This is a genomic window from Clostridium sartagoforme (genome assembly GCF_004794105.1).
GTDB classification, from domain to species: Bacteria; Bacillota; Clostridia; order Clostridiales; family Clostridiaceae; genus Clostridium; species Clostridium sartagoforme_B.
The window spans coordinates 57672-288357 of record NZ_SRYR01000001.1; the positions used below are offsets into that span (position 1 = coordinate 57672).

Sequence of the window (230686 nt, forward strand, 5' to 3'; positions counted from 1 at the left end):
ATATATTACGTGGGACAAATGATTCGCCAAGTTTTTCTCGTGGATTAACAGTACCAGCAGTAACAATGCCTCATGGTTTCAATTTTTTTGTACCAGCAACCAATTCAAATGATAATAAAATTTATAATTATCAATTAGAGGGTAACTCGCTAAAACATATTACTATTTCTCATGAACCATCTTACTGGGTTGGAGATCGTGGAACATGGCAATTTATGATAAATACCTCAATTGATGCTACAAAAGTAACTAATGGAGATCAAATAAATGCATCCGCACGTCAAGCAGAGTTTACTCATGAAAATGAAACTGCAAAAGCACACTATTATTCAGTAAACTTTAATGAAGGATCAAATGCAAGCAATTCTAAAATGGAAGTTACTCCAACTGTACATGGGTCAGTTGTAAAATTCACATTTGATAAAGACTCCCAAAATAGAAATATAATATTTGATTCTACAAGAGCAAATGGAACATTAGAATTTAATGATGATGGGACATTTGAAGCATCAAGCAATCACAATAGTAATGGTATGGAAACTATGTATATTTATGGTGAATTTTCTGAAAAGCCAGATTATACAAGTACTCAAAATACTAAACAAGGAATAGCAAGCTTTAATAGTGAAGTTGTTGAAATGAAACTTGCTACTTCATTTATAAGTATTGAACAAGCAAAGAAAAACCTTGAACTAGAAATAACTAATACTGATAATTTTGATTCAATTTTTACTAAGGCTCAAGATACTTGGGATGATACATTAGATATGATAGATGTTAAAGGTGCAAGCAATGATCAATTAACAACATTATACTCTAATTTATATAGATTGAATGCTTATCCTAATCTATTATCAGAAAATACAGGAACTAATGATAATCCAACTTGGGAATATAGATCACCATATGGAGATCATGATGTAGTAGAGGGAAAATTATATTATAATAATGGTTTCTGGGATACTTATCGTACAGCCTGGGCTGCATATGCACTATTTACACCAGAAAAGGATACTGAATTATTAAATGGTTTAGTTCAACATTATCTTGATCAAGGTTATGTACCAAGATGGATAGCTCCAGGTGGAACTAATTCAATGGTTGGTACAAGTTCTGATGTTATATTTGGTGATGCTATTGCAAAGGGAATAGACTTTGATTGGCAAAGTGCTTATGAATCAGCAATTAAAAATGCAGCAGTTGCAGTTGATTCTTCAAATTTAACAAATGGTGGGCGTGCACAATTAAATAAATCTATTTTTGAAGGATATACAGCACACAACTTACAAGGTGAAGGTTTCTCTTGGTCAATTGAAGGTTATATAAATGACTATGGAATTTATAAACTTGCAGAAAAATTAGGATATGAAGATGAGGCAGAGTATTATTTAAATAGAGCATTAAATTATTCTAGATTATTTAGTTCTACAGGTGATACAGTAAATGATAAATGGTTAAGAGGAAAAAACTCTAATGGAGATTGGTCATATTCAGATGAAGATTTTAATCCATTCTTCTGGGGCGATGATTATACTGAAACTAATGCATTTAACATGTCAGTTTCTGTAACACAAGATGCACAAGGTTTAGCTAATTTATATGGTGGAAGAGATGCTCTAGCTGAAAAGCTTGATACGATTTTAGAAACTAATGGAGATTATTGGGGATATGGAGCTGTAGAAAGCGTAGGTGGTATTCATGAACAAAAAGAAGCAAGAGAAGTTAAATTAGGACAATATGGACATTCAAATCAACCTTCACATCATATTCCATATATGTATAATTACGCTGGGCAACCATGGAAAACTCAAAAATATGTAAGAGATATATTAGACAGATTATATGTTGGAAGTGACTTTGGACAAGGTTATATTGGAGATGAAGATAACGGTGAGATGAGTGCATGGTATATATTCTCTGCACTAGGTTTCTATCCAGTATCAATGGGAAATGATGAATATGCAATTGGTTCGCCATTATTTGAAGAAATGACAGTTCATTTAGAGAATGGTAATAGTATTACAGTAAAAGCTAATAACAATAGTGATGAAAATATTTATATTCAATCAATGAAATTAAATGGGGAAGATTATAATAAAAATTATTTAAAACACTCAGATATTGCCAATGGTGCTATAATTGAGTTTACTATGGGAAATACACCTAATATAAATTGGGGTTCAAGTGAAGATTCTTTACCTACATCAATTACAAAGAATGATGAGATACCAAATCCATTAGAAGATGTAACTATAACAAGTGTAAAAGAAATTGATGAACCATCTCAAGATGTATATTCTGACAGTGTTTATTCAAATGTAAAAGATATAAGAAATCTTTTTGATAATGATTCTAATACTTCAGCAATGTTAAATGATACTGGTAATAGTGAAATTATTTATAACTTCATTAAACCAACAAAAGTAAGTATGCTTACATTAACATCAGGTAGAACTGGAGAGGCTCCTAGTGCTTATAAATTAAGTGGAAGTAATGATGGAACAGAATGGGAAGTTGTTGATGAAAGAAGTAATTTAGAATTTCAATGGCAGCGTTATACTAGACCATTTAAATTAAAAGAAGAAAAATCATTTACAAAATATAAATTAGAATTAGTAGGTGGTACAGCTTTATCAGAAATAGAGTTATTAGGACAAGAAGGAGATACTTCTGGAATTGATGTAAATGTATTAAATAAATTAATTATAAGCGCAAGAACAATTGATCAAAGTAATTTACCACAAGCTGGTAAAGATCTATTGAATGATGCAATTAAAAATGCAGAAGCTGTTGCTAATAATGAAAATTCTACTCATGATGAAATTGTTAATCAATATAATGAATTAAATAGCGTTATTAGAAGAATCAATTCTATAAAAATAGCTAAAGATCGCTTAGAAGCAGAAGATTTTAGCGCAGCACATTCAAGTATTGTAAATGATGGAGAAAATATTGGTGGAGTAAAGAAAGATACTTGGGTTAAATACAATGATATTAGCTTTGATGGAAATGAAGATAGTTTAGAAATCTATTATTCTGCTCAAGAAATGGATGCTGGTGGATATATTGAATTGCATATAGATAGCATGGATAGTGAAGCGTTTGCAAAAATAGATGTACCAGTAACAGGTACTGATTGGAATAATTATGTTCTTGTAGAAGGTGATTTACTAAAGAATATCGAAGCAGGTTTACATGATGTATATTTAGTATTTAAGAATGATACAGAGAAAGCATATGTATCTAATGTAGATTACTTCAGATTTGGTAATAAAATAGATGCAGATATAACTAAAATTGGTGAAGGAAATATAATTAAAGGAAATGGATATGAGGGTAGACCTTATACAATGACTTTTGATGGAGACGTAAGATATGTATTTGTTAATGGTGTATCAGTAGATTTTGATAAGGAAAATAAATCATATACATTAGATAATTTAGAACCTGACACTAAGATTGTTGTTGTATTCGGAGAATTAGTTCCTTACGAAATTACAACTGAAGTTCAAGGTGGAAAAGCTGATGTTGAGATAAATAAAAATCAAGCAGTAGGATATGAAGAAATAACATTGAAAATTAAAAACATCGAAGAAGGAAAACTTTTATCAAAAGTGAAATTTAATGGAGAAGAGGTACAAGTTCCAAATTCTAGTGAAGGTGTTTATACTATTAAATTAATAATGCCATTTGAAGATTCTAAAATAGAAGTTATTCTAGAAGATAAAATAGAAATGCTTAATATTAAAGTTAATCAATCAGAGCATGGAATGGTTACTACCACAGCAATAGATAATAAAATAACTAAAGGAGAGGATTTAATAATTAATATAACTCCAGAAAGTGGCTATAAGTTAGAAGCATTAGTTATAAATGGAGAAGATGTAACAAGTTCAGTAAAAAATGAAATGCTATTGTATAAATCAGTAATGGAAGATTTAGAAATTAGCGCTACATTTGTTATAGATACAAATAAAGAAAGCATAATTCAAATGATTACAGCTGCAAATAAAGTAATAGAAAAAGGATTATTAGAGGGAGTTGACAAAAGTATTGTTGATGAATTTAATAAGGCTTTAGAAAATGCAATTAAAGTAAATGAAGATAAAAATTCAACACAACAAGAAATTGATGAAGCTGCTAATGCTTTAAGGGTTTCAATTGAAAATGTACTTGACTTTGAAAGAGTTGATAAGGAAGCATTAATAGCATTAATAGAAAAAATTAATGGATTAGATGAAAAAGAATATATATCTGGAACTTGGAATAAGCTACAAAAGCAATTGGAAATTGCAAATAAAGTAGTTGCTGATGAAAATGCTTTAGGAAAAGAAGTGACTAAAGCCTATGAAGATTTATTAAAATCGTTCTTAGAATTAAGATTAAAACCAAGTAAGGAAAAGTTAGAAGAGTTAATAAATAAGGCAGAAAGCGTTGATAGAGATAATTATACAGAAAAGAGCTTGAAGGCTTTAGACAAGGCTTTAGCAAACGCAAAAGAAGTATTTTTAGATGAAGAAGCAACAGAAAAAGAAATTGCTAAGGTTGAAAAAAATTTAGAAGTTGCTTTAAATAGCTTAGTTGAAAAAGATAATAATGAAGATAAGCCAGGTAATGGAGACAATAACGGAAATGAAAGCAACAATGGAAATAATAATGGAAATAACGATGAAAATAATGAAGGTAAGACAAACAATGGAGGAAAACTACCTAACACAGGTGGAACTTCAGCAGTTGCAACAGGATTAATAGGTTTAGCGGTAGCAGGATCAGGAGTAGCTATATTCAAGAAAAAAAATAGAAGAAAGTAATATTAAACAGTATATATATTAGCAAATAGAATTTTTGGAATTAGCAAACACTATAAAATATTAAGTGGCAATATCAAAATGAATATTTATACTATACTAAATGAAAGAGGTTTCTTAAATAGGAAACCTCTTTTGGATTTAAATGGTGAATAACTTAGAGGTGTTTCTTGATAGATGGAAATTTATAAAAAAAATACCTAATTTACTTGGTAAAAGTTATGAAAAAAAAGTTACAAAATCTATAACTTACAAACGTAATATTTTACATATATAATTATTATTGCTATAAGTGATTTATTCAAAATAGAATAATTACTAAGTGATGAATGGTGGAAGAGTCGATTATTTGTAATACAACAAAAGAAAACGATATCTTTAATTTTGATAAATATAATATCTTTTATGTAATTAATATATAAAGTTATATAGAATTATTGATTTATACTGTTTATTTTCTTTAAATAATTAGCTAATATAACTATCACTTTTTTACTTACAAAAATATACTTAAGTGATAAGTTTATGTTAATAAAATTGAAACATATAAGTTTATTAATATTATATGTTTCAAGAAGATCAATTTAGAAAGCTATTTTAGTTTTCTAAAGTAAAATAATAATATTTTAAGGGGGAGAAAAGATGAAAAGTAAGAAATTGCTTCGTTTCATAAGCTGTAGTTTAGCTACGTTTATGACAATAAGTAGTATTCCAGGAACAGCTATTGGAGGATTAAAAGAAGTTCAAGCTGTTGAAAAAGAAGAAAGCTATACACAGTATGTAGACCCATTTGTATCTACAGAGGTAGACTATGGCCAACTTTTCCCGGGAAGTGTTGTTCCGAATGGATTAGTTAAACTAAGCCCAGATACTTATCCTCATAATACTCTAGATCATGCTGGATACGATTATAAGAAGCTTCAAATTCAAGGATTTTCACATACTCGTATTGAGGGTGTTGGTGGTCAAGGGACAGGTGGAGATGTTTTAGTAACGCCTACTTATGTAGAATATACTGAAAGACCAAATGCAGTAACTAGAGCTATGAAGTACACTAAAGATGTAGAAAGTGCAAAACCTGGTTACTATAGTGTTGAATTAACACCGAACACTGGAAAAGATAATGATGTTAAATCAGATACAGAAATGGGAAGAATCAAAGCTGAATTAACAACAGATCAACGTACTGGATATCATAGATATACATTCCCTAAGGCTGGAAATGTTAATATCTTAGCTGATTTAAATTATACATATCATGGAACTGATATTCGTGATGCCATTTTAGATGTAATAGAAGAAAGTGAAACTACTACTGCATTAGGTGGAAGATTTAGTGGTAGAAACGTTGGGGGATCTGGAAAATATACTATGTATTTTTATATGGAAACTAGTAAGCCTGCCAATAACGTTAAAACTTGGAATGGAAAAAAACTAAGTGATGAAAAGTCTCAAAAAGGAAATGATTTAGGTGCTATTCTTAATTTTGATGTTCAAGAAAACGAAGAATTAGAATTAAAAGTAAGTATTTCACCAATTAGCGTAGAACAAGCTAAAGTTGATATGCATAATGAAATTAAAGATTGGAATTTTGATGATGCATACAAAAGAGCTGATAAACAATGGAATGATGTATTAGGTAAAGTTAGAGTTGAAAGTTCTGAAAAAAGTGATCCTACTGGTGAGTTAAAGAAATTATTCTATACACATTTGTATCATATGTTTATGACTCCAGTAAATGCAACAAGTACAAGTGGAACCTTTAGAGGAACTGATGGGAAAATACATAATGCTAAAGATTATACTCACTATGATTCATGGACATTATGGGATGATTATCGTAAGTATCCTATGATTGGATTGGTTATGCCAGATACTTATAAAGATATGGTTAAATCAATAGCAAATGCATTAGATTATGGTATAGTAACATGGTCACATGATAAACAACCAGTTCCTAATGTAAGAACAGAACATGCAGTGGCTTTACTTGCTGATGGTGTTGCTAAAGGGTTTACTGATATAGATAACTTAGAAGAAGCATATGAAGAAGCTAAAAAAATTGCAAATAAAGTTATCACAGAAGAAGTAGAAGAAATAGGGTATGTTCCTAATCGTATGGATCGTACAATGGAATACGCATATGATGATTGGGCTTTATCAATTATTGCAGAAGCTTTAGGTAAAGAAGATGAAGCACAATATTTCTTAGATCGTTCATTTAACTATAAAAACATGTTTAGAAAAGATGCTGTACAATCCCCATTTAGTGATCGTAAATTAGGATTAGTATGGAACAAAGATAAAGATGGAAATTGGAGTAAGAGCAGTCCAACAAAAATTGGTGCAGATGGACTATATCAAGGTTCTATGTGGCAATATACTTGGTATGGATCAAACGATGTTAATGGTTTGATGGATTTAATGGGTGGTAAAGAAGCTATGCTTGAAGCGTTACAATATCTTTTTGGAGAACATGCTCCAGATAATGGTAATGCGATGTTGCACAATGCAGCTAATGAAGTAGAATTACATTCACCATATTTATTTAACTTTGTGGGTAGACCTGATAAAGCACAATATTGGGTAAGACAAATTTATACTGATGAAACATGGAATACAGGATATGCGAGTGGTGCTGTTAAAGAAAAAATGTATAAATTAAGTCCACAAGGATACTTAGAAACAATGGATGATGATGCTGGAACTATGGCAATGATGTTTGTATCAGCAGCAATGGGGATCTTCCCTATGACTCCTGGGGATACAACATTCCAAATTGGTTCACCATTCTTTGAAAGAGTATCTTTAGATGTAGGAAATGGAAAAACATTTACAATTGAAGCTAATAATGTTTCAGATGAAAATATGTATATTCAATCAGCAACATTAAATGGAGAATCATTTAATCGTACATGGGTAGATTACTCTGAAATCACTAGAGGAGGAGTTTTATCTTTTGAAATGGATAATAAACCTTCAGAGTGGGCAAAGGATGGTGTTACAGCTAAATCAAGTAGTGATAAAGCAAATACAGCATCTTATGATGACGATGAAATTGCTTATTCAACAGGAATGCTTGAAGAGTCTAAATTAAATGATGGTTCTTTTGATCAAAAATTAGAAATTACTTTAGAAACAAATGAATTTACAGGTGATGTAAATGAAGATTTAACTGCATTAGGAAAAATTAAAATTTCTAACCTTCCTAAAGGTCTTAAAGCTTCAGCTGTAAAAACAGATAAAAATAAAGTAGTTGTTTCATTGGATGGAAAAGCTGAAGGTCATGCTTTAAATGATAGTATTAGCAATCTAACAATTGAAATAACAGACTCTGCAACAAAAACACCTATTATAAATAGTATTCGTAAAATAAAAGATAACATTAAAGTTATGTTTGATGATGATCAATTATCATATTCATTAAATGAGTTTAATGAAGGTAAAAATGATGATGGATCTATAATAGATACAGCTACAATTACTTTAAGCGGTAATTCAGTATTTACTGGAAACCTTAATGAAGATTTTGTAGAGACAGAAAAAGTAATAATAACAAACCTTCCAGAAGGATTAACTGCAAAAGTTATAAAAACAGGAGATAAAACTGTTGTATTAAGTTTTGAAGGAAAAGCAAAAAGTCATGATTCAGATGTTGAAATTGAACTTTCATTTAATGATAATGCATTTGATGGAGCTAAAGCTAGTACAATTCATATGAGTTCTCGTGGAGGAATGACAGCATTATTATTAGATTTTGATTATAATCATACGGCTAATTTGAGAAGAACTATTGCAGAAGCGGAGTATATTAGAGCTAGTGCTTATAGCAAAGCATCTTATCAAGTTTTACTAGATGAAATTGAAAAAGGAAAGCAGCTTTTAGAAAAAGAAGATGCTACTAGCAAAGAAATAGAGCTAGCTATTGCTAATATTGTAGATGCTCAAGAACATTTAACTATTCCAAGTGATGGATTTTCAAGATTACAAGCTGAAAAAAGTGATGCATGGTCTGGTGAAAGCTTAAAGAATGAAAATGGTAATTTAGGTGGGACATATGATGGTGCTTGGATAAGATATGATGGACTTGATTTTGAAGGATTAAATCCATTAATCTTAGAACTTCGTTATGATAATGCAAGTGATCGTTGTGCAAGTGATAGTAGTCTAGAAGTAAGGGTAGATGGATTAGATGGTCAATTAATTGGTACTGTTGAGTTACCTACTACAGGAAAAGCATGGGGGACATATAAAACAATTCAAGTGGCTATGGATAATCCTGAAATATTAAAAGGTAAACACGATGTATACTTTGTTTTTAGAGGAACAACTGGTGAAAAACCTTATATAGCAAATGTAGATTATTTACAATTTAGAGAAACAGCAGTTGTCAGTAAAGTTAAGTTAGAAGCTGAGAGAAGTGATACATGGTCTGATGGAAGCTTAAAGAATGAATCTATAAATTTAGGTGGAACATATGATGAGGCTTGGATTCAGTATAATAATGTAAACTTCGATAACCTTAATGCGAATAAAATCAATGTTAGGTATTCTACACGTGTAGATGCTTGTGCTTTAGATGCACGTATTGAAGTGAGAAAAGATAGTAAAGATGGAGAATTGTTAGGAACTGTAAATATGCCATTAACTACTGGATGGAGTGACTATCAAGTTGCTACTGTTGAACTAGATAAGCCATTAACTGGTGTTAATAATATTTGCTTTGTGTTAAGAGGAACTACTGATAGTAAAAGACTATATATTGCAAATGTGGATTATATGGAATTTGAAAAATCAGGTGTTACACATATTGAAGCAGAAGATAAAAATGATTGGAGTAATGGAGAATTAAAAATTGAAAACATTAGAGACAGCAACGGAAATGAATTAACTGGTGTTGGAGGAACAAGAGGTAATGCATGGTTACGCTATAATGATGTTGAATTTAACGGAAAGACAGAAGCTACAGTACGTTATTCTCATAATCCATCAACTGGTGATAACAATTCAAGAATGGATATCTACCTAGATAATATGGATGGAAATCCAGTAGGATCAATTGAATTACCAACTACAGGTGGATGGGCAAATTACACATTTGCAAAAACAATATTAAGCGAAGAGATTACTGGAAAACATGATGTTTATATAAAGTTACACACTGAAAATCCTAGTAAGTGGGTAGCAAATTTTGATTGGTTTGAGTTTGGACAACCAACTGCAGAAACAGATAAATCTAAGTTACAAGCAAAATATGATGAAAACAAAGATATTCTTAGAGATTCTGGTAAATATCATTATGTAGGATTTAATATTTTCAAAAATAAAATACTTGATGCTAATATGATATTAGAAAAGAAAGATGCAACCGATAATGATGTAAGAGTTGCTATAAAAAATATTGATAATGCTATTGCTACATTACAATATAAGATTGCTTTTGAATTAAATGATTCTCTTCTTGAGTTAAAATCAATCAATGAAGCTGATTATACAAGCGATAGTTATGCAAGATTTATAGAAGCTATTCAATATGCTGAATCTATTAAAGATGGTAGTGAATACGATGTTTATAAAGGTGCTTATGATGGATTAATAGGAGCACGTTCACAATTAACTTTATTAAATAGAAATGATTTAAATGAAATGATTAAGCGTGCTGAATCAATTGATTTAGATCAATATTTAGATGAAGGAAAATCAGAATTTAAAGCAGCTTTAGAAAATGCTAAAAAAGTTTATGAAACAGTTTCATTAACACAAAAACAAGTTGATGATGCTACAAAGCCATTAGGAGATTCTATAAATGCTCTAAAGAAAATTCCAGAAAGTGTATCTAAGGATGAGCTTAATAACCTTATTAAAGAAGTAGAATCTTTAGATAAGAGCAAATATACTGAAGAATCATGGAATGTTATGATAGATGCATTAGCAAAAGCAAAAGAAGTTGCAAATAATGAAAATGCAACTCAAGAAGAAGTAGATGAAGCTTACAGAAATCTTGAAAATGCTAAGAACTCTTTAGTTAAAAATGAAGATAAGCCAGGCGATGGAAATAAGCCAGGTGATGGAGATAAGCCAGGTGAAGGAAACAACAACGGAGATGGGAGTAACAATGAAAATAATGATGGTAAGCCAAACGATGAAGGAAAATTACCTAATACAGGAGGTAACTCACCAGTTGTTATAGGTTTATTAGGCTTAGCGTTATCAGCATCAGGAGTGGCTATATTTAAGAAGAAAAATAAAATCAAATAATTACTATTAAAGATTTGAATAGACACAGGGGGAATATGGAACAGTAGATATATTCCTGTAATGTTAAATCAGTAGAAGTAAGGTTTTGATAAGGTTATAGTAAAATAGAAATAAGTAGTTAATTTTTATAGACTTAAAAGAATAAACTTTTAAGTCTATAAATTTATTTTTAGAAATATGAGTAGTCTAATAAAAGAATTTTGGAGGATTAGATGAAAAAGTAAGAATAATTTCTATTTATAGTCTAATGAAGGAGTTAAATGAAATTGAAAATATTAAAAATGTAGCGATAATATATAGAAATGATATTTACATAGATATAGTTCCATTAAGTTGCTCTAAAGTTTATGAATTAAAAGAGTTGAGAGAACAAATTATTAAATAGAATATTTATTCTATAGGTGATTCACGGAATGACGAAAGTATGTTGGAAATAGTAAAAAAATTGTTTTGTTTTTAATCATATATAGGATGAATTGGAAAATTTATATTGAAAAATCAGTTTAATAGGAGGAGTATTATGTATCCAATTAGATTCGAAAACTTATATTATGAAAAAATTTGGGGGGGAAGAGACTTTGAGGCATTCAGAGATAATATGCCTGATGGAGAAATCGGTGAAACATGGGATATAGCTTGCCATCCAAATGGAACAGGAATAGTTGCTAATGGTGAATTAAAAGGTATTAAATTTGATGAATTAATAAATAAACTTGGACATGATTTAGTTGGTAATAAGATAACTTTAGAAAAGTTACCACTACTTATTAAATTAATAAGTTCAAAGGAAAAATTATCAGTTCAAGTTCATCCAGGAGATGAATATGCAGCAAAGCATGAATGTGACTATGGTAAAACTGAAGCTTGGTATGTTATGGATGCAAAGCTAGGTGCTTCATTAATAGTTGGAACAAAAAATTGTACTAAAGAAGAATTTGAGGAAGCAATAAAAAATAATAAAGTTGAAGAATATTTAAATAAAATAGAAGTTAAAAAGGGAGACTGTTTTTTAATAAACAGTGGATTAGTACATGCTATTTGTGAAGGTGTTATTATAGCTGAAATACAACAAAATAGTGATGTTACTTACAGAGTATATGACTATGGAAGACCTAGGGAAATACATGTAGAAAAAGCTCTTGATGTTATTAATTTTGATCTTCAATGTGAAAACTTAAGTGAAAAAACAGAAGAAGAGTTCGATGGATATAGTCATATCTTACTATGTAAAAATGAATACTTTGGAATTGAAAAAATAACGATAGATTCACAATATAATGATATAAGTGATATAGAAAAATTTGATATGCTAACTTGCGTAGACGGAGAAGGAACAATAGAAGGAAAAGACTTTACAGAAAGAATAAGAACAGGAGATAGTTATTTAATTCCAGCTAGCTTAGGTGAATACACAATTAGGGGTAAAGCTATAATTTTAAAAAGCTATCCGGTTATATAGTTTTTTAGTTATGAAATAATTATTCTTAAAAAATATAATAAATAGAAAATAAAGGTGCCTCTAAGTAAATAAGTTGAAGATATATGATTTACTTAGAGGGGAAATTGTCTATGAGTATGATATTATTAGCTATAACTGCAATTATAATATTTGTAGCAATATTAATAGTAATTAAGCTTTACAAGGCATAAATTTAGGCATTAAAGCACTTATAGGACTGTTTGTATGACAGCCCCTTTATTTTTATCAAGTAAAAGGGATTTAAATAGTAGGAATATAAATTAATATTATAATAATTAAAAATTGTAACTAATGTTACCGAGTTTAACTTCTAATGTTTATATAATATAACCATAAAGTAATTAATTAAAGAATTCGAAATAGGGGGAATTGTTTTATGGAAAATAAGATGTTTTGTTTTCAATGTCAAGAAACAGCAGGATGCACAGGATGTACTCAATTTGGAGTTTGTGGTAAGTCACCTGACCTTGCAAGAATGCAAGATCTTTTAGTATATGTAAGCAAAGGATTATCAGAAGTTACAACTAGACTTAGAAAAGAAGGAAAAGAAGTTTCAAGTGAAGTAAATCACTTTATAACTATAAACTTATTTACTACAATTACTAACGCTAATTTTGATGATGAAATATTCTATGAAAGAGTAAAAAGAGCTTTAGAGATAAAAGAAGAGTTATTAAATAAATTATCAAATAAAGATTGTTTATCAGAAGCAGCATTATGGAATGCTACTACTAGAGAAGAATATGATGAAAAATCAAAAGTAGTTGGAGTATTAGCAACTAAGGATGAAGATATTAGAAGTTTAAGAGAACTTATAACTTATGGATTAAAGGGATTATCAGCTTATATGAAACATGCTAATGAATTAAGCTATGATAATGAAGAAGTAAGTGCGTTTATGCAAGAAACTTTAGCTAAATTATTAAATGATAACTTAACAGTAGATGAATTAGTTGCCTTGACTTTAGAAACAGGTAAGGTAGGGGTAGATGGTATGGCTCTACTTGATAATGCTAACACTGGAACTTATGGACATCCAGAAGTAACTAAGGTTAATATAGGAGTTAAAAATAATCCTGGAATATTAGTTTCAGGACATGACTTAAAGGATTTAGAGCAATTATTAGAGCAAACAAAAGGAACTGGAGTAGATGTTTATACTCACTCAGAAATGTTACCAGCTCACTACTATCCAGCATTTAAGAAATATGATCACTTTGTAGGAAACTACGGAAATGCTTGGTGGAAGCAAAAAGAAGAATTTGAAAGCTTCAATGGACCGATATTAATGACTACAAATTGTATAGTGCCACCAAAAGATAGCTATAAGGATAGAGTATTTACAACTGGAGCTGCAGGATTCCCAGGATGTAAGCATATAGATGGAATTGATGGAGAAGCTAAGGATTTCTCAGAAATAATTGAACTTGCAAAAACATGTAAGGCTCCAATAGAAATAGAAAATGGAGAAATAATTGGTGGATTTGCTCATAATCAAGTAATGCAACTTGCTGATAAAGTAGTTGATGCTGTTAAATCAGGAGCTATAAAGAAGTTCTTTGTAATGGCAGGCTGTGATGGAAGAGCTAAGTCAAGAAATTACTACACTGATTTTGCAAAGGCTCTACCAAAAGATACTGTAATATTAACAGCAGGTTGTGCAAAATACAAATATAACAAATTAGACTTAGGAGATATTGCAGGAATTCCAAGAGTTCTAGATGCAGGTCAATGTAATGATTCATACTCATTAGCGTTAATAGCATTAAAGCTTAAAGAAGTATTTGAATTACAAGATATTAACGATTTACCAATAGCTTTCAATATAGCTTGGTATGAACAAAAGGCAGTTATAGTATTATTATCATTACTATACTTAGGAGTTAAGAATATTCATTTAGGACCAACACTACCAGCCTTCCTTTCACCAAATGTTGCTAAGGTATTAGTTGAAAACTTTGGTATTGGTGGAATAACTAACGTAGAAGATGATTTAAAAATGTTTTTAGCATAATATAAATATTTAATGAGGCTGCATTTATTGCAGCTTTGTTTTATTATTTAGGAAATTATCAAGTAGTTTTTTTATGTAATATTATGCTTATTAGTTTATAATATCATGTATATAGATAATTAAAACTATAATGAGTTACAAGCGAGAGGATAAATTATGATAGAAGTTTTAAAAAAGACATGTTTCTTTAAAGGCATTAATGAAAAAGAAATAGATGAAATATTAAAAAGTCAGCTATACTTAGTAAGGGAATATAAAAAAAATGAGGTTATAGCTAATCAAGGAGAGAAGTGTAATAGTTTATCAGTAATTCTTGAAGGAAAAGCTGTTATTCAAACTATTTATGAAAATGGAAAGGTACTAACATTATCTAATTTTAATGTAAGCGATGTATTTGCAGAAGCTTTGTTATTCTCCAAGGATAAGGAATATCCTGCAACAGTAATGGCAGTTGAAAACTGTAAGATTTTATCATTTCCAAAACAAAGTGTATTAGGGATAATGCAAAAGAATGCCAAGTTTGCTGAAAATATGTTAGAACTTTTATCACAAAAAATAGTTATATTAAATAGAAAAATTAATTTAGTAGAGTTGGATTCTATAAGAAGAAAAGTATGTAAAATACTATTAGATAATTATAAGAAAAATAAAAGTTATATATATAAAATAGCTTCTAAGAAAGAGTTAGCTGAAGAGCTTGGAATACCAAGACCATCACTTTCTAGGGAATTAATAAATATGAGAGATATGGGGCTTATAGAATTTAATTTAAAGGAAATAAAAATAACTAATTTAGAAGGATTGGAAGATGAGTTTTTCTCATAAAAAATAGAGCAGATTTGGATAATAGAAATCTGCTCTATTTATTTGGGTATATATAAATTGTAAAGGGATAACTATCTTATACATTAATTATAATGCTAATTTTTAAGAAATTAAAGAGTTTGATGAAAAAAATTTTTTAAAATAAAAATTTTAGGGAAAATTGTATAAAAATAATATAAATTTAGTATAAATTAATTTTAAAATAAAACCTATATACTTAATATATAAATTATGGTAGAATTATACTATAATTATTTAATGTGCTAAGAGATTTAGAGAAAGCATAAAAATAAGATACGTCTTATTTTTGTGCTTTTTTTGCATTTAGAAAATTATTAGGTCAATATCTTCAAATTTTTTATAAATTTAATTTTATTGAAGATAACTAATAATAAGAATAGTACCCAAAAAGGATCTGGCATAAGTAAAAAGTCATTAATAAAGTAAATATAAAAAATAATATATAAAATAAGATAACTTTAAAAAATTAAAAATGAAGAAATAAAAATAAAAAATGAAGAAATGAAAAAATGAAAAATTAATGAAAAAACTCCTAAAGGAGTTTTGTAGGTTGAAATTTATTTATAGTAATTCCATAGGAATTACATCAATAACTATTAATTGTTAACTGCTAATTGTTAACTGAAAAAAGGGGTGTTTATATGTATGATGTTGCAATAATAGGTGCTGGAATAATAGGTGCATCTATACTTAGGGAATTAAGTAAATATGATTTAAAAGTTATAGCCTTAGAAAAAGAAAATGATGTGGCAATGGGAACTACTAAGGCTAATTCAGCTATTATTCATGCAGGATATGATCCTAAAAATGGAACATTAATGGCAAATCTTAATGTTAAGGGAAATGAGATGTTTGAGGAATTATGTAAGGAATTAGATGTGCCTTTTATAAGAAATGGATCCTTAGTTTTAGCTTTTGATGAAGAAGAACTTACTTTAATTAAAGATCTTTATGAAAATGGAGTAAAAAATAATGTGAAAAACCTTGAAATGATAAGTAAAGAAAAAATATTGGAGCTTGAACCTAATATAGCTAGTGATGTGTTAGGTGCTCTTTATGCTAAGACAGGAGGGATAGTTGGTCCTTTTGAATACACCATTGCATTAGTAGAAAATGCTATAGAAAATGGTGGAGAAATAAAAGTAAGTGCTGAAGTAGTTAGGATAGAAAAAGATGATGTTTTTACAATAAAGCTATCTAATAACGAAGAGATAAAAGCTAAATATATAATTAATGCAGCAGGAGTTTATTCAGATAAGATTCATAATATGGTTTGCAAAGAAAGTTTTAAGATTACTCCAATAAGAGGAGAGTACTATGTTTTAGATAAGGAAGAGGGAAAGAATTTTAGCCATACTATTTTTCAATGCCCATCGAAATTTGGAAAGGGAGTATTAGTGACTCCAACTGTACATGGAAATTTAATAGTTGGACCTAATGCAGAAGAAATAGAAGATAAGGAATCAGTTAAGACTACAGCTGATGCTTTAAGCTTTATTAAAGATAAAGCAAATAAAACTACTAAGATCATTAATTTTAGAAATTCTATTAGAAATTTTGCTGGGCTTAGAGCAGAAGCAAATACTAATGATTTTATTATAGAAGAAAATAGTGAGGTTAAGGGTTTTATTGATGTAGCTGGAATGAAGTCACCAGGGTTATCAGCAGCACCTGCCATTGCTTTAAAAGTAGTAGATATTTTAAAAAATTCAGGGATTGATTTAAAGAAAAAAGAGAACTTTAATCCATATAGGAAGCAAATTAGATTTATGGAATTACCTATAGAAGAAAGAAGTAAAATCATTAATGAAGATAAGAATTATGGAAGAATAATTTGTCGATGTGAAGAAATTACTGAAGGTGAAATAATAGATTCAATTAAAAGAGCTTTTGGAACCATTACATTAGATGGTGTTAAGAGAAGATGTAGACCTGGAATGGGAAGATGTCAAGGTGGATTTTGTGGACCTAGAGTGCAGGAGATAATAGCAAGGGAGCTAAATATACCTTTAGAAGATGTAGTTCAAGAAAAAGATGGCTCCTATATTCTAACTAATGAATCAAGATAGGAGGGGTATTAATGTACGATTTAATAGTAATAGGTGGAGGACCAGCAGGTCTTGCAGCTGCATATGAAGCTAGTTTAAATGGAGTACAAAGTATATTAATAATAGAAAGAGATACAGAACTTGGAGGAATATTAAATCAATGTATTCATAATGGATTTGGACTTCACACTTTTAAGGAGGAATTAACAGGACCGGAATATGCAGATAGATTTATTAACTTAGTAAGAAATACAAATATTGAAATAAAGCTTAATACTATGGTAATAAGTATGGAAGATAAGAAGGTTCATGCTATTAATGATAGTGAAGGCTATATGATATTAGAAGCAAGAGCTATAGTACTTGCTATGGGATGTAGAGAGAGAACAAGAGGAGCAATAGGAATACCAGGGGATAGGCCATCAGGTATATTTACAGCAGGGGCAGCTCAAAGGTATGTAAATATAGAAGGTTATATGCCTGGGAAAGAAGTAGTTATACTTGGATCAGGAGATATTGGATTAATTATGGCTAGAAGAATGACCTTAGAAGGAGCAAAGGTAAAGGCTGTAGTGGAACTTATGCCATATTCTAATGGATTAAATAGAAATATAGTACAATGCCTTGAGGACTATAATATTCCTCTATATCTTTCTCATACTATAACAGACGTAATAGGTAATAAAAGATTAGAAAAGGTAGTTATTTCAAAGGTTGATGAAAATAAAAAGCCTATTAAAGGATCAGAAATAGAATTTGAATGTGATACTTTACTATTGTCTGTGGGATTAATACCTGAAAATGAACTATCTAAAAAAGCAGGAGTAATATTAGATAACAGAACTAGTGGGTTAATAGTAACTGAAAGTATGGAAACCAATGTTGAAGGAATATTTGCTTGTGGAAATGTAGTTCATGTTCATGACTTAGTAGATTTTGTTACAGAAGAAGCTAAAAATACTGGCAGATCAGTAGCAAAATACTTAAAGGATGGTTTTAAGAAAACTTCTTATTTAAATATAGTTAATGGAGAAGGAATTAATTATACTGTACCTCAAAAAGTATCTATTGAGGATATTGATACTAATATTACGATTTTTATGAGAGTTAATAATGTTTATAAAGATAAGAGTATAAAGGTTATATCAAAGGGAAAAGAAATAGCAGCATTTAAGAAAAAACATTTAGCACCTTCTGAAATGGAAAGGATAGTTTTGAAAAAATCTATATTAGAGGGATTAGAAGAATTATTATTAATTTCTTTAGAGTAATAGTGGAGGAAGATTTATATGATAAAAAACTTAATTTGTATTTGTTGTCCAATGGGATGCCACTTAGAAGTAGATATAGATAAAAGTTCTGTAAAGGGAAACAGTTGTAAAAGAGGAGAAGACTATGGAATAATGGAGGTTACAGACCCTAAAAGAATAGTAACAACAACTGTAAAAATATTAGATAGTAGTGAAAAATTATTACCTGTAAAAACAAAGGAAGGTATTCCTAAAGATTTAATATTTAAATGTATGGAAGAGTTAAAGAAAGTGAAGGTAAAGGCTCCAATAGGAGTTGGAGATGTAATTATAAAAAATATTCTAGGTACTAGTGTAGAGGTAGTATCAACAAAAGCAATTATAAAGTGATTCTTAGCTTTAGGTGGAGTTTTTTTAGTAGAGAAATAAAGTCTTGCATTTTATGTGAATCACTTTCACAGGAGGTAAGATGACTAACTCCATCTGAAGTTTAAAAGAACTAATCTAGGAGTGTAGTAGTGCTTAGATACCAATCATATAAGTGGGAGTATTGCAATGGTGTCCATGGGGTAAAATAAGAAATAAATATATGGGGCCAAATATAGTTGGTATATATTTATATATTTTTTTATTTAAAACACGGATAATAATGTTAATTAATTGACAAATATTTGTACTAGAGATAAAATTATAATAACTTTTTGGAAAAAATTAATAATGTAGGAGTTGAAATGTATGAAGGCTATTTTAACAGTAATCGGACAAGATAAGGTAGGTATAGTTGCAGGTATTAGCAATAAGTTATTAGATTTAAATATTAATATTTTAGATGTTAACCAAACTATAATGGACAAGTATTTTACAATGATAATGATGCTAGATTTAAGAGAATCAAATACTCCTTTTGATGAAATTAAGAGTTCATTAGTTGCAAGAGGAGAAGAACTTGGAGTAGATGTAAAAATTCAAAGAGAAGAGATATTTAATTCTATGCATACCTTATAATTATTATATTGGGGGTTAAGAAATGAACAGCAATAATATTTTAGAAACAATAAAGATGATTGAAGAAGAAAAATTAGATATAAGAACTATAACTATGGGTATATCCCTATTAGATTGTATAGATTCAGATGGAGATAAGGCTAGAGAAAAAATTTATAATAAAATTGTAAGTAGTGCAAAGGACCTAGTTAAGGTAGGTAAAGAAATAGAAAATGAATTTGGTATTCCAATAGTAAATAAAAGAGTATCAGTAACTCCTATATCAATAATTGCAGGAGCAACTGATGAAGAAAATTATGTTAAGTTTGCTGAAACTTTGGATAAGGCAGCAGAAACTTTAGGAGTAGACTTTATTGGAGGTTTTTCAGCTTTAGTTCAAAAAGGTTATACTAAGGGAGATAAAATCTTAATAGAATCAATACCAGAAGCACTAGCAAAGACTAGTAAGGTTTGTTCATCAGTAAATGTAGGTTCATCAAGATCTGGAATAAATATGGATGCAGTTAAACATATGGGAGAAATCATAAAGAGAACTGCAGAATATACTAAGGAAACTAAGGGATTTGGTTGTGCAAAGCTTGTAGTATTCTGTAATGCTGTTGAAGATAATCCATTTATGGCAGGGGCCTTCCATGGTGTTGGAGAAGCAGATAAAGTTATTAGTGTTGGAGTTAGTGGACCAGGAGTTGTTCAAAGAGCTATAGAAAAGGTTAAAGGAGAGTCTTTTGATGTATTAGCGGAAACTATTAAAAAGACTGCTTTTAAAATAACTAGAATGGGACAACTTGTTGCAAAGGAAGCTTCAGAAAGGTTAGGAGTACCATTTGGAATAGTTGACTTATCTCTTGCACCTACACCAGCAGTTGGTGACTCTGTTGCACATATATTAGAGGAAATGGGACTTGAAGTAGTAGGAACTCATGGAACTACAGCAGCTCTAGCTTTACTTAATGATGCAGTTAAAAAAGGTGGAGTTATGGCATGTAGTCATGTTGGAGGATTAAGTGGTGCATTTATACCAGTTTCTGAGGATGCAGGTATGATAGATGCAGTACTAAATGGATCACTAAACTTAGAAAAGCTAGAAGCAATGACAGCAATATGTTCAGTTGGACTAGATATGATAGCAGTACCTGGGGATACTCCAGCTGAAACTATAGCAGCCATGATAGCAGATGAATCAGCTATAGGTATGATAAATAATAAAACTACAGCTGTTAGAGTTATACCAGCTCCAGGATGTAAGGTTGGAGATTTAGTTGAATTCGGTGGATTACTAGGAACAGCACCAGTAATGCCAGTAAATAAATATTCTTCATCTTTATTTATTCAAAGAGGTGGAAGAATACCAGCACCAATACACTCTTTTAAGAATTAGAAGAATGAAATAAAAATATTTATAGGGGTGAGCTTATATGAGAAATATAAAATATCTATCAAAACAAGGATCTAAAATTAAACCTAATGAAGATAAAATCACTATAATTGATGGTGCTGCTTGGGTATTAGATGGAGCTACAGGAATTACTGGTAAAAGAATAACAGAAAAAGAAACAGATGCCCTTTGGTATGTTGAAAAAATAAATAATTATTTAATAAAGAATATAAATTCTTCTAAGAGTCTTAAAGATATTATGAAATCTGCTATTAGAGAAGTAAAAGAAAGTTATATTACATATGATGGATATAAGAATTTAGATGAAGTAGATTATCCTTGTGCTGCAATAGCATTGGTAAGATTTAATAATAAAGAATTAGAGTATTATGTAATGGGAGATTGTACTTTAATATATAAAGAAAAAGGTGATAATGCAGTAGAAATAGTAGATAAGAGAATAATAGAACTAGAAGAAAGAATATTAAATTCTATGGTAAAGGTATCTAAAGAGAAGGAAGTATCAATTTTAGAAGCGAGAAGATACTGCGATAATGAAGTGCTTGATGTTAGAAAGATGAAAAATAAGAGTAATGGATATTGGATATTAGAGCTAAATGAAGAGGCTATTGATAATGGATTATATGGAAAAATAGCTATATCTAAAGAAGTATCTATTAGTTTAACTTCAGATGGGTTTTCTCAATATTATGATACTTTTAATTTAGCAGAAGGATATTCGGAATTTATTGATATTGTTAAAGAAACTAATATAGACGATTTATATAATAATTTATATTTAAGCCAAGAGGATGATAGTGAGTGCAATAACTATCCAAGACTAAAAAAGAGGGACGACTCAAGTATAGTATATTTTGAAGTATAATAAAAATTAAAGAATGAAAAATTAAGGTAGCCTTTGGCTACCTTAATTATCTATGTAGTTTTTAACATTTTCTAGTACAGAATCATCACCTACATAAACTATAATATCATCAGTATTAATTATAAAATATGGTCCAGGTGATAAGAAAAGGTCTCCATCTCGTTTAACTGCAATAATGGTGGCTTTTGTATTATGCCAGAAGTTTAATTCACCAATGCTTTTGCCTACAGCCACACTGTCTTTTTTAACTATATTTTCAAAAGGAATAATAGAACCAACATTTCTAAGTTGAGTGGCAAATTCTATAATTGATGTAATATTTTTTTCAAGTTTATTATCAATTTCTTTTCTCATTTTAATTAAATCAAAGGTTTCATTATTTAAATTCGTAAAATCTGACTTAGTCTTAAATTTATATAAAAATTCTTTTGCTGCATTCTTATTATTAATTATAATACCACTTTTTTCATTTACAGTAACAACATCCATATCCTTAAGTAAAGCTAAAGATCTTCTTATTGTCTCTGGAGAAACATTGTAAATACTTACTAAAGTAGTTCTTCCAGTGATTTTTTCGCCTTCAAGGAATTCATTATTTATTATTCTATGAGCAATATCAACTGCAATTTTAATATAGTTTGGTGTCTTAGTTTGTTTAGACAAAATTAACCACTCCTTTACAATAAGAATTCTAACATACTAAATAAGTAAAATCAGCAAATTTCGTAATATAATTTAACTTTTGTATTAAAAACTTTTAGAATAATAATGTTAAATATAGTAGATAATTTTAATAAAGTAAATAATGGCAATTTATATAGAGAAATCTTTAATCACATTGAATTTAAATTTTACATAGCCTATAATTGAATTAACTATATATATTTTAATTAATATTATATATAAGTTTTATAATGTTAAAGCTATAAAATATATTACATTTTAATATATAGTTTAATTTTAAAAATAAATTACTAAAAGTTATATTGCATAGAAACTATTAGTTTTAAAGATTAATTAATTTTAAATTATTTATTACAACTTATAGTAGTTGGAAATAGAGGTACAAGGATGGAGAAGGAAGGTTTAATCTTAGAAAGAAAAATTTTGAAAAATAAAAGAGAGAAAATAAATGAAGAGCTTTTAGAAAAAAGGAAAAGTTATGATTTTATCGAGAAAAAACTTAGGGCTTTAACTAAGGAAGCAAAAGGAAACTATAATGAAGAGAAAGAAACTACTGAAAAAATTAGTTCTTTTTTAAAAAAAGATATTCAAAATTACGAAGAAGCTGCTATGGCACCTTATTTTGGTAGAGTTGATTTTAGAGAAGCAAAAGGTCAAGAAGAGAGTATTTACATTGGAAAACAATCTATTAGTTCTACAAAGGATGGAGAAGAGATAGTGGTAGATTGGAGAACTCCAGTTGCAGATCTTTATTATAGCGGAACAGGTGGATATTCTTACTACAAAGCACCTAATGGAATAATTGAAGGAAACCTTTCTTTAAAGAGAAAATTTTTATTTAAGGATAGTAATTTAGAAGAAATATTTGACGAAGGAATAAATGAAATAATAGTCAAAAGTGGTATAGAAGAAACGGATTTAGTAGATGAATTCTTAAAGATTAATTTAGAGGAGAGTAGGGGGAAGAAGCTAAAGGAAGTAGTTGCTACCATTCAAAAGGAGCAAAATGAAATTATAAGATGGCCTAAAAATCTTCCTATAATAGTTCAAGGTTCTGCTGGATCAGGAAAAACAACAGTTGCATTACATAGACTTGCATACCTAATATACAGGTATTCAGAACTTATAAAAGGTAAAGACATATTAGTTTTAGCTCCAAATAAATTATTTTTAAATTATATTTCTGATATACTTCCAAATCTAGGAGTAGAAGAAGTAAATCAAACTACTTTTCAGGAGCTTGTCTCTAAGTTTTTAAAATCAAAATTCAAGGTTAAAAGTAAGGATGAAAAACTTAGAGAGATAATTGAAAATGAAGATGCTCTGAGAAGTAGGCTTATTATCAATTCCTCTAAAATAAAAGGTACATTATCATTTAAAAATATTATTGATAGATATATTGCAATTTTAGAGGGGGCTTCCGTTGACGTAGATAACATTACTATTAGTGGATATACTCTATTTAATAAAAGAGAAATAGTGAGACTTTATCTAAAGGATTTAAAAAGTTACCCTATTAATAAGAGAAAAGATGAAATAAAAAGGTATTTAAACTTAAAAATAAAAGAAAAAATAGAAATACTATGTCTTCAAGTAGATTTAGATTGGGATGGAAAAATTAAAGAGGTAAAAAGAGAGCATGAAGATAGTGGAGAAAGACGTAAAAAGCTTATAGAAATATACTCAGAAAGAGATGCTATAAAGGATAATATAAGGAGTAATTCAAAGAAGGTAATGAATGATTATTTCAAAGCCTGGAGAGGAATTAATTCTAAAGATATTTATCTAGATTTATTTAAAAATGATGAATTATTTGATATGGCTACTATGGGCAAAATCCCAGAAGAGATATCTAATTATATGAAAGAAGAAGTGATTTCAAATTATGATAAGGGGATAATAGACGAAGATGATTTAGCACCTATTTTATATATTAATATGTTGCTTGAGGGAATCGATGAAAAGTCTAAGTATTCTCATATAGTAGTAGATGAAGCTCAAGATTATAATCCTTTCCAAGTATATTTAATAAATAGATTAACTAAGGGAAATTCATTAACATTAGTTGGAGATATAGGTCAGGGGATTTACTATTATAAAGGAATTAGGGACTGGAAGGAGATAGTTGATAAAGTTTTTGAAGGAAATGCTACCTATATACAACTTACTCAAAGCTATAGATCTACAGTAGAAATTATTGAGTTTGCTAATGCATCCTTAGAAGCACAAAAATTAGATTTGAAAAAAGCTAAACCTGTATTAAGACATGGTGATATACCTAAAATTATTAAATGTTCAAATGAAAAAGAGGCAGTCGGAAAAATCCTTACAGTTATTGAGGAGATTATAAATAATGGAAAAAGCAGTATAGGAATAATAACTAAGAGTCTAGAAGAAGGAAAAACTTTGGAAAAGATATTAAAAAAGAATAAACTTAAAAATATTTCCTTAGTAAAAGGCAATGAAAAAGAAAATAATGATGATATAGTTATAATTCCATCATATTTAACTAAAGGATTAGAATTTGATGCAACAATTATTTATAATCCAAGTAAAGAAAACTATAGTGATACTTTGTTAGATCAAAGACTTCTATATGTTTCATTAACAAGAGCTCTTCATTATGAATATATAATAGAGATAGATAATCTTTCATCTCTGATAAAGTAATTTTTAGCTTCATATGGATTTTTCTTAAAAAGTAGAGAAATAAAATCTTGAGTTTCTGTGAATCAATTTCACGGAGGTCAGTATTCATATGATATCTGAAGCTTAGAAGAATTAATCCAGGAGTATATCAGTGCTTAACTCCCACTTTTGGAAGATGGGAGTATTTGCAATGGTAGCCATAGAATAAATCCATAATATCACAATAGTGAAAAAAGTTGAAAAATATACTAAAAAGTCGAAAAAGAATTGTTTGACTAATGAGTTTATGGTAAAATATTACTAGTGTTACGAAGGACTAATTGAAGTTGGAGGTAGGTATATGTTACAGGAAAAGCTAAAGGAAAACATCTATTGGGTTGGTGTTAAAGACCCAGAATTAAAAGTATTTGATATAATAATGGAAACAAAAAAAGGAACCACTTACAACTCTTATGTAATTAATGATGAAAAAGTTGCAGTTGTAGATACTGTTAAGACTGGATTTTATGATGAATTTAAAAAGAACTTAACTAATGTTATTGGTGATAAAAAAGTTGATTATGTTATAGTTCAGCATACTGAATTAGATCATAGCGGATCATTAATTAATTTGCTTGAAGATTATCCAGAAATAAAAATAGTAGGTACTAGAGCTGCAATAACTTATTTAAAAAATATTTTAAATAGGGAATTTGAATATATTGAAGCTAGAGAAGAAATATCACTTGGGGAAACTACTTTAAAGTTTATAACAGCTCCAAATCTTCATTGGCCTGATACTATGTTTACTTTTGTAAAAGAAAGAAATATGCTATTTACATGTGATTTCACTGGATCACATTATTGTCCAGAAGGAAGCATAATGTCAACCTTAAATGAAGATTATTTTGCTGAAATGAAATATTACTTTGATTGTATAATGGGACCATTTAAAAGATTCGTGTTAATGGGACTTGATAAAATTAAAGGATTAGACTTTGATTGCATTGGGACTAGCCACGGACCGGTTCATATAGAGAATATTGATAAGATATTAAATCTATATAAAGAATGGGCTACTGAAGAAAAAGTAGATGATAAAAAGATAGAGATTTTCTATATTACTGCATATGGAAATACAGAAGAAATGGCTAAATACTTAAAAGAAAAAGTAGAAGAAAAGGGATATAAGGCAGATATAACAGAGATAACTTCTATTCCTTTAGAAGAATGCATAGCAAAGCTTGAAAAGGCAAAAGGATTTATGATAGGATCTCCTACTATAAATCAAGATGCAGTTAAACCTTCTTGGGATTTATTATCTCTAGTTAGTCCAATAATAAATAGAGGAAAGGCTGCTTTAGCATTTGGATCCTTTGGATGGAGTGGAGAAGGTGTAAAAATGTTAACAGCAAGACTTAAGGATTTAAAGTTAAAGACTGTAGATCCAGGATTATCATTTTGTTTTGTTCCTTCCGATGAAGATTATAAGAAGGCAGATGAAGCAGTAGAAAACTTTATATCATTAATGTAATTAAAAATAGCAAAAAGGTAACTAAGAAATAAGTATAGCTATAGAATATAAAGATTAATAACAAGTTAGAATTATAGGAGCTATTGTTTTAGTGGATTAAAATCCTCTAAAGCAATGGCTCTTATTTGTATTTAAGTAATTTGGAACAAGTTACTAAATTAATTCTTTCATTTTTAATTCTTCATTTTTTTTATGGTATGAGTTTTTAGTAGTATTCATATAATAGACTATATTTATGGTAATTAATTTATTTTTCTATTCCCTAATATGGATTATAAGAATATTTATATAGTAAATAAATTAATAAAGGGGGGACTGCTTTTTTTGAATTGCTAAGTCAATTTGAAGGTAGGAATATTATGATTAGAAAATTAACTTTTGATGAAGTGAAGTTTAATTTTAAATTTAAGCAATTAGAAGAAAAAGGAACAGTTACTACTATTCCTGAACTAGATTCGGAGTATGATAAGATAGGAAGGGCTCTTAGTATAAAAAAGGAAGGTTACAATGTATATTTAATAGATTCGTTTTCAAAAGAAAAATTAGAAAAGCTTACAGCATATATAAAGGAGCAGTATAAGTATTTACCACCTCCAAATGATGTTTGTTATGTTATCTTAGAAGATTATAAAAAGCCAGAAGTCCTTTTTATTGCTAATGGAAATGGAAAGAAATTAGTTGAAGCATTAAAAGAGGTTAGGGATAGTTATATTGATATAGTAGAGGAATTTTATAATACATCTTCAGAAGATGAAAAAGATGAATTAATCGAAGAGGTACAAAGTAAAAGAAATAATTATATAAGTGAGTTAATGGAATTAGCTAAGAAAGATGAGTTTGAGGTAAAGATTACTAGTAAGGGGTTTGCTTTTATCCCTTTAATAAATGGTAAAGCTATAAGTGAAAAGGAATATGATACTTTAGAAAAAAATAAAAAAGAAATTATTGTTGCAAAGGCCATAGTTTTAAAGAAGAAGGCAGAGGTTGTCCTTAATAAGATAAAAGAAATAGAAGTAAGTTCCATTGATAAATTAAAAGAACTTTATGGTGATTTTTTAACTAAAGAAATGGAATCTGTTAAAGATAAGGTGTTATTTGAATTTATTGATGATGATAATGCCTATGAATATTTAGAAAGATTGTTCATATTAGTTGAAAAAGAAATAATAAATTCTTATACTATGAGTCTTGATGAGGATGAGGAGAAGATTTATGATGCTATAAATAGATATAATATTCACCTATTAGTAGATAATAGCTTAGTTTCCTCTCCACCTGTAATATTTGAAGAAGATCCAAGTATAAACAATTTAATGGGATTCTTAGAATTTGAAAATCATAATGGAGTTTACACAACAGATGTATCCTTAATTAATAGCGGTTCATTATTAAGGGCAAATGGTGGTTGTTTAATAGTAAGAATGAATACTTTGGCTAGTAATGGATACGCATATTATCATTTAAAGAAGGCGCTTATGACTAGTAAAATCACTTATGATATTTCTAAGGCTTATTATGAGGTTATTTCTATTAATACATTAAAGCCTATGCCTATCCCAATTAATGTTAAGGTTATTTTAATTGGAGATATGGAGACTTATGATAGCTTATATAGCTTAGATGAGGATTTTGGTAAGCTATTTCAATTAAGAGCAGAATTTTATCCTATTGTAGAAGCCAATGACAATGTTATTTCATATGTTGAAAAGGCTATATCTAGGAAGATAGATGAGAATTTATTACTTCCAATATCTAGTGAAGCAACAAAAGAAATTATTAAATATCTTGCAAGAAAAGCTAATAGTAAAACTAAGGTTAATGTAGATATTTCAGAAATAGATAAATTTTTAATATTATCCAATACTATAGCTAAAAGTAAAGAACAAGAAATAATAGATGGCAATTCTATTAGAGATGTAGTATATTCTAGAGAAAAGTTTGAAGAAGAATATGATAGACTATATAAAGAAGACAAGATATTAATTTCGGTAATAGGAGAAAAAGTAGGAGTTATTAATGGGCTATCTGTTATTAATAATGGATATTACTCTTTTGGGAAACCCCTTAGAATAACATGCGTTTCTCATAAGGGAACTGGGAAAATAGTAGATATCCATAAAGAAAGCAGATTAAGTGGAAAAATCCATGAAAAGTCTATAAATATCTTAAAAGGTTTATTTAATAGTATTATAGATCCATATGATGATATTCCTGTAGACTTTTATTTAAGTTTTGAACAAGCTTATGGGATAATAGATGGAGATAGTGCATCAGTTGCAGAGGCTATTTGTATCTTATCTTCTATTAGTAAAAGACCTATAAGACAAAATGTAGCTGTAACAGGATCTATAAATCAATTAGGTGAAGTTCAAGCGATTGGCGGTGTAAATGAGAAAATTGAGGGATTCTTTAGAGTTTGTAGTCTTTTAGACAGTGTAAAAGATAAAGGTGTATTAATTCCATCATCTAATATAGATGAATTAATATTGATTCCAGAAGTTGAAGAAGCAATCGAGGTTGGAGATTTTAATATTTACTCAATGAATAGCCTTGATGATGCAATTGAAACATTAATATTAAAGGAAAATGAGACATTAGAAGATTTTTATATAAATATTAAGAATGAAATATATAAGTATAAGAAAAAGTAAATAATGAACAATGTAGAATTAATGAAAAAACTCATAAATGAGTTTTGAAAAATATATTTTGGTGCTGTCACATAATTAAGAATTAATAAAAAATTCCTGTAGGAGTTTTAAAAAGAGATTAATGTTAGTAATTCATACAGAATTACTAACATTAATTTTTAATTCTCACTTTGATCTGATAATGAGACAGCCTCTTCATTAAAAATTTCAAATTTTAAACTCTTAATTTTAAATTTTTTTATGGGGCTGTTTGAGAAAACAGCCTCATTTTTGCGTTGTGGATTGTGATTTATTGATTTGATTTTCCCTACAGGTATAAATTTTTTTATGACAAATTAAGTATAGATTCTAGAATTAAAAAATAATTTACAATAAATTACATAATTATATTTGACTATGAATAAAATAGTATGTTAGAATTATGGAAAAGAGTGGAAATTTATTAAAGGGAGGTGAATGCTCTAAGGTTATAACTTTGGAGTTTAAGTATGCATTTAAAGTTTAATAAAGTAGAAGATAAGTTAATTGTTAGTTTAATGGGGGAATTAGATCATCATAGCGCTGAAGAGGTTAGGGTTAAGATAGATGATAGAATAGATAGGGATAACATAAAAAAAGTTATATTAGATTTTGGTGGTGTTACATTTATGGATAGCTCTGGAATAGGAGTTGTGATAGGAAGACATAAGAAAATGAAAAATAGGGATGGAAGGTTATGCATAGTTGAAATTAATAAGGCGGTTAATAAAGTTTTTGAGATTTCAGGTATGTATAAGCTGATTAATGTTTATAGAAATGTTGATGAAGGTATAATGAATATTTAGTGGAGGGTTTAAAATGGTGGATAATAAAATTTGTATAGAATTAATGAGTAAATCTCAAAATGAAGGATTTGCAAGAGTTGCAGTAGCTGCCTTTGTATCTCAGTTAGACCCGACTATTGAGGAATTATCAGATGTTAAAACTGCTGTATCAGAAGCTGTAACAAATTCTATAATTCATGGTTACGAAAACAAAAAAGAGGGAATAATAAGAATAGAAGCCAGTATTTCTGCAAATGAAGTAACAATAAGTGTAGAGGATTTTGGAAAAGGTATTGATAATATCGAACAAGCGATGGAGCCATTATACACTTCTAAACCTGAATTAGAAAGATCAGGTATGGGATTTACAGTTATGGAATCATTTATGGATAATTTAGAGGTAGTAAGTGAAGATGGAAAAGGAACTAAGGTTATTATGAAAAAGAAATTTTATACAGTAAGTTAGGTGAAATATATGGACAACGGAATTGTAAGAAAAGAGGTGTATAATTATGAAGAGAATTCACAATTAATACCTCTAGCCAAGGAAGGTAACCAAGAGGCTATGAATAAGGTTATTGAAATGAATTTACCTCTTGTTTCATCCATTAGCAAAAAATTTCTTAATAGAGGCTATGATTATGAAGATATTTTTCAAATAGGCTCTATAGGTTTAGTTAAGGCTATTAATAACTTTGATGATAAGTTTAATGTTAAGTTCTCAACTTATGCAGTTCCTATGATTATAGGAGAGATAAAAAGGTTTATTAGAGATGATGGAATAATAAAAGTTAGCAGAAGTGTTAAGACATTAGCTAGAAAGATTCATTTTGACAAAGAAGCTTTAACTAAAGAATTAGATAGAGAACCTACTATTGATGAATTATCTAAATATTCAGGAGTTGAGAAAGAAGAGATTATGTTTGCAATAGAATCCTCTGTAAATATGCAATATCTTTACGACACTATTCATCAAGATGATGGAGCTCCTGTTTTACTTATAGATAAATTAAGTGAAAAAGGTGAAGATGATACTGATATGATAAACAGGATTGCTTTGAAAGAAGCTATTAGGAGCTTAGATAGCAAATCAAGGCAAGTAATTATGCTTAGATATTTTAAGGATAAAACACAAGTGCAGGTAGCTAAACTTTTAGGTATTAGTCAAGTTCAAGTATCTAGGATTGAGAAGAAAGTATTAGTGATAATGAGAGAAAAATTAAAAGAATAAATGTATATTTAAAATGAAAATTTTGTTGTATTAAGTAGAATAAAAGAGGCTGTCTAGGACAGCTTTTTTTTATTTGTCCTCAATTACTAATTTAAATTTTGGAATATAGTCTTTACTTTTAATTTATCTAAAGAAGGATAGTAAAGATATATTTGCAATTAAATTCCAGTGTTATATTTGTATAAAGTGGAATAATAAACTTATAAAGTGATTCTTATCTTCAGGTGGAGTTTTCTTAAAAAGTAGAGAACCAAAATCTTCTATTTTGTGTGAATCACTTTCACAGAGTACAGGAATGCCCAGTGCTCCATCTGAAGGTTAGAAGAACTAATCCAGGCGCATAGCAGTGCTTAGCTCCCACTTATAGAAGGTGGGAGTGTTAGCAATGGTAGCGATCGGATAAATATTTGAAAGGAGAATTAATATGGTAAAGAAAAAAAGACCTACAGAACAGCAAATACAAGAAAAATTTCAAACTATTGCAGAACAAACTAATCCAAAGCCTAAAATAGCTAGAAATTGTTCAAGAGCCTTTTTAGTTGGAGGAGCTATTTGTACACTAGGTCAAATCTTTCAAGAGTTACTTATAAAATATGGTTTTCCAGAAGATGATATAAAAATGATCCTTCCGATAATAATGGTATTTTTAGGGGCATTATTAACTGGAGTTGGAATATATGACAAGATAGCAACATTTGCTGGAGCAGGGACTGTAGTGCCTATAACAGGATTCTCTAATGCAATAGTTGCTCCAGCTATAGAATTTAAACAAGAGGGGTTTGTTTTTGGTGTAGCAGCAAAGATGTTTACAATCGCAGGACCGGTCTTAGTTTATGGAATAGGTAGCTCAGTGATAGTAGGAGTTATTTATTATATTATTCAACTGTTTACATAAGAAAGGTGAAATTTATTATGGAAAATACTAATACAAAAAAGCTTGGTAAGCAAACAGTAAAACTAAATAATCCTCCCAAGATAGTTGCTACTTATTCAATAGTTGGTCCAAAAGAAGGGGAAGGACCTTTAGGTAAATATTTTGATGAGGTATTAAATGATGATTTATATGGTAAAGAGAGTTTTGAAAAAGCCGAAAGTGAAATGATATATACAGCAATTACTGCAGCAATTAATAGGGCGGATTTAACAGAAGAGGAGGTAGATTATCTATTTGCAGGAGATTTATTAAATCAATTAACATCTTCTTCATTTGCAGCAAGAAAGCTTAATATACCATTCTTTGGATTATATGGGGCATGTTCTACTATGTCAGAATCTCTAAGCGTTGCTTCTATGATGATGGATGGTGGCTTTGCAGATTATGTTGTTGCAGCAACATCTTCACATTTTAGTTCAGCAGAAAGACAATTTAGATTTCCTTTAGAGTATGGAGCTCAAAGGAGTCCTTTAGCTCAATGGACAGTAACGGGTGCAGGAGCAATGCTTCTAGCTAAAGAAGGAGATTTTCCAGAAGTAACTTATATTACAACTGGTGTAGTTAAAGATTATGGAATTAAGGATCCTAATAATATGGGAGCTGCGATGGCTCCAGCAGCAGTGGATACAATTTCAAGGCATTTTAAAGATACAGGAAGAGAACCTAAATTTTATGATGCAATAGTCACTGGAGATTTAGGTAAGGTAGGTAAGGAAATTATAAGCAAGCTACTATTAGAATATGGATATGACATTAGAGAGAACTATTTTGATTGTGGAGATATGATATATGACGATACAGTACAAAATACTGATTCGGGTGGTAGTGGATGTGGATGCTCTGCAGTAGTTTCCTGTGGATATTTTTATAAAAAAATGATTAGAAAAGAGATAAAAAACATGCTATTAGTATCAACAGGTGCATTAATGAGTACTACATCATCTCTGCAAGGTGAAAGTATTCCAGGAATAGCTCATGCCGTTGCTATAGAGTTTAATAACATAGAAGGGAGATAATGCTATGACTTATGTAAGTGCATTTATTGTAGGTGGTATTATATGTGTTATAGGTCAAATATTGATGGACACAACTAAATTAACTCCTGCTAGGATATTGGTAATATTTGTAACTAGCGGAGTTATACTTGGTGCTTTTGGAATATATGATAAATTGGTGGATATTGGAGGAGCAGGTGCTACTATTCCCTTACCTGGCTTTGGTAATTCTCTAGCTAAAGGAGCTATAAAAGCTGTTAAAGAACAAGGGCTTTTAGGAGCATTTACAGGTGGGATAACAGGTACAGCAGCAGGTATAACAGCGGCAATTTTCTTTGGATATCTTATGGCACTAATATTTAATCCAAAGACAAAAAGCTAAGATATAAGATGTAAATTAATTATTGAATTATAGATAAATTAAAAAAATCTTTTAAAAAACAATCTAACAACTTATACTATAGGTGTTAGGTTGTTTTATTCTATATCGAAATATAGTAATAGATAGTTTATTGTTATATTATAGATATTCTATGGTGATTAGAAAGGAGGAGGGTCATGAGAGCTTATTATAAAAATACATGGATTAATGTAGTAAAAGATTTGGGAAGTGATGTACATAAGGGGCTAGATGAAGCTGAATGCAATGTAAGAAGAGAAGAAGAAGGAAATAAGCTTTCACTTCCATATAAAAAGGCTTTATTAAATTTATTATTAGAAATATTAAAACAAAGGTATTTATATGTATTTATAATAGTTATAGGATTTTTCTTATATTATAACCTTTATCCTATGGCAATAATTACGGCAAGCTTAATTTTATTTATTTTAATTATGAAAATATATCATGATGTCTTTAAAGAAAAGGAGATAGAAATTCTTCAAAACTTAAACACTACTCAAGTATTAGTACTTAGAGATGGTATAGAAAAGTTAGTTGAAGCAGAATCTCTTGTAAAAGGTGATATAGTATATTTTAGAAAAAACTCTATAATAGCTGCAGATATTAGAATTATAGATTCAGAAGATATTAAAGTAGATGAAAGAGGAGTAACAGGGGATAATTTTATTAAGGAAAAGTATTCTGTTAAGATGGAAGATGATGTTAACAGCATAGGTGAAATTAATAATATGCTTTTTAGAGGATCGATAATAAAAAGTGGACAAGGTAAAGGTGTAGTAGTTGAAGTAGGTAATAATACTCAATTAGGTAAATTAGTAAAAATAATAAATAATACAACTGAAAAAAAGGACTTAATTATAAAAAAGCTTCAAAACAAAGTACTAAATATAGCCTTGTGTCTTATATTAGTTCATGTTAACTTAATGCTAGTTTTTCCAGGTAAGTTTACTGATAAGGTAGTGCTTCTTGCTCAGGGAATATTTGCAATAACTACTATATTGATACCATTCATAATGATTTATTATGGGAAGTTTATAAGAAAAAAGATATATGAAGAAGATAAGATTACAATAAATAATTTTTCAGTTTTAGAGCTATCTAAGAACATTAAGATTTTATTCTTAGAAAAGATAGGTAACTTAAGTAAGGATGAGTTATATGTAAACAAGCTATATAGTAACGATCAAATATATAGTTTTAATAAAATTGATTCAGGAGATATTAATTTAAGAAGACTTATAGATATTTCAGTTATTTGTAATAATGCAAAGTCTAACAATGATAATAATTGGATTAAAGGAAATATGTATGAAGTTGCTTATGCAAGGTATGGAATGGAGCACTCTATTCATAAAGGAAGTATGGATGTTTCAAATAGAAGAAAATTTGAGCTGCATAGGTCTTCAAGTAAGGATATAATAACTACAGTAAATAAGACTAAAAGGGGATATAGAGCTAACTCCAGAGGAGATTTGGAAAGCCTTTTAAGCAGTTGTACTCATATACTTATTAATGGGATCGAAAGAGAATTAACATCTGAAGATATAATCAAAATAAAACTTGCTGATTTAAATTTCTCTAAAGAAGGGCTACTTACTGAAGGATTTGCTTATAGGAGTTTTAATTATGAACCTTCATCTTATGAAAATATAGAAAGTAATTTAGTCTTTGTAGGAATAATTGCTTTAGAAAATCCATTATTTGATGATGCTAGAGAAGATATAAAGAATATTTTAGATGATGGTATCTTACCAGTTATTTTTACTGAAGATAATAAGTTGCAAGCAGAGGTTTTTGGAAGAAGAATTGGTCTGATTTCAAATGAAGATCAAGTTACATCAGGAGTTGAACTAGAAGCATTAAGTGATGAAGAATTAATCAGTGTAGTTTCTAAGGCTAGAATATATTGCAGAATAAGTCCAGAGATGAAAAATAAGATAGTTTCTTTATACAATAGTGATGGTTATAATTTTGTAGCTGAAGGTAAAACCCTTGGAGATTTGTCATTAGTGAGTTTAGCTAAAGTTGGAATAGCAAAAGAAAGCTTTTCTATGTTACTTAAAAAGATTGCTGATATTCATACGGAAGAAAGTAGTATAAAAGCATTCTTCAATTTAAGAAAGAGATATAATGAAGTTGAAGAAGGGATAAAAAGAGGAATTACTTTTTATACTTTAATAGTATTATCAGAAATTTTTATGCTTAATTTTCAGTATTTTTTCACATCAGGAAATTTAGAAATGGAATACTATATAGCATTAATAAATTTAATTATAGTAACTCCGGTAATATTAATTAATGCTCTTTATGGTAGGGGCGAAGAGAGTAATAAGAAGCTAATTTTAAGAGCGTTGTTATTTATTATAATTCCATCCTTTGCAATATACTTCTTAAAGGAAAGTTACAGTTTAATAGTCTTATTTTTATTAGGGGGTATGAGTATACTAGATATTATCATCAATTGTAGAGTATTCTCTAAAGGTAATTTTAAAGGACTTAAGTTATTATTAGTTACAATGTTAGGATATGCTTTATCTATAGTGGCAGTTTTATTTATATATAAGATATCCTTTACTCCTATTACTTTAATAATATCAGCTTGGCTATTATTTATTTTCTTATTAGGAGGTTTAATTATTAGAAAGTGGTAAGACTTTAAATGAGGTGAGCCATTTGTATAATAAGAACAAGGAAAATATTCTGCTTCATATATTTGTTGCTTTTATTCTATCATCAATTTCTTATTTATTAATATATAAAAATAAATGGCTAGCAATTATTATTGTTAGCTGTTTTTTTGCTTACTATATATTTATGTCAATAACTGAAAAAAGATATTTTTATTTACTGTTATCCTTATTCTTTATTATACCTATAATAAATAATTCTATATATTATAATATAAAATTTGAAAATAAAGAGGTAGTGAGGATATTAAAGACATATGGCTATGGCGGCCTAGGAGAGATAGAAGGTAGAAAGGTATATCTATCTGGGGATATAGGGGATGTAAGTATTGGAAGCAAAATAGAGGCAACAGGGGAGTTTATATACGATGCTAATATTGAAAAGGGTACTGTTGGAGATTACAACTTAAAAAGTATGGAAACAATGCCTTTAGATTTAAAAGGAAGATTATTTAAAGTTAGAGAAGATATATTTAATAAAATTAAAGAAAAAATAGGGGGAAGAAGGGCAGCGTTAGTAACGTCTATAGCTTTTGGATATGATGAATTTTTAGATAAAGAAGATGAGGATGTAATGAAGAATTTAGGTGTATTACATGCTATATCTGTATCTGGATTACATATGGCCCTTGTATATTCATTACTAAAAAAGTTATTAGGAGAAAAGACAGCTATTTTAGTTTCAATATTTTATGTGCTTTTTACTGGAGCTGCAGCATCAACAGTTAGATCCTATATAATGCTACTTATATTAAGCCTTGCACCTAGACTTAAGAGGAATTATAATCCAATTGCCTCCTTGTCTTTAGCAGGAATAATATTAATTATATATAAGCCCTATAGCATATTTGAAATAGGTTTTCAGTTAAGTTTTCTAGCAACATTAGGAATAATAATATTTAATAAGGATTTAAATAAGAAGTTATATAAACTACCTAAAGTATTAAGGGAAGGAACTGCAATTTCCCTTGCCGCTCAAGTTTTCACTATACCATTTATGATATTGTATTTTAGAGAGTTCTCTATAGGGTTTTTATTAGGAAATTTAATATTAATTCCATTAATTAACCTAATAGTTATATTGGGGAATGTTATTGTTTTATTTTATAATCTACCTATAGTATTTAATTATTTAAGTTTTCTTCTCTATTATTCAACTTTAGGGATAGATTATTTATCAGATAAGTTACTAGTATTTTTACCTAAGTCTTTTTATCTAAATGATTTAATGGCAGTTGCATATATAATTCTTATGATATCAGCTTATTTTTATAATAAGGGTTATAAAAGAGCAATTTATTTCAATTTAATATTCCTAGTCTATCTTGTAGTTAATATCTATAGTCCTATACCTAAAATAGAATATTATAAGGAAGGTGTAGTAACTATAAGTTATAAAGGAGAAAAAGAGATATTTCTTCTGAAAAAGGGAATCAATATTGAAAAATATAAAAAGATTTCTTTGTCTAACAATATAAACAAAGACTTTAATGTAATTAACTTAAAAGGTAGAGGGAAAATTTATAGAGATAAAAATAATTTGATATTAAATTATAATAATAAAGAATATTTAATTAATTTATCCAAAGGGAAAATTGCATCTAATTATGATATAATAGATTGCAAATATAGTAGCTATAGTAAAATAATTTTATTTAATAATGATGTTTTAGTTTTTAATTAGGAAAGGTAGATTAAATTGATAGATTTTGACGTTTTAGAAGGTGAAATAAAAAAAGGAAAAATAGAAAATTCTTATATATTTTGTGGGTTAGATGAAGAATTAATTAAAGAAGGAGTAAATTTAATAGTAGATAAATCTATAGATAAAAGTCTTTTAGATTTAAACTATATAAGGCTTGATGGATTAACTACTACTTTTGAAGATATTATGAATGCATGTGAAACTATGCCTTTTATGGGAGAAAAGAAAGTTGTAGTTGTGTATAGAAGTAATTTTTTTAAGGATAAATGCGATGCTTCTTTAACTAAATTATATAATGAAGTTTTAAAGTATTTAAAGGATCTACCTCCATATACAGTACTGGTAATGTATTATTTATTTAATGATAAAAGAGATACACCTAAAAAAAGTAGTAAGATAAGATCTTTAGAAAAGCTAACTAAGGTAGTTTATTTTGATAAGTTAAAGAAGGATAGATACTATAAAAAGGTTGAAGAGATATTTAAAGAAAAAGGAAAAGAAATTGGAAAAGTTGAACTGAGATACTTTGCAGAAAAGGTTCAGCATAACTTCGATATAATAAAAAGAGAAATAGATAAGTTAATATCTTATGCGGATGGTAGACAAATTACTAGAGCCGATATAGATAAGCTTATTTTAAATTCTAGTGAAGATGATATATTTGATTTAATAGATTTTATTTCTCAAAGGAAAGTAGAAAAAACTTTGGAATTACTTAATGAATTACTTTCTACAAGTGACCAACATATGCTTATAATATCCAATATTGCAAATAATTTTAAAAGATTATATGAAATTAAGATACTTGTTCAAAATGGAGAAAATATTAATAGTATATCAGGAAAATTTAAGTTACCTACCTTTGTTTGTGAGAAATTAATAAATCAATGTAATAAATTTACTGTAAAGCAATTACAGGAATTAATGAAGATTTGTTTAGATACAGAAAATAAATTAAAGACATCTGGTGTTGATAAAAATATGGAAATGGAATTAATGGTTTTTAAAATTTTCATGTTAAAATAGATAAAATAATAGCCGACCTTAGGGTCGGCTTCTTATTTGATTACGCCATAGCGTTTAACTTTGCAGCTAATCTTGATTTCTTTCTAGCTACCATGTTCTTGTGACATACTCCTTTTTGAGCAGCCATGTCTAAAGCTTTAACTGCTTTAGGGAAAAGAACGTTAGCTTCTTCTACGTTTTTTGCAGCAACAGCTACTTCAAACTTCTTTACAGCAGTCTTTAAAGCTGATTTAACCATTCTGTTTTGAGCAGTTTTAGCTTCAGTAACCTTTATTCTCTTTTTCGCTGATTTAATGTTTGCCATTTCAAATTCACCCCCTTAATAATTTTATAGGGCCTCTTTTGCAGCTTTGGGGAAATCTGCGTTCGAGTTCGTTTTTAACATACTAGATTATATCATTGAAACTTTATAAGTTCAAGTATTAAATTGAAACATTAAGGAAAAATAAAAGGGATAATAGTTTTTCATGGAGGTAAATATGAATAATGTATGGACTGATTTAGCAATTGAAGCACGCGATATGTATACTAAGGAAAATAAAAGAGAACTTGATGGGGTTATAGTAGATGAGGAATTTGAAGATGATATTAAAATTACTACTGTAACCATTGAAAGTGATGAAGCAGGGGAAGAACTTGGTAAGCCTAAAGGGAATTATATTACAATAGATTTCCCAGAAATTACACATTATGATGGGGAAACTATGGATAAGGTTTCAAAGGTTGTGGATAATGTTTTAGTAAGACTTATAGATGCACCAGAAGAAAAGACTGCATTAGTAGTTGGACTTGGTAATTGGAATGTTACTCCAGATGCTTTAGGCCCAAGAGTTACTGAAAAAATTATGGTTACAAGACATTTAAAACAAGTTATGCCTGATGCTATAGATGATTCTGTTAGACCAGTATGCTGCATTTCACCAGGAGTCCTTGGTATTACGGGAATAGAGACTGGAGAAGTTATAAAGGGCTTAGTGGAGAGAGTAAAACCTGATTTTGTAATATGCATAGATGCCTTAGGGTCAAGGAAGCTAGAGAGGGTAAATAGAACTATTCAAATTAGTGATAGTGGAATATCACCTGGAGCTGGAGTTGGAAATCATAGGATGAAGATTAATGAGGAATCTTTAGGTGTTAAAGTTATTGCAATAGGAGTACCTACAGTAGTTCATGCAGCAACAATAGCTAATGATACAATAGATTTAGTAATAGATGAATTATCAAGGCAAGCTAAGAGTGGCACTGAATTTTATAAGATGTTAAGTTCTATGGATAGAATGGAGAAAAACAATTTAATTAGGGAAATATTAAATCCTTCTTTTGGTGATTTAATGGTAACTCCAAAAGAAGTAGATACTGTAGTTGAATCTTTATCTAAAGTAATAGCTAATGGTATTAATATGGCAATACAACCTAACCTTGATATGGAGGATATAAATAAATTTATGAATTAAAATAATCATACTTAAAATTAATATATTTATTTTATAAATTTATTAATAATTATGTAACTCTCTTAATATAAATAATAGAGGAAGGGGGAGTTGCATGTATTCTTTAGGACAAAGATTACCTAGAAAAAATTTAAAAAGGGGTGGTAGTTCAGGATCTGGTAAAAGTAATTTTAGTGTTGGATATTTTATAATTATAATAGCTTTTATAATTTTTTTAATAAGGTCTGTTAATATTATTAACAATTATGGAGAAAGAGGTGGCTTCGCATATGTGCAGATGCTTAACTTTTCAGTTCCATTAGTAGAAACTCAAATATATGATGAGGCTCAATATGCTGATAATCATTTATCATTAAAAAATGTTGTACTTGAAGCTTTAGGAATAAAGGGAATGAATGGATATAGCATAGTTGCTAAAGAAGTTAGCTTGTTTAATAGCATATTAGGGAATGATTCGTTAAGAACTCCCATTAGTAAGTTAACACCATTTTCTTTAAATAATAATAGTATAGCTAAAATGACTCCAGAGGAGATTGCTGAGCTTAATAAGGTAAGTGCAGCCTATGACCCTTCATTAAAGAAAACATTAGATAATACTAAGCCAGAAGTACTTATTTTCCATACTCATACCACAGAGAATTTCGCTGAAAGAGATGCTTTAACTACTGATAATGATTTTAATATATCAGGGGTTGGAGATGTTTTAGCAAAAGAACTAGAAGAAGGATATGGTATTTCAGTGCTGCATGATAAGACTAATCATAGCGTTTCTTATAATGATAGCTATGCTAGGTCTAATGAAACCCTTAAAAAATATTTAGATAAATATGGTGATTTTAAAGTGATAATTGATCTCCATAGAGATGGAGTTGATGGTGCTAGAGCAGAACAATTAAAAAATGTATATACGATGAATATGAATGATCAGAATATAGCTAAAATGATGTTTGTTACTGCGCCTAATAGTAGTAGGTATGGTGCGAATAAAGCATTTGTTGAAAATCTATATAATATAGGAAATGAGTTATTCCCAGGATTAATAAGGGATATTCATGAAATTGATCCAGCAGCAACAGCTATTAATTATAGCTTAAGTGATAATTTTATACTTATAGAAAATGGTTCTAATGTAAATACAGCACAAGAAGCGAAATTAACAAGTAAGTATATTGCAAGGATAATTGCTGAGTATTTAAATAGATAAAAATGAATAAAAATTAATTTTTATGAGCATCCTTTAGATATAAAAACTAGGGGGTGCCATTTTGTTTAATAAGAAAGTAATTTTAGGAGTTTTTATATTTTTTATAATTGTAAGTTTAGGATTTATTAAAATTAATACTATAAATACTAGGGCTTTATCACCAGTGGGAAATACAGAAGATAATTATGAATTAGTAAAAGAAGAGTTTGGAGAAGAATTTCAAGAGTTTATAAAAGATGATGCAGAAGTTAAAATATATACATCAAAAGATGATGAGAATAATCCAAGTGTGAAAATTGGAAATAAGGAATTTATAATTGATTTAAATAATAGAGTCACAAAGCAAATGTATAATATAGGTGGCTTTATTTACAATGGATTTAATAATATAATAAATAAATTTGATAAAAAGTCAGATAATAATAATGAGACAATTAATTCAAGTGAAGATAATGCAAGTGAAGAAAGTAATATTAAAGATAGTGATGGGGATAATTCTAATAGTAGTAATAAAGCAGTTGATAGTATTATAGACAATTATTTAGATAGTATAAATAATAATGAAGAAAATAGTGCTAATGAAAATGATGAAGATAGTAATAGTACTAATGAAGATACCAACAGTACTACTAAAGATGAAAGTAATAATAAGGAAAATAATAGATCTAACAATGATATTAATAGTACCAATAATGAAAATACGGAACTAGATAATATTATTAATAATTATCTAGAAAGTATAGAAAATTAGAAGAATAGTATCACTATAAACATTTATATTGACATATAACCTAGGCTTTGTGATATAATTTACCTTGATTCAATTTATAATGGGGGTGAAGTGACTATTTGCCTAAGTGCAATAGTTTTATATATGAGTAAAAATAGACAACAGTATATTAGAAATTTTTCTATAGTAGCCCATATAGATCATGGGAAATCAACCCTAGCTGACAGATTATTAGAAGCCACAGGAACTCTTACTCAAAGAGAAATGGAAGAGCAAATCCTTGATAATATGGAAATAGAGAGAGAAAGAGGTATTACTATAAAGTCTCAAGCAGCAAGACTTATTTATAGAAGACCTAATGGAGAAGAATATATTTTAAATTTAATAGATACTCCAGGACACGTAGATTTTACATATGAAGTATCTAGAAGTTTAGCAGCATGTGAAGGTGCAGTATTAGTAGTTGATGCTACTCAAGGTGTTCAAGCACAAACTTTAGCTAATTGTTATTTAGCTTTAAATAATGATTTAGAAATAGCACCAGTTATTAATAAGGTTGACCTTCAATCAGCAAGACCAGAAGAAGTAAAACAAGAAATAGAAGATATTATTGGAATAGAAGCAGAAGATGCTCCTATGATTTCAGCAAAAACTGGGCTTAATATTCAAGATGTATTAGAAACAGTAGTTGAAAAGGTACCAGCACCTAATGGTGATGAAGAGGCTCCTTTAAAAGCTTTAATTTTTGATTCATACTATGATAGCTATAAAGGTGTAGTTTCTTACGTAAGAATATTTGATGGTAAAGTTAAGCCGGGAAGTAAAATAAAGTTAATGGCAACTAACAAAGTTTATGAGGTAACAGAAGTTGGAGTATTTACTCCTAAAACTCTTCCTATTAACGAATTAAGTGCAGGTGATGTTGGTTATATTGCTGCATCTATTAAAAATGTAAGAGATGCAAGAGTTGGTGATACTATAACTGAAGCGGATAGACCAATAGCTGAAGCATTACCAGGTTATAAGCCTGCTGTTCCTATGGTTTATTCAGGTATATATCCAGTAGATGGAGCTAAATATCAAGAATTAAAAGATGCTTTAGAAAAGCTTCAAATTAATGATGCAGCACTAAACTTTGAACCTGAAACATCAATTGCTTTAGGATTTGGATTTAGATGTGGATTCTTAGGATTATTACATATGGAAATAATCCAAGAAAGAATAGAAAGAGAATTTAATTTAGATATTATTACAACTGCGCCATCAGTTATATACAAGGTAATAAAGACTAATGGAGATGTTTTAGAACTTACTAATCCAACTAATCTTCCAGAAGCAACTGAAATTGAATATATGGAAGAGCCAGTAGTAAAGGCTAGTATAATAGCTCCTTCAGATTATGTAGGTGCTGTAATGGAATTGTGTCAAGAGAGAAGAGGAACATTTATTGATATGCAATATCTAGAAGAAACAAGAGTTTCTATAAATTATGATATTCCATTAAATGAAATAGTTTATGATTTCTTTGATACATTAAAGTCTAGAACTAGAGGATATGCATCCTTAGATTATGAATTCAAAGGATATACTCAAACTGAGTTAGTTAAGCTTGATATAATGCTAAATGGTGATGTTGTAGATGCTTTATCTATGATAGTACCAAGAGAAAAAGCTTATGATAAAGGTAGAGGAATAGCTGAAAAGCTAAAAGAAATAATACCAAGACAGTTATTTGAAGTTCCGATCCAAGCAGCAATAGGGTCTAAAATAATAGCTAGAGAAACAATTAAAGCTATGAGAAAAGATGTTCTTGCTAAATGTTATGGTGGAGATATTTCAAGAAAGAAGAAGCTGTTAGAAAAGCAAAAAGAAGGAAAGAAGAGAATGAGACAAGTGGGCTCAGTTGAAATTCCTCAAGAGGCATTTATGTCAGTATTAAAAGTAGACTAATGTGCTATAGCACAATGAAAAATTAAGAATGAATAATGAAAAATTAATGAAAAAAATCCCATGGGAGTTTTCGAAATTAAGTATTTTGAGTAGTTTAGAATAAAGTACATTAAAGATTATAAATTAAAGGGGCTGTTGCAGTACTGAAATTAGTATTGTAACAGCCCTTTTGTGATAGATAACTATAAGAGTAAGGTGGTAATTGTATTAGTATATCAACCTTTGTTAATATACTTTAGTATACAGTAATGAATAATAATATGTTACAAAGAAATTTACTTTAAATATATATTTTCTATAAATTTATATAAATCTTTTAAATTAGCTGACTTACCTATTTCTCTTAGAAGAAAAATTAATTTATAGTCATCTAATTGTATAAACTTTGGGACTTTAGGGTTTATTCTAAAATAGTTTTCTTTCAAAATTTCTTTTGAATATAAATCCTCTAAAGTAGACATTCCATCCATTAATAAGGATAAAAGTGGAGACTTCATTTTTGAGAAAGGATGAAATGACCATTGAATAATTCCCCAGTTATGAGTTTTCCCACTAATTCTTTCAGGGCTATCACCTGTGCCTATAGATAAAAGAGTAATATCTTTAGGTTTTAATAAAGGAGTACTTTCTAAAAGAGATAAAATAGTAAGTGCCGTGGGGGAATTAGCAATTACTCCACCATCGATATACCCTTTATAAGATGGGAAGAAAGTAGGCGCAGCAGAGCTTGCCATAATTGCATCTACTGCAGTAATATTATTTGTTTTACTATTAGGTAAATTAGTAAAAAACTCTGGGAACCAAGAACCTGTTTTTGTATCTCCTAAGTAAAAGGTAGGTATAAAAATATATTTTTTAAAATCAGAAATCAAAAACTTTTCTGGGAAATAACTTTTTACTATTTCTTTTAAATTATTATTTTGGAATTTAGGCCTAATTAGATTTAAACTTGACTTTGAAAAAATTTTCTTAGATTCCTTTTCAGTATATAAACTATTAATTAGGTTTAAATCATAACCTTTAGCTAAGAGGGAGGCGATTATAGAACCTGTTGAAGTTCCAGCGAAAAGATCTATGGAATCTAAAAAATTAGGGAACTTAATTATTATTCTATTTAAAATTTCTAAGCTTAAGGCACCTTTTACACCTCCACCATCAAATGCAAGTATTCTAAATTTCTTCAATTTAACCTCCTAAATAAAGATTTTTTATTATAATATTCAAAAAAATTTTTATTGATATATAAAGATATAAGTAATTAAATCAGTAAATAAAAAATATATTTAATTTGTAAAGTAAATTTAGTGAGGTGGGTTTATGATAGAAGTAAAGATTAGAGATTTAAAGAAAAAGGGAAGGTCTTTAAGAAATGAGGGAATAATAACCGGGACTTTAAAAAGAAAGGATGGAAGAATATTTAACATAGAGATGAATGGAAATAATTTAGATACACTAGTTAATAGAGATGGATTATCATTAAGTTTATCGATATCTTTTGAGCGTGAAGTTATTAATACTAAGATTACTAGAGTTCAAAGAGATGTTTTACATCATAATATAATAAATGTAGACTTATTAGAAAAATAAAGAGTTCTTTAAATTACGTGGGAGTCTTTAACATATTATGCTCTGTCTCCGTCGCAGGCTCCAAGTCGACCTACGCACAATATGTTAAAGACTCCTTGAGTAATTTAAACTTGTAGATGCAAGCCTACTAAAGGAAGAAATTCAGGCGAGCTGAATTTCAATAATTGTTGTTTAGTGCGTGGAGAATTCTACTAAAGTATTGGTATAACATAATAATATGAATTAAATTTAAGATTTTAAAATGATTAAATGTACTAGAAAAGATAAATAGACGGTGAAATAAGCATATGGTGAAAAAATAGGCATTGAATACTTAGTGAAGTTGAGTGAAACGATAACTGAGCTTAGTATGAAAGTCCATCTACTGAAGCTTGTCTGAAGTAGATGCTCATATTAGAAGTAAAAGATGTTAGACCTTAGAGTTGTTGGTTTGTCTGAGTGTAGCCAGTTTTACCAAAACTCTTGCTCTAGCATCTTTTACGAGCCTAGAACTTCTTTTTGTAGACATTTAGCTTATGGGCCGTCTATTTATCTTTGAAGTTATATTCGCATTTTATTACAACTTAGATATAATGAGTATAATAAGAATTTATTTAAGAAAGAGTTGATATTATGGAAAATAAAAAAGAATTATCCCTTTATATACATATACCATTTTGCAAGCAGAAGTGTTTCTATTGTGATTTCCCTTCTTACGCCTCAATAGATTACTTAAGAGAAGATTATGTTAAGGCTTTATGCAAGGAAATAGAAGAAAAGGCTATTGATTATAAAATAAAAAGTATTTTTATTGGTGGTGGAACACCGTCATACCTAGAGACTAAAGAAATAGCTAAGCTACTTAAAACAATTAGTAAGTTAGATTTAGAAGAAGGTATGGAGTTTACTATGGAGTGTAATCCTGGAGCCTTAGCAGAAGAAAAACTTAAAACTATGATAGAAGGCGGAGTAAATAGAATTAGTATGGGACTTCAAGCAGTTCAAAACTCATTACTTAAAGATATAGGAAGAATTCATACCTTTAAAGAGTTTACGGAGAATTTCAATCTTGCAAGAAAGGTTGGATTTAAAAATATAAATGTTGATTTAATGTTTGGACTTCCTAATCAAAGTTTTGATGAATGGAAGGAATCTTTAGAAACTATTGCTGATTTAAATCCAGAACATATTTCTGCTTATAGTTTAATTGTTGAAGAAGGAACTGCTTTTTATAAACTTTGGGAGAGGAATAAATTAATATTACCCACAGAGGAAGATGAAAGAAGGATGTATTCAGAAACTAAAGAAATTTTAAAAGCAAAAGGTTATCATCAGTATGAAATATCTAATTACTCAAAAGAAGGATATGAGTGCTATCATAATAAGGTTTACTGGGAGAGTAAGAATTACTTAGGTGTTGGATCGGCATCTACTTCATTTATAGATGGTAAGAGGATAAAAAATATTGAAAATGTAAAAGCTTATATAGATGGAATTATGGAGGGAAAGTCTATAGTTCTAGAGGAAAATGAAAATTCTAAAGAAGACAATATTGAAGAGTTTGTATTTATGGGATTGAGAATGATAGAAGGAATAAGTAAGGAGGAGTTTAAGAGAAGATTTAAATCAGATATATATGAAATATATAGTAAGGAAATAGAGAAGAATATTGAAAATGGGCTTTTATTAGAAGTTGGTGATAGGCTTAAGTTAACTGAAAAGGGAATTGAATTTTCCAATTTAGTTATGAGTGATTTTATATTATAAAGTCTATAGAAATTTGAAGTAAAAGTTAGAAAAATAAAGAAAAATAAAAATAAATTAACTTAGTAAAAGTAGAGTATTTATTTTATCCATTAATAAAATTGACAAATAAGCCAAGAACGAATATATTGATATTGTAGTCATTAGCACTCGAGAGTGATGAGTGCTAACAGGTAGAGGTGATATAATGGCTATTGATGAAAGAAAAATAAGAATACTTCAAGCTATCATTAATGACTATATCATGACAGGAGAACCAGTTGGTTCGAGGACTATAGCAAAACGATATGACTTAGGAGTGGGTTCAGCCACTATAAGAAATGAAATGGCTGATTTAGAAGAAATGGGTTATCTAGAGCAACCACATACTTCTGCAGGAAGGGTACCTTCAAATAAAGGGTATAGATTATATGTTGATAAACTTATGGAGCTTGGAAGACTAACTGAAGATGAAGAGCTTAAAATTAAGGAATATATAATTGATTCTGCTATGTATGAAGTTGATAAAATTGTAAAGCAAGCATGCTCATTATTATCAGAGCTTACTAATTTAACTAGTGTAGTACAGAAACCCTCTGTAAGAAGTAGTTACTTAAAATCTATTCAATTGCTTACAATAGATAGTCATAATTTGGTTTCAGTAATAGTAGCAGACAATGGTGTTATTAAAAATCATAGAATAAGAGTTAATAACATGCCTACAGCTGAAACTATTCAGATGATAAATTTAGTATTAAATGCAAGACTACGAAATTTAACTATTGAAGAAATTAACTTAGAAGTTATTAATAACTTGAAAAAGGAATTAGGCGGTTTTGATGAAGTTTTTAATGGAATACTTCCAGCTTTATATGAAACATTAAAGGAAACATCAAATAATGAGGTTTTTGTTGAAGGGGCAACTAATATTTTTAATTATCCTGAATACAACAATATAGAAAAGGCAAAGGAAATATTATCATTAATAAATGACAAAGAAAATTTATTAGAATTAATTGAACCTGGGAATGATATTACTATAAGAATAGGTGAAGAAAATGATTTTCCAGAAGCAAAGGACTGTTCAATTATTTCCGCAGTATATTCCTTAGATGGCAGACCTATAGGACGTATTGGACTTATAGGGCCTAAACGAATTAATTATTCTAAAGTGGTTGCCATAATGAATCAAGTTATGAAAGAACTTAATAAGAGTTTAAGAAATCAAATTATAGAATAAGAGAGATGAGGTGTTTTTGTGGAAGATAACAAAGATATTTTAGAAGAAGTTGACAACACTTTAGAAGCTGAAGCACAACAAGAAACTGAACTTAATTCTGAAGAAACTGCTAATACTGAATCAGAAACTAATGAAACTTCAGATACTCTAGAAGATTCAGAAAGCCTAGACGAAAATGAAGAAAATAATGATAAGGAAAATGAATTAGATATTATGCGTAAGTTAAAAGATGAAAATAAGAAATTAAGTAATGAGGCTGAAGCTTTAAAGGAGAGACTTCTTAGATTAACTGCTGAATATGAAAATTATAGAAAAAGAACAGCTAAGGAAAAAGAAAGTATTTATACAGATGCTTGTACAGATGTATTAAAAGAAATGATTCCAGTATTAGATAACTTAGAAAGAGCAGTTCAAGTAGAAGGAAATGCTGAAGATATTAAAAAGGGAATTGAGATGACTATAAAAGGATTTAATACTTCTTTTGAAAAATTAGGCGTTGAAGAAATTGATGCTACTGGAGAATTTGATCCAAACTTGCATCAAGCGGTAATGCACATTGAAGATGAAAATTATGGTGCTAATGCCATAGCTGAAGTATTCCAAAAGGGATATAAAAGAGGAGAAAAGATAATTAGATATACTGTTGTAAAGGTAGCTAATTAATAATAAAGAAATTTTACTAACTTAAATATATATTTTAGGAGGAAATAAATTATGGGAAAAATTATAGGAATTGATTTAGGAACAACTAACTCTTGTGTAGCTGTTATGGAAGGTGGAGAACCAGTCGTAATTTCTAACTCAGAAGGAGCAAGAACTACTCCATCAGTAGTATCATTCCAAGCAAATGGAGAAAGATTAGTAGGACAAATAGCTAAGAGACAAGCGATCACTAATCCAGATAAAACAATAATTTCAATTAAGAGACATATGGGTACTAACTATAAGGTAACTATAGATGGTAAGGATCATTCACCACAAGAAATATCAGCAATGGTACTTCAAAAGATTAAAGCTGATGCGGAAGCTTACTTAGGTGAACCTGTAACTCAAGCAGTAATTACAGTTCCAGCATACTTTAATGACTCAGAAAGACAAGCAACTAAAGATGCAGGTAGAATTGCTGGTTTAGAAGTTTTAAGAATAATAAACGAACCAACAGCTGCTGCTTTAGCTTATGGATTAGACAAAATGGATACTAACCAAAAGATATTCGTTTATGACTTAGGTGGTGGTACTTTTGACGTATCTATCCTAGAACTTGGAGATGGTGTATTCGAAGTATTATCTACTAATGGGGATACTAAACTTGGTGGAGATGACTTTGACCAAAGAGTAATGGACTTTATAGCAGAAAGCTTTAAGGCTGAAAATGGAATAGATTTAAGAAATGATAAGATGGCTCTTCAAAGATTAAAAGAAGCAGCTGAAAAGGCAAAGATTGAGTTATCATCATCAATGCAAACAAACATTAACTTACCATTTATTACAGCTGATGCAACAGGTCCAAAGCATATAGACTTAAACTTAACTAGAGCTAAGTTTAACGAAATAACTCATGATTTAGTTGAAAGATCAATAGAGCCAATGAAGAAAGCATTAGCAGATGCTAACCTTTCATTAAGCGATATTAATAAAATAATATTAGTAGGTGGTTCAACTAGAATACCAGCTGTTGTAGAAGCAGTTAAAAACTTTACTGGTAAGGAACCATCAAAGGGAGTTAACCCAGATGAATGTGTTGCTGTAGGTGCAGCTATTCAAGCAGGTGTATTAACAGGAGATGTTAAGGATGTATTATTATTAGATGTTACTCCATTAACATTAGGTATTGAAACTTTAGGAGGAGTTGCAACTCCACTTATCGAAAGAAATACAACAATACCAACTAAGAAGAGTCAAGTATTCTCAACTGCAGCAGATGGTCAAACATCAGTTGAAATTCACGTTGTACAAGGTGAGAGACAAATGGCAGCTGATAACAAGACTTTAGGTAGATTCACACTATCAGGTATTGCTCCAGCACCAAGAGGAATTCCTCAAATCGAAGTTACATTTGATATAGATGCTAACGGATTAGTTAAGGTTTCAGCTTTAGATAAGGCTACAAATAAGGAAGCTAATATTACTATTACTGCTTCAACTAACTTAAGTGATGATGAAGTAGAAAAGGCTGTTAAGGAAGCTGAAAAGTTTGCTGAAGAAGATAAGAAGAGAAAAGAAAAGATAGAAGTTAAGAATAACGCAGATCAAGTTTCTTATCAAACAGCTAAAGCTTTAGAAGAATTAGGAGATAAGGTATCTGCTGATGAAAAAGCTAAAGTTCAAGCTAAGTTAGATGAATTAAATAAGGTTAAAGATGGCGAAGATCTAGATGCAATTAAGAATGCTATGGAAGAATTAAATAAAGAATTCTATGCAATTTCTTCTAAGATGTATCAAGATGCTAATGGAGCAGAAGGTGCAGGATTCGATCCAAACAACATGGGTGGTGCAGGCGCTAGTGAAGCTCCACATGATGACAATGTAGTAGATGCAGATTTTGAAGTTAAAGACGATAAATAGTTGTAACCTATTAGTCAGAGATATATAATATATGAGGGAAGGCAAAAGTCGTCTTCCCTTTTGTAAAGTTTAAAATGGTGGTGAAAAATAGATGGCAAATAAGGACTATTATGCAGCCCTTGGGCTTGAAAAAGGAGCTTCTGATGAAGAAATTAAGAAAGCCTTTAGAAAGCTTGCTATAAAATATCATCCTGATAAAAATCAAGGCGATAAAGAAGCTGAAAATAAATTTAAAGAAATAAACGAAGCTTATCAAGTGCTTTCAGATCCAGAGAAAAAGGAAAGATACGATAAGTTTGGAACAGTTGATTTTGACGGCAGTGGATTTGGATCAGGTGGATTTGGTGGCTTTGACTTTTCTGATATGGGTGGCTTTGGAGATATCTTTGAAAGCTTCTTTGGCGGCGGCGGTGGCGGCGGCAGAAGAAGAAATGGCCCACAAAGGGGATCAGATTTAGAATATACTGTAAACTTAACCTTTGAAGAAGCTGTTTTTGGTGTTGAAAAAGAAATAGCAATAAATAGAAGTGAATCTTGTGAAACTTGTAGAGGAACAGGAGCAAAGGCTGGTACATCTAAGAAAACATGTCCTACATGTAGTGGAACAGGACAAATAAGAACTCAAAGACAAACTCCGTTAGGAAGTTTTGTTAGTACTACAACATGTAATAACTGTGGTGGAAGTGGTAGTATAATTGAAGAACCTTGTACTACTTGTCATGGAAAAGGTCATGTAAGAAAGAATAGAAAAATTAAGGTTAATATTCCAGCAGGTGTTGATACTGGAAATGTTATGCCTTTAAGAGGTCAAGGAGATCATGGAACTAATGATGGGCCTCCAGGAGATTTATATGTAAGAATTAATGTTTCTCCTTCTAAGAAGTTTGTAAGAAAAGGTAATGATATTTACTATGATACTCATATTTCTATGGGTAATGCAGCTTTAGGAGTAGAAATAACAGTTCCAACAGTAGATGGAGATGTTAAATATAGTGTTCCAGCAGGAACTCAATCAGGTACATTATTTAGACTTAAAGGAAAAGGTGTTCCAAGAGTTAACTCATCAGGAAGAGGAGATCAATATGTTAAGGTAATTGTTGATATTCCTAAGACTTTAAATGACAAGCAAAAAGATGCTTTAAGAGCATTTATGGAAGCTTGTGGAGAAAAAGTTGGAGAGACAACTCATAAGAAGGGATTAAAGGACCTTTTTAAATAGAAGTTTAGAAAATATAGTTTAATATTAAAACCCACTAATATTTCTTTAGACATTAATTCTAGAGAAATTTGGTGGGTTTTATTTTTTCACAGAGCGCAGGATATCTACTCTATCTGAAGGTTATAATAAATAATTTAGGCGCGTAGCAGTGCTTAGCTGTGAGAGGGTTAGAAATGGTAGCAATAGGATAGGGTTAAATAATTAAATTATTAGTTTAAAATAATTTATAATACATAAGCTATAAGATGAAATGAATAATACATAAGGTGGAAGATAAGAAAAGCTTATGATATATATAAGAATAAACTATAAATAGAACCTTACTATTAGTGATATAATTTAAGTTAGCAATACATAATAAGAGGTGGAAGATGGAAAAGTTAAAAGAAGTTTTATATGGAGAAATCGAAGGATTTAGAAAAGTAGGACATCAGTTTATTAACGGAGAACTTAATTTAATGCAATTTAAGCATGCTTCAGGTGGATTCGGAGTTTATGCTCATAAAGGTGGAAAAGACTTTATGATAAGGCTTAGAATTCCTTCTGGAATAACTAATGTTTCAGAGATGAATAAAGTATACGAGTTTACTCAAAAATATGGGTTAGAAACAATTCATTTCACTACTCGTCAAGCAATTCAACTTCATGGATTATCAATAGATGAAATTTGTGATTTGATGAAAGAAGCATTAGATAATAATATTTACACTAGAGGAGCGGGTGGAAATTTTCCTAGAAATGTTGCTATTTCACCATTATCAGGTGTGGAAAAGGATGAAGCCTTTGATGTTACACCATATGCAGTTGAGGTAGGAAATTATTTTCTAGAAAGAATATATACATATAAATTACCTAGAAAACTTAAAGTTTCATTTTCAAGTAATGAAAAGGATGAAGCACACTGTACTGTACAAGATTTAGGATTCCTTGCAGTAAATAAGGATGGTAAGGAATATTTTGAAGTGTATTTAGGTGGTGGACTTGGTCAAAATCCTAGAAAAGCTGTTAAGCATAGAGAGTTAATTGAACCAAAAGAAGTCTTATATTACGTTGAAGCTATGGTAAGACTATTTATGGATGAAGGTGACTATACTAACAGAAATAAAGCACGTGTTAGATATATAGTTGAGAGATTAGGTGAAGAAGAGTTTTTAAATTGTTATGAAAAACATGTTAAAGAAGTTAAGAATGACAAGAGTTTAGCAATTGAAGTTAAACCTAAAGTATATAATAAAAAAGGAATAAAAACTAATGTAGAAAATTCAAGATTAGTTGAACAAAAGCAAGAAGGATTATATAGTGTTTATTTACATCCAATCGGTGGTCAGTTATTAGTTAAAGATTTAAGAGCTATTCTAGATTTAATTGAAAAATTTGAAGATGTTGAAATAAGACTTTCAATGAGTGAAGGTGTGTACTTTAGAAATTTAAATGGTACAGAAGCCGAAGAACTACTAAAGTTGACTGAAGAAATGAGTGCTAAAACTGATTTTGAACAAAGTGTTTCTTGTATAGGAGTACCAACGTGTCAAGTTGGATTATGTAATAGCCAAGGAACATTACATGATGTTCTTAATTACTTCAAGGACAATAATGGTAGATTAGATATATTACCTAAGATACATTTCTCAGGATGTGGAAACTCTTGTGGAGTACATCAAATAAGTGGAATAGGTTTTACAGGTAAGAAAAAGAGAGTTGGAGATGCAGTTGAAGAATGCTTTACTTTATTTGTAAATGGAGCCTATGGAGTTGAAAAAACTAGGCTCGGAGAACCTTATGCAGATATACAAAGCAGCAGAATTCCTGAATTTTTATTTAGGCTTTCTAAGAAGGTTGAAGAAAGTGGGGTAAGCTTTGAAGAATATTTAACTAATAAGGCAGATGAATTTAAGGGCTTAGTAGAAGAATACTCTGTTTAATTAATAATAATCTTAAATTAACACTGAAGTTTTTAAATAAGAAATATTTGCAAATAATAATTATTAGCAGTATAATAAAAATATATTATTTTATGAGAAATATGGAAAAGATAAAATAGAAGTTTTAATTTAGGAGGAATAAAAATGACAGTTGTTAAATTTCAAGGTTCACCAATTACGTTAGAAGGAAAAACTGTATCAGTTGGAGATAAATTACCAAGTTTTAAAGTTGCTACTAATGATTTAGGAGAGTTTACAGAAAAAGATTCTAAGGGAGTTAGAGTGTTCTTAACAGTTCCATCAATCGATACACCAGTATGTAATATGGAAGTTAAGAAGTTCAATGAGCAAATTGATGCTTTAGAAGGGGTTACTTGCTACACTGTATCAATGGATTTACCATTTGCACAAAGTAGATGGTGTGCTTTAGAAGGAGTAGAAAAAGTAAAGACTTTATCTGATTATAAGGATAGAAGTTTTGGAGCTGCTACAGGTACTTATGCTAAGGAATTAGGATTACTTACAAGAGCATCATTCGTAGTTGATTCAAATGACAATGTAACTTTTGTTGAATACTTAGAAGAAATGACTAACGAACCAAGCTATGAAAAGATTTTAGAAGCGGCTAAAGCAGCTAAATAATTTCTGGTTTATAATAAGCTGTAGTATTAACTGTTGAATAAACAGCTAATACTACAGCTTTAATTTTTTGCTTTAATTAATGAAGTATAGAGGTAAAACAATACTAGACAGAAACTTAACATAAGTGTAAAATATTAAATTAGTCAAATATATCTGAAAGGACTGATTATTTAATGGAAGGAACATGGATTGAAGTTAGAGTAATTACTAAAAGTGAAGCTCTAGAACCAGTTTCAGGCATTTTTTATGGATTAGATTGTAAAGGAGTTGCAATTGAGGATCCTAATGATATCTTAAAAAGAGAGCAAGGACCTTTAACTTGGGATTTTGCTGATATTAATGTTTTAGAACATAAAGGCGCAGTAGCTGTTGTTAAAGCATATTTTGCTGAAGAAGATGATATAGAAAATATATTAAATTATGTGAATGAAAAAATTGAAGAATTAAAATCAATTGGCTTAGACTTAGGAGAAGCTAAAGTTGAAAGCGAAAAGATGTATGAAGAAGATTGGGCTAATAATTGGAAGAAATATTATAAGCCAACTAAGGTAGGAGAAAGAATAGTAGTTAGACCTATATGGGAAGAATATAAAGAAGAAAATGATGAATTAGTATTAGTTTTAGATCCAGGTATGGCTTTTGGAACTGGTACTCATGAAACTACTAGAATGTGTATTCAATCATTAGAAAACTATGTTAAGGAAGATAGCGTAGTATTCGATGTAGGATGTGGTTCGGGAATACTTGCAATTGCAGCAGCTAAATTAGGTGCTAAGAAAGCAGTTGGAGTTGACTTAGATCCAGTAGCTGTTGAATCAGCTAAAGAAAATGTAGGTTATAATAATTTAGATAATATAGAAGTTTTATATGGAAACTTAGTAGAAGTGATAGATGGAAAAGCAGATATAGTAGTTGCCAATATTATAGCTGAAGTTATATGTATTTTAACAGAAGATGTAAAGAGAGTACTTAAAGATGATGGTTACTTTATAACATCTGGAATAATTCATGATAGGGTAGATATGGTTACTAAAAAGTTAGAGGAAACTGGCTTTGAAGTTGTTGAAATAAACAAAGATGGGGAATGGAACTGTATAGTTGCCAAAGTAAAATAGGTTTTAAGGAGAGTTTTCAATGCATAAGTTTTTTACTCCTAAAGAAAATATAATAGATAATCAAGGTAAAATTTTAGGTGATGATGTAAAGCACCTATATAAAGTATTAAGGCTAAATGAAGGGGATCAAATTGTCTTAAACAACTGTGAAGGTCAAGAGTTTTTAGCGACTATAAAAGAAATAACTAAACAAGAAGTAATCTTAAATATTGAAGAAAAGTTAGAAATCAATAATGAAAGTTCAATAAAGATTTATCTTTATCAAGGTTTACCAAAGGCTCAAAAGATGGATTTAATAGTTCAAAAGGGGACTGAACTAGGAATTGCAGAATTCATACCTACTTTAACAGATAGAGTGGATATAAAGCTTAAGGGTGATTTTAAAAAGCTAGATAGATTGAATAGGATTGCGTTAGAAGCTGCAAAGCAAAGTAAAAGAAGTATAATTCCAAAGGTTTTAGAACCAGTGGATTTTGATACAGCTTTAAATAATCTTAAAAACTTAGATTTAGTTATAGTTCCTTATGAAAATGCTGAAAATTTCGGAATTAAAACACTGTTTAATAATGAAAATATTGATATATCTAGTATAAAAACTGTTGGAATATTAGTTGGTCCAGAAGGTGGATTTGAATTAGAGGAAATAAATAAGCTAAGAGAAAATGGTGCTTATATAGTAACTTTAGGAAGTAGAATCTTAAGAACTGAAACAGCTGGTTTTGTGGCTACTTCTTTAGTTCAATATGAGCTTGGAGATTTAGGAGGAAGTAAATAATGAAAGTTGCATTTTCAACTCTTGGATGTAGAGTTAATGTATATGAATCTGAGGCAATGGTAGAAAAATTTATTAGAGAAGGCTATGAGGTTGTAGAAGCAAGTGAAGTAGCTGATGTATATGTAATTAACACATGTACAGTAACTAATATGGGAGATAAAAAATCTAGACAAATTATAAGTAGAGCAAGAAGATTAAATGAAGATGCTATTATAGCAGTAGTTGGATGTTATTCTCAAATAGCTCCAAAAGAAGTTGCTGAAATACCTGGAGTTGATGTAGTTCTTGGAACTAGAAATAAAGGTGATGTAGTATATTATGTAAACAAGGCTAGAGATGAGGGGAAATCTCAAGTTCATGTTGAAGGTGTACTAAAGAATAAAAAGTTTGAAGAACTTAATATAGAAGAGTACCAAGATAAGACTAGAGCCTTCTTAAAGATTCAAGATGGATGTAATAGATTTTGTGCTTACTGTATAATACCTTATTCAAGAGGTTCTGTATGTTCAAAGGATCCTAAAAAGGTAATAGAAGAAGTGAATAAATTAGCTGAACATGGATTTAAAGAAATTATTTTATCAGGAATTCATACAGCTTCTTATGGACTAGACTTAGAAGGCAATGTTAATTTAATTGATATTATAGAGGAAATAGAAAAGGTGGAGGGAATTGAAAGAATCAGAATAGGTTCAATTGAACCAGCTTTCTTTACTCCTGAAGTAATTGAAAAGATTAAAGGCTTTAAAAAGTTATGTCCTCACTTCCATTTATCTCTTCAAAGTGGTTGTAATGCAACTCTTAAGAGAATGAATAGAAGATATACTGCAGAAGAATATGCAGCGTCAGTTGAGCTTCTAAGAAAAACTTTACCTGATGTTTCAATAACTACTGATGTAATTGTTGGTTTTCCAGGAGAAACAGAAGAAGAATTTAATGAAACATATGAATTCTTAAAGAACATTAAGCTTACCAAAACTCATGTATTTAAATATAGTCCAAGAAAGGGAACAAAGGCAGCTGATATGCCAGACCAATTAGATGGAACTATCAAAGAAAAAAGAAGTAAGCTTTTAATTGAATTAAGCAATAAAAATGAAAAAGAATTTATAGAAAAGTACATCGGTAAAGAAATGGATATTTTAGTAGAAACAGAGCTTAAGAATGAGCCTGGAGTATATGAAGGATATACAAGAAACTATATCAAAGTACATGTGCCTTGTACTTGTGCTGATGTTACTGGTAAAATAGTAGATATAGAAATAACTGAAGCAAAAGAAGAATACGGAATAGCAAAATTAATGTAAAATGTAGAATTAATAATGTAGAATGAAGGAAATAATTTAGCTAAAGCTAAATTATAAAAACTTGATTTCAGAAACTCAGTTCGCTGAGTTTCAACCTCAATTGTTAATTGTCAATTTTTAATTATTAATTGTTGGAAGGGTGGTGAGTTTATGAGTTGTATTTTTTGTAAAATAGTTTCTGGTGAAATTCCAAGTAAAAAGCTTTATGAAGATGATAAAGTATTAGCTTTTTATGATATTAGCCCTGAGGCTCCTGTTCACTTTTTAGTAATACCTAAGGAACATATTAAGAGTGCTAATGAAATAAATGAAGAAAATGCTAGTATTATTTCACATATATTCGTAGTTATTAATAAATTAGTAAAAGAACTAAATATAAATGAAACAGGTTATAGAATAGTTAATAACTGTGGAAAAGATGGAGGTCAAACTGTTGATCACATGCATTTTCATGTTCTAGGTCAAAGGGATTTGAAATGGCCACCAGGCTAAATTGTTTGTTACAAATAGTTGACTTTAGGGTACACCTATTGTATAATATAGCGTGTGTTATTAAGCCCGTAGCTGAGTTAAATTAATTAATTTGAGCTAGCGGAGGGAGGGATAATAGATGTCAGAAATAAAAGTTGGAGAAAACGAAACACTTGAAAGTGCGTTAAGAAGATTCAAGAGAAAATGTGCTAGAGCAGGAGTTCTTTCAGAAGTTAGAAAGAGAGAACACTATGAAAAGCCAAGCGTGAAGAGAAAGAAAAAATCAGAAGCTGCTAGAAAGAGAAAATTCAAGTAGGATAATTTTGATTTAGACTAAATAGAACTTAATTTTTAATTGAGTTGGCTATTATTGGAAACTATGATTATCCAATAGAACTAAATGTATTTAAATACATTAAAGTTGAGGACTATATTTATATAGTTATCAAAAAGTATAATGTTGTTATACTTGAATTAAGGGAATAAATAAGATTAATTTCTTATTATAGTACCTTCCTCAGCAGTTAATATGGGAAAATGAAATTATTAAAGAAACGGCTACACCACCGGTATTAATAACATTTGGGTATGACTCTGTGTTATATCAAAATTAATTTAAAGATTAATATTAACTGATAAATAAGCAAAAGGAATTTTCCTTTTGCTTTTTGCTTTATCTAAGAAACTTTTTTCAAAACTATAAGGTGTAATTTTCTAAATATTTTTATCATAAAGTACTATTAGAAATAATATAAGGAGAGAAAATTATGCAAGAAAAATTTGAGAAGAGTAGGGATATTATTGCAGAAAAATTTGATTTGCCGAAGGATGTAGTATTAAATTTACCTAAGATTACGATAATAGGTAATAATGAGATTACAATAGAAAATCATAAGGGGATAATATTGTTTGAAAGGGATATAATCAAGATTAATACTAAGGTAAAAGTAATAAATATTCAGGGAGAAAACTTTGAAATACTATATATTGGGGATTCAACAATCACTATAAGTGGTAGATTTAAATCAGTTTCTTACGAGGTGTAGTATGGCGAAGGGTGTTTTTGAAAGTGGAAAAGTTATATTAGAAATTAACATATTGAAACCAGAAAGACTTTTAAACATATTATGGAGTGAGAATATTAGGGTTATAAATGTAAAGAGAATAGATGTTGTAACTATAAGGATTACTATAGAATATGAAAATTACTTATCTGTAGTAGAAGTTGTAAAAAGGCTTGGTGGAAAAAGTAAAATAGTAGGTAGTAGAGGGATATTATTCTTAGTTGGAAAGTTGAAAAGTAAAGTTTTCTTAGCTATTGGTGGAGGAATGTTTATAGCTATTTTACTCTATTTATCAACATTTGTTTGGAGTATTGAAATTACTACTAGGAAAAATGTTTCTCCATATGAGTTAAGACAGCAACTATATGAATTAGGAATTAAACCTGGAATAAGTAAAAGTAAGATAGATTTTAAAGATATTGAAAAGAAATTAGAAAATATGAATTCAGATATTCTGTGGTTAAGAGCAAGGGTAGAGGGATCTACATTAAAGGTTTCAATAGAAGAAAAAGTTAATCCTCCAGAAATTAAGGAAGGAAACTTAGGTAACTTAGTTGCAAAAATGGATGGGGAGATTAGTAGAGTATATACATTTGCAGGGAGATCTGTAGTTCATTCTGGGGAATTTGTTAAGGCTGGAGATGTAATAATAGAAGGTATAAACGGGAAGGAAGAAGATCCTTATGAAGTTGTACCTGATGGAGTAGTTATGGCGAATACATTCTATGAAAAAAGCATAAAGGCAAAATACCAAGGAACTGAACTAAAAAGAAGTGGTGAAAAAGATAGTGATATATATTTAAATATCTTTGGTAAGAAAATTTATCTTAAAAAAGCTATAAAAGATTTTAAAGAGTATGATAAAATAGAGGAAAGTGGAAATATAATAAATAAAATTAATTACTATGAAAAAAAAGAAATTCCTATAGAATTCAGTAAAGAAGAAATTGTAAATAATTCTATTCATGATTTAGAAAAGTCTTTATACAATGAGTTAACTAGAGAAGCTAATATTGTAGATAGAATAGTTAGTACAAGAGAAGACTCAAATGATGAGTTAGTAGTAAATGTAGTTTTTGTTGTTGAACAAAACATAGTGAATTATGAAACGATAGATTATTAAACTACAGTAGTAAAGGGGGATGAACTTGTTTTTTAAAAAAGATATAAGAAAAGAAGAGTTGAAGTACAAGAGATGGCTAATATATATAGCCGTATTTTTAATGACATATTTATTATTGTTAACATCTATAGCGCCTAAAAAGCATAACTTATCAGTTGGAGATATAGCTCCTGTAGATATAAAGGCTCCTATTGATACTATAGATGAGATGGCAACTCAAGAAAAAGTACAAGAAGCAATAGCAAAAGCAAAAGAGGATAAACAGTATTCAGTTAAAAGTGAAGTTAAGACGCAGGCTATTGAGAATGTAAATAAATTGTTTAGTAAGATTTTATCAGAAATTTCATCTAGTAAAGAGGCTAAGGATAAATTAACTGAGGTTAAAAAAGTAGAGGCTTTTAAGCTAAGTGATGATGAATATAATACTTTACTTGCATTATCAGCATCTCAAGTATCTGATGTACAAACTATAGCTGTTAATACATTGGAAGAGGTTTATGCAAAGAATATTGAAGATAATAATTATGAAGCATTACAGAATGCAAGGAATATAGCTTTAGAAGAACTTCAAAGTAATAATTTAGATATGGCTCTTGAAGATTGTCTAACTACAATAGTATATTCTCAAATAAAGCCTAACTTTTTTATAGACACTGAAAAAACTGAAGAGAAAATTAAAGAAGCAGAAAAAAGTGTTCAAAAAGAAATTATTAAAAAGAATCAAATAATAGTTAAAGAGGGAGAGCCTGTAACTGAAAGACAAATAGAAATTTTAGAAGAGCTTGGATTGTTAAGTAATGGTATTACTAAAAGTAATGTATCATCATTTTTAGCATTAGCAGTTTTAGTAGCCTTAATATTATTTATTCAATTCAGTTATATATATAAAGAAAGATCAGATGTATTTAAGAGTACCAAGCTAATAACTCTTATAAGCAGTATTAATATTATTGTTTTGGGATTATCTATGGGGCTTAATATAATTTCACCTTATATTATACCTGTAGTTTGTGGAGCTATTCTAATGACCATTTTGATTGATTATAGGATATCTTTAGTAACTAATCTTTTAAACTTAATATTTATATCTATTATAGTTGGATTTAATCCATCAATAATACTATTATCAATTTTAAGCATTATACTTGGTTCTACAGCAGTTAAGAAGGTTCAACAAAGAAATGATATTATATATTCAACTGGATATATTGCAGTAATAATAGGAGTTTTAGCATTAACAATTGGTATGATTTCATCTAATAATTTAAAAGAAAACTTTATTCAAACAGGTTACACATTAATAGGTGTTGTTTTATCAGGAATTTTGGCTGTTGGATTATTACCATTTTTTGAATCCATATTTGATGTAGTAACTAATATTAAATTATTAGAGCTTTCTAACCCAAATCAACCATTAATGAAAAAACTTATTATGGAAGCACCAGGTACTTATCATCATAGTATGATGGTGGCTAACTTAGCTGAAGCTGCAGCCGAATTAGTTGGAGGTAATCCTGTAATTGCTAGAGTAGGCGCATATTATCATGATATAGGTAAGACTAAAAGACCATATTTCTTTGGTGAAAATCAAATAGCGAGAGATAATCCTCATGATAAGATTACACCGAATTTAAGTACTTTAATTATACTTTCTCATACTAAAGATGGATTAGAGATGGCTAAAGAGCAAAAGATACCTAAAGTAATTCAGGATATTATAGTACAACATCATGGAACTACTTTAGTTAAGTATTTCTACTTTAAGGCTAAAAAAGAAGCAGAGAATCCAGATGAGATTAAGGAAGAAGATTTTAGATATCCAGGGCCAATTCCTAATACTAAGGAAGCAGGAATACTAATGCTTGCGGATAGTGTTGAGGCTTCTGTTAGGTCTATTACAGATCCAACTAAAGGTAAAATTGAAGAAATGGTTAATAATATAATTAATGATAAACTTAATAATAGGCAACTAGTAGATTGTGATTTAACATTGAAAGATGTGGAGATAATAAGAAAGAGTTTCCTTAAAACTTTAGATGGAATTTATCATCATAGAATTGAATATCCATCTGAGGCAAAAACTAAAAAGGAAGTAAAATAAGGCTGTCATAGACAGCCTTATTGACAATTAACAGTTAACAATTAATAATTGACAATTAAGGTGATAATTTGTTCCAAATTACTTTAATAAAGTTTTTTTGATATAAAAATTATTAGTAAGTAATATTTAGAAGTGTCGTATAGTAATTAATGTTTAACGATTGTTAGTATATATAGCTTGGAAATCTTTATTAATAATTAAAAATTAGCAATTGAGGAAGTAATTTATATGAAATTACTTGAGATAGGAGAATTGATTTTTATAGTTAGTAAATTTTTAATAAGTAATAATAAATAGGTATTAGGTGATACTTAGGTAGTTTAAATTAGTGGTTAACAATTATTAGATTATATAGAGTTTAGATTAAAGCTGAAAATATAAGGAGAGAAAAATGTTATATACAGAAAACAGACAAGATAAAATTGAAGTTACAGATGAATTTGTAAATAAAATTACGGAAGTATGTAATTTTGCTTTAAAAGAGGAAAATATGGATATACCTTATCAAATTTCATTATTATTCGTTGATAATTCTGAGATAAAAGAAATAAATAATGAGACTAGAAATATAGATAGAGAAACTGATGTATTATCATTTCCTATGCTAGATTTTGAAGAGGGAAAAGTATATAAAGACATTTATGTTGACTTTGAATTCGATGAAACATTTAAGGATGGAGAAGAGCTTATATTAGGAGATATGGTTTTATCTTTAGAAAAGGCCTTAGAACAAAGTGAGGAGTATGGTCACTCTTATGAAAGAGAAGTTAGCTATTTAGTGGTTCATTCTATCTTACATTTACTTGGATATGATCATATGGTAGATGAAGATAAAGTTAAAATGAGAGCAAGGGAAGAGGAAATATTAAATAAATTAGATATTAGAAGATAGTATATAAGTTGCAATAAGTACTCTATATTTAATTGAATTATTATCTTCAGGTATAGAGTTTGGGTAAAGTAATTTATATTAAAGAAATTAAATAGTCGATGATTTCGATTTGTAGTACTTTATTAAAGAATGGGTATTACCTTTTAAGCTATAAGGCTATAAGAAGTAAATTATTAATTGGAACATATATACTAAGTATAGGGGGAGATTATGAAGATAAAAAAGTTGGTTGAAAGTTTTAACTATGCAATAGAAGGTATTATACACACGGTTAGAACTCAAAGGAATATGAGAATCCATTTAGCAGCAGCTTTATGTGTGCTTATAGCATGCTTTGTTATAGATATATCTAAGGCAGAATTTTTAGTTTTAGCTGTAACGATAACTTTAGTTTTAGCAGCTGAAGTTATTAATACAGCTATAGAAGCAACTATAGACGTGAGCACAAATCATTATCATCCTTTAGCTAAGATTGCCAAAAATGCAGCAGCAGGAGCAGTTTTAATTACTGCTATTAATGCTTTAGTTGTTGGTTATGTGATATTTTGGGATAAAATTTCTTTAGTATCTTATGATGTAATACATAAGATGAAGGAATCTGATCCATATATGGTTTTAATAGCTTTAGTAGTAGTTACTATTGCAACGCTAATTGTTAAATCTATATATGGAGAAGGTACACCTTTAAAGGGAGGAATGCCTAGTGGTCATAGTGCTCTTTCTTTTTCAATTGCAACGGCTATATCTTTAATTACTGAAGAACCCATATGTATAACACTTAGTTATTTAATGGCATTTATTACAGCGCAAAGTAGAGTAGACTCCAATGTTCACTCTGTTTTTGAAGTGATTGTTGGAGGGCTTTTTGGGACCTTACTTACGCTCTTGATATTTGTTATTTTTAAAATATAAATTTAATTAAATAGATGATAAAAGTTCTTAAGAATGCTATAATTTTAAAAAAGAAACTTTTAATAATTTTCAATTATTAATTAGTGTTGCTATTAGGTAGCACCTTAAACTAGGAGGAAAAATGTTTAAATCAGGATTTGTAACGATAGTAGGAAGACCTAATGTAGGTAAATCAACATTATTAAATCATATAATGGGGGAAAAGCTTTCTATAGTATCTAATAAACCTCAAACAACAAGAAATAATATTCAAACTATATTAACTGGTGATAATCATCAATTAGTCTTTGTAGATACTCCAGGAATACATAAACCTAAGCATAAGCTAGGGGAATATATGGTTAACTCTGCAAAAGACTCAATTAAAGAAGTAGATTTAGTTTTATTTTTAATAAATCCAGATGAAGAAATAGGAAGAGGAGATAAGTTTATAATAGAAACTTTAAAAAATCAAAAAGCTCCAGTATTTTTAGTGGTAAATAAAATTGACGAATTTACTCAAGATAGAGTAGCAAAAACCTTACAAATGTATTCAGAGGAGATGGATTTTAAAGAAATTATTCCAATTTCAGCTTTAAAGGGAAAGAATGTAGAAAAGCTAGTTGAATTAATGATAGATACTATGCCAGAAGGACCTAAGTACTATCCAGATGATATGATAACAGATGTTCAAGAGAGATTTGTAATATCAGAAATAGTAAGAGAAAAGGCTTTAAGAACATTAAGGGAAGAAATACCTCATGGTATTGCTGTTGATGTAATTCAAATGAAGCAAAGTCCAGCAGGTACATGGCATATAGAAGTGGATATGCTTTGTGAAAAAGATTCTCACAAAGGAATAATAATAGGTAAAAATGGTCAGTCTTTAAAGAAAATAGGTGAAAGTGCAAGATATGAAATAGAAAGGTTTTTACATTCTAAGGTTAACTTAAAAATATGGGTTAAGGTTAGAAAAGAATGGAGAGACAATCAAAACCTATTAAAGGAGCTTGGCTATAAGAAGATGAAATAGGGAGATGGTTTTTCTGTCACTACATAAGGTGAGAGCTGTAGTTATTAAAACTATGGAATATAAAGAAAATGATAAACTAGTATGGTTATATACTAGCGAATTAGGAAAGATAACAGCTATAGCTAAGGGATCAAGAAAGAGTAAGAGTAAGTTTTTGTCTATTACTCTTCCCTTATGTTATGGGGAATATATATTGTTTAAAGGAAAAAACTTATATAACCTTCAAGAAGGAAAAATAATAAGTTCTTTTCAAGGCTTATTAGATAATTTAGACAAATTAACATACTCATCTTATATATGTGAGCTTATTGATATATGCATTGAAGAAGGGGAAGTAAATCAGGAGCTATTTAGAAGCTTTATTACATGCATGTACTTGCTTAATACAGATGCATTAGATTATGAGCTACTTATAAGAGCCTTTGAGCTTAAAATATTAAGTGCTACAGGTTATGGGTTAAATTTAGACTATTGCGCAAGCTGTAGAAAGAGGATTACAGTGTCTAATTATATATCATTATCTAGTTATGGAGGACTTTGTGAAAGTTGTGAAAAGGTTCATGGAATTTACATTTCAAAGCCTGCATATAATTCAATAAAGTTTTTAATGAAGACTCCTATGGATAAAATATATAAGTTAAATGTAAATGAAGAAGTGAAAAGGGATATAAGAAAAGTGATTACACATATTATATCCTCAAATTATTCTAAAAAGCCAAAGAGTCTAGAAATGTTAAATTATATTTAAGGAGTGATTAAAGATGGAGATTACTTTAGAAAAGGTTGATTTAGTTATTGAAAGAACTGGTGTTACTTATGCAGAAGCAAAGCATGCTTTAGAAGTAAGCAATGGAGAGGTGTTAGACGCAATAATTTATATTGAGAGTATAAAAGAAGCTGATGCAGAAGCAAATGAAAAAATAAAAAGTGAAAGTATAGAAGATTTTAAAGAGTGGCTTAAAGAATTAATCAATAAAGGGAATGTAACTAGAATTAAGATTAGTAAAGATGGTAAGGAAATTGTAAATGTACCTGTAAATGCTGGAATAGCTGCAGGAGTTATAGCTATAATATTACCACCTGTATTAGCCTTTGTTTTAATTGCTGCCGTAGTTACTAAGATAACTGTAGAAATAACTATGGCTGATGGTAGCGTAGAAGTAGTAAATAAATATATAAGCAAGGCAGTAGATGAAATAAAAGATGTTGCTACTGATGTTGCAGATAAAGTTAAGAACAAAGTTGATGAAGTAAAAAAAGATAAGTCAAATAAGGATGAATATAAGATTTACAAAAAATCTACAATAAATACATCTGATGAAAATGATAATTCTTTCACATATACTGTTAATTTTGATGAAGAAGAGTAAATTAAAGGAAAACAGAGGTAAACAGTGGAAAGAGTAAAATAAAAGAATGAAAATAGGGATATTCGGTTAAAATGAGTGATTTTTCAGAAAATTAAGTATAGTCAAACTATTATAAAATGTTATAATTAGTATGTAAATATCAAACTAATCAAAATTATCTGAATATTCCTATTTAATCTAGAAAGAGGGATAAATTTGAAGTTGTCAGAAAGGCAAGAAGAAATTATCAGACTAGTTAAAAAAGGACAGCCTGTAACTAGTGAAGCTTTGGCAGAAAAGCTTGGAGTTACCAGAGCTGCTTTAAGGGCAGATCTTGCAATTTTAACGATGATAGGGGTATTAGATGCTAGACCTAAGGTTGGTTATGTATATTTAGGTGAGGCTCAAAATACTAGAATATTAGAAAATATATCTAGAGTTTTAGCTGGTGAAATTATGTCTAAGCCAGTTACTGTTACTGAGGAAACTACAGTATATGATGCAATCGTATTCTTGTTTTTAAATGATGTGGGTACATTATTTATTGAAAACAATGGGATTTTAGTAGGAGCTGTTTCAAGAAAAGACTTTTTAAAGAATGCAATAGGCGGAACAGATATACATAAGGTTCCAGTTGGAGTTATTATGACTAGAATGCCTAATATAGTATGTGGGTCTACAGAAGATAGTGCTTACGATTTAGCAAAAAAAATAATAGAGCATGAAATAGATAGTATTCCGATAGTTGAGAAAATTGGGGATGGGTTAAATGAAAGACCTCAATTTAAGATTGTTGGAAAAATTTCAAAAACTAATATTACAAAGCTCTTCGTAAAACTGGGTGAGGGTAATTAATTACAATATTTAATTAGCTAGCTACAGCCAAAGGCTGTTAGTATATACATCAATTTGATTGAACGGAGGAGTATTGAGATGGAGAAAAAGAAGTATGTTTACCTTTTTAATGAAGGGAATGGGTCAATGAAAAACCTTCTAGGGGGTAAAGGGGCAAATTTATCAGAAATGATTTTACTAGGAATTCCAGTACCACAAGGATTCACTGTTACAACAGAAGCTTGTAATAAGTATTACGAGGATGGGAAAGTAATATCAGAGGAAGTAATTGAAGAAATTCATCAAAAAATTACTGAACTTGAAAAGATAACTGGTAAAGAATTTGGTAGCTTAACTAAACCTTTATTAGTATCAGTTAGATCAGGCGCAAGGGTTTCAATGCCTGGTATGATGGATACAGTATTAAACCTTGGTTTAAATGATAAGTCTGTAGTTGCTATGGCAGATTTAACTGGAAATCCAAGATTTGCATACGATTCATATAGAAGATTTATTCAAATGTTCTCTGATGTTGTTATGGACATTGAAAAGAGATTATTTGAAAATCTAATAGATGAAATGAAGGAAGAAAAAGGTGTTGAATTAGACACAGACTTAACTGCTGATGATTTAAAAGAACTAGTAGAAAAATATAAAGAACTGTACAAAAAAGAAATGGGAACAGACTTCCCTCAAGATCCTAAAACTCAATTAATAGAATCAATAACAGCTGTATTTAGATCATGGGATAATCCAAGAGCTATAGTGTATAGAAGATTAAATGATATTCCAGGAGAATGGGGTACAGCAGTAAACGTTCAAGAAATGGTATTTGGTAATAAGGGAGAAACTTCAGGAACAGGAGTTGTATTCTCAAGAGACCCTGCAACTGGTGAAAATGTAATATATGGTGAATATTTAATGAATGCTCAAGGTGAAGACGTTGTTGCTGGAATAAGAACACCTCTTCCAATTGCAAAATTAGAAGAGCAAAACCCAGAAATATATAAGCAATTCACTGATATTGTTCATACATTAGAACATCACTACAAAGATATGCAAGATATGGAAATAACTATAGAAGAAGGTAAGTTATACTTCCTACAAACTAGAAATGGTAAGAGAACAGCTCAGGCTGCTTTAAAAATTGCTGTTGACCTAGTTGAAGAAGGAATGTTGACTAAGGATCAAGCAATACTTAAGGTTGAACCTAACCAACTAGATTCATTACTTCACCCAGCTTTCCATACTGAAGACTTGAAGAAAGCTACTCCAATAGCTAAAGGTCTTCCAGCATCTCCAGGAGCTGCTTGTGGTAAGATTGCATTTACTGCAGAAGAAGCTAAGGAAAGAAATGAAAAGGGTGAAAGCGTAGTTTTAGTAAGACTTGAAACTTCACCAGAAGATATCGAAGGTATGATAGCTGCTAAGGGTATCTTAACTGTAAGAGGTGGTATGACTTCTCACGCAGCAGTTGTTGCTAGAGGAATGGGAACTTGCTGTGTTGCAGGATGTGGAGCTTTAAAGGTTAATGAAGAAGCTAAAACTTTAGAAGTAGATGGAAAAGTTTATACAGCTGATGATTTCATCTCAATAGATGGATCAACAGGTAATATATATGGAGAAGCTGTTAATACAGTTACACCAGAAATTTCAGGACACTTTGCTACATTTATGGGATGGGCAGATGAAATAAGAAAACTAAAGGTTAGAACTAATGCTGACTCCCCAAGAGATACTAAGCAAGCTATGGAGTTTGGAGCAGAAGGTGTTGGATTATGTAGAACTGAGCATATGTTCTTTGCAGAAGATAGAATTATGGCAGTTAGAGAAATGATAGTTGCTAAGAGTGAAGAGCAAAGAAGAAAAGCTCTTGAAAAATTACTTCCAATGCAAAGAGAAGATTTCGTTGGAATATATGAAGCTTTAGAAGGAAAGCCAGCTACTATTAGATTCCTAGATCCACCTCTACATGAATTCTTACCTCATAATGATGATGATATTCATGCTTTAGCTAATGACCTAGGCATTACTTTTGAGGAGTTAAAGGCTACTGTTAATGAATTACATGAGTTTAACCCAATGATGGGACATAGAGGATGTAGATTAGCAGTTTCTTATCCAGAAATAGCTGAAATGCAAACTAGAGCAGTAATAGAAGCTGCTATAGAGGTTAAAAATAATAAGGGTTATGATGTAGTACCTGAAATAATGATTCCGTTAATTGGAGAAATTAAGGAATTAAAATATGTTAAAGATGTAGTAGTTAATACTGCTAAAGAAGTAATGGAAGAAAAGGGAGTTCAATTAGACTATAAAGTAGGTACAATGATTGAAATTCCAAGAGCTGCATTAACTGCAGATGAAATTGCTAAAGAAGCAGACTTCTTCTCCTTTGGTACAAATGACTTAACTCAAATGACATTTGGATTCTCAAGAGATGATGCTGCTAAATTCTTAGCTGACTACTATGAAAAGAAGATTTATGAACAAGATCCATTTGCAAAACTAGATCAAACTGGTGTAGGTGCATTAGTTAAAATTGCAACTGAAAAGGGAAGATCAGTTAAGAGTGATCTTAAGATTGGAATATGTGGAGAACACGGTGGAGATCCATCATCAGTAACATTCTGCCATGATATTGGATTAGATTATGTTTCTTGTTCACCATTTAGAGTACCAATTGCTAGATTAGCAGCTGCACAAGCTCAAATTAAAAATAAAAGATAGAGTAAAAAGGACTGCTTAGGCAGTCCTTTTTTGCAATTACCAATTATCAATTTAAAAATTACTTGGCAATCTATTATATAATTAAAGAATAAGAATAGTATAAAGAAAAATATAAATTAACTGGAGGGAATTATGGGAATGTTTAAAAATATGATAAAAATAAGCATAGATATTCCATATGAGAACTACACTGTTTATCCAACAGTTAGCATTACAAAGGATGCTATTATTAATTACTGTATTAAGGAAAATATCGATTTTGAGTTCTTGGAAAATAATTCAGATAATAATATGCAAGTAAAGCTAGACAATAAGCTCTATGAAATACTACGCTTTAATGCTGGGAGAGGTGGCTACGGAATCAAATGTAGACCAGTTTAATATTAATAAAATGCGAGGCATTTTATTAATTAAAGAATGAAAAAATTAAAAAATGAAAGAGGTTTTTTATATGAAAACCTCCTTTATTCATTCTTTTATTTTATATGCTTAGAATTTTGTTCAAATATTCTATTTATCTTTGTTATTACTTAACGATTTTAAATATCTAAATGAATAATTAATCATATAAAGGATATGTATAAAATTTATGCTTTTATTATAATCAGAACTATAATATTTATTTGTAAATCTGAAAAATAATATATTATTATGCTATCTTAGCAGTTTATTAAAAGTCCTATGCACTAAATAATAATAGTTGAAATTCAGCTTGTCTGAATTTCTTCCTTCAGTATCCTTACATTCAAAAGATTAAGTTATTCAAGGAGTCTTTAACATATTGTGAGTAGGTCGACTTGGAGCTTGTCGAGGTCGACAGAGCACAATATGTTAAAGACTCCTGTGAAATCTATATCTTAATATTATAGTGTTTTCTTAGGGCTTTACTTAGATCGTAAACAAATTCTAATTGATTCTTACTTTTATTTATGTTTTTTTCCATAAGAGAAATAAAGGAATTTTTATTGCATTTTCTTATATTTTTATAATAGTCTCTAGAAAGCTTCCAAAATTTCTGAGGAAAAGCAATGTAAGCTAATATAAACTTTAAATCTGATGGACTAAGTTCATTTTCTTCCATATAGGCATCTAAAATATTTATTGTTAAATTAGTTTGCCAATTTGTATTATCCCTTTTTAATAACCTTCTTAAAAAATAAGATATATCTTTTACTGAATAATCAAATTTACACTTATCAAAGTCTATTAAGGCTACATTACTACCATGTACAATAATATTTTTATTTACGTAATCTCCATGGCAAAGAGATGTAGATAATTCATCACTTATTATAGAGGAAGAAATCTCATAAGAAATCTTAGCTAGTTCTAAGTTATCATCTACATTATCTAATATTAGATTTGAAAATCTATCATCATATTTATGAGCATTACCAATGCTTTGAAGTAGTTGGTTAAAATGTTTCCCTATAGTCTCATTGTAATTTTCAAGACCAATCCTTTGTGCACTACCTGATATAGGTTTGAAATTTTTGGAGGTTGTATGTAACTTTCCTAAGGTTTTAGATGATAGAAGCACATGATTAATATTATCAAAATCACATTTATCTCCATCAAGCCAAGGGGTTAAAATAAAAAGCATATTCTTATATTTAACATATCTGTTTCCGTCTACAGTTGGTAAAAGCTTAGGAACAAGAATTTTATTTCTATAGCACCATTCCATAGCAGAATATACATACAAAAGATTCTCTTCATTATAGTAAACTTTTTTTAAGCAAAAACTTTTATTATCAACATCTATCCTATAGACAGCTCTTTGTTTTTCTGTGTCTTTAAATTTTATACTAAATACAGCAGCATTCTTTAAGTTATATAAAGTTAATATATTGTTTTTAATTTCATCTATAGGAAGAAGCTCATCTTTTATAGAGGGTGGTACCTTTCTCATGTATATCTCCTTTTTTATTATTTATTACTAAGATATTAGTAAAAAAAAGAAAATATACTTGGTATTAAATATAAAATTATAAAATATGTTTAAATAGAGGAAAATAGAGAAAAATATAGAATATGTAATATAGAGGTGAGATAGATGAATGTAAGAGAAAAAATGGAGGGTTTTGAGAGGTTGACATTGCTTCCTCAAGCAACATTTAGTAGTGAAAGTCTAGGAAGAAAAGAAGAGGAAGAGAAGGATTCCTTTAGAACTTGCTTCATGGTTGATAGAGATAGAATAATTCATTGTAAATCTTTTAGACGTTTAAAGCATAAAACTCAAGTGTATATTAAAACTTTTGGAGACCACTATAGAACAAGACTTACTCATACATTAGAAGTATCTCAAATAGCAAGAACTATAGGTATAGGAATAGGGATTAATGAATCATTAATTGAAGCAATATCATTAGGCCATGATTTAGGTCATGCAGCTTTTGCTCATAATGGTGAGGAAGTAATTAATGAATTTTTAGATGAAGGTTTTAGGCATAATGAACAAAGCGTTAGAGTAGTTGAAAAACTTGAAAGAGAAGGAAGAGGACTAAACCTAACGGAAGAAGTAATAGATGGAATCCTACATCACAGTGGCTTAAGCAATAATAGTAATAATAAAGCTAAAACTTTAGAAGGTAGAGTAGTTAAAGTAAGTGATAAGATAGCTTATTTAAATCATGATATAGATGACTCTATAAGAGCTGGACTTTTAAGAGTAGATGATTTACCTAAAGAAGTAATAAAGGTCTTAGGGAAAACCCATTCTGAAAGAATTGAAACTTTAGTAACTGATGTAGTTAAAAATACAACAGTAGCTTTAGAAAAAGGAATATTTGATATTGAATTTAGTAAAGAAGTATGGGAGGCTATGACAGAACTTAGAAGGTTTATGTTTAAAAATGTATATTTAGGAGATATTCTAAGAGTAGAGAGGAATAAAGCAAAATTTGTGTTAGAAAATATCTTAAATTATTATTATAATCATGAAAATGAATTACCTGATATTTATAAAAAAGTAGCTAAGGAAGAAGGCTTAAAAAGAGCTGTAGCTGACTATGTTGCAGGGATGAGTGATGATTATTGTTTAAATATGTTTAATAATTTATTCGTTCCTAAACTTGTAATTTATTAAAAATAAAATAAACAAAGTTTAAAAAAATAGAGGAAATTTAATATTGATAAAGAATATAAATAAAGAAGAATTAAAAAAAGCCTATAAAAACTTTCAAATAAAGAAGGATTTTAATAAAAAATGTCGAAATTATTATAGGTTGACCAAAAATATAAGTAAGGAGGTGAATCTCCTTGCAGATTTCTGAAGAGATTCTAGAAAAAATTAAAGAAGCAAATGACATTGTAGATGTAATTTCTGAGTCAGTTAGACTTAAAAAGTCTGGAAGAAGCTTTTCAGGATTATGTCCATTCCATAATGAAAAATCCCCATCTTTTTCTGTTTCACAAGAAAAGCAGATTTATAAATGTTTTGGATGCGGCGAATCAGGGAATGTAATTACTTTTGTTATGAAAAACAAACATATGCCTTTCATGGATGCAATCAAATTTTTAGCTGATAGATCTAACATTGTTCTTCAAGAAGAAGCTAGAGTAAATCCCACTGCAAGAAAAAAAGAATTATTATATAAAGTAAATGTAGAAGCAGGCAGGTTTTTTTATTCTAACTTAAGAGCTAATAAAATTGCAAAAGAATATTTTCTAAATAGGGGCATAAGAGAAGAAACTATTAAAAAGTTTGGATTAGGATATGCAAAGGATAGTTGGAATAATTTATTATTTCATTTGAGAAAGCTTGGATATAAGGATGAGATCTTATTAGAAGCTGGATTAGTACTTACTTCAGAAAAGACTGGCAATAATTATGATAGATTTAGAAATAGAGTAATGTTTCCAGTTTTTGATTATAGGGGGAAGGTTATAGGCTTTGGTGGGAGAGTCTTAGATGATTCTAAGCCGAAATATTTAAATTCTCCTGAAACTTTAGTTTTCCAAAAAGGTACTAATTTATATGGGCTAAACTTTGCAATAAAAAGTAATATGCAGGAAAGATACTTTATTATGGTAGAAGGATATATGGATTTAATAACCTTGCATCAATATGGAATTACAAATGTTGTAGCGTCATTAGGTACTGCATTAACAGAAAATCAGGCAAGATTATTAAAAAGGTATGCTGATAAAGTAATCATTTCTTATGATGCTGATGTAGCAGGGCAAACAGCCACTATGAGAGGGTTAGAAATATTAAAAAATGCAGGTTTTGACGTTAGAGTTTTAAGTATTCCTCAAGGAAAAGATCCAGATGAATATGTAAGAAGTAATGGAAAAGAAGCCTTTATTAAGCTAATTAATGACGCAGAAGGTTTAGTAGATTACAGGATTAAAAAAGCTGGTGAAAATATAAACTTTAAAGACAGTAATGACTTGATAAGATATGGTAAAAAGGTTACAGAAATATTGGCAAAGGTAAATCCTATCGAAAAGGATATCTATATTAAAAAGATATCAGAAAATACAGGTATAAGAGAACAGGCTCTATATGACTTACTATCAAAAGAAATGACAAAAAATATTAAAAATCAAGAATTTATGAATAATAAGGAAGAAAATGGAACAAAATTATATAAGGAGCCTGCATTTCTTAAGGCAGAAAGAGCTCTGTTGAAATTATCTCTAGAAGATGAATATTTTGATTTCATTAACAAACTAATAAACCAAGAAGAGTTAATTCTTCCAGAACATAAAGAGATTTTTTCTATTATTAAAGAAGCTAAAAAGGGAAACATAAATAATATAATAACTTTTTTAGAAACAAGGTGTACTGAAATTAAAACTATTGAAGAAATTGTAAAAATTAAGGATCAAGAAGTTTTAACAGGAAAAGATAATAAAAAGCTTATAGAGGATTTAGTTAGACAGATTAATAATTATAAATTGAATACACGTAAAAAAGAATTAAAGCAAAAGCAAAAAGCTTTAGAGGCACAAGGGAAGATTGAAGAGTCTATACAAATTGCAATTGAGCTAAATAAGCTAATGAATAGCTAAAGAGAGGTGTAGATGCAGTTGGCAATAACGGAAGGAGGTAAAAACATGTTAGATGAAAAAACAAAAGCTAAGCAGGTTAAAAAAGATAATGATGATAGAAATAACAAGATGAATATTGTAAAGAATCTGCTAGATAAAGGGAAGAAAAGCGGTACTTTAACATATAAAGAAATAATGGATGAGATAGAGAACATTGATTTAAGTCCAGAACAAATTGAAAAAATTTATGAAGTTCTAGAATCAATGGGTATAGAAGTAATTGGTGAACCAAATGGTGCAGAAGAAGTCGAAGAAGAAATAGATTTAACAATTCCAGAAGGTATTGCAATAGACGATCCAGTAAGAATGTATTTAAAAGAAATAGGTAAGGTGCCACTATTATCTTCAGAAGAAGAAATAGAACTTGCTAATAGAATTGAAAATGGTGATCAAAGAGCTAAGAAAAAGCTTGCTGAAGCAAACCTTAGACTTGTAGTTAGTATTGCAAAAAGATATGTAGGAAGAGGTATGTTATTCCTTGACCTTATTCAAGAAGGAAATCTTGGACTTATCAAGGCTGTTGAAAAGTTTGATTACAGAAAAGGCTTTAAGTTTTCTACTTATGCGACATGGTGGATAAGGCAAGCAATTACTAGAGCTATTGCAGACCAAGCAAGAACTATAAGAATTCCAGTTCACATGGTTGAAACTATTAATAAGCTTATCAGAGTTCAAAGACAATTATTACAAGAACTTGGTAGAGACCCATTCCCAGAAGAAATTTCTAAGGTTATGGATTTACCTGTAGATAAGGTTAGAGAAATTCAAAAAATTGCTCAAGAACCAGTATCCCTAGAAACTCCAATAGGTGAAGAAGAAGATTCACACTTAGGAGATTTCATTCCTGATGATGATGCTTTAGCACCAGCAGAAGCAGCAGCATTTACAATGCTTAAGGAACAGTTGATCAATGTTTTAGATACTTTAACTCCAAGAGAAGAAAAAGTATTAAGACTTAGATTTGGATTAGATGATGGTAGAGCAAGAACTCTAGAAGAAGTTGGTAAAGAATTCAACGTAACTAGAGAAAGAATTAGACAAATAGAAGCAAAAGCTTTAAGAAAGTTAAGACATCCATCAAGAAGTAAAAAACTAAAGGATTACTTAGATTAGCACCTATTGGTGCTAATTTTAATTTTAGCAAGGAGAAGGAAATTTATGCAACTAAGCAAAAGATTAAGTTTTATAATAGATAATTTAGATGAAAATACAACTGTTTTAGCAGATATAGGAACAGATCATGGTTATGTACCTTTATACGCAATAAAAAATGGTTTATGCAGTAAGGCTATAGCAATAGATATAAATAAGGAACCTTTAGGTAAGGCAAGATTAAATGCTATTTTAGAAGGTGTTGGAGATGAACTAGAATTTAGACTTGGAAGCGGACTTGATCCACTTGAAGTAGGAGAAGTTGAAACAGTTATTATTGCAGGAATGGGTGGAAATCTAATAAAAGGTTTATTAGAAGAAAACTTAGATAAGGTAACTGAGTTAAATTATTTATTATTACTACCGGCTCAAAATCCAGAAGTTTTAAGAGAATATTTATATACTAATGATTATGAAATAATAGATGAATTACTTTGTGAAGAAGAAGGAATTTATTATGAATTATTTAAGGTAAGAAAGAAGTCAGGAGAATCTATGGCATTAGATCCAATATACTATGAATTTAGTCCAAGACTTTTAATGAAAAAAGAGCCTTTAATGAAAGAGTATTTAATTTCTAAGAAAAAAGAATATGAAAAAATATTAGGGCTTATTACAGAAAGTACTATTAATGCTAGAGAAAGAAGAAATGGTGTTATTGAGAAAATAAGTATTATAGATAATATGATTAACTATTTTTAAAATAAAAAATTACATAAGTTTAATATAAGATGTGGCTATTGCAGGATATAAGATTTTAAGTTTAAAATTTTTTGATGTTATCTATCTAAAGAAAAAATTTTAACAATATCTTTAGTGCGATAGCTGCATTTTATTAATATATAAGTCATGATGAAATTTTTATATTTTCTTAAGTTAGTTAATATGCAAAATATTTAGATTAGGTAATTACATAATGAAATTATATAAAAATTAGAAGATAGATTATTCTAATTAATAAAATTTACTTTTAAAAGTATTTTTCACTTAATGCAATTTACTTTCAAAGCTAGTTTTCACTTAAAATAGCATAAGTCTTAAAATGTAGATTGTTTATAAAAACATATATATAATGGAAATATAACTTTAGAAATTTAATTTAAGATAATAAGGAGGCAGGAGAATGAAAAAGTTAAAAGAAATTATTGATATAATGGAGGACTTTGCTCCATTAAATTTAAAAGAGGATTTTGATAATGTTGGTTTAATGGTTGGAGATAAGGAGTCAGAAGTAAAAAGAGTTCTTTTAGCATTAGATTGTACATTAGATGTAATAGAAGAGGCTAAAGAAAAAAAGGTTGATTTAATAATTACCCATCACCCCTTACTATTTAAAAAGCCAAGCAGTATAACTACTGATACACTAACAGGCAAAAAAATAATTGAATTAATAAAGAATAATATTAATCTTTATTCTAGTCATACTAACTTAGACTCAGCAAAAGAAGGATTAAATGAAACTATAGTAAATATTTTAGGATATAATTCTGAAGAACTTATAGAGATAAATAAAAATGCAAGAAATTCTAATGAGGGACTTGGAAGAATAATTAGGTTAGAAGAGGCTATTTCATTAGATGAATTTGTAGATAATGTTAAGAAAAAGCTTAATATAAGCAATGTGAAATTAGTTAAAGCTTCAGATAAGGTTAAAAATATAGCTGTTATAAATGGAAGTGGAAGTAGCTTTTTAGATATAGCTTATAGAAGAGGTGCAGATTGTGTTATTACAGGAGACACTACTTATCATTATGCTTCAGACTATAAAGAAATGGGAGTATCTATAATTGATACAGGTCATTTCCATTCTGAATGGATAGTATTTTTAGAAGTAATAAATAAGATTAAAGATAAATTAGAAGATGTAGAAATACTAGTATCTGAAAATAGTGAAGACCCATATACTTATGCTTAAATTATAAGAGTTTACACAATTTTTCTCCCTTAGCATAAAGTAATAATAAGATATATAAGTTGTAATATAGGTTCTTAATCTTATTAAGATGATACTGTTGCAGAAAAGATAATAATGAAAAATTAATAAAAATACTTCTATAGGAGTTTTAAAAATTAATTAATTTTAGCAATTCAGTAAGAGTTATATAAATTATTATTAATTTTTAATTTTTGATAATTAATTTAGAGTGATAATGCGACGATCAGATTAATTAGAGAACTATGCTCAGCCTATATAAATAATTAAACTATATGATTTCAATTGATGGAATCTCCTTTAAAATTATTTTTCTCTTATAATTTTATAAGGATTAAAATTTAGATTTCCAATTGAAAGATATAGTATTATAGGAGTTGAAGCTATGGGAAAATCCTATTATTCCAAAAGAAAAGGTGGATCTTGGGGGAAAGTCTTTCAAGATGGAGTAAAAGATATTTTTGAAGGTATAGGCAAAAGCCTTTCCAAAAGAGTTCCTGTTATAAGAAATTGTTGTAATCCAGCTGCAAGGATATGTATTTTTGTACTTATAGCAATAACACTTTTATTTTCAGGGATTGGATTTTACTCTTGGGTTATTTTAATTATGTTAGTAATAATACTACAATTTGTGTAGACTTACAAAAAATTCATTTGTATTATTAATAAAGTTATGGTAATATAAATTTTGCGAGTAAGACATGCAATCGCTGCTAGACTAGATCTAGGAGAGGAAAGTCGGAGCTCCATAGGGCAGGGTGCTGGATAACGTCCAGTCAAGGCGACTTGAAGGAAAGTGCAACAGAGAGATACCGCCTAAGGTTAATTACTAACAAGATTTTTAGTTTTGCTAGTAACTTAGGTAAGGGTGGAAAGGCGAGGTAAGAGCTCACCAGCATCATGGTGACATGATGGCTATGTAAACCCCACCTGGAGCAAGGTCGAATAGGGAAACATAATGGAGTAGCCCGCTCCGTTTCCGGGTGTACCGCTTGAGCTCATTGGCAACAATGGGCCTAGATAGATGATTGCTTAATACAGAACTCCGCTTACGGCTTATCTCGTAACGTGAAAAACACTAGCTTAACGGCTAGTGTTTTTCTTTTCTTCCCTTATTTTTCCCTTAATAATATTTATGATGAAATTTAGAATGTAATAAAGAGTATATAAAATTAATTGGAATATAGATTATTGGCATATGAAAAAGATAAAAATTAATAAAATTACAAAGTATAAGGCAATAAGATAAATTCTTATATGTCTTATTTTTTTATTTAAATTAAGAGTTGACGTATTTATTAATATTAACTAATTTAAAGTAGTTATAAGAATGAAATTATAAAAATAATATTTAATAAGTGATTTATATAAATTTCTGTAATGAGTAAAATAAAGTTTACTGTTAAATTAAAATTTAAATATAATGGTATATTTTGATGCAACTATATAAAGTGCTTTTACTTATGGCAAGTAGTCTAGAAAAAGTATAAAAACTCGTAATTATCTTAGTATCTATAAAATGTGGAATTAAAATTTATATACATACATATGTTAAATAAAAATAAGTAGGTAGAAAGAGTATTATGAAGAAGTGTAGAATTCAGAATAAAGCTAGGCATTACTCTTGTGATGGATGCATAATTAATAATAAGGTTTTTATAGTGGAATCAGATGGACGATTATTTTTACCCAAAGAATTATTTTTAATTAATGATGAAGATTGGTATGACTATTGCGATGGGGATTTAACAGAACTTGAAGTAGATAATAAATGGGGATACGTAGATATAAATACAGGAGAAATTAAAATAGAGCCTATTTATAGTTATGCAACAAGTCTTTTAGATGGTTATGTTCATGTAGCATTAGGGGGAAGAGATTTAACAAATGAGATATCTAGAGGAATTGTAGAAGGTGTAAAACATGGTGTTATAGATTATACAGGTAAAGTTGTCATTCCTTTTGAATATGATTTTATTATAGAGTATGCACATGACAATTATTTTCAAGTTTATAAGGATGAAAAATGGGGGATTGTGGATAAAGGTAACAATATCATAATAGCAATACAATACGATGACATAAAGTATAGTGAGGATGGTTATTTAATTTTTTGTGGTAATAGATACCCTACCGAAATTCCATTAGAAGATCAATATGAATACAGTATAACTGCCTGTGATTCAATAATAGATATAAGTGCCAATAATTACAAAACAAAATGGGGAGTTTATAATAAGTTTTATAAATTAATTATTCCGATAGTGCTAGATAAAGAGCCTGTTTCACCGTATATTAAAGATAAAATTTTTAGAGAATGTTTTATTTTAAAAAAAGACGATAAATATGGCTTAATTTCTAAAGAGGGAGTTATATTAGAAAAGATAGAACTAAGCAAAAGACAAATAGTCAAAGCAATATCAAAAGTTATAGGTATAGAAATTAGAAGTAGTAGAAGCGTTAGAAATTTATAAAATGTTATTGGATAAGTATGGAGTTTAATTTGAGGGGGATATTATGAAGACAACGGATTATCGAGAAAAAGTAATACAACATATGGAGAATTATAAAAAGAATTTTTTAGGTATTACTGCAAAAGGAGCTTATAAAAATTCATATAGCAATTATGGTCATATTTTACCAAGTACTAATGGTGAAATACCCATCTACAACTTTTTGCCATCTATAGATATTCATGAGGAAAGATTAAAAAAGATAAAATATCATCAATATGCACATCATTTAAATTCATCTCAATTAATGTGTATAAATTTCTTTTTGCCATTAATAAAAGATAATATTTTTTTGAAAATATTGAAAGTAGCTACTAACGTAGAGTTTGGCAGTGATGCAGAAGTAAAAGAGATAGAATTTGAAAAATCATTTAAAGCCAGTGATAACACGAACTTTGATTTGTTTTTGGAACTTTCAACTGGAGAGAAATTTTATTTTGAAATTAAATATACAGAACAAAATTTTGGTGGGAATTGTTATGTAAATGGAAGTCTAAAAGGAAAGTATCAGAATAAGTATTATGATTATTATGAGAAATACTTACAAGATTCATTGATGGATATAAAAAGTAAAAATGATTTTTTTGAAAATTATCAGATTAACAGGAATTTATCATATATAAAGAGTGATAATGACTATGTAATATTTATTTTACCTTTTGATAGTGAGGATTTATTAAGTGAACTTAAAAATATAGTAAGTAAGAACATATCATTAAAAAATCAAGTGAAAATAGTAGATTGGTCGGAATTGTGTAAGATAGCACTGGCAGAGAGTAGAGATACAATTTTTCATCAACATTCTAATTTATTTAAAGACAAGTATATTATTTAGTAATAGCGTTGTTTAGTTAATGATGTCTAATAAAAATAAATTAGTTATTTTTATTATTAAAATTAATAAATAAAATTAATATTAATTTTAAAAATAGTATTATATTCAAGCTTAATTGGAATAATAAGATTGTTCTGATTAGAGGTGAAATATATGATACCTATTTTAATGTTATTGTGGTTAATAAGTATATGTTTCATATTAATATTCTTTTATGGAGCAACTAGAAAAGAAAAAGATATGGAATATAGAAATAGATTATTAGCACATGAAAAAGAGAAAAATTAATAGAATTATAAAAGATAAGGCATTAAGAGAAATTCTTATATGTCTTATTTTTTATTCAAAATAAGGTTGAGGTATTTATTAATACTAACTAATTCAAAGTAGTTATAAGAATGCAATTATAAAAATAATATTTAATAAGTGGTTTTAAATATAAGAAATATTAATAATAAATGGGGGATTAGATATGGAGAATTTGTTTATTATTTTGACAGTTGCATTAATAGCTGAAAGTGTTTGGGAAACTTTGAAAATGACTTGGCAGAAAGGAAAGCTATGCTTAGATAGAGTAGGAGCATTAGTTGTGTCATTAGTAATTTGTATAGATATAAAGCTAGATATGTTAACTTTGCTTGGTATTAATACTACAATACCTTTTATAGGGATAATCTTAACAGCAATTTTAATATCTAGGGGATCAAATTTCTTACATGATTTATTAGAAAGAATTGGACAAGTAAAAAATAAGTAAGATATAAAACTAGTGTATCAAGGGTTTTCATAATTATACTTTACTAGATAGATTTTATGTGTTATTTCAAAAAAGCTATTTTACAAATTAGAGAGGGCTCTATTCAATATAAATACAAATATAATAATTTTAAAGTCAAAGATATAATTATAATCAATCAAAAACTTATTTTAAATCAGGAAACAAATGATGTATAATTATCCTATATATGTAAAATTATATTTAAGGGTGGTATATCATTATGAGTAGGAAAGCTATTACTCTATTAGTAACTTTAACAGCATTAATAATTATTTCTATACTTATTAATATAGAGTTTAAATCAGAAGTTTTTAATGAGTCAGAAGATACTAAAGAAGTTATATATTATGACTATGATGAAGAGATAAAAGAGATAACTAAGCAAGTAAGGGGTTCTTCAGAGAGATTTAAGCTAGGAGAGGTCTATGAGGTAGATTCTATAGATGTATTAGAGAGTGATGTATTACTTGCGGCAGTTTCTGAGGAGCTAGTAACTAAATCATCCAAAACCAGTACTATAAGTACAGAGTTAAAAAGTAGGGCTGAAGTAAAGGGGATTAAACTTAATAATAAATTTTCAATTAAATATTCAAGCTTGTATACTGGACCAGGTGCTGGAGAGGCCTTAGGTAATAATAAGGAAAATGGCTATTTAACTCACTATATACCTATTGTGTATTGCAGTGGTGATATTTTGAAAATTAATTATAAAGTAAGTAAAAAAGGAGAGTTTATTAGGAGTGAAGAGGTTATAGTTGCAGTTAGAAAAGAAACTTCTAATTATATGATAGGAGCTCAAAGTGCTGAATATTTAAACGTTGAGAATTTACAAGGAGATAAATTTAATAAATTTGATAATTATACTGATTATAAGGAAAACCTATTAGAAGCAGTAGATTTAGAGTCATATGTTAATTTTTAAAAATGCCAGGCAGAAGGCAGTATGTATATAATTCTACCTGACAAAATAGTTAACTACTTATTATATGATAAGTTAGAGACGAGTTTAATGTCAATTAGAATTTTATGTATATTAAAGTAATTATGATATTTCCATAAACTTGATTTATAAATTTTGATTTCGTATACTTAAATCAAATGAAGAATTTGAAAGGAGATTTATATGAAGAATTTATTTACACCCTATAAATTAAAGAGTCTAGAATTGAAAAATAGAATAGTATTTCCACCAATGTGTCAATATTCTGTTGAGAAGAAAGATGGAATTGCAACAGATTGGCATTTTGTTCACTATGTAAGCAGAGCAATAGGTGGAGCAGGATTAATCATTATAGAAATGACTGATGTAGAACCTGATGGACGTATTAGTGACTATGATTTAGGCTTATGGAGTGATGAGCAAATTGAGCCATTAAGAAGAATAGTTGATGAGTGTCATAAATATGGTGCTAAAGTTGCTATTCAAATAGCTCATGCAGGTAGAAAGGCTGAAGATGCAGAAGTTCCAGTAGCGCCATCTCCTATAGCCTTTGATGAAAAGTCTAAGACTCCAAGAGAATTAACTACAGGAGAAGTTAAGGAAATGGTAGAGAAGTTTAGATTAGCTGTTAGACGTGCAATTAAGGCGGGATTTGATACTATAGAAATACATGGAGCTCATGGATACCTTATTCATCAATTCCATTCACCACTTACAAATAAAAGAAATGATGAATATGGTAAGGACTTAACTCTTTTTGGTTCAGAAATTATTAAGGCAGCTAAAGAAGAAATGCCAGAAGATATGCCATTAATAATGAGGATTTCTGCTATTGAATATGTAGAAGGTGGATATGGAATAGAGACAGGAATTAATCTTGCGAAAGCATATAAGGAGGCTGGAGTAGATATGTTCCATATAAGTGCTGGAGGAGAAGGTAAAATAGCTGCAGCAGGAAAGCCAGGAACTCATGCAGCTTATCAAGTACCTTATGCTAGAGCAATTAAAGAAAATATCAATACTGAGGTAATTGCTGTTGGAAGGTTAGATGAACCAGAGCTTGCAAATTCAATTATAGGTAATGAAGAGGCAGATTTAGTTGCTGTAGGAAGAGCTATGTTTAGAAATCCATATTGGGCATTAAATGCAGCAAGTAAATTAAATGAAAAAGTTAAAATAACTAGACAATATAAATTAGGTTTTCCTAGAGAGATACAGGAATAAGCAAGTAAAGTTATTAAAAAAATAATTAGATGAAACTAAGGAGAAATATTTTATGAGGAAAATAAAATATCCTGCAATTTATAAGCATTTTAAAAATAATTATTATGCTGTAATGTCCGTAAGTAATTTGAAAAGCATTGAAGGAGATTATAATGATTTCCACAAGCTTATTGCTTATCATACAGAGTTAAATAAGAATATTGCAATATATAAAAGTGAAAATGGATATTTTCATAATGAGATATTAGATAATGTTTTAGTTTTATATAAAGCTCTTTACGATGATAAGGGGATTTATGCAAGACCTTTAGATATGTTTTTAAGTAAGGTTGATAAGAATAAATATAAAGATGCTAAACAAGAATTTAGATTTGAATTAGTATATTAAAAATAAAAAGGTAAGAAATTAAAATCCATTTATAAATTTAGCCTTGACTAATTTATAAATGGGTTTTATTTTTTTACTTAATATAATTATAAAATTGAGCACTTCCATTTGTCATATTTAATTTTGTTTATTATTTCTTAAAGCTTTCTAACTATACTTATGGTTTAGAGGAATGATGGGATTTTAGGATAAGCTTTCTTTATTTAGTTTTTCTAACTATGGTTGAATTGGCTTTATCATACCTAAGTAATAAAGGCAGAGTCATAATAATATAAATATATAAATGTAGAGATTATTAACAATTATTTTAGAGGTAAAGATGAGAAAAAGGGCTTTGTATGAATTATTTATTGGGTTACTTTCTTTGATGTCAGGGATATTTATAATTATTGATCTTATGTATAGACTTCCAGCATCGGTGATAAGTATAGCCTATACTATTATGATTATTAATAGTGTTATCTTTGTTTTTGATTACATAATTATTTTGATTTTAGATACTCATAAGAAAAGAAAAGTTAATATTAATTTTTTAGATTTGCTTTCAATCATTCCAATTCAAGTAATATTACAAATTACTATTTTGATAAATAGAGGTAATTTTATTAATATTGATATACCTATAAATATAATTAAATTTATTTTTGTAATTATATATCTTTTAAAATTCAAAAATAAGATTAGAGGAGCTGTAATACTTAATTCCTTTAATCATATGATTATTATTACTACAATAATATTAGTTTTGACTTCAGTAATAATTGCCTTACTTGAAGATATGACATTTTTAGATGCACTTTGGTGGAGTGTTGTTACCTTCACTACAGTAGGATATGGAGATGTATTATTAGCAACTAGTATTGGCAAGGCTGTAGCTATATTATTAATGATTTTTGGAATAGGATTTATAGGAGTTACTACTAGTACATTAGCTGCTTATATAATTAATAAAGAAATAAACTTTAAAAAGTCGGAGACTTTTAGGGAAGAGACTTTAGAGTATATAAAGTATAAAATAGATAATCTTGATAAAACATCGGATGTAGAACTTGAAGATATATATAAGACTTTGAAAGTTTTAAAAGGAAATAAAAAGTTATAATAAGAGTTCAAAGTCTATAGGTAATAAAGAAATGACATAAGATATAAAGAAGTAAAGGAGGTTTTGAATGGATAAAGAATTATTTAGAATTATAGAAAACATAAGATATAAATAATCTTTTCAAAATAAAAAAATCATGTCATTTTCCTTATTATAAAGAGATAACATAAGATAGAGAGATGATTAATAGCAAATTTAATAATTAAAAATATTGAAAATTTATACAATATACTTTAAACTATATATAAATATGCAGATGTGGCGGAATGGCAGACGCATCATCTTGAGGGGGTGACGGGGGAATCCTCGTGCGGGTTCAAGTCCCGCCATCTGCACCATATTTTTAAAGTAAGTCGATTGAAATAACAATCGACTTTTTTAGATTATTTATTAAAATAAAAATAATAAATACCTTGTTTAAGAATAACTAGATGAATTAAAAAAGATAAGGAGAAAAACTATGGATTTTATACCTGCAAAAAGTATTATTTCTAATTATAAAGAAAATAATGAGTGGTTTGGATGCAATTATAATATGAATATTTATAAAGGGTGCTGTCATGGCTGCATTTATTGTGATAGTAGAAGTGATTGCTATGGTATAGAGGATTTTGATAGGGTAAGAATTAAGGGAAATTCAATAAATTTAATTGAAAAAGATTTAAAATCTAAAAGAAAAAAAGGCATAGTTGCCACAGGGGCAATGAGTGATCCATATAATCCATTTGAGGAAAAGTTTTTATTAACTCGTAAGGCGTTGGAATTAATAGATAAATATAATTATGGGGCAGCAATTGCTACTAAAAGTGATTTAATTATTAGAGATATAGATGTATTAAAAAGAATTAAAGAACATTCACCTGTATTATGTAAAATTACAATAACAACAGCAGATGATGAACTTAGTAAGAAGATAGAGCCTAATGTTTGCCTATCATCTGAAAGGTTTAAAGCTATTAGGGAATTGTCTGATGCAGGGATTTACACAGGAATTTTATTAATGCCAATTCTTCCTTTTATTAATGATACTGAGGAAAATATAATAAGTATTGTTAGAAAAGCTAAAGAAAATGGTGCTAAATTTATATATCCTGCTTTTGGTGTAACATTAAGATCAAATCAAAGAATGCACTTTTTTGATAAGTTAGATAAAGAATTTCCTAGAATAAAAGAAAGATATATAGGAGAATTCCAAAACAATTATATGTGCTCAAGTCCTAAAGCTAAGGAACTTTATAAGATTTTTAGTGAGGAATGTAGGAAGCTTGGAATTATCTATAAAATGAAAGATATAATAGAAGACTATAAAAAGTTATATAAGAATGAGCAAATCAGTCTCTTTGATTTGTAATTATATAAGAAATATTTATTGTTTAATAATTATAGGATGGGTGCCATCCTTTTTTATTAGCTTAAAAATTGATAAAGAGTTTTGTCTACAATAAGGAGTTTTGCCTAAGTGCATTTTAATATGGTATTATTAAAACATAAATATTATTAGATAAATAGGAGGAAAAATGATAAAAGCATTATTATTTGATTTAGACGGAACATTATTAGATACTAATGAGTTAATTTACAATTCTTTTTATAGAACTTTTAAAGATAACTTAAATATAGAGCTTGGGAAAGCTGAAATAGCAGATTTCTTTGGAAGACCTTTAGGAGAACCTTTTAGAAAACATGCAAAGGAAGAGGATGTAGAAAGATTAGTAGCTTATTATAGAAATTACAATGAAGAGCTACATGATAACATGTGTCATGCCTTTGAAGGGGTAAAAGAAGTTTTAGAGGCATTAAAGGAAAAGGGAATTAAGCTTGCTATAGTAACATCTAAGAGAGCAGAACTTGCAATTAGAGGAATGAAAATAGCTGGAATATATGATTATATGGATGTGATAATTACTCCAGAATCAACAAAGTTACATAAACCAAATGGTGAACCAGCTTTAAAGGCATGTAGTGAACTTGGGGTTAGTCCTAGTGAAGCTATTATGGTAGGAGATAGTATTTATGATATATATTGTGGCAAAAATGCTGGATGTAAGACTTGCGGAGTAAATTACACTTTTATTGATTTAGAAGTTTTAAAGGAATCTAAACCAGATTATTTTATAGACAAGCCTATAGATTTATTAAAGTTAATATAAAGTGATTTTTATCTTCAGGTGGAGTTTACTTAAAAAGTAGAGAAACAAAATCTTGTATTTAGTGTGAATCACTTTCACAGAGTGTAGGAATACCCAGTGCTCCATCTGAAGGTTAGAAGAACTAATCCAGGCGCGTAGCAGTGCTTAGCTCCCACTTATAGAAGGTGGGAGTGTTAGCAATGGTAGCCATCGGATAAAAAATGATTCTGAATAATTTATAAGTAATGATTTAATATACTATTCAAATATTAGAAAGTTATTACTAGGAGGAGAAGTTATGAAAAATATAGTTATTTTAGATAAAAAGACTTTAGGAGATTTAAACTTTAGTGAACTTGAGAATTTAGGTAATGTTACTTACTATGATTCAACTAAGGCTGAAGAAGTAGAAGATAGAATAAAGGATGCTCATATAGTTTTAACTAATAAGGTTGTTCTTAAGGAAGAAAATCTTAAAAATGCAAAGAACTTAGAGTTAATTTGCGAAACTGCAACAGGGTTTAATAATATTGATATAGAATATGCAAAGGCTAAGAAAATTGCAGTAACTAATGTAGCAGGTTATTCAACTAATACAGTGGCCCAACATACTTTTGCAACAGTACTAGCATTATATGATAAGATTGCATACTATGATAACTATGTGAAATCACTAGATTATGCAAAAAGTGGACTGTTTACAAATGTAAGTGTTCCTTTTTATGAGTTAGAAGGAAAGACATGGGGAATAGTAGGTTTAGGAGCAATAGGTAGAAGAGTTGCTAAGATTGCTGAAGCTTTTGGAGTAAAGGTTGTTTATTATTCAACTTCAGGTAAAAATTCTAATAGTGAATATGAAAGAGTTACTTTTGATGATTTATTAGCAAAATCAGATATAATTTCTATACATGCACCATTAAATAAAAATACAGAAGGTCTTATTAATTATGATGCATTAAAGAAAATGAAGAAGAATGCAATATTAGTTAATATGGGAAGAGGTCCTATAGTAGTAGAAAAGGACTTAGCAAAAGCTATTGATGAAGAATTAATTGCAGGAGCTGCTTTAGATGTATTTGAAGTTGAGCCTATAAAAGAAGATAATCCTTTAACAGCTGTAAAAAATATAGAAAGATTAATTTTAACTCCACATATAGCATGGGCAAGTGTAGAAGCTAGAGATAGGTTATTTACTGAAGTTATTAATAATATAAAAGCTTTTTACAATGGAGAAATAAGAAATAGATTAGAAGTTTAAAAGATTTAGAAAATTCAAAAATAACATTGACATTGGAAAATTTTTGTAGTATATTACTAATTAACTAAATATTAAAAGGCTTGGAATGAGAGTAGTAGAAGGCATGAGATATTAAAGAGAGTTGGGGTATGGTGAGAGCCCGCATATTATCACTTTTGAACTCGCTCAGGAGCCACAAGACTGAAGGGGTATTAGGTCTTGTCGGTATATAATACCGTTATTTAAAGTAAGTTATAAGCTTGGATGGTACCGCGTAAATCGCTCCAATATATGGAGGGTTTACGCGGTTTTTTAATTTCCAAAATAGTAATTAAGGGGGCATTTAAATGAATTACAAAAAGTATAAAAAATTTCAAACTATTAAATTAAAAGAAAGAACATGGCCGGATAAAGAGATACAAAAGGCTCCGATTTGGTGTAGTGTTGATTTAAGGGATGGAAATCAAGCACTGATTAATCCTATGAATGTTGATGAAAAAATAAAAATGTTTAATTTATTAGTAGAACTTGGTTTTAAGGAAATCGAAGTAGGTTTTCCTTCAGCATCACAAATAGAGTTTGAATTTTTAAGAACATTAGTAGATAATAATTTAATTCCAGAGGATGTTAAGGTACAAGTCTTAACTCAGGCTAGACCACATCTTATAGAGAGAACCTTTGAAGCTTTAGAAGGAGTAAAAGAGGCAGTCGTCCATATTTATAACTCAACCTCTATACTTCAAAGAGATGTAGTTTTTAATATGAGTAAAGATGAAATTAAGGCTATTGCAGTAGATGGTACTAAGCTTGTTAAAGAGTACACTAAAAACTTTAATGGCAAAGTTTATTTAGAGTATTCACCTGAAAGTTTTACTGGTACAGAAGTAGATTATGCTTTAGAAATATGTGAAGCTGTTTTAGATGCATGGGGAGCTACAGGGGAGGAAAAGGTAATAATAAACCTTCCTTCAACAGTTGAAATGGATACTCCAAATGTATTTGCAGATCAAATTGAATGGATGAGTAGTAATTTTTCTAATAGAGATAGAGTTATATTAAGTGTGCATCCTCATAATGATAGAGGAACTGGGGTAGCTACAGCTGAGCTTTCATTAATGGCTGGAGCAGATAGAGTAGAAGGAACTTTATTTGGAAATGGAGAAAGAACTGGAAATGTGGATATTATTAATTTAGCATATAATATGTTTTCTCATGGAATAGATCCAGAGCTTAAATTAGATAATATCAATAAAATTATAGATGTATATGAAAAATGTTGTAAGATACCAGTTCATATAAGACATCCATATGCAGGGGAATTAGTATTTACTGCATTCTCAGGCTCTCACCAAGATGCAATTAATAAGGGTATGAAAAAATATATGGAGAGAGGCAATAAATATTGGGAAGTTCCATATTTACCTATCGATCCTAGTGATTTAGGAAGAGAATATGAAGCATTAGTAAGGATTAATAGTCAATCTGGTAAGGGTGGAGTTGCTTTCGTTCTTGAAAGTCATTATGGATATAAGATGCCTAAGAAGATGCATAAGGAGTTTGGAGCAGTAATACAAAAAGTAACTGAAAAATGTGGTGAGATTTCACCAAAGGTAATTATGGACAAGTTTAGTGAGGAATATTTAGCTATAGAGGAACCATTTAAATTAGTCAAGTTTAAGGTTGAAGATAATGATAATATAGAAACTGAAGGAAATAACACTAAAATTAATATTACAGTTTCTTATAAGGGTGAAGATAAAACATTTAAGGCTAATGGTAATGGACCAATAGACTCATTAAAGAAGGCATTAACTAATAGTAAATTAGTAGAAACTACTATTTTAGATTACGCCGAACATTCTTTAGGGGAGGGGTCTGAAGCTAAGGCAGCAGCTTATGTAGAAGTGAAGAGAACAGACAATGGAAATGCAACTTTTGGTGTAGGTGTTGATAGTAATATAACTGTAGCTTCTATAAAGGCGGTATTTAGTGCTATAAATAGACTTTATAAATAGATAAATAAGTGGTTCTGTTGCACAATGAAAAATTAAGAATGAATAATGAAAAATTAATGAAAATACTACTTATGGAGTTTTAAAAATGAAAGTAAGTTTATTAAATTTGTAATAATTGCATCAATAATTTTTAATTCTTAATTTAAGCTGATAATGAAACAGCTCTATAGATAGAAAAAGATAAAACTATAGCTTCCAATATATAAGTTATTTAATGAGATCATTATTGGATCTAACTTTCTTATTATATTGGAAGCTTTATTTATTTGTTTATAAATTAATTACTTCTTCATTTTTAAGTGTTAGTTTGCTATCTTTATATTCATTAAATAAAGATAAAACTAAATTTTTAATAGCTTTACCTATGATAAAGTAGCAATTATCATTTAAGTTAGCTAAGGATATTCTAAAGGACCATTGTGATGATGCAAACCCATCTCCATTTAGTAAAATAATTGAATAGTCTTTTGCTAAATCATATAGAAAATCAAAAGGTTCATAATTATCTAAAATATAATTTGCAAAATCTTCACCATATATCCTCTTTGACCAATCAATTATATTAATTTCAGTATAATAAGATGCATCCATAGAATTCTCTATAATTTCTGATTCAAGGCCTTCAAATAATAAAGCTTTTCTTTTTCTACATATATTAATAGTAGAATTTTTATATGAATTTTCTTTATCTATAAGAGTAAAACCACAGAATAAAGCCATTTGCACTTGTTGTGGAGTAGAAAGACCTGCAGTATGGTTTAAGGCTACTTTTCTACTATCAGCAACTAGCCTATCAATAAATTGTATATTATCTGGGGTTAGACTTAAGTGCTTGTACCTTTCGTTTGTATCAATTTTGTTGGAAGAATTAGATATTAATTTATTAAAAACATTATTTTTATGTAAGAGTATAGTTCCAAGTCTCCAACCTGTTACTCCAAAGTACTTAGATAATGAGTATACACAAATAGTGTTATAAGGTAAGTATGAAATAATTGATTTAAAATTATTTACAAAGGTACAGTACACATCATCTGTTATAATCATTAGATCTTCATTATATGTTTTAACTACATCGACTAAGTTTTCTATGCATTCTTCAGTAAGGGCCATAGAAGCCGGGTTATTTGGATTTACTACAAATAATGCCTTAATATTTTTATCCTTAAGCTTTTCTAGTTCTTTTCTTGAATATTGATAAGTTAGGTTATTATTTTCATCTACTTCATCTGCATGAATATGTACCACGTTAAAATCATATTCAGGAAGAAGAGGTATTTCTAAATAAGGTGTAAATATTGGTGTCATTAAAGCTATAGTATCACCCTTTTTTAGAAGGTTATTATATGTTAAGGAATCAAATATATAGCACATGGCTGCAGTACCACCTTCAACTGAAAAAACATCAAAGTTCTTATTATAAGTAGGTGAACAGCCAAGCTCCTTCATTAAATAGTTATTAACTATCTTTTCTATATGTATAAGATTTCTATCAGGATATGGATAGTTATCTCCAATAATTCCGTCAACTAATTCAAATAGAAAATCATCTTCATTAAAATTATATTCTTTTATAGAATAATCAATTATATCTTTTAAAAGATTAACACCTTGAGTAGAATGATTAAGGCTACAATAAGCTTTAAATCTTGAATAAATATCTTTCTTATTAGCCATTCCTGCAAGGGCATTTAATGAAAAAGTTCTCGAACATTCTTCTAATGCAAAGTTACCTAAAGCAAAGAAGGCTTGTCTAGGTGATGAAGCAATCCAATTTGGATTTCCTCTTCCAGCATCTAATACTGTTCCTTTAAATTTATCTTTATTTAGGTTGGCCAGTGAAATTAGTTTATCTTTTAATTCAAAGGGGCTTATCCTACCATAAAGATTTTTAAGGGTATCTTTATCTAATCTTTCGTTCATTTCAATTCTCCTAATTTAATTATCAACTATATCTATGGTTAAATAAATAATCTACATCTTGTAGTTTTATAAAATCTTAAGTGAAAAATTTTTAAAGTAGATTATACAATTTAAAGCATGTACAATTTTAATTTGTATTTAAGGTAACTATACTCTATTAACATATTCTACTTATTATATATAACCTGAAAATGTAAAAAATTATTATAACTTATATATTAATAGTATATAGATAAAGAAATAAAAAGCAATTATTTCTTGCAAAAATATAATTATATGAATTTAATATTGCAAAATATAATAATTTATAAAAAATAGATAATAACCTAGGGAAATTATTAATAAAAAAATAAAAGTATACATCAGAAAATATTTTATTTATATTTTAAAATTTAAATATGTATTGAATATATTGAGATATACATATATAATAACAATATAATTTTATAACGTTCGGTTGAAGGTAGCGGGAGAGTGATTTTTATTAAATCCACCGAAGAAGTAAATCTTTCAGGTATTAGGACCGTTGCTGGACGAACCTCTGGAGAGACTCGAATAGAGCACCGAAGGAGCAAAATGGAGCTGGCTCAAAATAGAGAATGAATAATTAATTTTGAAATTCCAGTAGGATTTTTAAAGGAAAATTATTCTTAATTCTTAATTGAGTAAGACAGTTACATTGAAACTCTCAGGTAAAAGGACAGGGGAAAGGATAGTATACTATCATATAATTTAAAATGAAGAAATTAGTAAAAAGGCTCCTTTTGGAGTTAAAAAATCAAATTATTTTTATAATTTGAGTTAATTTACATTAATAAATATTCATTTTTAATTGGAAGGTCTTTTACTATCTATTCTCCTCCGTAAAGATAATTTAAGGGGGACTTTTTTTATGTTAAAACAAATTGAAACTTTTTTAAATGCAGTGGATACTATTATATGGGGACCACCATTACTTATTTTGCTAGTTGGAACAGGTGTGTACTTAACATGGAAACTAAAGTTATTACAAATATTTAGATTACCATTAGCTATTAAGTATATATTTTCTAAGGAAGAAGATAATGATGAAAATGCGAAAGGTGATGTTTCAAGCTTTGGTGCATTATGTACAGCTTTATCAGCAACTATTGGTACAGGAAATATAGTAGGTGTTGCTACAGCTATTAAGGCAGGTGGACCAGGAGCATTATTTTGGATGTGGATAGCAGCTTTCTTTGGTATGGCTACTAAATATGCTGAAGGAGTACTAGCTATTAAATATAGGGAAGTAGATGAAAATGGACAAATGTCAGGTGGACCTATGTACTATATAAAAAATGGTTTAGGACTAAACTGGCTTGCGAATATATTTGCTATATTTGGAGTAGGGGTAGCCTTGCTAGGTATAGGTACTTTTGGACAAGTTAAGTCTATTGCAGATGCAGCATCAATAGGATTTAATATTCCTACCATAGTAACTGCAGTAGTAGTAACAGTTTTAGTTGCATTAGTAACTCTAGGTGGAATAAAGAGGATTTCAAAAGTATCAGAAGCAGTAGTTCCAGTTATGGCAGGATTATATATAGTTGGAGTTTTACTTGTATTATTCTTCAATTTTAATAAGATTCCAGCTGCTGTTTCTTTAATTATAGAAAGTGCCTTTAATCCTAAAGCTGCTTTAGGTGGAGCAGTTGGTATAACTATTACTATAGCAATGCAAAGAGGTATTGGAAGAGGCGTATTTTCAAATGAAGCAGGACTTGGAAGTGCTCCAATAGCAGCAGCTGCTGCTAAAACTAATTCACCAGTAAGACAAGGGTTAATATCAATGACAGGTACTTTTATTGATACTATAGTAATTTGTACAATGACAGGGTTAGTTATAGTAATTACAGGTACCTTTAGTGGATCATTAGAAGGAGCAGCCTTAACAACAGCAGCCTTTGAATTAGGTTTACCAATAGCTGTTTTAGGAAAGTATATAGTTAATATTGGACTTATGTTCTTTGCCTTTACTACAATATTAGGGTGGAATTACTACGGTGAAAGGTGTATAGAATACTTATTTGGAATAAAAGGAATAAAGCCTTATAAGTTAATATTTATTGCCTTAGTAGCAGTTGGACCTTTCTTACCATTAGAGATGATATTTATTATAGCAGATATAGTAAATGGATTAATGGCATTCCCTAACTTAATAGGACTAATAGGCCTAAGGAAGGTAGTAATATCTGAAACAGAAGAATACTTTAAAGAGTTGAAAGAAAAATCAGAGATAGTAGAAGTAGCTTAGACAATTGAAAATAAAATAATTGAAACTCAGCTTAGGCTGAGTTTTTTTAGTTGGATGAAAACCACATTGATTAATAACAACTAAATTCAAAGTTTATGAATAATACCAGAAGCAAAGGTATAAATTTCTTGTTGCCCCTAGGATAGTTAAGTTATCTAACTAATCTTACCTAATTTATTTAGTAAATATAAATTAATTCTTAAGTTTTAATGATAAGATTTAATTATAGGAAATATTATTATAATATATAAGTTATAATGAGAAATATAAGGTGCTGTGGCACAATGAAAAATTAATATGTTTTACTAAATAATAATTTTGACTTTTAATTTTTAGATTTATAGTGATATTGATAATTAAAACATAGACATGCTATTAAGCAAATTTAGAGGGGTGAGTTCTATATATAAGGGTAGTTACAGTGGTTTAAATAACTACAGCAAGGTAAAGTTTACTAATAAAAATATAAAAGCTGTAATTTTTTTATTAGTATGTTTTATTACAGTAATGTCTGTAATAACAGTAAAACTAATTGGATTATTTAATAGTTCCAGTAATAAGATGATTTTATCAATGGAAGAAATACAAAGTTATATAGATTTAGCAGATAAATATACTATAAATGGATATCAATTAAATTGGCAGGAGATAGCTGCAATTAATTATGTTATTAATGATAGTAGTTTTTCAATTAATGAAGATATATCAGAAACTATAGTAAATAGTTTACTCAAAAAAGATAAGGATGGGAATATTGTTGGTTTAAATAGCTTTAAGTCTGCAATTAAATCTTTTGATTTAAAAAGTAATGATGAAAAAGAGGCAATTGAAAAATTAAATATTTTAAAAAATAATTATATTCATACAGAGCTTGCAAATGATGTTGATAAGAAAAAATTTATCAGTGATGTTGAGAGTATAGCCTATGAAAATTATAAAAAATATGGGATTTTACCATCTATAACAATATCACAGGCTATTTTAGAATCTGGCTGGGGTGAATCTACATTATCAGCAGAATATAATAATCTTTTTGGAATTAAAGCTGACAGTAGATGGGATGGAAATAGTGTAGATTTAGAAACTATGGAAAACTATGATGATGTAATAGTAGGTGCTTTTAGAGCTTATGATAGTTTAAAGGAATCTATAAGAGATCATGGAAAATTCTTATATGAAAATGATAGATATGCACAAAACGGATTATTTAATGGGAAAACATACAAAGAGCAAGCACAAGCTTTAGAAAATGCAGGTTATAGCACTGCAAAAGATGAAGTGGGAAACTTAATTTATGCAGATAAGTTAGTAAAAGTAATTCAAGAAAATAATCTAATGATATTCGATACAGAAGCCAAAAGAAACAATTAGAATTAAATTGAGTAGAAGTCTTTAACATATTATGCTCTGTCTCCGTCGCGAGCTCCAAGTCGACCTACGCACAATATGTTAAAGACTTCTTGAGTAATTTAATATTTTTGATGTAGTGATACTAAAGGAGGAAATTCAGACGAGCTGAATTTCAACGATTGTTGTTGAGTGTGTGGAAAATTTTGATGAAGTACCATGTGGCAGAATGGGTTATTTTAAATTGTGAATTGTTAGAAAAGATAAATAGAAAATGTGAAATAAGCATATGGCGAAAAATTAGAAGTACTTTGTGAAGTGAAAGCTGTTAGGACTTAGAGTTGTTGGTTTGTCTAAGCGTATGCGAGTTCTACCAAAACTCTTGGTCTAGCAGTTTTTACGAGCCTAGAACTTCTTTTTGCAGATATTTAGCTTATGGAGCATATTCTATTTATCTTCGCATTTTATTTTATTTTAAATTTTGTTTCTGAGTCTATCAGTGGAATTTCTTTTTTGGAAACAGAGGTAACTTTTATGAAATAGTTACCTTTACTAATTAAGCTTATAAATTTAACTAAAGTATGCTCTGTTCCTTGGACTCTACCGTCTACAACAATGTAATATCTAAGCATAAATACCTCCGTAACTTATAATTATAAGAATTATAACATGATTTACTAAAGAATTTTAATTTTTCTGAAAATTATGTTAATAAAAATAGTAAATAGATGGTATAATTTAGAGGAGAGTTTATTTATGGAGGAAGATATATGGAAAAGACATTAGTATTGATTAAACCAGATGCAGTAAGAAAAAAGTTAATAGGTAAGATCATTAGTAAGTATGAAGAAAATAATTTAAGCATTATTAAGCTTAAAATGGAAACAATTACTGAAGAATTTGCTAGCATTCATTACTCAGAGCATATTGGGAAAGGGTTCTACAATAATTTACTATCATTTATTACTTCAGGGCCTTTATGCGCATTAGTATTACAAGGGGAAGATGCAGTAGAAAAGGTAAGAGAAATAAATGGAAAGACAGATCCAGAGTTAGCTAAAGAAGGTACTATTAGAAGGCTATATGCAGAAAATAAAACTGAAAACTGTGTTCATGCTTCTGATAGCTTAGAAAGTGCAAAAAGAGAAATTGAATTATGGTTTGGAAAATAAAGTCGGTATATATTATAAATAAGTATGGTAAAAAGGAAAATAGGATTTCATATAAGCAAAAAAGATTATAAACTTATAAAGATTAGTAAAAAGAGATACTGAAAGGTTAGTATCTCTTTTTGTTTTAAGTTAAATTAATAATAATACAAATTATGGAAATATTATTGGGGAATATTGAAATAAAGCTAAACAAAAGTTAAAATTATTATGGAAACTATTTTCATAATTAGCAATTATTGAATATTGTTACCAAAATATTATTTATAGGGGGAAAATTTATGAACAGAAAGAGAATTATGGCACTTTTACTGACGTCATTATTAGTTACTAATTTAGGGACTAATATGGTTATGGCTGATATTAATGATATAGAATATGTGAGGCAATATTCACAAATGTATGAATCAGAGCCTATTGCTGAAAAATTAGTAGCAAAATCGGAGATTACAGCAACAGCGACAAGTGCTCAATCAGGTGAAGGAGCAGATAAGGCTATTGATGGTAATACATCGACTTTATGGCATACTCCTTGGACTGGGGTAAATATAGCTGAAAATCCACAAAGTATAACCTTAAGTTTAGGAAAGGTTAGAAATGTATCATCAATTCACATAACACCAAGACAATCAGGAAGTAATGGAAAAATAAAAGATTATAAAGTTTATGCAGGTGATAATCTAATTGAAGAAGGAACTTGGAAAACTGATTTAGCTACAAAATATATAATTTTAAATGAGCCAATAGAAACTGATAGTATAAGAGTAGAGGCGATTTCTACTATAGGAGATACAAACAATAAATATGCAAGTATAGCAGAAATAGATGTATATGAAGCTGATGAAGCACCTTCTAAATTTGCTTCAGCAGAAAATTTACAGATAAATAATGGCGTGGGCGGTGATTTATCTGACCATTTAGAAAAGGTTTTAAATAAAGAGGAAGGTACTGCAGTTATTAGATTTCAATCTACTAACTCAGGACTACAAAGTTTATTTAGTATAAGTAATAATACTAGAGCAAATGAGCATTTTCATGTATATGTAAATGGAGGACAAGTAGGTTATGAATTAAGAAAGCAAAGTGGAAACGTTTCTACAGGTGTTATAAGTAAATCCTTAAATAAGGGTATAAATACTATTGCCTTTAGAGCTGAAAAGAATAGTGGATACTCAATATATTTAAATGGTGAGAAAATATTAAATAATAATGTGGATACAGCTAATTTCTTAGCTTCACTAGAGGGAGCTAATACATTTAAATTAGGTACAACTGATAGAAGTGCTGGCTCAAATGAGTATAATTTTACAGGTAAAATTGATTTCTTTGAATTTTATGATAGACCTTTAGTAGATAGATATCTTACAGAAATAACAGGACAAACAGCTACACAAGCACTACCATTACCTGAAGGAGCTATTAAAACAGATCCAGTAGATGTATTTACTCCAGGTGAGCTAGGATCTAATAACTTTAGAATACCATCATTATTCACTACAAAGGAAGGTACTTTAATAGCTGGAATAGATGCAAGAATAGGTGGAGGACATGATTCACCAAATAATATAGATAGTGGAGTTAAAAGAAGTACTGATAATGGGAAAACTTGGGATTCTGGACAAGTGGTATTAAACTATCCAGATAATGCGTCAGGAATAGATACGGCAATATTACAAGATGAATCAACTGGTGAGATTTTTATGTTGGTAGATGCATTCCCACATGGGGGAGGTACATGGCAAGCACAAAGAGGTAGTGGTTTTTCTGATATAGAAGTGAATGGGGAAACTGTTAGAGCTATGAATTTAACACATACAAATGGAAGTAAGTATTATGCGATTCCAGGAGATGAAGGTTCAGAGTTTGGTAATGTTATAGACTCAGAAGGAAATCTTACTTCTTATAAAGTAGATGTAGAAAATAATTTATATAAATATAATGTAAAGATTGGTAATACTTTTGGAGCAAGCAGTGAGTTAAAAGCATACATGACTTCCTACTTAGCACTTGTTTCAAGTAAAGATGATGGAGTAACATGGAGCAAACCAAAAATAATTTCAGGTCAATTTAAGAAGGAGTGGATGAGTTTTCTTGGAACTGGACCAGGAAGAGGATATCAAATAAAAAATGGAGAGAATGCAGGTAGATTAATATTCCCTGTATACTCATTAAATAGAAATCAGAAGCAATCTAGTGCTGTTATATACAGTGATGACCAAGGGAACACTTGGGAAATTGGAGAATCAGTAAATGATAATAGATTAGTTAATGGAATAACTATTCAAGGTGAAACATTTACTGGAGTATCAGGGGAGGAAATGACAGAAGCGCAAGTTGTTGAAATGCCAAATGGAGAATTAAAAATGTTTATGAGAAATCCATCTAGAGGCAATCCAGCTGTTGCAACAAGTAAAGATGGTGGAGAAACTTGGGAAGATATAATTGATTATGAATTAGACTTAAAAGAGCCTTACTGTCAATTAAGCGTAATAAATTATGAAGGAGAAATTGATGGGAAGCCAGCAGTAATTTTTGCAAATCCAAATTCAAGTACAAGAGCAGAAGGAACAGTGCAAATTGGATTAATAAATAATGTTGGAACAGAAGAAAATCCAGTTTGGGATTTTGAATGGAAATATAAGCAATTAGTTAAACCAGGTTATTATGCATATTCTTGCTTAAGTCAATTAGAAAATGGGAATATAGGACTATTCTATGAAGGTACTCCTACAGAAGAAATGTCATTTACTGAAATGAATATTGAGTATTTAAAGGCAGATCTTTTAGCAGATGCTCCAGCAGCAATATTGAAATCAATTACAAGCATTGATAATGTTAAAAGATATACTCCAGGAGATACATTTAATTTTAAGGTTACTTTTGATCAAACAGTTAGTCTTATTGGTGATAGAAATTTAACTCTTATAATTAATGGTAAGGAAGTATCGAGTAGTGCAACTAGAATTAGTGGAAATGAATATAAACTTACAGGTGTTTTACCAGAAGATATAGGTGTTGGTACACATAAAATATCAGTGAAAGCGAAGAGTGGGTTAGAAGTAATTAATTCTATTGGAAAGGTAATGGATTTATCTAATAATATTGAAACAGAATCTACAATTATAGTTGAAGATAAAGCAGTAGAAGAAAAGGTTAAGTTTACTTTAAATGGAGAAGAATCAATTAAAGCAGGAGAAAATTTAGATGTAAAATTAGCATTATCTGATATAGGAGAATCAGAAGAAGTCTTTGCTGTAGATGCTAACTTAACTTATGATGCAACAAAGTTTGAGTTAGGAGAAGGAAGTATTACGGCTATTGATGGGGAAAAGACTTCTGTTTCATATAAAGAAATTGAGCCAGGGAAGGTTAGAATTATTATAGCTTCTTTAGGAACACCAATAGTATCTGCAGAGGAAATAGTTAATATAAGTTTAAAAGCTAAGGATACTATAGGTTTAACTGATATAGGAATATCAGGAACTTATGCTGATGGAATGGGTAGTAATAAGGAAATAGTAGCAAGTAGTATTTCTGTAGATATAAAAGAAAATATAGTAGTAGATACTAGTAAGTTAGAAATTTTAATATCTGAAGGTGAGATGTTAGAAGAAGAAAGCTATACTCAAGGAACGTGGGCAAACTTTATAGAAGCCTTTAATGGAGCGAAATTAGTAATTAATAAAGCTGATGTTACTCAAGAAGAGGTTGACACAGCAGCAAGTTTATTAGAAAAAGCAATTGCTGGTTTAGAAAGAGTTGAGCAAGAAAGTATATTTACTAAACATTTAGAAATTGCAATTGAAATGGCAGAAGATATAACAGAAGAAGATTTAACTGATGTTATTCCAGTTGTAAAAAAAGAGTTTAAGGAAGCTCTTATTGAAGCTAAAGATATTATGACTAAATTAGAAGCTGGAAATGATATTACCCAAGAAGTTGTAAATAAATCTTTTGATAGATTGGCTAAAGCAATGCATAGTTTAGAGTTTAAGGGAAATAAGACTGAGTTATTAGCATTAGTTGAAACCATTAAAGGATTAAATGCTAAAGACTTTACAAGAGAAAGCTTTAAAGTACTTCAAGATGTATTAAATAGCAAGGATGTACAAGATGTAATAAATGATGAAAATGCGTTAGAAGCAGATATTACAAAAGCTTATAATGCCTTATATGATGCATTTACTAAACTAGAGGTAGAATTAGTTAATAAGGATATGTTAAATAGTTTAATAGTTAAAATTGAAAAGTTAACTGAAAATGAATATATACCGTCAACATGGGAAAATTTACAGGGAGTATTAGAAATATCTCGAGGTGTAACTGCTAATAATGAAGCAACTCAAGCAGAAGTTGATGAAGCATATTTTAACTTATTAAGAGCATATTTAGATTTAAGAATAAAACCAAGCAAAGATAAACTTGAAGATTTAATAAATAAAGCTGAACAATTAGATTCTAGTAAATATACTAAGTCAAGCTGGAAAGCTTTAGGTGGCGCAGTAAAATCAGCAAAATCTGTATTTAAAAATGAGGAAGCTACAAAAGTGCAAATAGAAGAGGCTGAAAAAGGAATAGAAATTGCTATCGCTAATCTTGAACCTAAAGAAATTGCAAGCTCTGGTAATAATGGAATTGGAGAAGACAATGATAACGGTAGTGGAACTGGAGATAACAACAATAACGGTAGCGGAAATGGAAGTAATAATGGCAATAATAGCGGTGAAACTGGAAGTAATAATGGAAATAAGGGTAGTGGAACTGGAAGTTTAGGACATAATCAAAAATTACCTAATACTGGTGGTGTTCCTTCTGCAGCAATTGGATTATTTGGTACAGTATTAGCTTTAGTTGGTGGATTTTTTGTTAAAAAGAAGGATGGTCATCAATAAGAGATAGCTATTAGTTATATAAATTGATATGGTTATTTAGGAATATGAATTTAAGAATTAAAAATTAATAAAAAACTTTTAAAGAAGTTCTAAATTTAAAACTTGTAATGGGGCTGTTCTTAAACAGTCCCATAATATAAAAGTTTTAACTTCTAATAAAACGGAGTTTTTTATCAAATTGATATTATGAAATATTCATAATGTAATTAGATCTGACAAATTTATTGATATAAGTAGCGATGTAGAGTAGATAAAGAATTTAGATAATGGAACAGTTGCAATTAAATTTAAAACAAGTCTGTAAATCAAAATAATACGCTATTTTCAATATCTGATAAAAATTCTACGAATAGTTACTTTGAGGTAAAGTTATTAAATGGTCAAATTAGATTAGAAACAAAAGATAATGGAAGTAATATGATGTCATATACAGCTCAAAATAAAAATTTCGCTAATGGAAAATAGCATACTCTATGTAGATGGAGAAATATCTTATGTTGAAGTATATGATAAAGCTTTAAGTGATGATGAAATAAATAGTATAAGTGAAAAAGTAGATAGTAATAGTGATTTTACAGAAATAAGAACTAAGGCTCTTCAAGATGGTGTAGCAAATTCGTGGGTTTTAATTGGTGATAATTCTACCAGTGGAAATGGTGTTACTTATGGATATAAGAACTATGTAGAGTACTTTGAAGAAAGAGTTCGTTGGGAGTTAATAGGAAGTCCAATGATAAATAGAGAAAGATATGTTATTAATTCTGGAGTTGATGGATCAGATTCAGAAAGTATAAATACAAATTTTGATAAGTGGGTAGCTGAATTTGATCCAGAAATAGTCTCTATAATGATAGGTGGAAATGAAAAGGGGACTGCCGAAGAATTTGAAGCTAATTTAAAAGAAATAATTGAAAAATCTAGAGAGATTAATATGCTACTGAAAAAGTGAAGTTTTTCAATTAATATTTTATTTAAAAGCAAAAAAGAGATAATAAAGCTAAAGCAGTTTTATTATCTCTTTTATAATATATAACTATATTTTTAATGTACTAATTTATTTTAACTTTCAGCCAAGCATCATCATAAAGTTTAATTTTATTTCCTAAATCTATAAAGATTTCACATTTATCTAAAATTTCTTCTGCTGGATATACTGTTTCATCTTCTTGAGTTTCCTCATCTAATAATTCATATGCGCCCATATTTGGAGTAGCATATCCAATATAATCTACATTTTCAGCAGCATTTTCAGGCTCTGATAAGAAGTTTATAAATTCTTCAGCTTCAGTTTTATGCTTAGCGCCTTTAGGGATTACCATAACGTCAAACCATTTATTAGAACCTTCTTTAGGAACTACATATTGTAAGTTTAAATCAGGAGCTTCCTCTTGAATATAGATTGCATCTCCAGAATAAACTGTAGCAAATATTGCTTCGCCATTTATCATCTTATCTTTTACTTCATCCATTACATAAGATTGAACTAGAGGTTTTTGTTTAATTAGTTCATTAACAGCTTCATCTAACTCTTCTTGATTTGTAGAATTTAATGAATATCCAAGTCTAGTTAGTGAAATTGCAAGAGTGTCTCTAATAGAATCAAACATAAAGATCTCACCTTTATATTTTTCATCCCATAAAGCATCCCAGCTATCAATTTCACCATCAACTCTATCTGCATCATATATTATACCAATTGTTCCCCACATATAAGGAATAGAGTATTCGTTGCTAGGATCGTAAGAAAGATTTTTAAAATCTTCTCCAATATATTTAAAGTTAGGTATATTATTAAAATCTATTTTTTCTAGCATATCTTCTTTAATCATTTTTTCTACCATGTAGTCAGAAGGGAAGATTAAGTCATAGGTACCAGGGCTATTTTTAACTTTTTGATACATTATTTCGTTAGACTCATAAGTATTGTATATTACATCAATACCAGTTTCTTTTTCGAACTTTGAAATTAAGTCTTCATTAATATAGTCACCATAGTTAAAAACATTTAATACTCTTTTACCATTTTCTTCGTTATTACCACATCCTACAAAAAGAGAGGTAGTTAATGCTAAAGAAGATACAACAGCCAGTAATCTTTTAAGCTTTTTCAACTTTATCACCCCTTGATGTAAATTCTTTTCTATTTGCAATTAATAAAAGTGTTAATACTGTTACAAACATTAGAGTTGAAAGAGCATTAATTTCAGGCTTAATTCCTCTTCTAGCCATAGCAAATATTTCTATAGAAAGGTTAGTAACTCCTGGACCTGCTGTGAAGAAGCTTATAACAAAATCATCTATAGACATTGTAAATGCCATAAGCATACCTGCAAAGATACCAGGGCTAATTTGAGGTAATATTATCTTTCTTAAAGTATATGAAGGTGTTGCTCCTAAGTCTAAGGCAGCATCTTCTATATTCTCAGGTAATTGTCTAAGTTTTGGTAATACTGCAAGTATAACATAAGGGATGTTAAATGTTATATGTGCTAGAAGCATAGTAGTAAAACCAAAATCTAATTTAGTAAGAGGTCTTAAGAAGATAAATAAACTCATTAAGGCAATCCCTGTTACTATATCAGGGTTTAGCACTGGTAAATAATTTATATTTAATAATAGTGCCTTTTTTGGACCTCTCATTTTATTAATTCCAATTGCAGCAAGTGTACCTATTACAGTTGCAACTAATGATGAAATAACTGCAATTACTACTGTATAAAATAGTGCTTGCATAATAGTTTCATTTTGGAAAAGTTGTTTATACCACTTTAAAGTAAAGCCTGACCAACTTCCCATAGTCTTAGAATCATTAAATGAAAAGATTATTAAGGCAGCAATAGGTAAATATAAGAAAATAAATATTAATACTAAATAAAATTTCTTAATGAAATTTTCAAAACCTTTTACCATAATTGTCCGCCTCCTTCCTTAGAATCTGATTTATCAAACATATTCATAATAGCCATACAAACTAATATAATTACCATCATAAAGATAGATATAGATGAACCGAAGTTCCAATCACCCATCATTGTAAATTGTTGTTCAATTAAGTTACCTAAAAGCATGTATTGACCACCACCTAGTAATCTAGAAATTACAAAGGTAGATACAGCTGGCATGAATACCATAGTTATTCCTGATATTACTCCAGGCATACTTAGAGGTAAAGTTATTTTTCTAAATATCTGCATTCTGCTTGCACCTAGGTCAGCAGCAGCATTTAGTAAGTCATTATCTATTTTAGTTAAAACAGTATATATTGGTAAAACCATAAAAGGTAAGAAGTTATATATCATACCTAAAATAACTGCACCATCATTATATAAAAAGTTAAATGGTCCAAGTCCTATTTGTGAAAGCATGTTATTAATGAATCCGTTCTTACCTAGAATAGGTAACCAAGCATAAGTTCTTAAAAGGAAGTTCATCCACATAGGAACTATAAATAACATAATTAATATATTTCCTTTAGATGGTTTCATTTTAGAAATTATATATGCAACAGGATAGCCTAAAATTAAGCACCAAAAAGTTGATAATAATGCAAGTTCTAAACTTCGTCCAAATACTTTAATATATTGAGGTTGAAGTAATCTAGTAAAGTTTTCTATTGAAAAACTATACCCTCCATCAGGGTTAGCTATTGTAAAGCCAAAAAATAATACTATTAATAAAGGAATTACTATGAATAAACCGCTCCAAAATATAAATGGATAAGCTGATAGACTTTTTCTATTTTTCATTATTGAGAAACCTTTCTCATAATATGAATATCTTCTGGATAAATATCTAATCCTACTTCAGAATTAACTTCAGCAAACTTAGTATTGTGAATTATCCAAGTTTTATTTTCTTCTTCAACTTCCATTTCATAGTGAACTCCCTTAAATATAATTGACTTTACGATTCCTTTAAGCATTCCATCATTTGAATCAACTATTTTAATATCTTCTGGTCTTACAACTACATCTATTAATTCATCCTTATTAAATCCTTTATCTACACAATCAAATATTGTATTACAGAATTTAACCTTATAATCTTCAAGCATTACTCCATCTAATATATTACTTTCTCCAATAAAGTCTGCAACGAATGCATTAGAAGGTTCATTATATATATCTTCAGGAGATCCCATTTGTTGAATCTTTCCTTTATTCATAACTATAATTGTATCTGACATTGTTAATGCTTCTTCTTGATCATGAGTTACGAAGATAAAGGTAATTCCTAATCTTTGTTGAATTCTTTTAAGTTCCAATTGCATTTCTTTTCTAAGCTTTAAATCTAGTGCACCAAGAGGTTCATCTAATAAAAGAACTTCTGGCTCATTAATTAGTGCTCTTGCAATAGCAACTCTTTGTTGCTGACCACCACTTAAAGATTCTATTTTTCTTTTTTCAAAGCCACTTAAAGATACTAGTTTTAGCATTTCTTTAACTTTTGAATCTATTTCATCCTTAGGAGTTTTCTTAATTTTTAAACCAAAAGCTATATTTTCATATACATTCATATGAGGGAATAAAGCATATTTTTGGAATACGGTGTTTACTGGTCTCTTATATGGAGGTAATGTGGATATATCCTTACCATTAAATAGAACTTCACCATTATCAGCCTCTTCAAAGCCTGCAATGATTTTAAGTGTAGTAGTTTTTCCACATCCGCTTGGACCAAGTAATGTTAAAAATTCATTTTTTCTTATTTTTAAAGAAAGATCATCTAAAACACAGTTATCTTCAAAAGTTTTAGAGATTCCCTTTATTTCAATTATATTTTGTTCCAAAATAAACACCTCTTTCTATAGATTAAAATGATGGTGGAGTACTAATCCATATTACCTTTGCTTGGGTTTTACCAGCATTAGATATATAGTGATTAGCTCTAGGCTTAAAATAAAAGCTTTCACCTTTTTTCACCTTAAATTTCTTTTTACCTAAATGTAATATTATAGTTCCCGATAATACAAAACCAAATTCTTCACCCTCATGTGGTTCTTCTTCCACATATTGCCCTTGAGGTTCTAAAGTTATCATTATTGGTTCCATTTCGTTCTTTTGTGCATTAGGTATTAGCCACATTAATTTATATTTTAACTCTTCGTTTTCCGTTTCAAACATATCTTCATAAGTAAAAGCAACTTTTTCCTCAGTAGCATCACTAAAGAACTCTGTTAAGTTAGTTCCTAGAATTTCTAAAATATCAATTAATGTTGCTATTGATGGAGAAGTTAAATCATTTTCTACTTGTGATATAAAACCCTTAGATAATTCACATCTATTTGCAAGCTCTTCTTGAGTTAATTGCTTTTCTATGCGCAATCTGCGTATTTTCTCACCGATTTCCATAATATACCTCCATCTGTTATAAACTTATAAGTTCTAATTAATATCCTACATTAACCTTCATTATATTCTATTTTAATGAGATTTATGTAAGGCTAGTACTTTAGTAACCTATATATAAATTAAAATTATATGATTTCAATTCTTTATATTTTTACTTAAGCAAGATTATTAATTTATAATTTTATAAATTAAATAGTATAAAGATAATTAATTGAAACATATATACTAAACCTTAGGTTTAAAATTACTAAACAAACAAGGTATATTATAATTACTTATTGGGAATAAATCAACATTTTTTTGGAAAAATATAAAAAAAATTATTCTTCGTAAGCATTGATATTATTAAGATAGAGGAGTTTTTAATAAAAAAGGTTTAATAAAACAACACTTAAAGTTTAGTAATACTAAATTTTTATTTGAAGTAAAAATTTATGGTAAAAAATGAAATATATTTGAAGCAAGATGAATTCTTAAGTCTATGAAAAAGAGTACTTATATATTAATTAGTATTATTAAGCAAATAATAATTTTTTATATTTATAGAATGTTTGTGCTAATTTCTTGATTATAGGTATAATTTATGAGATATTTAATTATAGTTAATTATTTAAGATATAAGCTGTGGGTGATATAAAATGGATAGCAATATTAATTTGTATAGAAGGAATGGGAAAAGTGTATATATTAAAATGCCAGAGTTTAATGAGTTAGCTTATGTTAAAGAACTTTGGAGTGATAAAAAGAATATTGGTGATACTGGAGAAATATATTCATTTTCAAGAGATAAGTGGGAAATGTTTTATAAGAAGATGGTATATCCAACTGATGGCAAAAACTTTTATTGTCTTGTATATACTCTAGAGAATGAGCCTATTGGAGAAGTAAGTTTTCATGGATATAATTCTGCTACTAAGGTAGCAAGAATTAATTTGAAAATACATTATAACTTTAGAAGAAAGGGTTACGGTGAAGAAGCCCTTAGATTATTATTAGAGTATTATTTTCTTCAATTTGGAGGACAAGCTATAATTGATACAGTCCAATCAGAAGAAGCTAAACTTTTGATGAAAAAACTTGGATTTGAAGCAATTAATAGTTATAAAAGTCATTGGACATTTAAATTAACTAAAAAGACTTTTTTAGAAGGAAATTTAAATAGTAAAAAAGTCGTGGCTATTTTAGAGTACAATGATTATCATATTATAGAAAGAAACTTACCTTTTGAAATATTTAGTAAAGCAAATGATATATTAAAGGAAGAGTATTTTAGCTTTTATTATTTATCAGTTAAAGATATAGAAAATAATCTTGAAATAAAGAAGATTAGACCAAACTTTTTATTTATCCCTGGGGGAAAGGGGATTAATAAGATTTTAGATAATAAAGAGGTCTTATTGTATATTAGTGAGGTTTATAAAGAATGTGATTATATTACGTCTTTTTCTAATGGATTGCATTTATTTAAGGATTTAAGTAATATTGAGGGAATAATGATTCCAAAAGCTAAATGGAAGATTGAAAATACTATAGAGACAAATAAATCCTTTGTAGACAATGGGAAAATAATGATTTCCTCAAATTTAATAGGACATATAGAGCTTTGTTTATGCATAATTAAGAAGGCTCTGGGGGATGATATTTCAAAAGAAGTAGCAAAAGAAATAGGATACTGTGTTGATAAGTAATTTGAAACTAAGAATTAAAAATTCATTTTTAATAATTCTGAAATAATTCCATAAATAATTCTTCATTAGTCTCTATTGTACAATTTTTATAAAAAAATTATAATATTATAGGTGAAATGATTTCACTTATTATTTTTAGAGGAGAATAACATATGCTAAAGGGTAGAATTCATTCCATTGAAACAATGGGTCTAGTAGATGGGCCGGGAATAAGAGTAGTAGTTTTTTTTCAAGGGTGTAAACTAAGATGTCTTTACTGTCATAATCCAGATACTTGGAGTGATAAAGGTGGAGAAGAGTATACAGTTGAAGAATTACTTGCTAAAATTAAAAGATTTAAGAGCTATTTTAAAACATCTGGTGGAGGAGTAACTTTTTCAGGTGGAGATCCATTAAGACAACCAGAATTTTTATTAGAGTTATTAAAAGAGTGTAAGAAAGAAGGTATTCATACCTGCATAGATACTTCAGGAGTTGGCTTTGGAGATTACACAGAAATTTTAAAATATACTGATTTAGTATTATATGATGTAAAGCATCTTACTGAGGATGGATATTTAGATATGACTGGTTCTAAAATAGATGAAAGCAATAAGTTCCTAGAAGACTTAAAAAAATCAAATGCAAAGATTTGGGTAAGACAAGTAGTTGTTCCTGGAAAAACTGATAGTGAAGGTTATATAGGTAAATTAAAGGAATTTGTTGATACATTAGATAATGTAGAAAAGGTTGAACTTTTACCATATCATTTATTAGGTGTAAATAAGTATGAAGCTTTAAAGCTTAAGTATAGACTTGAAGGTGTACCACCTATGGATAGAGAAGAGTGTCAAAGATTAAAAGAAAAGTTTTTTAATGAATATTAAAATATTAAAAATAAATGGAGGTTTATATAACCTCCATTTATTTTTTTAATAATCTACTAAAGTAACCAGCAGGGATTAATCCTTTTTTCATACCATGAATTACTGTTAAGTAAGTAGCAGCAGTATCAAATCTTGCATCATGATAATTTCCACTACCTTCAAATAATTCATCTGCTTTTTTAGCTATTTCATCCTCAGATATTTGAAGATAATCTATAACCTCTGAAAGCTTAGGGTTTTTAACTGTTCCTGATGGGTTCAGTATATTACAAATAGGTTTGTAATATGCCATTGTACAGAAGGTGTTTTTTGGATCCCAAGTAGTATCCACAAGGCCAGCTTCCCAAAGCTGCTGTAACTCATGTTTTAAAAACTTTATATCAAACTGTACATTATGACCTATAATAAAATCTGCATCAAAGAAGTCAGGCATAAACTCATGAACAAACTCTAAGAATTCTTTTCCATCTGAAAGTTCATATAATTTTTCTAATGAAAAACCATGAATTGCTTCAGCTCCTGCATCCATGCTATCAACTGTAAAGAAAAAGTTTTTTCCGGTAGTTTTTTGTGGCTTAGTTGAGGCATCTATTATTATATAGCTAAGCTGGCATATATTACCTGGCTTAATACTAGTAGTTTCAGTATCAAAAAATAGTAATTTCATAATTTCCTCCTTATTTAGTTTACATATTATATAATAACATACAATAATTTAAACAGAAATAGAGGATATAAAGTTTTATTTAAAGATTATTTGAAATTACTTTTAATAATTCAATACAAGTTTCTAAAGTTTTCTTATTTTTATCAAGTACTGGGTTAAACTCAACAAAATCCATTGACTTAACTAAAGAGGTATTTAGAATGGTTTCTAAAACTTCTTTTCCTTCTGAGAAAGATAATCCATCTTCTACAGGAGTACCAGTACCAGGTACATATTTAGGGTCTAAGCTATCAATATCAAAACTTAAATGGATATTTTTAATATTTTTCTTATTAATAGCTTCTAATAATTCTTTAAGGACAGTACTAATGCCCTTTTCTTTTATATCTTTCATGGTCCAGATATTTAGATTATAGTTCTTGATTATTTCAAGCTCACCTAAATCCAAATCTCTACAACCTAATAAAAATACATTTTCCGGTTTAACCTTTTGACTAGAGGAATAAATGTTAGTTAAAGTTTCGTGTCCAATTCCCATTGAACTAGCCAAAGGCATGCCATGAATGTTTCCTGATGGTGAAGTCTCAAGGGTATTAATATCACCATGAGCATCAACCCAAACTACTGCAAGATCATTTTCAAAATATTTACTAGCTCCAGCAATGCTACCTATAGCAAGTGAATGGTCTCCACCTATTACTAAGGGCAGAGTGGAATTTTCTAAAGCCGTATAAACTTTGTCAGCTAGTCCAATATTTGATCTCACAACTTCATCTAAATACTTCATTTTTGCGTTAGCTGCGTATTTATCATTTGAAGAAACATTTTTTACATGAACTTCGCCCATATCACAGACATTATGGCTTTTATTAAAGATATCTAGAAGGTTGTTTTCTCTTAAAATTTTCGGGCCTTGTTCTACACCTGGATTATCGCATCCGTAGAACAGAGGCATATCAATAATACTAATATTCATTACAAACAAACCTCCAAATAAAAATTGATTTTTAGGGCAATAAATATATATTAATAGCTTAGCTCAAATATGTAAATAAATTTTAGAAAAAAATATTGTTAAATTTTATTATTAATTATTATTTAATAAATATTAAAAAATTTAACTATTAATATCACTAAAAGACCTAAAATTAATGTCTGAATTTGCGATATATAAGCACTAATTATAATAGTTTAATATTTCACCATAAGGTTCAATTATTTCTATTATTTCTGTATCATTTAAAATATTATCAAGGGAATAATCATAAATATTTAACCTTATACCTTTTTCATAAAGTTTTCTTATTATTTATTCTTAATTACTTCTCCTTAATTTATATATTCCCTTAATTCTTAAGCATTATAAGATGATATTTTTAGTAATATATGTTTCAATAAAAAATGCATTATATGCTATTGTAGGATTTTAAGTAAAAATTAATTTTAAAGTAAATTACATCAATTTAAAGCGTATATAGATTTTAATTTTTATATAATGTTGTTAGCTAAGGAACTATTCTATTTATTAAATATAACTTGATAAAATGTAAAAAAATATTACAACTTATGGAATTGGTATTATATTGAAATAGCTACACAATAAAAATAACTAGGAATAAATCTAAAATATAGAAAAATCCCTAGTTAATTTATATTAATTTAAGATATCATTTCACTTAGTTTTTGGAGAGCCTCTTCCTTATTATCAAATGAAAACTTATTTTCTTTAATATAATTTTGATCTATTTCAGGAAGATTACCTAAAGGTTTTGAATCTGAATATACTTTTTTCTCTGATTCAATAATATTTCCACTATCATCAGTTTTAAAAATAGAAATATAACCATCTTCTTCACCTAAGTAGTATTTATTTGCTTCTAAAGAACTTGCAGAAGTAACTTCTTCTCTAGTGTAAACTAATTTTTCTTCATTTTTTTCTGAAAGCTTATATCCTTTTCTTGATAGTTCATTAGAAAGCTCTTCTAAAGTAAGTTTTTCTTTAAAGCCTAATTTTTCTTTAAGTTTAAGTAGTGTATCAATCATATCTACATTATCTTTAGTATTTAGAGATACAAAGATATCATCACTTAAGTAATTATTTTCTGCATATACATTTGAATTTTCATTTTCTACATTATTATTTTTACTATTAGGATTAGTTATATAATTAGTAATATAATAGCTAGCACAAAAAGTTATGGCAAGTAGTGTAATAAATGAAACTAATAATGAAGCTTTTTGTTTTCTATTTAGGTTTCTATTTTTTGAATCTTTATTTTCTAAATTATCCATTTTTATCACTCCTTGCTAAGATTATTGACATAAACTTCAAATGTTATACTAGTTTTTTATATGAAAATATAATAAAATGAAACTCTAATATATAATTCTTAAGATTATTACGAAATTTTAATATATTGTTATTAATTTGTAATAAAAAAGACAAACTAATTCTGTATAATATAATAGATAATGCTATGAAATAGTTTAAGTTAATTATATAATAGGAAGATAAAGGGAGGAATATAGATGAATGAAAATGATAACGTTAAAAGACGAAATATGAAAAAGAAAAAAAATAAAAAGAAAAAAATAATATTATTTTCAATTTTGGGGGTACTGTTATTAGCAGCGGCAATTGTAGGTGGATATTATTATTATATAAGAGGTCAAATATATGTTGAAAGTAAACCTAATCCAACAAAGGAAGTTACATATGACGAGGTAGATGGAATTACTAATGTGCTTTTAATAGGAACTGATGGTAGAACATTGGATGAACCAGCCAGATCAGATTCTATAATAATTGCTACACTAGATAATAACAATAAAAAAGTTAAGTTAACCTCAATTATGAGAGATACTGTAGTAGAGATTCCTGAGTATGGAGAAGATAAGATAAATGCTGCTTTTGCTTATGGATCTATTAACGAAGATGAAAATGGAAAAATGAGAGGTGCTGAAGGTGGAGCATCCTTATTAATGGAAACTATCGAAAATAATTTCGGCTTACATTTAGATAAGTATATTATAGTTAATTTCTGGGGATTTGAAGCTATAATAGACGAAATTGGTGGAATTGAAGCAGATATTAAAGATTATGAAATAGAAGAAGTTAATAAATATATTGGAGAAGCAACAGGAGTAAACTCACCTCCAATAACTGAAACAGGATTACAAACTTTAAATGGTCAACAAGCTTTATCATATGCAAGAATTAGATATGTTGGTAATGGTAATTTTGAAAGAGGGGAAAGACAAAGCAAAGTCTTACTTCAAATCGCCACTAAGCTTAAGGAAGTTAACCCAATAAAATATGTATCTATTGCAAATGCATTAGCAAAAGAAGTTAAGACTAATATTGATATTCCTGAAGCTTTAAACTTAGCGTATACAATATACAAGCTACCAACTCTTGAATTTGAGCAATTGCAAATTCCTCAAGCAGAATTAATTGCTAGAGATTATTATTATAAGGATAAAGGTTGGTGTCTACTTATAGATTTAGAGCAACATTCACAGATTATGCATGACTTTATCTTTAACAACATAACACCAAATCCAGATGAGTTTGATTTAATATCATTAGCAAATACTAAGGCTAGATATGAAGATAAAGAAGCAAGATATAATGCCCTTTATAATATAAAACCAGAAGAGCATGATGATAGAAATTCAGATAATACAACAGTGACACCACCAAAGAAGGAAAATAATAACTCTAATGGAACAACAGGAAGTGGTGAGCAAAAACCACCGGCAGAAGAAGGAAATGATAAAAAACCACCAGCAAATGGAGGCAATGAGCAAAAACCACCAGCAGATGGAGGCAATGAGCAAACACCACCAGCGAATGGGGGCAATGAGCAAAAACCGCCAGCAGATGGAGGGAATAATCAAACACCACCAGCGAATATAGGGAATGAGCAAACACCACCATCAACTCAACAATAGAAAGTTATATAATAATGGCTGTCGAAAGACAGCCATTAATTAATAAATAAAAAAGCAGAGAAGCTAGTTAATAGCTTTTAGAATTTAGAAAGTTTATAAAAAGGAGAATTATGTTAGATTTTATTGAAAGTACATTATTATCAGTACCTGCAGTATTAATTGCTTTTATAGTTCAAGGTTATGGAAAGGCATTAGTTGCAGATAGGTTAGGTGATAAAACACCAAGATTTCAAGGGAGATTGTCACTAAATCCAACGGCTCATATAGATCCAATTGGATTTTTACTTATTTTGATATGTGGATTTGGATGGACTAAACCGGTAGAAACTAATCCAAGTGCTTATAAGAGAGGGTATAAAGACTCTATAAAGGTTGCTTTAGCGGGACCAATTGCGAATTTAATTACAGCTTTTGTATTTGCATTTGTTTCTGTGATTTGGGTTAATACAGCTTATATAATATTTCCTTCTGTAATTGTTCGTTTATTTATTAAGATATTTTATTTAGTATGCGCTATAAATATTAATTTATTTATCTTTAATCTTATACCTATTCCAGGTCTTGCAGGATTTGAAATATTTAAAGCTGTTAGTCCAAAGAATTTTTATAAGTATGCTGGAAAGTTGTACGAATATCAAATGATTATATTATTAGGAGTAGTACTTTTAGCCCAATATATTTTAAGTATCCCATCAGGATTAATATATAAATTATTTATTAATATAGCATACTTAGTAGTAGGAATATTTTTTAACTGATTAAAATATAGATTAGCTTTATAAAAATCATTTTTATAATTTAGAATTGAAAATATAGTTAAAAAGAGCTACCTTTTATTTTGGTAGCTCTTTTAATATTTAAACTCTTATAGAAGTTTTTCATTTAATTATTCTGTTGTTTACTATTTGATTTGAATCATTTAGTTTCAATTAATTAAATAGCTTTTATTACTAAGTTTTTATTATATACTTCTTTGAATTTTTCACTTGCTCTTAATGCTTGGCGAATTTCAAAGTCTACATCTATATCTGAAGAAACATCTATAGTTACATCTTCTTCATCATAGCTAACTTTTAATTCCTTAATAGCACCTACTAAACTTCTATCTAAGCCTTCTGCTATCTTAACTAAAACGCCAATATAATTAACATTTTTAAAATCTAATTGATTTATAATAGAAGAAAAAGGTGAAATAGGTGTTTGATATCTATTAAATCTATGAGATGCAGCTATTGCAGCACTCATTAAAAGCTCCTTATGAGTTAGTCCATTTATATAAGAATTTAAAATTATATAAAAGGAATGTTTGTGATGGTTATAATAGTTTATACTTATTCCAGAATCATGCAGCATAGTAGATGTTTTTATAATATTATAAAATTCATCCCCTAATTTATGAAGTGGTTTTAAGGCTTCAAATAAGTTTAATGTAATATTAAAAACATTTTTAGCATGATTTATATTACCGTTTAAAGTGTTTAATATTCCGTTTAAACTATAATCTAATATATCTTTAGGAATAGTGTAAGTTTTTTCTAAGTACTCATACATTAAGCCTTCTCTTAATCCCCTGCCAGAAATTATTATTTTACTACAATGAACAATGTTAGCAATTTTTTTAAATATGGCAGTACCACCAACAATGATATCAGCTAATTCAGGTTCAATACCTTCTAACTTTTGTCTTTGTTTATAGTCCTTACATTTTAATAAATTAAATATTTCTTGTACATCTAAATCGGAAAGTTCATAATTATGAGGAATATCAAAAGGATATCTTTTTCTAACCCTATCTATTTTTCCAACATTTCTAATAGTTGAAGCAATTCCTATAATTGAATCAAATTTAGTATCCTTAAGCCAATGAACTTCATCTAATAATTCGTCAATAAATTCTAATGCAGTAGTTAAATCTTGAGGAATAATTCTATCATGTAAATTAAAGTGATAAGTGAAGTTAACACTTCCTATAGGTAAAGTTATACTTTTTATAATATCATCACCTTTTATCCAAGCTATATGAGTATCAGTTCCAGCAACTTCAACCATAAGTGAATTAGTGATAGATATACTTTTTCTAATTCCAAGAAAATTATAATTTATTTCTTCTTCACAAGATAATACTCTTATATCTATATCAAGCTCATCTTTAATTAAGTTAAGTAATAAATCCTTATTTTTAGCATCCCTTAAGGATTCAGTAGCAACAGCAAAAATTTTACTAGCACCTGAAACTGTACATAATGATTTATAAGCTCTTAAAGTAGATATTATAGTTTTAAAGTTATCATTAGATATACAATATTCATTTACTAGATCATGTCCTAATCTAATAGAAGTTTTTAGCTCGTCAATAATTTTGAAATAACCATTTTCATCAACCTCGGTCAACATAAGTCTAAGGGAGCTTGGCCCTATATCAACTATCCCAATTCTATCCATATTAACTCCTTAAGTAAAAATTATGAAAAACTTTGATATAAACTATTATATATATGTTTTAATAAATAATCTACATTTTGAGCTCTTATGTTATTTTAAATGAATAATAGTTTTAAAGTAGATTGTACTAATTGAAGGAATTCATCCTTAAAGTTTTATATAGATTAAGTGTGTATTACAAAACTTAAATATTTTACAGATTGCTAACTTAATAAGATATTAAAAATATATTTAAACTTATATTTCATTTTAATTTTCAAAGTATAGTGAATAGAGTTGATTTTAGGTTGACAATAAATCTTCTGTTTATGTATAATGTTGATATTATAATAGAATAATAATGATAATATCTGTGAAGAGAAGAGTACTATATTTGATTCTTTAAGCGAGTAGGGGATGGTGGAAGCCCTATAAGATAAAGTATGTGGAAAAGAGCCTCGGAGATAGCTACTGAAATTTAAGTAGGATAGTTCGTTTGCTGCGTTAAAGCATTGAGTGGCATCATATATGCAATCAGAGTGGTACCGCGGATTTGTCCGTCTCTTATTTATTTAAGAGGCGTTTTTTTATTTATATGAAAATTTAAGGAGGATAAAAATGGATTATAAAAAGAAAGTTGCTGAAGCCATTAGAAATCATGTTGATATGGATGTTGAAGCTATAGAAAAGTTAATAGAAATACCACCAAAGAGTGAGATGGGGGACTATGCATTTCCATGTTTCCAATTAGCTAAAGCTTTTAGAAAAGCACCTAATATGATATCTGAAGAGCTAAAGAATAAAATAGATAATGATGGATTTGAAAAGATAATAAATATAGGACCATATGTTAACTTTTTTGTTGATAAGGGAAGTTTTACTAAAAATACTATAACTAAAGTATTAAATGAAGGAAAAGAATATGGTTCAACTAATATAGGAGAAGGAAAAACTATATGTGTAGAATATTCATCACCTAATATAGCTAAGCCTTTCCACGTAGGACATTTATTCACTACAGCTATAGGTAATTCATTATATAAGCTGTTTAAGAAAGAAGGATACAAGGTTGAAGGAATTAATCACTTAGGTGATTGGGGAACTCAATTTGGTAAGTTAATTTCTGCATATAAGAGATGGGGAAATGAAGAAGCCTTAGAAGAAAATGCAATAGATGAACTTCTAAGAATATATGTTAAGTTCCATGATGAGGCTGAAAAGGATCCTGCTTTAGAAGATGAAGGAAGAGCTTACTTTAAGGCTTTAGAAGATGGAGATAAAGAAGTTGAAGCTTTATGGAAGAGATTTAGAGATTTAAGCTTAAAAGAGTTTGCTAGAATATATGACATATTTAATGTAGAGTTTGATTCATATGCTGGTGAAGCATTCTACAATGATAAGATGGATGTTGTAGTAAATGAATTAAAAGAAAAAAATCTTTTAGTAGAAAGTAATGGCGCTCAAGTAGTAATGTTAGATGAATATAATATGCCACCTTGTATAGTTTTAAAAGGTGATGGGGCTTCTATTTATGCAACTAGAGATTTAGCAGCAGCTATGTATAGAAAGAAAACTTATGATTTCTATAAGAGTATTTATGTTGTAGGAACTCCTCAAGCATTACATTTTAAGCAAGTATTTAAAGTATTAGAGCTTGCTGGACATGAGTGGGCTAATGATTGCGTTCATGTAGGCTTTGGTTTAGTTAAATTTGCTGATAGAAAGCTTTCAACTAGAAAAGGTGAAGTTATATTATTAGATGACTTAATTAAGGAATCTGTAGATAAGACTTTAGAAGTAATAAATGAAAAGAATCCTAATTTAGAAAATAAGGAAGAAGTAGCTAAGAAAATAGGTGTAGGTGCTATTGTATTCACGTATTTAAAGAATTCTAGGGAAAAGGATATAGTATTTGATTGGAAGGAAATGCTTTCATTTGAAGGTGAAACAGGTCCATATGTTCAATATTCTTATGCAAGAGCAAACAGTATCTTAACTAGAGCTGGAGAGATTTCAGGAGAAGCAGATTACTCTAAATTAGATACCAAGGAAGAATTTGAACTTATTAAAGCATTAGAAGGATTTGCAAAGCAAATACACTTAGCAACTGAAAAGTTAGAGCCGTCTATAATAACAAGATATGCTATTGAAGTAGCTAAGCTATTTAATAAATTCTATAACTCTCACTCAGTATTAAACTTAGAAGATGAATCATTAAAGGCTGCTAGATTAAGCCTAGTTAAAGCTACATGCCAAGTAATTGAAAATGCTTTAGCATTAATAGGAATAGAAGTAGTGGAAAAGATGTAATACCCAAATAGCTTACAGTTAAGTCATTAGCTGTAAGCTTAATTTTCTTTTAAAAATAAATGGCCATATATAAAAAATTAACAAATAATATATAGTCAAAATTATTAATTATGATATATTAATAATTAAAAAGGGGGAGATATTATTTTTAATAAGTTAAAATATAAAGATATACTTTTATTAGTTTTATTAGTACTTTCAATAGCATTAATAGGGTATAAACTAATAGAAAATTATAATTATTTCTTTAATATAATAGGTAAATTATGGTCTCTATTATTACCTGTAGTTTATGGCTTAATAATAGCATATATATTAAATCCTTTAGTTAAATTTATACAGAGAAAATTTAAAACCAAAGATGGTATAGCTATATTAAGTTCATATGTGCTTTTAATAGTTATTTTAGTAGTTGTAGCCATATTCCTTATTCCTAATATGGTTAACAGTCTTATAGACTTAACAAGTAACATACCTTCTTATATAAAAGAGTGCCAATCTTGGATGAATAGTTTATTAAATAATAAGGAAATTCAAGATATCATTACTTCAACTGGAATAATGGATAATATAAATGATTTAATATCTAAAATTGGTACAATATCAGTGAGCATATTAGAAGGTGCTATATCTTACGTAGTAACTATATCTAGCCAAGTAGTTAAGTTGTTTATAGGATTACTTATATCAATTTACGTACTTATTGATAAAGATAGAATAATAAGAGAAAGCAAGAAGCTTACATTTCTTGTAGTGAAAGAAAAAAGAGCAGTTAAAGTAATAGAAGCAATAAGAATTTATCATAGTATGGTAGGTGCATATATTGGAATAAAGGCAATAGATTCTACAATTATAGGATTTATGGCACTGATTTTACTTACTATAGTTAAATCAGAGTATGCATTTCTATTAGCTATAATAGTTGGTATAACTAATATGATTCCATACTTTGGGCCTTTTATAGGAGAAGTAGTAGGGTTCTTATTTAATGTATTCGTATCTCCATCAAAAGGTTTAATAGTATTCTTAGTTTTATTAGCACTTCAACAATTTGATGGTTGGTACTTAGATCCTAAGTTAATAGGTGACAAGGTAGGGGTTAGACCATTACTTATAATAGTAGCAGTATTAATTGGAGGAGGCTTCTTTGGAGCCTTAGGAATGCTTTTAGCTTCACCTACAGCTGCAACAATTAAGATATATTATGAAAGACTAATGATAAAGAATAAAGAAATAATAAAAAATGCAGAGAAAGTTTAATATATAAGTTTATATTAAAACAAGATATAATTAGAAAAACTATTAATGAGGCTATTAAAGATGGCAACATTAATAGTTTTTTAATTTATAATTTCATCCATTTAAATTCTAACTTTGTAATTGGTTTATTATGATTAGAATCAAAAATTGTATGTAGAGTTGTTAACTCATTTTCACTACCTAATATTACATCACTATTAACTTCTAAAGTGACTCCATCAGTAGCTTCTTTCTTAAATAAGACTTTTATATTTGAAATTTCATAATTATTTATAATATCTCTAGGTAAGGTGTCAATGGCAATATCCATATATTTAACGTTGTTAACATGTTTATTAATATCTACATCGCTATAACGAACATGATAATCTTTAGAATATTTAATTTCATCAATATTTAAGAAATCATCCAATGGAATATTTTCCTCTAGCTCTTTTTCAATACCATAAACATCATATTGCTCAGGGGAAATTTTTACTGTCTTCCTTTTTTCAAAATCAATTAAAATTGCTGTAGAAAGACCTGATATAAGAGTATTTTCTTTTGAATCTTTTATTGTAAAACTTCTATATCCATATAATTTCTTCACTCCAACAATGTCAGTTTCAACAGTTATAGTATCACGAAACTTAGGATATTCAATAATATCTAAGTCATATTTTAATAATACCCATATACAATTATTAACTAGACCATTATCAGTTTCCCCTAATGAGTCACTTTGAGATACTACTACATCCCATAGATAATTCATTAGTGAAGAGTATTTACATTTATAATGTGAATCAACATCATATATATTTATAGTATATTTTTTACTGAATTTACTACCCATTTCATTCTCACTCCCTTTATAATTTTCAAATAAATATTTATTGCAGTTTGATTAATTTACAATTATTGAACACTTTAGTATATTCTTTAAAACTTACTTTATTAATCTTATCCATTTCACATGTTTTTTATTATCTTTGAGTCATTAATTAATTACAAATTTCCTAGGATACTTCACCATATTCTTGAAGGTAGCTATTTATATACTACTTTTAACCTAAAATTTAATGTTGTAGAATATTTTATTATATATAATAAATATTATATCATAGATTTAAATGGTTAATTATAGAAGAATATATATAAAGGGAGCTGTGATTTGCAGCTCCCTACTTATAAATATTAACATTATTAATTAGATGAAAAACCATGGCCAAAATAGAAATGAGTTGTTAAAACCACAGCATCTATTTCTGCAGCAGCATCTATTTCTGCAACAACATCTATTACATCCAGAAAACATACTAATTCCACCTTTCTCTTTTGTATACTTTAGTATATTCATATAGTTACATAATTGTTCCAATGTATATTAGTTTAAATAGGAAATTATTAAATCTATAAGATATAATAGATTATGATTTGCTTGGGTTATAAGATAGTCTAAAATAAAAAGGTTGCTTGATAAGTTATATTAAGTTAACTTACAAACAACCTATTACTTATTTAATTTTCAATTTTTCATCTTTATACATTGGGCAGTTACTTGAACAGCTATTGCAATTACATCCGCCTTTAGATGACTTTCTAACTGATTTATATATTATATATAAGGCTAATGTGATAATTCCTAATGTTATTAGTATTTCCATTAAAACACCTTCTTTATTATATTAATAAATTTGCAATATTATATACTATAAAGGAAACAATCCAAGCTAGTAATAATTGATACGAACTTGAGAAAATAGTAAATTTAGTTCCATATTCTTTCTTCATAGCACCTAAAACTGATATACAAGGAGTGTATAAAAGTACAAATACTAAGAAGGAAATAGCAGAAGCGGCTGTAAAATATAAAGGAAGTACAGCTGTAAGATCCCCAGCAAATATAACTCCCATTGAAGCTACTACTGTTTCTTTTGCAAGTAAACCAGTTAATAGAGAAACTGAACTTTGCCAATTTCCAAATCCAAGAGGCTTAAATATAGGAGCAATAAAACTACCTATAGAAGCTAAAATACTATCATTTACATCAACCATACCACTGAAATTAAAGTTTGATAAGAACCAAATTATAACGCTCATAGCAAATATTATAGTTCCGGCTTTTACTAAGAAGCTCTTTGCTTTTTCATATATTTGCTTTAATACACTTTTTAAAGCTGGCATCTTATATTCGGGTAATTCTATAATAAAAGGTTCTTCATCTTTTTTAAATATTGTATTCTTAAATAAGATTCCTAATAGGAAGGCTAATATTACTCCTAATAAATACAACATAGCAACAACAAGCCCAGTATGATCAGGGAAGAATACTGCTCCAAAGATTGCATAAACAGGAAGCCTAGCATTACAACTCATAAGTGGAACAAGTAGAGCTGTTAGCTTTCTATCTTTTTCACTTTCTAGAGTTCTTGCAGACATTATTGCAGGAACAGTACATCCAAAGCCAACTATCATTGGGATAAATGCTTTACCTGATAGACCCATTTTTCTCATTAGCTTGTCCATGATAAAAGCAACTCTAGCCATATATCCACTATCTTCCAGTATTGAAATACAAGCAAAAAGTGATAGGATAATTGGAAGTAGTACTAAAATACCTCCAACACCAGCAATTATTCCATCAACTATAAGTGATTGAAACCATGGCTCAGTATTAGATAATAAGCTAGATATATAAGGAATTAAACTATCATTTAAGTATCCATCTAATAAATCAGATAAAGGCTGTCCAATCCATGAAAATGTTATTTGAAACATTAAAGCCATAGTTAGAATGAAAATTGGGTAGGCTAACCATGGATTAAGTAGAATATTATCTAACTTGTCCTTAAATGTTGACTTATTTTCATCAATAGTTTTATTACATTTATTTAATAAGTCTTCAATGTAATTGTATGTATCTTTTTCATCTTTAAAAATTAATTTAGAATCTTTTTGATTATTCAAATAACTATCATTTTCAATAACTTTTTTTATTTCGTCTACTCCTTGCTCTTTAGAAGCTATTATTGGTATAACAGTAACATTTAAAAGGGTAGATAATTTATTATAATCTAAGTTAATACCTTTTTTTTCGGCAACATCAATCATATTAACAGCTAAGATTATAGGTTTATTAAATTGTTTTAGTTGAGTTGTTAAATAAAGATTTCTATCTATATTAGAAGCATCTATTATATTTAATATTAAATCAACTTCATCCGTTTCTAAAAATTTCTTTGATATTTTTTCTTCGTTTGAAAAAGTGTCCATTGCATAAATACCAGGTAAATCAACGATTTTAGTATCTTTAAAGAAACCTTCCTTTTTATCAACTGTTACACCAGCCCAGTTACCAATCCTTTGATTAGAGCCAGTTAATGAATTAAAAAGTGTTGTTTTACCTACATTTGGATTACCGAGTAGAGCTATTGTTTTCATTTAGATTCCCCCTATACAGCTAGTACAATATTTCTAGCATCTTTTTTCCTAATAGCTAAGTCAAATCCCCTAAGATTTATTATTAACGGATCACCTAAAGGAGCTACTCTCTTTAACTTAATTTCAGTTCCTTCAATACAGCCTAGCGCTAATAATCTTTTTGCTAATTTTGTATCCCCAGCTATTTCTTTTATAATTGCTTTTTCTCCTAAATTTAAATCGCATAAACTCATATCTTCCACCTCGAATTGAAAATCATTATCAAAATATTATGATATTATAATAGCAGAATGTTAAAAAATAGTCAATAAAAAGCTTTCGATAAATGAAAAAAATTCTCAATTAAGTTTAAATTGAAATACATTATAAAGTTGATACAAAATTTTTGCCATATGATTATTACATCCTCTATTTATCTTTAATAGTAATTAATTATTTAAAATGTAAATTATTTATTGAAAGGTTAATATGTTATGAACATATTTTGTATTACATAATATTATATAAGTAGGGGGAATAATAAATATATTTATTTCTATATTTTAATAAAAGGTGATATAATGTTATAAGAATAAACTGAAATTTTAGGTGATAAGGTTAACTTAGAAAGAGTGGTAATGTGATTATTAGAGAAAATGTAATAGAGGTGAGTATAAAAGACAAAGAATACATGCTAAGTACAGCAAGTATTAACAGGTCACCTGAAGAACTAATATTTTTTGACTTAGAACACTACGTGTATAAGAAGCCAAAATGTATAGGTGTGTTTGGGGCTTGTATTTTTGAAAAAAACAAATTGTATGTAACACAATATATGATCGAAAACAAAAGAGAAGTTATTCAGATTTTAGATTTAGCTAAAAGGTACTTTATAAAAATGAAAAAAAAGGGGAAGAAAGCCATTGTCACCTTCTCAGGAAATAACGATTATACAGTAATTAATTATTTATTTAAAAAGTATGGCATTGAGTTTAACTTTTCAAGGGAATTTGAAGATATAGATATTCAAAGAGAATATGAAAAAGAAATGGGGCACTCCATTGGTCTTAAAAATTTAGAAAAAGATTTTAGTATTTTTAGAGAAGGAGAAGTAATAAGTGGTTCAAACTTAGCAAAGACTTTTAGTAAAATACTAATGGATAAAGATTATATTTTAAGAATGCCAAAGGAAAAAATAGAAACTATACTTGTATATAATGAGCAAGATGTAACTAACTTATATAATATTTATATGTTATGGAATGCTTATTTAAAGAAAGAAGAAGAAATCGACGAAAATGAAGAGTTAGAAGAGGAATCCTCTATAAATGAAGTTGAAGAAATAGATAATGTAGTAAGTAATTAATAAGTATAAGAAAATATTATTAATTTAAGAAGATATTCTTAAATGATAGATGCTCCTAAACCATTAGGAGCATCTATCATTTAAAAGAAGTATCAATAGATTCACCATTAGAAGAAATTACTATAGTTCCGTTAATATCAGTTCTATAAACTTTAATATCTGATAGAGTACTTAAGGTTTCTTTAGTAGGATGACCATAAGTATTATCTTCACCAACAGAAATAATTGCTATACTAGGATCAATTTTATTTAAAAATTCTTTTGAAGTAGATGTGGAAGAGCCGTGATGTCCAACTTTTAGGATGTCACTCTTTAAGTTATAGGAGTTGTTGATTACTTCCTCCTCTAAATCACTTTCAGCATCACCTGTAAATAGAAAAGAAATTTTACCATAGGTAACTTTAATTATAGAAGAATAATTATTTAAATTTTCATAGTTAGTTAAATTAGGGGCTAAAACTTCAACTTTGGTGTTATTACCTAGATTAATTGAACTAACACCAGCCTTTAAGATATTTATCTTTAAGTTTTTTCTAGATAGACTTTCGACCATATTTTCAAAAGCAGAGGTATTACTGCTAGCTTTTGGAGCATAAAATGCCTCCACTTTATATTTGTTTATTATATAAGCCATGTTTCCTATATGATCTTCATGAGGATGGGTAGCTATAACATAATCTATTGTCTGCAAATTTAAAGTATCTAAATATTTAACAAGTTTTTCTTTTTCTGATTTAGGCCCAGAATCAATTAACATCACTTTATTATTCACTTGAATTAATATAGAGTCCCCTTGCCCTACATCTATAAAACTAACATTAATATCATTTGGATTTATTATATTATTAGAATTAATTATGTTCTTTATTAATATGAAATTAGCAATAATAAGAATTGCTATAAGAGAAAATTGAAGATTTTTAATATATCTTTTTTTTATATACATATAGTACAAAATAAGCTTTTATGCTTACTCTCCTTATAAAATATGGGTAATAGTGGTATAATAATATTACTTTAATATAAATATTATTGACACATATATATTAAAATATAATTGAAGAAAAAGAAATGAGCTTATATAATAAGATAAGAATAAGTGATGGTGGTGAATAGATGTGAAGTTTTTTAAAGTTATACATTATGGGTTATATATGCTGGCTATGCAGCTAAAAGCAATTAAAAGAATATATATTCTTAAAACTAAGGGGGAAAGGGCTGCAGTTGACTATGCAGGTAAAGTAGGATTAGATTGGGCTAAATATACTGTTCATAGAGCTATTGAAATGAATGTTACTGTAATAGGTAAGGAAAACATTCCAGATGTGCCATGCTGTTACATAGGTAATCATACAAGTATATTAGATATACCTTTATTAGTTGACTCAGTTGGAACATGTATGGGTTTTGTTGCTAAAAAGGAAATGGTTAAAACACCTATTATAGGGTATTGGATGGGTAAATATAATTGTGTCCCTCTAGATAGAGAAAATCCAAGAGAGGCAATTAAAGTAATTAGAGAAGGTAGCGAAAATATTAAAAATGGCTATAGTATGGCTATTTTCCCAGAAGGAACTAGAAGTAAGGATGGAGTTCTTAGAGAATTCAAAAAGGGAAGCTTAAAGCTTGCTACAATGGCTAAAGCACCAGTAGTTCCAGTTACTATAGATGGAGCATACAGGGCTTTTGAAATAGATGGGAAGTTTAAGCCTATTGATATTACAGTAACCTTTGGAGAACCTATATATACTGCTGACCTTACAAGAGAAGAAGAAAAGCAGTTAATGGATAAGGTAAGATCTATAATTGCAAAAAATTTAAATCAAGAAGCTTAGCATAAATGGAATTTATAATAGATAATTGAAGATAAGACTTCTAATGCATTTTTTGAAAATAAATTTAGTAATTCTGGAGGAATTACGTCATAAATTGTTATTTGTTAAGAGTTATACTTACAAGCAGAATGTTTTAAGTAATAACTCTTTTTTAATTCGTATAATTTATAATAAGCCTTATATATTAATTTGGAATATAGTAAAATTGAAGGCCATTTAAATAAAAGTAATATTTAAAAACTTTTAAATGCGAATAATCAGTATGAGTTTTTTATTTGATATTTTTATTAAATCAATAAAAATAGGAGGTATAAACACAGTATTTACGATTACAGAAGAGGTTGATGTTAGAAAGAGATAAAAATTTTAAAAAATGAAAAAATGTTCTTTTAAAACTTGCATAATATATGATATAATAGATAAAAATTAAGTGAAAATGAAATTTTTAAACGACATATATTTCAAAAGGGGGCAGAAATATGCGTAAAGAGTTTTCTTTAAGCAATGATAAGGTATTAATAAATTTTACTGCTAAGTATTGTTCTACATTTGAGGAGTTAGTTGAAAGTGATGGCTTTAGAAGAGTAATTGAGAACTATTTATTAAAGTCTCAAAAGAAACTTACATTAAGTTTTAGATATTTAAGAGATTCATTAAAAACTGATGATGTACATGAGATATCTAATGCACTTACAAGGGTATTTAAATACTGTACAGTTATGAACGTTCAAGAAATTATTGAAGCAAATCCAAACTTCGAAGAATTATTTAGTGATAAGGACAAGTTTATTGCTTTTATTGAGGATTTATATTTATTTTGGAGAAGACTAGAAAGATATACTTTAGTTCATAGCAATAAGTTACAAGAGGGACTATCAGCAGTTAGCTTTACTCAAGCAAATTCATCTTTATCAAATTTAATCTTAAAACTATATAGAAAGATAGAAAAGAATGTTTTAGGATATAAACCAAGTGTATTTAGACAAATTCCAGTTGGAGGTAATGCATCAATTATCTTAAATAAAGTATTATGGCCATTACCAAAAGGATATGAAGCTTTAGAAGATATTGAATTTATCGATAGTATTTTATTAGAAACTCCATTTATTACTTATCCTAAAAAGAATACTAGAAGTGGTATGTTTAGTGAAATATCAAAAAATCCATTAAATTATACTAATTTAAATAAGGATCATTGGTTCTGTTATCCAGCTAAGGTAGGGGAATTACTTGCATTTATTTATTTCCATAGAGATTTTATGCAACATGGAATAACTCTATGTAACCTTTTTGAGCTTGCAAGATTAGAAGAATACAGAGGAAAGAAGCCGGATTTAGTTTATGTATTTGGAGCTAAAGATGGAGAAGGCGACAAGAAGACTGTATTCTATGATGATAAAGATAATGATATAATGGTTGGTTATGTAAATCATTCAGAAGAAATAGATTACTTCGGATATATGAAGAAGATGACACTTACACTTCATAATTTAGTTATGATAAAAAGAGGATATCTACCAATTCATGGTGCTATGGTAAATATAGTGCTTAAAGATGGAAAGAATGCAAATGTAGTTATTATGGGAGATAGTGGTGCTGGTAAGTCTGAAAGCTTAGAAGCATTTAGAACTTTAAGTGAAGATTATATCAGTGATATGACTGTTATCTTCGATGATATGGGTACATTTAAAGAAAAAGATGGTAAGATAATTGGATATGGTACAGAAATTGGTGCCTTTGTAAGATTAGATGACTTAGATCAAGGATATGCATTTAAAGAAATCGATAGAAGTATATTTATGAACCCAGATAAGATAAATGCAAGATTAGTAATGCCTGTTGCTCCATATAAAGAAGTAGTGAGAGGATATGAAGTTGACTTATTCTTATATGCAAATAATTATACAGATGTTGCAGAAGGTGAAAATTCTATAGAATACTTTAAAAATCCAGAAGATGCTATAAAAGTATTTAAATCAGGAGCGAGAATGGCTAAGGGAACTACTTCTGAGAAAGGACTTGTTGAAAGTTACTTTGCAAATCCATTTGGACCAGCTCAAAAACAAAATGAAACAGATGTGTTAATTGAAAGATACTTTAATGCAATGTTTAATGGAACTGTAAAAGTTGGACAAATTAAAACTTGTCTAGCATTAGAAGGGCAAGAAAAAGAAGGCCCAAGAAAAGCTGCAATAGAATTATTTGATATAATTAGAAATATAAAATAAATTTGTAATAAAGCCTACCTTTAAAGTAGGCTTTTTTTGATGTACAATAAGTTATCAATATATTATTATGTAGGAGATGAGTATTAATGAGAAAAAATATGAAATCATTTTTAATTGTATTAATAGCAACAATAGTAATTTCTTTATTTCATCTGCCTGCCTATAGAATTTATGGTGCTAGTCATAGTTATGGTACTACTAAAGGGCAAAAGTTCTTAAAAGAGTTATATTCTGATAATGAAAAAAGTAAGGAAATAAAAAAGGTTCCATATAAGGTTTCGTTTTTATTTAGAAATAATAAGATGAATTTTAAAAAAGATATACTATATAAAGATAATAGGCTTTATATTTCTATATCTGATTTTATAAAATATTTTGGATTGAATGAAAAAGTAAATGATAATGAAATAGCAATAGGAAATATAATAAATGTAGATTTAAAGGATAAAACTTTTTATAAAAATGAAAGCAAAACTCCATTAAGAGGTGATATATTTAAAGCAGATGGAGAATATTATATTTCTATTTTTGATTTATGCGAAATTTTAGATCTTAATACATATTGGGATTATGAAAGTAATAAAATTTATATATCAAAGAAGGAAGCTAGTAAACCGAAGGAAAAGATACATGGAGATAAAAATAAGAAAGGTTATATAAGATTTGAGGATTTTACAGCAGGAGATGTATATCTTTCACAATCTGCCTTAGAAAAGATAAGGAAAGTAGCAGACTATATGAATGAAAATGATGAATCTTTTAGTGTTTCATGGATACCAAGGTATATAAATAATAATGATAAAATAGATAATGATATTTCTAAAGAAGAAACAATGGAAAATTCTAACTTTATTTTTACGTTAGATTACTTGATAAACAGAGGCGGAAATATTGGTTTACATGGATATACTCATCAATATAAAGATACTGATAGCGTAATAGGAGCAGAATTTGGTGATGATAATTGTAATGACCCTGAAGAAATAAGAGGTAGAGTAGAAAGTGCATTAAAGATAGCAAATAATATTAATATTCCAATTAGTTACTGGGAGACTCCCCATTATAATACTACAGCTAGTCAGCAGAAAATATTTGAGGAATATTTCAAAATTATATATGAGCCAGCAATAGGAATTTATAATAAAAAGATAATTACAAGTAAGAATAATAGAATTACTAAATATATTCCAACTCCATTAAGTTATGTAGAGGATGATACTGGAGAAGGGATGCTAAGTAGGATAAGAAAAAATAAAAATCAAGAATTTAGTTTATTTTATCATTTAAGTATGGAGATTAATAGCATAGATGTTTCTATTGATAATAATGGAGAAATTATTTTTAAGTATGATGATAATTCAATACTTAAGAAGATAGTAAGTCTAGCGGATGAATTAGGATACAGATTTAGTGATATTAATGAAATATAGAATTAGTAAAGAAAAAATATTTTGCTTTTAAAGTAGAGGTTTTACATGAAATTGAAAAAGATAGGGAGTATCAAATACTCCCTATCTTTTTATAATTATAATTAATCATTAGAACTCATATACTTACTTTTTGCGAAAAATGAAATGCTATATAGTCCAGCAACACCTACTAAAGCGTAAATTACTCTACTAAAAATAGAAGCAACTCCAAATAAATTATCAACTAAGTTAAATTGGAAGAAACCTATGAGTCCCCAGTTAACTGCACCTATGATAACTAGTATAAGCATGATTGCATCAAGTACTTTCAACAATATCACTCCCTTTATTGATTTACAAATATTATTATAACCAAAAGGGATGATATTATTCAGTTAGAAGCTTATATTTCTATCTATAGGTTGATTTAAAGAAATAATTGTATCTGTTCTTTGAATTCCATTAATAGAATTAATTTTGTTTAAAAGTATATCTTGAAGGTCAGATATATTCTTGCACACTACTTTAGCAAAAATTGAATAATTTCCTGTTGTTAGATGTAATTCAACCACTTCTTTTATTGTAGATAATTCTTCAAACACTGAATCAAAAGAAGAAGTTTTATCTACGTAGATACCAACGAAGCAACAAACGTCATATCCAAGCTTTGGTAAATTTAAAAGTATTCTAGTACCTTTTATAATACCAAGTTCCTCCATTTTTTTCATTCTAACGTGAATAGTTCCACCACTTACATGACAAATTCTAGCTATTTCTAGGTAAGGAGTTCTGCAATCTTTAATTAACAAATCTAAGATTTGTAAATCTAATTCGTCTAACTGATATGATAAATTCAAACTCATAAGACCACCTCATTAACATTTTATAATTTCTTACTATATTCTATCAAATAATTTTTTAAAATAGAAGGGTATTTTAATAAATTTAATAAAAAAAATATAAAAATTTATTATTTTAACAATTTATGGCTTTAGTTTATAATAAGAATTAATTGATATTAATTTATGAATAGTATTTCTTTTACAAATAATTAAATTTATATTACTTGAAAATGTAGAGGATTTCTTTTAATATATTATATAGATACAATAAGGAGGCATTATATTATGATGAATGTTTTATCTACAATAGCTTATTTTGCAATTACAATTGGATTAATGATTTTATTGTTCACTTTCGGTAGAAAATATGTATTTTCTAGAGTAAGAATAAATAAATGGATTCCTTTAGCTATATCTTTAGTATTATTTGCAGTTCAAATTTTTGTGAAAATTGATAATACGTGGGTTACTATGGGACTAACTTTAGTTGTAGTTTGGTTCTTTATGTGGTTTATCGATATACAAAGCACTGGTGGACCAAAGAAACAAGAGAAGAAGATAGAAATTAGACCTAAAGCTAAACCAAATAGAGTCAAACATATTAAAAATCAAAAATAATAAAAGTTTGAAGTAAACATGGAATGCAACTACTGCATTCCATGTTTATTTTCATTAATATAATTATTTATAAAAATAGGAGAACTAAAGGCTATTTTATTATCATCTTGGATAATCTTAATTAAATACCAGGTTTCATTATCTTCCCTATTATGTTCATAAAAATACTTAATACTATTTAAACCTATATTTTCTATTGTTTTTATTATTTTCCCTTTATTAGTTAAAATTTGTATTTCTCGTATTTTATATCTTATATCTTCTGAATAAATCATAAAACGTATCTTATTAGTATTAATAGAAATTTCTTCTCCCATAAATCCATTATTAGCTGTAAAGTATAGTTTTAAATATCGTGATTCTGTAGAGAATGTTCTTCTTTCACGAAAAGCAGAAACTATATTGCTTGTTGATAGGCTATTGCATAAGCAAACTGTTAAGTTCTCAGAATCGCCGAAGTTAATTTTATGGTTATCTTGACCATTAATAGCCCCAAGCTTCCATCCTGCATCTAATAAGTTAAAGTAGTACTTATCGTGTCTTGTATATTTACTAGAGGGATTACCATTACCTACTTCTACTGATGTTATTAATTTATTTAGAATTGGATTATATGGTAAGTTTATAATATTCTTATGTGGATGATTTATTGAGATAAAGGAATCTTCATTATTAAGCATCCAAAGTACTAAAAATCTTAAATCACGTACAACACCAGAAAAGAAGCCTTCTGAATTAATAATATTTAAATCCCCAAACTGGGAAGTTTTACACTCAAAGCCAACCATAGGCAAGAAATTATCAATTTTCTTTTTTATTTTTGAGGCATAAATCTTTGTACCTTCATATTTATCATATTTAGAATCTTTTATTTTAATTTCCTTAGATAAATGAGAATTATGATCTGTAATAAATAAGAAATTTAATCCAGCCCTATATGCATATTCATAAGCTTCCATGGGAGAACCTTTGCCTGTAGAAAACTCTGTATGACAATGAGGAATACCATAATAGTACCGTATATTAGATGTATCAAATTCTTTTATTTCTTTTATTTTTTTTCTTCCCAAAATAAGCCCCTTATAAATTATTATCTATCTATATATAGTATTTAATAAGTGGAAATAATGACAATAATATTAATGAGTGATAAAATAACTTTAAATATATAATTAAAGGGTGATGAAATGATTTTAGAATTTAATGGTATTAAACCTGTTATCGATAAGACTTGCTATATCTCTCATAGTGTTGATATAATAGGGGATGTTGTAATTAAGAAGAATGCAAATATTTGGTTTGGAACTACAATTAGAGGAGATATGAGTAATATTTTCATTGGAGAAAATACTAATATTCAAGAAAACTCAGTAGTACATGTAGATTTTGAACTTGGAACATATATAGGAAATAATGTTACTATAGGACATCGAGCTATTATACATGGATGCACTATATCAGATAATGTTTTAGTAGGAATGGGATCTATAATCTTAAATGGAGCTAAAATTGGCAAAAATACTATAATAGGAGCAGGGTCTTTAGTAACTCAAGGAAAAGAGTTTGAAGATGGAGTTTTAATTATGGGAAGTCCAGCAAAAGTTGTAAGAAAGCTTAATGAAGATGAAATAAAAAACATAGAAAAATCTGCAAATAATTATGTGGAAATTAGCAGAAAATATATGTAAGACAAGGAGAAAATATGATTAATATAGGTGAGTATAATTTATTAGAAGTTAAAAGGGAAAAGGATTTTGGATTTTATTTAGGGGATGCAGGTAGAGAGACTGTACTTTTACCTAAATCAGTTCTTGAAGGAAGAAAAATTGAAGTTGGAGATAATGTAGAAGTATTTGTATATAGAGATTCTAAAGATAGACCAATAGCAACTTTCAAAAAGCCTTTAGTAACAGTTGGAGAAGTTGGGTACTTAAAGGTAGTATTCCAAAGCGAATTTGGAGCATTTGTAGATTTTGGATTAGACAGAGATATTTTTGTACCTTTAAAAGAACAAAGATTCAAACTACAAACTGGAACAAAATACCTATTTTATATTTATGTAGATAAAACTGGAAGACTTGCAGCGACTACAGATGTAGAAAACTATATTCTTAATGCAAAAGAAGAAGAAGTTGAATATAAGGTTGGAGATGAAGTAGTAGCTCAAGTTTATGGAAAAACTGAAAATGGATCAGTTCATGTAGCTATAGAAGGAAAATATAAAGGCCTTATTTTAGCTAATGAATATTATACAGAAATATATCCTGGAACTGAAATGAAACTTAGAGTAAAGAGATTATATGAAGATGGAATAATTGGTCTTACTCCAAGAAAGACTAGATTAAACGAAAGAGATCAAATAAAAGAAGATATTTTAAAATATCTAAAGAAAAATGGTGGATTTATGCCATTTAATGACAAGTCATCTCCAGAAGATATCAAGGCTACTTTCAATACAAGTAAGAATTACTTCAAAATGGCACTTGGTGGTCTTATGAAGGATGGTAAAATAGTTCAAGAAAAAGAAGGAACTAAGTTAATATAGTATAGTACAGTTTAGAATGGCTGAATCGAAGATTATTTAAACTTCGATTCAGCCATATTTATTTTTTTCAGATATAAGTTTATTGGATTAGAGATAGTTGAAGGATATAGATATATTTTTAATAAGACTTTTCATATAAAGCAAGAAAGATATTTTCAAAGTATTGAAAAAGAAATATCAAAATGATACAATTGAAATGTAAAGGATTAGAAAAAATTGAATTTATTATATAAAGGGTGGTATTGAGATGAATAGAAAAGTAAGAATAGGAATTGATGTTGGGGGAACATTTACTGATGCAGCTGTAATAGATAATGAAACATATGAAATTATAGCAAAAGATAAAATCCCAACTACTCATCATGCTGAAGAAGGGGTAGCAAAGGGAATAGTTACAGTTATAAATAAAGTATTAAAAGATAATAAAATTTCTCCAGATGATGTTGTATTTATTGCTCATGGTACAACCCAAGCTACTAATGCTCTTTTAGAAGGTGATGTAGCTAAAACTGGTATTATAGGTATGGGGAAAGGTTTTGAAGGTGAAAGAGCAAAGGGTGAAACAAATGTTGGAGATATTGAACTAGCTGCTGGAAAATATCTTCATACAGTTCATAGTTATATAGATTCAGGAAATTTAACTGATGAAAGAATTAAAGATGCTATTTTAAAATTAAAGTCTAATGGAGCAGAGGTAATAGTTGCTTCGGAAGCATATTCAGTGGACAACCCTGAAAATGAAATTAAGGTAATTGAAAGTTGTAATAAAGAAGGTTTATATGCTACTGGTGGATATGAAATATCACAGCTATATGGGTTAATGGCTAGAACAAGAACAGCTGTAGTTAATGGAGCTTTAATTCCTAAGATGATGGAAACTGCAAATATGACAGAAACATCAGTTAAAAATGCCAATATTAAAAAGCCACTTATGATAATGAGATGTGATGGTGGTGTTATGACTGTAGAGGAAGTTAGAAAACGTCCAATATTAACAATGTTATCAGGTCTTGCAGCTGGAGTTGCTGGTGCACTTATGTATGAAAAAGTTTCAGATGGTATATTTTTTGAGGTAGGAGGAACATCAACAGATATATCTGTAATAAAAGATGGGAAAGTAATGATTAAAAATGCAGAAGTTGGAGGCCATAAGCTTTACTTAACATCATTAGATGTTAGAACTCTTGGTATTGCAGGCGGAAGTATGATTGTTGTTGAAAATGGTAAAATAGTTGATGTTGGACCAAGATCAGCTCATATTGCTGATAAAGAATATGAAATTTTTGCAGATGAAAGTAAAATGTCAAATCCTAAGGTTAAATATATAGCGCCAAGAAAAGATGATAAAGCTAATTATGTAGCAATTGAATGTGATAATGGATATAGCTATGCATTAACAGTAGCAGGAGCTGCAAATATATTAGGATATGTTCCAGAAAATGATTATGCAAGGGGAAATGATAAAGCTGGAAGAAAAGGCTGGGAAGTATTAGCAAAGGAAATAGGAATATCAGTAGAAGAAGCATGTACTCAAGCTATGAATATAGCTATTAAAAAAGTTAAGGTTATAGTTGAGAATTTAATTAAAGAATATGATTTAAATACTTCAATTATAAGATTAGTTGGGGGTGGAGGTTCAGCTTCAATTATTACACCTTATTTAGGTGAAATGATGGATATGAAATTTAATATTGCCAAAAATGCTCCATATATATCTACCATAGGTGTTGCCCTAGCTCTTGTAAGAGAGCAGGTTGAAAGAAATGTAGCCAATCCAACAGAAAATGATATTAGAAGAATAAGAGCTGATGTTATGGAAGCAGTAACTAAAGCAGGAGCGAATCCAAGTACTGTTGAAATTTCAATAGAAGTAGATTCACAGAAAAATATCTTAAGAGCTGTAGCAACAGGTGCAACTGAGCTTAGAACTAAGGATTTAAACACTGCTAAAAAGACCGATGAGGAATTAAGGGAAATAGCAGTAACAGCCACAGGAGTCCAATGTGAAGAAATTGAATTAGTAGCTAAGACTGGTAGATGGAATGCTTTTACAGCTAATAAAATAGAAAAGAAATTATTTGGATTAGTAAAGAAGAAAAAATATCTTGTAAGAGTTATTGATAATGAAGGGGTAATAAGACTTCAAAAAGATAATGGAAAGATATTGAGGGTAACTAAAGGAGATGTTAACTATAGATTTTCTGAATTTGTAGACCATATGACCACATATTCAGATGCTGGTGGAATTCTTCCTAAGGTATATTTATTTTTTGGGGAAAAACAAGTAGATTTATCAGGAATGACAAGTAAAGAGCAATTAATATCTGTTGTTAATATGGAATTGGAATTTATTGATGAAGATAGTCAAATTATTGCGGTAGCTTCAAGGGAAAATTAGTAAGAATAAAAATGGAGAGCTGGGAATTAATAGCATAAATTGTATTAGTCCTAGCTTTACTAGATAAGAAATATAATATTTAAACCTTTATTGAGAAGAGTTGAATTTAGGAGATTAAGGCAACTGATTGGTAAAAATAGTAGCATTAAGAAATAATATAAATTATAATGATATATGGAGTAGAAAATATTTGGGTTGTCTTTTAATAGTAGTAAAATATGAATTGAAAGATTGAAGAGTTTATATTGAATGTGTTGGAATTAGAATGTGTAAGACATCATAGATGTACTTATTATTTGCATTAGATATATGAAAGTCAAATATAAATTTTACTAATAAATTATAAAATAAAGGTATGTGAATATAGTGATGATGGTAAAGGATAAAAGTGACTTAACTAAGTCAGAGGTTAAGATATTAGATTATTTACAAGAGTATATGAATAGTAGTATATATATGACAGTTACAGAAATTGCAAATAACTGCGGGGTAGGTGAAGCCACTGTCACGAGATTTTGTAGAAAATTAGGCTTTAGAAGTTTTCTTGAGTTTAAAATGACAATGGTACAAGAGTTTCAAAATAAAGGTATAACAGAAGATGATATAAAAGAAGAAGCTGTTTTACCAGAGGATTCTGTAGAGTTAATAGCAAGGAAGCTAGGAGATTCTATTAGCAGTACAATATTTAATAATTTAAAGGCTCTTAATTATGATTATATTGAAGAGGCTACTAATAGAATTTTAAAGGCAAATAAAATATACTTTGTTGGAGTTGGATACTCAGGGGTATTGGCAGAAGATGCTTATTATAGATTTATGGATTTGGGGCTAAATTGTAGTTATTTTAGGGATATAAATGCATTATCAGCAGTAAGTAAATTTTTAAAATCTGATGATGTAATTATAGTTATTTCACGTAAGGGAAATACTGTTGAAATAAATTCTGTAATTGAAAATATTAGAGAAAATAAAGTTAATGTTATAGCTATTACTGAAAATTTGTTATCAAAATTAGCTAGAGTAAGTGATATTACTATTAACTATAATTCGCATAAAGTTGATGTAGATGATAAAGTCATACAAAGTAAAATTATAGAAAAATATGTATTAGAATTATTATATATAAATGTAGTTAGAAAGAATTCTATCAAATAAATTTTAAATGCTATCAGTTTAAAAAAGATAATACTTTTAAACTGATAGCATTTTTCATTTTAATAAAAATAATTTTCAAATATGGAATTAAAATTCAAAAAAATGAAAATATACTATCAAAAACTATTGCTAAACGTTTTCAAGGGTGGTATTATTAATACGTAGTAAAAAATGGATGAAAAGTTAATTTATATTAATTCTTTCTCAAAGACTAGCAAAGTTAATAACAAATTTCAATAAGCTTATGGAATGTAACAAAAGATGTAAACAATATTCATTTAGAGTTTTGACTTAAAATAAGAGTTATTATTTTAAGGGTTTATGACCCACATAATTAAAAAATGAGGGGGAAAAGAAAAGTGATCAGAAAAAGAAAAAAAATCATGTGTATTTTAGCATCAGTAGTTATAGCGGTAGGAGTTTTAAGTGCTAATGTAAGCGCAAATGTTGAAAAAGTACAAGGTAGTAATGTTGCGGATAGTATTAATGCGAGTATTCCAGAAGTAGTAAAAGAGGAAAATACTCCAAATCTTGAACTAATGTATGAAGTATATATTGAAAACAGAGATGGTGGAAGTATATATCAACAATATCCTGATGGCACAACAAGAACAATGGGTAATGTAATACGCGCAGGTAAATATTCAGCTGATTCTTCAGCAGGTTTTTGGGCCTCACATTATGATGCAGGTAATGATGGTAGTCACTCTTGTATAACTGCAACTGCTTCAAATAATGTACACATAAGGGTGGGTCCTAATGAAAGTTATGATCCAATAAAGGCTGCAGAAATAACTAAAGAGTCAGTTCCAAGTTTATCACCAAAGGATATAGAGGCTGCAGGTGTATGGATGCCTAAGCAATTTACAATAGGTACTGAGGAAGATTATTCCTTTGCAGCAATAAATAATACAGCAGGCTTCGCTGACAATATTATTTATACAGATATGGCTGGAGGAACTGAAATATTCGGAGGTATTAGTGGAGCCTTTGTTGGAAACCCAGTACACTTCTTAGATAGTGATGGAGAATGGAAGTCATTAGATTACTATTACAATGGTTCTTATGATAAACCAATACCAGAAGATTTAAAGATAATAGTAAGTAAGCCTTCAATAGATATTGGTTCACCTACTAGTATAGAATTTGAAAACTGGGCAGCTGGAGATACAGTAAATGGTGAATATAAAGATACTAATGGTAGAGTACTATTAAATTACGAAGATGGTACATCAAAACATATAGCAGATATAATTCAAAGAGTTAAGGGTACAGGAAGATTTGGTGGAAGTGAATATTCACATGTTGGTACATTTAGGGCAAGTCATCCAGGTGTAATTTGTTTATCAACTTCACCTAAAACTGGTAGAACTAACTGGGGAAATGCTTCTCATTACTCAGGTGGAATTCAATTAGTTCCAGCAAATCATGCAAAATTCTTGGCTTATAACGTTGATCAAAAAGCATTTATAGATGGACAATTTAATCAACAACCACACTATGGAATAATTGGAGCTGTAGGTTCAACAGCAGAGAATTTATTTAATCCGGATTATGCAATTGATGGAAAGATATCTTATGATCCAATTTGGGAGGCGGTTGCACCACTTTATTCTCAATATATGAAACCAAAATATATTGATGGAGATAAAGAAAATAGCACAATGTTTGTTATATCAGAAGACTTCGGACAAACCTATCAAGAATCTCCTACGATTATGGGATTAACAGGCTTTAAAAACAATGCAAATTCATTTGAAGAGTCTCCTGTTGCTAATTGGACCAATATAAAAATACTTTTAAAATACTAAGATTATAAGTGAGGTTATATTATGATAAGAAAATCAAAAAGTAAAATTGCTATAATTATTGCTATTGCATTATCAGCATCAGCTATTTCAAGCTACAAAATTAGTACTGTTTTTGCAGATGAATTAGAAAATAAAAAACAAATAGATACGATTCAAGAAGTGGAAAGTGAAGAAAAAGCAGAAAATATTACAATTGATGAAACAGAGTTAGATAAAGTACTTTCAGAAGATGAACTAAAGGTAATGTTTCCGGATGAAAATTTAAGAAAGGTAGTTGTAAGAAATGTAACGTATACTGCCTTTGCAAATCCTCAAGGAATACCAGGTCTTGAAGAAGACACAGTTACATTAAGAAAGTTACAAGCAGTTAAATACTTACTTGCTAATGAAGAACGAATAGAGTCTCTTGAAGGAATACGATATTTACCAAACTTAATAGAATTAAACTTAGAAGGAAATCATATTTCTTCATTATCAGAAGAAATTACAACCTTAAAGTCCTTAGATAAATTAATTTTATCAAGAAATAAGTTAACTGAAATACCTGGATTCATTGGTAACTTAACTAAATTACGTTGGTTTGATATATCAGAGAATGGCTTAACATCAATACCGGTAGAAGTATGTAATATTAAGACCATAGATAGATTAGATATATCTCAAAATAAAATATCATCATTGCCAGTTGAAATTAATAATTTAACATCATTACAAAGATTAATAGCTTATGACAATGAGTTAACTGAGTTACCAATAGAGGCTGGAAAGTTAACAGTTTTAAGAGATATAAGTGTTTTCAATAATAAGTTAACATCGCTACCAGAATCTATTGGAACATTAACTAACCTTAATTATTTAAGAGTTGCTAAAAATCAATTAACATCACTACCAGATAGTATAGGTAATTTGAAAAACTTATTTACTTTATCAGCAAATAACAATGAAATAACTTCTATACCAAGTAGTATAAATGGCTCAACTAAAATTGGTGAAATAAATTTATCAAATAATTTAATAGAAAACTTAGATTTTAGCCTTTCACTACCTGTATTAAAGGAAGTAAATTTAAGTAATAATAAGTTAACAGAAACACCAGATTTAAGTGGTTCAACGAATTTAAGAAAAGTAAATCTATCTAAGAATGAAATAGTTGATGGAAGAGCAGCTTCATCTTGGGCAAATGTTCAATATTTAGATCTTTCTAATAATAAACTAATAGCTGTACCACTTATAACAACGATAAAACAACTTGATGTATCATACAATGAAATTACAAAGATACCATCAGAAATAACTACTATGACCACAATTAATAGTTTAGTTCTTAATAATAATAAAATAGAAGAGTTGCCAGTAGAAATTGGACAATTGTTAACATTAACAGGTTTAAATATAAATAATAATAGTATTAAGACTTTACCAACAGAAATTGGAGCTTTAGCTAAATTACAAGGTTTTTATGGGAATGGTAATGGAATAACTGAAATGCCAGAATCCTTTAGTGAACTTAAAGAATTAAGATTTCTTGAGGTGGCAGACAATAATTTAACAATTATTCCAGATTCAGTATCTAGTCTTGAAAAGCTAAAGAAAGTAAATATTAAAGATAACTATCTTACAAAACTGAATTTCAATGAAAATGTTAAAGTAGTAAGCACTGGAAACTTCCTAGATAGAGAAGTTGAAATCAAAGCAATTTCTAATAAGAAAATAGACATAAAAGTAGATGAGGTAATAAATCTATTAGATTATGTTGAGGTTATTGGAAGTGATAGAAAGTTAAATTCAGAGGTTGTAGAAGTAATACTAGATTCTAATAAAGGGGTCTTTAAAATAGGAGAAACACCAACAACAATAATTGGAGTACAAAAAGGTGTTGAAAAAGTAACTATAAAATTAAAAAATTCTGAAGGCAAGAAGTTTGAAGCAAGAGTAGATGTAAGAATAAAATAAGTGTTATAGAAATATTACTTAGTTCAGTGAAGTGCTATGATTAGTGATTGGAAAAAGCCATATCTTTAAGATATGAATTTATATGAAAGTTTTAGCGTTAATAATTATAGATTTTATAAATTCATTAAGGACTAAGACTTAATTATAGCACTGGCTGAATGAAATTTTCAAATTAATGAAAAAATAATATCAAAAACCTTGAAAGTAAAAAATTGGTATGATAAAATATAGTTAAATTAATAGTTAAGGAGGACAGTATGAATCTTTTAGATAAGTTAAATGAAAAAAAGTTAACATTGATTGTAAGTTTGCCAGCAAATGATGTTGAACTAGCTAAAGCAGCTATTGAAGCTGGAGCAGATATGGTCAAAATACATTTAAATGTGGAACACAGAGCAAGTAAAACAAGGTTTGGGTCTCTACAAGAAGAATTAGAAAATGTTAAAGTAATAAGGGATTTATGTAATACACATAATATATCTTTAGGTATTGTTGCAGGTGGGCATAATGAAATTCCAATGTCAGAAATAGATGGAATAATGGAAAATGGATTTGAGTTTATATCATTATATGATAAGCATATGAATCCATTAATAATGAAGAAAGATATCTATAAAATGGTAGCCATAGATGATAACTATGATATAGAGCTTGTTAAAGTTTATGATAGTTTATCTATAGATATACTTGAATGTTCAATTATGGATCCCCAAACCTATGGTGAGCCTCTTACTGTAAGAGAAATATTACAATATAAGTCTATACGCAATTCAACTAACACACCTATTGTAATTCCAACTCAAAGAAAAATAACCCCAGAACAAAGTTTGATACTTCAGGAAATTGGTATCAATGGCATAATGATAGGAGCTATAGTAACAGGTAAGACGAAAGAATCTATTTACAAATCAACTTTAGAGTTTAGAGAAACTATAGATAACTTTAATAAGGAGTAACACTATGGAAAATGAAAAGGTTTTATATATACCTTTAGATGATAGACCAGTAAATCTTACGTTAGTAAAAGATTTAGGGGGGATATCAAATATTGATATAATAACACCACCTAAAGAAATGCTGGGACAATTTTTAAAAAAGGGACAATGCCATGAAATTTCAAATTGGCTAAAGAATACTAAAGGACAAGTTTTGCTAATATCATTAGATATGCTTTTATATGGAGGGCTAATTGCTTCAAGAAGTTCAGAGACTTCAAAGGAAGAAGCCTTAGAATTATTAAAGGCTGTAAGAGAATTTAAAGAAGAAAACCCTAAAGTAAGGATTTATGGTTTTTCAAATATTATGAGACTATCTATTTCCATTTCAGGTGATGAAAGTGAAGTATGGTGGAGAAAGATAAATAAATATAATGAGCTAAGATATAAAATTGAAATCTTAGGAGAGATTAATTTACAAGGTAATTTAGATAAGTTAATATCTGAAATACCTGAAAACGTTTTAAATAATTATTTAAATTCGAGAAAAAGAAATCACATGTTGAATATGGAAGCTATTAATCTTGTTAAAGATGAAATATTGGATTTCTTGATTATGTCTCAAGAAGACTGCTCGCCTTATGGACTTCATTGGATAGAGCATAAAATAATAAATGAAGAAATAAATAAATACTCTTTAAAAGATAAAATTTATGTATATCCAGGAGCGGATGAAATAGGACAAATTTTATTGGCTAGGTATATAAATGATAGTACAAAATTCTATCCTAAGGTCTTTGTTGCTTATGATAATGAAGTTGAAAGTGACAATATACCTAAGTTTGAGGATAGGCCTTTAAAAGATAATATTAATGAGCATTTAAAAAGCTTAGGAGCAATAATTGTAGATGATATAGAGTCCTGTGATTTAGTATTAGCAGTGACTACACCTAATATGCCCTATATAGATATGGCAGAAGATAGTATGGATAACTATAATAAGAAAAAAATTATAGATGACTTTGTATCTAAGCTAAATGAATACTATTCTAAAGGAAAAGTAATAGCCCTAGCAGACCTATCTCTTGCTAATGGTGGAGATTTATATTTAATAGATAGATTAAGAGAAGATGATTTATTATTAAAAATTAAAGCATACAGCGGTTGGAATACTGCAGGTAATGCATTAGGTACTGCAATTGCTCATGGGAATATTATTTGTAATTTAATAAATAATGGTAAATTAAACTTAAATAGCTCCATAAATAGTTTAAGATTTCTTTTAGAAAGATATGCAGACGATCTTTTCTACCAAAGCATTGTAAGAAGAGATACAGCCAAAATAGTTCTTGAAGAAAATTTAAGTATTTTCAATATGGGAAATATCAATGTAAGGGTAAATAACTATGTTGAAAAAGCTTTGGATACTTTAATGAAAGAATATTTTATAGGAAGAAACATTGATTATTTAGAAGCAAAAGGTATGGTGTCTGAAATTGATGTAAAAGCAGCATTACCTTGGAATAGGGTTTTTGAAACCGAATGTTCTATAAAATTAAAATTACAGGAGGTTTAAAATGGATATAAAGGGTTTTAAAGAATATGACATAGTAGTAATCGGAGGGGGACCTTCTGGATTAATAGCAGCTAAGGCAGCAGCTACAGGTGATGCTAAGGTTTGCTTAATTGAAAGAGGTGGATACCTAGGTGGGTGTGCTACAAAATCTTTAGTTATACCTCTTATGACTTTTCACGCGGGAGAAAAGCAAATAATTAGGGGGTATGCAGAAGAACTTATAGAAAAAATAAAAGAAGAAGGTGGAACTATTGGACATATAATGGATCCATTAGGTGTTGCAGCAACTGTAACTCCAGTAGATACAGAAATTTATAAATATGTAGCGCAAGAGTATTTACTTGATGCTGGTGTTGAAATTTTATATCATACAGAAGCTTTAGAAGTGAAGAAAGAAGAAGATAGTGTTACTTGTATAACAGCCAAAACTCGTTCAGGTATTTATGATATAAAAGCTAAGTATTTTATTGATGCAACAGGGGATGCTGAAATAGCCTACCTAGCTGGCTGTGAAATGAAGGTAGGAAGAGAAGTAGATGGAAAATGCCAACCTATGACTTTTATGTTTAAAATGGATAATGTAGATGTTGATAAAATAATAGATTATTCAGATAAACATCCCAATGAATTTGTTATAAGTAATGAAATCAACTCTCTATCAGAGGTAAAAAGAATAGCGATTTCAGGATTTTTCTCTAAGGTGGAAGAAGCTAATAAAAATAATGATTTAAATCTAAATAGAGATAGAGTACTTTTCTTTGAATTAAATAGAAGAGGAGAAGTAGCTATAAATATGAGTAGAGTAATAAATAAAAAATCTATTGAAGGCTTTGAACTTTCTGAAGCTACTATAGAAGGTAGAAGACAGGTAATAGAGATATATAAATTCCTTAAAAATTATGTTCCAGGCTTTGAAAACTCAAGATTACTACAGTCAGCAGATGAGATTGGTGTCCGTGAGTCCAGAAGAATAGTAGGTGAGTATGTAATTACTGAAAATGACATCATTCAAGGGAAGATATTTAGTGACACAGTAGCCTTAGGTAGTTGGCCTATTGATATTCATGATCCAGAAGGGAAGGATATTACCATTAAGGAAATGAAGATGGGAGACTATTATGGAATACCATACAGGTGTTTAATTCCAAAGGGTATAAAGAACTTACTAGTTACTGGAAGGGCAATAAGTTCTACTCATGAGGCATTTGCTTCAGTTAGAGTATCACCTATATGTATGGCATTAGGACAGGCAGCAGGGATTGCATCAAAAATAGCTTTATTAAATAAGTTACCTTATAAAGATATAGAGATAAATGAATTAATGATTGAACTAAAAAAGTCAAATCAAGTAATAAGTTAGATCGCAATTATTTATTGTTTCAAGTTTAAATAAAAGGCCTTTAGTATAAAAAACTAGGGGGAATATAAAAAATAATAAAATTTTGGAGGTATTATAAAATGGGAGATGCATTAAGTTTACAGGTAATATTAATTTTATTAACATTTGTAGTTATTACAGGACTTATGATTGCTAAAAAGTTACCAACATTATTAGCTTTACCTTTACTAGGTATTATTATTGCAGTGATTGCTGGGGTTCCATTCAAGACACCGTTAGAGGAAGGTGGACAAACAATAATGGGACATGTTATTGGAGCGGGTTCTGCAAGGTTAGCAACAACTATGATTGCCACAATATTAGGTGGAATGTTTGCTAAAACTATTCAAAAGCAAGGAGTATCCAATGCTATAGTAAGAAAAGCAGCAGAGCTTGCAGGGGATAAACCATTAGTTATAGCTTTTGTATTAACAGCAGCAGTTTCAGTAGTTTTCTCAGCACTTGGGGGAGCTGGGGCAGTTATAATGGTAGCAACAATAGTAATACCTCTTATGCTATCAGCAGGTATTAAACCAACAGCAGCTGCCGGTTGTTTCCTAATGGGGCTTGGTTTAGGGGGATTATTTAATGTAGCTAACTATCAATTCTATGTTGATGCAATTGGAATGGATATGGAACTTGTAAAATCAACTTCTTTAGTATTAGGATTAATTTCTGTAGCTGTAACAGTTGTATATATATTAATTAATGTTAGAGGTACTTCAGTAAGAAGTACATGGACTATGCCAACAGGAACAACAACAAATGTTGTTCAAAAGGATGTTAATATTTTTGCTTTACTAGCACCAATAGTACCAATTTTATTAGTATTCTTCTTTAAGTTATCAACTGAAGTTTCTTTATTAACAGCGGTTATTTATACAATATTAGTAACAAAACCAAGAGATTTCATACAAATTACAACAAGCTCTTTAGTTGAAGGAATTCAGGATGTTGCTGGGGTTTTAGGTTTAATGATAGGTATTGGTATATTATTAAATGGTGTTGCAGCAGAACAAACAGTATCATTAATGCAACCACTTATTTCAGCAGTATTACCAACTTCACCAGTTCCATATATAATATTATTTACAATCTGTGCTCCTTTAGCGTTATATAGAGGACCATTAAATCTGTATGGATTAGGTTCTGGAATCGCAAATGTTATGCTTGCAGCAGGAACATTAAGCCCAGCAGCAATTGGTATGGCATTAAGATCTACAGGTGTAGTTCAAGGTATATCTGATCCAACAAATACTCATAATGTTATAGTGTGTGATTTTGCAAAAGTAGATGTAAATGCCGTATTAAAATCTACAATACTTTACACAGTAATAATAACTTGTGGAGCTTTAATATATACTGCAATTACTATATTTTAGTTAAGAAAATATTCTTAATTTAAAAGAAGGATTAAGAGTTAAGTTGTTTTAAAAACCAAAACTTAACTCTTAATTTCCCAAAATATAAAGTGGTGGCGCTAGGGATAGGTGTATAAGCCTTTTTTGATAAATTTGAGGGGAGTAAATTAAATGAATAATTTATATTATTTAAATGATGAAATTTTATCCTTTTTAGAATTAAAGGAAGATATAGTATTTCATAAAATACCAAAGAATAAAATAAGGTATTTTCTTAATGAGGCTAGTAATATTGGTAGAAAAGAAGCTAAGAAATATAAAGATATTACCTTAGAAAAGTTACTTAAGGATAATGGAGTGGAAGTAATTATTGAAGAGACTTGTCCCACTAAGAAATTAGATATAAGAGGTGAGATAATCTTTGATAAAAAAGAAAAGAAAATAACAATTTATAAAAATTCTATAGATCAACTATATAAATCTTTAAATGAATCAGGATTTAAAGTGAGCAGAGAGAAGGTTTATCAAATTCATTTGGCACATGAGTTTTATCACTTCCTGGAGTTTAAGAATAAAAAGAATACAAACGAATTGTTAGAAAAGGTGGAGACAATTTCTATAGGACCAATAAAGAGAAAATCTTCAATACTAAAAACTAGGGAAATAGCAGCTCATAGCTTTTGTAAGGAGTTATTAAATCTTAAATTCCATCCAAAGCTTATGGATTATTTATTTTTAATTGAAACTAAGAAAGTAGATAAAAATGATTTTAAAAGGTATATTACAGAATTAAATAATGAATATTTACACCTCTGATGTTAATTAAATTAATAATTAACATCAGAGGTGTATTATTTTATTCTTTAGGAATTTATAATAAGATAACTAGATTAACTAAGCCAATTGACTTCATATATTGATAGAGATGATGATGGAACAGGAACTTTAGAAAGATATAAAAAAGAAATTTATTTAGGATAAAGAAGTTATTGACTTTATTACTTTATTGTGTTAAAGTATTAAATAAGAAAAGCGTTTTTAAAGAAAATAAAGAGGGGGCAATTAATTATGAAATTTGGGAAAAAATTATTAGCTTTAACAGTAGTATCTGTTATGTCATTATCATTGATATCATGTGGGGAAAAGAAAGATCAAAGTGTATTAGATAAGGACAAGCTTATTTTAGGTTTTGATGATACTTTTGTACCCATGGGATTTAAAGATTCAAATGGAGAGTATGTTGGATTTGATATTGATCTAGCTAAGGCTGTTTCAGAAAAGTTAAATAAGGAAATAGAGTTTCAACCTATAGATTGGAGTATGAAAGAAACGGAACTTAAGAACGGAAATATAGATTTTATTTGGAATGGATATAGCATTACAGACGAAAGAAAAGAAAAAGTTGAATTTTCAACTCCATATTTAAATAATAGACAAGTTATTATTACTTTATCAGATTCCAAAATTAACACTAAGGCAGATTTAAAAGATAAAGTTGTTGGTGCACAAAATCAATCAAGTGCTGTTGATGCAATTGAGGCTGATGGGGATACTATAACTACCTTTAAAGATGGTAAAGTAGTAACTTTTGAAACTAACAATGAAGCATTAATGGATTTAGAAGCAGGAAGATTAGATGCTGTAGTTGCTGATGAAATATTAGCAAAATACTACACTAAGCAAAGAGGGGCTGAAAAGTATAAAATTTTATCTGAAGATTTTGGTACAGAAGCGTATGCTGTAGGAATGAGAAAAGAAGATAAGGATTTAGTTGATGCATTTAATAAAGCATTTAATGAGTTAGTTGAAGATGGAACAGCTGGAGAAATTTCTGTTAAGTGGTTTGGTGAAGATATAATTGCAAAATAATTAATAAAGTAATAAGGAGGCGTTTACCTTGGAATTAATAAATGAAATTATGGAATTTATTCCTCAAGCATTAGAAGGCTTAAAGGTAACTATAGGAATATTTTCGATAACCTTAATATTATCAATACCTTTAGGAGTAGTAATTGCCTTAGGAAGAATATCTAAAATAAAAATACTAAAATCTATTACTGGAATCTATGTTTTAATTTTACGAGGAACACCTTTATTATTACAAATTTTATTTATATTCTTTGGATTACCTCTTATTAATATAAATATACCGAGATTTCCAGCGGCTATTTTAGCTATGGTATTAAATTATGGGGCATACTTTGGTGAAATATTTAGGGCAGGTATATTATCTATAGATAAAGGACAATTTGAAGGGGCAGAGGTACTTGGACTAAGTAAAAAAGATACTTTCTTTAGAATAGTACTACCTCAAGCTCTAAAAAGAGTTTTTCCACCTGTTGCCAATGAGGTAGTAACTTTAGTTAAAGATACATCATTAATTTATGTAGTTGGTTTAGATGAATTATTAAAGATAGCGAAAATAGCATCTAATAGGCTATCGTCTATTATGCCATTTGTAGTAGTTGCAGTATTTTACTTAGTATTCAATGGAATACTAACAAAGCTTTTAGAGACTATGGAGAAGAAGTTTGATTATTATCAATAGGAGGGAAGGATATGCTTAAGATTAAGGGGTTAAAGAAAAGTTTTGGGGAAACTGAAGTTTTAAATGGAATAGATCTTGAAGTAAATTCAGGAGAAGTAGCAGTTATAGTAGGTCCTTCTGGCGGTGGTAAAACAACTTTATTAAGATGCGTAAATGGACTGGAGTTTTGTGATGAAGGGACTATTATGATAGAAAATAATTATTTATGTGAAAATGGAGTTTATAAGGAAAAGAAAGATTTTAATGAAGTAAGAAAATCTATAGGATTAGTATTCCAAAACTTTAATCTTTTTCCTCATATGAGTGTATTAGGGAATTTAATAGAAGCACCAATTAGGGTTTTAGGGGAAAAAGAAACTAAGGCAAAGGAAGATGCAAAAGAGATACTAAGATTTTTAGGATTAGAAAATAAAATAGATAGTTATCCTTATGAACTGTCAGGAGGACAAAAGCAAAGAGTAGCTATAGGACGAGCTTTAGCTTTAAAGCCTAAATTAATGTGCTTTGATGAACCTACATCAGCTTTAGATCCAGGTTTAACAGGAGAAGTAGCCGAACTAATAAGATCCCTTGCAAAAGATGGAATGAGTATGCTTATAATAACTCATGATATGGATTTTGCAGAAAAAGTAGCGGATAAAATATATTCAATGAAGAATGGAACTCTCCTAGAAGGGAACGTATTTACAAATTGAATATAACGACAATGATAAATAGAATATGCTCCATAAGACATATTCTATTTATCATTGCGAGTATATTACAATTAATAATAGCCAAAGAATTTGTTGTGGAAATGATATGTATTAAATAAAAATGAGAGCAGTAAAAATGAAAAATGAAGGAATGAATAAAGGAGGTTTTGCATGGCAAAACCCCCTTTATTTTAAGATGTACTTAAAAAATCTGTAAAGATTTTTTTATAAGCATTCTTTAATTAATAAGATGCTTTGCATTTTATTACATACTTACAGTTATTTTTTTGATTTAAATATGACTTTTATTAATTCATTTATTACAAATGGAATTAGTGAAATTAATATTACTATTCCCCAATCATATAAGCTTAATGAATAAACCTTAAATATACTTGCAGTAAATGGTATTGTTATTATTGCAAATTGCAATAGGATACCAAAAGCTATGGATGCTAGTAGCCATTTGTTTTTAAAGAAGCCTATTTGGAATATAGATTTTCTTTCGTTTCTCATTGATAAGGAATAGAAAAGTTGAGAAACACTTAGTACTACAAAGGCCATTGTTTGAGCATGTTTTAAGGAGTCAGGATATAATTTTTCTCCTAATACAAAAGCGATTAAAGTGGTAGCACCAATTAATATACCATTTATTATTAGAAGAATTCCCATTCTACCTGCAAATAAACTTTCATTTGGAGCTTTAGGAGGTAAGTCCATAACTCCCTTATCACCTGGATCTACTCCTAAAGATAGAGCAGGGAAACTGTCTGTAATTAAGTTTACCCATAGAATATGGATTGCTTGTAATGGGGTAGGCCAGTTTAGTAAGATTGCAACAAATAATGCAACTACTTCTCCTAAGTTACAGCTTAAAAGGAATATAATGGATTTTTTTATATTATTAAATATATTTCTTCCTTCTTCTACTGCTTTTACTATAGTGGTGAAGTTATCATCAGTTAGTACCATATCAGCTGCACCTTTAGCAACATCTGTACCTGTTATACCCATTGCAACTCCAATATCAGCAGCTTTTAGTGAAGGAGCATCATTAACACCATCACCTGTCATAGATACTATATTACCGTGAGCTTTAAATGCTTTTACAATCTTTACTTTGTGTTCAGGAGAAACTCTTGCAAAAACTTTATAATTATTAATAATCTTTACAAACTCATCATCACTATAAGTATCTATTTCACTTCCAGCCATAGCCTCAGAAATATCTTCGGCAATGCCTAAATCTTTAGCTATAGCAACAGCAGTGTTTTTATGATCACCAGTTATCATTATAGTTCTAATTCCAGCGTTTTTACTTACATCAATAGAAGATTTTACTTCTTCTCTAGGTGGATCTATCATTCCCATAAGACCAACAAAGATTAAATCAGTTTCAAGATTATTTACTACAATGTTGTTATTATCAATTTCCTTATAAGCTAAGGCTAATACTCTTAAGGCATCATCTGACATTTTATTAGATGCTTCTAAAACATTATCTTTTTCATCTTTAGTAAATTCTTTAACTTCATTGTTTATTAAAATTTTATTTGATATTTTTAATATGCTATCTATTGCCCCTTTAGTAAACACAGTATTTTTATTATTATAATTATTTACTGTAGTCATTAGTTTTCTATCTGAATCAAAGGGGATTTCATTAATTCTTTTGTTAGAAGCTGTTAAATCTTCCTTTAGTATATTAAGTTTATTTCCAACTTCTATTAAAGCAACTTCAGTAGGGTCTCCGGTTTGCTTTCCATCCTTTGAGGTGGCATCATTACATAAAATCATACCATCTACTAATAGTTTTGCTTCTTTATTATTAATATCGATTTTATCTAAATCTATAATTGTTCCGTCTACAAAAAACTTCTTTACAGTCATTTTATTAATTGTTAATGTACCAGTTTTATCTGAACAAATAATATTAACTGATCCTAGAGTTTCAACAGAAGGTAATTTTCTTATAATTGCATTTTCTTTAATCATTCTTTGAACTCCAAGAGCAAGAACAATTGCAACAATAGCAGGTAATCCTTCTGGAATTGCAGCAACAGCTAAGCTTATTGAAGTCATAAACATTTCAAGAAAATCTCTTCCTTGGAACATAGATACTATAAACATAAGTATAGAAACACCTACAGCAGCAAACCCTAAGGTTTTTCCAAGTTGAGCAAGCTTCTTTTGAAGTGGGGTAGTATTATCTTCCTCAGCATCAAGCATTTTTGCTATCTTACCTATTTCTGTATTCATACCAGCTCCCACGACTATACCTACACCTCTACCATATGTTACTAGCGTAGACATAAAGGCCATATTATGCTGATCACCAATAGGCAATTCTGAGTTATCTGTATTAGTTTCTGAATTTTTTTCAGAAGGGACAGATTCACCTGTAAAAGCTGATTCTTCTATTTTCAAATTAGCAGCTTCAATAAGTCTTAAGTCAGCAGGTATATATCTACCAGCATCGATAATAACTATATCTCCAACTACAACTTCTTCAGATTGAATTTCTATTATATTTCCATCTCTTTTAACTAAAGCCTTAGGAGTGGACATGTTTTTCAATGCTTCTAAAGCCTTTTCAGCCTTAGACTCTTGAATTACACCAATTATAGCATTCACAAAGATAACTATTAAAATTATAATTGCATCACTAACTTCTTTAACTGCTATAGAGATAATAGCTGCAATTAATAATATATAAATCATTACATCATTAATTTGGGCTAGGAATAATTGAAACATGCTTTTTTTCTTTTTTCCTTGAAGTTTATTTAATCCGTTTTTCTCAAGTCTAGATTTAGCTTCATTTGAAGATAACCCATTAACTTCATTAGAGGATAATTCTTTTATTATTTCATCAGAATTTTTACTATACCACATTTTTACCTCCTAATTATAAAAACTATGCATAACTATAGTGTATTAATTTTTAGCTATAATAATACATGGAAGAAGTGAGGAAATTTAAATTTAATGTTATAATAACTTTAAGGATGGTGGAAAAATGGAAGTTGGAAGAATTAATAGAAAAGAAATAATACAGCAGGATAGAAGAGTTGTATCAGAAAAAAAAGATTTTTCACAAAGCTTTAATCAAGCTAAAGAAAGACGTTCTGAAGAACAACTTAAAGAAATGATAGAAGAAATACATAAAAAAGGAAATAGATTAGTAGCTACAAAAACATATGGAGATGTAGTAGCATATAAAAAAATGATCAAAGAATATTTAGAATCTATTCTTAAATTTATGTATAACACAAAAAAAGATATTAGCTTTTGGCAAACTCAATATTTTATAACTGTAGATACAATAGATGCTAAGCTTGAAGAATTAACTACAGCACTATTAAAAGGTGAAACAGATAATTTAAATATAGCTTCATCAATAGATGAAATACAAGGTTTAATAGTAGATATTTATAGATAACTTGTAACTATGTTGTATATTACTTGAAAATTATTATCAATAAAGATATTATAAGTTATAAGAATTATTAAGAAATAATATATAAACGTACTAAATTATGTACTAATAGAAGGAGGAAAAATGGTAAAAAGATTTATTAGTTATTATAAACCCTATAAGAAGTTATTTTTCTTTGATTTACTTGCAGCATTTACTACTGCAGCTTGTGATCTTGTTTATCCAATGATGACAAGAAATTTAGTTAATGATAGTATTCCTAATAAAAATATTAGAATGCTAGTTGTTTTTGGAGTAACTTTGCTAGCTATTTATTTTATAAAAGCAGCATGTGGATACTTTATGCAATATTATGGACATGTTATGGGTGTACATATGCAAGGAGATATGAGAAGGGATATGTTCTTACATCTTCAAAAGTTACCTAATACTTACTTTGATAACAATAAGACTGGTGATTTGATGAGCAGAATGATAAATGACCTTATGGATATTTCAGAGCTTGCTCACCATGGACCAGAGGATTTATTTGTTTCATTAGTAATGTTAATTGGTTCCTTTACAGTATTATGCACAATTAATATTCCATTAACTCTTATTATATTTGCATTTATACCTTTTATAGTTTTATTTACATGGAAGCAAAAAAATAAGATGTTAACTGCTTTTATGGAAACTAGAGTAGAAACATCTGCAGTTAATTCTAATTTAGAAAACTCTTTATCAGGAATAAGAATAACTAAGGCATTTGTTTCACATGAGCATGAAATAGACAAGTTCCAAAAGGGAAATAATAGATTTAAGTCAGCTAGATCTAGAGCATATAAGGTTATGGCAGAATATTTTGCAGGAGTAGGCTTTGGAATAGATTTTTTAGACTATGTAGTTTTAATTGCAGGTGGGATTTTCACATACTTTAATATAATTAACTTAGGAGATTTCTTTGCTTATCTTTTATACATAAAATTATTTACACAGCCAATTAAAAAGCTTGTAAACTTTATGGAGCAATATCAAAATGGAATGACTGGTTTTAAGAGATTTACTTCTATAATTGATGAAAAGACAGAAGAGGATGGAAAGATAGAGCTTAAAGATGTTAAAGGAAATATTGAATTTAAAGATGTACACTTTAGCTATGAAGAAAAGAGCATACTTGAAGGAATTGACTTAAATATTGAAAAAGGTAAGATGCTTGCTCTAGTAGGACCTTCTGGTGGAGGTAAAACTACTTTCTGCAACTTAATTCCTAGATTTTATGATGTTACAGAAGGTGATATAACTATTGATGATAAAAGTGTGTTTGATGTTACTTTAGAATCCTTAAGAAGTAATATAGGAATAGTTCAACAAGATGTGTTTTTATTTACTGGAACAATAAAGGATAATATATTATATGGTAATCAAAATGCAACAGATGAAGAAGTAATAGCAGCAGCAAAAAGAGCAAATATACATGACTTTATTATGAAACTAGATGATGGATATGACACTTATATTGGTGAAAGAGGAGTTAAACTATCAGGTGGACAAAAACAAAGAATTTCTATTGCTAGGGTATTTTTAAAGAATCCACCAATATTAATTTTAGATGAAGCAACTTCAGCTTTAGATAATACAACAGAGTATATGATTCAAAAATCCTTAGAAGAGCTTTGTAAGGGAAGAACTACTATAGTAGTTGCACATAGATTATCAACTATTAAAAATGCAGATGAAATCCTAGTTTTAACTGACAAAGGAATTGAGGAAAAGGGAAGTCATGAAGATTTATTAAAGGTTGATGGACTTTATAAAGAATTATATGAATCACAATTTTTAAATTTAAAGAAATAAAAATATAATAAATAGGAAAATATAATATAGTATATATGATTTCAAGAATTTAAATTTATCAAATAATAGTAAGATAAATTTAAATTCTTAAAATATATGCTATTGACGATATTATGTAGAATAAAGTAAAATATCAATATAGATACCCACTAGGGGTATAATAGGAGGTAGTTTATATGGTAGAACACGGAAGTGAATTAAATTTTGAAGAATTAGTTTTAAAAAATGAAGGAGTAGTTTTAGTAGATTTTTGGGCAAAGTGGTGCGGTCCTTGTAAGATGATAGCTCCAGTAGTAGAAGAAATATCTAATGAAGTTACAGATGCTAAATTCATAAAGGTAGATGTGGATGAAAATGAAAATTTAGCAAATAAGTACGATATAATGAGTATTCCAACATTAGTAGTATTTAAAAATGGTGAGCCTGTTGAAACATTAGTAGGATTTATGCCTAAGGATAGCTTAAAAGAAGCTGTTACTAAGCATTTATAATTAGAGGTGAAACTTTGAGTGAAAGATATGATATTGCAATTGTAGGAAGTGGACCTGCAGGTTTATCAGCAGCTTTAAATGCAAAAATAAGAAACAAAAGCTTTATTATTTTTGGAAATAAAAACTTATCTAGTAAAATAGAAAAAGCTCCTGGGATAAATAATTATCTTGGATTTCCTAATATAAGTGGAAATGATTTAAAGATAAAATTTCAAGAACATATTAAAGAAATGGAAATAGAAATAGCTGAATATAGAATAGATAGTATTTATGCAATGGGAAGTCATTTTGTATTAATGTCAAATGATAAGTCCTTTGAAGCTACATCAATTATTTTGGCGACTGGAATTGAATATACTAAACCCTTAGTAGGAGAGCTTGAATTCTTAGGAAGAGGAGTTAGTTATTGCGCTACTTGCGATGCTAATTTTTATAAAAAGAAAAGAGTTGCGATATTAGGGTATAACAAAGAAGCAGAAAGGGATGCAAACTATGTATCTGAAATAGCTTCTGAAGTATATTATGTACCTATGTATAAAGAGCCATATAACATCAATGATAGTATTACTATTATTAAAGATAAACCTAAGAAGATATTAAATGAATCTAATAATAGAACTTTAGTTTTAGAGAATAATGAAATTGAAGTTGATGGTATTTTTATAATAAAGGATTCCATTTCACCCGCTCAATTAGTCCCAGGATTATTAATTGAAGATGACCATATTTCAGTAGATAGATATATGAAAACTAATATTAAAGGTTGCTTTGCAGCAGGGGATTGTGTAGGAAAACCATATCAATATATAAAAGCAGCTGGAGAAGGCAATATTGCATCATTAAGTGCAGTAAAGTACTTAGATGAATTAAAGAAAAAATAGTATATTTTAATAACAAACTTTAAGGAATAAATAATGTTTAAAAAAGTAAGGATGAAACTAGATATTTTAATGTTTCATCCTTTATATTTTAATAAATTTATAAAGTTGTACTAATTAGTCAATTTTTTTTAGGATAATACTTTTTTATTGGGGGAAACTGTATTATTATAAGAGTATGAAATAAAAATACTTACGAAAGGGTGAGGTTAATGAGTAAAAGAAATAAAAGTAGTAAAGTTAATCCATTATTAGTTGTAGGGGCTATAGCAGGAACAGCAGCAGTAATTGCAGCTGCAAAGAAAATAAAAGATAATAATGATAAAAAGGCTAAGATGATAACTTATTCAGAAGGTTTTGTAGAAAGTGGAGATAGACAAATCTACTTTGTTGGTGGTGGATTAGCTTCTCTTGCAGGTGCAGTTTATTTAATTAGAGACTGTAAAGTGAAGGGTGAAAATATTCATATTATTGAAAGCGCCAATATATTAGGTGGCAGTAATGATGGAGCTGGAAATACTCAAAATGGATTTATAGTTCGTGGCGGGAGAATGCTAAATGAAGAAACATATGAAAACTTCTGGGAATTATTTAGTAGCATTCCTTCAATTGATATGCCTGGTATGAGTGTCACAGAAGAAATATTAAATTTCGATCATTTACATCCAACTCATGCACAAGCAAGGCTAATTGATGAAGATGGGAATATTTTAAATGTTAAAAGCATGGGATTCAATAATGCAGATCGTTTAGCTTTAGGAAAATTAATGATGATGCCTGAAGAGAAATTAGATGACTTAACTATTGAAGATTGGTTTAAAGATACACCACATTTCTTTACTACAAACTTCTGGTATATGTGGCAAACTACTTTTGCCTTCCAAAAGTGGTCTAGTTTATTTGAATTTAAGCGTTATATGGAACGTATGATATTTGAATTTTCTCGTATAGAAACTTTAGAAGGTGTTACTCGTACTCCATATAATCAGTATGAATCATTAATATTACCTTTAAAGGAGTATTTAAATAAGTATAATGTAGATTTCAGTATCAATGCTACTGTTACAGATATAGATTTTAAACCAGGAGATGGAATAACTGCTACAGCAATTCATATAAAGTCAGAGGATGAAGAAAGCATAATTGAGTTAAGAGATGAAGATTTATGCATAGTAACGAATGGATGTATGACTGATTGCGCGACTTTAGGAGATTTAAAAACTGCACCAGAATATCTTCCAAGTAATCCTCCTTCAGGAGACCTTTGGGAAAGGATAGCAAAGAAGAAATTAGGACTTGGTAATCCAGTTCCATTCTTTAATCATCCAGAGCAAACTAATTGGGAAAGCTTCACAGTTACTTGCAAAGGTAATAAGCTATTAAAGCTAATTGAGCAATTCTCTGGTAATATACCTGGAAGTGGAGCTTTAATGACATTTAAAGATTCAAGTTGGTTAATGAGTATTGTAGTTGCTGCCCAACCTCACTTTAAGAACCAACCAATGGATACTACTATTTTCTGGGGATATGGACTTTATACAGATAAGGAAGGAGACTATGTTAAGAAGCCAATGAAAGAATGTACTGGTGAAGAAATTTTAATAGAATTATTACATCATTTACATTTTGAAGATAAACAAGATGAAATTATGGAAGACATAGTTAATGTTATACCATGTATGATGCCATATATAGATGCTCAATTCCAACCAAGAAAAATGACTGATAGACCTAAGGTTGTTCCAGAAGGTTCTACAAACTTTGCATTAATAAGTCAATTTGTAGAAATACCTGAAGATATGGTATTTACTGAAGAATATTCTGTTAGAGCTGCAAGAATAGCAGTATATAAATTATTAGGTGTTACTCATAAGTCAATAATACCTGTAACGCCTTATAAGAAGGATAAAAAAGTTTTATTAAAAGCGTTAAAGAAATCATATAGCTAGAGTTAAGAAATAAAAAATAGGGATAAGTTAATAGTTAAAAGTTTAAAATGAAAAATTAAAAGGGAAAGAGTTGAGAATGTTTGTAATGAAAAACTTCCTCAACTCTTTTATTTTATAATTTATTCTCAACTTATAATTATAATTAGCAATTACCCTTTATCAATTACCTATATATGGTTGATACATCATAAATGCATGATTTTCAGTGATGTATTCATCATTAATTTCTTCGTTAGCAATATTATAAACTTTTCTATATAGTACATTATTTCTAATATAATGACCAAAAAATCCAGGAGTCATTGAATGTTCTTTTTCGTAAACTTCATATCTATAATTACATCTTTCAGTTGAGCGCCATTCACCTATAAGATTTTCTTTTGTAAGATATAGTTTAAGCTGATAAGGAGTTTTGGTAGTGTTCTTTATTTCTAAATCTAAGTAATTATAAAAACATGTAGCACCAGAACCAAAGGGTTGGGTTCTATTTACATCAGGAAAAACATCATGACTATGTCTATATCGTTCTGTAACAGTTAGAGGGGAATGTAAAGTTATCCAATAAATTAAATTAGATAATTGGCATAAACCTCCACCAACACCAGATTCAAAGTCACCATTAGGGCTAAGAACCATCCCATCTTTATAACCTTTTCCATAAGTAGGTTTTCCGATTAGTTTCCAATAGGAAAAGTATTCACTAGGCATAATAATAACCCCATCTAGCTTTTGTATTGCTAGTTTTAAATTTTCAACTTTATTATGTTGTAATGACATATCAACATTAAGTAACTTTCTATAAAGAGGTGTACTGTGTGTGAAAATTACATGGTTTAAAGTATCTTTATTAATATTTTTACTATATGTATTTTGAGAGAACCACCAGTAAAAATATTTTCTCATTTTATAGTAAGATTGTCCTAAAGTTAATCTTAATTTACTTCGATTAATAGGCTTTTTCTCAATATAGGTCATAATTTCAACTCCTAAAAGATAATACAATATAATTGTAAAATAAAGGGATAATATATACAAGTAGTTAAATATATAAATTAATTTTTGAGATTAGGCAATATTTAGTATAGAATATGGAAGTGGAAATTATGAATGGAAAAAATAAAGAAATGAAGATTATGAAATAAATGAATTAAAGAATGATAGTATTATTTTATTAAATAAAAATGAAAGAATTAAGGAAATAATTTAGCAAAGCTAAATTAGGAGGATCTTATCATCCAAACTCTCTAGGAGCTTATTCCATAATTCTTTCATTATTTAAATATTTAATTTTTTAATTATTTCAGTAATGTTAAAACTCTTAGAGTTTTAACATTAAATTATAATTTCTGGCTGTGCTAAAGATTGTCCCATCATCTCATCAATTAATTCTTTAACATATAAAAGTTTATCAATTCTATAGGCATTTCCACCGCAGAATACCAATCCATTTTCAACGTCACCTTTTACAGATTTAATTAAGGCAGAACTTATACAGTACGGAGTAGTACCTGGGTTACAAGGAATTAAACAGTCATAACATTTAGTGATTTTAACTCTTTGAGTTTTTAATGTTTCAGTCAATTTATTTCTTATTGCTCTTCCAGGCATTCCTACGGGACTAATTGTAAGCTCGATATCTTCTTTTTTGCAATTTACAAAAGCATTTTTGAAGTTGGGATGAGCATCGCATTCATGTGTTGCAACAAATCTTGTAGCCATTTGAACACCACTTGCTCCAAGATTTAAGTATCTCATCATATCTTCATGAGTAAATACGCCGCCAGCAACAATTACAGGGATTTTTTTGTCGAAGTCTTTTTCAAAATTTTTAACTTCTTCAATTACAGCTGATACATATTTATCGAAATTAACTATATCATTATCTAGATTGTTTTTCTTAAAACCTAGATGACCACCAGCTAATGGGCCTTCTACAATTACAGCATCAGCAGTTCTATTAAAATGCTTTTTCCAGTAACTAAGTACTAATTTACAAGCCTTAGCAGAAGACACTATAGGAGCTATTTTAATTGAGCTTCCTGCAGTTATTTCTGGTAAGTTTAGAGGTAATCCAGCACCTGAAATAATTAAATCAGCTCCAGCCTCTATTGCTGTTTTAACATGTTCTATATAGTTATTCATAGCTACCATGGCATTAACACCAATAATACCATTTAAGCTTATTTCTTTTGCTTTTTTTATATGTTTAGTTAATCCTCTTAAGTTTGCAGCAAGGGTATTTTTTTCGAAATCTTCCTCCATATATCCTGGGTGAGCAGCTGAAATAACGCCTATAGCACCATTCTTTGCTACATTACCAGCAAGATTAGATAAAGACACTCCAACTCCCATTCCCCCTTGGATTATAGGGACTTTAGCTATTAAATCACCAATTATTAATGGTTTTATATTCATAATGTATCTCCTTTTAGTTTGATATAATAATATTTTGATTATCAAAATATTATTATTAGTATAATCTACAAATTAAAAAAAGACAATATATGTTTTATAAATAATTTACAGTAACTTACTTCTATGGAGTTTAGAAGTAAAAATAATATATAAATTAAATGGAGTAATTGAAAGAATAGATTATTAAGTTTTAATTTATGATTAAAAAAATGTATCTTTAAGAAAAATATGATTTATTAAATTTAAATTACTATTATTGACAAAACAAAAAAATGGTATTATTATGGTGATATTACTTTGACAGTCAAAATATTTGAATAGAAATTCATAAATATGATTGGTAGAGTATAGAATTTAATAGCTTAAAGTAAGGCTACAAAGATTAAGTATTAATTTATTACAAACAAATGCTTTGATAATAAAAATATTTGATAAAAAAATAAATTTTAATTTATTTTAGAAAGAGGCGTTAAATGGAAGGAGTTAAAATACTGGGGGTTGGTAAGTATTGTCCAGAAAATGTAGTTACTAATTTTGATTTAGAAAAAATAGTAGAAACTTCTGATGAATGGATAGTAAAGAGAACTGGAATTAAGGAAAGAAGAATATCTGATGGGGAAGGTACTGTGGAAATTGCTTATAAAGCAGCATTAAATGCTTTAAAAAACAGTAATTGCGGTAAAGATGACATTGATTTAATAATCGTAGCTACAACCTCACCAGATAAGATAATGCCGTCTACAGCGTGTAGTGTACAAGGGCTTTTAGACTGCAAAAATGCAGCTGCCTTTGATATATCAGCAGCTTGCTCCGGATTCGTATATTCTTTAATTATAGCAGATAGTTTAATAAAATCTGCAGGTAAGAAAAGAGCACTGATTATAGGAGCAGAAGTTTTATCTAAAATAGTTGATTGGTCAGATAGAAGTACTTGTGTACTTTTCGGTGATGGAGCAGGGGCAATGGTGATTGAAGCTTCTGATGAAAATTCAATTATTAGTTCTTGTTTTGCATCTGATGGAAAACTAGGAGAAAAAACTTTAGTAGCAGCTGAAATTAATTTAAACACACCTTTTGCAAAAAGTGAAAATATAGAAAAAAGATATATAGAAATGAAAGGTGGGGAGGTCTTTAAGTTTGCAGTATCTATATTACCAGAGATAGTAAATGATGTTTTAGATAAGGGGAATGAGAATTTAGAAAATATAAAATATATAGTTCCTCATCAAGCTAACTCAAGGATAATAGATGAAGCAGCAAGAAGACTTAAAGTAAATAGGGAAAAGTTTTATGTTAATGTTGATAAATATGGAAATACTTCAGCAGCAAGTATTCCAATAGCATTAAGTGAGCTTTCTGAAAAAGGCCTTATTAATAAGGGAGACAAAATAATCTTAGCAGCCTTTGGTGGAGGATTAACCTGGGCTAGCACATTAATTAAATTTTAGGAGGAATAAAAAATGGTATTTGAAAAAATTAAGGAAATCGTAGTTGATCAATTAGGAGTTAATGAAGAGGATGTAAAGATTGAAACAAACTTTATGGAGGATTTAGGAGCAGATTCTTTAGATTTATTCCAAGTAGTTATGGATTTAGAAGATGCTTTTAACGTAAAGGTTGAGAATGTTGAAAACATAAAAACTGTTGGAGATGCTGTTAAATATATTGAAAGCGTAGTTAAATAATAAACTGAAATTTTAATTTAATAATAAATTGGAGGACATCATGGACAATAATATTTGCAATCTGTTAAATATAGAATACCCTATATTTCAAGGGGCTATGGCATGGGTTTCAGATAGTTCATTAGCAGCTGCAGTTTCAAATGCAGGTGGTCTTGGAATAATTGCAGGAGCAAGTGCTCCTGCAAGCTATGTAAGAGAAGAAATAAGAAAAGTTAAAGAACTAACTGATAAGCCTTTTGGTGTTAATATTATGCTACTATCAGAGAATGCAAAGGAGCTAGCTGATATAGTGGTTGAAGAAGGTGTTAAAGTAGTAACAACAGGTGCTGGAAATCCGGGTAAATACATGACAAAGTGGAAAGAAGCGGGTATAAAAGTTATTCCTGTAGTTGCTTCAGTAGCATTAGCTAAAAGAATGGAAAGAGCAGGAGCTGATGCAATAATTGCTGAAGGTTGTGAGGCTGGAGGCCATATTGGGAAGCTTACTACTATGGTGTTATTACCACAAGTTGTAGATGCTGTAAGTATTCCAGTAATTGGAGCAGGTGGTATAGCTGATGGTAGGGGGGTAGCTGCTGCCTTTATGCTTGGAGCTAAGGGGATTCAAGTAGGTACTAGATTTTTAGTAGCTAATGAATGTACTATTCATGATAATTATAAGGAAGCTGTAATTAAGGCTAATGATATAGATACAGTAGTAACAGGAAGGCCAACAGGTCATCCAGTACAAGTAATAAAAAACAAGCTAGCTAGGGAATATTTAAATTTAGAAAAGCAAAATGCACCAATAGAAGTCTTAGAAGAGCTTGGCAAGGGTGGATTAAGAAAGGCTGTAAAAGATGGAGATATAGATGGTGGATCTCTTATGGCAGGTCAAATTTCTGGTTTAGTATCAAAAAGACAAAGTGCTAAAGAAATAATTGAAGAAATGTTTCAGGAATTTGAAAATATTAAAAAGAGCCTTTAAAGGAGAGTATTATGAAGATAGCATTTATTTTTGCAGGTCAAGGTTCCCAGTACATAGGAATGGGGGAGGAATTATATAATAATATTCCAGCTTGCAAGGAAGTATTTGATAAAGCAAGGGAAGCCTTAGGCTTTGATATTAAAGAATTAATTTTTAATGGTGATAGTGAAGAATTAAATATTACTGAAAATACTCAACCTTCAATTTTAATAACTTCTATTGCTGCTATGAAAGCATTAGAAGAAAAGGGACTAAAGCCAAGTGTAGTGGCTGGCTTAAGTCTTGGAGAGTATTCAGCCTTAGTTGCTGCTGATGCAATTAACTTTGAAGAGGCAGTAGTTTTAGTTAAAAAAAGAGGAAGATATATGCAGGAAGCAGTTCCAGTAGGAATTGGCGCAATGGCTGCTATTATTGGACTAAGTGTAGAAAAGATTAATGATGCATTAAAGGAAGTATCAAGTTTTGGAGTTGTTGAAATTGCAAACTACAATACTAATAAGCAAATTGTAATTGGTGGAGAGAAAGATGCAGTGGAAAAAGCTAAAGAGTTATGTATAGAAAAGGGAGCTAAAAGGGCAATAGATCTTAAAGTTTCAGGACCTTTCCATACATCATTACTAGAAGAAGCATCAGTTAAGCTTAGTGAAGAGTTTAAGAATGTAACTTTTAAAGATCCAAATGTTAAAATTATATCTAATGTTACAGCTAATTTTATAAATAATAAGGAAGAAATTAAAGAATTACTATGTAAACAAGTTAAGTCTTCAGTAAGATGGAGTGAAAGTGTATCAAAAATGCTAGATTTAGGTGTTGATACATTTATAGAGCTGGGGCCTGGAAGAGTTTTAAGCAGTTTTATTAAAGAAATTAGTAGAGAAAAAGGCTTAAAGGTAAGTATTTATAATATTGAAGATATGAAATCTTTAGAAAAAACATTAGAAGGGATTGAAAATAGAAATGGTTAAAAATAAGATTGCTATAGTTACAGGTGCAACTAGAGGAATTGGAAAAGAAATAGCAAGAACATTAGCACAAAATGGAGCTAATATTGCTTTTAATTATAGAACTTACAACGAGGAGATAGAATCTTTTATCAATGAACTTGAAGGATTTGATGTAAGAGTATTAGCATTTAAGTGTGATGTCAGTAAAGAAGAAGAAGTTAATGAATTTATTAAGGAAGTTAAGAATAGATTTGAAAGAGTAGATATCTTAGTTAATAATGCAGGAATAACTAAAGATGGATTAATTATAAGAATGAGTGAAAAAGATTTTACAGATGTATTAGATGTTAATTTGACAGGAACGTTTAATATGACTAAAGCAGCTTCTGGTGTTATGGTAAGACAAAGAAGTGGCAAGATTATAAATATATCTTCTGTTGTTGGAGTAGCAGGAAATGCAGGACAATGTAATTATTCAGCTTCCAAGGCTGGTGTTATAGGATTATCTAAATCAGTAGCTAGAGAGCTAGCAGGAAGAAATATAAATGTTAATGTTATAGCTCCAGGATATATTAATACAGATATGACTAAGGTTCTTCCAGAAAAGGTTAAGGAAGAAGTATTAAAGACAATTCCTATGAAAAAAATTGGAGAACCAAAGGAAATAGCTAATTTAGTTTTATTCTTATCATCAGATTTATCTAATTATATAACTGGTCAAGTGATAAATGTAGATGGTGGAATGGTGATGCATTAAAGGAGAGTGCTAATATGAAAAGAAGAGTAGTAGTTACAGGTTTAGGTGCAATTACACCAATAGGTAATTCCATAGATAGCTTTTGGAATTCAATTAAAGAAGGAAAAAATGGAATAGATAATATTACTTTATTTGATACTGAGGATTTTAAAGTTAAACTTGCTGCTGAAGTTAAGGATTTTAATGCTGAAGAATATATAGGTAAAAAAGATGCTAAGAGATTAGATAGATATACTCAATTAGCATTAGTTGCAGCTAAAGAGTGTATGAAGGATAGTAATATTGATTTAGATAAAGTTGATAGAGAAAGATTTGGAGTATTATTCGGTTCTGGAATAGGTGGACTTATGACTATAGAAAATCAAATAATAACTATGCTTAATAGAGGACCAAGTAGAGTATCTCCATTAACTATACCAGCATCTATTTCTAATATTGCAGCAGGAACTATAGCGATAGAATTTGGACTTTTAGGAACTTGCTTAAGTGTTACAACAGCTTGTGCAACTTCAACTCACTGTATAGGAGAAGCTTTTAGAGGGATTAGAGATGGGTATATGGATAGAGCTTTAGTTGGTGGATCTGAAGCTTCAATATGTAAGTTTGGTATTTCAGGATTCCAAGCATTAACAGCTCTAAGTAGAAGCGAAGATAAAAATAGGGCATCTATACCATTTGATAAAGATAGAAATGGATTTGTCATGGGTGAAGGGGCAGCTGCTTTAATTTTAGAAGATTTAGATAGTGCATTAGAGAGAGGTGCTAAAATATATGGAGAAGTTGTAGGATATGGTACTACATGTGATGCCTATCATATTACATCACCAAATCTAGATGGTAATGGTGCATATAGGGCAATGAGAGATGCAATTAATGATGCTAGAATTAATACCAGTGATATTAATTATGTTAATGCTCATGGAACATCTACAGAAATTAATGATAAGGTTGAAACTTTAGCTATAAAGCAAGCATTCGGTGAAAATGCTAAGGATGTTTATGTAAGTTCAACTAAATCAATGACAGGTCATTTACTAGGGGCTGCAGGTGCTGTAGAAGCTATAATTTCTATTAAAGCCTTAGAGGATGGATTTGTTCCTGCAACTATTAATTATGTTAATAAAGATGAAGAATGTGACTTGAATTTAGTAGTTAATGAAGGAATTAAAAAAGAAATAGATTATACTATGTCTAATTCGTTAGGCTTTGGTGGACATAATGGATCAGTAATATTTAAAAAGTGGAGAGGGAAATAAGATGTTAAGTTACGAGCAAATTAAGGATTTAATAGAATCTGTAGACTCATCTTCTCTTAGAGTTTTTGAATTTGAAAGCCAAGGAACTAGATTAAGACTAAGTAAAAATGATGAAGCTATTAAGGAAGTGCAAAGTCTTTCAGTAGAAACTAATGAAGCTAAGGGAAATATTTATGATTCATCAATAAATGCTAATTTAGTTTCTAATAATGAGTTTAATAATATTAATGAGAGTAATATAGAAAAAGTAGAGATAAAGGAAAACTTAAATATAGTTAAATCACCATTAGTTGGAACTTATTATTCTTCAGGATCACAAGGAGGGAAACCTTACGTGGAAAAAGGAGATAAGGTTAAAAAGGGTGATGTTCTTTGTATAGTCGAAGCTATGAAAATAATGAATGAGATTGTATCTGAATTTGATGGCGAAGTTGTAGAAGTTTTAAGAAATGATGAGGATATAGTTGAATTTGGAATGGAATTATTTAAAATAAAGTAGGTGAATTTTATGGATATAAAAGAAATAATGGAGATTATACCACATAGATATCCATTTTTATTAATTGATAGAGTTGAAGAACTATTGGATAATAAAATAGTGGCAATTAAGAATGTAACTATGAATGAATATTTCTTTCAAGGACATTTTCCAGTAGAACCTGTTATGCCAGGGGTGCTAATTATTGAGGCATTAGCTCAAGCTGGTGCAGTAGCCTTACTTAAAAGAGATGAATTTAAAGGTAAGATTGCATATTTTGGTGGAATAAATAATGCTAAGTTTAGAAAAAAAGTAGTTCCAGGTGATACTTTAAGGTTAGAAGTTGAACTTACTAAAATAAGAGGTATTGCAGGAATAGGAAAAGGAATTGCTTATGTAGATGATAAAAAGGTCTGTGAAGCTGAACTAACCTTTATGGTTGGATAATAAAGAGGTGTTTTTATGATTAGAAAGGTCTTAATAGCCAATAGAGGTGAAATAGCAGTAAGGATAATAAGGGCTTGCAAAGAGCTTGGAATACAGACGGTAGCTATTTACTCAGAAGCTGACAAAGATGCTATGCATACTGAGTTAGCAGATGAAGCTATTTGTGTTGGAAAGCCTAAATCAAAGGACTCATATTTAAATGTTAGTAACATAATTAGTGCTGCAGTAATAACAAAGTGCAATGCTATTCACCCGGGATTTGGATTTTTATCAGAAAATGCAGAGTTTGCAGCCATTTGTGAAGAATGCAATATAAAATTTATAGGTCCATCAAGTAAGACTATAAGTATAATGGGTGATAAGTCTAGGGCTAGAGAAATTATGAAGAAGGCTAATGTGCCAGTAATACCTGGTAGTGATGGTATAGTTGAAAATATAGAAGATGCTTATATTGAAGCAGAGAAGATAGGTTATCCAGTAATGGTTAAGGCTGCTTTAGGTGGTGGAGGTAAAGGAATTAGAATAGTTCACAGCAAAGAGGAATTAGAAAATGCCTTCTTTACAGCAAAGTCTGAAGCAATGGCTAACTTTGGTGATGACACAATATATATGGAAAAATTTATAGTTAATCCTAGACATATAGAGTTTCAAATTCTAGGAGATGAGCATGGGAATATAGTGCATCTTGGTGAGAGAGATTGTACAGTTCAAAGAAGAAATCAAAAAGTATTAGAAGAGGCCCCATCCTCTATAATAAGTAGTGTGCTTAGAGAAGAAATGGGAAAGGCAGCAGTAAGAGCTGCAAAAGCAGTTAAATATTATAATGCAGGAACTATAGAGTTCCTAGTAGATAAGTATGGAAGCTTTTACTTTATGGAAATGAATACTAGAATTCAAGTTGAGCATCCTGTTACAGAGATGATAACTTCCATAGATATAGTAAAAGAGCAAATTAAAATTGCAAATGGTAGTGATTTAAGTTTTTCACAAGAAGATGTATGTATAAAAGGTCATGCAATTGAATGTAGAATAAATGCTGAAAATCCTAAAAAAGGATTTATTCCTTCACCAGGAAAGATTGAATTTTTAAATCTTCCAGGGGGGAATGGTATAAGGGTAGATACAGCTGTTTTTACAGGATATAAAATACCTCCAACATATGATTCAATGATAGCAAAGCTTATTGCATACGGTAAAGATAGGGAAGAGGCAATTAATAAAATGCTAAGAGCCCTTGATGAGTTTGTAATTGAAGGAATTGACAATAATATAGATTTTCAAATAGATATTTTAAATAATGAGAAATTTCGCTTAGGAGACTTTGATACAAGTTTTATAAGCAAAGAATTTAATTTATAGTTGGTGAAATAATATGGGGATTTTTAAGAAAAGACAGTACGGGGTTATTAATATAACTCAAGTAGAAGAAAAAGATGTACCAGTAGTTCCAGATGGAACTTGGATAAAGTGTAATAAATGTGGGAAGATACTATATAAAAAGGCTTTAGAAGAAAACTTAAATATATGCCCTAGCTGTAATAATTACTTTAGGCTAGGTAGCTATGAAAGAATAGCACAAATATGTGATAAAGGAACCTTTAAAGAATTTAATAAGTATATGAAGTCCAGAAACCCAATGGATTTTCCGAACTATGAAGAAAAATTAAAAGAAAATGTAGAGAAGAGCGGAACAACTGAAGCAGTAGTTACAGGTGAAGGTGAAATAGCTGGTAATAAAATAATTATTGCAGTTATGGATTCTAATTTCTTAATGGGTAGTATGGGGACAGTAGTAGGGGAAAAAATAACTGTGGCTGTTGAAGAAGCTACTAAAAGAAAGTTGCCTATAATAATTTTTACAGCTTCGGGTGGAGCTAGAATGCAGGAGGGAATATTATCTTTAATGCAAATGGCAAAAGTAAGTAGTGCATTATCAAAGCATAGTGATAGTGGACTTTTATACATTACAGTTTTAACGGATCCAACAACAGGTGGTGTAACTGCTAGTTTTGCAATGCTTGGAGATATAATATTATCAGAACCAAATGCTTTAATAGGTTTTGCTGGGAGAAGAGTTATTGAAGGAACTATTAAAGAAAAATTACCTGATGATTTTCAAAGTGCAGAGTTTTTATTAGAAAATGGATTTATAGATAGTATAGTAAAAAGAGAAAATTTAAAGTCATCCCTTGCTACTCTTCTTAAACTTCATGAAGATTTGGAGGTGTAGCTAAATGAAAAATATAAAAGCTTATGATAGATTAGTAATAGCTAGAATGGTTGAGAGACCAACTACTTTAGATTATATTGACAAAATATTTGAAAATTTTTATGAATTACATGGAGATAGACTTTTTAAAGATGATAAATCTATAGTAGGAGGAATAGCCTTTCTAAACAATAGACCTGTTACTATTATCGGAATTCAAAAAGGAAAAGACTTAAAAGAAAATATGGATAGAAACTTTGGTTCACCTAATCCTGAAGGTTATAGAAAGGCCTTAAGATTAATGAAACAGGCAGAAAAATTTAATAGACCAATAATTTGTTTTATTAATACATCAGGAGCTTACTGTGGAGTAGGAGCAGAGGAAAGAGGTCAAGGAGAAGCTATTGCTAAGAACTTAATTGAGATGGCACAAATTAAGGTGCCTATAATTTCTATAATTATAGGCGAAGGTGGTAGTGGAGGAGCTTTAGCTCTAGCTTGTGGAGATAGGGTATGGATGCTGGAAAATTCAGTTTACTCTATTTTATCACCTGAAGGATTTGCTTCTATTTTATTGAAGGACCCTAGTAAGTCAAAAGAAGTTGCAGAAATCATGGGTATTACTGCTTATGACTTATATGAAAAAGGAGTAATAGAGAAGATAATAAAGGAGCCTAAAGGAGGCGCCCATAAGAGCTTAGATTTAATAGCAATAGCTATTAAGGAAGAGCTTATTAATGAGTTGAAGATTTTAAGTAGTAAGACAAAGGAAGATCTTCTTGAAGAAAGATATCAAAGGTTTAGAAAATTTTAATATTAATATCTATTTTAACTACGGTAATAGAAAAGTAGTTAAAGTAGATATTTTTTTATTTAAAAAAGGCTTTACAAAGATTCATTAGTAATTTTACATTGTGCAACAGTGAAATTTGGTTCAATGGAGATCTTTAGAACACTGTATTTCTATAATAAATGGTAAAATACTAATTTAGAGTAATTATTTTGAATCCATTAATTTTACTTTTAAAATTAATAGGGTATAATATAAGAAATTACATAATATAGATAAAATTAAGGGGGATTTCAATGAAAAGAAGAGATTACATATCTTGGGATGAATATTTTATGGGTGTTGCCATTTTAGCTGGGATGAGAAGTAAAGATCCTAGTACACAAGTTGGAGCATGTATTGTAGATAATGATAATAAAATTTTAAGTCAAGGATATAATGGTCTTCCACGTGGTTGCTCAGACGATGAATTCCCATGGAGCAGAGAAGGTGATATGCTTGAAACAAAATACCCTTATGTAGTTCATGCTGAATTAAATGCAATACTAAATAGTAGGGGAACTAACCTAGTAGGAGCCAAAATATATGTAGCATTATTCCCATGTAATGAATGTGCAAAAGCAATAATTCAATCTGGAATTAAAGAAGTTGTCTATTTATCTGATAAATATGCGGACACAGATATAGTTAAGGCATCTAAAAGGATGTTTAGCTCAGCAGGTGTGAAAATGACAAAGTTAGAGCCGAAAAGTAAGAATATACAAATTTCTTTTGATATTAATGAAATTTAGATTTAGCAAGTACTTAAGAACTATGAAGTTTTTAAGTACTTTTTTATTCTTTAGGAAATTAATTTTTTAAAAACCTGAGGATAACTTTAATAATTGGCAGAAACACATGGTTTGTGAAATAGATTTTTTATTGGCAACTTATTTCCATAAAAATAACCTTCTATAGTATAATAAAAATATAAAGTGATTCTTATCTTCAAGTGGAGTTTTCTTAAAAAGTAGAGAGCCAAAATCTTGTATTTTGTGTGAATCACTTTCACAGAGTTCAGGATGCCTACTACACCTGAAGGTTAGAAGAACTAATCCAGGCGTGTAGCAGTGCTTAGCTCCCACTTATAGAAGGTGGGAGTGTTAGCAATGGTAGCAATCGGATAAATTCTTAGGAGTGTAATATGAAGATAAATGAATTTATAAAGCAAATAAAACTTAAGATTAAAGCAATTTATTTAGCTTTTAAAAATGAAAATACACCACTATTAGCAAAGATATTTGCTGGTATTACTATAGGATATGCATTATCTCCAATAGATTTGATACCAGATTTTATTCCTATATTAGGATACTTAGATGATTTAATTATTCTTCCACTATTAATTTATATTTCTTTTAAGTTAATTCCAGGGGAAATTATGAAAGAATGTGAAGAAAAAGCTAATGAAGTATGGAAGGATGGAAAACCTAAAAGGTTAATTTATGGATTACCAATAATAATATTTTGGATTTTAGTAATAGGATTTATAGTTTATAGATTTTTTATAAAATGATATGTTTACAATTTGGAAACATAATGATAAGGTTTATTAACATTTTTAGTTGATAATTGAATTATTAAGGGGTAATAGGTGAGATAAATGAGAGAAAATATTTTAATTATTGAAGATGATAAAGATATTAGTGAAATTTTAAGATTTGCTTTAATGAAAGAAGGATATAAGGTTAAGGTAAATCCTAATGGGTTAGAAGCCGAAGAGGAAATTAAAAGCTTTAAACCAGATTTAATACTTTTAGATATAATGCTTAATGATATAGATGGCTTTAGTGTTTGTAGAAAAATTTATAGTTATAAAATACCGATAATTATGATAACAGCTAGAGTAGATATTATGGATAAGATTTTAGGCTTAGAAATAGGTGCTGAAGATTATATAACCAAGCCTTTTGATATAAGGGAAGTAGTAACTAGAATTAGGGTTGCTCTTAGACGAAGGGAGGAAATTAAAAGAATATCTGTTATTAAAGAAGATAGTGAAATAATTATAAATAATGTAAAAATAGACGAAGGATGTAGAAGTGTTTATATTGATAATGTAGAACTTCAATTAAAACCTAAAGAATTTGATTTATTACTATTTTTATCAAAGAATTCTAATAAAGTTTTTTCAAGGGATCAATTATTAGATTTAGTCTGGGGTTATGATTTTATTGGAGATACTAGAACAATAGATGTACACGTAACAAGAATCAGAAAGAAATTGGGAAATAGTTTAAATATAGAGACTGTGTTCGGAGTTGGATATATTTTAAAGGTGAATCATGCTAACAATTAGAAAGAAATATGGAATATTATTAGGATTTATATTTGTATTATCAGTAATTTCTTTAAATTTAATTATGGATAAGTTTTTTGATAAAAGTTTTAAAGATTTAGTAGCACAGGATATGAAAGAAATTTATAATATTTCATTTAAGAATTTAGATGATTACTTAGCCTTAAATAGTATAGAAAAAGATAGTTTAAAAGAAGAAGATTTTGATTCTAAGATTATGAAATTTATTGTAGAGAGGGTTAATGCTCAAGGTGTCTTTTATGATATAGAGGGTGAAGTTATTTCAACAGGATTAACTAATAGTTCAGTTGTTGATTTAAATATATTTAAGGACTTACCATTATCTTTTTATGAAACTAAAAATAATAAAACAATGTTGGATATAGAAAATAAGAATGGAACTATATTAGGTAAATTAAGTATTCCTATATATTCTAGTAATAATCCACTAGGAGTACTAGTTTTAATTAAAGATTATACTAGTGATTACTTAAGAGATTTAAACATAAAAAAACTGTTAAATATAATAGTAACTTCATTGTTTTCTTTGATATTTTTAGCAATTTATATTTTTTCTTCAGGAATAACTAAGCCAATAATAGTTTTAAAAAATAAATTATTAGAAGTATCTAAAGGCTCATACCCAGAAAAGATAAATAATACTTCAAAAGATGAGGTAGGAATACTAGTAAATAGTTTTAATGAAATGACTGAAAAACTAAAGGCAAAAGATCAGCAAGAAAAGAATTTTTATAGGAATATAACACATGAATTAAAAACACCTTTAACTAATATTTCTGGATATGCGCAAATATTAAATGAAGATGATTTTAATGATGTGGACTTTAAAAGAAATGCATTAAATAGAATAATATCTGAGAGTAATAGAATGCATGACTTAGTTATGTCATTACTTAATATATCAAAGCAAAGTAGTGATTTAGAAGAATATAGTTTTGAAATGGTTAAAATAAAGAATATAGTTCAGGAATTAATTGAAATAAGGAATCCAATTATTCAAAACAAAAGCCTGAATATAATTACGAAGTTTGAAATAGAAGAAATTACAGGGAATAAGCAATACTTAAAAATGTTATTTAATAATTTAATAGATAATGGAATTAAGTATTCATATGAAAATACTACTGTAGAAATACAAATAAAAGAGGTAGATAGGATTTGTGAGTTTTCTATAACGACTACAGGAAAAACAATACCTATAGAGTTTAAAGAAAAAATATTTGAACCATTTGTAAGGGTCGAAGAAAAAGGATTTTCATCAAAAGAATCTAGTGGTCTTGGATTATATATTTGTAAAAATATAGTTATAGGACATAAAGGTGAAATTACTCTTGATTTAAATAAGGATAAATCAAAATTTATAGTTAAGCTCCCTAAAGATTAACAACTTGGAAATAACTTAGAATTAGTTTAAAAATAATATTTTATTACAATTAATCTATAGAAAGGGGAGATAATAAATGAGAAATAAAAAAATAAGTATATTACTTATAAGTATTGCGTCAACTATATTAGTAAGCTGTTCAACTAAGGTTCCAAATGAAGATAAGGGTATTGATACTGTGGTAATTGATGAAAATGCTAAAGAAACAGCTAAAGCAAATGATAGTTTTGATATAATTAAGCTACAAAAAAGTGAGAATATTATGATTAATAAAAAGTATTCATATGAATTAATGGAGAATGGTAAATTACTGCACTTTAATTATTCAGAAAATGGATATGGCTCTGATGAGCAATTTCCAAAACTATATTTAAATAGCATTGAAGTAGGTACTATTACTGATGAGACTGATAATAATAGAAATAAAATTAGTTGGGATAAAATAGATATAGAAGGCCAATTGTTAACTGATTATTGGGTTAGATATAATATATATAATGTAAGGATTTTAATAGATAATAAAGTCTATATGTTAGATGATAACTATGAGCTTAAAGAAATAAAAGCATATGAAAAATTAATCAAAGATAAAAATGGTGACTTAAATAGATTTGATTCAAGTTATGATGGAAAGTTAGATATTCATTATTTTGACGATGGGAACGGAATTGAAAAGATAGTAGTAATAGATCCTATAAATGATAAATATTATGAAATTAAAGGAGATATTCTCAATGATTTTATAAATAAGAAATTAAATATTTTAAGCATTGAAAATGAAAAAATATATGTTTCAATATTAGATTCTATGAGTGAAGCAGATAGTATTGTAGGTTATATAGAAAACAATAAATTGTATAATTTTTTTGAAATAGATAGTGCTATAGAAATTAAGGCAGGAATGGATGTAATTTATAGGAATAATAATATATTGTTTTCAGGCTACGTAGAAGGTAACTATGGTCTTTGGAGATATGACATAGATAAAAAGGAATTATATAAAGAGGCTAACTTAAAACATACTAATAACTTCTCTACTTTAAATAGAGATAAAAATCTAATGGTAATTAGTAGTTATGACAGTTATGGTAAACAACATATAAGTTTAGCTAGAGTAAAGCAAAATTTAGAAATATCTAATATTCAAGATATAACTGATATAATAGCACCTACGAAAGATATTAAATTAAATAGGAAGTCTTTAAGAGGTTGGGTAGATAGTAATAAATTTTATGTTGAATGTAGTGATTACGAAATGATAGACAATGAAGAAACTTTAGTTGATAATTATTATGAAGTATATGAATTGAAAAATTAAATTACGATTTTAAGAATGAAGAGTACTGATCTTAGATAGATTGGTACTTCTTATTTAGAAGATAGATCTTTGAAAGTAGTTCATTAAATTTTAAATGATAATTTGGGAGAATAAAAGTTGACAAAGTAAAAATTATTATGGTAGTATATATAAAATATTAAGAGGTGGAGGAAATATTATGAAAAGCATAAAAGAACAAGTTCAAAAAATTTCACAATTAAATAGAGTACTCTTATTATTAGCCGAGTTAATATAGCAATTATATTTATGATTAGATAGATTTATATTAATTACTGTCATAGATGTAATTGCTACTTTAAGTAATTATATCTATGACGGCTAATTTATATTTTATAGATAAATAGTCTCGTAGATTTATATGAGGCTATTTTTTGTACTATTTTTTAGAAAAAATAAGTCTCATAGATAATATGGGACTTTTTTATATCCTAGGTTAAAAAGTTCCATAAATAACTATGGAACTTTTTTAATATAAGGGAAATTATAAAATTTTAAGTTATAAAGAAGTGATATTTATAAGTCTATAATTGATTCAAAAGATAAAAGTAGTAATAGAAATTTTATAGTTTCTTGAAATTTAGCTTAGGAGGATTAGGAATGGAAGAAAATAGGGAGCAATGGGGAAGTAAGATAGGATTTATACTTGCAGCAGTTGGATCAGCAGTAGGATTAGGTAACATATGGAGGTTTCCATATGTAGTTTACTCAAGTGGAGGAGGGGCATTTTTAATACCATATTTCTTTGCAATATTTACTGCAGGAATTCCTCTTTTAATATTAGAGTATGGAATGGGACATAAATTTAGAGGATCTACACCACTTTCACTAGCAAGAGCTAATAAGAAATTTGAATGGTTCGGATGGTGGTCGATAATTAGTTCAGCAATTATATTATGTTATTATTCAATGATATTAAGTATGGCAATGAAATATTTAACTCTTAGCTTTAATAAGGGATGGGGAGAAGATTCAAATTTCTTTTTTTATAATGATTTTTTGAATTTATCTGATTCACCTTTGAATCTAGGTGGAATAGTTTTTCCTATACTAATAGGTATTGCATTAATTTGGTTTATAAATTGGTTTATATGTTATAAAGGTATAAAGTCTGGTATTGAAAAAATGAATAAAATATTATTACCTTGTTTACTAATAATAATGATAATTATAGTTATAAGAGGAGTTACATTAGAAGGTGCTGAAGTTGGATTAAATAAATTATTTACTCCAGATTGGAATAAAGTAAAAGATCCTAAGATTTGGATTCTAGCATATGGACAAGTATTTTTCTCCTTAAGTATTGCTACTGGAATTATGATGACATATTCAAGTTATCTTCCTAGAAAAACAGATATAAATAACAGTGCATTTATGACTGTATTTGCTAATTGTGGATTTGAATTTTTATGTGCTATTGGAGTATTTGCAATACTTGGAGTAATGGCAACAATTGAAGGTGTACCTGTTGAAGAAGTAGTAACAAGTGGAATTGGTCTAGCATTTATAGCATTCCCTAAGGTCTTTACAATAATGGGAGCTTGGGGAAATATATTAGGAGTTCTATTCTTTGTATGTCTAGCATTTGCAGGGATTACTTCAGCAGTTTCATTAGTTGAAGCCATATCAGCAGCGATAATTGATAAATTTGGATGGAAACGAAAAAAAGTTGTAACAGGTATGTGTATTATTGGATTTTTAGTAAGTACAGCCTTTGCAACAAATGCAGGTTTATATTTATTAGATATTATGGATAACTTCATAAATAATTATGGAATAGTAGTAGTTGGATTGTTGGAAGCTTTCGTAATTGGTTGGATAGTTAAGCCTAAGGTAATAAGAGAACATACAAATGCTATTTCGCATTTTAAGATAGGGAAATGGTGGGATTTTATTATAAAGTATATAACACCTACAATATTATTAATAACACTAGTTCAAAGCATTATAACAGAGTTTAAAACTCCTTATGGAGGATATGATTTAACATCTTTATTATTATATGGTTGGGCAATTATTGCATTAGGAATTATAGGTGGAATATTAATAAGTAAGAAGCCTTGGAAAACAGAAAATGAGGAGGTTTTATAAATGACAAGTTATGCTATGTTTTTTTTAGGATTAGGAGCAACAATTCTTTGGGGTGGATTAATAGTAACATTAGTTATAAATTTTAAAAATGAAAAGATGCAGAATGAAGCTAAGTAAAAAAGAAGTTTCAAATTTGTTTGAATTTCAAATGTATTACTAAGTGAAAAATATAAATGATATAATAGAGTATGACTATATGAAAAATAGGGGTAAAAGATTAATGAGAAAGTTATCAAGAAGGGTTAAAGTAATGATTATATTAGCTTTACTTATAATAGGGTGCATTATATTTTCTATATGGCAAAATAATAGTATTGTAATTTCTAAGTTTGATTATAATAGTTTTATTATTTCTGAGGAATTTAATAACTTTAAGATAGTTCATATTTCAGATTTGCATAATAAAGTATTTGGTAAGGAGCAAGATAAATTAATAGAAAAGGTTGAGGCTTTGGAACCAGATATAATAGTTATTACTGGTGACTTAATAGATAGACGTAGATATAATTTAGAAAAATCCATGTATTTTATTAATTCTGCTGTTGAGATAGCTCCTGTTTATTATGTATCTGGAAATCATGAAGCATGGTCTGGAAGGTTTCCTGAAATTGAAGAAAGACTTATTGAATCTGGTGTTAAAATAATAGATGATAGTGAAACAGAAATTAGAAGAGGAAATAGCAGCATTAAGCTTTTAGGTTTATCAGATCCAGATTTTCTAACATCGGATTATATTGATGGAACTGATACAAGCAAACTAGAAGAGAATTTAATTAGATTGTCAGAGGGTGAAGAGTTTAAAATTTTATTATCCCATCGTCCAGAGTTATTTGAATTATATTCAGATAATAATATAGATATGATTTTTTCAGGACATGCTCATGGTGGACAAATTAGACTTCCTTTTATAGGTGGGCTTATTGCTCCAGATCAAGGGTTATTTCCTAAATATACTGCTGGAAGATATACTAGTAATACATCAACTATGTATGTAAGTAGAGGCCTAGGAAATAGTTTATTTCCTGTAAGAGTATTTAATAGACCAGAGATAATATCAGTAACCTTAAAATCTGATAAATAAGAAATGAATTATGGAGGGGTATATGTATATAGATAGTCATACTCATTTAGATTTTTTTCAAGATAATATTGAAGATGCAATAAGAGAAATTAATGATAATAAGATATTAACTCTTGCTAATAGTATGGATATAGAGAGTTATTTAAAAAACAAAGAATATAGCAAAGAAAGTGAATATATAAAGCCATCCTTTGGTATTCATCCTTGGAAGGCTGCCGAATATAAGGGGAACCTGGAGGTACTTATTCCATACATTGATGAAAGTGAAATTATAGGTGAAATAGGATTAGACTTTTTATGGGTAGAAGATAAGAGTACCTTTGATAAACAAAGAGAAATATATAATTTTATATTAAAAGAAAGTATTAAAAGGAATAAAGTAGTTAGCCTTCACACTAAGGATGCTGAAGAAGAAATATATAAATCGCTAAAAATGTATAATTATAATAAAGCTATTATTCATTGGTATAGTGGAGATATAGAAACATTAGATAAATTTATTGAACTGGGATGCTATTTTACTATAAGCGTAGATATAGGATATTCAGATAGAACTAAGGAAGTATTAGATAGAGTACCTATAGATAAGCTTCTAATAGAAACTGATGGACCAACAGCTTTGGAATGGGTTAATGGAGAGTATGGATATCCAAGTGAAATTATAAAAGTTTATGAAAAAGTTTCAGAAATTAAAGGATATAAAATAGAGGATTTAATAAATATTGTGGAAAAAAATTATTATAATTTATTAGGTAGTTGATAACTAATAATTATTATCAACTAAACTTGACAATTAGTATATAAAAGCATAAAATGGAAATATAAACTTAATAAAAATCTGGGGAGGCAGTGAACTGTCTGAGATAAAATTGATACAATTTTGACCCATATACCTGATTTGGATAATGCCAACGTAGGAAGATTATGTATTGTTTTCAATTACAAATTTAGCTATTATTAAGCAGCCTTTCTTATTCAGGAAACGCTGCTTTTTATTTTGCTAAAAATAAGGAGGAAAAAATTATGTCATTATGTAATGTTAGTTTACAAGTTATTCCCTCAGTAGAGGAAGAAAGGATTTATCCTGTGGTGGACAAGGTTATAGAATATATAGCTTCTACTGGAGTTAAGTATGAAGTTGGGGCAATGGAAACTACAATGGAAGGGGAACTTGAAGAGTTACTTGAAATTGTTAAGAAGGCTCAAGAAATATGTACTGAAGAAGGTGCATTAAGAGTAGTTTCTATGGTTAAAATAGACTATAAAAAAGAAGGCGTGACTATGAATGAAAAAATCGGAAAATATAGGTAGCAAGTTAGCTCCAATTATTTTTGTAGTATTGCTTTTAATAATATGGCAAGTGGTAGTAACAGCTGGAGGTATAGAAAAATATATAATGCCAGCACCAACAGACGTTATTAAGGTTTTAGTAACTGAGTTTAAAACTATGATTCCTCATATATTAGCAACTTTATATGAAGGAATGGTAGGATTTTTAATTGCTATAGTTTTATCTATTATTTTAGCTATTATTATGGATAGATTTAGTTTAATTAAGAAAGCACTTTACCCAGTATTAGTTATATCTCAAACTATACCAACTGTTGCATTAGCACCTTTATTTATTATATGGTTTGGATTTGGTGCCTTACCTAAAATAATAGTAGTAGTAATAGTGTGCTTTTTCCCAATAGTAATTAGTATAGTAGATGGACTAGAAGGGGTAGATAAGGATTTAATAAATCACTTTAAATTAATGGGAGCATCTAAACTTAAGATATTTTTACACTTAAAGCTTCCTTATGGGATGATTAACTTCTTTTCAGGCATGAGAATAGCTGCAACTTATAGTATTATGGGGGCAGTAATTGGAGAATGGCTTGGAGGAGATAAAGGCCTTGGGGTATATATGACTAGAGCAAGAAGTGCCTATGCTTTAGATAAGATGTTTGCAGCTATAGTAATAATAGTTGTAATAAGTATGGCTATTTTTCTTTTAGTATCTATAATGGAAAAAGTATTTACTCCATGGAATAATGAAAGAATAAATAATAAACAAGGGTAATAAATTGAGGTGAATATAATGTTAAAAAAGAAAATAATTTCAGTAGTATTAGCGTCAGTAGCAACACTTGCATTATTTGCTGGATGCAGTAAAAATAATGTTTCTGATTCTAGTAATGAGGATTTACAAAAAGTAACTTTAATACTAGATTGGACACCTAACACTAATCATACAGGTTTTTATGTAGCTAAGGAAAAAGGATATTATAAAGAGTTAGGATTAGATGTAGAAATAATACAACCATCTGAAGGTTCTTCTCTTCAACTTCTAGCAGCAGGAAAGGGTGACTTTGCTGTTAGTTATCAAGAAGATCTAACATATGCAAGAACATCAGATAGTCCATTACCAGTTATGGCAATAGGAACTATTATTCAACACAATACATCAGGTTTTGCTTCACCAAAGGAAAAAGGGATAGAGACTGTTAAGGATTTTGAAGGAAAAGTTTATGGTGGATGGGGTAGCCCATCAGAGCAAGCTATATTAAAGGCTGTTATGGAAAAGAATGGAGCTGACTTTAGTAAGTTAACTACTGTAGATGTAGGTACAGAAGATTTCTTTATAGCAACTAAGAATAATTTAGATTTTGAATGGACATTTGAAGCATGGACTAATATTGAAGCTAAGCTTAGAGGTTTTGATATAAACTATATTCCAGTTAGAGATTTAGATCCAGCTTTAGATTACTATACTCCTATAATTGCAACTACAGAAGATACAGTAAATAATAAGAAGGACTTAGCTAAAAAGTTTATGGAAGCTACAACTAAAGGATATGAATATACTATAGAAAATCCAGAAGAAAGTGCTAAGATTTTAGTAAGTCAAGTACCAGAAATAAGCGAAGAATTAGCTGTAGAAAGTCAAATTTATTTAAAGGATAAATATAAAGAAGACACTGAAGTATTTGGGGAAATGAAAGAAAGTGTATGGGATAATTACACTAAATTCTTATATGATAATAAATTAATAAATGTAGAAATGAAATCAAGTGAGGCTTATACAAATGAGTTCTTATCAAAATAAATTGATACTTAAAAATGTATCTAAATCCTTTGAAAGTATGGAAATATTAAAGGATATTACTATAGAAGTTAAAGAAGGGGAACTTGTATCTATACTTGGACCTTCAGGAAGTGGGAAGAGTACTATCTTTAATATCTTAACTAATATAATAAAAGCTGATTCAGGTGAATCGTCAGTGAATGGAAGCTTAAGTTATATGTATCAAAAAGATATGATGGTGCCTTGGAAGAAGGTAATAGACAATATAGGAATACCTTTAGTTTTTAAGGGGAATAGTAAAAAGAATTCAAGAAATGAAGTTTTGAAGCACATTGAAGAATTTGGGTTAAAGGGATTTGAATATAAGTATCCATCTCAATTATCAGGTGGTATGAAGCAAAGGGCAAACTTCTTAAAAACATATTTGACCTCAAATGATATTATGCTTTTAGATGAGCCTTTTGGAGCATTAGATTCTATAACTAGAAGAAAGATGCAAAGATGGCTTATGGATTTAACTAAAGATATGAATTCAACTATTTTATTTATCACTCATGATATTGAAGAAGCTATACTTCTTTCTAATAGAATATATGTAATATCAGAAAAGCCTGCAGTAATTAAAGGTGAAGTTATTGTAGATTTGCCTAAAGAAAGAAATGACGAAATAGTAACTAGTGAGAAGTTTATAGAAATAAAAAAAGAAATATTATCATTAATGGTAAATTAAATATTATAAATAAAGGACTATAACTAGGAATATAAATTCTTAGTTATAGTCTTTTTAGTTATATATTATACAACATGTTGTGTTTTTGGTAAAAATAAACACTATATATAGAAGGGAAAATGAAAAGTCAAGACTTGAAAGTAAATTTTTATTTATGTAATATAGAGAAAGACAAAAAGTAAAGGATAGGTGAAGCATGTTGATAGTTGTTGGAGGGATGATTGGATTAGGTAAGAGTTCAGTTGCTGAAATTCTTGGTGAACATTTTAATTCAGAAGTATTTTATGAAAGTGTAGATGATAATCCTATACTACCTTTATTCTATAGTGAAACTGAAGAAGAAATTCAAAAAAAGAGATATCCATTTTTATTACAACTATATTTCTTAAATACTAGATTTAAAAGTATTAAGGAAGCTTTAGTTAATGATAATAATGTTTTAGATAGGTCTATATATGAAGACTGGTATTTTGCAAAGAAAAATATGGAGCTTGGCAGAATAAATGATCTTGAAATGAAAATATATGAAGATTTATTACATAATATGCTTGAAGAGCTAGAAGAACTACCAAAGAAGGCTCCAGATGTTATGGTTTATTTAAAAGGTTCTTTTGAGACTGTTTTAAAAAGGATAGCATTAAGAGGAAGAGAGTTTGAAATAGATGAAAGCTTAAAAGAATACTATAATTTCTTATGGAAAGATTATGATGATTGGGTTAATAATTATTATAATGCATCTGAAGTAGTTGTAATTGATATGGACAACATGGATGTTGTAAATAATGAAGCTGATAAGGACAAGCTTATTGAATTAGTAGAAAATAAGCTTAATGAAGTAAGATCAAAATAAAAATTAGAATAGGAATAATTTACATTTCATAATTATTGTTAATTAGAGGCTGTCTTAAGATAGTCTCTAATTTTTTTTATTTATAGTTTTATGAATGTAGAAAATTCATGTTTTTACTATAAAAACTTAACTTAAAAGTATTTATTATAATTTTACACTAATTATAGTGAGTGCTTTCATAAATAACTATATTAATAGAATGATATAAAAAAATATGATAAGCAAACTAGAAATTTTATGAAAATGAGAAATTATTAAAGCTAAATTCAAAAATCTAGCCTAAATTATATTATTTGTTTTATTTTATAAATTTTAATTTTGAAAAAATAGGAGTAATATAAAATGACTAGAAAATTTTTTACAGGAGATGAGTAGATGAAGAAAGAATGGGCAATTTTACTTGTAATTTTACCTATGACATTTATGACTACTCTTGATAGTAGCATAGTAAATGTTGCATTGCCAACTATGGCAAGAGAATTGGGAACAACTATGGCAGGTATTGAGTGGATAGTTACTAGTTATTTAATAACTATCTGTGCATTGATATTATTATTTGGGAGATTTGGAGATGTTATTGGAAAAAGCAGAGTTTTTAGATTTGGAATTGCTGTTTTTACAATAGGATCTTTACTTTGTGGTTTATCTAATACATTAGTAATGCTAATTATATCAAGAATAATTCAAGCAGTAGGTGCAGCAGCAGCAATGGCTACAAATCAAGGCATAATTACAGAAACTTTTCCACCTTCAGAAAGGGGGAGGGCACTTGGAATGACAGGAACAGCTGTTGCATTAGGTACTATGGTTGGACCAACTCTTGGAGGGTTAATAGTTTCAGTTGCACCCTGGGAGTTTATTTTCTTAATAAATATACCAATAGGGGTTATAGTTTACATAGCAGTAATGAAGACATTAAGCTTTAGGAAGACTGAAGATAAGGTCCCTTTTGATATTAAGGGAACAATTTTATTTATGTTAGCAATAGTTTTACTTTTCTGTTCTATAAACTTTGGTCAAAGTATTGGTTTTACTAACCCAATAATAGTTGGAGCGTTAATTTTATCAGTATTATTTTTAATAATATTTATTAAGGTTGAAGATAAAATTAAAACTCCAATGTTGGATATAAGTATATTTAAGAACAAATTATTTTCTCTAAGTATATTTTGCGGGTTTACGTCTTTTATATCTATAGGAGCAATAAATATAATTCTACCTTTTTACCTTCAAGATGTATTGAAATTAGGGCCGAGCATTGCGGGATTAATGATGACGGTTTCGCCTATAGTATTAGCTGTGGTTGCACCTGTAAGTGGATATTTATCAGATAAGTTAGGAAGTGAAAAAATATCAGCTTTAGGTCTAAGTATAATGACATTAGGAATTTTCTCTCTAATTTTCTTTAGAGAAAGTACTCCTTTATTAATTGTTGGGGTTTTAATAGGTACTGTTTCATTAGGAAGTGGTATATTTCAATCACCTAACAATTCTCTAATTATGTCAACTGTAGATAAAAGCAAACTAGGGGTCGCAGGTAGTATTAATGGATTAATTAGAAATTTAGGAATGACTACTGGTATAGCTCTTTCAACTAGTCTTTTATATTCATTAATGAGTATTAAGATAGGATATAAAGTAGCAGGGTATGTAGATGGTAGAGCAGATATTTTTATTTATGCAATGAGATTTGTGTTTATTGGTATTGGTAGTGTATGTTTAATAGGAGCAATTCTAACTATTCTTAGGTTAATAAGAAAGAAGGCATAAACTGCCTTTTTTTTATTTGGAATTATATTCTAAAATATAAAATTTTTATTTGCAAGTGTAACAATGTTACGATATAATGATACTATATTAAAGAAATTGCATTTTTAAATAGGGATTAATATAACAATGTTACAAAGAAAATAACAATATTTTATAGGAAACTCTGAAAGCAGAGTAAAAAAGGGGGAAATATGAAATTTAAACTTTTAAAAGAAAAAAACTTTTCACTTTTAATGTTTGGAAAAGTGACGTCTTTAATTGGATCTTATATGCAAAGTTTTGCATTATCCTTATTTGTTCTTAATACTACAGGATCAGCAACTAAATTTGCATCTATACTTGCAGTTGCTTTAATTCCACAACTTATACTATCACCTTTTGCAGGGGTTATAGTTGATTGGTTTTATAGAAAAAATATATTAATAGCTTTAGACTTATTAAGTGGGATAGTAGTAACTGTTTTTGCTGTTTTTTACTTTATTACTGGAGAGATGCCATTAACATATATTTATATTTTAGTTATTAGTCTATCTCTAATATCAACTTTAGATAACCCAACTCTTCAAACCATAATTCCAACTATAACAAAAAAAGAGGATTTAGTTGAGGCCAATGCATTAAACTCACTTTTAATGGCAGTTGGTAATGTAATTTCACCTGCAATAGCAGCATTTGTTTATGGTAGTTTAGGATTAAAAGGTGTATTTATAGTAAATTCTATTTCTTTCTTTGTTTCAGCAATTTCAGAAGTATTTTTAGTTATTCCTAGAAATGTAAAGGAGAAGGGGAAATTATCTTTAAATAAGTTTGTTCTAGAATTTAAAGATGGAATTGGATTTATAATAAAGAAAAAAGATATAGTTAATGTTGTATGTTTAGCTATAATATTAAATTTTGCATTAGGTTCCTTTTCTGTTGGAGGAGCTTATATAAGTAAAATCATTTTAAATGTTTCAGATTTTCAATATGGTTTAGTAGATACCTTCGGTGTTGCAGGTATGATACTTGCAACTCTTCTAATAGGATGGCAATCTAAAAAGCGTTCTTTAGGGAAAAATCTATACCTAAGTTTAATGATATCATCAATATTTTTAGCAGGATATGCTATTGTTTCATCAGAATCATTAGTATCAAATGGAAACTCAATTTTTTATTTATATTTGTTAATGCTTGCTATTACATTTTTTATGTGCATTTTTATAGGACTTGCAAATACTTTTTTAAGTGTAGGAATGCAATCAATAGTACCATTAGAATTTATGGGAAGAGTAACAACAGTTGTATCAACTGGAGCAATGATAGCATCACCATTAAGTAGTATGTTATATGGATACCTTTTTGATAAGATTAGTGTGGCAATAATATTCTTAGTTTCTTCAGGAATAATGATAATAGCAATGCTATTATTTAAAAAATCATTATATGAAATTAAGATTGATGAACAAGTAGAGGAAGAAAACTGTAACTTGGACGCTGAACCAGTATAAGTATTAATAATTAAATAATGAAGGAATGAAAAAATGAGGAAGGTTTTGCTGTGCAAAACTTTTTTTATTAAATTTTCAGTTAGGCATTTTAAATGGTAAGTACTGGTTAGTTAAGAAAAATAGAGTATGCTCCATAAGCATACTCTATTTTTTCTTTTCATTTTAATTTTATTTAAAAGTGTTGAAGGATGCGTCTGATGGCATTCTCCAATCGCCACGAGGACTTAGAGATATACTACCAACTTTAGGACCATCAGGTAATGCACTTCTTTTAAATTGTTGAGTAAAGAATCTATAAATAAATTTATCTAACCATTTTTCTATTTCTTCTTCACTGTAATCATCTTTAAAGGCTTCTTTTGCTAAGAATAATATTCTTTCTTTTGAGGAGCCATTTTTTATAAAGTGATATAGATAAAAGTCATGTAGTTCATATGGACCAACTATATCTTCAGTTTTTTGAACAATTTCTCCTTTGTCGCTCTTTGGTAATAGTTCAGGACTTACAGGAGTATCTAAAATATCTAGTAGAGTTTCTGATACTTCATTAGTAGATTCTTTTTCAGCAACATATCTAACTAAATATCTAACTAGTGTCTTAGGAATTGATGGATTTACAGAGTACATACTCATATGATCTCCGTTGTAAGTACACCACCCAAGGGCTAGTTCTGAAAGATCTCCAGTACCAATTAATAATCCACCTTCTTTATTAGCTAAATCCATTAATATTTGAGTTCTTTCTCTTGCTTGAACATTTTCATAAGTCACATCATGGATATTTTTATCATGACCTATATCTTCAAAGTGTTGAAGTGCAGCTTTAACAATATTAATTTCTCTTAAATCACAGCCAAGTTCTTTGCATAAAGTTAAGGCATTATTATAAGTCCTATCTGTAGTTCCAAAACCAGGCATTGTTATAGTAACAATATTTTTATTATCTATACCTAATAATTTGAAAGTTTTAACAACTACAAGTAATGCTAAAGTAGAGTCAAGGCCACCAGATATACCTATAACAGCTTTCTTTAAATTAGTATGTTCAAGTCTTTTTGCTAATGCAGAAGCTTGAATATTAAAGATTTCTTTGCATCTTTCTTCTCTTAACTTAGTATTTGAAGGAACGAAAGGATGCTTATCAATATATCTATCAAAAACAATTATTTTATTTTCCTTGTATTCAAAATTTATAATATTGGCTTCAAAGGGTACTATTCTTGAAGCATCTCTAAAGCTTATATTCTTAAGTCTTTCGCTATTAAGTCTAAATACATCTATATCAGAATAAATTATTTCATTTTCTCTTTGGAACCTATTATTTTCCTTAAGCATACTTCCATTTTCAGCAATAAGTAAGTGTCCACTAAATAATAAATCAGTAGTAGATTCATGGACTCCTGCAGAAGAATAAATGTATGCAGACATAGATCTAGCACTTTGATTAGAAATTAGAGCTTTTCTATAGTCTTTTTTACTTACTAGTTCATTTGAAGCAGATAAATTTCCTATAATATTTGCTCCAAGTAATGAAAGATAAGAACTTGGAGGAATAGTAACCCAAAGGTCTTCACAAACTTCAAAACCAAAACAATATGTACCAGATTTAAATATTAAATTAGTTCCAAAAGGTACTTCTTTTTGAAATTCAAAATCTACCTTTTCATCAATTAATCCAAGGCCTTCACTAAACCAACGTTTTTCATAAAATTCACTATAGTTTGGAATATAGGATTTTGGAACTATTCCAAGTATTTTCCCATTAAATATAATATAAGCACAATTATATAATACGTTTTTATAATTTAATGGAGCCCCTACAGCAATTAACATATCTAAATCAGTGCTTTTTTCTACAATTTTTTTTATAGCTAAATAAGAGCCTTCTAAAAGACTATATTGCATAAATAAATCACCACAGCTATAAGAAGTTATACATAGCTCTGGAAAAACTATTGATTTTGCGTGATTTTTATTAGCTTCGTCTAAACATTTTAATATATTATCTAAGTTATATTCTATATCTGCCACACGAGTTACGGGACATGCTGCAGCAACTTTTATAAAATTCATAAGATCTCTCCAATCTAAAAAAATTTAGTTAATACTATTTTAACTCTTTTTATATAATAAATTCAAAATAACTTTATCTATGTTTCAATAAATAATCTGCATTTTTAGGAGCTATATTATTTTAAGTTGAAAAATAGTTTTTAAAGTAAATTACATTAATTGAAAGCATCGAGCTTTTAATTTTTACATAAGTTGATTGTGTAATTATCTAACTGAAACATTTTACATATGAATTAACTTAATAAAATGTAATAAATTTATTGCAACATATATACTATTTAAATAATAAGAGGAAAACTATAGAAAATCAATGAAAACAAAAGAAAAGAATGGAAAAGTTAAATAAATTAAATATTACACAAGATAAAAGGTATATAATAACTCATAAAAAGGTAGAAAAGATATTGTAAAAGGTTAAAATGTATAGTATAATAAAATCATCACTTTGGAAATACAATAATTTTGAAATAGTGATATAATAAAATAAAAAGGAGGGGAAATAATGGGTGCAGTAATATTTTGGATAATAGTAGCGGCTGGGGTAGTAACTATAGATATTATAACTAGTAATTTTTTATTTGTTTGGTTTGCAGTTGGAGCCCTTGCTGCCATGATAGGCGAGTTAATCGGAGTATCCTTTGGTATTCAAGTGGTAATTTTCCTAGTTGTAAACTTAATAACTGTTTCTATAGGCTATCCTTGGGCTAAGAAAAAGTTTAAGAAAGCTGTTGATAGAACTCCATTAATGGAGGAGACTTATATAGGAAGAGTTATGGAAGCAGAAGAAGATATTAAAGATAAAGCAAAAGTAAAAGTAGATGGAATTTACTGGACTGTTTTAAACCATGGAGATGAAATTAAAAAGGGTGAGTATTTCAAAATTATTGGCATAGAAGGAATAAAATTAACCATAAAAAAAGAGGGGGAATAATAAATGGATAAAATTATAGGATTAGTAATAGCGTCAGTAGTAATTTTATTTGTATTAATTACTATTTTATCATCAATTAAAATTGTTAATACAGGATATTTATATGTAGTAGAAAGATTTGGTCAATATCATAAAACATTAGAGCCAGGCTGGCACTTTATGATTCCATTTGTAGATTTTGTTAGAAAGAAAGTTTCGACAAAGCAACAAATTTTAGATGTACCACCACAATCAGTAATTACTAAGGATAATGTTAAGATATCAGTTGATAATGTTATCTTCTATAAGTTACTTAATGCAAAAGATGCTGTTTATAATATAGAAGACTTTAGATCAGGTATTGTATATTCAGCAACTACTAATATGAGAAATATTTTAGGTAATATGTCATTAGACGAAATTTTATCTGGTAGAGATAAGATTAACCAAGACTTATTAAGCATAATAGACGAAGTTACTGATGCATATGGTATTAAGATTCTTTCAGTAGAAATTAAGAATATAATACCACCAACTGAAATTCAAGAAGCAATGGAAAAACAAATGAAAGCAGAAAGAAATAAAAGAGCTATGATTCTTGAAGCTGAAGGTCAAAGACAATCACAAATAGAAAAGGCCGAAGGGGAAAAGAGATCAAAGATACTTGCAGCAGAAGCTGAAAAAGAAGCTAACATAAGAAGAGCTGAAGGATTAAAAGAATCTCAATTACTTGAAGCAGAAGGTAAAGCTAAGGCTATAGAAGAAATATCTATAGCAGAAGCAGAAGCAATTAGAAAAGTAAACCAAGCAATTATTGAATCAGGTACTAATGAAACTGTTATAGCATTAAAGCAAGTTGAAGCTCTTAAAGAAATGGCTAATAACCCTGCTAATAAGCTTATATTACCAAATGAAACACTATCTTCTCTTGGAAGCATTGCTGCAATAGGTGAAATGCTAAAGGGAGATAAGTAAACTTAAGATATAAAATTTATAGAATAGACTGTGGCAGTAAGAGTTTAATCACTTACTATGTCACAGTCCTTCTTTGTTTAGAATAAAATAGAAATTAATTATTAAGGGGTATTAGAGGGATGTATGAGTATAGAAAACATTTGAGAGGGTCATTTTTAAATTATTGTGTAGCAATAGTAGTGTTATTAAGTTTAGCATTATTAATTGGACTAGGTGCAGTTTTTTCAGTTGGATCTAAATTAAAAGGAACAGATTTTTTACTTATAGGAGCTATTACGGTAGGTATGTTTATTTTTATATTTATAGAATTTACATTAATATATTTTCTGTTTTTAAAAAGGTTTAAATATATTAATGTTAAATTAGATGAAGAAGCTATAATTTATAATAATAAAAAGAAAAAGATAGTTATACCATATGATGATATAATTTCAATGAGATATCCATCTATAAGATATACTGGAGGATGGATGGAAATTAAATATAATGGTGGGAAAATTAGATTAACTGTGGTACTCGAGAATATTGGAGACTTTATGTATAATCTAAAAGAAATACTAGATAAACGTGGACGAAGTGCCGTATATAATGAAAAGAAGAGTTTTAACTTCTTTAAAACTGCAACATTTTCAGATGAAAGTTGGGAAAGAATTTATAAAATTTATAAATATTTATTATCAATAGAATATTTATCAGTGTTTATTGCAATTTTTCTTTCTAGATTTGGAGTGATTCAAAATAATTTTACTAGTATTATAGTTTTCTTTTTAGCTCCTACTATTGGGTATTTAATTTCTGAAATTATAATAGGAACTAGAGTTTCTAAAAGAGTAGTACATGATGAATTTAGAGTTATACCTAGAGATTTGAGTAAAGAAACAAAGTTTGCAAGAATATTGATTGCAGTATCTACATTAATTTGTATATTTATAATGGTTCTAATTTAATAATTATGTAATAAAATTATTTTTACTTCAAAAGATATAGATAACGATAATAATCTTGAGAGGTAAGATATGAGAAGTGTAATTAAAAGAGGAATTATTTTTATTATTATGATATCTGTTTTAGAATTATTTCTAATGAGTTTAACTTCTAAGTTTGCATTGGGAGAAGTTAAGAATAATAATTATAATAGGAAGGCTGCAAGAGAATATGCTTTAAAATGGGCAGAAGTCTCTAATACTAGCTATTATAATTACATTAATGAGGGGGGAGACTGTACTAATTTTGTATCTCAAGTTTTAAGAGCAGGTGGAATGGAATTTTGGGGAAGTAAGAAAAATGCTACAGATATAGGTTCTTGGTTTTACTACTCACAGAATATACCTAATAGGACTTCCACTTGGACAGGAGCCAATCCATTTAATCAACATTTTGGTAAGGTGCATAAGAGAGTTTACAAGTATAGAGAGTACACTGTTAGGGAGGCAATTGATAATTTTGAGGAGATAAGTAGAAGCATATATGAAGGAGATATTGTTCAATACTCAAGACCTAATAACATAGCTTTTCATTCTCAGGCGATAACGGATATAATTGATACTTCAAAAGTTCTATTTAGTCAACACTCAAACTCTATCGCTAACTTTTATAAGAATGGTAATCTAAAATATTATCTATTAGGAAAGCCAGATAATTATAACTTACTAATTTACAATGTAAAAGAGGAGAAAGGTGATAGTAGTTATTTACTATATGAAGGATCCCGAAGTGAAAGGAATATAGAAGAATACAAAGATTATAAAAAGGATCTAGAAGAAGCTATTGATATGATAAGATTAAGTATTAATGATACTAGTTTTGATAATGATGATTATAATAGTGAAAGTACAGATAGATTTATAAATGAGCTTAAGGATGTAGTAGATGAAATAGAAGTCGAAATGAACTCAAGGGGGAGTAATTCAAAAGAATTATATGAAAAGTTATTCGAGAGAAGAAATAATATTAGTAATTAATTTCTAGTATAGATTTAATAGAATTGATAAATGTTTCTATTTTTAATATATCAAGTATATGTTTTTAAATATATGATAATAATAAAAATGACCCGAAAGGGTTACGTAGGTTTTTTGCCGGTGGCTTATGCTGCCGGTGAATTAATTAATAATTTATTTTATAAATTTACTAGCTTTTTAGAATAAATTATGATATTATAAGAAAGTAGTCTTTGAGACTAAAAAATATAACTTTAAAGATCTGATAGATAATGATATTCTCCGTTATAGAGATTAAATTACTATAGTCTTTAAAATGGAGGGTTAAAAATGGAAGATAAGAAAATAATATGTAAAGATTGCGGAAGCGAATTCGTATTCACAGTAGGAGAACAAGAATTCTACAAAGAAAAAGGATTCGATAACGAACCAGTAAGATGCGCAGATTGCAGAAGAGCAAGAAAAGCACAAAACAATAGAAGATAATAACAAAGAGGCTTATAGCCTCTTTTTAATTTTATAAAAGAATAACAGTTAAGTGTAATAAAAGTATATTTTCTATTAAAAGACTGATCCATATGGGTCAGTCTTTTTTATTTATAAAAGAAGTAGTAAATTTTATTCAACACTTCCAATAAACACTTCAGAAAAAATAAGAAAAGTGTTGATACTATAGAGTTGTGTTTTTAGAAGTGGCTATTTTACTAAGGTTATAGTAGTAAAATATATTTTGGCATAAGAATTGCTTTACATATAGGCATAAGAGAGGAGGATAAAAAATGAATCATATAATTTTAGCTAGTCATGGACATATGGCAAAAGGAATAAAAGATACTTTAAATATGATAATAGGAAATGCTGAGGGGGTAAAAGCTTTTTCTTCCTATAGAGATGAGGATGAGAATATAAGAGAAGCTGTAGAAAGAGAAGTTAAAAATAATTATGAAACTAAAGATATTTATATATTAACTGACATATTTGGTGGAAGTGTAAATAATGAGCTGATTTCTTTACTTAAGGAGTATCCCAATATACATATAATCTCAGGAATGAATTTACCTTTGGTTATTTCAATTGCAACATGTGATGATATTTCAGAAAAACTGTTAGAAGAATTTATAAAAGAAAGTAGAGAGTCTATTGTGAATTGCAATAATTTATTAAAAAACTTAAATAATGAAGGAGGTGAAGATTTATGATTAAGCTAGTGAGAATTGATCATCGTTTACTACATGGACAAGTTGTATTTTCGTGGACAAAGAGCTTAGGGGTAGGGAGAATTATTATAATTGATGACTTTGCAGCAACTGATGAATTGAAGAAGATGTCCTTAAGTTTATCTAGGCCTACAGGAGTTAAGTTAAATATTTTTACTGTTAAAGATGCTTTAATTAGAATGGCTAAGGTAGAGGCATTAAATGAAAATATAATGCTAATATTTGGAGGGACAAAGTCAATAAGAGAGTTTTGTGAAGGATACCCTAAGATAAAGGAAATTAATTATGGTGGAATTGCTAAAAAAGAAAATTCAGTTCAATATAGCAATGCAATATTCTTAACTGATGAAGAATTAGAAGATTCAAGAAGACTTAAAGAAATGGGAATTAGATTATATATGCAACAAGTTCCAACTTCTAAGTTAGAGGACTTAACATCAAAAATTTAAAATAAATATGGGAGGTTATAATATGTCATTATTAGTACAATCTATTTTATTAGGTCTTATAGGTGTATTTTGTATTTTAGATTCAAGGCTTTTAGGTCGATTAAATTTTGAAAGACCACTTATAGTAAGTACTTTAGTTGGTATAGTACTTGGAGATATGGAAAAAGGTCTTATGGTAGGTGCTTCTTTAGAACTTATATCTCTTGGAATAGTAAACATTGGAGCAGCAGCACCACCAGATATGAATATGGGATCAATAATTGCTACATCTTTTGCAATTCTTTCAAAATCTGATGCTCAAACAGCATTAACAATAGCAATTCCGATTGCTATATTAGGTCAAATGCTTGGTATTGTAATGAGAACAATACTTTCAAGATTAACTCATACAGCAGATGAATTAATTGAAAAGGGTGAGTATAAAAAAGCTACTAATATACATATAGTTTGGGGGCCTATTCTATATTCACTTATGTACTTTATGCCTATTTTCTTAGCAGTATATTTTGGAACAGATTTAGTTAAGGACATAGTTGAAAGTATTCCAGCGTGGTTAACTAATGGATTAACTTTAGCAAGTAAAATTTTACCTGCTTATGGATTTGCATTATTACTAAGCACTATGTTATCTGGTAAAATGTTACCATTCTTATTAGTAGGATTCTTTGTTACTGCATATTCTGGTTTAAGTGTTACTGGTATAGCTATATTTGCCTGTGCATTAGCTTTCGTACTTGCAGAGCTTAAGTTTAAGAAGGAGGGAGCTTCGGTAGCTACAGATCCTTTAGATGATTTAGAGAGTTTAGATTAGGAGGTAATGAAGGATGGATGAAAAAAATATTGTTAAAGAAAATGATCCAAATAAATGGAAGTATAGAAAGTTTTTCTGGCGTTCATGGAGTATCCAAGCATCATGGAACTATGAAAGACAAATGAATATGGGTTTTTTATATGGTATAGCACCAATCTTAGATGAAATATATAAAGATCCTAAGGATGCAGAATTAAAGAAACAAGCTTATGAAAGACATATGGCATTCTACAACTGTACCCCTCAAACTAGTGCTTTTGCTCTAGGACTGAGTGCAGCTATGGAAGAACAATATTATGCAGATAGAGAAAATTTCAATCCAGAATCAATTAATGCTATGAAAACATCATTAATGGGACCTTTATCAGGAGTTGGAGATTCCTTCTTCCAAGGTACAGTTCGTATATTAGCTTTTGGACTAGGGATAAATTTAGCTCAACAAGGTAGCATATTTGGACCGATACTTGCAATGTTAATATCTTTTATACCATCATTCATAGTAACTTATTTTGGTGGAAAAATAGGGTATTTAATGGGTAGTAAGTATTTAACTAAGCTTTATAAAGAAGGATTAATGGAGAAGGTTATGTATATCTGTTCAGTTGTTGGACTTATGGTTATAGGTTCTATGATGGCAAGCATGATAGGTATAACTACACCTATTGCTTTTAATGAAACCTTTGTATTACAAAATGTTTTAGATGGTATAGCACCACAAATAATACCATTAGGAGTAACTTTTTTTATGTATGGTTTATTAAGAAAGAAGGTATCTACAGGATGGATGCTAACAATTTGTATCTTAGGAGGAATAATATTTAGTCTTTTAGGTATTTTTGCTTAAGACATAAAAGATTAGGCTTTATTAAATATATTATCAGAAGAAAAAATATTTAAGATACGTATATTAAAAAATTAATAATAAAAGAATTGAAATTTTAGGAGGAATAACAATGAATACTAAACAAATAATAAGTGAAATTAAGGAAAAACAACCAAATATCAAAAGTGTGGTTTTTGTAGGATGTGGAGCATCAAAGGCTGATTTATATCCAGCTAAATATTTCTTAGATGGAAATGCAAAAAAAATAAGAGTAAGTCATTATACAGCAAATGAATTTAATTATGCTACTCCAGAAGCTGTAGATGATACTGCAATTGTAATTTCAGCATCATTAGGAGGTACTACTCCAGAAACAGTTGAAGCTAATGCAAGAGCAAAAGCTAAAGGAGCACATGTAATTAGTTTAACTAGATCAATAGATTCGCCACTAACAAAGGATGCAGACTATGTAATATATCACAGATTTGCAGAAAGTTATGGTGCTAAATTAGAAAAAATGGGCTATTGTTTAGAACTTGCTATGGAAATATTAGATCAATTCGAAGGATATGATAATTATGAAGATATGAAGGAAGGATTTGAAAAAATATACAACTTAGCAGACAATGCAGCAGCATCAGCTAAATTATATGCTAAAAAATTTGCTGAAGATTACAAAGATGCTCCAGTTATATATGTTATGAGTAGTGGGGCTACACATGAAGTTGCTTATGCTACATCAATTTGCTTAATGATGGAAATGCAATGGATAAATTCAGGTACATTCCATTCAGGAGAATTCTTCCATGGACCATTTGAAATTGTGGACAAAGATGTTCCTTTTATACTGTTAATGAATGATGGAAGAACTAGAAATATAGATTCACGTGCATTAACTTTCTTAGATAGATTTGATGCAAAAACAACAGTGATTGATGCATTAGACTTTGGATTGTCAGCAGAAATTAAAAAATCAGTAATTGATTACTTTAATCCAATGTTATTAAGTGCAGTATTTAGAGTTTATGCAGAAGAGCTATCAATTGCACGTCAACATCCTTTAACTAAGAGAAGATATATGTGGAAGTTAGAATACTAAAATAAAACATAAAACAGTAAAGGAATTATAGAAATATGATTTCTTTACTGTTTAAATTGTTTTATATAGTGTAAAATAATAGTTAAATATGGATAAATTATGAATAAAACTGGATGGAATGGGATGAGAAGGTGGAAAAAGAATTATCTTTATATTTAAAGGAAATTACTAAAAGTTTTAACAAAGAGAATTTAAAAATATTTTCAGCAAATGATATAGCAAACAAAATTAATTTAAGTAGAAGTACAGTAAGTAGTTATTTAAATAAAGAAGTTAAAGAAGGAAATATAATTAAGGTTAAGGAATATCCAGTTATATTTTTAGATAAAGAAGTCTTTATAAATAATTATTTCAAAATTAAACTAAATGAATATGAATCGTTAGAGGATTTGTTTAGAGAAAATAATGGTTTGTCAAGTAAGGATTCACTTAGTGGCGTTATTGGTGCAAAAGGGAGTTTAAAAGAACAAATTGAACAAGTTAAAACTGCAGTATTATATCCTAAGAATGGATTACCTATAATGTTACTAGGGCCAAGTGGTTCAGGTAAAACCTTTCTAGCTAAGTGTATTTATGATTACTGTATTCAAGAAAAATTATTAACTAATAAATCACCATTTATATCTTTAAATTGTGCTCAATATTATAATAATCCAGAGCTTTTATCTAGTGAGTTATTTGGATATGTTAAAGGGGCATTTACAGGAGCTGATAAGGATAAAAAAGGACTATTAGAAAGTGCAGATGGAGGAGTTTTATTCTTAGATGAAGTTCATAGATTAACAGATGAAGGTCAAGAAAAGTTATTTACATTTATGGATTCTGGGGAATTTTCTCCAGTTGGAGATAATAGTGTTAAAAAGAGCTCTAAAGTAAGGTTAATATTTGCTACAACTGAATCCATTCAGTCTACCTTTTTACCAACATTTATAAGAAGACTTCCTGTAGTTGTTAGTATACCTAGTTTTTCTGAGAGACCAAATCAAGAAAAGCTGAGTCTGATAGATAGCTTTTTTCTAAAAGAGAGTGAGATTTTAGATAAGAGTATAAAAGTCTCAAGTCAGGTTATATCATTTTTATTATCTAGTAACTTTGAAGGTAATGTTGGAAAGATAAAAAATATTATTAAATATTCTTGTGGAAGTGGGTATACAAGAAGTAAAAAAAATGACTATATAAATGTTAAAATTACAGATTTACCAATAGAATGTGAGTCTAGAATAAAAGATGTTTTAGGGTATCAATTTAGTAGTAGATATCAAGATAGAACATACGATTATAAATATCCTGAATTGTTAGATATTAGCAGAAGTGAAGATAAAAATATTGCTAATACATACTTTCAATTTATTGAAGAATATAAAGAACTTGAGAAGGGGAGTATTAGTTCTGAACAATATATAAATAAGATGAAGAATAACGTGAACATGTTATTAGACAACTTAGTATTTAACTCTAATAGTAGCAAAAATCAAAGTTTATTTTCAATAATCTCTTTTACAATCAGACATGCTTTTAAATATATGGAAGAAAACTATGGTATAAAGCAAGATGGAAATAAGATATTATCTATTGCAAGTCTTCTTTATTATAAAGAAGAACATGAGATATTAATTAATCATCCTGATTGGAATAGTTTAAGACCGAAACTATTAGCTTTTATAAATATGCATATGGAAAACTCAGTATGGCTTTCAAAGATGATGCTTAAAAACTTAGGGGAACAATTAGATTATGACTTTCTTGATGAGGATTTAATCTTTATTTCCTTTTATTTAAATAGCACTAATATGCAGAAAATAAGAAGTGGAATTAATTCTATTATACTAGCACATGGTTATTCTACGGCAAGCAGTATGGCGAATGTGGCGAATAGACTTTTAAAGAGAAACTTATTTCAAGCTATAGATATGCCAATAGATACTAAAATTGAAGATATTGAGAATAAGGTTATTGATTTTATAGAAAATAATAGTATTGAAAATGGATTGATACTATTAGTAGATATGGGATCTTTATCAGATTTATGTAATAAGCTAAAAGATAAAATAAGAGGACCTTTATTGCTTATAGATTATGTTTCAACTCCGATAGTTTTAGAAGTTGGAAGTTTGTTACTTCAAGCAAAAAATATTGATGAAATATACGAAGAAGTGTTAAATGGGGTAAATATAGAAAGGAAGATAGTTTACCCAACAATAAGGAAGAAAAAAGCTATACTAACTTGTTGCTATACAGGAATGGGAAGTGCAGTACAAATACACGATATATTAGAGAAAAGTTTAAATAGGGAAAGGGAAGAAATAACTATAATTCCTTATGATTATAATAAACTTATGAAAAATAAGAAAAGAGAATTACCTTTTCAAATTTATGATGTAATTTCCATAATTGGAACTGAAAATCCACAAATAGATGGAGTTAATTATATAGGTCTTGAACATTTAATTGGTGGCGAAGAAATAGATGGTTTTATTAGTATTTTAAAAGAAAATTTTGATGTAGATTCAGACAAGTTAAAGAAAGATCTTGTTTTTAACTTTTCTACTAAGAAAATTATAGAAAATTTAACTATTTTAGATGCTAATAAAATATTAAGCTCAATAGAGCAAGCTGTTGATAGACTAGAAAAGTTACTAGATATGAAGTTATCCAATAATAGAAGATTTTTATTGTATTTACATACAAGTTGTATGGTGGAAAGAATACTTAGAAAAGAAGATGTAGATCCTCAAGAGGATATAGAGGATTTTATGGAGAAAGAAAAAAGAAAAGTCGATATAGTTAAATATTCTTTATCAGATATAGAGAAAGAATATACTATAGAAATTTCTGATTTAGAAATTCGTCTTATTTGTGATATCATTTTTAATTAATCATGAATAATATGATCGGGGGATTAAATTTGAAAAAAGCAGTTATATTTGATATGGATGGGGTCCTAATAGACAGTGAAAAATTTTATTTTAATAGAAGGATGAAGTATTTTGATGAGATAGGTATAGAGCCTGCTTCAAGAAAATTGATAGATTTTGTAGGATTAAGTGACTCTATGATATGGGAAAAGTTAGTTCCGAAGGATGAGGAGAAAAGAAAAAAACTTAAAGATGGGTATATAGAATATAGAAGGATAAATAAAATTAAATATAAGGAAGTCTTTAATCCCTCAGCTAAAGTTGTCATAGAGGAGTTGAGCAAAAGAAAGATAAAAATTGCTATAGCATCCTCATCCGAGAAGAAAGAGATATATAGGATGATACAAGAATGTAATTTGGAAAAGTACATTGAATTTTATATAAGTGGAGAAGAATGCGAAAGGAGCAAGCCTAGTCCAGAAATATATTTAAAAGCTTTAGGAAGTGTAGGTGTTGATAAGGAAGAGGCTTTAGCAATTGAGGATTCTACTTTGGGTATAGAAGCTGGAAAGGCAGCAGAACTAAAAGTAATAGCTTTAGAACAAGAAGATTGCTCTATAGATCAATCAAAGGCAGATTATAAAATTAAAGACTTAAAAGAAATACTAGATATTATATAGAATTATTTGGTAATTGTAATTAAGAACTCTACTTGACTTTATTTGGTTAGGTAGAGTTTTTGTTATTGGTGTAATAATTATTTAAATAAAATATTTTGTATAGGATTACTTATTAGATAAATAAAATATTACCATACAATACCGAAAATTATAAAAGGAAAACAAATATAAAGTTCGTTATATAACGAATTATATAATAAAAATCTTAGGGCAATGTTGACATTTATATCTTGGAATGATAACCTTAAATTGTAATTACGGAATATAAATATTAATTTAAAGAAAATGTTCGTTTATATTAGAACTACTTAACTTTGGAGGTATGAAGGTTGAAGGTGAGATGTATTTTTGTAGAAAAGAAGAAGGGTTATGACGTTGAAGGTAAAAGCTTACTTGAAGATTTTAAAAGCAACTTAGGCATTAATTCTTTAGAATCGGTAAGGTTAGTTAATAAATATACCTTAGGTGAGATTAAAGAAGAAGATTATAAGAAAGCACTTTATACAATATTCTCAGAAAGAACAGTAGATAATTTATATGAAAATAAATTTGAACTAGAAGATAGAGAAAGGGCTTTTGCAGTTGAGTTTCTACCAGGACAATATGATCAAAGAGCAGATTCAGCTTCAGAATGTTTTCAAATTTTAACTTCAGAAGAAAAAATAGAAGTTAAATGGACAAAGATAATAGTTTTAAAGGGGAATTTATCTAAAGATGAAGTTCTAAAAATTAAAAACTACTATATAAATCAAGTTGATTCAAGGGAAGTTGAAATTGATAATTTAGAATTATATTCAAAACTTCCAGAGCCAAAGGATGTAAAAATATTAAATGGATTTATAAATAAAAACTATGATGAATTAAAAGAGCTACATAGTGAAATGGGCCTTGCTATGAGCTTCGAAGATATAAAAATGATTAGGGATTACTTTAATGGGGAAAAGAGAGATCCTAGTATAACAGAAATTAAAGTTATTGACACATATTGGTCAGATCACTGCAGACACACTACATTTTCTACAGCTATTGAAGCTGTAGATATAGAAGAAGGTTTATATACAAAGCCTTTAATTAAATCTTACAATGCATATCTTAAATCTAGAAATTTTGTTTATGGGGAAACCAATAGAGATGAGACTTTAATGGATATAGCAGTAATAACTATGAAGGAAATGAGAAAAAGAGGACTATTAGAAGATTTAGATGTTTCCGATGAAATTAACGCTTGTTCTATAAAAGTTGATATCGAAACTAATGACGGAAATGTGGAATATCTAGTGATGTTTAAAAATGAAACTCACAATCATCCAACTGAAATAGAACCTTTTGGTGGAGCAGCAACATGTCTTGGAGGTGCAATAAGAGATCCACTTTCAGGTAGAACTTATGTATATCAAGCAATGAGAGTAACTGGTTCAGCAGATCCGACGGTTAAAGTTGAAGATACATTAAAGGGGAAACTTCCTCAAAGAACTATAACATTAGGGGCGGCACATGGATATAGTTCTTATGGTAATCAAATAGGACTTGCTACTGGACAAGTTGCAGAAATATACCATCCTAATTATGTAGCTAAAAGAATGGAAGTTGGGGCAGTAATAGCAGCAGCACCTAAGGAGAATGTAGTTAGAGAAGAACCAAAGAGTGGTGATGTTGTAATTCTTTTAGGTGGAAGAACTGGTAGAGATGGTTTAGGTGGAGCAACTGGTTCGTCTAAAGAGCATACAGAAGATTCAATTAATGAATGTGGAGCAGAGGTGCAAAAGGGTAATCCACCTACTGAAAGAAAGATTCAAAGATTATTTAGAAATAAAGAAGTTTCAACTATGATTAAGAGATGTAATGATTTTGGTGCAGGTGGAGTATCTGTAGCAATAGGGGAACTAACTAGAGGTTTAGATATAGATTTAGATAAGGTTCCAAAGAAATATGAAGGGCTAGATGGAACAGAAATAGCTATTTCAGAATCACAAGAAAGAATGGCAGTTGTAGTAAATAAAGAAAATGAAGAAAAGTTCATTGCTTTAGCTAAGGAAGAAAACTTAGAAGCTGTTAAGGTAGCAGTGGTTACTGAAACAGAAAGACTTAAGATGTTCTGGAGAGGAAATACAATAGTAGATATCAAGAGAGAATTCTTAGATACTAATGGGGCAAGACAAACTACTAAGGTTAAGGTTTTAAATCCAGAAAAATATCCATTTGAAGTTAATAAAGATTTAAATGTTAAAGAAGAATGGATTAATAATCTTAAGAAATTAAATGTAGCGTCACAACAAGGGCTAGTAGAGAGATTTGATGCGACTATAGGAGCTGGAACTGTGCTTATGCCATTTGGTGGTAAATATCAAAAAACACAAGCAGAAGGTATGGCAGCAAAAATACCAGTATTAAATGGAGAAAGTAAAGACGCTACATTAATGACATTTGGATTCAATCCTGAAATGGGAGTATGGAGTCCATATCATATGGCATATTATTCAGTTATTGAAGCAATAACAAAGCTTTCAGCTATGGGTGGGAATTATAAAAAGGCCAGATTAACATTGCAAGAGTATTTTGAGAGATTAGGCAAGGAAGATACTAAGTGGGGCAAACCATTTGCAGCTTTACTTGGAGCATATCAAGCACAAATGGACTTAGGTATTCCAGCTATTGGAGGAAAAGATTCAATGTCAGGAACTTTTGGAGATATTGATGTACCTCCATCATTAGTAGCCTTTGCAGTAGATGTATGTAAGGCAAATAAAGTTATATCACCAGAATTTAAGGAAATTGGGTCTAAACTTGTTCTATTAATAGCTGAAAAGAATGAGGATATGACATTAAAGGTAGATGAATATAAAAATAATTTAGAAATAGTACACAAACTTATACATGAAGGAAAGGTAATTTCTGCATCATCAATTAAGTTTGGTGGATTATCTGAGGCTATAACAAAGATGACTTTAGGTAATAAAATTGGGGCAAATATTAAAAATGTAACTAAGGAAGAATTATTTGGTCTTAACTATGGAAGTTTAGTTCTAGAGGTTAAGTCAGATGTAGAAGTCGATAAGGAACTGGCTGGTTGCGCTTATAAGGCAATAGGCGAGACTATTAAAAATGGGGCTATTATATTAGAAGATTACGATATTAACTTTGAAATTGAATCTTTAGAAAAAACATTAGAAGAGAAGTTAACAAAGATATTTAAGATAAAAACAGAAGATAAAAATGAAAAAGTAAATACTCCATTATATAAAGTTACTGAAGCTAAAACACCAACTATTAAGGTTGCAAAACCAAGAGTATTTATTCCAGTTTTCCCAGGGACAAACTGTGAATATGATAGTGCAAAAGCTTTCAGAAATGAAGGGGCAGAAGTTTCTGAATTAGTTCTAAATAATATGAACAAAGAGCTTTTAAATGAATCTATCTTAAAGATGGAAAAAACTATAAGAGAAAGTCAAATTATTATGTTACCAGGAGGATTTTCAGCTGGGGATGAACCAGATGGATCAGGTAAGTTTATAGCTACAGTATTTAGAAACGAAAGAATAAAAGATGCTGTTATGGATCTTCTTAAAAATAGAGATGGATTAATGTTAGGTATATGTAACGGCTTCCAAGCTTTAATCAAATTAGGATTAGTTCCATATGGTGAAATAGTTGATATAGAAGAAGATATGGCAACATTAACTTACAACGAGATTAATAGGCATATGAGTTCAATTATTAGAACTAAGATTACTTCAAATAAATCTCCATGGTTTAATGAAGTTAATGTAGGAGATATTCATTCAGTAGCAATTTCACATGGTGAAGGAAGATTTGTAGCACCTAAGGAACTATTAGAAAAACTTTCTGCTAATGGACAAATAGCAACTCAATACGTTGATTTTAATGGAGAAGTTTCTATGAACATGCCATTTAATCCTAATGGATCAATGTTAGGAATTGAAGGTATTACAAGTCCAGATGGAAGAATATTAGGTAAGATGGGCCACTCAGAAAGAAGAGGAGAAAGCTTATATAGAAATATTCCTGGTGATTTCGATCAAAAGATATTTAAATCAGGAGTACAGTATTTTAAGTAATACTTTAAATTGTTGATAAGAGCAAGATTAGTTTATGTCTTGTAACGAAGGTTCTTGTTTAATGAAAAAATGAAGAAATGAAAAAATGAATAATTAAGAATTAAGGAAACAACTCAGCGAAGCTGAGTTGTTGGAAATTAAATTTTTAGTAATTCCGGAGGAATTACATCAATAACTGCTAATTGTTAACTGTTAATTATTAATTATAAAAGGGTGGTTTTATATGAAAGTAGCAATATTTTTTGGAAGTAAGTCTGATACTGATGTTATGAAAGGTGCAGCTAACTGCTTAAGAGAATTTGGAGTTGAATTTAAGGCTTATATTTTATCAGCTCATAGAGTTCCTGAAAAGTTAAGTGAAACTTTAAAGGCAGCAGAAGATAATGGATGTGAAGTAGTAATTGCTGGAGCTGGACTTGCAGCTCATTTACCAGGCGTTATAGCTTCTAAAACTACTATGCCAGTAATTGGAGTTCCTATAAAGGGAGCTGTTGAAGGCTTAGATGCATTATTCTCAATAGTACAAATGCCAAAATCAATCCCAGTAGCAACTGTTGGAATTAATAATAGCTACAATGCAGGAATGCTTGCAGTTCAAATGCTTGCTATAAAGGATGCAGCTTTAAGAGAAAAGTTAAATCAATTTAGAACAGATATGAAAACTAAATTTATAGAAGAAAATGGACAAGGAGTGGATTTATAATGGAAAGATTAGAAATGATGTATGAAGGAAAAGCAAAAAAAATATACGCTACAGATAAGGCTGATGAAGTAATAGTTTATTACAAAGATGATGCAACTGCTTTTAACGGCGAAAAGAAGGGACAAATCGAAGATAAAGGTGTTTTAAACAATGCAATTACTTCAATGATATTTGAAATGTTAAATGAAAATGGAATAAAGACTCACTTTATTGAAAAATTAAGTGAAAGAGAACAATTATGTAAGAAGGTTGAAATAGTACCTCTAGAAGTAATTGTAAGAAATGTTGCAGCTGGATCAATGGCTAAGAGATTAGGATTACAAGAAGGTTTTAAATTAAAGACTACAGTTTTTGAATTATCATACAAAGATGATGATCTAGGGGATCCTTTAATAAATGATTTCCATGCAGTAGGAATTGGTGCTACTACATTTGAAGAATTAGAAAAGATTTATGCAATGACTGCAAAGATAAATGATTTATTAAAGGAGTTCTTCGCAAAGCAAAACATAAGATTAATTGATTTTAAACTTGAATTTGGAAGATATAATGGAGAAGTTATATTGGCTGATGAAATTTCACCAGACACTTGTAGATTTTGGGATGCAACTACAGGAGAAAAGCTTGATAAAGATAGATTTAGAAGAGATATGGGAAATGTAAAAGATGCTTATATAGAAATCTTAAACAGAATAAAGAAGTAATGAAAGAATAAAAAATGAAATAATGAAAATGAAAGAATTTAGGGTGAAGCTTCATAAAGTTTCCAAAGATAATAAAAAAGTAAATAGTTCAGTAATCTAAATTATTTTCCCTAATTTTTTCATTTTTTAAATCTTTTCATTTTTTAATTAATTAAAACTGGGGGTATTATTTTTGAGATCAAATTTAATTATAGATCCAAGTAACGATAAATTTAAAGATGAATGTGGCGTTTTTGGTGTTTATGTTAATAAGCCAATGGATGTGGCTTCAATGACTTATTATGGGTTATATGCTCTGCAGCATAGAGGTCAAGAAAGTGCAGGGATTGCTGTAGCTAATGGTGAAACTATAGATATTCATAAAGGAATGGGGCTTATAACAGAAGCTTTTTCTAAGGAGAGCTTAGAAAAGCTAAAGGGTAATGCTGCTATTGGACATGTAAGATACTCTACATCTGGAGATACAAGAATTGAAAATGCTCAGCCATTACTTAGTCAAACAAGACTTGGGTCCATTGCTATGGCTCATAATGGTACTTTAGTTAATGCAGAAGTTATAAGAGAATTATTAGAAGATGGTGGACATGTATTCCATACATCAATAGATTCAGAGGTAATAGCAAATCTTATTGCAAGAGCAGCAAAAAAAGGTATTGAAAGAGCAATATTTGATGCTATACAAGCAGTAAGGGGATCCTTTGCTATGGTTATTTTAACTGAAGATAAGCTTATAGGTGTTAGAGATCCTCATGGAATAAGACCTTTATGTTTAGGAAAAATGGAAGAAGGATATGTACTATCTTCTGAAAGCTGTGCTTTAGATGCAATAGGTGCAGAATTAGTTAGAGATATAGATCCAGGTGAAATAATAGTAATAGATAATAATGGAGTTAAATCATTTAAGTATTCAGAAAACACACAATGCCAAACTTGTGCATTTGAATATATTTATTTTGCAAGACCTGACTCAACAATAGATGGATTAGATGTACATGATTCAAGAGTTAAGGCTGGTGAACAATTATTTAGAGAGCATAAGATAGAAGCAGATTTAGTAGTTGCAGTTCCAGATTCAGGAATACCATCAGCTATTGGTTATTCAAAAGCTTCAGGAGTTCCTTATGATACGGGTTTTGTTAAAAATAGATATGTAGGTAGAACATTTATAACTCCTTCTCAAGAAATTAGGGAAAAGGCAGTTGCTGTTAAGCTTAATCCTTTAAAAGCTAATGTAAATGGTAAGAGAGTAATTTTAATAGATGATTCAATAGTTAGAGGAACTACCTCAAGACATTTAGTTGAATCTTTAAGAAGAGCAGGAGCTAAAGAGGTACATTTCTTAGTAGCTTCACCAATAGTTAAATTTCCTTGCTATTTTGGAATAGATACTCCATATAGAAGTGAATTAATTGGTGCAAAAAAGAGTATTGAAGAAATAAGAGAAGCAATAGGTTCGGACAGCTTAGGCTATTTAAGCATGGAAGGTATGTATAGTTGCTTTAAGAAAGACTGTGGATATTGTGTTGGTTGCTTTAATGGAATTTATCCAGTGGCAACTCCTATAGAAGGTGCAAAATAAAGCTGAAAGGTAGTGTGTTAAATGATAACTTATAAAGAAGCTGGAGTTAATATAGAAGAAGGATATAGATCAGTAAAGCTTATTAAAGAATATGCTAGTAGAACTATGAGTGAATATGTACTTAATGGTTTAGGAAGCTTTGCTGGAATGGTTGAACTACCAGAAGGGTACAAGAAGCCTGTATTGGTATCAGGAACTGATGGAGTAGGAACTAAGCTTGATATAGCATTTAGAACTAAGAAGTATGATACTGTTGGAATTGACTGTGTTGCTATGTGTGTAAATGATATATTATGCCACGGAGCAAAACCATTATTCTTCCTTGATTATATAGCTTGTGGAAAGTTAGAAGCTGAAGTAGCTGCTGATTTAGTTAAGGGAGTTTCTGAAGGTTGTATCCAAGGAAACTGTGCTTTAGTAGGTGGAGAAACTGCTGAAATGCCAGGGTTTTATAGAGATGGTGAATATGATATGGCTGGCTTTGCTGTTGGTATAGTAGATAAGGATAAAATTATTAACGGTAGAAATATAAAAGATGGAGACAAGCTTATAGGTATAGCATCTTCAGGATTACATTCAAATGGATATTCTTTAGTTAGAAAATTATTTAAAGATTTAAATGAAGAAGTAGATGGAAAAGAAGTATGGAAAACATTAATAACTCCTACTAAGATTTATGTGAAACCTATATTAAAGCTACTTGAAAGCTATGAAATTAAAGGTATGGCACATATAACTGGTGGTGGATTCTTAGAAAATGTTCCAAGAATGTTCAATGGAGATAACTTTACAGCAGTTATAAAGAAAGATAGTTATCCAGTACCTAATATATTTAACAAGATAATAGAAAAGGGTGTAGATAAGGATCATATGTATAATACCTTCAATATGGGAATTGGTTTTGTACTATGTGTAAATGAAGCAGATGTTAAGCCTATTATAAAAGCATTAATTGAAATGGGAGAAAAAGCTTATGAAATAGGTTATGTTACATCTGGAGGTGAAGGTTGTTGTTTAAAGTAGCAGTACTTGCCTCAGGGGGAGGAACCAATCTTCAATCTATTATTGATTCAATAGATAGTGGTAAATTAAATTGTAAAATAGAAATGGTTATAGGAAGTAAAGAAGGTATTTTTGCTCTAGAAAGGGCAAAACTTAAGGGGATAAAAACTTATATAATATCTAAAAAAGAGTATGGAGATAAGACTTCAGATAAGATACTGGAATTAACTAAGGGAAAGGTTGATTTAATTGTTCTTGCGGGGTATTTATCAATATTAGAGGGGGATATTCTTAAAGAGTTTAAGGATAGGATTATAAATATTCATCCTTCTCTTATTCCAAGCTTTTGTGGACCTAGAATGTACGGATTAAAGGTTCATGAAGCTGTAATAAACTCAGGAGTTAAATACACTGGATGCACAGTTCATTTTGTCAATGAAGAAGTAGATAGGGGGGCAATACTACTTCAAGAGGTAGTTCCAGTTTATTATGAGGATACGAAAGAAATTCTTCAAAAAAGGGTTCTAGAGAAAGAACATATACTATTACCTAAAGCAATTGACTTAATTAGTAAAGACCAAGTTGAAATTATAAATGGAAAAGCGAGAATAAATACAATTAATAATAAATAATGGATAATTGATAATTATGGATATAACTTAGGCAAGATGAGTTATTCATTTTAAGAAATTCCTTGGGGATTTCATCTTTAATTATTCATTCTTAATTTTAAAAAAGGAGTTATTTTAAATGATTAAAAGAGCATTAGTTAGCGTTTTTGATAAAGAAGGAATATTGGAGTTTTCAAACTTTCTACAAGATAAAGGAGTAGAAATTATATCTACAGGTGGTACTTATAAACATTTAAAGGATAATGGAGTTAATGTTATTGAAGTTAATGAAGTAACTAATTTTCCAGAAATGTTAGATGGTAGAGTTAAAACTCTTCATCCAATTATCCATGCAGGAATCCTTGCTATAAGAGATAATGAAGAACATATGAATACTATTAAAGAAAGAAATATTACACCTATAGATATGGTTATAGTTAATTTATATCCATTTTTCCAAAAGGTAAGAGAAAACTTAAGTTTTGATGAAAAGGTTGAGTTTATTGATATCGGTGGACCAACTATGCTAAGAGCAGCTGCTAAGAATTTTAAAGATGTAGTTGTTATATCTGATAAAAATGACTACAAGGCGGTTATGGAAGAAATATCTGAAACAGGAGAAGTTTCTGCATCATTAAGAAAGAAATTAGCTGGAAAGGTATTTAACTTAATGAGTGCTTATGATGCAGCCATTTCTAACTTCTTACTTGAAGATGAAGAATATCCAGAATATCTTTCAATCTCATACAAGAAAAAGCAAAGTTTAAGATATGGAGAAAATCCACATCAAAGCGCAGCATACTACAGCTCAAATGAGTTTGATGGGGCAATGAATAGCTTCGAAGTTCTTAATGGTAAGGAATTATCTTATAACAATATAAAAGATTTAGATATAGCTTGGAAGGTAGCTTGCGAGTTTGAAGAAGTAGCTTGTTGTGGACTTAAGCATAATACTCCATGTGGCGTTGCTATTGGAGAAACTCCACTTGAAGTTTACACTAAAGCATATGAAGCAGATCCAACATCAATATTTGGTGGTATAGTTGCAGTTAATAGAAAGATTGATAAGGCTACAGCAGAAGAAATGGTTAAAATCTTCTTAGAAGTAGTTGCAGCTCCAGAATATGATGAAGATGCCCTTGAAGTATTAAGAACTAAAAAGAATTTAAGAGTTATTAAATGTAACAATATTCCTAAGGATAAAAAATTTATGGTAACTGTTGATGGTGGAATCCTAGTTCAAGAAGAAGATACTAAGTTAACTGATGAAATTAAGGTGGTTACTGAAAAGGCACCAACAGAAGAAGAAATGAGAGATTTAATCTTTGGTATGAAGGTAGTGAAATACGTTAAATCTAATGCAATAGTAACCATTAAAGATGGAGTAGCAGTAGGGATTGGTGGAGGACAAGTTAATAGAATTTGGCCTACAGAAGATGCTCTTAAAAGAGGTAAAGGAGCTACTGTTTTAGCATCAGATGCATTCTTCCCATTCAGAGATGTTGTAGATACATGTGCTAAAAATGGAATAAAAGCTATAATTCAACCAGGTGGTTCAATGAGAGATCAAGAATCTATAGATGCTTGTAATGAACATGGGATAGCAATGGTATTTACAGGAATAAGACACTTTAAGCACTAATCAAAGATTAGTGCAATGAATAATGAATATTGATAGTGGATAATTAAGGAGAAAACTCATTAAGGAGTTTTTGAATATATTTGATTTTTAGTAATTCTGGAAGAATTACATCGTCAATTGTTAATTATTAACTGTTAATTGTCAATTGATATCTTGGGGGTGTAGAATGAAAATTTTATTAATTGGGTCTGGTGGAAGAGAGCATGCTTTAGCTTGGAAAATTGCTAAGAATGATAGAGTAGAAAAGATATTTGTGGCTCCTGGTAATGGTGGAACAGCTATAGAAGCTAAATGTGAAAATATTGATATTACAGATATAGATGAACTGTTAAGCTTTGCTATTGGAGAATCTATTGATTTAACAATAGTTGGGCCAGAAGATCCACTAACTAAGGGAATAGTAGATAAGTTTAAAGAAAAGGGTCTTAAGATTTTTGGACCTAGTAAAAGGGCTGCTAGACTTGAAGGTAGTAAGAGTTTTTCTAAAGACTTTATGAAAAAGTATGGAGTAAAAACTGCTGAATATGAAGTTTTTTATAATCATCAAGAAGCACTAGAATATTTAAATAAATGCCCATATCCTACAGTAGTAAAAGCAGATGGTTTAGCAGCAGGCAAAGGCGTTGCAATTTGTGAAAATAAAGAAGAGGCTGTTAAAGCAGTTAACTCCTTTATGATAGATGATATATTTAATGGTGCAGGACAAAAAATAGTAATAGAGGAGTTTTTAGATGGGGTAGAAGCTTCAATATTATCAATAACTGATGGGAAAACAATAATACCATTTATCTCTGCAAAAGATCACAAACAAGTTTTTGATGGTAGCAAGGGACCAAATACAGGTGGTATGGGAGTATCAGCACCAAATCCTTTTGTAACTGAAGAAGTTCTTAAAGATTTCGAAGAAAATATAATGAATAATACTTTACAAGGGATTAGAGAAGAGGGCTTTGATTTTAAAGGGATAATATTCTTTGGACTTATGATAACTAAAAAGGGATCATATCTTCTAGAATATAATGTTAGAATGGGAGATCCAGAAACACAATCGGTACTTAATTTAATGGAAAGCGATTTGCTTGAGTTAATAGAATCTGCTTTAAATGAAGATTTAGAGAATGCTGAAGTTAAGTGGAATACAGGAGCTTGTGTAAATGTAGTTTTAGCTTCAAAAGGATATCCAGGATCTTTTGTAAAAGGTTATGAAATTACTGTAGATAATGAAGTTAAAGATAAAGTATTTATAGCAGGAGCAAAGCTTGAAGATGGAGTTTTAAAAACTAATGGCGGGAGAGTCTTATCAGTAGTTGGAATAGGAAAAACTGTAGAAGAAGCTAGAGAAGATGCTTATAAATCAATTGAAAAGGTAAACTTTAAAGAAAAATATTATAGAAGTGATATAGGATTAGTATAATATAACACTAAGATAAGAGGTAAAAGGTATGTTTAATAAATTTAATATTAAGCCATTATGGGAAGTAAGTAAAATATTATCAGCAGTAGCACAAGGATTTCAAGGAGCTGATATTGTAATTACTAATGCTAAATTAGTAAATGTATGTACTAGAGAAATAATTGAAAATACTGATGTAGCAATTAGTATGGGAAGAATAGCTTTAGTTGGTGATGCAAAACATTGTATAAAAGAAAATACTAAAGTAATTGATGCTAAGGGACAATATATAGCACCTGGATTTTTAGATGGACATATTCATGTAGAATCTTCTATGTTAAGTGTTAGTGAATATGCTCGTTCAGTAATACCTCATGGAACAGTAGGTATTTATATGGATCCTCATGAAATATGTAATGTACTTGGTTTAAATGGTGTTAAGTATATGATTGAAGATGGAAAGGGAACTCCATTAAAAAATATGGTAACTACTCCATCATGTGTTCCTGCAGTTCCAGGATTTGAAGATACAGGAGCAGTAATTGGACCAGAGGATATAGCAGAGACTATGAAATGGGATAGTGTTGTTGGACTAGGAGAAATGATGAATTTCCCAGGAATATTATTTTCAACAGACCATGCCCATGGAGTTGTAGGAGAAACATTAAAGGCTAATAAAATTGTAACAGGGCATTATTCTCTACCTGAAACAGGAAAAGGATTAAATGGATATATAGCATCTGGAGTTAGATGTTGTCATGAATCTACAAGAGCTGAAGATGCTTTAGCTAAGATGAGACTTGGTATGTATGCAATGTTTAGAGAAGGATCAGCGTGGCATGATTTAAAAGAAGTAAGTAAATCTATAACAGAAAATAATGTTGATAGTAGATTTGCAGTATTAATATCAGATGATACACATCCTCATACATTATTAAATGATGGACATTTAGATCATATAATTAGAAGAGCTATAAAAGAGGGAATAGATCCAATAACAGCAATACAAATGGTTACTATAAACTGTGCACAATGCTTCCAAATGGATCATGAATTAGGTTCAATAACTCCAGGTAAATGCGCTGATATAGTATTTATAGAAGACTTAAATAAAATTAATGTAACAAAGGTTATTATTGATGGAAATATAGTAGCAGAAAATGGAGTTTTAACTGAAGAAATATATGAATATAAATATCCAGAAGATGCAATGAATTCAATGCATGTAAAGAATATAATAACTAAGGATTCTTTTAATATATATGCAGAGAATAAAGAAAAAGTAAAAGCAAGAGTTATGGAAATAATACCTGCAAGAGTTGGTACTTATGAAAGACATATTGAACTAGATGTTAAAGATGGAAGGGTTCAATGTGATACAAACAATGATGTTTTAAAAGCAGCTGTATTTGAAAGACATAAGGAAACAGGAACAGTAGGATACGGATTTGTTAAAGGCTTTGGAATAAAAGAAGGAGCAATGGCATCAACTGTTGCTCATGATGCTCACAATCTTTTAGTTATAGGTGCTAATGATGAAGATATGGCTTTAGCAGCTAATACACTAATAGAATGTGGCGGCGGAATGGTAGCTGTAAAAGATGGAAAAGTTATAGGATTAGTACCTTTACCAATAGCAGGTCTAATGAGTGATAAACCTTTAGAAGAAATGGCAGAGAAGGTTGAGTTATTAGGTAAGGCTTGGGAAGAAATAGGATGTAATATAGTTTCTCCATTTATGACAATGGCTCTTATATCATTAGCATGTTTACCAGAATTAAGACTTACAAATAGAGGATTAGTTGATTGTAATAAGTTTGAGTTTGTTCCTTTATTTATAGAAGATTAAAGAAAGTATTTTAGTATAAAGAGTGTAGTAATTTTTGCTACACTCTTTTTTAAAATGTATTGGGAAGAATAACAAATGGGTTATTAAAAAATATATAGTTATGCAATTTTTGTAAATTGTAATTAGTTAAATAATAAGATATAATAAACCTAAAATATTATAGGAGAGGTATATTATTTTATATCTTTTAATTTATGTAAATAATAGTAATGGTCTGGAGGCAAGACAATGGATAGAAGAGATTTTTCTGATTTAGAAGATCAAATTATGTCTACAGTTAAAAATGCACTTAACGCTATAGATTTCGCTAATTTAAAAAGAGATATTAGCGGTAAAGCTGAGGATACTTTAAATGAGTTTAAATCAAAGGTAAATGAATACAATAGAAAAATGGAAAATAAGTATGAGATTTTAACTAAAAAGCCTAAAAATGATGTATCTACTTATATTAGCAAAAGACCAGCTGGTAGTTTATCAGGAATATTTTATCTAATATTTGGATCAATAGGAAGTGCAGTTTTTGGGTTTTTAGTTCTTATATTTCTAATATTTATGATAGTTTTTGGTGGAACTATAGATAATATTCATATTGCTTTTGGAGTTTTATTTACATTTTTTCTAATAAGCTTAGGATTACTTTTTAGAGGGGTAAATTTAAGAAAAAGAATAAAACGTTTTAAGAAGTATGTAAGATTTATTGATGATGATAGCTATTTTTTAATTAAGGACTTAGCGAAATTTGCTAAAGAAAAGGAAGCTTTTGTTATTAAAGATTTAAATAAAATGATTGCTTTAGGTATGTTTATAGAAGGGCATATTGATGATGAAAAAACTTATTTTATGTTAAATGATGATGTCTATGGTGACTATTTAAATTTAAAAAGACAGCAAATGGATAAAGAAAGTAAAAAAGAAAAATTAAAAGAAGATGTTAATAATTCTGAAAAAGAAGAAGTAAGACTTATAATTGAAACTGGAAGAAAGTATATAAATCAAATAAAAATCATAAGAAATGAACTTTATAAAGAAGAAGTAGCAGCTAAATTAGATAGATTACAATATATTGCAAGTGAAATACTTAATTATGTTGAGAAGAATCCTAAAAAGCTACAAGAAGTTAATAAATTTATAAATCATTATCTACCTATTACTATAAAGTTAATTAATTCTTATAAGGAATTAAGTAATCAAATAGTTCAAGGGGAAAATATTAAAAATGCTAAAATTGAAATTGAAAAAAGTATTGATATTATAAATAATGCTTTTGAAAATTTATTAGATGATTTATTTGAAGATGTTGCTTTAGACATTTCTACAGATATTTCTGTGCTAAAAACTCTATTTAAACAAGAGGGATTAACAGAGGAAGATTTTAAAAAATAACTTTTAAATATAAGGAGGCATTAAAATGAGTGATGAGTTTAAAGAATCTATAAATATACAGCCAGAATTAGTATTTGAGCCATTTAAAGATGAAGTTATTAATATTAAAGTGGAAGAAGAAAAAGTTAAAGAAGAAGTAATTGATGAAATACTTCTAACTGAAGAAGAAAAAAAGATGGTAGAGCAATTTGTTGATAAGATAGAAATAACTAATTCAAATTCTATTTTACAATTTGGAGTAGGTGCTCAAAAGAAAATTTCTGATTTTTCAGAGACAGCATTAAATAATGTGAGAACTAAAGATTTAGGGGAAGTTGGAGATATGCTTTCTAATGTAGTTCATGAGCTGAAAAATTTTGAAGAGTCTGAGGAGAAAAAAGGTATCTTTGGCTTTTTTAAGAAGGGTAAAGAAAAGATTTCTCAAATGAAAGCGAAATACGATAAAGTAGAGGATAATATTAATAAAATGTGTAATATCCTTGAAAAACATCAAATACAGCTATTAAAAGATATAGCGATGTTAGATAAGATGTATGAAATAAATAAAGTGTATTTTAAAGAGCTTTCTATGTATATTTTAGCTGGAAAAAAGAAACTTCAAAAATTAGAGAAAGAGGAGCTACCTAAATTACAAGAAAAAGCAAAAAGAAGTGGACTTCCTCAAGATGCTCAAGAAGTAAATGATTTTCTGGCTCTTTGCAATCGCTTTGAAAAGAAAATCCATGATTTGGAATTAACTAAAATGATTTCCTTACAAATGGCTCCTCAAATTAGATTAATTCAAAATAATGATTCTTTAATGTCTGAAAAAATACAATCTACAATTGTTAATACTATTCCTCTTTGGAAAAGTCAAATAGTATTAGCTCTTGGAGTTGCTCATTCTACTAATGCAGCAAGGGTTCAAGGAGAAGTAACAAATATGACTAATGAACTTTTACGTAAAAATGCTGAGATATTGAAGACTTCTACTATAGAAACTGCTAAGGCATCAGAAAGAGGAATTGTTGATGTTGATACACTTAGATTTACTAATGAATCCTTAATTTCAACTCTTGACGAAATACTTAATATACAAACAGAAGGACGTCAAAAACGTAGAGAGGCTGAATTAGAATTAAGAAATATAGAAGATCAATTAAAAAATAAGCTTTTAGAGTTTAAATATTAAAGGTAATAATCATTCATAAATAAATCCACGGCATTAGATGTCGTGGATTTATTTGTGCTTTATATTTTAGATTACTCTTTAAAGTCAATAATTATATTATCACTTGCACCATGGTCATAGCCAGATATAGTAAAAGTATTAGTAGCATCACTATCTTTAATAAAGAAGAGTGCATATTCATTATTGTAGAAATGATTACCTATATAATTCTTATTACTATCTATAAGGAAGAATGGTGGAACTGAGTAATAATCAGAATTAGTACTAAAATCATAATATATTTTTATACTTATATCAGACTTCTCTATCTTATTTATTTTTAAAGTATCACCATTTTCGTAATAAAGAATATTGTTTTGAGAAAGATACAATTCATTTTGTGAGTTTGATATATTAGAAGTATCTATAGAAAAATCAAAGGTCCAATCTCCAGTAATCTCTTTATCGAGATAACCATTTTTAGAATCTTTAAACAAAACATTGAAGAATTTATAAGTAAGTGAACAATTTAAAAGCCTAGAGTCAGGAACTTTTTCAATGTCAAATAAGCTTATATACCTTATTTTATCCTCAGATATTTCAAATAATGATGAGGAAGTATCTCTATATTCCATATCATCAAAATACAGAGTATTGGAAATTGATATATCTTTTAAATTATTAATAAGATCTTTTTTTAAGTTCTTTGAAAGTTCACTATAATCTATAATTGATGAAATTATTAATTGATTTTCTTCAATCAAAACTTCTTCAAAAGTTATTGAAATATTATTATCTGTTACTGTTTTATTTATTAGATTTGTATAATTATCATAATATTTATTTTGAGATATGTTAAATATATTCTTTAAATTATTGCCAAGGGAATCTAAGACTGCACTAACATTTCCTGTGTTTAAAAGTAGGAAAGAAATCACAGATAATACTATAAGTGAAGCAATTTGCTTATAAAAAGGTCTTTTCCTAACATATATTTTTTCTGATACCATATCTTTAAACTTTTCAATTTCATATTCAGTTAGTTCTGTATTATCATAGTCATTAGTATTAACATCTATATTATTAAAAGCTTTATAAATATCTTTCAAAATATCACCTCATTTAAAAACTGTTTTTCAGAATTGAAAATAATTTTTTTCTACCTCTTGATAGCTTGTTATATATTTGTGCTTTAGGAATACCTAGTTCTTTGGAAATATTATCAGTAGAGATATCTTCTAAATAATATTTAACAAATATAGATCTATCTTCTGACCTTAAGTTATCTAAAAGTGATTGGATTTCACTTTGTAACTCTTTATATAATAGATTGTCTGATAGATCTTTTTTATCACTTAATATAATTTTATCTATATCTTCAAAATTATTATGTTTAAGGTATTTGCGTTTATAATCAATAGCTTTAAATTTTGATATCACTACAATCCAATTTTTAAAAGATCCTTTACAATCAAATGAATCAATATTGTTCCAAATTGATATTAAAATATCGTTAATACACTCATCTTGATAGTAATCTAGAGATGATAGATGTTTTCGGACTACACCCTTTATTAGACCACCGTAAGTTTCTAAAAGCAATTGCAATCCTTTTTCATTTTTGGATTTAATATATTTAATTATAAGGTTATCTGCCAATAAATTCGCCTCCTTGTAAGTACTTACACTTTATATAACGAACAATGTACTAAGAACTTATCAAGTTAATTATAAAAGTTTTGTATAAGAAGTAATAGAAAAAAATCACATAGTTAAAATTGGAGGGTATTATTCTATTATTTTATTTGATAGGCAGTAAATAGTAAAAGGTGTAGATCTTTTTAGCTATAATAAACAATTTTTAATATTATTAGAGTAAGGTATATAACCTGCTTTTTTAGTGTACAGTTTATTAATTAATTCACAAACAATTAAAAGGTAAAATGTGTATGTATTTGGAATGATAATTTGTGAAGAGAAAATTTTTATATGACTTTATTTTCAAAATAAAAAAATCATATGAATTATTTTAACATTTTGAAAATTAAAAGCAGATTAATTTGTCAATAATTACAATGTAAGGATAATATTAATATAAAATAGCAAATGTTTTCAGAATAAATTGACAATAAATATTATTAGTTTTACAATAATAATTATTAAGAAAGATAGGAAATTTATTAATTCTATTTATTCTTATAATTATTTGCAGCATGAGTTTTAGCTTTTATTATAAACAAAAATGTGTTTTGAATTAAAGAAAGCACTAAATAAAAGGAGGCAAGGGTATGTTTTTTAAGACTACAGACCAACATGAAGCTTTTCGTGCAAAAATCAGAGAATTTGCAGAGGCAGAAATAAGACCACAGGCATTTTTGTGGGACAAGGAAAACATTTTTCCAGAAGAAGTTGTTAAAAAATTAGGTGAAATGGGTGTTTTGGGTACTCCTTATCCAAAGGAATATGGTGGATTAGGTAGTGATGTTATAAGTTATGCTATCGCTGTAGAAGAGCTTTCTAGAGTAGATGGAGGAACAGGGGTTATTTTATCAGCTCACGTATCTTTAGGAAGTTATCCAATATTCGCATTTGGAACTGAAGAACAAAAACAAAAGTATTTAGTGCCATTAGCTAAGGGAGAAAAAATAGGTGCATTTGGGTTAACTGAACCTAATGCAGGTAGTGATGCAGGTGGAACTGAAACAACTGCTGTCCTAGAAGGAGATTATTACATCTTAAATGGTGGAAAAATATTTATTACTAATGCAGATAAGGCTGATACATATGTTGTATTTGCTGTAACTACTCCTGATATAGGAGTAAAGGGAATTAGTGCCTTTATAGTTGAAAAAGGTTGGGAAGGATTTACTTTTGGTGATCACTACGATAAGATGGGTATCCGTTCTTCTTCAACAGCTGAATTAATATTTAATAATGTTAAGGTTCCAAAGGAAAACTTATTAGGAGAAGAAGGAAAAGGCTTTGGTATAGCTATGCAAACACTTGATGGTGGTCGTATAGGGATAGCAGCTCAAGCATTGGGAATTGCTCAAGGGGCATATGAAAATGCTTTAGAATATTCTAAGGAAAGAGTTCAATTTGGAAAACCTATAGCTCAACAACAATCAATTTCCTTTAAGTTAGCAGATATGGCAACTAAGTTAAGAGCTGCAAGACTATTAATATATAGTGCTGCAGATTTAAAAGAAAATCATGAGGATTATTCTATGGAGTCTGCAATGGCTAAGATGTATGCTTCAGATATATGCTTAGAAGTAGTTAATGACGCACTACAAATATTTGGTGGATCAGGATACTTAAAGGGTATGGAAGTTGAAAGAGCTTATCGTGACGCTAAGATTTGTACTATTTATGAGGGAACTAATGAGATTCAAAGAGTAGTAATTGCATCTCATATAATAGGTAAGATGCCAAAGGGTGATAAAAAATCTAAGAAGAAAGCTGATCCATTGACAGGTGCTCGTAAGAAGGTTATCTTTAAGGAAAATACAGCTAAAGAAAGTGTAGACAAGCTTGTAGAGGCCTTAAAGAAGGATGGATATGACTTTACTGTTGGAATTGACATAAACACTCCAATAGCTAAGTCAGATCGTGTTGTTAGTGTAGGTAAGGGAATTGGAGAAGAGAAAAATATGGAACTTGCAAAAGCTCTAGCTATTCAAGCTGGTGCCTCTATTGGATCATCACGTCCTGTAGCTGAAACATTGAAATATTTACCTCTAAACCGTTACGTTGGAATGTCAGGACAAAAGTTTAATGGAAATCTTTATATAGCATGTGGTATATCAGGTGCTGGGCAACATCTAAAAGGAATTAAGGATGCTACCACTATTGTAGCTATTAATAATAATCCTAATGCCCCAATATTTAAAAATTCAGATTACGGTATCGTTGGTGATATTATGGAAATAATGCCACTGTTAACAGCTGCGTTAGATAACGGAGAACCTAAGAAGGAAGCTCCTCCTATGAAGAAGATGAAGAGACACGCTCCTAAGAAGGTTGCACCTAGTTGGAAGACTTATGTATGTAGTGGTTGCGGATATGAATATGATCCGGCAGTAGGTGATGAAGAAAGTGATATAGCACCAGAAACTCTATTTAAAGCCCTTCCAGAAGAATGGATATGTCCGGATTGTGGTGAAGAAAAATCTAATTTTATAGAGGTTTAATCGGTATTAAAAGTTAAAATTTTCATAGTCAAAAGGAGGATTAATTATGTTTTGTGTAAGAAAAGTAACTGAAGACCTTTATTGGGTAGGCGGTAATGATAGACGTCTTGCTCTATTTGAAAATATTCATCCAATTCCAAGAGGGGTTTCATATAACTCATATTTATTATTGGACAAGAAGACAGTATTATTTGATACTGTAGACTGGTCAATATCTAGACAGTTTTTAGAAAATATTGAAGCTGTTTTAAAAGGTAGAAAGCTTGATTATTTAGTAATAAATCATATGGAGCCAGACCATGGAGCTTCAATAGAAGAGATAATTCTTCGTTATCCAAATGTTAAAATAGTAAGTACTGAAAAATCATTCTTATTAATGAGACAATTTGGTTTCGATATTGATGGTAGAGAAGAAGAAGTTAAAGATGGAGATACAAAGTCTTTTGGTAAACATGAAATTAAGTTTATAACTGCACCAATGGTCCATTGGCCAGAAGTTATGGTTAGTTTTGATACTAAGAATGGAGTTCTTTTCTCAGCCGATGCCTTTGGATCTTTTGGAGCATTAGATGGAAAGTTATTTAATGATGAAGTGAACTTTGAACGAGATTGGATTGATGATGCTAGAAGATACTATACTAATATAGTTGGTAAGTATGGACCTCATGTACAATCATTGCTTAAGAAAGTAAGTACTCTGGATATTAAGATGATTTGTCCATTACATGGACCAGTTTGGCGTACAAATTTAGGCTATTTTATAGACAAGCATGATAAATGGAGTAAATATGAGCCAGAAGAAAAGGCTGTAATGATAGTATATGCATCAATGTATGGTAATACAGAATCAGCTGCTAATGCGTTAGCAACTAAATTTGTTGAAAAGGGAATAACTAATATAGTTATGTATGATGTATCTAATACTCATGTATCCACATTAATTGCTGAAACATTTAGAGTTAGTCATATAGTTTTAGCTTCAGTAACTTATAACTTAGGTATATATCCATTAATGCATAATTATTTAATGGATATGAAGGCACTTAACCTTCAAAATAGGACTATTGCTTTAATAGAAAATGGATCTTGGGCAACTAAGTCAGGTAAACTAATGGGAGAATTCCTTGATGGAATGAAGGGAATGAACATATTAGATGATAAAATGTCATTAGTTTCTTCTATGAAGGAAGATAATGTTGTAGATATGGATGCACTTGTTGAAGGCGTTATCGAATCTATGAATAAATAGTACATCATAAGTGCACTTATATAGTACTAATAATAAAAAAATCTGCGATAAAATATCGCAGATTTTTTTTTTATTGTATCTACTTTAACAAAATTACAGTTATTATACAGATTTGCATATATTTATGGTTTAATATAATATATAGAATATATTATTAAGGGCAATGGTTAAATGAAGCTTGGCTACTTATTAGAAAGAAATAAAAAATATTATATAAATATATATTGTAATAAAATATAATGAATTTTCCAATAATATTAATGTTAAGTTTATGCTAACAATAATTATTTTTGGAGGAAGTATGAATAGAGAAAGTAGAAATGCAGCTTATTCTAGAGCAAAGGAAATGATGATAGCAGGTGAGTCTTGGGATAAAATAATGGATGAAACAAGACTAAGACAAAAGGACTTAAAGAAAATTCAATCTACAGAAATAAGTCCTAAATTCTAATTAATTATAATATGTCAGGCATAAGCCTGACATATTCATATATTAAATAAACAATAATAGGGGGAGGAATATGGTTCATTTAGTTTATTGTGATAATTCTGGGAAAAAAGGTGAAAAGGTTCTTGATAAAATTATTTCAGAAAGTAAAACAATGGTTGTAAGGGGAGCAGCAGGAAGGAAAATTCCGCATAGCCGCGTAGTGGTTGGAGAGACACTTTATTTTATGGAAAAGGGTAGTATGAAAATTACTCATTCTGCTATTGTATCTAATGTTGAAAACTACACTAAGCTCACTGAAGATGAAATAAATGAAACATTTGAAAAAAACAAAGTAAAACTTAATTTATCAGAAAAGCAAAGGATACGTTGGCATAAGAAATGCCTTTGTTTAGTAGAATTTAATGAAGTTAAAGAAATAGAGACGTTGGATTTTGATCATCAGAGTAATATGGATGATTGGTTAATAATTGAAAAAATTGAAGATGTAGTTGTAGGTACAAGCATACCATATAATTATGAAAAATTTAAACTTTAAAAGTATAAAAAATTATAATTAGGTTTTATCTATCAGACAGCAATGTATTAACGAGAATTTTAATTTTGAGTTTAGGCAATGTGGTAGTAACTTTATTAAAGATGGAAAAAGTATAATTTTTAAGTTAAAGATTTATGTAAACAAGCCAAAAAAGCAAATATAAATTTATAAAATAATTCAATTAGATATGAATTATAATAAAAAAGTTATACAAAATCGTGTATAACTTTTGTTGATGTAACAATAGATTAAAGTAAGTAATAATATATATTTGACACTATATTTTTTTTATTTTATAATAATAATTATTGTTTGAAATTATATTGTTTAAAATTAAATTTTATGTTTATATAAGATGGAAATTAAAATAGATTAGTAGTAATTTTAAAAATTGTAGTTATTTACTAAGTAATAAAACTATGTATGTATGGGGAAACTATGAGTAGTTTGTGGTGAAAAATTATATTAATATATACTAAATTATGGAATGATTGCGAAAAGGAGGATACTAATGTTTTGTGTTAGAAAAGTAGTAGAAGACATTTATTGGGTTGGTGGTAATGATAGGAGACTTGCTTTATTTGAGAATCTTCATCCACTACCAAAGGGTGTTTCATATAATTCATATTTATTATTAGATGAAAAAACTGTATTATTTGATACTGTAGATTGGTCTATTTCAAGACAGTTTTTTGAAAATGTAGAAGCAGTATTAAAAGGTAGAAAATTAGATTATTTAGTTGTTAATCACATGGAGCCAGATCATGCTGCATGTATTGAGGAGATTATACTTCGTTATCCAGAAGTAAAAATAATTAGCACTGATAAATCTTTTGTATTTATGAGACAATTTGGATTTGATACTGATGATAGAATAGAAATGGTAGCTGATGGAGATACTAAATCTTTCGGAAAGCATGAGTTCAAATTTATTACTGCACCTATGGTTCACTGGCCAGAGGTTATGGTAAGTTTTGATATGACTACAGGAATACTATTCTCAGCTGATGCCTTTGGAACATTTGGAACATTAGATGGAAAACTATTTAATGATGAAGTTAATTTCGAAAGAGATTGGATTGATGAAGCTAGAAGATACTATACTAATATAGTAGGAAAATATGGGCCACATGTGCAAATTTTATTTAAAAAGATTAAAGATTTAGATATAAAAATGATATGTCCTCTACATGGACCAGTATGGAGAAATAACTTATCATACTTTATTGAAAAATATGATAAATGGAGTAAATATGAACCTGAAGAAGAAGGCGTTATGATAGTTTATTCATCAATGTATGGAAATACTGAATCAGCAGCTAATGTACTTGCGACTAAATTTGTAGAAAAAGGAATAACTAATTTAGTAATTTACGATGTGTCTAATACTCATGTTTCTACATTAATCTCTGAAACATTTAGAGTTAGTCATTTAGTTATAGCTTCAGTTACTTATAATTCAGGAATATATCCTCCAATGCATAATTACTTAATTGATATGAAGGCATTAAATCTTCAAAAGAGAACAGTTGCATTAATTGAAAATGGTTCATGGGCTTGCAACACTGGTAAGTTAATTGGAGATTTCTTTGCAGGAATGAAGAATATGACATTATTAGATAATAAGGTAACACTTTTATCAGCAATGAATGAAAAGAATGGTGTAGATATGGATGCATTAGTTGATGGTGTTATCAAATCAATGAAATAAAGAGTTTAAATTAAAATCTGTGGTTTATACCGCAGATTTTTTTATTGCGATAATAGATTTTAGTGATGTTTATGGATACTTTTTACAATAATAGGAGTATAATTATGTAATGTAAGAGGTGATTAAATGAAGCGATATAATATTATAAAAGTTAAAAATATATTTTTATCAATGATAAGTTTTCCTTTATTTATAGCAGTTTATATATTAGCAATGTATGAATTATATACCCTATGTAGATTTGGAAGATATGATAATAATCTTAATATTTTTATTTTATGTTTAGTATTCTTTTTTATATATTTAGTAACATTTATTGCACTAATAATAAAGCAACAGAGTAATTACCCAAATGAACTTATTGAAAACTTTAGTTTTACAAGTGATTATATTAAGCTAGATGATTACCATGGAATTGAAATAGATATAGAAGATATAAAGTCTTTTAAAATAAATAAAAAATATGCTTATATAAAGCTTAGAAATAAAGGGATAGTTATTTTAGGCTTTAATAATAAGAGTGATTATGATGTATCTTACTTTAAAGAAATATTACATTCTAAAGAAGAAAAAAGAAGAAAGTCATTAATGAAAACAGTATGGACATGGATATCAATATTAGTAATTATTTTTACTACAGGCTATTATGGTATGAAAATTTATAAGACAGCTTTAAATTTTAATGGTAAGTTATCTTGGCTATTATTTGAACTTAAAAATGAAAAAAATATAACTCTTAATAATAACAACATATATGATACTGGAATAGAAGGTATATTTGAGGATATTAGTAAAGAGCTAGACTTGCCAGAAATTATGTATATTTCGGATACAGGTCTAAGTTTAGAGTTTAATAGTAAAGGAGAAATAGAGTCTTTCTATACCTTTGTTTATGGTAAAAATGATAAAGATGAAGTTAATAGTTTCTTAGTAAATTATGATATAAATAAATCTAATAAAATAAGAGTAACACTAGATGGTTATGTGACCCCAGATTTTAATGATGATAAATTGTTAGAACCATTATTTGATACAATGAAGGTAATTCCTTTAAAAGATACAGTAAGTAAATGGGATTCTAATAAATATGGTATTTTATATTATGGTAAAAGAAGCTTTGGACTTAATACAGATGGTATAGTCTATATTGATAATGAAGGTAATACAAATATGCCAAGTATTGCAACATCAGAAGTTATAGGATATACAGTATCAGTATATGTTCCAAATAGAGAAAAGGAAATTACTCCTTTTAGATATAATTTAGTTGAGGATTTAAATAATGTTAAATCAGCTCCTTTAAACTCAGTTGATAATACTACTAAAAAACCTAGTAGCTCATCAAATAGGGAAGAACCAGAATATTATTTAACTGATAAGATTGGATATAGATTAAAAATAGTTGGGGCTGCTGCAGGGAGTAGAGCTTATTCATTGGAAGTTACTGAAGATGGAGGAAATAACTTTGAAGTATTAAATGGGGATCCATTCTTAGGTAGATTAGGAGGAGCTTCTGGAATTACTTTTATAAATGAAAAACTAGGATTTATAGCATTATCTCATAATGGAGGAGATGAAGCTGACTTATATAGAACTGAAGATGGTGGATTAACATTTACTCAAATAAATATTCCAAGGAAGGAAGTAACCTTAGAGAGTGGAACGGTGATAGAACCTTTTGATTTTCCAGAAATGCCTTTTGAGGATAATGGAGTTTTAAATATGTTAGTTGGTCAAGGTGCTGATGGTGATTATAATGGAAATAGTGATGCATTATATGAATCAAAGGATAATGGTTTAACTTGGGAGTTTAAAGAGGAAGTAAAAGATAATTAAAGTATAGTAACTATATAAAGGGGGTAGCGATACCAGTTTACTAAAGAATATTAAATTTTGATATTTATTTTACTTATTATAAGTTAATATAATAGTATGAAAATTACAACTTAGGAGGAATGTTATGCTTACAATTGGATATATAGGAAATGGAAAGAGTACAAATAGATATCATCTACCTTTTGTATTACAAAGAGAAAATATAAGGGTAAAGACTATTTATCAAAGAAATCCTAATAATGAAGCCTGGGATAGAATAGAGGGAGTTAACTATACTTCTAATTTAGATGAGTTGTTAAAGGATGAAGAAATACAACTAATTGTTATTTGCACTATGCAAGATAGCCATTACAATTATGCTAAGCTAGTATTAGAAAATAATAAGAATTGTTTAGTAGAAAAGCCTTTTATGGAAACATATAAAGAGGCTAAGGAAATATTTGATTTAGCAAAATCAAAAGGATTAATAGTTCAAGCATATCAAAACAGAAGGTTTGATAGTGATTTTCTAACAGTTCAGAAAGTAATAGAAAGTGGGAAACTTGGTGATTTATTAGAATTAGAAATGCATTTTGATTATTTTAGACCTGAAACACCAGAAGGAGCTAAAGTATTTTCACCCTATGGATCATTTTTATATGGACATGGATGCCATATCTTAGATCAAGTTATAAGTTATTTTGGTAAACCGGATAATATTAATTATGACGTTAGACAACTTTTAGGTAAAGGTAGAATGAATGATTACTTTGACTTAGATTTATACTATGGAAATTTAAAAATTTCAGTTAAATCTAGTTATTTTAGAATAAAACCAAGACCAAGTTTTATAGTTTATGGGAAGAAGGGTTCATTTGTAAAAGAAAGTAAGGATAGACAAGAGGAACATTTAAAAATGTTTTATATGCCTACTAATAAAGACTTTGGAATAGACTCCTTTGAACACTATGGAACTTTAACTTATGTAGATGAAGAAGGTACAATTCATGAGGAAAAAGTTAAGTCTGTAAATGGTGATTATGGAAGAGTATATGATGATTTATATGAGGCTCTAGTAAATAATAAGGAAAAGAAAATCAAAGATGAAGAAACCTTATTACAACTTCAAATACTAGAAGAAGGAATAAAGAGGTTGTTTTAAATTGAGCAGAAGTTTTTAACATATTATGCTCAGCCTCCGTCGCACGCTCCAAGTCGGCTTACGCACAGTATGTTAAAAACTTCTTAAGTAATTTAAACTTGAGGATGCAAACCTACAAAAGGAAAAAATTCAGACAAGCTGAATTTCAATCAAACTTAATTCAAGCTCCTAAAATATTTTAAATGTCGAACTAACTAGCATGGTCTATTTATCTTTGTTGTTATATTAGCATTTTATTATATTATTGGGTTTTCATCGCATATTTTTTTATAATTAGTAAACATTTCATGTAGTTCA

The 230686-nt window shown here is 28.9% G+C and carries 191 protein-coding genes, 1 tRNA gene, 1 other RNA gene, 3 riboswitches and 2 other annotated features (2 of these 198 only partly in view); of the genes, 163 read left to right on the forward strand and 30 right to left on the reverse strand.

Annotated features, from left to right (window positions below; genetic code table 11):
* The 11 genes from E5347_RS00265 to E5347_RS00315 form a co-directional block, all read left to right on the forward strand.
* A protein-coding gene (locus tag E5347_RS00265; RefSeq protein ID WP_136003393.1) for a GH92 family glycosyl hydrolase crosses the window boundary here: on the forward strand, nucleotides 1-4811 show its 3' portion. It extends 1282 nt beyond the left edge of the window; only the last 4811 of its 6093 coding nucleotides appear in the window; its start codon lies beyond the left edge, outside the window; the stop codon is at nucleotides 4809-4811.
* A gap of 639 nt (nucleotides 4812-5450) precedes the next feature.
* Nucleotides 5451-11066 carry a GH92 family glycosyl hydrolase gene (locus E5347_RS00270; RefSeq protein ID WP_136003395.1) on the forward strand — a complete coding sequence of 1872 codons (5616 nt, stop codon included), beginning with the start codon at nucleotides 5451-5453 and terminating at the stop codon, nucleotides 11064-11066.
* Between the two features lie 520 nt (nucleotides 11067-11586).
* Nucleotides 11587-12525 carry a type I phosphomannose isomerase catalytic subunit gene (locus E5347_RS00275; protein ID WP_136003397.1) on the forward strand — a complete coding sequence of 313 codons (939 nt, stop codon included), beginning with the start codon at nucleotides 11587-11589 and terminating at the stop codon, nucleotides 12523-12525.
* Nucleotides 12526-12922: 397 nt separating this feature from the next.
* Nucleotides 12923-14560, forward strand: a complete 1638-nt coding sequence (gene hcp / locus E5347_RS00280; RefSeq protein ID WP_136003398.1) for a hydroxylamine reductase — start codon at nucleotides 12923-12925, stop codon at nucleotides 14558-14560.
* Nucleotides 14561-14716: 156 nt separating this feature from the next.
* Nucleotides 14717-15385: a Crp/Fnr family transcriptional regulator gene (locus E5347_RS00285; RefSeq protein WP_136003400.1), complete on the forward strand. Its 669-nt coding sequence runs from the start codon at nucleotides 14717-14719 to the stop codon at nucleotides 15383-15385.
* A 662-nt stretch (nucleotides 15386-16047) separates the two neighbouring features.
* Nucleotides 16048-17475, forward strand: a complete 1428-nt coding sequence (locus E5347_RS00290) for an NAD(P)/FAD-dependent oxidoreductase (RefSeq protein ID WP_136003402.1) — start codon at nucleotides 16048-16050, stop codon at nucleotides 17473-17475.
* Nucleotides 17476-17486: 11 nt separating this feature from the next.
* Nucleotides 17487-18725, forward strand: coding sequence for an NAD(P)/FAD-dependent oxidoreductase (locus E5347_RS00295; RefSeq protein WP_136003404.1), 1239 nt, complete (start codon nucleotides 17487-17489; stop codon nucleotides 18723-18725).
* An 18-nt stretch (nucleotides 18726-18743) separates the two neighbouring features.
* A complete protein-coding gene (locus tag E5347_RS00300) occupies nucleotides 18744-19094 on the forward strand; it encodes a DUF1667 domain-containing protein (RefSeq protein WP_136003405.1) in 351 nt (116 codons plus the stop codon).
* 345 nt (nucleotides 19095-19439) lie between these two features.
* Complete coding sequence (locus tag E5347_RS00305; protein ID WP_136003407.1) at nucleotides 19440-19709, forward strand: ACT domain-containing protein; 270 nt, start codon at nucleotides 19440-19442, stop codon at nucleotides 19707-19709.
* A gap of 22 nt (nucleotides 19710-19731) precedes the next feature.
* On the forward strand, nucleotides 19732-21087 hold the full coding sequence (locus E5347_RS00310) for a PFL family protein (protein WP_136003409.1): 1356 nt from the start codon (nucleotides 19732-19734) through the stop codon (nucleotides 21085-21087).
* Nucleotides 21088-21124: 37 nt separating this feature from the next.
* A complete protein-coding gene (locus tag E5347_RS00315) occupies nucleotides 21125-21970 on the forward strand; it encodes a hypothetical protein (protein ID WP_136003411.1) in 846 nt (281 codons plus the stop codon).
* Between the two features lie 42 nt (nucleotides 21971-22012).
* On the opposite strand, the gene E5347_RS00320 is transcribed toward E5347_RS00315, so the two are convergent.
* The gene (locus E5347_RS00320; RefSeq protein ID WP_136003413.1) at nucleotides 22013-22633 is read right to left on the reverse strand and encodes a TrkA C-terminal domain-containing protein; all 621 of its coding nucleotides are present in this window, start codon (nucleotides 22631-22633) and stop codon (nucleotides 22013-22015) included.
* A 408-nt stretch (nucleotides 22634-23041) separates the two neighbouring features.
* Between E5347_RS00320 and helD the strand changes: the two genes are divergently transcribed.
* The 12 genes from helD (at nucleotide 23042) to holA (ending at nucleotide 39251) form a co-directional block, all read left to right on the forward strand.
* Nucleotides 23042-25324 (forward strand): RNA polymerase recycling motor HelD, encoded by a 2283-nt coding sequence (helD, locus tag E5347_RS00325; protein WP_136003415.1) that lies wholly within the window; start codon nucleotides 23042-23044, stop codon nucleotides 25322-25324.
* A 319-nt stretch (nucleotides 25325-25643) separates the two neighbouring features.
* Complete coding sequence (locus tag E5347_RS00330; RefSeq protein WP_136003416.1) at nucleotides 25644-26816, forward strand: FprA family A-type flavoprotein; 1173 nt, start codon at nucleotides 25644-25646, stop codon at nucleotides 26814-26816.
* Between the two features lie 359 nt (nucleotides 26817-27175).
* Nucleotides 27176-29467, forward strand: a complete 2292-nt coding sequence (locus tag E5347_RS00335) for an AAA family ATPase (protein ID WP_136005814.1) — start codon at nucleotides 27176-27178, stop codon at nucleotides 29465-29467.
* Between the two features lie 488 nt (nucleotides 29468-29955).
* Nucleotides 29956-30291 carry an anti-sigma F factor antagonist gene (spoIIAA, locus tag E5347_RS00340; RefSeq protein ID WP_136003418.1) on the forward strand — a complete coding sequence of 112 codons (336 nt, stop codon included), beginning with the start codon at nucleotides 29956-29958 and terminating at the stop codon, nucleotides 30289-30291.
* 13 nt (nucleotides 30292-30304) lie between these two features.
* Nucleotides 30305-30736: an anti-sigma F factor gene (gene spoIIAB, locus E5347_RS00345; protein WP_136003420.1), complete on the forward strand. Its 432-nt coding sequence runs from the start codon at nucleotides 30305-30307 to the stop codon at nucleotides 30734-30736.
* Nucleotides 30737-30745: 9 nt separating this feature from the next.
* Complete coding sequence (gene sigF, locus E5347_RS00350; RefSeq protein ID WP_136003422.1) at nucleotides 30746-31501, forward strand: RNA polymerase sporulation sigma factor SigF; 756 nt, start codon at nucleotides 30746-30748, stop codon at nucleotides 31499-31501.
* Nucleotides 31502-31925: 424 nt separating this feature from the next.
* The gene (spoVAC, locus tag E5347_RS00355; RefSeq protein ID WP_136003424.1) at nucleotides 31926-32396 is read left to right on the forward strand and encodes a stage V sporulation protein AC; all 471 of its coding nucleotides are present in this window, start codon (nucleotides 31926-31928) and stop codon (nucleotides 32394-32396) included.
* Between the two features lie 17 nt (nucleotides 32397-32413).
* Nucleotides 32414-33451, forward strand: coding sequence for a stage V sporulation protein AD (gene spoVAD, locus E5347_RS00360; RefSeq protein WP_136003427.1), 1038 nt, complete (start codon nucleotides 32414-32416; stop codon nucleotides 33449-33451).
* Between the two features lie 4 nt (nucleotides 33452-33455).
* Nucleotides 33456-33812, forward strand: a complete 357-nt coding sequence (gene spoVAE / locus E5347_RS00365; RefSeq protein ID WP_136003429.1) for a stage V sporulation protein AE — start codon at nucleotides 33456-33458, stop codon at nucleotides 33810-33812.
* 176 nt (nucleotides 33813-33988) lie between these two features.
* A complete protein-coding gene (locus E5347_RS00370; RefSeq protein WP_136003431.1) occupies nucleotides 33989-36484 on the forward strand; it encodes a cation-transporting P-type ATPase in 2496 nt (831 codons plus the stop codon).
* Nucleotides 36485-36758: 274 nt separating this feature from the next.
* Nucleotides 36759-38204, forward strand: coding sequence for a ComEC/Rec2 family competence protein (locus E5347_RS00375; RefSeq protein WP_243109694.1), 1446 nt, complete (start codon nucleotides 36759-36761; stop codon nucleotides 38202-38204).
* 15 nt (nucleotides 38205-38219) lie between these two features.
* On the forward strand, nucleotides 38220-39251 hold the full coding sequence (holA, locus tag E5347_RS00380) for a DNA polymerase III subunit delta (protein WP_136003436.1): 1032 nt from the start codon (nucleotides 38220-38222) through the stop codon (nucleotides 39249-39251).
* Between the two features lie 40 nt (nucleotides 39252-39291).
* On the opposite strand, the gene rpsT is transcribed toward holA, so the two are convergent.
* Nucleotides 39292-39555 (reverse strand): 30S ribosomal protein S20, encoded by a 264-nt coding sequence (rpsT, locus tag E5347_RS00385; RefSeq protein ID WP_136003438.1) that lies wholly within the window; start codon nucleotides 39553-39555, stop codon nucleotides 39292-39294.
* Between the two features lie 175 nt (nucleotides 39556-39730).
* On the opposite strand from rpsT, the gene gpr reads away from it, so the two are divergent.
* From gpr to lepA, 4 genes are all read left to right on the forward strand, one after another.
* A complete protein-coding gene (gpr, locus tag E5347_RS00390; RefSeq protein WP_136003441.1) occupies nucleotides 39731-40705 on the forward strand; it encodes a GPR endopeptidase in 975 nt (324 codons plus the stop codon).
* 94 nt (nucleotides 40706-40799) lie between these two features.
* Nucleotides 40800-41909, forward strand: coding sequence for a stage II sporulation protein P (locus E5347_RS00395; protein ID WP_136003443.1), 1110 nt, complete (start codon nucleotides 40800-40802; stop codon nucleotides 41907-41909).
* 61 nt (nucleotides 41910-41970) lie between these two features.
* A complete protein-coding gene (locus tag E5347_RS17005; RefSeq protein ID WP_207670443.1) occupies nucleotides 41971-42660 on the forward strand; it encodes a hypothetical protein in 690 nt (229 codons plus the stop codon).
* A gap of 123 nt (nucleotides 42661-42783) precedes the next feature.
* Complete coding sequence (lepA, locus tag E5347_RS00405; RefSeq protein ID WP_136003446.1) at nucleotides 42784-44589, forward strand: translation elongation factor 4; 1806 nt, start codon at nucleotides 42784-42786, stop codon at nucleotides 44587-44589.
* 275 nt (nucleotides 44590-44864) lie between these two features.
* Here lepA and E5347_RS00410 read toward each other — a convergent pair whose 3' ends face one another.
* Nucleotides 44865-45773 (reverse strand): patatin-like phospholipase family protein, encoded by a 909-nt coding sequence (locus E5347_RS00410; protein WP_136003448.1) that lies wholly within the window; start codon nucleotides 45771-45773, stop codon nucleotides 44865-44867.
* Between the two features lie 133 nt (nucleotides 45774-45906).
* Between E5347_RS00410 and E5347_RS00415 the strand changes: the two genes are divergently transcribed.
* From E5347_RS00415 to E5347_RS00530, 24 genes are all read left to right on the forward strand, one after another.
* Nucleotides 45907-46176 carry a hypothetical protein gene (locus E5347_RS00415; protein ID WP_136003450.1) on the forward strand — a complete coding sequence of 90 codons (270 nt, stop codon included), beginning with the start codon at nucleotides 45907-45909 and terminating at the stop codon, nucleotides 46174-46176.
* A gap of 612 nt (nucleotides 46177-46788) precedes the next feature.
* Nucleotides 46789-47922: a radical SAM family heme chaperone HemW gene (gene hemW / locus E5347_RS00420; protein WP_136003452.1), complete on the forward strand. Its 1134-nt coding sequence runs from the start codon at nucleotides 46789-46791 to the stop codon at nucleotides 47920-47922.
* Nucleotides 47923-48106: 184 nt separating this feature from the next.
* Nucleotides 48107-49138 carry a heat-inducible transcriptional repressor HrcA gene (gene hrcA / locus E5347_RS00425; RefSeq protein ID WP_136003454.1) on the forward strand — a complete coding sequence of 344 codons (1032 nt, stop codon included), beginning with the start codon at nucleotides 48107-48109 and terminating at the stop codon, nucleotides 49136-49138.
* An 18-nt stretch (nucleotides 49139-49156) separates the two neighbouring features.
* On the forward strand, nucleotides 49157-49801 hold the full coding sequence (gene grpE / locus E5347_RS00430) for a nucleotide exchange factor GrpE (RefSeq protein WP_136003456.1): 645 nt from the start codon (nucleotides 49157-49159) through the stop codon (nucleotides 49799-49801).
* Nucleotides 49802-49852: 51 nt separating this feature from the next.
* Nucleotides 49853-51703 carry a molecular chaperone DnaK gene (gene dnaK / locus E5347_RS00435; protein ID WP_136003458.1) on the forward strand — a complete coding sequence of 617 codons (1851 nt, stop codon included), beginning with the start codon at nucleotides 49853-49855 and terminating at the stop codon, nucleotides 51701-51703.
* Nucleotides 51704-51794: 91 nt separating this feature from the next.
* Nucleotides 51795-52922: a molecular chaperone DnaJ gene (dnaJ, locus tag E5347_RS00440; protein ID WP_136003461.1), complete on the forward strand. Its 1128-nt coding sequence runs from the start codon at nucleotides 51795-51797 to the stop codon at nucleotides 52920-52922.
* 371 nt (nucleotides 52923-53293) lie between these two features.
* A complete protein-coding gene (locus tag E5347_RS00445; protein WP_136003463.1) occupies nucleotides 53294-54844 on the forward strand; it encodes a nitrite/sulfite reductase in 1551 nt (516 codons plus the stop codon).
* A 144-nt stretch (nucleotides 54845-54988) separates the two neighbouring features.
* Nucleotides 54989-55486: a thiol peroxidase gene (tpx, locus tag E5347_RS00450; protein WP_136003464.1), complete on the forward strand. Its 498-nt coding sequence runs from the start codon at nucleotides 54989-54991 to the stop codon at nucleotides 55484-55486.
* 173 nt (nucleotides 55487-55659) lie between these two features.
* A complete protein-coding gene (prmA, locus tag E5347_RS00455) occupies nucleotides 55660-56601 on the forward strand; it encodes a 50S ribosomal protein L11 methyltransferase (RefSeq protein WP_136003466.1) in 942 nt (313 codons plus the stop codon).
* Nucleotides 56602-56620: 19 nt separating this feature from the next.
* Nucleotides 56621-57376: an RsmE family RNA methyltransferase gene (locus E5347_RS00460; protein WP_136003468.1), complete on the forward strand. Its 756-nt coding sequence runs from the start codon at nucleotides 56621-56623 to the stop codon at nucleotides 57374-57376.
* Nucleotides 57376-58680, forward strand: coding sequence for a tRNA (N(6)-L-threonylcarbamoyladenosine(37)-C(2))-methylthiotransferase MtaB (gene mtaB / locus E5347_RS00465; RefSeq protein WP_136003470.1), 1305 nt, complete (start codon nucleotides 57376-57378; stop codon nucleotides 58678-58680). Before E5347_RS00460 ends, mtaB begins: the two co-directional genes overlap by 1 nt.
* 150 nt (nucleotides 58681-58830) lie before the next feature.
* Nucleotides 58831-59172 carry a histidine triad nucleotide-binding protein gene (locus tag E5347_RS00470; protein WP_136003472.1) on the forward strand — a complete coding sequence of 114 codons (342 nt, stop codon included), beginning with the start codon at nucleotides 58831-58833 and terminating at the stop codon, nucleotides 59170-59172.
* Between the two features lie 118 nt (nucleotides 59173-59290).
* Nucleotides 59291-59467: a 30S ribosomal protein S21 gene (rpsU, locus tag E5347_RS00475; protein WP_003441547.1), complete on the forward strand. Its 177-nt coding sequence runs from the start codon at nucleotides 59291-59293 to the stop codon at nucleotides 59465-59467.
* A 451-nt stretch (nucleotides 59468-59918) separates the two neighbouring features.
* A complete protein-coding gene (gene yqfC / locus E5347_RS00480; RefSeq protein WP_136003473.1) occupies nucleotides 59919-60197 on the forward strand; it encodes a sporulation protein YqfC in 279 nt (92 codons plus the stop codon).
* A gap of 1 nt (nucleotide 60198) precedes the next feature.
* Nucleotides 60199-61338, forward strand: a complete 1140-nt coding sequence (yqfD, locus tag E5347_RS00485) for a sporulation protein YqfD (protein WP_136003475.1) — start codon at nucleotides 60199-60201, stop codon at nucleotides 61336-61338.
* Between the two features lie 19 nt (nucleotides 61339-61357).
* On the forward strand, nucleotides 61358-63439 hold the full coding sequence (locus E5347_RS00490) for an HD family phosphohydrolase (protein ID WP_136003477.1): 2082 nt from the start codon (nucleotides 61358-61360) through the stop codon (nucleotides 63437-63439).
* A gap of 391 nt (nucleotides 63440-63830) precedes the next feature.
* Nucleotides 63831-64331: an rRNA maturation RNase YbeY gene (gene ybeY, locus E5347_RS00495; RefSeq protein ID WP_136003479.1), complete on the forward strand. Its 501-nt coding sequence runs from the start codon at nucleotides 63831-63833 to the stop codon at nucleotides 64329-64331.
* Nucleotides 64332-64541: 210 nt separating this feature from the next.
* The gene (locus E5347_RS00500; RefSeq protein ID WP_136003481.1) at nucleotides 64542-65243 is read left to right on the forward strand and encodes a diacylglycerol kinase; all 702 of its coding nucleotides are present in this window, start codon (nucleotides 64542-64544) and stop codon (nucleotides 65241-65243) included.
* Nucleotides 65244-65364: 121 nt separating this feature from the next.
* The gene (gene era / locus E5347_RS00505) at nucleotides 65365-66255 is read left to right on the forward strand and encodes a GTPase Era (protein ID WP_136003484.1); all 891 of its coding nucleotides are present in this window, start codon (nucleotides 65365-65367) and stop codon (nucleotides 66253-66255) included.
* A 4-nt stretch (nucleotides 66256-66259) separates the two neighbouring features.
* Nucleotides 66260-67003: a DNA repair protein RecO gene (recO, locus tag E5347_RS00510; protein ID WP_136003486.1), complete on the forward strand. Its 744-nt coding sequence runs from the start codon at nucleotides 66260-66262 to the stop codon at nucleotides 67001-67003.
* Between the two features lie 13 nt (nucleotides 67004-67016).
* Nucleotides 67017-67625 (forward strand): DUF4342 domain-containing protein, encoded by a 609-nt coding sequence (locus E5347_RS00515; RefSeq protein WP_136003488.1) that lies wholly within the window; start codon nucleotides 67017-67019, stop codon nucleotides 67623-67625.
* Between the two features lie 195 nt (nucleotides 67626-67820).
* Nucleotides 67821-68459: a helix-turn-helix transcriptional regulator gene (locus tag E5347_RS00520; RefSeq protein ID WP_136003490.1), complete on the forward strand. Its 639-nt coding sequence runs from the start codon at nucleotides 67821-67823 to the stop codon at nucleotides 68457-68459.
* A 78-nt stretch (nucleotides 68460-68537) separates the two neighbouring features.
* The gene (gene ppdK, locus E5347_RS00525; RefSeq protein WP_136003491.1) at nucleotides 68538-71168 is read left to right on the forward strand and encodes a pyruvate, phosphate dikinase; all 2631 of its coding nucleotides are present in this window, start codon (nucleotides 68538-68540) and stop codon (nucleotides 71166-71168) included.
* Nucleotides 71169-71300: 132 nt separating this feature from the next.
* Nucleotides 71301-71549 carry a DUF4318 domain-containing protein gene (locus E5347_RS00530; protein ID WP_136003493.1) on the forward strand — a complete coding sequence of 83 codons (249 nt, stop codon included), beginning with the start codon at nucleotides 71301-71303 and terminating at the stop codon, nucleotides 71547-71549.
* Nucleotides 71550-72018: 469 nt separating this feature from the next.
* Here E5347_RS00530 and E5347_RS00535 read toward each other — a convergent pair whose 3' ends face one another.
* Nucleotides 72019-73080: a CotS family spore coat protein gene (locus E5347_RS00535; protein ID WP_136003496.1), complete on the reverse strand. Its 1062-nt coding sequence runs from the start codon at nucleotides 73078-73080 to the stop codon at nucleotides 72019-72021.
* Nucleotides 73081-73224: 144 nt separating this feature from the next.
* Between E5347_RS00535 and E5347_RS00540 the strand changes: the two genes are divergently transcribed.
* The 20 genes from E5347_RS00540 (at nucleotide 73225) to leuA (ending at nucleotide 92472) form a co-directional block, all read left to right on the forward strand.
* Nucleotides 73225-74256 carry a deoxyguanosinetriphosphate triphosphohydrolase gene (locus E5347_RS00540; RefSeq protein ID WP_136003499.1) on the forward strand — a complete coding sequence of 344 codons (1032 nt, stop codon included), beginning with the start codon at nucleotides 73225-73227 and terminating at the stop codon, nucleotides 74254-74256.
* Nucleotides 74257-74429: 173 nt separating this feature from the next.
* Entirely contained in the window at nucleotides 74430-76187 is a 1758-nt protein-coding gene (gene dnaG, locus E5347_RS00545; protein ID WP_136003502.1) for a DNA primase, read from the forward strand.
* 45 nt (nucleotides 76188-76232) lie between these two features.
* Nucleotides 76233-77339, forward strand: a complete 1107-nt coding sequence (gene rpoD, locus E5347_RS00550; protein WP_136003504.1) for an RNA polymerase sigma factor RpoD — start codon at nucleotides 76233-76235, stop codon at nucleotides 77337-77339.
* A gap of 45 nt (nucleotides 77340-77384) precedes the next feature.
* Nucleotides 77385-78080, forward strand: a complete 696-nt coding sequence (locus E5347_RS00555; protein WP_136003506.1) for a tRNA (adenine(22)-N(1))-methyltransferase — start codon at nucleotides 77385-77387, stop codon at nucleotides 78078-78080.
* Between the two features lie 421 nt (nucleotides 78081-78501).
* Nucleotides 78502-79293: a Nif3-like dinuclear metal center hexameric protein gene (locus E5347_RS00560; RefSeq protein WP_136003509.1), complete on the forward strand. Its 792-nt coding sequence runs from the start codon at nucleotides 78502-78504 to the stop codon at nucleotides 79291-79293.
* Between the two features lie 403 nt (nucleotides 79294-79696).
* Complete coding sequence (locus tag E5347_RS00565; RefSeq protein ID WP_136003511.1) at nucleotides 79697-79948, forward strand: hypothetical protein; 252 nt, start codon at nucleotides 79697-79699, stop codon at nucleotides 79946-79948.
* A 54-nt stretch (nucleotides 79949-80002) separates the two neighbouring features.
* Nucleotides 80003-80379, forward strand: an RNA gene (gene rnpB, locus E5347_RS00570) — RNase P RNA component class A.
* 515 nt (nucleotides 80380-80894) lie between these two features.
* Entirely contained in the window at nucleotides 80895-81785 is an 891-nt protein-coding gene (locus tag E5347_RS00575) for a WG repeat-containing protein (RefSeq protein WP_136003513.1), read from the forward strand.
* Nucleotides 81786-81828: 43 nt separating this feature from the next.
* A complete protein-coding gene (locus tag E5347_RS00580) occupies nucleotides 81829-82659 on the forward strand; it encodes a PGN_0703 family putative restriction endonuclease (RefSeq protein WP_136003515.1) in 831 nt (276 codons plus the stop codon).
* Between the two features lie 153 nt (nucleotides 82660-82812).
* Nucleotides 82813-82947: a hypothetical protein gene (locus E5347_RS17145; protein WP_279230074.1), complete on the forward strand. Its 135-nt coding sequence runs from the start codon at nucleotides 82813-82815 to the stop codon at nucleotides 82945-82947.
* A gap of 184 nt (nucleotides 82948-83131) precedes the next feature.
* Nucleotides 83132-83416: a hypothetical protein gene (locus E5347_RS00585; protein ID WP_136003517.1), complete on the forward strand. Its 285-nt coding sequence runs from the start codon at nucleotides 83132-83134 to the stop codon at nucleotides 83414-83416.
* Nucleotides 83417-83657: 241 nt separating this feature from the next.
* The gene (locus tag E5347_RS00590) at nucleotides 83658-84359 is read left to right on the forward strand and encodes a hypothetical protein (protein WP_136003519.1); all 702 of its coding nucleotides are present in this window, start codon (nucleotides 83658-83660) and stop codon (nucleotides 84357-84359) included.
* Between the two features lie 201 nt (nucleotides 84360-84560).
* The gene (locus tag E5347_RS00595; protein ID WP_136003521.1) at nucleotides 84561-85601 is read left to right on the forward strand and encodes an NADH:flavin oxidoreductase/NADH oxidase; all 1041 of its coding nucleotides are present in this window, start codon (nucleotides 84561-84563) and stop codon (nucleotides 85599-85601) included.
* Nucleotides 85602-85653: 52 nt separating this feature from the next.
* Complete coding sequence (locus tag E5347_RS00600) at nucleotides 85654-85989, forward strand: DUF1653 domain-containing protein (protein ID WP_136003523.1); 336 nt, start codon at nucleotides 85654-85656, stop codon at nucleotides 85987-85989.
* 319 nt (nucleotides 85990-86308) lie between these two features.
* A complete protein-coding gene (locus tag E5347_RS00605) occupies nucleotides 86309-87091 on the forward strand; it encodes a potassium channel family protein (protein WP_136003525.1) in 783 nt (260 codons plus the stop codon).
* Nucleotides 87092-87343: 252 nt separating this feature from the next.
* Nucleotides 87344-87429: transfer RNA gene (locus E5347_RS00610), tRNA-Leu, on the forward strand.
* A gap of 122 nt (nucleotides 87430-87551) precedes the next feature.
* A complete protein-coding gene (locus E5347_RS00615; RefSeq protein ID WP_136003527.1) occupies nucleotides 87552-88442 on the forward strand; it encodes an SPL family radical SAM protein in 891 nt (296 codons plus the stop codon).
* A 166-nt stretch (nucleotides 88443-88608) separates the two neighbouring features.
* Entirely contained in the window at nucleotides 88609-89241 is a 633-nt protein-coding gene (ppaX, locus tag E5347_RS00620; protein ID WP_136003529.1) for a pyrophosphatase PpaX, read from the forward strand.
* Between the two features lie 277 nt (nucleotides 89242-89518).
* On the forward strand, nucleotides 89519-90478 hold the full coding sequence (locus E5347_RS00625; RefSeq protein WP_136003531.1) for a D-2-hydroxyacid dehydrogenase: 960 nt from the start codon (nucleotides 89519-89521) through the stop codon (nucleotides 90476-90478).
* 72 nt (nucleotides 90479-90550) lie between these two features.
* Nucleotides 90551-90747: a binding site (T-box leader), on the forward strand.
* 57 nt (nucleotides 90748-90804) lie between these two features.
* Nucleotides 90805-92472 (forward strand): 2-isopropylmalate synthase, encoded by a 1668-nt coding sequence (gene leuA / locus E5347_RS00630; RefSeq protein WP_136003534.1) that lies wholly within the window; start codon nucleotides 90805-90807, stop codon nucleotides 92470-92472.
* Between the two features lie 270 nt (nucleotides 92473-92742).
* Here the strand turns inward: leuA and aspD are convergent, their stop codons facing one another.
* Nucleotides 92743-94395: an aspartate 4-decarboxylase gene (aspD, locus tag E5347_RS00635; protein WP_136003536.1), complete on the reverse strand. Its 1653-nt coding sequence runs from the start codon at nucleotides 94393-94395 to the stop codon at nucleotides 92743-92745.
* A gap of 457 nt (nucleotides 94396-94852) precedes the next feature.
* Nucleotides 94853-94931, forward strand: a riboswitch (glycine riboswitch).
* 2 nt (nucleotides 94932-94933) lie between these two features.
* A riboswitch (glycine riboswitch) is annotated at nucleotides 94934-95102 on the forward strand.
* A gap of 185 nt (nucleotides 95103-95287) precedes the next feature.
* Here aspD and E5347_RS00640 point away from each other — a divergent pair.
* Together E5347_RS00640 and E5347_RS00645 are read left to right on the forward strand one after the other, a co-directional pair.
* The gene (locus E5347_RS00640; protein WP_136003538.1) at nucleotides 95288-96670 is read left to right on the forward strand and encodes an alanine/glycine:cation symporter family protein; all 1383 of its coding nucleotides are present in this window, start codon (nucleotides 95288-95290) and stop codon (nucleotides 96668-96670) included.
* Between the two features lie 393 nt (nucleotides 96671-97063).
* Nucleotides 97064-98041 (forward strand): glycoside hydrolase family 73 protein, encoded by a 978-nt coding sequence (locus tag E5347_RS00645; RefSeq protein ID WP_243109695.1) that lies wholly within the window; start codon nucleotides 97064-97066, stop codon nucleotides 98039-98041.
* A gap of 440 nt (nucleotides 98042-98481) precedes the next feature.
* Here the strand turns inward: E5347_RS00645 and E5347_RS16745 are convergent, their stop codons facing one another.
* Nucleotides 98482-98649 carry a hypothetical protein gene (locus tag E5347_RS16745; RefSeq protein WP_168354876.1) on the reverse strand — a complete coding sequence of 56 codons (168 nt, stop codon included), beginning with the start codon at nucleotides 98647-98649 and terminating at the stop codon, nucleotides 98482-98484.
* A 138-nt stretch (nucleotides 98650-98787) separates the two neighbouring features.
* On the opposite strand from E5347_RS16745, the gene ndk reads away from it, so the two are divergent.
* The 3 genes from ndk (at nucleotide 98788) to E5347_RS00660 (ending at nucleotide 105027) form a co-directional block, all read left to right on the forward strand.
* Complete coding sequence (gene ndk / locus E5347_RS00650; RefSeq protein WP_136003542.1) at nucleotides 98788-99189, forward strand: nucleoside-diphosphate kinase; 402 nt, start codon at nucleotides 98788-98790, stop codon at nucleotides 99187-99189.
* A gap of 278 nt (nucleotides 99190-99467) precedes the next feature.
* A complete protein-coding gene (locus E5347_RS00655; RefSeq protein ID WP_136003544.1) occupies nucleotides 99468-104078 on the forward strand; it encodes a sialidase domain-containing protein in 4611 nt (1536 codons plus the stop codon).
* Nucleotides 104079-104532: 454 nt separating this feature from the next.
* Nucleotides 104533-105027 (forward strand): SGNH/GDSL hydrolase family protein, encoded by a 495-nt coding sequence (locus E5347_RS00660; protein ID WP_136003546.1) that lies wholly within the window; start codon nucleotides 104533-104535, stop codon nucleotides 105025-105027.
* Nucleotides 105028-105127: 100 nt separating this feature from the next.
* Here the strand turns inward: E5347_RS00660 and E5347_RS00665 are convergent, their stop codons facing one another.
* Genes E5347_RS00665 through E5347_RS00685 form a run of 5 tightly spaced genes read right to left on the reverse strand, consistent with a single transcriptional unit; the run spans nucleotide 105128 to nucleotide 109429 of the window.
* Entirely contained in the window at nucleotides 105128-106189 is a 1062-nt protein-coding gene (locus E5347_RS00665; RefSeq protein WP_136003548.1) for an ABC transporter substrate-binding protein, read from the reverse strand.
* Complete coding sequence (locus tag E5347_RS00670; RefSeq protein WP_136003550.1) at nucleotides 106176-106988, reverse strand: ABC transporter permease; 813 nt, start codon at nucleotides 106986-106988, stop codon at nucleotides 106176-106178. Before E5347_RS00670 ends, E5347_RS00665 begins: the two co-directional genes overlap by 14 nt.
* Nucleotides 106982-107824 carry an ABC transporter permease gene (locus E5347_RS00675; RefSeq protein WP_136003552.1) on the reverse strand — a complete coding sequence of 281 codons (843 nt, stop codon included), beginning with the start codon at nucleotides 107822-107824 and terminating at the stop codon, nucleotides 106982-106984. The genes E5347_RS00670 and E5347_RS00675 overlap by 7 nt, the downstream gene beginning before the upstream one ends.
* Nucleotides 107824-108867, reverse strand: a complete 1044-nt coding sequence (gene potA / locus E5347_RS00680) for a spermidine/putrescine ABC transporter ATP-binding protein (RefSeq protein ID WP_136003554.1) — start codon at nucleotides 108865-108867, stop codon at nucleotides 107824-107826. Before potA ends, E5347_RS00675 begins: the two co-directional genes overlap by 1 nt.
* A gap of 22 nt (nucleotides 108868-108889) precedes the next feature.
* Nucleotides 108890-109429: a helix-turn-helix domain-containing protein gene (locus E5347_RS00685; RefSeq protein WP_136003556.1), complete on the reverse strand. Its 540-nt coding sequence runs from the start codon at nucleotides 109427-109429 to the stop codon at nucleotides 108890-108892.
* 638 nt (nucleotides 109430-110067) lie between these two features.
* Here E5347_RS00685 and E5347_RS00690 point away from each other — a divergent pair.
* Complete coding sequence (locus E5347_RS00690; RefSeq protein WP_136003558.1) at nucleotides 110068-111117, forward strand: GNAT family N-acetyltransferase; 1050 nt, start codon at nucleotides 110068-110070, stop codon at nucleotides 111115-111117.
* Nucleotides 111118-111269: 152 nt separating this feature from the next.
* Entirely contained in the window at nucleotides 111270-111983 is a 714-nt protein-coding gene (pflA, locus tag E5347_RS00695; protein WP_136003560.1) for a pyruvate formate-lyase-activating protein, read from the forward strand.
* 37 nt (nucleotides 111984-112020) lie between these two features.
* On the opposite strand, the gene E5347_RS00700 is transcribed toward pflA, so the two are convergent.
* The 3 genes from E5347_RS00700 to E5347_RS00710 all read right to left on the reverse strand — a co-directional run bounded on the left by E5347_RS00700 (nucleotide 112021) and on the right by E5347_RS00710 (nucleotide 114942).
* Nucleotides 112021-112650, reverse strand: a complete 630-nt coding sequence (locus E5347_RS00700) for a 3'-5' exonuclease (RefSeq protein WP_136003563.1) — start codon at nucleotides 112648-112650, stop codon at nucleotides 112021-112023.
* A 79-nt stretch (nucleotides 112651-112729) separates the two neighbouring features.
* Complete coding sequence (rocF, locus tag E5347_RS00705; RefSeq protein ID WP_136003566.1) at nucleotides 112730-113626, reverse strand: arginase; 897 nt, start codon at nucleotides 113624-113626, stop codon at nucleotides 112730-112732.
* Between the two features lie 683 nt (nucleotides 113627-114309).
* Nucleotides 114310-114942, reverse strand: coding sequence for a hypothetical protein (locus E5347_RS00710; protein WP_136003568.1), 633 nt, complete (start codon nucleotides 114940-114942; stop codon nucleotides 114310-114312).
* Between the two features lie 237 nt (nucleotides 114943-115179).
* Here E5347_RS00710 and E5347_RS00715 point away from each other — a divergent pair, with 237 nt between their 5' ends.
* Both E5347_RS00715 and E5347_RS00720 read left to right on the forward strand, forming a co-directional pair.
* Nucleotides 115180-116604 (forward strand): LCP family protein, encoded by a 1425-nt coding sequence (locus E5347_RS00715; RefSeq protein WP_136003570.1) that lies wholly within the window; start codon nucleotides 115180-115182, stop codon nucleotides 116602-116604.
* A 110-nt stretch (nucleotides 116605-116714) separates the two neighbouring features.
* Nucleotides 116715-117362: a site-2 protease family protein gene (locus E5347_RS00720; protein ID WP_136003573.1), complete on the forward strand. Its 648-nt coding sequence runs from the start codon at nucleotides 116715-116717 to the stop codon at nucleotides 117360-117362.
* A 175-nt stretch (nucleotides 117363-117537) separates the two neighbouring features.
* Here E5347_RS00720 and E5347_RS00725 read toward each other — a convergent pair whose 3' ends face one another.
* Nucleotides 117538-119046: a Ppx/GppA phosphatase family protein gene (locus E5347_RS00725; protein ID WP_136003575.1), complete on the reverse strand. Its 1509-nt coding sequence runs from the start codon at nucleotides 119044-119046 to the stop codon at nucleotides 117538-117540.
* Between the two features lie 343 nt (nucleotides 119047-119389).
* Nucleotides 119390-119593 (forward strand) — a binding site (T-box leader).
* A 50-nt stretch (nucleotides 119594-119643) separates the two neighbouring features.
* Between E5347_RS00725 and argS the strand changes: the two genes are divergently transcribed.
* Together argS and E5347_RS00735 are read left to right on the forward strand one after the other, a co-directional pair.
* Complete coding sequence (gene argS, locus E5347_RS00730) at nucleotides 119644-121335, forward strand: arginine--tRNA ligase (RefSeq protein WP_136003577.1); 1692 nt, start codon at nucleotides 119644-119646, stop codon at nucleotides 121333-121335.
* A gap of 210 nt (nucleotides 121336-121545) precedes the next feature.
* Nucleotides 121546-122595, forward strand: a complete 1050-nt coding sequence (locus tag E5347_RS00735; RefSeq protein ID WP_341472505.1) for an AI-2E family transporter — start codon at nucleotides 121546-121548, stop codon at nucleotides 122593-122595.
* Between the two features lie 85 nt (nucleotides 122596-122680).
* Here the strand turns inward: E5347_RS00735 and E5347_RS00740 are convergent, their stop codons facing one another.
* The 4 genes from E5347_RS00740 to E5347_RS00755 all read right to left on the reverse strand — a co-directional run bounded on the left by E5347_RS00740 (nucleotide 122681) and on the right by E5347_RS00755 (nucleotide 126251).
* Nucleotides 122681-123430, reverse strand: coding sequence for an acyl-[acyl-carrier-protein] thioesterase (locus tag E5347_RS00740; RefSeq protein WP_136003581.1), 750 nt, complete (start codon nucleotides 123428-123430; stop codon nucleotides 122681-122683).
* Between the two features lie 661 nt (nucleotides 123431-124091).
* The gene (locus tag E5347_RS00745) at nucleotides 124092-124241 is read right to left on the reverse strand and encodes a FeoB-associated Cys-rich membrane protein (protein ID WP_136003584.1); all 150 of its coding nucleotides are present in this window, start codon (nucleotides 124239-124241) and stop codon (nucleotides 124092-124094) included.
* Nucleotides 124242-124257: 16 nt separating this feature from the next.
* Nucleotides 124258-126018 (reverse strand): ferrous iron transport protein B, encoded by a 1761-nt coding sequence (gene feoB, locus E5347_RS00750; protein ID WP_136003586.1) that lies wholly within the window; start codon nucleotides 126016-126018, stop codon nucleotides 124258-124260.
* Between the two features lie 11 nt (nucleotides 126019-126029).
* Nucleotides 126030-126251 (reverse strand): FeoA family protein, encoded by a 222-nt coding sequence (locus E5347_RS00755; RefSeq protein ID WP_136003588.1) that lies wholly within the window; start codon nucleotides 126249-126251, stop codon nucleotides 126030-126032.
* 386 nt (nucleotides 126252-126637) lie between these two features.
* Here E5347_RS00755 and E5347_RS00760 point away from each other — a divergent pair, with 386 nt between their 5' ends.
* Nucleotides 126638-127363, forward strand: a complete 726-nt coding sequence (locus E5347_RS00760; RefSeq protein WP_207670444.1) for a ribonuclease H-like domain-containing protein — start codon at nucleotides 126638-126640, stop codon at nucleotides 127361-127363.
* A gap of 76 nt (nucleotides 127364-127439) precedes the next feature.
* Here the strand turns inward: E5347_RS00760 and E5347_RS00765 are convergent, their stop codons facing one another.
* Nucleotides 127440-128309 carry a ComEC/Rec2 family competence protein gene (locus tag E5347_RS00765; protein ID WP_136003590.1) on the reverse strand — a complete coding sequence of 290 codons (870 nt, stop codon included), beginning with the start codon at nucleotides 128307-128309 and terminating at the stop codon, nucleotides 127440-127442.
* Between the two features lie 172 nt (nucleotides 128310-128481).
* On the opposite strand from E5347_RS00765, the gene E5347_RS00770 reads away from it, so the two are divergent.
* The 3 genes from E5347_RS00770 to E5347_RS00780 all read left to right on the forward strand — a co-directional run bounded on the left by E5347_RS00770 (nucleotide 128482) and on the right by E5347_RS00780 (nucleotide 132856).
* Entirely contained in the window at nucleotides 128482-129198 is a 717-nt protein-coding gene (locus tag E5347_RS00770; protein ID WP_243109696.1) for a lysophospholipid acyltransferase family protein, read from the forward strand.
* Nucleotides 129199-129677: 479 nt separating this feature from the next.
* A complete protein-coding gene (locus E5347_RS00775) occupies nucleotides 129678-131426 on the forward strand; it encodes a phosphoenolpyruvate carboxykinase (RefSeq protein ID WP_136003592.1) in 1749 nt (582 codons plus the stop codon).
* A gap of 86 nt (nucleotides 131427-131512) precedes the next feature.
* Complete coding sequence (locus tag E5347_RS00780; protein ID WP_136003594.1) at nucleotides 131513-132856, forward strand: DUF2334 domain-containing protein; 1344 nt, start codon at nucleotides 131513-131515, stop codon at nucleotides 132854-132856.
* Nucleotides 132857-132957: 101 nt separating this feature from the next.
* Here the strand turns inward: E5347_RS00780 and E5347_RS00785 are convergent, their stop codons facing one another.
* Both E5347_RS00785 and E5347_RS00790 read right to left on the reverse strand, forming a co-directional pair.
* A complete protein-coding gene (locus tag E5347_RS00785) occupies nucleotides 132958-133167 on the reverse strand; it encodes a DUF378 domain-containing protein (RefSeq protein ID WP_136003596.1) in 210 nt (69 codons plus the stop codon).
* Between the two features lie 63 nt (nucleotides 133168-133230).
* Nucleotides 133231-133698, reverse strand: coding sequence for an Lrp/AsnC ligand binding domain-containing protein (locus tag E5347_RS00790; RefSeq protein WP_136003599.1), 468 nt, complete (start codon nucleotides 133696-133698; stop codon nucleotides 133231-133233).
* A 264-nt stretch (nucleotides 133699-133962) separates the two neighbouring features.
* Between E5347_RS00790 and E5347_RS00795 the strand changes: the two genes are divergently transcribed.
* Nucleotides 133963-134295, forward strand: coding sequence for a hypothetical protein (locus E5347_RS00795; RefSeq protein WP_243109697.1), 333 nt, complete (start codon nucleotides 133963-133965; stop codon nucleotides 134293-134295).
* A gap of 29 nt (nucleotides 134296-134324) precedes the next feature.
* On the opposite strand, the gene E5347_RS00800 is transcribed toward E5347_RS00795, so the two are convergent.
* Nucleotides 134325-135365: a PHP domain-containing protein gene (locus E5347_RS00800; RefSeq protein WP_136003601.1), complete on the reverse strand. Its 1041-nt coding sequence runs from the start codon at nucleotides 135363-135365 to the stop codon at nucleotides 134325-134327.
* A 117-nt stretch (nucleotides 135366-135482) separates the two neighbouring features.
* Between E5347_RS00800 and E5347_RS00805 the strand changes: the two genes are divergently transcribed.
* The 14 genes from E5347_RS00805 to E5347_RS00870 all read left to right on the forward strand — a co-directional run bounded on the left by E5347_RS00805 (nucleotide 135483) and on the right by E5347_RS00870 (nucleotide 152650).
* Nucleotides 135483-135983, forward strand: a complete 501-nt coding sequence (locus E5347_RS00805) for a gamma carbonic anhydrase family protein (protein WP_136003603.1) — start codon at nucleotides 135483-135485, stop codon at nucleotides 135981-135983.
* A gap of 14 nt (nucleotides 135984-135997) precedes the next feature.
* Nucleotides 135998-136840, forward strand: coding sequence for a CvfB family protein (locus E5347_RS00810; RefSeq protein ID WP_136003605.1), 843 nt, complete (start codon nucleotides 135998-136000; stop codon nucleotides 136838-136840).
* 247 nt (nucleotides 136841-137087) lie between these two features.
* Nucleotides 137088-139238 (forward strand): hydantoinase/oxoprolinase family protein, encoded by a 2151-nt coding sequence (locus tag E5347_RS00815; RefSeq protein ID WP_136003606.1) that lies wholly within the window; start codon nucleotides 137088-137090, stop codon nucleotides 139236-139238.
* 369 nt (nucleotides 139239-139607) lie between these two features.
* Nucleotides 139608-140393, forward strand: coding sequence for a MurR/RpiR family transcriptional regulator (locus E5347_RS00820; RefSeq protein WP_136003608.1), 786 nt, complete (start codon nucleotides 139608-139610; stop codon nucleotides 140391-140393).
* A gap of 359 nt (nucleotides 140394-140752) precedes the next feature.
* Complete coding sequence (locus tag E5347_RS00825; RefSeq protein ID WP_136003610.1) at nucleotides 140753-142204, forward strand: hypothetical protein; 1452 nt, start codon at nucleotides 140753-140755, stop codon at nucleotides 142202-142204.
* 21 nt (nucleotides 142205-142225) lie between these two features.
* Entirely contained in the window at nucleotides 142226-144157 is a 1932-nt protein-coding gene (locus tag E5347_RS00830; RefSeq protein WP_136003612.1) for a leucine-rich repeat domain-containing protein, read from the forward strand.
* A gap of 257 nt (nucleotides 144158-144414) precedes the next feature.
* A complete protein-coding gene (locus E5347_RS00835; RefSeq protein ID WP_136003613.1) occupies nucleotides 144415-145113 on the forward strand; it encodes a hypothetical protein in 699 nt (232 codons plus the stop codon).
* 4 nt (nucleotides 145114-145117) lie between these two features.
* Nucleotides 145118-146668 (forward strand): DUF4127 family protein, encoded by a 1551-nt coding sequence (locus E5347_RS00840; RefSeq protein ID WP_136003616.1) that lies wholly within the window; start codon nucleotides 145118-145120, stop codon nucleotides 146666-146668.
* Nucleotide 146669: 1 nt separating this feature from the next.
* The gene (locus tag E5347_RS00845) at nucleotides 146670-148028 is read left to right on the forward strand and encodes an FAD-dependent oxidoreductase (RefSeq protein ID WP_136003617.1); all 1359 of its coding nucleotides are present in this window, start codon (nucleotides 146670-146672) and stop codon (nucleotides 148026-148028) included.
* Between the two features lie 98 nt (nucleotides 148029-148126).
* Entirely contained in the window at nucleotides 148127-149428 is a 1302-nt protein-coding gene (locus tag E5347_RS00850; RefSeq protein WP_136003619.1) for a transporter, read from the forward strand.
* A 150-nt stretch (nucleotides 149429-149578) separates the two neighbouring features.
* Nucleotides 149579-150223 carry a hypothetical protein gene (locus tag E5347_RS00855; RefSeq protein ID WP_136003621.1) on the forward strand — a complete coding sequence of 215 codons (645 nt, stop codon included), beginning with the start codon at nucleotides 149579-149581 and terminating at the stop codon, nucleotides 150221-150223.
* 252 nt (nucleotides 150224-150475) lie between these two features.
* The gene (locus tag E5347_RS00860) at nucleotides 150476-151276 is read left to right on the forward strand and encodes an amino acid ABC transporter substrate-binding protein (RefSeq protein ID WP_136003623.1); all 801 of its coding nucleotides are present in this window, start codon (nucleotides 150476-150478) and stop codon (nucleotides 151274-151276) included.
* A 37-nt stretch (nucleotides 151277-151313) separates the two neighbouring features.
* Complete coding sequence (locus tag E5347_RS00865) at nucleotides 151314-151955, forward strand: amino acid ABC transporter permease (RefSeq protein WP_136005818.1); 642 nt, start codon at nucleotides 151314-151316, stop codon at nucleotides 151953-151955.
* An 11-nt stretch (nucleotides 151956-151966) separates the two neighbouring features.
* Nucleotides 151967-152650: an amino acid ABC transporter ATP-binding protein gene (locus E5347_RS00870; protein ID WP_136003625.1), complete on the forward strand. Its 684-nt coding sequence runs from the start codon at nucleotides 151967-151969 to the stop codon at nucleotides 152648-152650.
* A gap of 279 nt (nucleotides 152651-152929) precedes the next feature.
* Here the strand turns inward: E5347_RS00870 and E5347_RS00875 are convergent, their stop codons facing one another.
* Complete coding sequence (locus tag E5347_RS00875; RefSeq protein ID WP_136003627.1) at nucleotides 152930-155545, reverse strand: calcium-translocating P-type ATPase, PMCA-type; 2616 nt, start codon at nucleotides 155543-155545, stop codon at nucleotides 152930-152932.
* 124 nt (nucleotides 155546-155669) lie between these two features.
* Here E5347_RS00875 and E5347_RS00880 point away from each other — a divergent pair, with 124 nt between their 5' ends.
* The 5 genes from E5347_RS00880 to E5347_RS00900 all read left to right on the forward strand — a co-directional run bounded on the left by E5347_RS00880 (nucleotide 155670) and on the right by E5347_RS00900 (nucleotide 161243).
* A complete protein-coding gene (locus E5347_RS00880) occupies nucleotides 155670-156092 on the forward strand; it encodes a YaaR family protein (protein ID WP_136003628.1) in 423 nt (140 codons plus the stop codon).
* A 120-nt stretch (nucleotides 156093-156212) separates the two neighbouring features.
* The gene (locus E5347_RS00885; RefSeq protein WP_136003630.1) at nucleotides 156213-157925 is read left to right on the forward strand and encodes an ABC transporter ATP-binding protein; all 1713 of its coding nucleotides are present in this window, start codon (nucleotides 156213-156215) and stop codon (nucleotides 157923-157925) included.
* Nucleotides 157926-158101: 176 nt separating this feature from the next.
* Complete coding sequence (trxA, locus tag E5347_RS00890) at nucleotides 158102-158416, forward strand: thioredoxin (protein WP_136003632.1); 315 nt, start codon at nucleotides 158102-158104, stop codon at nucleotides 158414-158416.
* 14 nt (nucleotides 158417-158430) lie between these two features.
* Nucleotides 158431-159297: an NAD(P)/FAD-dependent oxidoreductase gene (locus tag E5347_RS00895; protein ID WP_136003634.1), complete on the forward strand. Its 867-nt coding sequence runs from the start codon at nucleotides 158431-158433 to the stop codon at nucleotides 159295-159297.
* A gap of 209 nt (nucleotides 159298-159506) precedes the next feature.
* Nucleotides 159507-161243, forward strand: a complete 1737-nt coding sequence (locus E5347_RS00900) for an oleate hydratase (RefSeq protein ID WP_136003635.1) — start codon at nucleotides 159507-159509, stop codon at nucleotides 161241-161243.
* Between the two features lie 159 nt (nucleotides 161244-161402).
* On the opposite strand, the gene E5347_RS00905 is transcribed toward E5347_RS00900, so the two are convergent.
* Both E5347_RS00905 and E5347_RS00910 read right to left on the reverse strand, forming a co-directional pair.
* Entirely contained in the window at nucleotides 161403-162218 is an 816-nt protein-coding gene (locus tag E5347_RS00905) for a VanW family protein (protein ID WP_136003637.1), read from the reverse strand.
* Nucleotides 162219-162575: 357 nt separating this feature from the next.
* Complete coding sequence (locus tag E5347_RS00910; protein ID WP_136003639.1) at nucleotides 162576-163658, reverse strand: NAD(P)H-dependent flavin oxidoreductase; 1083 nt, start codon at nucleotides 163656-163658, stop codon at nucleotides 162576-162578.
* A gap of 473 nt (nucleotides 163659-164131) precedes the next feature.
* Here E5347_RS00910 and E5347_RS00915 point away from each other — a divergent pair, with 473 nt between their 5' ends.
* The 27 genes from E5347_RS00915 to E5347_RS01045 all read left to right on the forward strand — a co-directional run bounded on the left by E5347_RS00915 (nucleotide 164132) and on the right by E5347_RS01045 (nucleotide 189349).
* Nucleotides 164132-165106, forward strand: coding sequence for a beta-ketoacyl-ACP synthase III (locus E5347_RS00915; protein WP_136003641.1), 975 nt, complete (start codon nucleotides 164132-164134; stop codon nucleotides 165104-165106).
* A gap of 12 nt (nucleotides 165107-165118) precedes the next feature.
* Nucleotides 165119-165343, forward strand: coding sequence for an acyl carrier protein (gene acpP / locus E5347_RS00920; protein ID WP_136003643.1), 225 nt, complete (start codon nucleotides 165119-165121; stop codon nucleotides 165341-165343).
* A gap of 40 nt (nucleotides 165344-165383) precedes the next feature.
* Nucleotides 165384-166310 (forward strand): enoyl-[acyl-carrier-protein] reductase FabK, encoded by a 927-nt coding sequence (gene fabK / locus E5347_RS00925; RefSeq protein WP_425350405.1) that lies wholly within the window; start codon nucleotides 165384-165386, stop codon nucleotides 166308-166310.
* Between the two features lie 8 nt (nucleotides 166311-166318).
* On the forward strand, nucleotides 166319-167275 hold the full coding sequence (fabD, locus tag E5347_RS00930) for an ACP S-malonyltransferase (protein ID WP_168354918.1): 957 nt from the start codon (nucleotides 166319-166321) through the stop codon (nucleotides 167273-167275).
* The gene (gene fabG / locus E5347_RS00935; RefSeq protein ID WP_136003647.1) at nucleotides 167268-168011 is read left to right on the forward strand and encodes a 3-oxoacyl-[acyl-carrier-protein] reductase; all 744 of its coding nucleotides are present in this window, start codon (nucleotides 167268-167270) and stop codon (nucleotides 168009-168011) included. Before fabD ends, fabG begins: the two co-directional genes overlap by 8 nt.
* Before the next feature lie 14 nt (nucleotides 168012-168025).
* A complete protein-coding gene (fabF, locus tag E5347_RS00940) occupies nucleotides 168026-169267 on the forward strand; it encodes a beta-ketoacyl-ACP synthase II (RefSeq protein ID WP_136003649.1) in 1242 nt (413 codons plus the stop codon).
* A 1-nt stretch (nucleotide 169268) separates the two neighbouring features.
* Entirely contained in the window at nucleotides 169269-169766 is a 498-nt protein-coding gene (accB, locus tag E5347_RS00945; protein WP_136003651.1) for an acetyl-CoA carboxylase biotin carboxyl carrier protein, read from the forward strand.
* Between the two features lie 9 nt (nucleotides 169767-169775).
* Nucleotides 169776-170192: a 3-hydroxyacyl-ACP dehydratase FabZ gene (gene fabZ, locus E5347_RS00950; protein ID WP_136003654.1), complete on the forward strand. Its 417-nt coding sequence runs from the start codon at nucleotides 169776-169778 to the stop codon at nucleotides 170190-170192.
* A gap of 15 nt (nucleotides 170193-170207) precedes the next feature.
* Entirely contained in the window at nucleotides 170208-171551 is a 1344-nt protein-coding gene (locus tag E5347_RS00955; protein WP_136003656.1) for an acetyl-CoA carboxylase biotin carboxylase subunit, read from the forward strand.
* Nucleotides 171552-171564: 13 nt separating this feature from the next.
* The gene (gene accD, locus E5347_RS00960) at nucleotides 171565-172422 is read left to right on the forward strand and encodes an acetyl-CoA carboxylase, carboxyltransferase subunit beta (protein WP_136003659.1); all 858 of its coding nucleotides are present in this window, start codon (nucleotides 171565-171567) and stop codon (nucleotides 172420-172422) included.
* A 4-nt stretch (nucleotides 172423-172426) separates the two neighbouring features.
* Nucleotides 172427-173215, forward strand: coding sequence for an acetyl-CoA carboxylase carboxyl transferase subunit alpha (accA, locus tag E5347_RS00965; RefSeq protein WP_136003661.1), 789 nt, complete (start codon nucleotides 172427-172429; stop codon nucleotides 173213-173215).
* Between the two features lie 272 nt (nucleotides 173216-173487).
* Nucleotides 173488-173982, forward strand: coding sequence for a deoxycytidylate deaminase (locus tag E5347_RS00970; RefSeq protein ID WP_136003663.1), 495 nt, complete (start codon nucleotides 173488-173490; stop codon nucleotides 173980-173982).
* A gap of 392 nt (nucleotides 173983-174374) precedes the next feature.
* Nucleotides 174375-174746: a YkvA family protein gene (locus E5347_RS00975; RefSeq protein ID WP_136003665.1), complete on the forward strand. Its 372-nt coding sequence runs from the start codon at nucleotides 174375-174377 to the stop codon at nucleotides 174744-174746.
* 87 nt (nucleotides 174747-174833) lie between these two features.
* Nucleotides 174834-175529 carry a response regulator transcription factor gene (locus tag E5347_RS00980; RefSeq protein WP_136003667.1) on the forward strand — a complete coding sequence of 232 codons (696 nt, stop codon included), beginning with the start codon at nucleotides 174834-174836 and terminating at the stop codon, nucleotides 175527-175529.
* The gene (locus E5347_RS00985) at nucleotides 175516-176934 is read left to right on the forward strand and encodes a HAMP domain-containing sensor histidine kinase (RefSeq protein ID WP_136003669.1); all 1419 of its coding nucleotides are present in this window, start codon (nucleotides 175516-175518) and stop codon (nucleotides 176932-176934) included. Before E5347_RS00980 ends, E5347_RS00985 begins: the two co-directional genes overlap by 14 nt.
* 76 nt (nucleotides 176935-177010) lie before the next feature.
* The gene (locus E5347_RS00990) at nucleotides 177011-178252 is read left to right on the forward strand and encodes a hypothetical protein (protein WP_136003671.1); all 1242 of its coding nucleotides are present in this window, start codon (nucleotides 177011-177013) and stop codon (nucleotides 178250-178252) included.
* 618 nt (nucleotides 178253-178870) lie between these two features.
* Nucleotides 178871-180361, forward strand: a complete 1491-nt coding sequence (locus E5347_RS00995; RefSeq protein WP_136003674.1) for a sodium-dependent transporter — start codon at nucleotides 178871-178873, stop codon at nucleotides 180359-180361.
* Nucleotides 180362-180478, forward strand: a complete 117-nt coding sequence (locus E5347_RS01000) for a MetS family NSS transporter small subunit (RefSeq protein WP_136003676.1) — start codon at nucleotides 180362-180364, stop codon at nucleotides 180476-180478.
* A 103-nt stretch (nucleotides 180479-180581) separates the two neighbouring features.
* Nucleotides 180582-181442 carry a metallophosphoesterase gene (locus E5347_RS01005; protein ID WP_136003678.1) on the forward strand — a complete coding sequence of 287 codons (861 nt, stop codon included), beginning with the start codon at nucleotides 180582-180584 and terminating at the stop codon, nucleotides 181440-181442.
* A 22-nt stretch (nucleotides 181443-181464) separates the two neighbouring features.
* Entirely contained in the window at nucleotides 181465-182202 is a 738-nt protein-coding gene (locus E5347_RS01010) for a TatD family hydrolase (RefSeq protein WP_136003680.1), read from the forward strand.
* A gap of 69 nt (nucleotides 182203-182271) precedes the next feature.
* A riboswitch (TPP riboswitch) is annotated at nucleotides 182272-182379 on the forward strand.
* A gap of 86 nt (nucleotides 182380-182465) precedes the next feature.
* Nucleotides 182466-182753, forward strand: a complete 288-nt coding sequence (locus E5347_RS01015; protein WP_136003682.1) for a thiamine-binding protein — start codon at nucleotides 182466-182468, stop codon at nucleotides 182751-182753.
* Nucleotides 182728-183507, forward strand: a complete 780-nt coding sequence (locus E5347_RS01020) for an ABC transporter permease (RefSeq protein ID WP_136003684.1) — start codon at nucleotides 182728-182730, stop codon at nucleotides 183505-183507. The genes E5347_RS01015 and E5347_RS01020 overlap by 26 nt, the downstream gene beginning before the upstream one ends.
* 18 nt (nucleotides 183508-183525) lie before the next feature.
* Nucleotides 183526-184533, forward strand: a complete 1008-nt coding sequence (locus tag E5347_RS01025) for an ABC transporter substrate-binding protein (RefSeq protein ID WP_136003685.1) — start codon at nucleotides 183526-183528, stop codon at nucleotides 184531-184533.
* Entirely contained in the window at nucleotides 184514-185242 is a 729-nt protein-coding gene (locus E5347_RS01030; RefSeq protein ID WP_136003687.1) for an ABC transporter ATP-binding protein, read from the forward strand. The genes E5347_RS01025 and E5347_RS01030 overlap by 20 nt, the downstream gene beginning before the upstream one ends.
* A gap of 196 nt (nucleotides 185243-185438) precedes the next feature.
* Nucleotides 185439-186092 (forward strand): deoxynucleoside kinase, encoded by a 654-nt coding sequence (locus E5347_RS01035; RefSeq protein ID WP_136003689.1) that lies wholly within the window; start codon nucleotides 185439-185441, stop codon nucleotides 186090-186092.
* Nucleotides 186093-186467: 375 nt separating this feature from the next.
* On the forward strand, nucleotides 186468-187862 hold the full coding sequence (locus tag E5347_RS01040) for an MFS transporter (RefSeq protein WP_136003691.1): 1395 nt from the start codon (nucleotides 186468-186470) through the stop codon (nucleotides 187860-187862).
* A 191-nt stretch (nucleotides 187863-188053) separates the two neighbouring features.
* Nucleotides 188054-189349 carry an MFS transporter gene (locus E5347_RS01045; protein ID WP_136003693.1) on the forward strand — a complete coding sequence of 432 codons (1296 nt, stop codon included), beginning with the start codon at nucleotides 188054-188056 and terminating at the stop codon, nucleotides 189347-189349.
* Between the two features lie 168 nt (nucleotides 189350-189517).
* Here E5347_RS01045 and E5347_RS01050 read toward each other — a convergent pair whose 3' ends face one another.
* Nucleotides 189518-191422, reverse strand: coding sequence for an NAD(+) synthase (locus tag E5347_RS01050; RefSeq protein ID WP_136003695.1), 1905 nt, complete (start codon nucleotides 191420-191422; stop codon nucleotides 189518-189520).
* A gap of 502 nt (nucleotides 191423-191924) precedes the next feature.
* Here E5347_RS01050 and E5347_RS01055 point away from each other — a divergent pair.
* The 23 genes from E5347_RS01055 (at nucleotide 191925) to E5347_RS01165 (ending at nucleotide 219294) form a co-directional block, all read left to right on the forward strand.
* Nucleotides 191925-192353, forward strand: a complete 429-nt coding sequence (locus E5347_RS01055) for an NfeD family protein (RefSeq protein WP_136003697.1) — start codon at nucleotides 191925-191927, stop codon at nucleotides 192351-192353.
* A gap of 3 nt (nucleotides 192354-192356) precedes the next feature.
* Complete coding sequence (locus tag E5347_RS01060; protein ID WP_136003699.1) at nucleotides 192357-193307, forward strand: SPFH domain-containing protein; 951 nt, start codon at nucleotides 192357-192359, stop codon at nucleotides 193305-193307.
* A 119-nt stretch (nucleotides 193308-193426) separates the two neighbouring features.
* A complete protein-coding gene (locus tag E5347_RS01065) occupies nucleotides 193427-194254 on the forward strand; it encodes a hypothetical protein (protein WP_136003701.1) in 828 nt (275 codons plus the stop codon).
* 69 nt (nucleotides 194255-194323) lie between these two features.
* Nucleotides 194324-195268 carry an amidase domain-containing protein gene (locus tag E5347_RS01070; RefSeq protein WP_136003703.1) on the forward strand — a complete coding sequence of 315 codons (945 nt, stop codon included), beginning with the start codon at nucleotides 194324-194326 and terminating at the stop codon, nucleotides 195266-195268.
* A 309-nt stretch (nucleotides 195269-195577) separates the two neighbouring features.
* Complete coding sequence (locus E5347_RS01075; protein ID WP_136003705.1) at nucleotides 195578-195733, forward strand: zinc-ribbon domain-containing protein; 156 nt, start codon at nucleotides 195578-195580, stop codon at nucleotides 195731-195733.
* A gap of 293 nt (nucleotides 195734-196026) precedes the next feature.
* Nucleotides 196027-196446 carry a PTS sugar transporter subunit IIA gene (locus tag E5347_RS01080; RefSeq protein ID WP_136003707.1) on the forward strand — a complete coding sequence of 140 codons (420 nt, stop codon included), beginning with the start codon at nucleotides 196027-196029 and terminating at the stop codon, nucleotides 196444-196446.
* The gene (locus tag E5347_RS01085) at nucleotides 196443-196913 is read left to right on the forward strand and encodes a PTS sugar transporter subunit IIB (RefSeq protein ID WP_136003709.1); all 471 of its coding nucleotides are present in this window, start codon (nucleotides 196443-196445) and stop codon (nucleotides 196911-196913) included. Before E5347_RS01080 ends, E5347_RS01085 begins: the two co-directional genes overlap by 4 nt.
* Before the next feature lie 22 nt (nucleotides 196914-196935).
* The gene (locus tag E5347_RS01090; protein WP_136003711.1) at nucleotides 196936-197724 is read left to right on the forward strand and encodes a PTS mannose/fructose/sorbose/N-acetylgalactosamine transporter subunit IIC; all 789 of its coding nucleotides are present in this window, start codon (nucleotides 196936-196938) and stop codon (nucleotides 197722-197724) included.
* Between the two features lie 13 nt (nucleotides 197725-197737).
* Nucleotides 197738-198568, forward strand: a complete 831-nt coding sequence (locus E5347_RS01095; protein WP_136003714.1) for a PTS system mannose/fructose/sorbose family transporter subunit IID — start codon at nucleotides 197738-197740, stop codon at nucleotides 198566-198568.
* Nucleotides 198569-198677: 109 nt separating this feature from the next.
* Nucleotides 198678-199646, forward strand: a complete 969-nt coding sequence (locus E5347_RS01100) for an SIS domain-containing protein (protein ID WP_136003716.1) — start codon at nucleotides 198678-198680, stop codon at nucleotides 199644-199646.
* Nucleotides 199647-199777: 131 nt separating this feature from the next.
* A complete protein-coding gene (locus tag E5347_RS01105) occupies nucleotides 199778-202522 on the forward strand; it encodes a sigma 54-interacting transcriptional regulator (RefSeq protein ID WP_136003718.1) in 2745 nt (914 codons plus the stop codon).
* A 29-nt stretch (nucleotides 202523-202551) separates the two neighbouring features.
* Nucleotides 202552-203181 carry an HAD family hydrolase gene (locus E5347_RS01110; protein ID WP_136003720.1) on the forward strand — a complete coding sequence of 210 codons (630 nt, stop codon included), beginning with the start codon at nucleotides 202552-202554 and terminating at the stop codon, nucleotides 203179-203181.
* Nucleotides 203182-203510: 329 nt separating this feature from the next.
* Nucleotides 203511-207257 carry a phosphoribosylformylglycinamidine synthase gene (locus tag E5347_RS01115; protein WP_136003721.1) on the forward strand — a complete coding sequence of 1249 codons (3747 nt, stop codon included), beginning with the start codon at nucleotides 203511-203513 and terminating at the stop codon, nucleotides 207255-207257.
* 223 nt (nucleotides 207258-207480) lie between these two features.
* Complete coding sequence (gene purE, locus E5347_RS01120; protein WP_136003722.1) at nucleotides 207481-207960, forward strand: 5-(carboxyamino)imidazole ribonucleotide mutase; 480 nt, start codon at nucleotides 207481-207483, stop codon at nucleotides 207958-207960.
* Nucleotides 207960-208664 carry a phosphoribosylaminoimidazolesuccinocarboxamide synthase gene (gene purC, locus E5347_RS01125; protein ID WP_136003725.1) on the forward strand — a complete coding sequence of 235 codons (705 nt, stop codon included), beginning with the start codon at nucleotides 207960-207962 and terminating at the stop codon, nucleotides 208662-208664. The genes purE and purC overlap by 1 nt, the downstream gene beginning before the upstream one ends.
* 172 nt (nucleotides 208665-208836) lie before the next feature.
* Complete coding sequence (purF, locus tag E5347_RS01130; protein ID WP_136003727.1) at nucleotides 208837-210243, forward strand: amidophosphoribosyltransferase; 1407 nt, start codon at nucleotides 208837-208839, stop codon at nucleotides 210241-210243.
* Between the two features lie 21 nt (nucleotides 210244-210264).
* Nucleotides 210265-211266 carry a phosphoribosylformylglycinamidine cyclo-ligase gene (purM, locus tag E5347_RS01135; protein ID WP_136003729.1) on the forward strand — a complete coding sequence of 334 codons (1002 nt, stop codon included), beginning with the start codon at nucleotides 210265-210267 and terminating at the stop codon, nucleotides 211264-211266.
* The gene (gene purN, locus E5347_RS01140) at nucleotides 211254-211877 is read left to right on the forward strand and encodes a phosphoribosylglycinamide formyltransferase (RefSeq protein WP_136003730.1); all 624 of its coding nucleotides are present in this window, start codon (nucleotides 211254-211256) and stop codon (nucleotides 211875-211877) included. Before purM ends, purN begins: the two co-directional genes overlap by 13 nt.
* A gap of 118 nt (nucleotides 211878-211995) precedes the next feature.
* Complete coding sequence (gene purH, locus E5347_RS01145) at nucleotides 211996-213498, forward strand: bifunctional phosphoribosylaminoimidazolecarboxamide formyltransferase/IMP cyclohydrolase (RefSeq protein ID WP_136003732.1); 1503 nt, start codon at nucleotides 211996-211998, stop codon at nucleotides 213496-213498.
* Nucleotides 213499-213664: 166 nt separating this feature from the next.
* On the forward strand, nucleotides 213665-214912 hold the full coding sequence (gene purD, locus E5347_RS01150; RefSeq protein ID WP_136003734.1) for a phosphoribosylamine--glycine ligase: 1248 nt from the start codon (nucleotides 213665-213667) through the stop codon (nucleotides 214910-214912).
* Nucleotides 214913-214940: 28 nt separating this feature from the next.
* The gene (ade, locus tag E5347_RS01155; protein WP_136003737.1) at nucleotides 214941-216740 is read left to right on the forward strand and encodes an adenine deaminase; all 1800 of its coding nucleotides are present in this window, start codon (nucleotides 214941-214943) and stop codon (nucleotides 216738-216740) included.
* Between the two features lie 228 nt (nucleotides 216741-216968).
* Entirely contained in the window at nucleotides 216969-218123 is a 1155-nt protein-coding gene (locus E5347_RS01160) for a 5-bromo-4-chloroindolyl phosphate hydrolysis family protein (RefSeq protein WP_136003739.1), read from the forward strand.
* Nucleotides 218124-218148: 25 nt separating this feature from the next.
* Nucleotides 218149-219294, forward strand: a complete 1146-nt coding sequence (locus E5347_RS01165) for a toxic anion resistance protein (protein ID WP_136003741.1) — start codon at nucleotides 218149-218151, stop codon at nucleotides 219292-219294.
* Nucleotides 219295-219365: 71 nt separating this feature from the next.
* Here the strand turns inward: E5347_RS01165 and E5347_RS01170 are convergent, their stop codons facing one another.
* Nucleotides 219366-220382 (reverse strand): DUF4179 domain-containing protein, encoded by a 1017-nt coding sequence (locus tag E5347_RS01170; protein WP_136003743.1) that lies wholly within the window; start codon nucleotides 220380-220382, stop codon nucleotides 219366-219368.
* A 13-nt stretch (nucleotides 220383-220395) separates the two neighbouring features.
* A complete protein-coding gene (locus tag E5347_RS01175) occupies nucleotides 220396-220932 on the reverse strand; it encodes a sigma-70 family RNA polymerase sigma factor (protein ID WP_136003745.1) in 537 nt (178 codons plus the stop codon).
* Nucleotides 220933-221561: 629 nt separating this feature from the next.
* On the opposite strand from E5347_RS01175, the gene E5347_RS01180 reads away from it, so the two are divergent.
* The 7 genes from E5347_RS01180 (at nucleotide 221562) to E5347_RS01205 (ending at nucleotide 230389) form a co-directional block, all read left to right on the forward strand.
* Nucleotides 221562-223466 carry an acyl-CoA dehydrogenase family protein gene (locus E5347_RS01180; protein WP_136003747.1) on the forward strand — a complete coding sequence of 635 codons (1905 nt, stop codon included), beginning with the start codon at nucleotides 221562-221564 and terminating at the stop codon, nucleotides 223464-223466.
* 46 nt (nucleotides 223467-223512) lie between these two features.
* Nucleotides 223513-224715, forward strand: coding sequence for an FprA family A-type flavoprotein (locus E5347_RS01185; RefSeq protein WP_136003749.1), 1203 nt, complete (start codon nucleotides 223513-223515; stop codon nucleotides 224713-224715).
* Nucleotides 224716-225016: 301 nt separating this feature from the next.
* Nucleotides 225017-225166 (forward strand): hypothetical protein, encoded by a 150-nt coding sequence (locus tag E5347_RS16750; RefSeq protein ID WP_168354877.1) that lies wholly within the window; start codon nucleotides 225017-225019, stop codon nucleotides 225164-225166.
* A 70-nt stretch (nucleotides 225167-225236) separates the two neighbouring features.
* A complete protein-coding gene (locus E5347_RS01190) occupies nucleotides 225237-225701 on the forward strand; it encodes a hypothetical protein (protein WP_136003751.1) in 465 nt (154 codons plus the stop codon).
* A 511-nt stretch (nucleotides 225702-226212) separates the two neighbouring features.
* Nucleotides 226213-227412: an FprA family A-type flavoprotein gene (locus E5347_RS01195; protein WP_136003753.1), complete on the forward strand. Its 1200-nt coding sequence runs from the start codon at nucleotides 226213-226215 to the stop codon at nucleotides 227410-227412.
* Between the two features lie 126 nt (nucleotides 227413-227538).
* Nucleotides 227539-229248: a WD40/YVTN/BNR-like repeat-containing protein gene (locus E5347_RS01200; protein ID WP_136003755.1), complete on the forward strand. Its 1710-nt coding sequence runs from the start codon at nucleotides 227539-227541 to the stop codon at nucleotides 229246-229248.
* Between the two features lie 124 nt (nucleotides 229249-229372).
* Nucleotides 229373-230389, forward strand: coding sequence for an oxidoreductase (locus E5347_RS01205; RefSeq protein WP_136003757.1), 1017 nt, complete (start codon nucleotides 229373-229375; stop codon nucleotides 230387-230389).
* Between the two features lie 236 nt (nucleotides 230390-230625).
* Here E5347_RS01205 and E5347_RS01210 read toward each other — a convergent pair whose 3' ends face one another.
* Nucleotides 230626-230686 carry the final stretch of an acyl-CoA thioesterase gene (locus E5347_RS01210; protein WP_136003760.1) on the reverse strand. The gene runs 380 nt beyond the window's last position, so only the last 61 of its 441 coding nucleotides appear in the window; its start codon lies beyond the right edge, outside the window; it ends in the stop codon at nucleotides 230626-230628.

Coding starts and splice junctions, on each gene's coding strand:
- E5347_RS00270 (WP_136003395.1), top strand. CDS start 5,451: ATGAAAAGTAAGAAATTGCTTCGTTTCATAAGCTGTAGTTTAGCTACG.
- E5347_RS00275 (WP_136003397.1), top strand. CDS start 11,587: ATGTATCCAATTAGATTCGAAAACTTATATTATGAAAAAATTTGGGGG.
- hcp (WP_136003398.1), top strand. CDS start 12,923: ATGGAAAATAAGATGTTTTGTTTTCAATGTCAAGAAACAGCAGGATGC.
- E5347_RS00285 (WP_136003400.1), top strand. CDS start 14,717: ATGATAGAAGTTTTAAAAAAGACATGTTTCTTTAAAGGCATTAATGAA.
- E5347_RS00290 (WP_136003402.1), top strand. CDS start 16,048: ATGTATGATGTTGCAATAATAGGTGCTGGAATAATAGGTGCATCTATA.
- E5347_RS00295 (WP_136003404.1), top strand. CDS start 17,487: ATGTACGATTTAATAGTAATAGGTGGAGGACCAGCAGGTCTTGCAGCT.
- E5347_RS00300 (WP_136003405.1), top strand. CDS start 18,744: ATGATAAAAAACTTAATTTGTATTTGTTGTCCAATGGGATGCCACTTA.
- E5347_RS00305 (WP_136003407.1), top strand. CDS start 19,440: ATGAAGGCTATTTTAACAGTAATCGGACAAGATAAGGTAGGTATAGTT.
- E5347_RS00310 (WP_136003409.1), top strand. CDS start 19,732: ATGAACAGCAATAATATTTTAGAAACAATAAAGATGATTGAAGAAGAA.
- E5347_RS00315 (WP_136003411.1), top strand. CDS start 21,125: ATGAGAAATATAAAATATCTATCAAAACAAGGATCTAAAATTAAACCT.
- helD (WP_136003415.1), top strand. CDS start 23,042: ATGGAGAAGGAAGGTTTAATCTTAGAAAGAAAAATTTTGAAAAATAAA.
- E5347_RS00330 (WP_136003416.1), top strand. CDS start 25,644: ATGTTACAGGAAAAGCTAAAGGAAAACATCTATTGGGTTGGTGTTAAA.
- E5347_RS00335 (WP_136005814.1), top strand. CDS start 27,176: ATGATTAGAAAATTAACTTTTGATGAAGTGAAGTTTAATTTTAAATTT.
- spoIIAA (WP_136003418.1), top strand. CDS start 29,956: ATGCATTTAAAGTTTAATAAAGTAGAAGATAAGTTAATTGTTAGTTTA.
- spoIIAB (WP_136003420.1), top strand. CDS start 30,305: ATGGTGGATAATAAAATTTGTATAGAATTAATGAGTAAATCTCAAAAT.
- sigF (WP_136003422.1), top strand. CDS start 30,746: ATGGACAACGGAATTGTAAGAAAAGAGGTGTATAATTATGAAGAGAAT.
- spoVAC (WP_136003424.1), top strand. CDS start 31,926: ATGGTAAAGAAAAAAAGACCTACAGAACAGCAAATACAAGAAAAATTT.
- spoVAD (WP_136003427.1), top strand. CDS start 32,414: ATGGAAAATACTAATACAAAAAAGCTTGGTAAGCAAACAGTAAAACTA.
- spoVAE (WP_136003429.1), top strand. CDS start 33,456: ATGACTTATGTAAGTGCATTTATTGTAGGTGGTATTATATGTGTTATA.
- E5347_RS00370 (WP_136003431.1), top strand. CDS start 33,989: ATGAGAGCTTATTATAAAAATACATGGATTAATGTAGTAAAAGATTTG.
- rpsT (WP_136003438.1), bottom strand. CDS start 39,555: ATGGCAAACATTAAATCAGCGAAAAAGAGAATAAAGGTTACTGAAGCT.
- gpr (WP_136003441.1), top strand. CDS start 39,731: ATGAATAATGTATGGACTGATTTAGCAATTGAAGCACGCGATATGTAT.
- E5347_RS00395 (WP_136003443.1), top strand. CDS start 40,800: ATGTATTCTTTAGGACAAAGATTACCTAGAAAAAATTTAAAAAGGGGT.
- lepA (WP_136003446.1), top strand. CDS start 42,784: ATGAGTAAAAATAGACAACAGTATATTAGAAATTTTTCTATAGTAGCC.
- E5347_RS00415 (WP_136003450.1), top strand. CDS start 45,907: ATGATAGAAGTAAAGATTAGAGATTTAAAGAAAAAGGGAAGGTCTTTA.
- hemW (WP_136003452.1), top strand. CDS start 46,789: ATGGAAAATAAAAAAGAATTATCCCTTTATATACATATACCATTTTGC.
- hrcA (WP_136003454.1), top strand. CDS start 48,107: ATGGCTATTGATGAAAGAAAAATAAGAATACTTCAAGCTATCATTAAT.
- dnaK (WP_136003458.1), top strand. CDS start 49,853: ATGGGAAAAATTATAGGAATTGATTTAGGAACAACTAACTCTTGTGTA.
- dnaJ (WP_136003461.1), top strand. CDS start 51,795: ATGGCAAATAAGGACTATTATGCAGCCCTTGGGCTTGAAAAAGGAGCT.
- E5347_RS00445 (WP_136003463.1), top strand. CDS start 53,294: ATGGAAAAGTTAAAAGAAGTTTTATATGGAGAAATCGAAGGATTTAGA.
- tpx (WP_136003464.1), top strand. CDS start 54,989: ATGACAGTTGTTAAATTTCAAGGTTCACCAATTACGTTAGAAGGAAAA.
- prmA (WP_136003466.1), top strand. CDS start 55,660: ATGGAAGGAACATGGATTGAAGTTAGAGTAATTACTAAAAGTGAAGCT.
- E5347_RS00460 (WP_136003468.1), top strand. CDS start 56,621: ATGCATAAGTTTTTTACTCCTAAAGAAAATATAATAGATAATCAAGGT.
- mtaB (WP_136003470.1), top strand. CDS start 57,376: ATGAAAGTTGCATTTTCAACTCTTGGATGTAGAGTTAATGTATATGAA.
- E5347_RS00470 (WP_136003472.1), top strand. CDS start 58,831: ATGAGTTGTATTTTTTGTAAAATAGTTTCTGGTGAAATTCCAAGTAAA.
- rpsU (WP_003441547.1), top strand. CDS start 59,291: ATGTCAGAAATAAAAGTTGGAGAAAACGAAACACTTGAAAGTGCGTTA.
- yqfC (WP_136003473.1), top strand. CDS start 59,919: ATGCAAGAAAAATTTGAGAAGAGTAGGGATATTATTGCAGAAAAATTT.
- yqfD (WP_136003475.1), top strand. CDS start 60,199: ATGGCGAAGGGTGTTTTTGAAAGTGGAAAAGTTATATTAGAAATTAAC.
- E5347_RS00490 (WP_136003477.1), top strand. CDS start 61,358: ATGAACTTGTTTTTTAAAAAAGATATAAGAAAAGAAGAGTTGAAGTAC.
- ybeY (WP_136003479.1), top strand. CDS start 63,831: ATGTTATATACAGAAAACAGACAAGATAAAATTGAAGTTACAGATGAA.
- E5347_RS00500 (WP_136003481.1), top strand. CDS start 64,542: ATGAAGATAAAAAAGTTGGTTGAAAGTTTTAACTATGCAATAGAAGGT.
- era (WP_136003484.1), top strand. CDS start 65,365: ATGTTTAAATCAGGATTTGTAACGATAGTAGGAAGACCTAATGTAGGT.
- recO (WP_136003486.1), top strand. CDS start 66,260: ATGGTTTTTCTGTCACTACATAAGGTGAGAGCTGTAGTTATTAAAACT.
- E5347_RS00515 (WP_136003488.1), top strand. CDS start 67,017: ATGGAGATTACTTTAGAAAAGGTTGATTTAGTTATTGAAAGAACTGGT.
- ppdK (WP_136003491.1), top strand. CDS start 68,538: ATGGAGAAAAAGAAGTATGTTTACCTTTTTAATGAAGGGAATGGGTCA.
- E5347_RS00530 (WP_136003493.1), top strand. CDS start 71,301: ATGGGAATGTTTAAAAATATGATAAAAATAAGCATAGATATTCCATAT.
- E5347_RS00535 (WP_136003496.1), bottom strand. CDS start 73,080: ATGAGAAAGGTACCACCCTCTATAAAAGATGAGCTTCTTCCTATAGAT.
- E5347_RS00540 (WP_136003499.1), top strand. CDS start 73,225: ATGAATGTAAGAGAAAAAATGGAGGGTTTTGAGAGGTTGACATTGCTT.
- rpoD (WP_136003504.1), top strand. CDS start 76,233: ATGTTAGATGAAAAAACAAAAGCTAAGCAGGTTAAAAAAGATAATGAT.
- E5347_RS00555 (WP_136003506.1), top strand. CDS start 77,385: ATGCAACTAAGCAAAAGATTAAGTTTTATAATAGATAATTTAGATGAA.
- E5347_RS00560 (WP_136003509.1), top strand. CDS start 78,502: ATGAAAAAGTTAAAAGAAATTATTGATATAATGGAGGACTTTGCTCCA.
- E5347_RS00565 (WP_136003511.1), top strand. CDS start 79,697: ATGGGAAAATCCTATTATTCCAAAAGAAAAGGTGGATCTTGGGGGAAA.
- E5347_RS00575 (WP_136003513.1), top strand. CDS start 80,895: ATGAAGAAGTGTAGAATTCAGAATAAAGCTAGGCATTACTCTTGTGAT.
- E5347_RS00580 (WP_136003515.1), top strand. CDS start 81,829: ATGAAGACAACGGATTATCGAGAAAAAGTAATACAACATATGGAGAAT.
- E5347_RS17145 (WP_279230074.1), top strand. CDS start 82,813: ATGATACCTATTTTAATGTTATTGTGGTTAATAAGTATATGTTTCATA.
- E5347_RS00585 (WP_136003517.1), top strand. CDS start 83,132: ATGGAGAATTTGTTTATTATTTTGACAGTTGCATTAATAGCTGAAAGT.
- E5347_RS00590 (WP_136003519.1), top strand. CDS start 83,658: ATGAGTAGGAAAGCTATTACTCTATTAGTAACTTTAACAGCATTAATA.
- E5347_RS00595 (WP_136003521.1), top strand. CDS start 84,561: ATGAAGAATTTATTTACACCCTATAAATTAAAGAGTCTAGAATTGAAA.
- E5347_RS00600 (WP_136003523.1), top strand. CDS start 85,654: ATGAGGAAAATAAAATATCCTGCAATTTATAAGCATTTTAAAAATAAT.
- E5347_RS00605 (WP_136003525.1), top strand. CDS start 86,309: ATGAGAAAAAGGGCTTTGTATGAATTATTTATTGGGTTACTTTCTTTG.
- E5347_RS00615 (WP_136003527.1), top strand. CDS start 87,552: ATGGATTTTATACCTGCAAAAAGTATTATTTCTAATTATAAAGAAAAT.
- ppaX (WP_136003529.1), top strand. CDS start 88,609: ATGATAAAAGCATTATTATTTGATTTAGACGGAACATTATTAGATACT.
- E5347_RS00625 (WP_136003531.1), top strand. CDS start 89,519: ATGAAAAATATAGTTATTTTAGATAAAAAGACTTTAGGAGATTTAAAC.
- leuA (WP_136003534.1), top strand. CDS start 90,805: ATGAATTACAAAAAGTATAAAAAATTTCAAACTATTAAATTAAAAGAA.
- aspD (WP_136003536.1), bottom strand. CDS start 94,395: ATGAACGAAAGATTAGATAAAGATACCCTTAAAAATCTTTATGGTAGG.
- E5347_RS00640 (WP_136003538.1), top strand. CDS start 95,288: ATGTTAAAACAAATTGAAACTTTTTTAAATGCAGTGGATACTATTATA.
- E5347_RS16745 (WP_168354876.1), bottom strand. CDS start 98,649: ATGCTTAGATATTACATTGTTGTAGACGGTAGAGTCCAAGGAACAGAG.
- ndk (WP_136003542.1), top strand. CDS start 98,788: ATGGAAAAGACATTAGTATTGATTAAACCAGATGCAGTAAGAAAAAAG.
- E5347_RS00655 (WP_136003544.1), top strand. CDS start 99,468: ATGAACAGAAAGAGAATTATGGCACTTTTACTGACGTCATTATTAGTT.
- E5347_RS00660 (WP_136003546.1), top strand. CDS start 104,533: ATGGAAAATAGCATACTCTATGTAGATGGAGAAATATCTTATGTTGAA.
- E5347_RS00670 (WP_136003550.1), bottom strand. CDS start 106,988: ATGGTAAAAGGTTTTGAAAATTTCATTAAGAAATTTTATTTAGTATTA.
- E5347_RS00675 (WP_136003552.1), bottom strand. CDS start 107,824: ATGAAAAATAGAAAAAGTCTATCAGCTTATCCATTTATATTTTGGAGC.
- E5347_RS00685 (WP_136003556.1), bottom strand. CDS start 109,429: ATGGAAATCGGTGAGAAAATACGCAGATTGCGCATAGAAAAGCAATTA.
- E5347_RS00690 (WP_136003558.1), top strand. CDS start 110,068: ATGGATAGCAATATTAATTTGTATAGAAGGAATGGGAAAAGTGTATAT.
- pflA (WP_136003560.1), top strand. CDS start 111,270: ATGCTAAAGGGTAGAATTCATTCCATTGAAACAATGGGTCTAGTAGAT.
- E5347_RS00700 (WP_136003563.1), bottom strand. CDS start 112,650: ATGAAATTACTATTTTTTGATACTGAAACTACTAGTATTAAGCCAGGT.
- rocF (WP_136003566.1), bottom strand. CDS start 113,626: ATGAATATTAGTATTATTGATATGCCTCTGTTCTACGGATGCGATAAT.
- E5347_RS00710 (WP_136003568.1), bottom strand. CDS start 114,942: ATGGATAATTTAGAAAATAAAGATTCAAAAAATAGAAACCTAAATAGA.
- E5347_RS00715 (WP_136003570.1), top strand. CDS start 115,180: ATGAATGAAAATGATAACGTTAAAAGACGAAATATGAAAAAGAAAAAA.
- E5347_RS00720 (WP_136003573.1), top strand. CDS start 116,715: ATGTTAGATTTTATTGAAAGTACATTATTATCAGTACCTGCAGTATTA.
- E5347_RS00725 (WP_136003575.1), bottom strand. CDS start 119,046: ATGGATAGAATTGGGATAGTTGATATAGGGCCAAGCTCCCTTAGACTT.
- argS (WP_136003577.1), top strand. CDS start 119,644: ATGGATTATAAAAAGAAAGTTGCTGAAGCCATTAGAAATCATGTTGAT.
- E5347_RS00740 (WP_136003581.1), bottom strand. CDS start 123,430: ATGGGTAGTAAATTCAGTAAAAAATATACTATAAATATATATGATGTT.
- E5347_RS00745 (WP_136003584.1), bottom strand. CDS start 124,241: ATGGAAATACTAATAACATTAGGAATTATCACATTAGCCTTATATATA.
- feoB (WP_136003586.1), bottom strand. CDS start 126,018: ATGAAAACAATAGCTCTACTCGGTAATCCAAATGTAGGTAAAACAACA.
- E5347_RS00755 (WP_136003588.1), bottom strand. CDS start 126,251: ATGAGTTTATGCGATTTAAATTTAGGAGAAAAAGCAATTATAAAAGAA.
- E5347_RS00765 (WP_136003590.1), bottom strand. CDS start 128,309: ATGTATATAAAAAAAAGATATATTAAAAATCTTCAATTTTCTCTTATA.
- E5347_RS00775 (WP_136003592.1), top strand. CDS start 129,678: ATGCGTAAAGAGTTTTCTTTAAGCAATGATAAGGTATTAATAAATTTT.
- E5347_RS00780 (WP_136003594.1), top strand. CDS start 131,513: ATGAGAAAAAATATGAAATCATTTTTAATTGTATTAATAGCAACAATA.
- E5347_RS00790 (WP_136003599.1), bottom strand. CDS start 133,698: ATGAGTTTGAATTTATCATATCAGTTAGACGAATTAGATTTACAAATC.
- E5347_RS00795 (WP_243109697.1), top strand. CDS start 133,963: ATGATGAATGTTTTATCTACAATAGCTTATTTTGCAATTACAATTGGA.
- E5347_RS00805 (WP_136003603.1), top strand. CDS start 135,483: ATGATTTTAGAATTTAATGGTATTAAACCTGTTATCGATAAGACTTGC.
- E5347_RS00810 (WP_136003605.1), top strand. CDS start 135,998: ATGATTAATATAGGTGAGTATAATTTATTAGAAGTTAAAAGGGAAAAG.
- E5347_RS00815 (WP_136003606.1), top strand. CDS start 137,088: ATGAATAGAAAAGTAAGAATAGGAATTGATGTTGGGGGAACATTTACT.
- E5347_RS00820 (WP_136003608.1), top strand. CDS start 139,608: ATGATGGTAAAGGATAAAAGTGACTTAACTAAGTCAGAGGTTAAGATA.
- E5347_RS00830 (WP_136003612.1), top strand. CDS start 142,226: ATGATAAGAAAATCAAAAAGTAAAATTGCTATAATTATTGCTATTGCA.
- E5347_RS00835 (WP_136003613.1), top strand. CDS start 144,415: ATGAATCTTTTAGATAAGTTAAATGAAAAAAAGTTAACATTGATTGTA.
- E5347_RS00840 (WP_136003616.1), top strand. CDS start 145,118: ATGGAAAATGAAAAGGTTTTATATATACCTTTAGATGATAGACCAGTA.
- E5347_RS00845 (WP_136003617.1), top strand. CDS start 146,670: ATGGATATAAAGGGTTTTAAAGAATATGACATAGTAGTAATCGGAGGG.
- E5347_RS00850 (WP_136003619.1), top strand. CDS start 148,127: ATGGGAGATGCATTAAGTTTACAGGTAATATTAATTTTATTAACATTT.
- E5347_RS00855 (WP_136003621.1), top strand. CDS start 149,579: ATGAATAATTTATATTATTTAAATGATGAAATTTTATCCTTTTTAGAA.
- E5347_RS00860 (WP_136003623.1), top strand. CDS start 150,476: ATGAAATTTGGGAAAAAATTATTAGCTTTAACAGTAGTATCTGTTATG.
- E5347_RS00870 (WP_136003625.1), top strand. CDS start 151,967: ATGCTTAAGATTAAGGGGTTAAAGAAAAGTTTTGGGGAAACTGAAGTT.
- E5347_RS00875 (WP_136003627.1), bottom strand. CDS start 155,545: ATGTGGTATAGTAAAAATTCTGATGAAATAATAAAAGAATTATCCTCT.
- E5347_RS00880 (WP_136003628.1), top strand. CDS start 155,670: ATGGAAGTTGGAAGAATTAATAGAAAAGAAATAATACAGCAGGATAGA.
- E5347_RS00885 (WP_136003630.1), top strand. CDS start 156,213: ATGGTAAAAAGATTTATTAGTTATTATAAACCCTATAAGAAGTTATTT.
- trxA (WP_136003632.1), top strand. CDS start 158,102: ATGGTAGAACACGGAAGTGAATTAAATTTTGAAGAATTAGTTTTAAAA.
- E5347_RS00900 (WP_136003635.1), top strand. CDS start 159,507: ATGAGTAAAAGAAATAAAAGTAGTAAAGTTAATCCATTATTAGTTGTA.
- E5347_RS00905 (WP_136003637.1), bottom strand. CDS start 162,218: ATGACCTATATTGAGAAAAAGCCTATTAATCGAAGTAAATTAAGATTA.
- E5347_RS00910 (WP_136003639.1), bottom strand. CDS start 163,658: ATGAATATAAAACCATTAATAATTGGTGATTTAATAGCTAAAGTCCCT.
- E5347_RS00915 (WP_136003641.1), top strand. CDS start 164,132: ATGGAAGGAGTTAAAATACTGGGGGTTGGTAAGTATTGTCCAGAAAAT.
- acpP (WP_136003643.1), top strand. CDS start 165,119: ATGGTATTTGAAAAAATTAAGGAAATCGTAGTTGATCAATTAGGAGTT.
- fabK (WP_425350405.1), top strand. CDS start 165,384: ATGGACAATAATATTTGCAATCTGTTAAATATAGAATACCCTATATTT.
- fabG (WP_136003647.1), top strand. CDS start 167,268: ATGGTTAAAAATAAGATTGCTATAGTTACAGGTGCAACTAGAGGAATT.
- fabF (WP_136003649.1), top strand. CDS start 168,026: ATGAAAAGAAGAGTAGTAGTTACAGGTTTAGGTGCAATTACACCAATA.
- accB (WP_136003651.1), top strand. CDS start 169,269: ATGTTAAGTTACGAGCAAATTAAGGATTTAATAGAATCTGTAGACTCA.
- fabZ (WP_136003654.1), top strand. CDS start 169,776: ATGGATATAAAAGAAATAATGGAGATTATACCACATAGATATCCATTT.
- E5347_RS00955 (WP_136003656.1), top strand. CDS start 170,208: ATGATTAGAAAGGTCTTAATAGCCAATAGAGGTGAAATAGCAGTAAGG.
- accD (WP_136003659.1), top strand. CDS start 171,565: ATGGGGATTTTTAAGAAAAGACAGTACGGGGTTATTAATATAACTCAA.
- accA (WP_136003661.1), top strand. CDS start 172,427: ATGAAAAATATAAAAGCTTATGATAGATTAGTAATAGCTAGAATGGTT.
- E5347_RS00970 (WP_136003663.1), top strand. CDS start 173,488: ATGAAAAGAAGAGATTACATATCTTGGGATGAATATTTTATGGGTGTT.
- E5347_RS00975 (WP_136003665.1), top strand. CDS start 174,375: ATGAAGATAAATGAATTTATAAAGCAAATAAAACTTAAGATTAAAGCA.
- E5347_RS00980 (WP_136003667.1), top strand. CDS start 174,834: ATGAGAGAAAATATTTTAATTATTGAAGATGATAAAGATATTAGTGAA.
- E5347_RS00985 (WP_136003669.1), top strand. CDS start 175,516: ATGCTAACAATTAGAAAGAAATATGGAATATTATTAGGATTTATATTT.
- E5347_RS00990 (WP_136003671.1), top strand. CDS start 177,011: ATGAGAAATAAAAAAATAAGTATATTACTTATAAGTATTGCGTCAACT.
- E5347_RS00995 (WP_136003674.1), top strand. CDS start 178,871: ATGGAAGAAAATAGGGAGCAATGGGGAAGTAAGATAGGATTTATACTT.
- E5347_RS01000 (WP_136003676.1), top strand. CDS start 180,362: ATGACAAGTTATGCTATGTTTTTTTTAGGATTAGGAGCAACAATTCTT.
- E5347_RS01005 (WP_136003678.1), top strand. CDS start 180,582: ATGAGAAAGTTATCAAGAAGGGTTAAAGTAATGATTATATTAGCTTTA.
- E5347_RS01010 (WP_136003680.1), top strand. CDS start 181,465: ATGTATATAGATAGTCATACTCATTTAGATTTTTTTCAAGATAATATT.
- E5347_RS01015 (WP_136003682.1), top strand. CDS start 182,466: ATGTCATTATGTAATGTTAGTTTACAAGTTATTCCCTCAGTAGAGGAA.
- E5347_RS01020 (WP_136003684.1), top strand. CDS start 182,728: ATGAAAAAATCGGAAAATATAGGTAGCAAGTTAGCTCCAATTATTTTT.
- E5347_RS01025 (WP_136003685.1), top strand. CDS start 183,526: ATGTTAAAAAAGAAAATAATTTCAGTAGTATTAGCGTCAGTAGCAACA.
- E5347_RS01030 (WP_136003687.1), top strand. CDS start 184,514: ATGAGTTCTTATCAAAATAAATTGATACTTAAAAATGTATCTAAATCC.
- E5347_RS01035 (WP_136003689.1), top strand. CDS start 185,439: ATGTTGATAGTTGTTGGAGGGATGATTGGATTAGGTAAGAGTTCAGTT.
- E5347_RS01040 (WP_136003691.1), top strand. CDS start 186,468: ATGAAGAAAGAATGGGCAATTTTACTTGTAATTTTACCTATGACATTT.
- E5347_RS01045 (WP_136003693.1), top strand. CDS start 188,054: ATGAAATTTAAACTTTTAAAAGAAAAAAACTTTTCACTTTTAATGTTT.
- E5347_RS01050 (WP_136003695.1), bottom strand. CDS start 191,422: ATGAATTTTATAAAAGTTGCTGCAGCATGTCCCGTAACTCGTGTGGCA.
- E5347_RS01055 (WP_136003697.1), top strand. CDS start 191,925: ATGGGTGCAGTAATATTTTGGATAATAGTAGCGGCTGGGGTAGTAACT.
- E5347_RS01060 (WP_136003699.1), top strand. CDS start 192,357: ATGGATAAAATTATAGGATTAGTAATAGCGTCAGTAGTAATTTTATTT.
- E5347_RS01065 (WP_136003701.1), top strand. CDS start 193,427: ATGTATGAGTATAGAAAACATTTGAGAGGGTCATTTTTAAATTATTGT.
- E5347_RS01070 (WP_136003703.1), top strand. CDS start 194,324: ATGAGAAGTGTAATTAAAAGAGGAATTATTTTTATTATTATGATATCT.
- E5347_RS01075 (WP_136003705.1), top strand. CDS start 195,578: ATGGAAGATAAGAAAATAATATGTAAAGATTGCGGAAGCGAATTCGTA.
- E5347_RS01080 (WP_136003707.1), top strand. CDS start 196,027: ATGAATCATATAATTTTAGCTAGTCATGGACATATGGCAAAAGGAATA.
- E5347_RS01085 (WP_136003709.1), top strand. CDS start 196,443: ATGATTAAGCTAGTGAGAATTGATCATCGTTTACTACATGGACAAGTT.
- E5347_RS01090 (WP_136003711.1), top strand. CDS start 196,936: ATGTCATTATTAGTACAATCTATTTTATTAGGTCTTATAGGTGTATTT.
- E5347_RS01095 (WP_136003714.1), top strand. CDS start 197,738: ATGGATGAAAAAAATATTGTTAAAGAAAATGATCCAAATAAATGGAAG.
- E5347_RS01100 (WP_136003716.1), top strand. CDS start 198,678: ATGAATACTAAACAAATAATAAGTGAAATTAAGGAAAAACAACCAAAT.
- purE (WP_136003722.1), top strand. CDS start 207,481: ATGAAAGTAGCAATATTTTTTGGAAGTAAGTCTGATACTGATGTTATG.
- purC (WP_136003725.1), top strand. CDS start 207,960: ATGGAAAGATTAGAAATGATGTATGAAGGAAAAGCAAAAAAAATATAC.
- purM (WP_136003729.1), top strand. CDS start 210,265: ATGATAACTTATAAAGAAGCTGGAGTTAATATAGAAGAAGGATATAGA.
- purH (WP_136003732.1), top strand. CDS start 211,996: ATGATTAAAAGAGCATTAGTTAGCGTTTTTGATAAAGAAGGAATATTG.
- purD (WP_136003734.1), top strand. CDS start 213,665: ATGAAAATTTTATTAATTGGGTCTGGTGGAAGAGAGCATGCTTTAGCT.
- ade (WP_136003737.1), top strand. CDS start 214,941: ATGTTTAATAAATTTAATATTAAGCCATTATGGGAAGTAAGTAAAATA.
- E5347_RS01160 (WP_136003739.1), top strand. CDS start 216,969: ATGGATAGAAGAGATTTTTCTGATTTAGAAGATCAAATTATGTCTACA.
- E5347_RS01165 (WP_136003741.1), top strand. CDS start 218,149: ATGAGTGATGAGTTTAAAGAATCTATAAATATACAGCCAGAATTAGTA.
- E5347_RS01180 (WP_136003747.1), top strand. CDS start 221,562: ATGTTTTTTAAGACTACAGACCAACATGAAGCTTTTCGTGCAAAAATC.
- E5347_RS01185 (WP_136003749.1), top strand. CDS start 223,513: ATGTTTTGTGTAAGAAAAGTAACTGAAGACCTTTATTGGGTAGGCGGT.
- E5347_RS16750 (WP_168354877.1), top strand. CDS start 225,017: ATGAATAGAGAAAGTAGAAATGCAGCTTATTCTAGAGCAAAGGAAATG.
- E5347_RS01190 (WP_136003751.1), top strand. CDS start 225,237: ATGGTTCATTTAGTTTATTGTGATAATTCTGGGAAAAAAGGTGAAAAG.
- E5347_RS01195 (WP_136003753.1), top strand. CDS start 226,213: ATGTTTTGTGTTAGAAAAGTAGTAGAAGACATTTATTGGGTTGGTGGT.
- E5347_RS01200 (WP_136003755.1), top strand. CDS start 227,539: ATGAAGCGATATAATATTATAAAAGTTAAAAATATATTTTTATCAATG.
- E5347_RS01205 (WP_136003757.1), top strand. CDS start 229,373: ATGCTTACAATTGGATATATAGGAAATGGAAAGAGTACAAATAGATAT.